Raw genomic sequence first — 230,686 nt, 5'->3', positions numbered from 1 at the left:
TGGAACGCGCGTCCCAGCCGAGCCCGATCAGGACGTTGGTGAGGTTCGGTGCGGCCTTGGAGAGGGAGACGTTGCCTCCCTTGGCGAGCGTGACGCCCATGATGCTGGTCCTCCCCTGGTGGTGCTTGCCTGGTGGTGCCGCGCGTCCGGCGCCGCCCGTCGAACGGTGCGGCGCCGGGGCTGGAGCGGGTCGGTGTCAGACGTTGACGCCGAAGTCCTGGGCGATGCCGCGCAGGCCCGAGGCGTAGCCCTGGCCGATGGCGCGGAACTTCCACTCCGCGCCGTTGCGGTACAGCTCGCCGAAGACCATGGCGGTCTCGGTGGAGGCGTCCTCGCTCAGGTCGTAGCGGGCGATCTCCTGCTGGTTGGCCTGGTTGACGACGCGGATGAAGGCGTTGCGGACCTGACCGAAGGACTGCTGGCGGTTCTCGGCGTCGTAGATGGACACCGGGAAGACGATCCTCTCGACGTCGGCCGGGACACCGGCCAGGTCGACCTTGACCTGTTCGTCGTCGCCCTCGCCCTCACCGGTGAGGTTGTCGCCGGTGTGCTCGACGGACCCGTCGGGGCTCTTGAGGTTGTTGAAGAAGACGAAGTGCTGGTCGCTCGCGACCTTGCCGGAGTTGTTCAGCAGCAGCGCGCTGGCGTCGAGGTCGAAGTCCGTGCCGGTCGTGGTGCGCACGTCCCAGCCCAGACCGACGATGACGGCGGTCAGGCCCGGGGCCTCCTTCGTCAGGGATACGTTGCCGCCCTTGCTGAGGCTGACTCCCACGGGTCCTCCATGTGGTGTTCGGGGGCGGGGGCCCCGTCGTGTCTTCGGATATGGGATCAACGTGCCGATCCTAGTGACGGGTTCCCGCCCACCGCAGACCTTGAGCATGGGAAATCAGCGGTTCGACACCGCCGGACGGCTCAGAGGGCGTCGAGCGCCTCGACGTATTCGCGCAGGTCACGGGCGTCCGGCAGGCCGTTGACCACGGTCCACCGCACGATGCCCTCCTTGTCGATGATGAAGGTGCCCCTAACGGCGCATCCCTTCTCCTCGTCGAGGACGCCGTAGGCGCGCGAGACCTCGCCGTGCGGCCAGAAGTCGCTCAGCAGCGGGTACTCGAAGCCCTCCTGCTCGGCGAAGACGCGCAGGGTGTGGATGGAGTCGTTGGAGACGGCGAGCAGCTGGGTGTCGCGGTCCGAGAACTGCGGCAGGTTGTCGCGCAGCTCGCACAGCTCGCCGGTGCACACGCCGGTGAAGGCGAAGGGATAGAAGAGGAGGACCACGTTCTTCTCGCCGTGGAACTCCGAGAGCCGCACGGTCCGGCCGTGGTTGTCCTTCAGTTCGAAGTCGAGGGCCTTGTCTCCGACCTGGATCGCCATCGTCGTGCATCCCTTCGGTGGGCTGTCGGGGGGAGGGCACAGCAAACGCCGTGGTCCACCCTACGCAGCGATCCCCGGGGGGTACGGACGGGCCGGGCGTTCCCGGCCCGTCCGGTGGTGACGAAGCGGTCACTTCTTGGACTTGGCCGCCTTCGGCGTCGCCAGGCGGCTGCCGCTCCAGTCCTTGCCGACACTGACGCTCTTGGCGGCGGTCAGGCCGGCCGTCGTCGCGGCGTCCTGGATGTCGCTCGGCTCCACGTACCCCGAACGGCCGGTCTTCGGCGTGAGGAGCAGGATGGTGCCGCCCTCTTCGATGTACGTGGTGGCATCCACCAGCGCATCCGTCAGGTCGCCGTCGTCATCACGGAACCACAGCACAACGGCGTCGGCCACGTCGTCGTAGTCCTCGTCCATGAGGTCGCCCTCGATGGCTTCCTCGATGGCCTCGCGGAGCTCCTGATCGACGTCGTCGTCGTAGCCGATCTCCTGGACCACCTGCCCGGGCTGGAACCCCAGCCTGCCGGCAGGGTTCGTCCGCTCCTCCGCGTGGTCCGCGGTCGCGCTCACGGGGTGCCTCCTGATCATGTCTTGGGAATATCTCAGCCACGCGCGTGCGCGAAGCATTGGCCGTAGTCCACACGGGCGGGGCGGATCGCGCAAGTACCCGGCCGTCGGGACCGCCGAAACGGTGACGATCCCGGCCGGGTCGCCGCAACTTCTGGCACCGTATCCCGATTCCACGTAACCCACCTCACACCGATGTGCCCCGTTTGCACGGTTCGGAATCATCCGCAGACACGTCACTCGAACGACTTTGCCAAGCGCGTCACACCCCGGGCGTATCGTTGCGTTTTGACCGGTGCGGATGACGTACACCTCCCCGAGGTACACGATGGGGACGGTGTAGGCAGGCGCAGAACTGGCCCTCTCATAGGTAAGGAACAGCGTGGCTTCCGGATCCGATCGTAATCCGATCATCATTGGCGGCCTTCCGAGTCAGGTTCCTGACTTCGATCCCGAAGAGACCCAGGAGTGGCTCGACTCCCTGGACGCCGCCGTCGACGAGCGCGGCCGGGAGCGGGCCCGCTACCTCATGCTCCGGCTGATCGAGCGCGCGCGCGAGAAGCGCGTGGCCGTGCCCGAGATGCGCAGCACGGACTACGTCAACACCATCCCCACCAAGAGCGAGCCGTTCTTCCCCGGCAACGAGGAGATCGAGCGCCGGATCCTGAACGCGACCCGCTGGAACGCGGCCGTCATGGTGTCCCGCGCCCAGCGCCCGGGCATCGGCGTCGGCGGCCACATCGCCACGTTCGCCTCCTCCGCCTCCCTGTACGACGTCGGCTTCAACCACTTCTTCCGCGGCAAGGACGAGGGCGACGGCGGCGACCAGGTCTTCTTCCAGGGCCACGCCTCCCCCGGCATCTACGCCCGCGCGTACCTGCTCGACCGGCTCACCGAGGAGCAGCTGGACGGCTTCCGCCAGGAGAAGTCCAAGCACCCGGTCGGCCTCTCCAGCTACCCCCACCCGCGCTCCATGCCGGACTTCTGGGAGTTCCCGACGGTCTCCATGGGGCTCGGCCCGCTCGGGGCGATCTACCAGGCGCGGATGAACCGCTACATGGAGGCGCGCGGCATCGCCGACACCTCCCGCTCGCACGTGTGGGCGTTCCTCGGCGACGGCGAGATGGACGAGCCGGAGTCGCTCGGCCAGCTGACCATCGCCGCGCGCGAGGGCCTGGACAACCTGACCTTCGTCGTCAACTGCAACCTCCAGCGTCTCGACGGCCCGGTGCGCGGCAACGGCAAGATCATCCAGGAGCTGGAGTCGGTCTTCCGGGGCGCCGGCTGGAACGTGATCAAGCTGATCTGGGACCGCACCTGGGACCCGCTGCTCGCGCAGGACCGGGACGGCATCCTCGTCAACAAGATGAACCGCACCCCGGACGGGCAGTTCCAGACGTACGCCACCGAGTCCGGCGCCTACATCCGCGACCACTTCTTCGGCGACGACCACCGGCTGCGCGCGATGGTCGAGAACATGACCGACGACCAGATCCTGCACCTGGGCCGGGGCGGCCACGACCACCGCAAGATCTACGCGGCGTTCAAGGCGGCCAAGGAGCACCGGGGCCAGCCGACGGTCATCCTCGCCAAGACGGTCAAGGGCTGGACGCTGGGCCCGAACTTCGAGGGCCGCAACGCCACCCACCAGATGAAGAAGCTGACGGTCGACGACCTCAAGCGCTTCCGGGACCGCCTGCACCTGCCGATCTCCGACAAGGAGCTGGAGTCCGGCCTGCCGCCGTACTACCACCCGGGCCGGGACACGGAGGAGATCGAGTACATGCACGACCGCCGCCGGTCGCTCGGCGGTTACGTCCCCACCCGCGTCGTGCGTTCCCAGCCGCTGCCGCTGCCGGACGACAAGACGTACGCGACGGTGAAGAAGGGCACCGGCCAGCAGTCCATCGCGACGACGATGGCCTTCGTGCGCCTCCTCAAGGACCTCATGCGGGACAAGGAGATCGGCAAGCGGTTCGTGCTGATCGCCCCGGACGAGTACCGTACGTTCGGCATGGACTCGTTCTTCCCGAGTGCGAAGATCTACAATCCGCTCGGCCAGCAGTACGAGGCGGTGGACCGCGAGCTGCTCCTGGCCTACAAGGAGTCGCCGACCGGTCAGATGCTGCACGACGGCATCTCCGAGGCGGGCTGTACGGCGTCGCTGATCGCGGCCGGCTCGGCGTACGCCACGCACGGCGAACCGCTGATCCCGGTCTACGTCTTCTACTCGATGTTCGGTTTCCAGCGCACCGGCGACCAGTTCTGGCAGATGGCCGACCAGCTGGCGCGCGGATTCGTGCTGGGCGCGACCGCCGGTCGTACGACCCTGACCGGTGAGGGTCTCCAGCACGCCGACGGCCACTCGCAGCTGCTCGCCTCGACCAACCCGGCGTGCGTGGCCTACGACCCGGCGTACGCCTACGAGATCGCGCACATCGTGCAGGACGGCCTGCGCCGGATGTACGGCGGCTCGCCCGAGCACCCGCACGGCGAGGACGTCTTCTACTACCTGACCGTCTACAACGAGCCCATCCAGCACCCGGCCGAGCCCGCCGGCGTGGACGTCGAGGGCATCGTGAAGGGCGTTCACCGGATCGCCGAGGGCACCGGCGGCTCCGTCCCGGCGCAGATCATGGCGTCCGGTGTCGCGGTGCCGTGGGCGCTGGAGGCCCAGCGGATCCTCGCCGAGGAGTGGGACGTCAGGGCGGACGTGTGGTCCGCGACCTCCTGGAACGAGCTGCGCCGGGAGGCCGTGGAGTGCGAGCGGCACAACCTGCTGCACCCCGAGGAGGAGCAGCGGGTGCCGTACGTGACGCGCAAGCTGGGCGCGGCGGAGGGGCCGTTCGTCGCCGTGTCCGACTGGATGCGGTCGGTGCCGGATCAGATCGCCCGGTGGGTGCCGGGCACCTACCAGTCCCTCGGCGCGGACGGCTTCGGCTTCGCCGACACCCGGGGGGCCGCGCGCCGCTTCTTCCACATCGACGCCCAGTCGATCGTGCTGGCGGTGCTGACCGAGCTGGCGCGCGAGGGCAAGGTGGACCGGTCCGCGCTGAAGCAGGCCATCGACCGGTACCAGCTGCTGGACGTCTCGGCGGCGGACCCGGGCGCGGCGGGCGGCGACGCGTGACCTGAGCGGTCCCGGACGACGGGAGGGCGGTGGAGTCGACACTCCACCGACCTTACGTTTTCTTTACTATACGTTCATGGAACAACAGTCGGCGCAGGCGCGGTGGGAGCGGCACACCCAGCGGCCGCTGCTGGCGTTCGCGCTCGCCTTCACCGTCGCCTACGCGGTGCCGATCGTGGACGCGTCCGCCGGCCGCTCCCTGACCGCCGCGTGCACGGTGGTGGAGTGGGTGGTCTGGGGCGCGTTCGCCGTCGACTACCTGATGCGGCTGGCGCTCACCTCCCGGCGCCGGGAGTTCGTGCGGCGCCACTGGCCCGACCTGTGCGCGGTGGTCCTGCCGATGCTCCAGCCGCTGCGGCTGCTGCGCCTGGTGTCCACGCTGCTGCTGGTGGGCCGGCGGGCACGGATGGCCCCGCAGATCCGGCTGACCACCTATGTCGTCGGGGCCGTGGTCGGGCTGCTGATGTTCGGCTCGCTGGCGGTGCTCTCCGTGGAGCGGGAGTCGCCGCACGGGAACATCCTGACGCTCGGCGACGCCGTGTGGTGGTCCTTCACGACCATGACGACCGTGGGGTACGGGGACCACGCGCCGACCACGGGGCTCGGCCGGATGATCGCCGTCGGGCTGATGCTGTCCGGCATCGCGCTGCTCGGTGTGGTCACCGCGAACATCGCCGCGTGGTTCATCTCGCGCTTCGAGAAGGACGACGTGGAGGAGCGGCGGCAGACGGAGGCGATCGCCTCCCTGACCGAGGAGGTGCGGCTGCTGCGGGCGGAGGTGGCCCGGCTGGTCGCGGAGCAGCGGCAGCACCGCTGACGCGACGCCGGGCTCCGGCCGCCGGCCCGGCGCGGCGCGGGGCCGCGCCGCCGGTCACAGCAGGCCGGGGCCCCAGGTCGCCGCGCCGGCCAGGGCGATGACGGCGAGCAGTGTGTCGATCGCGCCCAGGATCAGGGCCACCAGCGCCGGCACGTTGCGGTCGTTGGACCAGGTGCGGCCCATCGACTGCCAGCCGCAGAACATCGCGACGGGGCCGAGCACGATGCCCAGTGCGAAGAATCCGGCCACCGCGCAGATGGTTCCGATGATCCCGAGCGTCGCGCGGTCCGGCCCGGTCCGCTGCCACGTCCGGCCGCGGGACCGGGGGTACCCGCGCGTTCCTTGCCCGAAGCCCGCCATCATCAACTCCCTGGGTCGGCTGGACAGTTCGGCTTCGGTGGGCGGGTACCCCGGTTCCGTCCCGGCAGACCCGCGCGCGCCGCCCCCCTCCGGCAGCGCGCGCCGCGGTCCGGTCGTCCCCCCAGCCCTTGCGGAGGACCTGACCCACTGTGACCTGCGGCGCGCGCCGGGAGCGAGCGATCTTCGGCGCGGTCACCCTGATGGGGGAACTCCGTCGGAGAAACGGGTGGGTGAAGGTGGCTCAGATGTGACCCACGCCCGCGCCCGCCTCCGCGTTCGCCCCCCGCTTGGTGAGCAGCGCGACCAGGACGGCGGCCGCCGCCACGCCGGCCGCGACCAGGGAAGCGAGCCCCATGCCGGAGATGAAGGTCTCGTGGGCGACGGAGGTGATCTTGGCGACGAGCGGCTCGGGCATGCCCTTGGTCACCGGGGCCACACCGACCTGCACCGCCTCGGACGCCTGGTCGAGCTGCCCGGGTGTCAGCTTCGGCAGGCCGGCGTCCGCCCAGTTGCCCGGCAGGTCGCTGTCGACCTTGGAGGCCATCACGGCACCGAGCACCGCCGTACCGAGGCTGCTGCCGATCTGCATGGCCGCCTGCTGGAGACCGCCGGCCACGCCGGACAGCTCCATGGGGGCGTTGCCGACGATGACCTCGGTGGCGCCGACCATGACGGGCGCGAGCCCGAGGCCGAGCATGGCGAACCAGAGCGACATCAACGCGCTGCCGGTGTCGACCTCGAGCGAGGACATGCCGTACAGGGCGATCGCGGTGACGGCCATGCCGCCCGCCAGCGGGACGCGCGGGCCGATCCGGGTGATCGCGGCACCGGCCAGCGGGGAACCGACGATCATCATGCCGGTCAGCGGCAGCAGGTGCAGACCGGCGTCGACGGGGCTCATCCCGTGGACGTTCTGGAGGTAGAAGGTCACGAAGAACAGGCCGCCCATGAACGCGATGGCCATCAGCACCATGAGCACCACGCCCGCCGAGAGCGGCACCGAACGGAACAGACGCAGCGGGATCAGCGGCTCCGCGACGCGCGTCTCCCAGAAGGAGAAGAGGGCGAACAGCAGCACGGAGGCGGCGATGAACAGCCAGGTGCGGCCGGCGCCCCAGCCCCACGCCGGGGCCTTGATGAGCGCCCAGACCAGGCAGAACATCGCGCCGGACAGCAGGCCGATGCCGAGGACGTCGAAGGAGCGCGGGGCGTTCTCGGCACGGTGGTCGAGCAGGATCAGGGAGCCGAGAAGCAGGGCGAGGGCGCCGACGGGCACGTTGATGAAGAACACCGACTGCCAGTTGACGTGCTCGACGAGGACGCCGCCGAGGATGGGGCCGCCCGCCGTGGAGGCGCCGATCACCATGCCCCACACGCCGATGGCCATGTTGAGCCGCTCGGCCGGGAAGGTGGCCCGCAGCACGCCGAGCGCGGCCGGCATCAGCAGCGCGCCGAACAGTCCCTGGAACACCCGGAAGGTGACGACCGCGGCGATGCTGCCGGAGAGCCCGATGGCGCCGGAGGCGGCGGCGAAGCCGGTGACCCCGATGAGGAAGGTCTGCCGGTGGCCGAAGCGGTCGCCGAGCTTGCCCGCGGTGATCAGGGTGACCGCGAGGGCGAGGAAGTAGGAGTTGGTGATCCACTGCACGTCTGAGAAGGAGGCGTGCAGGTCGTCGCGGATGGCCGGGTTGGCGATGGCCACGATGGTGCCGTCCAGGGCCACCATCATGACCCCGACGGCGACGGTGATGAGGGTGAGCCACGGGTGGCCACGCAGGCCCGGGGCCGGGGACGGTCCCGACGGAGCGGGCGCCTTGTCCCCCGGTCCTGTCGGGTCGATGGCGGTCTGACTAGTCATATCCTGAGACTAGTGACAGCGACTGACAGTTGACAAACGGAATCACAAGACGGTTACTGACATTCGGCCGCCGGATAGGCTGAGCAGGCCGGACGTGCACGGGAGGGAGGGCCATGGAGACGCTGCGCGAACTCAAGAAGCGGCGCACCCGGGAAGCGCTCCTGCGGGCCGCCCTCGAACTGTTCACCACGCAGGGGTACGAGCAGACGACCGTCGACGAGATCGCCGAGGCCGTCGACGTCTCGCAGCGCACCTTCTTCCGCTACTTCGCCGGCAAGGAGGACGTGGCCTTCGCGGTCACCAGGACGACGGAGGCGGCCTTCGTCGCCGCCGTCCGGGCGCGGCCGCCGCACGAGGCGCCGATGCAGGCCCTGCGGCAGGCCTTCCTGGAGGGCTGGGACGGGATCCGCGACACGGTCGAGGCGGCCGTCCCGGTCGAGCTGTACCTGCGCATGTACCGCACGATCGACTCCACGCCCGCGCTGCTCGCCGCCCACCTGCGCCGGTCGGCGGCGACGGAGGAGACCATCGCCCGCGTGCTGGCCGAGCGGGAGGGCGTCGACGTGGACACCGATCCACGGCCCCGGCTGGCGGTTGCCGTGTTCGGCGGCGTGATCCGCGTCTCCGAACGGCGGTGGTCCGCCGGCGAGGAACTGGGCCTGGAATCGATCCGCACGCTCACCGCGTCCTACCTCGACCAGCTCGGCTCGGCGCTCACCGGGAACTGGCGCGCCGACTGACGCCCCCGGCCGGTGACCGGCGGCACACCCCCGGTGGCGCCCGGCCCCCGCTGAAACGTGCCGGGGCACGTGATCCGCGTCACTCGGTTACCGCGAGACCCTCCCGTTCTCCTAGTGTGTCCTCCCAGTGACTTCCTTCGACTCCTCCCCGAAATTGAACGTCTGGCGTGCCCTGCCCGCGCTCGCCGTGGTGTTCGTGATGCTGGCGACCACCGGCTGGACCGCCATGCGCAGCCACCGGGAGTCGACGGCGCTCCAGGCCTCGCTCTCCGGCTGGGATCACGGCAGCGTCCACGGCCACCGCCTCCCGGACCCCGGGATCGGCCCGGCGCGCCTCGGCCGCTTCTTCGCCTCGCTCACCCCGCGCGAGCGCGACCGCCTCGCCCGCCGCTACCCGCTGGCGGTCGGCAACATGAACGGCGCCCCCGTCGCGCTGCGCTACCGCGCCAACCGCGTCGCGCTGGAGCAGGCCCGCGGGGTGGAGCGCAAGCGGATGCACGACAGCCGGCTCAGCACGGCCGGCCAGCAGGACGCCGGCGAGCGGATGCAGCGCTACACGTCCCTGCTCGACCCCGCCCGGCACATCCTGGCCTTCGACCCCGAGGGCTCGGGCCGGGTCGCCGAGGTGTTCGGCGACCTCGACCGGGCCCGGCGGATCTCGGTCGTCGTCCCCGGCGTCGACACCGACCTGCTCACCTTCCAGCGGACGTACCGCAGGTACAGCGCCCCGGTCGGCATGGCCGAGGCCCTGTACGCGGCCGAGCGGGAGGCGAGCCCCACCACGGGTACGGCGGTGATCGCCTGGGCCGACTACACCGCCCCCGACGGGCTGGGCGTGGACGCGGCCACCGGTCTGCGGGCCGAGGAGGGCGCCGTACGGCTGAACGCGCTGCTGCGCGCGCTGCCCGGCCGGGCCCCGGTGTCGATGTTCTGCCACAGCTACGGCTCGGTCGTCTGCGGGGTCGCCGCGCACGGCATGCCCGGGAGGGTGGCCGACATAGCCGTGGCCGCGAGCCCCGGCATGCGGGTCGCCGAGGCCGGCCACCTCGGCACGACGGCCCGGGTGTGGGCCATGCGGGACGCCACCGACTGGGTGCGGGACGTGCCCTACCTGGAGCTGGGCGGCCTCGGCCACGGCGCCGACCCGGTGTCCGCGGGGTTCGGGGCGCGGGTGCTCTCGGCACGTGACGCGCAGGGCCACAGCGGTTACTTCCAGCCCGGCACGGACAGCCTGCGCAACCTCGCCGACATCGGCGTGGGCGCGTACGACGGGGTGACCTGCGCGCGGGAGAACGACGCGTGCCGGTCCGGTCTGTCCGGCACGACGACGGCCGGACGCGCGTAGAGACAGCAGGAAGTGCGGTCTGCGCGGAGGGCGACGGAGGAGCACGTGCCGCATACGATGAGCCGCATGGGTGACGTACTGGCGGGTTTTCATGCCGTATGGGGGTTCGAGTCCGACTCCGTGCTCATCCGCTACGAACGGGGGATACGGACACCGAAGCTGTTCCAGGCGCTCGGCGAGCGCCGGATACCACTGGCCGCGGTCGAGGAGGTGACCCTCGCCCCCGGCAGACGCGGCACCGTCGTCCTGCGGCTGCGGCCACGCCCCGGCGCCGATCCGCTGATGGAGGCGGCCGACGGCCAGCTGAAGGAGGGCTCCGACCCCTACCGGCTGGTGCTGCCGGCCGAACGGGAGACCCTCGCGGAGTACTACGCCGACGAACTGCGGGGCCTGCTGGCCGGGCCCGGTCCCGCCGACCGGTACCTGGTGGCGGCGCCCGAGGCGCCGCTCCAGTTCAAGGCGTACGACGGGAAGGCGTCCTTCGACGGGACGTCCGTGCAGTTCCGCTGGTCGTGGACGGGAGCGTCCTCGGCGAAGTGGAAGGCCGGCGACCAGAGTTTCCCGGTGACCGGGCTGAGCGGGGTGGAGTGGCGGTCGCCGGAGGTCTTCGAGGGGCACCTGCGGCTGCTGACGCGCGACCAGGACGCCGGCCGGCCCCCGCAGCCGGACCAGGACCCGGCGTCGGTGGTGTTCGGCCTCGGGTACGGCCCGGTGCACGAGTCGCTGCCGTTCGCCGCGGCGGTCCTCGCGGCGGTGCGCTCCCGCGGGCCGACACCGGTGGCGCCGGCCGTGTCCCGGCGCGACCCCGCCGGCGTCGCCGAGCGGATCCGGCACCTCGGGGAGCTGCACCGGGCGGGGCTGATCACCGACGAGGAGTTCTCCGTGAAGAAGGCCGAGCTGCTCGCCGAGCTGTAGCGGTCCGGCGGGCGGGGGCCCGCCTCTTCGCGGCCGGCCCCGTCGGCCGGGTGCGGTCCGCGCCGGGCCGAGCACCCCGTGGCCGGCGCCGTCCGCCGGGTGCGGCCGACACCGGCGCCCGCGTGCCCGCCCGTTCTCCCGCATCCCTCGCCGCCTCCCCGGTCGCCTGCCCGGCGAGGTCCCGGCCGCCTCCGGCCCGGCGCTACTCCCGGCCCGCGGAGGTGAAGGTCATGTCCGGGAACCGGTCGCCGGCCACCTCGGCGGCGAGCGGCTCCAGCCGGGCCAGTTCCGCGTCGGTCAGGGTGATCCGTGTCGCCGCGGCGTTCTCCGCCACCCGCTCCGGACTGCGGGTGCCCGGGATCGGGACCACGGTCAGCCCGTCGACCACCGCCCGCTGCTGGATCCAGGCCAGGGCGATCTGGCCGGGGGTGGCGTCGTGGGCGCCGGCGATCGCGCGGACCGGCGCCAGCAGGGCCGCGTTGGCCGCCGCGTTGTCCCCGTGGTAGCGGGGCATGCGGCGGCGGAAGTCGTCGGCCGTGAGGTCCCGGGCGGCGTCGGCGAAGGCGCCGGTGAGGAAGCCGCGGCCGAGCGGGGAGTACGGCACGAGGGCGACCCCCAGCTCCCGCGCGGCCGGCACCACCCGGGCCTCGATGTCCCGGCTGAACAGGGACCACTCCGACTGCACGGCCGCGACGGGGTGCACGGCGTGCGCGGCGCGCAGCTCACCGGCGGTGACCTCGCTGAGCCCGAGGTGCTTGACCTTGCCCTCCCGGACCAGGTCCGCCATCACGCCGACGGTCTCCTCGATGGGGACCGTCACGTCACGGCGGTGCATGTAGTAGAGGTCGATCACGTCGACGCCGAGCCGCCGCAGGCTCGCCTCGACGGCCTGCCGGATGTAGGGCGGGTCGTTGCGGATGATCCGCTTCGCCGGGTCGTCCGGGTGCTGGGACAGGGCGAACTTGGTGGCGACGACCACCTCGTCCCGGTGGGCCGCGAAGAACGGGGCGAGGAAGCGCTCGTTCTCGCCGGAGCCGTAGAAGTCGGCGGTGTCGTAGAGGGTGACGCCCAGTTCGAGGGCCCGCTCCAGCGTGGCCCGGGCCCGGCCTGCGTCGGTGGGTCCGTAGGCGGCGCTCATGCCCATGCAGCCCAGCCCCTGGACGCCGGTCACCGGGCCCCGCGCGCCGAGCCGTACCGTGGCGATCCCGGCGTCGGCGGTACCGGTGTCGGTGCGGGTCGTACCGGTGTCGGTCATCGGGTGGTCCCTTCCGTGGCGTAGAAACCGATCTTGCGGTCGAGCACGGCGAGCGTGTCCCGCAGTTCGGCGATCCGGCCGAGCACGTCCCGGCGGGTGGCCTCCAGCAGTCCCCGGCGCTCCGCGTACGTGCTCTCGCCCGCGCGCACCAGTTCTGCGTACCGGACCATGTCGGCCACCGGCATGCCGGTCAGCCGCAGCTTGGTCACGAAGTCCAGCCAGTCCAGGTCGCGGTTGGTGTAGCGGCGCTGGCCGGTGTGCGAGCGGTCGACGTGCGGCATCAGCCCGATCCGCTCGTACCAGCGCAGGGTGTGCGCGGTCAGGCCGGTGCGGGCGACGACCTCGCTGATCGTGTAGCGGTCCTGGCCGTCGGGCCGGGGATGGCTCGGGGGCGGGGCGGAACAGATGTCGGCGGGGGTGGCGGGCCCGGCGGCGGCCGGGGTGGTCTGCGTCACCGTCATGACCCCCACGCTATGGCCTTGGAGTGCACTCCAGGCAAGCGGGGCCGGGGAGAAATCCGCGCGACGCGGTCGCGGCCGGATGGCTAGCGTGCGGATCATGAGTTCCGTACGCCGGGCCCGGCCCGAGGACGCCGCCGAAGTGCTGCGACTGCGCCAGCTGATGATCGACTCCCTGTGGGGCGACGGGGATTCGGGTGGGTCCGACTGGCACGCGGAGTCGCTGCCGACGCTGCGGGAGCGGCTCGGCGAGGAGGACGGGGACTTCGCGGCGTTCGTCGTGGACCGCGCCGGGCGGCCGGGGGCGCTGGCCGCACTGGTGGCGGGCACCGTGGAGTACCGCATCGGCAGGGCGGGCAATCCGCGGGGGCGGGTGGGGTACGTCTTCAGCGTCGCGACCGACCCGGACGCCCGCCGCCGGGGGTACGCGCGGGCGTGCATGACCGAGCTGCTGGCCTGGTTCCGGGCCCGGGGCGCCGGGCACGTGCTGCTCAACGCCGCGCCGGAGGCCGAGCCGCTGTACGCCTCCCTCGGCTTCACCCGTGACGCCGACCCGTCGATGCGGCTGCCGCTGTGAGCCGCATAGGCTCGGGCGCATGTCGTTGCAGAGCCTGGCACTGATCGAGAACTGGCCCGTCCCCACCGCCGCGGCGGGTGTCGTACGTGCCGACGGGACCGTCCTCGGGACACACGGCCCCGTCGGGCACCGCTTCCCGCTGGCCTCCGTCACCAAGCCGCTGGCTGCCTACGCGGCGCTCGTGGCGTACGAGGAGGGGGCGGTCGAGCTGGACGAGCCCGCCGGTCCGCCCGGTTCGACGGTCCGTCACCTCCTCGCCCACACCTCCGGGCTGGCCTTCGACGAGCACCGGGTCACCGCCCCGCCCGGGGAGCGGCGCCTGTACTCCAACGCCGGGTTCGAACAGCTCGGCGACCACATCGCCCGGGCGACGGACATCCCGTTCGCCGAGTATCTGCGGCAGGCCGTGCTGGCGCCGCTGGGCATGACGTCCACGTCGCTGGAGGGCTCCCCCGCCAAGGACGGCGTGTCGACGGTGTCGGACCTGCTGCGGTTCGCGGCCGAGGTGCAGGCACCGCGCCTGCTGGACCCGCGCACCGTCGCGGAGGCGATGAGCGTGCAGTACCCGGGGCGCAAGGGCGTCCTACCCGGCTACGGCCACCAGAACCCCAACGACTGGGGGCTGGGCTTCGAGATCCGCGACTCCAAGTCCCCGCACTGGACGGGCGGTTCGTCCTCGCCGCGCACGTTCGGGCACTTCGGCCAGTCCGGCACCTTCCTGTGGATCGACCCGGAGGCCGAGGTGGCGGCGGCCGCCCTGACGGACCGGGCGTTCGGGCCGTGGGCGACCGAGGCGTGGCCGCCGTTCACCGACGCGGTGCTGGCGGAGGTACGCGGCTGACGTCCCGGGCGGGCACGGGGCCGCCCGGCCGGGGCCAGGGTCTGTGCGAGGGCCGGGTCACGGCGCCATCTCCCACACCAGCAGCTCCGCCGCGGTCAGCGCCGTCACCGCCGGGTCCCCGGCGTCCGTGAGGCGGGCCGCGTCGCCCGGCCCCAGCTCCGCGCCGTCCAGCCGCAGCTCCCCGCGCACCACGTGCAGGTACACGTGCGGCGCGGCCGGCACCGCGGTCCGCTCCCCGGGCGACAGGCGCCGTACGTGCAGCACCGCGCCGGCCGCCGGGACCGCGTACGGGGTGGGGTCGGCGATGCCCGTGACGGTCCGGTAGGCGGGCTCGCCGCCCGGCTCCCGGGGGGCCAGCCACATCTGGAGGAAGACCAGCGGGACGGCGCCGTCGTTGCGCTCGGTGTGCCGCACGCCCGTCGCCGCGCTCAGGTGCTGGACGTCCCCGGGGCGGACGGTCGTCCGGTGGCCGGCGGAGTCCCGGTGGGTCAGCTCGCCCTCGATCACCCAGGTGACGATCTCGGTGTGGCTGTGCGGGTGCTCGGCGAAGCCGGCGCCGGGGGCGAGCCGCTCCTCGTTGCACGCGATCAGCGCGCCGAAGCGCAGGTTGTCCGGGTCGTAGTGCGGGCCGAAGGAGAAGGCGTGGCGGGTGTCGGTCCCGGTCCCCGGGTCCCCTCCGCGGTAGCGCTCCGCGGCGCGCCGGACGTCGATCACGGGCACCACCGTAGACCCGGTCCCCGACCCGGCTACGCAGGGGCCCGTCCCGATAAGGCAGTCTTGTCCCCGTGCCCGAACCCGAAACCCACCGCAGCGACCCCGCGGGACACGCCGTCCACGCGCACACCGCGACCCTGAGGCGGCTGGAGAAGTCCTCCGGCAGCCTCGCCGCGCAGGCCATCGCGCGGATGGACGAGACCTTGCCGTGGTACCGGGCCATGCCCCCGGAGAACCGCTCCTGGATCGGGCTCGTCGCCCAGGCGGGCATCGCGGCCTTCACCGAGTGGTTCCGGCGCCCGGACGCCCCGCAGGCGATCTCCACGGACGTCTTCGGGACCGCGCCGCGCGAGCTGACCCGGGCCATCACGCTGCGGCAGACCGTGGAGATGGTGCGCACCACGATCGAGGTGATGGAGAGCGCCATCGACGAGGTGGCGGCGCCCGGCGACGAACGCGTGCTGCGCGAGGCGCTGCTGGTGTACGCCCGCGAGATCGCCTTCGCCACCGCCCAGGTGTACGCCCAGGCCGCCGAGGCACGCGGTGCCTGGGATGCCCGCCTGGAGTCGCTGGTGGTGAACGCCGTGCTCAGCGGGGAGGCCGACGAGGGGGCCGTCAGCCGGGCCGCCGCCCTCGGCTGGAACTCCCCCGAGCACGTGTGCGTGGTGCTCGGGACCGCCCCGGACGGGGACAGCGAGCTGACCGTCGAGGCGATCCGGCGGGCCGCCCGGCACGCCAAGCTCCAGGTGCTGACCGGGGTGCTCGGGGACCGGCTGGTCGTCGTCGCCGGCGGCAGCGACAACCCGCTCGCCGTCGCCAAGTCGCTGATCGGGCCGTACGCGGCCGGACCGGTGGTCGCCGGACCGGTCGTGCCCGACCTGCTGGCCGCGACCCGGTCCGCGCAGGCCGCCGCCGCCGGCCTGAAGGCCTGTTCGGCCTGGCAGGACGCGCCGCGGCCGGTGCTCGCGGACGATCTGCTGCCCGAGCGCGCCATGGCGGGCGATCCCGGCGCGCGCGAGCAACTGGTGGAGGAGATCTACAGACCGCTGGAAGAAGCGGGCTCGGCCCTCCTGGAAACCCTGAGTGTGTACCTGGAGCAGGCGAGCAGCCTGGAAGGCGCGGCGAGAATGCTCTTCGTTCACCCGAACACCGTGCGCTACCGGCTCCGACGTGTGACAGACGTCACCGGCTGGTCACCCTCGGATGTACGATCCGCCTTCACACTGCGGATCGCGCTCATCCTGGGGCGTCTGGCCGACGGTGATGCTCAGGCATAGGGTTTTGTGGGGGCTCCACAAAAGCCCTCCGTGTTCTTCGTCCCTGTCCCCACGGGCGGCCGCGCCCGTCCCCAAGAGAGAGTGTGAGAGTGCTCGTACTCGTCGCTCCCGGCCAGGGCGCCCAGACGCCCGGCTTCCTGACCCCCTGGCTCGACCTCCCCGGTGCCGCGGACCGCGTCGCCGCGTGGTCGGACGCCCTCGGACTGGACCTCGTCCACTACGGCACCCAGGCCGACGCCGACGCCATCCGGGACACCGCGGTGGCCCAGCCGCTGCTGGTGGCCGCCGGCGTCCTGTCCGCCGCGGCACTGGGTGACATGTCCGAGATCGCGCCGGGCGCGGTCGCGGGTCACAGCGTCGGTGAGATCACCGCGGCCGTCTTCGCCGGGGTCCTGGACGACGCGGCCGCCCTCGGTCTCGTCCGCACGCGGGGTCTGGCGATGGCCGACGCCGCCGCGGTCACGGAGACCGGCATGGCGGCCCTGCTGGGCGGCGCCCCCGAGGTCACCCTCCCGCACCTGGAGAAGCTGGGCCTGACCCCGGCGAACATCAACGGCGCGGGCCAGATCGTCGCCGCCGGCACGCTGGAGCAGCTCGCCGCGCTGGCCGAGGACAAGCCGGAGGGGGTCCGCAAGGTCGTCCCGCTGAAGGTCGCCGGCGCCTTCCACACACGTCACATGGCCCCCGCGGTCGAGACGCTGGCCAAGGCCGCGGCGGACCTCACGCCCGCCGAGCCGCGGATCACCTACGTCTCCAACAAGGACGGCCGGACCGTCACGGACGGCGCCGAGGTGCTGGAGCGGCTGGTCGGCCAGGTCGCCAACCCCGTGCGGTGGGACCTGTGCATGGAGACGTTCAAGGAACTCGGCGTGACCGCGCTGATCGAGGTGTGCCCGGGCGGCACGCTGACCGGCCTGGCCAAGCGCGCGCTGCCCGGCGTGGCGACGCTGGCCCTGAAGACCCCCGACGATCTCGACGCGGCCCGCGCTCTGCTCGCAGAGCACGCCGGCGTCTAAGGAGCCGTACATGGCGAAGATCAAGCCCAGCAAGGGCGCCCCGTACGCGCGCATTCTCGGTGTCGGCGGCTACCGTCCGACCCGGGTCGTGCCCAACGAGGTGATCCTCGAGAAGATCGACTCGTCCGACGAGTGGATCCGTTCGCGCTCCGGCATCGAGACCCGGCACTGGGCCGGACCCGACGAGACCGTCGCCACCATGGCGGTCGAGGCCTCCGGCAAGGCCATCGCCGACGCGGGCATCGACGCCGAGCGGATCGGCGCGGTGGTCGTCTCCACCGTCTCGCACTTCAGCCAGACCCCGGCCATCGCCACCGAGATCGCCGACCGGCTCGGCACCGACAAGGCCGCCGCCTTCGACATCTCGGCCGGCTGCGCGGGCTTCGGCTACGGCCTGACGCTCGCCAAGGGCATGGTGGTGGAAGGTTCCGCCGACCACGTGCTGGTGATCGGCGTGGAGCGACTGAGCGACCTCACCGACCTGGAGGACCGGGCGACCGCGTTCCTCTTCGGCGACGGTGCCGGCGCGGTCGTCGTCGGCCCCTCCGACGAGCCGGCCATCGGCCCGACCGTGTGGGGTTCCGAGGGCGACAAGTCCGAGACGATCAAGCAGACCGTGCCGTGGGACCGGTTCCGGCTGGGTGACCTGTCCGCGCTGCCGCTGGACTCCGACGGCAACATCAAGTTCCCTGCGATCACGCAGGAGGGCCAGGCGGTGTTCCGCTGGGCCGTGTTCGAGATGGCGAAGGTCGCCCAGCAGGCGCTGGACGCGGCCGGGATCACCCCGGACGAACTGGACGTCTTCATCCCGCACCAGGCCAACGTGCGGATCATCGACTCGATGGTGAAGACGCTGAAACTGCCGGAGCACGTCATGGTCGCCCGTGACATCCGCACCACCGGCAACACCTCGGCCGCCTCGATCCCGCTCGCGATGGAGCGGCTCCTGGCGACCGGGGAGGCGAAGAGCGGCGACACCGCGCTCGTCATCGGATTCGGGGCGGGTCTCGTCTACGCCGCCACGGTCGTTACCCTCCCCTAGGCACTCCGTGCCGGACCCTGCGGTCCGGAACGGGGACAACTGCCACAAACCGCAACAGCATCGAAGAAGGAGCGCCTGACATGGCCGCCACCCAGGAAGAGATCGTGACCGGTCTCGCCGAGATCGTGAACGAGATCGCCGGGATCCCCACCGAGGACGTCCAGCGGGACAAGTCCTTCACCGACGACCTGGACGTCGACTCGCTGTCCATGGTCGAGGTCGTCGTCGCCGCCGAGGAGCGCTTCGACGTGAAGATCCCGGACGAGGACGTCAAGAACCTCCGGACCGTCGGCGACGCCACCGACTACATCCTCAAGCACCAGGCCTGAGCCACCACGCAGGCAACAGGCCGCTAGGCCCTCTCGTTCGGATCATGCCGGGCTCGCGGGCTGGCACCGCGCCTCGCCGCGTTGTCGTCGGTTGCCATGGCTCCGCCATGACGCCCTCCTCCGCGTTGCGATGCACGGCACCGGACCCCGCTCCCTGATCCGGCCCGATCCGAACGAAAGACCCTAGGCCCCGCCACCCGGCGGTGGCGCCGTCGAATCCCGTATCCGTTGGAGAAAGAATTCCCGTGAGCCCGACCAATCGCACCGTGGTCGTCACCGGTATCGGCGCAACCACACCGCTGGGTGGCGACGCAGCCTCGACCTGGGAGGCCCTCCTCGCCGGCACGTCCGGCGTCAGCCCCCTGGAGCAGGAGTGGGCGGCCCAGCTGCCCGTCAGGATCGCCGCGCAGATCGCCGTCGAGCCGGGCGAGATCATCCCCCGCCCGCAGGCCCGCAAGCTGGACCGGTCCGCGCAGTTCGCGCTGATCGCCGCTCAGGAGGCCTGGAAGGACGCCGGCTTCACCGCCAGGGCCGGCGAGGACGCGTCCGTCGACCCCGACCGCCTCGGTGCGGTCATCGCCTCCGGCATCGGCGGTGTGACGACCCTCCTGGACCAGTACGACGTCCTGCGGGAGAGGGGCGTCCGCCGCGTCTCCCCGCACACCGTGCCCATGCTGATGCCCAACTCCCCGGCGGCCAACGTCGGGATCGAGCTGGGCGCCCGCGCCGGCGTGCACACCCCCGTCTCGGCCTGCGCCTCGGGCGCGGAGGCCATCGGGTACGCGATCGAGATGATCCGCACCGGGCGCGCGGACGTCGTCGTCGCCGGTGGCACCGAGGCCGCCATCCACCCGCTTCCCATCGCCGCGTTCGGCAACATGATGGCGATGTCCAAGAACAACGACGACCCCACGGGCGCGTCCCGGCCGTACGACGCGGGCCGCGACGGCTTCGTGCTCGGCGAGGGCGCCGGTGTGATCGTCCTGGAGTCCGAGGAGCACGCGAAGGCTCGCGGCGCCCGGGTCTACGCCGAGGCCCTCGGCCAGGGCATCTCCGCCGACGCCCACCACATCACGCAGCCGGAGCCGTCCGGCAACGGCATCGCGCACGCGCTCCAGAACCTGATGGACAGCACGGACCTGAAGCCGGCCGAGATCGTGCACGTCAACGCGCACGCCACGTCGACCCCGCAGGGCGACGTCGCCGAGATCAAGGCGCTGCGGAAGGTGTTCGGCGACGACGTCGACCACATGGCGATCTCCGCGACCAAGTCGATGACCGGTCACCTGCTCGGCGGCGCCGGCGGTGTCGAGACCGTCGCGTCGATCCTGGCGCTGGTGAACCGCGCGGCCCCGCCGACCATCAACGTGGACAACCTCGACCCCGAGGTCAACGCGGACGTGGTGACGGGCGCGCCGCGGGCGCTGCCCGCGGGCCGGATCGCCGCGCTGAACGACTCGTTCGGGTTCGGCGGGCACAACGTGGTCCTGGCGTTCAGGACCCTCTGAGCGGACACACGGCGAATGGGGCCCCCACCGGTGGTGGGGGCCCCTTCGCCGTGTCCGTGGTCCGCGCGGCTCACACCACCTGGTGCAGCCAGCGCACCGGCGCGCCCTCCCCGGCGTGGCGGAACGGCTCCAGCTCGTCGTCCCACGGCTTGCCCAGCAGCCGGGACAGTTCGGCCTCCAGGTCCGTCTCGCCCCGCCGGCTGCGCAGCAGGGCCGCGCGGAGCCGGTCCTCGGGGATGAGGATGTCGCCGTGTATGCCGGTGACGGCGTGGAAGATGCCGAGGTCGGGGGTGCAGCTGTAGCGCTCGCCCTCGGCGGTGGGGCAGGGCTCGGCGGTCACCTCGAAACGCAGCAGATGCCAGCCGCGCAGCGCGGAGGCGAGTTGGGAGGCGGCGCCGGCCTCGCCCTGCCAGGAGAACTCCGAGCGCCAGGTGCCGGGGGCGGCGGGCTGCCGGATCCAGTCGAGGCTGACGCGCGTGCCGAGCACCCCGGCGACGGCCCACTCGACATGCGGGCACAGCGCGCGCGGCGCGGAGTGCACGTACAGGACTCCACGTGTCGTCACCGGAACCTCCGGGCAGAGCGGGACATGGTGCGGACTGGCTGGGCGGCCGTGGCACGACGGCCGCGTTGATGGCGAGGCTACCCTGCGGCGGGGCGGGGAGTGTGACGTACCGTCGGTCCCGGGGCCGGGAAAACACCGCCATTCACCCAGGGGGACGCTTGTGCGGGGGTGTCCCGTTCCCGGGGGAGCCCGGACGGGAACCCCCGCACGTTGTCAGAGGGGGGAGTCCGACCGTCGAGCGAGGGGAACACCAGGATGCGCAAGCGAAGCCGCCGTGTGCGGACGGTGCTCGCCGCCGTGGCGGCCGTCGTGCTGGGCGCCGCCGGATGTGACGGTGGGAGCCCGGCCGCGCCGGGCACGGGCGCGCACACGGCACGGCCCCCGGTGTGGGACCGCAGCCCGGACTCGATCGCCGCGGTGGGTGACTCCATCACACGCGGGTTCGACGCGTGCGCGGTGCTGTCGGACTGCCCGGAGGTGTCCTGGGCGACGGGCGGTGACGCTCGGGTGGACAGCCTGGCGGTGCGGCTGCTGGGCGTGCCGGGGGCGGCGGAGCGCAGCTGGAACTACGCGGTGACGGGCGCCCGGATGGCGGACCTGCCGGGGCAGATGGCGCGGGCGGCGCGGCGCCGGCCGCAGCTGGTGACGGTGATGGCCGGCGCGAACGACGCCTGCCGGTCGTCGGCGTCGGCGATGACGCCGGTGGCCGACTTCCGCGCGGACTTCGAGGAAGCGCTGCGCACGCTGCGTTCGGCGCTGCCGAGGACGCAGGTGTACGTGGCGAGCGTGCCCGACCTGAAGCGGCTGTGGTCCCAGGGCCGGACCAACGCGCTGGGCAAGGAGGTGTGGAAGCTCGGCATCTGCCCGTCGATGCTGGCCGACGCGGACGACATGACCGGCTCGGCGATGCTGCGGCGGGACAGCGTGCAGCGGCGGGTGGTGGCGTACAACGCGGTGCTGCGGGAGGTGTGCGCCCGGGACCGGCGCTGCCGGTTCGACGACGACGCGGTCTACGACTACCGCTTCGGCACGGACCAGCTCAGTCAGTGGGACTGGTTCCATCCCAGCACGGACGGCCAGGCGAGGCTGGCGGAGATCGCGTACCGCAGGATCACGGCGAGCCACCCGTGACCTAGGGTTCGCACATGAACGAACTTTTCGGCACACTTCCCGACGGCGGTCCGGTGCGGCGATGGACGCTGGAGCGCGCCGGGGTGCGGGTCCGGGTGCTGTCGTACGGCGGGATCGTGCAGTCGGTGGAGGTCCCGGACGGGGCCGGGCGGACCACCGACGTGGTGCTCGGGTTCCCGTCCCTGGACGGCTACCTGGCGCACCCGGAGCCGTACCTGGGCGCGGTCGTCGGCCGGTACGCCAACCGGATCGCGGGCGGCCGGTTCCCGCTGGACGGCCGGACGTACGCCCTGACGCCGAACGAGGGCGCCAACTCGCTCCACGGCGGCGTGCGCGGCTTCGACAAGCGGGTGTGGGAGGGGACGCCGACCGCGCACGGGGTGCGCCTGAGCCGGGTCAGCCCGCACGGCGAGGAGGGCTTCCCCGGCCGCCTGGAGATCGGGGTGACGTACACGCTGACGGAGACCGGCGCGCTGCGCATCGTCTACGAGGCGGTCACCGACGCGCCGACGGTCCTCAGCCCGACGAACCACACGTACTGGAACCTGAGCGGTTCCGGTCGGGCGGGCGGGCACGAGCTGCGGCTGGCCGCGTCCCGGTACACACCGGTGGACGCGGACCTGATCCCCACCGGCGCCCTGGCGGACGTCACCGGCTCCCGCTTCGACTTCCGCACGGCCCGCGCGGTGGGCAGCGGCCTCGACGTCAACCTCGTGCTGGACAAGGGGGTGAGCGGGACGGCCGAGGAGGTGGCCGAGCTGTACGACCCCGCGTCCGGCCGGGTCCTGACGGTGGCGACCACCGAGCCGGGCGTCCAGCTGTACACCGCCGACCACCTGTCCGACCCGTTCGCGCCGGGCGCCGCGGTCGCCCTGGAGACCCAGCACTTCCCGGACTCCCCCAACCACCCGGCCTTCCCCACCACGGTCCTCCGACCCGGCGAGTCCTTCCGCTCCGAGACTGTGTACGGGTTCGGCGCCAGGAACCGGACCACGTCCGACGCCTGACGCTCAGCCACCCGGCCACGCGAACGAGGCCGGCGCCCGCCGACGCGCCGGGATCGCCGGCGGTGAGGCTCACCGGTGCCGCCCGCGCCGCGCCGGGATCGCACAGCCATCCCACGGACACGGGCGCCGACCGGCGGCACTGGTCGGGTGTACCGGGAGGCCGGTGTTGCCCCGGTCCGGGGGTCAGGTCCCGGACCGGGGCTGCTCTCGGGGGTGTCCCGCTCGGTGGGGACTTGTCCTGGATCAGACGTTAATCGGTGCGGTGAGCCTTCGGTCCGCGATCGAGCGTCCGGCGGCGATCTCGTACGAACCCTTCACACACTGCCACGCCTTCGCCGTCTCGTCCCAGACCTCGAAGGCGCGGCGCGGGAGGTCGACGGCGACCTCGGTGCTCTCGCCGGGACCGGCCTCGGCGGCGGCGAAACCGGCCAGCCGGCGCGTGGGGCGTTCGGGGCCGGGGCCGGTCGGGGCGACGTAGATCTGGACGACCTCGCGGCCGACCCGCGCGCCGGTGTTGCGGAGGCGGACGCGGACGGTGGTGCCGTCGACGTCCAGGGACTCGTAGGCCCAGTCGGTGTAGCCGAGGCCGTGGCCGAAGGGGTAGGACGGGGTGCGGCCGGCCTTCTCCCAGGCGGCGTGGCCGATGAAGACGCCTTCGTCGTAGCGGAGTTCGCCGTCGGTGGGGACGACCTCGGTGACCGGGGCGTCGGCGAGGGAGCCCCAGGTGGTGGGCAGCCGGCCGCCGGGCTCGTGGGCGCCGGTGAGGACGTCGGCGAGGGCGGCGCCGCCCTCCTGGCCGGGGAACCAGCCGAGCAGGACGGCGGCGGTCTCGTCCCGCCAGGGCAGTTCCACCGGGGAGCCCGCGTTGACGACGACGACGGTGTTCGGGTTGGCGGCGGCGACCGCGCGGACCAGGTCGTCCTGGCGGCCGGGCAGCCGCAGGTCACGGCGGTCGAAGCCCTCGGACTCCACCCGGTCGGTGGTGGCGACCACGACGACGGCCGTGTCGGCGTTGCGGGCCGTCTCCACCGCCTCGGCGATCAGTTCGTCGGGGTCGCGCCGGGGCCCGGAGTGGGCGAGCGCGAACGCGACGACCTTCATCGGGAGGTCCGCGGGGAGCCGGATCGCGTGGGTGAGGGAGACCTCGACCGGCCGGCCCGCGGTGAGTTCGGCCCGGGCGCGGGGCACGGGGGCGCCGAAGAACGCCTCGAAGGGGTCCCCGTCGCCGGGGCGCTGGTCGTCGTCGTAGTACGTCGTTCCGTCCACGGTGAGGGTGAAGCCGCCGGTGCCCTTGACGCCGAAGGTGTGCGTGCCGGACTCGCGCGGGGTGAAGGTGCCGGTCAGCTCGACGGTGTGGAGGGTCTCGTGGGTGACGCCGTCCGGGAGATCGGTGCCCGTCCACTGGATCAGGCCGCCGGGGGCGGAGCGGGTGCCGACGATCTCGCCGGCGGCGTCGCGGCAGACCGCCCGCAGGGTGAAGCCCGGGCCGGCCGGGCCGAGTTCGGTGGCGGGGTCGGCGCCGACGGCGTAGCTGAGGGCGCCGTCGGGGAGTGCGGCGGTGAGCCCGTCGAGCGGGGAGACGGTCCGGGCCGGGAAGACGGTGGCGGAGCCGCCGCCGAGGATGCGGGCGTCGCGGGCGGCGGCGCCGATCAGGGCGACGGTGCCGTGCGGTGCCAGGGGCAGGACGGCACGCTCGTTGCGCAGGAGGACGAAGGAGCGGCGGGCGATCTCGCGGGCCAGGGCCTCGCCGTCGACCGGCGCGGGCGGTGTCGTGACGACGGGTTCGGCGCCGCGCAGGACGCCCACGCGGGCGGCGAGCCGCAGGACCCGGCGGACCGCCGCGTCGACCGTGGCCTCGTCGACCCCGCCGTCCCGCACCGCGCGGGCGAGGGCCTCACCGTAGACGGTCCGCGGGCCGGGCATGGCCACGTCGAGGCCGCCCTCGATGGCGCCGGTGGTGTCGCGGGCGGCGGTCCAGTCGGAGACGTTGACGCCGTCGAAGCCCCATTCGCCGCGCAGGACCTCGTTGACGAGGTGGTGGTGCTCGGTCATGGTCGTGCCGTTGACCGTGTTGTAGGCGGTCATGACGCCCCACGGGCGGGCGTCGCGGACGATCGCCTCGAAGGGGGCCAGGTACAGCTCGCGCAGGGCGCGTTCGGGGACCAGGTTGTTCACCGTGAGGCGGTCGGTCTCGGCGTCGTTGGCGACGAAGTGCTTCACGGTGGTGCCGACACCACCGGACTGGACGCCGGACACGTAACCGGTGCCGATGACGCCGGTGAGGTAGGGGTCCTCGCTGTAGCACTCGAAGTGGCGTCCGCCGAGCGGCGAGCGGTGCAGGTTGACGGTGGGCGCGAGCAGCACGTGGACGCCCTTGCGGCGGGCCTCCTGGGCGAGCAGCACACCGGCGCGGCGGGCGAGTCCGGGGTCCCAGGCGGCGGCGAGCGCGGTCGGTGAGGGCAGGGCGACGGAGGGGTCGTCGGCGGTCCAGCGCACGCCCCGGACGCCGATCGGGCCGTCGGACATGACGAGGGACTCCAGGCCGATCTCGGGCAGTGCGGGCAGGCTCCAGGCGTCCTGGCCGGCCAGGAGGCGCGCCTTGGTGTCGAGGTCGAGGGTGCTGAGGGCGGCCACCACGACCGCCTCGCGGGTCCGGTCGGCCGGGTCGGGCTGGACGTGCGCCATCGCGGGTCCTCCTTCGTCGGGTCCGTGCGGGTGGCCTCCATCGTGCCCCCGACTCACCTGTGACGCGGTAGGTTTCGTCACCTCGGCGTGATGTGGGGTGCGGGGGGATGCCGTACGGTGACGGCATGAGCGCGAGGGCGCGGAGCGAGGAGCGGCGCGCGGAGATCGTCGGGGCGGCCCTGGAGGTGATCGCCGAGCGCGGTTACCGGGGGGCGAGCCTGGCCGCGGTGGCGGAGCGGGTGGGGCTCACCCAGCAGGGCCTGCTGCACCACTTCCCGACCAAGGAAGCCCTGCTGGTGGCCGTGTTGCGGGACCGCGACCGGTGGGACGCGGTGCCGGGCACCCCGTGGCGGACGGAGCTGCTGGCCGCGCTGGTCGAGTACAACGCGATGCGCCCGGCGATCGTCAGGACCTTCTCGGCGCTGCTGGGCGAGAGCGTCACCGAGGGGCATCCGGCGCGCGGCTACTTCACCGAGCGCTACACCCGCGTGCGGGAGAGCACGGCGGCGGTCCTGCGCACCGAGTACGGCGACCGGCTGCCCAACGGGCTCACCCCGGAGCGCGCCGCACCGCTGCTGGTCGCCGTGATGGACGGTCTCCAGTACCAGTGGCTGCTGGACCCGGAGTCGGTCGACATGCCGGGGGCGTTCCGCGACTTCCTGCGGCTGCTGGGCGAGCCGCCGGCCTGAACGGGCCGCCGGCGACGGGGCGTCGGCGGACGGCGGCGCCCGGCCGCCGGTCGGTGCCATGGCGCGGGTGACTCCCGCCGGGTCATACTGCCGCCGTCCACCGCACCACGCGCCCCACAGCGACGGAAGGACCCGAACTCCCTTGACCCGCACACGTCTTCGCCTCGGTGTCATCGGCCTGGCCCTGCTGACCGGGCTGTCCGCGCCCGGCACCGCGGCCTTCGCCCGTCCGGCGGCCCCCTCCCCCACCGTCGAGGAGCAGCGGCTCGACCGGGCCGTACCCCAGGAGATCCTGCGGCGATCCGGGTTCGACGACGTGGCGCCCGCGTTCCGCCACGGACTGGAGCGCGCGCACTCCTACACCGAAGCCCGCCGCCTGGTCGTACGGGAGGGCACCGCGCTGTGGCGGCGGGCGGTGGCGCGGGCGCAGGGGCGGGGGCCCGCGGGCGGTGACCTGAGCCGGGACGACGACCGTCCCCTGTACTGGGCGCGGCTGGGGATGAGCCGGGAACTGCGCCAGTGGCTAACGGGGTTCGGGCTGACGGACGGGCAACGGGACGAACTCCTCGACCGGCTGGAGCGGACCTCGCGCGGCCAGACGGGCATCCGCTACCCCGGGGGGCACCGGCTGCGGCGGGTACTGCTCACCGGGTTCGACCCGTTCACGCTCGACCGGGACATCCGCACCTCCAACCCGTCGGGGGCGAGCGCGCTGGCGCTGGACGGCACCGTCATCGAGACGGACCGGGGGCCGGCGCGCGTCGAGACCGCCGTGTTCCCGGTGCGCTGGCGGGACTTCGCCGAGGGCACGGTGGAGCGCGCCCTGAAGCCGTACCTGCCGGAGGTGGACCTGTTCACGACCGTGAGCCAGGGCCGCGCCGGCCGGTTCGACGTCGAGCGCACCAACGGCGCCTGGCGGGGCGGCTTCCCGGACAACGACGACGTCTCGCGGACCGGGACCGTCCCGGTCGCCGACGCGGGCTCGCAACCGCAGTGGACGAGCACGACGCTGCCGTACACCGCCGTCGTAGCCGCCCGGACGGGACGCTTCCCCGTCTACGACCACACCGAGGTGACGGAGATCCCGGCCGGCGGCGCGGACCCCGTCGTACGGCCGGACGGGCCCACGCCCGGCTCCACCGCCCGCGCCGGGGGCGGCGGCGACTACCTCTCCAACGAGATCGCCTACCGGGCCACGCTGCTGCGGGACCGGCTGGGGCTGCACGACACCCTGCCCGGCGGGCACCTGCACACGCCCGTCCTGGCGTTCGGCGCCGGCAACACCGACCCGGCGACGGGGGCGGTCACGGACCCCGAGTTCGTACGGAACCGGCTGGACATCATCGCCCAGGTGCGGTCCGTCGTGGCGGTCGCGGTCGGCGCCGGCACGCGGGCCCGCGGCTGACGTGCCCCGGTCACCCGGGGACGTCCTCCCGGTCCGGCCGGCCGGCGGGGGCCGCGGACGTGCCGACGGCGCCGTCCTCGCCCAGCAGGTCGCGGGCGAGGAGGGTGGCGCCGGCCACCGCGCCCGGCATCAGGAACACCGCGACGAACGGCACCAGGAAGGCCAGCCCCAGGGGCGTGCCGAAGCCCCAGACCAGGGTCTTGCGGGAGCGGAGCAGGGCGAGGCGGGCGCGCAGGTCGACGCCCCGGCGCTGGAGCGCCACGGCGACCAGTTCCTCGGTGAGGAAGAAGCCGGTGACGAAGAAGCCGAGCACGGGGACGACGGTCTGCCCGACGAACGGCACGAAGCCGAGGGCGAAGAGCAGTACGCCCCACAGCGCGGCGCGGACCAGGACGCGCAGGCTGTCGCGGGCGGAGACCCACAGCTCGCGCCAGAGCGGGAGCGGGGAGCGGGGCGCGGTGCCGTCGGGCGAGACGTCGGCGTCGACCCGCTCCGACAGGTTCTCGTAGAAGGGCTGGCCGACCAGCAGGGTGACGGCCGTGAACGTGAGCACGGCCAGCAGCAGGCCGAGGGCGAACAGCACGGCGGTCAGCAGGCCGCGGAACAGGCCCTGCCAGGGGTCGGCCCAGTCGTCCGCGAACGGGGTCGCCCAGGTGACCGCGTCCTCGCCCCACACGGCCAGCGCGACCAGCGCGGCGGCGTACAGCACCAGCGTGATCAGCCCGGGCAGCAGGCCGAACCCGTACCGGCGCCCGTGCCGGGCCACCCATCGCTGGCCCTTCAGCAGATAACCGAAACCCACCCCGAGATCACGCATGTCCTGGACTTTACTGGCTCGCCGCGCGGGGGTGGTCCCTCAGTCGTCGAGCATGCGGCGCAGCAGGTCGCGCAGGGAGCGGCGCTGCTCGTCGGAGAGGCCGGCCAGGGGCTCGCGGGCGAAGTGCAGGCCCTCGCGGAGGTCGCGGGCCACGCGCCGGCCCTCCTCGGTGGCGGCTGCCACCTTCACCCGGCGGTCGGCCGGGTCGGGGCGGCGCTCGACCAGGCCGCGGGCCTCCAGGCGGTCCACGATCCCGGTCACGTTCGACGGCTCGCACTTCAGCTTCTGCGCCAGTTTGCGCATGGGCAGCGCCTCCAGCGACAGGAGGCTGAGGAGGCGGGCCTGCGGGCCGGTCAGGGTGTGCTCGCCCGCCGCCTTCTCGTAGTCCGCGTAGAAGCGGGCCACGACGTCCCCGATCAGCTCGACGACCTCCAGGGTGAGCGCGTCGGGGCGGGGGAGCTTCGATGGGGTGGACATACCCACCAGGATACCCGGTTACTTGACATCATGAAATATCCATGAGCATGGTTGTTTCAGGTACTGAAGTAACTGAGTGAAGAGAAAGGCGTTGTCATGATCAACCGCGAGTGGCACCTGCTCCGCCGTCCCGTCGGCTGGCCCGAGCCCGAGGACTTCGCCCTCGTCGAGACACCCGTCCCGGCCCCGGAGGAGGGCCAGGTGCTGGTGCGGAACACGTACCTCTCCGTCGACCCGTACATGCGCGGCCGGATGAGTGCCGCCAAGTCGTACGCCGCCCCGTTCGAGCTGGACAAGGTCATGCAGGGCGGCGCGGTCGGCGAGGTGATCGAGTCCCGCGCCGAGGGCATCTCCGCGGGCGACCACGTCCTGCACTTCTTCGGCTGGCGCGAGTACGCGGCCTTCGACGCCAAGCACGCCGTCAAGGTCGACCCCGACGCCGCGCCGCTCTCGACGTACCTCGGCGTCCTCGGCATGACCGGGCTGACCGCCTACGCCGGCCTGCTGCGCACCGCCTCCTTCAAGGAGGGTGACACCGTCTTCGTCTCCGGGGCGGCGGGCGCCGTCGGCAGCCAGGTCGGGCAGATCGCCAAGCTCAAGGGCGCCTCCCGGGTCATCGGCTCCGCCGGGTCCGACGAGAAGGTCAAGCTCCTCGTGGAGGAGTACGGCTTCGACGCCGCGTTCAACTACAAGAACGGCCCGGTCGCCGAGCAGCTGCGGGAGGCCGCGCCCGACGGCATCGACGTCTACTTCGACAACGTCGGCGGGGACCACCTCGAAGCCGCCGTCGGCTCCCTGAACCAGGGCGGCCGGATCGCCGTCTGCGGCATGATCTCGGTCTACAACGACACCGAGCCCGCCCCCGGACCGAAGAACCTCGCCCGGCTGATCCAGACCCGCGGCCGCATCGAGGGCTTCCTCGTCGGCGACCACTACGACCTCCAGCCGCAGTTCGTCCAGGAGGTCGGTCCCTGGGTCGCCTCGGGCGCGCTGAAGTACCGCGAGACCGTGGTCGAGGGCATCGAGAACAACCTGGAGGCGTTCCTCGGGGTCCTGCGGGGCGACAACATCGGGAAGATGGTCGTCAAGCTCTGACGGCGGCCCTTCCCGGCGGCCTTCCCGGGGGCCCCTTTCCGGGGGGCCTCTCCCTGTCGGCCTTCCCGTTGATTTCGCCATGCGGTAACTTCTTTCCGAAATCCGTCGCCGATCGTGGGCGCGAGTCGCGGCGGACCGAGGAGAAGGACAACCGCATGGCCATCACGCAGTCCGACGTCCTGTACACCGCCGTCGCCACCGCCGAGAACGGCCGCGACGGGCGGGTCGCCACCGACGACGGCGCGCTCGACGTCGTCGTCAACCCGCCCGCCGCGATGGGCGGCACCGGCGCCGGCACCAACCCCGAGCAGTTGTTCGCCGCGGGGTACAGCGCCTGCTTCCAGGGCGCGCTCGGTGTCGTCGCGCGTCAGGAGGGGGCCGACGTGTCCGGTTCCACCGTCACCGCGAAGGTCGGTATCGGGAAGAACGAGGACGGGTTCGGGATCATCGTGGAGATCTCCGCGAGCATTCCGCGCGTGGACGCCGAGGTGGCTCGGGCGCTGGTGGAGAAGGCTCACCAGGTGTGCCCGTACTCCAAGGCGACGCGGGGGAACATCAGCGTGACGCTGGTCTGAGGTCACCGGCGATTGCGCTGGCGCTGGGCCTGGGCGCGGGTGGGGTCGGTGCGTTGTCGGGTGCGGGGTCCGTGGGGGCTTGTCGCGCAGTTCCCCTCGCCCCTGGGAAGTTGGGGCTAGCGCTCATCCCGGGGGCGCCGGGGCGCTCGTGACAACTCCGCGCGGCCTCCCGTTCGCCTTCGGTCGGCCCGGCTACCGGGACTCGGAAGGTGCGCTCACCCCGCGCCGGAGCCGATTATGGTCGTGTACATGCAGGCACATCAGCCGTATCAGGCCTCCGTCCCGCCGTCCCCGCCCACCGTTCCGACAGCCGGCCGGGGACCGCTGGTGGCCGCGCTGCTGATCGGGCTGCTCGTGGGCGGTGGTGGCGTGGGCATGGCCTGGGCGCTGACCGGTGGCCCGTCGGACGCGGGCAGCAGCGCCATGGACGACGCCCGAGGCGCGTGCGAGGCGCTGGACGGCGTGGACGCATCGAAGCTCTCGACGAGAGGCAAGGCGGGCGAGCAGGCGCTGTACCGCTTCGCGGGCGCTACCGCCCTGGCCACGGCCGCCGCCGCGGGCGACTCCTCGTACAAGCCGCTCGCGGAGGCCATCACCCGCGCGCGCAACCGCCAGAACCAGGTCTTCCAGGTCGACGCCACGGTGAAGAAGGAGCTGGCCGAGGCTCGCGGCATCTGCGCCGACCTCTGACACTGCGTGCGCCCTCGACGGGATCGTGGGGTCAGGTGCACCACCAGAGGAAGCGGTCGCAGGTTCTGGTGGGGGTCGAGGTCGGGGTCGGGGTGGGGGCCGTGGGTGTGGGGGGCGGCGGCGTCGGGGTGGGGCTCGGGTCGGTCGCGGCCGGGGGCGCGGGGGCGCCGGCGGCGGGTGTGCCGGAGGGGGCCGCGGTCGGTCGCGCGGGGTCGCCGCTGCCCTGGGCCGACGGGGAGCCGGACGGCTCGCCCGAGGGGGACTCCGACGCCGACGTCGAAGCCGAGGCGGACGGGTCGGCGGAGGCGGAGCCCCGCGCGCCCGGCGTGGTGACGGAGACCGCGTCCAGCGGGTCCGCCGGGCGGGTCGGCGCCACCGGGGAGCCGCCGCCGTCCACCGCCGCGTCCCCGGCCGGGGCCGGCCTGTCCGCGGTGAACGGCGAGAAGGGCATGTCCGTGCCCAGTTCGGCGAGGCTGAGACCGCCCGCCGCGAGGACGAACCCGGCGGCGACCAGGGCCGTGCGGCGGCGCCGGCGGCGGTGCGCGGCGGCCTTGCGGTCCCGCCGGCCGGGCGGCGCGACGGCACCCCGGGCGGCTTCCGTGGGCCCGGCGGTGCCGGCCGCGGGCTCCGGCTCCGGGTACTCCCCGCCGACCGCCACGCCTTCGGCGGTCTCGGGGGTTTCCGGGTACGCGTACGCCGCCGGTGTTCCGCACCCGGGGCAGGCCAGGGCGCCGTTGAGGTGCCGTTGGCACGGGTGACAGAAGTTCATGACGCCGGAAGACTAGAGTCCGCACGACCCGCCTTCCAGGTGACGCCGTGAAGGTTTGGTGCGGGACCGGGAGAGTGCTCGCGCGCCGTGCCGAAACCGTTACCTGTTCGACCCATTGACACTCCCACCGCACCGTCCTTACTGTCACGCCAGCATTTCGAACGTGTGACGAAATCTCGAACAGCTGAGGGGCAACTGTCGTGCGCATCACCGGAATCAGCACGCACGTGGTCGGTACACCGTGGCGCAACCTGACCTACGTCCAGGTGCACACCGACGAGGGGATCACCGGCGTCGGCGAGACCCGGATGCTCGGTCACACCGACGCGCTGATCGGCTACCTGCGGGAGGCCGAGGCCAACCACGTCCTCGGCTCGGACCCGTTCGCCGTCGAGGACCTGGTGCGCCGGATGAAGTACGGCGACTACGGCCGCGCCGGCGAGATCGTCATGTCGGGCATCGCGGTCGTCGAGATGGCCTGCTGGGACATCAAGGGCAAGGCGCTGGGCGTACCGGTGTGGCAGCTGCTCGGCGGCAAGGTCACCGACAAGGTGAAGGCGTACGCCAACGGGTGGTACACCACCGAGCGGACCCCGGAGGCGTACCACAAGGCGGCGCAGGGCGTCGTGGAGCGCGGCTACCGGGCGCTGAAGATCGACCCGTTCGGCACCGGGCACTTCGAACTGGACCACCGGGAGACCCTGTACGCCGTCTCGCTCATCGAGGCCGTGCGGGACGCCATCGGCCCGGAGGCCGAGCTGATGCTGGAGATGCACGGCCGCTTCTCCCCCGCCACCGCCGTCCGGCTGGCCAAGGAGATGGCGCCGTTCAAACCGGCGTGGCTGGAGGAGCCGGTGCCGCCGGAGAACCTCAAGGCGCTGGAGAAGGTCGCCGCCAAGGTCGACATCCCGGTCGCCACCGGTGAACGCATCCACGACCGGATCGAGTTCCGCGAGCTGTTCGACAGCCAGTCGGTGGACATCATCCAGCCCGACGTCGGCCACATCGGCGGCATCTGGGAGACCCGGAAGCTCGCCGCGACCGCCGAGACGCACTACATGCTGGTCGCCCCGCACAACGTGGGCGGGCCGGTGCTCACCGCCGCCTCCCTCCAGGTCGGCTTCACCTCCCCTAACTTCAAGATTCTTGAGCACTTCAACGACTTCGCCGACGCGGAGATCAAGAAGGTGGTCAAGGGGGCGCCGCAGGTCGTGGACGGGTACTTCCACCTGTCCGACGCGCCCGGTCTCGGGGTCGAGCTGGACGTCGACGCGGCGGCCGAGTTCCCGCAGCAGCAGGCCCGGTTCGACCTGTGGGCCGAGGGCTGGGAGCAGCGCCGGCCGAAGGGCACGCAGTGAGTTCCCAGATCCTGGTCGAGGCGCCCGGCGTCCACCGGGTGGCGGACCACACGCCCCGCGACCCGGGCCCCGGCGAGGCGCTGGTGGCCGTGCACGCGGTGGGGATCTGCGGCAGCGACCGCGAGGTGTACCAGGGCAACCGGCCCGAGGGGTACGTGCGTTACCCGCTGACCCCCGGGCACGAGTGGTCGGGGACGGTCACCGCGGTGGGGCCCGGGGTGCCCGGCTCGCTCACCGGCCGCAAGGTCGTCGGCGAGGGCTTTCGCAACTGCCAGGTGTGCGAGCGGTGCCACGCGGGTGAGACCACGCTGTGCACGGCCGGGTACGAGGAGACCGGGTTCACCCGGCCCGGGGCCATGGCGGCCACGCTGACCCTGCCGGCCCGGCTGCTGCACGTCCTGCCGGACGAGGCCGACCTGACGGCCGCGGCGCTGCTGGAGCCGGCGGCCTGTGTCGCCGCCGCCGCGCTGAAGGCGGGCGCCCGGCCGGGCGAGCGGGTCGCGGTGGTGGGCACGGGCACGCTGGGCATGTTCGCCGTGCAGTTCCTGAGGGCCGTCTCGCCGGCGGAGCTGCTCGTCGTCGGCACGCGCAGGGACCGGGAGGCGCTGGCCCGGCGGTTCGGGGCCACCGACTTCCGGCTCAAGGACGAGGAGGCGCCCGCCGGTTACGACGTGGTGATCGAGACCGCCGGGTCCGCGTCCGCGGCGCGCACCGCCGCCGCGCTGCTGCGGCGCGGCGGGCGGCTGGTCCTCACCGGGATCCCGGCACCGGGCGCGGACGGACTGGACCCGACCGATCTCGTCGTACGGCAGCTGGAGGTGCACACCGTCTTCGGGGCGCCGCCGGACGCCTGGGCGCACACCGTGCGGGTGTTCGGTGCCGGGTTGCTGGAGCCGTTGCCGCTGGTCACGCACGAGTTGCCGCTGACCGGGTTCTCGGAGGCCATCGAGCTGGTGGGGGCCGGCGACCCGGCGGTGGGCAAGGTGCTGCTGCGCCCCTAGGGCCTTGCTTCCCCCAGTCGTGGGGGGGGGGGGGGGGGGGGGGGGGGGGGGGGGGGGGGGGGCCCCCCCCCCCCCCCCCCCCCCCCCCCCACCACCAGCGCCCAGCCGTACCCAGAGCCGCGAACCTTGTCCGATATACCGAACACGAAGGACAGCTTGTGACCGACGCTTCCGCCCCGGCAGTCCGCAGACCCGGCGAGCAGGTGCTCGCCGCGCTCGGCCTGGGGGCACCCGCCCTCGATCCCGCCGACGCCTCCACCCGCACCTTCCCGGGCGGTGGCCGCTGGCGCACCGAGATCCCCTCGTGCGAGGGTCCCGAGGCGCTGGCGGTCATCCTGAAGGAGGCCTCGCGCCTCGACGTGCCGATCCACCGGATCAGCCAGGGCAGCGGCGTGTGGATGCTCACCGACGCCGAGATCACCGAGATGGTGGACGCCACCGCCGAACGGGACATCGAGCTCTGCCTGTTCACCGGCCCGCGCGGCACCTGGGACATCGGTGGCTCGGTGCGCTCCGACTCGCGGGGGGCCGGACTGCGCGCCCGGGGCCACGACGCCGTCGCCGGCTGCGTGGAGGACGCCGTCCGCGCCACCGAACTGGGCGTCAAGTGCCTGCTGGTGGCCGACGAGGGCGTGCTGTGGACCCTGCACCGGGCGCGCGAGGCGGGGATCGTCCCGGCTGACACGACGCTGAAGGTGTCGGCGCTCATCGGCCCCGTCAACCCTGCCTCGTACGCGGTCTACGAGCGGCTCGGCGCCGACTCCGTCAACGTGCCCAGCGACCTGACGCTGGACCACCTGACCGAGATCCGCCGGGTGTCCGGCGCCCCCATGGACATGTACATCGAGGCCCCCGACGACCTCGGCGGCTACATCCGGATGTACGAGGTCGCCGAGCTGATCCGGCGCGGCGCCCCGCTCTACCTGAAGTTCGGCCTGTCCAAGGCGCCCGGCATCTACCCGTGGGGCACCCACCTCAGGGACCTCACCCTGCACACCGCCCGGGAGCGGGTGCGGCGCGGCCGGCTCGCCCTGGACCTGCTCGCCCGGCACGGCGCGGACGAGGGCATGGCGCCGCTCGGCTCCCGGCTGCCCGGACCGCTCCACCGCTTCCCCACCGACACGACCGCTCCCCTCGACGACGAGATCGACAAGGACTGATCCCATGCGCACTCGCAGAGCCGCCCTCACCGCGATAGCCGGAGCCGCCTCGCTCGCCCTGACCCTGACCGCCTGCGGGCAGAGCGGTGAGGGCGGCAGCAAGGAGAAGACCGGTGACGCCAAGGGCGCCACCATCGGCATCGCGATGCCGACGAAGTCCTCCGAGCGGTGGATCTCCGACGGCAAGAACGTCGTGAAGGACCTCCAGGCCAGGGGCTACAAGACCAAGCTGGTGTACGGCGAGGACGACCCGGAGCAGCAGGTCTCGCAGATCGAGAACCTGATCACGCAGGGCGTCAAGGGCCTGATCGTGGCGGCCATCGACAACAAGTCCCTGAACAGCGTGCTCCAGCAGGCCGCGGACGCGCACATCCCGGTGATCTCCTACGACCGATTGATCCTCGGCACCAAGAACGTCGACTACTACGCCTCGTTCGACAACGAGAAGGTCGGCCGGCTCCAGGGCTCGTACATCGTGCACAAGCTCGGTCTGGACAGCGGCAAGAAGGGCCCGTTCAACATCGAGCTGTTCGCCGGCTCCAACGACGACAACAACACCCGGTACTTCTTCGACGGCGCGATGAGCGTGCTGAAGCCGTACCTGGACAAGAAGCAGCTCGTCGTCCGCTCCGGCCAGACGGCGCTCGACAAGGTCGTCACCCTGCGCTGGGACGGCGCCACCGCGCAGCGGCGCATGGACGACATCCTCACCTCCTCCTACAAGAGCGAGCGGGTCGACGCGGTCCTCTCGCCGTACGACGGCATCTCCATCGGCATCCTGTCCGCGCTCAAGTCGGACGGCTACGGATCCGGGAACAAGCCGCTGCCGGTCATCACCGGCCAGGACGCCGAACTCGCCTCGGTGAAGTCGATCATCGCCGGGCAGCAGACGCAGACCGTCTACAAGGACCTCCGCAAGCTCGCCGAGGTGGCCTCCACGATGGTCGACGACGCCCTGAAGGGCAAGAAGCCGCAGGTAAACGACGTCAAGTCGTACGACAACGGCAGCAAGGTCGTCCCCGCCTACCTGCTCCAGCCGGTCAGCGTCGACAAGAGCAACTACGCGGACGTGCTCGTCAAGGGCGGCTACTACACGGCCGGCCAGCTGAAGTAGTCCTCCCGGCCGACCGACCCCACACCTGACTGAAAGGCACGACCATGGCGGGACCCGTCCTGGAAATGCGCTCGATCGTCAAGACCTTCCCCGGTGTCACAGCGCTCTCGGACGTCACACTGACCGTGCGTCAGGGCGAGGTCCACGCCATCTGCGGCGAGAACGGCGCCGGGAAGTCCACCTTGATGAAGGTGCTCTCCGGCGTCCACCCGTACGGCAGTTACGAGGGCGACGTCCTCTTCGAGGGCGAGCCCTGCCGCTTCAGGGACATCCGGGCGAGCGAGCAGCACGGCATCGTCATCATCCACCAGGAACTGGCGCTGGTGCCCTACCTCTCCATCGCGGAGAACATCTTCCTCGGCAACGAGCACGCCAGGCGCGGCCTCATCAACTGGAACGACACGCTCAGGCACGCCGGCGAACTGCTGCGCCGGGTCGGTCTGAGCGACCACCCCGAGACCCGCGTCGCCGACATCGGCGTGGGCAAGCAGCAGCTCGTGGAGATCGCCAAGGCGCTGTCCAAGAAGGTGAAGCTGCTCATCCTGGACGAGCCGACGGCCGCCCTGAACGACGAGGACAGCGGCAAGCTCCTCGACCTGATCCTGGAGCTGAAGAAGCAGGGCATCACCTCGATCATCATCAGCCACAAGCTCAACGAGATCCGCCGGGTCGCCGACTCGGTGACGATCATCCGCGACGGACACTCCATCGAGACGCTGGACGTGAGGTCGGCCGGGACGACCGAGGACCGCATCATCAGCGGCATGGTCGGCCGCGACCTCGACCACCGCTTCCCCGAGCGCACCCCGCACGAGCCGGAGGAGGGCGCGGCCCCGGCCCTGGAGATCCGCGACTGGACCGTGCACCACCCGATCGACCAGCAGCGCAAGGTGGTCGACGGGGTGTCGCTCCAGGTGCGGCGCGGGGAGATCGTCGGCATCGCGGGCCTGATGGGCGCCGGCCGCACCGAGCTGGCCATGAGCGTCTTCGGACGCTCCTACGGCCGGTACGCGGGCGGCACGGTCCTCAAGGACGGCACCGAGATCCGTACCCGGACCGTCCCCGAGGCCATCGGGCACGGCATCGCCTACGTCACCGAGGACCGCAAGCACTACGGCCTGAACCTCATCGACACCATCAACCGCAACATCTCGCTGACCTCGCTGCGCAAGGTGGCCCGGCGCGGGGTGGTCGACGAGCACGAGGAGCGGCGGGTCGCCGAGCGGTTCCGCACCTCCATGAACATCAAGGCACCGACCGTCTTCGAACCGGTCGGCAAACTCTCGGGCGGCAACCAGCAGAAGGTCGTCCTCAGCAAGTGGATCTTCACGGGCCCCGACGTGCTGATCCTGGACGAGCCGACGCGCGGCATCGACGTCGGCGCCAAGTTCGAGATCTACACGGTCATCGACCGGCTGGCGGCCGAGGGCCGGGCGGTCGTCTTCATCTCCTCCGAGCTGCCGGAGCTGCTCGGCATGTGCGACCGCGTCTACACCATGGCCGCGGGGCGGCTGACCGGCGAGTTCTCACGGGCCGAGGCATCCCAGGAATCGCTGATGCGCCAGATGACGAAGGACAAAGAGGTAACCCGATGAGCACGGACGTGACCGCCAAGACCCCGGCACCGGCGCCGCCCGGGAAGAGCGGCGGCCAGGCCTCCGGCGGCCTGTTGCACCTGATCCTGGACGGCCTGCGCAACAACATGCGCCAGTACGGCATGCTGATCGCGCTGGGCCTGATCGTGGCGCTGTTCTCGGTGTGGACCGGCGGCGACCTGCTGCTGCCGCGCAACGTCTCCAACCTGGTGCTCCAGAACAGCCACATCCTGATCCTCGCGATCGGCATGATGCTGGTGATCATCGCGGGCCACATCGACCTGTCGGTCGGCTCGCTGACGGCGTTCACCGGCGCGTTCGCGGCCGTCCTGACGGTGCAGCACGGCGTGTCCTGGCCCGTCGCCCTGGTGCTGTGCCTGCTGGTGGGCGCGGTGGCCGGCGCCGTCCAGGGCTTCATGATCGCCTACTTCGGCATACCCTCGTTCATCGTCACCCTGGCCGGGATGCTGATCTTCCGCGGTCTGACGGAGATCTTCCTGGAGGGCCAGACCCTCGGCCCGTTCCCGGACGGGCTCCAGAAGATGGGCAACGGCTTCCTGCCGGAGGCCGGCCCGGACACCAACTACCACAACCTCACCCTGCTGCTGGGCATCGCCCTGATCGTCTTCACCCTCCTGCGGGAGGTCCGCGACCGGCGGCGCCTGCGGGAGTTCTCCCTCGACGTGCTGCCGGGCAGGATCTTCCTCCTCAAGCTCGTCGCCATCACCGCCGCGATCCTCGTCGTCACGATGCTCCTCGCCAGCTACAAGGGCGCCCCGATCGTGCTGATCATCCTCGGCGTGCTGGTGGTCGGCTACGGCTACGTGATGCGCAACGCCGTCTTCGGCCGCCACATCTACGCCATCGGCGGCAACCTGCCGGCGGCCAAGCTGTCCGGCGTGAAGGACAAGAAGGTCACCTTCTACGTCTTCCTGAACATGGGCGTGCTCGCGGCCCTGGCGGGTCTGGTGGTCGCCGCCCGCCTGAACGCGGCCTCGCCGAAGGCGGGCCTCAACTTCGAACTCGAGGCAATCGCCTCGTCGTTCATCGGTGGCGCGTCCATGAGCGGCGGTGTCGGCACCGTCCTCGGCGCCATCATCGGCGGGCTGGTCCTCGGCGTGCTGAACAACGGCATGAACCTCCTCAGCGTCGGCACCGACTGGCAGCAGGTCATCAAGGGCCTCGCCCTGCTGGTGGCGGTCGGGTTCGACGTGTGGAACAAGCGCAAGTCCGGTTCGTAAGCGCCCAGACAAGGGAGCCGCACCCATGGAACTGAACAGACGCACGGTCATCGCGGGCGCCGCCGCGGCGGGCCTCGCCGCGACCGCCCTCGGCGCGGGCAGCGCCCAGGCCGACACCGGCCGCCGACCGGTCAGGGAGCCGTTCGGCACCCTCGCCGACGGCACGAAGGTCCACCGCTGGTCGCTGGAGAACGGCGGCACCCGGCTGAAGGTGCTGTCGTACGGCGGCATCGTCCAGTCGCTGGAGATCCCGGACCGGCACGGCCGCCACGCCGACGTCGTCGCCGGCTTCGGCGACATCGCCGACTACGAGGCGAAGAGCCCCTACTTCGGCGCCCTGATCGGCCGCTACGGCAACCGCATCGGCAAGGGCCGGTTCACACTGGACGGCACCACCCACCAACTGTCCGTCAACGACGGCGTGAACCACCTGCACGGCGGCGCCAAGGGCTTCGACAAGCACGTCTGGCACGTCGAGCCGTTCACCGAGGGCTCCGACGTCGGTCTCCACCTGCACTACACCAGCGTCGACGGCGAGATGGGCTACCCGGGCACCCTCCGGGCGAAGGTGACGTACACCCTCACCCGGCACGGCGACTGGCGCATCGACTACGAGGCCACCACCGACCGGGCCACGATCGTCAACCTCACCAGCCACGTGTACTGGAACCTGGCAGGCGAGGGCAGCGGCTCGATCGAGGACCACGAGCTGACGATCGCCGCCGCCCGCTTCACCCCGACCGACGCCGGCCTGATCCCCACCGGCGAACTGGCCGGCGTCGCGGGCACCCCGTTCGACTTCCGCCGGGGCAAGCCGGTCGGCCGGGACCTGCGGGCCGGCCACGAACAGCAGGTGCTGGCCAAGGGGTACGACCACAACTGGGTGCTGGACAAGGGCGTCACCGCCCGGCCCGAGCACGTCGCCACGCTGCGCGACCCGCGCTCCGGCCGCACCCTGCGGATCGCCACCGACCAGCCGGGCCTCCAGTTCTACTCCGGGAACTTCCTCGACGGCACCCTGACCGGCACCGGCGGCCGCACCTACCGCCAGGGCGACGCCCTCTGCCTGGAGACCCAGCACTTCCCGGACTCGCCGAACCACCCGCACTTCCCGTCGACGGTGCTCCGGCCGGGGCGGACGTACCGGACGTCGACGATCCACACGTTCGGGGCGTGAAGCGGCTCACACCGCCGACGAGTTGAACGCCACTGACGCCCCCTCCGTACCAGGGGGTGGGGCCCGCCGCCCCCCCCGGGGCCCCCCCCCCCGGGGGGGCCCGGGGGGGGAAAAGAAACCAGGTTTTATACCGCCCCCCCCCGCCCACCCCCCCCCACGGCGCGGGGGCGCCGGTACGGGACTCCCCCCCCCCCCCGGGGGGGGGGGTCACGCGCCCCCCCCCCCCCCCGAGTTCACCCCCCCGCCCCCCCCCCCCCCCCCGGGGGGGGCCCCGCGCCCCCCGCGCGGCCCACCCCCGGACGGAGGTTCCCTTGCCTGACAACGTCACCTCGTTGTTCCGCGACGCCGCCGCGCACAGCCCCTCGATGGCGGCGCTGACGCGGGAGAGCGACGGGTCGGGCCCGGTGGACTTCTGCATCCCGTGCAACCCGTACTTCCCCACCCCCGCCATGTTCGAGGAGATGGGGGCCCGGCTGCGCGAGATCATCACGTACTACCCGAGCGGCGCCGACACCATCACCGCGGAGCTGTGCGGCCTGCTCGGGCTGCCCCCGAGTTGCGTGGCGATGGGCAACGGCTCCACGGAGCTGATCACCTGGATCGACCACCTCCTGGTCCGCGAGTCCCTGGCGGTCCCGGTGCCCGCCTTCGGCCGCTGGACCGACCAGCCGATGGAGACGGGCAAGCGGGTCGACATGTTCCCGCTCCAGGAGGCGAACGGGTTCGCCCTGGACCTGGACCGGTACGCCGAGTTCATCCGCGCCCGGGGCACCCGCGCGGCGGTGCTGTGCAACCCGAACAACCCCGACGGCGGCTACGTGCACCGTCAGCGGGTGGTGGAGTTCCTGGACGCCATGGCCGACCTCGACCTGGTGGTGGTGGACGAGTCGTTCCTGGAGTTCGCCGACGCCGAGACCGAGCCGAGCGTCGTCCACGAGGCGGTCCTGCGCCCCAACGTCATCGTGCTGCGCAGCCTCGGCAAGAACTTCGGCCTGCACGGCGTGCGCTTCGGCTACCTCGTCGCCAACCCGGCGCTCGCGGGCAGGATCCGCTCCATGCTGCCGAAGTGGAACCTCAACTCCTTCGCCGAGCACGTGGTGTTCATGCTGCGCGAGCACGGGCCCGAGTACGCGGCCAGCCTGGAGCAGATCCGCCGCGACCGGCTGGACATGGCCGGCCGGCTCTCCACGCTCCCCGGTCTCACGGTCTACCCCTCGCAGGGCAACTTCCTCTTCGTGCGCCTCCCCGTCGGCGCCGAGGGCACGGTGGTCCGGGACCGGATGCTCACCGAGCACCGCATCCTGGTCCGCGAGTGCGGCAACAAGATCGGATCCTCCAGCCGCTTCCTGCGGCTCGTGGTGCGCCCCCAGGTCGACGTGCGTCGCCTGGTGTCCGGCCTGGAACAGGTGCTCTACGGGTCCGGGAGGGGAGCCGCCGTACCCGGGCCGGGCGCCGGGACCGCCTACAGCTCGGGTACGGCGGCGGTCGACCGGCTGGTCAGCGAGACCAACGGGGCGGGGCTGCCGGGACTGGCCGCGCGGGCCGCCGCCCGGACCGCCCCCGCCCCGGCCACCGGCACGGGCATGCCGCTGCCGGCCGCCGTACCGGCGACGCCCGGGACCCCGCTCCCGGCGGCGGCCGCCCTCCCCCGGCCGGCGTACGCCCCGCCGCCCCGGCCCGTGTTCACCCCGGCCCCCCAGCCGGCGTACACCCAGATGCCCGCCCCGCTGCCCGCACCGGCGCCCGCGCCCGCCCCGGTACCGGCGCCGGTCCCCCTGCCCGTCCCGCCGCCCGCACCCGCGCCCGCGCCCCTGGCTCCCGCCGCGTTCGCCGCACCCGCTCCGGCGCCCGGCCCCACCCCGCCCGGCGTGCCGGCCCGCGGCGGGCTCACCGCGGCGCAGGTCCGGGGGATGACGGCGCCGGCGCCTGCCGCGGGCCTCGCCCCCGCTCCCGCGACGGGCTGGCCCGACGCGCGGAGCTGGCCGAACGCGGCGGGCACGGGCCAGGCGGCCGGCTAGCGGACGCACGGCCGGAGCCCGCGGCCCCCGTCTCGGCGGGGGTCGCGGGCTCCGGTGATCTCCCTCCGGGGACGTCAGGCCTTCGGGCAGTTCTTCCAGGCCATGTGGTACACGGTGCTGATGTCCCCGTCGGTGGAGTCCATCGTCATGAAGCTGACCTTGTCGGGGGTGGTGGTGCCGGCGTTCACCCGCAGCTCGGTGTTGATGTTGAAGTTGCGCAGCACGCCGCAGGGCGCCCAGACCAACTGGGCCCAGTCGGTGGAGTCGGTGGCCTGCCAGTCGTCGTTGTAGGGGCCGCCGAACGGGTGCGTCCGGGGCACGGTGCTGGAGGATCCCTGGAAGTAGTACGACGCCTTCTGCGTGGCCGTGGCGCCCTTCTGGAGCGAGGCGAAGCCCCGGTAGTCGGCGCTGGCTATCGCGTAGGTGAAGCCCTGCGGGACGTGGACCACCAGGTTGAGCTGGCAGTTGCGGCGGAAGGCCGTGGGATCGGAGTTGCCCCCGGCCTGGGCCAGGTAGGCGCTGTAGGTGACGGTGAAGGCGGTGTTGTCCGGTGAGACCGCCACGGCGGCCGTGCCGGCCGGGCAGCCGGAGCCGTTCACCGTCGCCACGTCGATGACGATCTTGTCCGGGGGCGGGTCGTCGAACACGGAGGAGGGGCTCTGGGCGGGCAGTGCGGTGGTGAGCAGAGCGGCCACGGCACCGCTCAGGAGGAGTCCACCAGCCATGGTTTCTCCCGGTTGTCGGGTGGGGGGTGCGCCTCCTCCCGGGCTCCGCCCACAGGTGAGGGAAGTGTGTGTCACCTGTGAAGCGGGGAAGGAGGCGTGGGCATCGTAGGGAGCCCCACCCGGGCCCGGCAGGGTGAACTCCGGCCATTCACACCGGGGTTTTCACGATGGCCGGGCCGCCGGTCACCCGCCCAGGACGCCCCGGGGCACCAGGGACTGCGGGGAGGCCATCGGGTTCCCCACCTCCAGGGCGCCGAGCAGGCCCCTGAGGAGCGGCGCGCCGGGGACCCCGGCGGACGGGACGGGCTTCACGGCGGCCTCGGCGGCGGGGGCGGCGGCCAGGAAGGCGGCGGCGAGGACGGAGGCACAGACGAGTTTCCTGATCATGCCGGGCCCAACGACGGTCGCCGCCCGGGGAAACCCGCCGTCCCCCGGCCGGACGAGCGAGCGGGCCCTACGGGTTCTCCCAGGCCGCCGGTTCCGCCGCGAGCGCCCGGACCGGCTCGGGCAGGGTGTCCGCGGCGAGGTCGGCGAGGGTCACGCCCTCCAGGATGCGGCGGACGTTGGCGCGCAGCGCGATCCACAGCGGCAGCAGGGGCTGGGCCGTACCGGTGTAGGCGAGACCGGTGGGGCGTTCGCCGCGTACCGACACGATCGGTCCGTCGACGGCGCGGATGACGTCCGCCACGGTGACCGCCGCCGGGTCCCCGGCGAGCCGGTAGCCGCCGCCCCCGCCGCGCCGGCTGTCCACGATCCCGGCCCGCCGCAGATCGCCCAGGATGCCCTCCAGGAACTTGTGCGGGATGCCCTGCACGGCGGCGATCTCCTCCGCCTTCACCGGGCCGTCCCCCTGCCGCACGGCCAGCTCCAGCACCGCCCGTACCGCGTAATCAGCCCGCGCCGAGATCCTCATGCGTCCATTGTGGGGCGTCCCGGCGTGCAGAATGGCGGCACCCGCGCCCCGTAAGATCGCCCGGGAGGATCCACCTTGGCGCTCAGCAGACGTACCTTCAGTGCCCTGACCGGCTCGGCCGCGCTCGGTCTCGCCATGGGCGGCAGCGGCGGGCCGGGGGCGCCCTCGGCCTACGCGGGCGGCGGTGTGCCGGCCGGTCCGGCGCCGGGCCCGCCCAGCGCGGACGGCGTCCGGCACACCGTCGGCCACGACCGCCACTCGCTGCTCGTGGACGGGCGGCGCCTGGTGGTGTGGTCCGGGGAGATGCACCCCTTCCGGCTGCCCAGCCCCTCCCTGTGGCGGGACGTGCTCCAGAAGATGCGGGCCCACGGCTTCAACGCGGTGAGCGTCTACGTTGCGTGGAACTACCACTCCCCCGCGCCGGGCCGGTACGACTTCACCGGTGTCCGGGACCTCGGCCGGTTCCTGCGCACGGCCGCCGAGACCGGGCTGTACGTCATCCTGCGTCCGGGCCCGTACATCAACGCCGAGGTCGACGGCGGCGGCTTCCCCGGCTGGCTGACGGCGGCCGGGGGCACGGCCCGCACCGACGACCCGGCCTACCTCGCGCACGTCGACGAGTGGCTCACCCAGGTCGACCGGATCGCCCGCGAGCACCTGTTCACCCGGGGCACGGGGACGGTCCTGCTCTACCAGATCGAGAACGAGTACGACGCCCACGTCGGCGAGGCCGCCGGCCGGGACTACATGTCCCACCTGTACCGCAAGGTGCGGGCCGACGGGATCGACGTGCCGCTGTTCCACAACGACAAGGGCCGCAACGGGTACTGGGTGCCGGGATCGTTCGACACCGGCGGGGAGCGCGGCGGCTGGCTGTACGGGTTCGACGGGTACCCATCGCCGTCGCAGACCCCGCCGGACTGGGGGCTCTTCGGTCCCGGCGGACCCAAGGGCGGGTCCACGGCGTCGCCGTCCACCCCCGGGTTCGTGCCCGAGTTCGGGGGCGGCTGGTTCGACCCGTGGGGCGGTGCCTGGTTCGACGGCAAGGGGTACGCCGAGGCGCGGCGCACCCGTGACGCGGCGTACGAGCGCCGCTTCTACCTGACCAACCTGGCCAACGGGATCACCCTGCACAACGTCTACATGGCGTTCGGTGGCACCTCGTGGGGCTGGCTGCCCGCACCCGTCGTCTACACGTCGTACGACTACGGCGCCGCCATCGACGAGGCCCGCAACGTCACCGCCAAGATCGCCCCGCTGCACCAGCTCGGGCACCTCGTGCAGCGCGTGCCGGCCTTCGCCCGGCTGGACCGGGCGTCCGACGTGCACGCCGACGGCCTGAAGGTCTACCACCTCACCGACCGGGTGACCGGCACCCACGTGTACGTCGCCCGCAACGACGGCACCGACGACGTCACCACCGACCTGCCGACCGACGCCGGCCGCCTGCGGATCACGGTGCCCGGCAAGGACGCCAAGCTGCTCACCACGGGGCTGCCGCTGGGCGTCCGGACCCTGGAGTACGCCACCACCGCGCCCATGCTGTGCCTGACCGCGGGCCGCCAGGACATCGCCGTCTTCACCGGCCGGCGCGACGAGATGGCCGAGCTGGTGCTCAGGTGCCCGGCCGAACCGTACGTGCAGCGGCTGGACCCGGAGGCCGCCTGGGTCTACGACCGGGACGCGCTGCACGTCAACGCCCCGCTCGGCCGGGGCGGCCTGACCCGGGTGCTGGTCCGCGGGGGCGAGAGCGACACCCCGCTGCTGCTGCTCCTCGCCGACGACGCCACCTCCGTCCGCCTCTTCCCGTACGACACCCCCGCCGGCACCCTGCTCGTGTACGGCCCGGCCCTGCTGCGCCACGCCGAGGTGCGTGGCTCCGAGGTCCACCTGACCGGTGACATCACCGGGGCCACCGGGCTGGAGGTGTGGGGGCCGCGCGGGATCGACACCCTGGTGTGGAACGGACGCAGGCAGGCCACCCGGATCACCCTCTCCGGCAGCGTGAAGACCACCGGCGACTTGCCGGCCGTACCCGAGGTCCGGCTGCCCGAGCTCGGCGGCTGGCGGACGCGGACCGAGAACCCGGAGGCGGGCCCCGGCTTCGACGACTCCGCGTGGCGGGTCGCCGACCGGACCGTCTCCCACAGCACCACGGCCGTCCCGGCCGGGCAGCCGGTGCTCTTCGCCGACGACTACGGCTTCCACTACGGCGACGTCTGGTACCGGGGCACCCTCACCGGGACCACCGGCGTCGAGGCGGTCTCGCTCGCCTACAGCACCGGCACCCAGGGCCTGCTGATGGCGTGGCTGGACGGCGAGCCGCTCGGCACCCACCGCATGCCCGTGCCCGACAAGGAGGTGACGATCCGCAAGGGCACCTGGACGGACACGGCGGTCTTCCCGGTGCGCGCGCGGCTGCGCTCCCCCGGCCGGCACGTGCTGTCCGTCCTGGTCCGGCGCATGCAGCACGACCAGGACGGCAAGTCCCTCGACACGCACAAGGCGGCCCGCGGACTGACGGCCGTCACCTTCGAGGGGGCCTCCCCGAAGGTGCGGTGGCGCATCCAGGGCGAGGGCGCCCCCGACCCGGTGCGCGGCCCGATGAACAACGGCGGCCTGTACGGGGAGCGGGAGGGCTGGCACCTGCCCGGCTTCCGGGACCGGGACTGGGAGCAGGTGACGTTCCCGCGCGCCGTGCGGCGCCAGGGCGTCACCTGGTACCGGACCGCCTTCCGGCTGTCGGTGCCGGCCGACGTCGACGCCTCGGTGGGACTCACCCTCGACGACGACCCGTACCGCGCCTACCGGGCGCAGATCTTCCTCAACGGCTGGAACCTGGGCCAGTACATCAACAACGTCGGGCCGCAGCACACCTTCGTCCTGCCCAACGGCATCCTGCGCACGAGGGGGGCCAACACCCTCGCGCTGGCGGTGCTCTCGGAGTTCACCACGCTGTCGGGTCCGGGGTCGGTGCGGCTGACGCTGCTGGGCGCGGCGGCGGGCGGGGTGCCGGTCACCCCTGTCTGAGCACGCTCCGGAACAGATCCTTCCGGGTGGGACGGCGGTCACCGGATCGCATGACGCGGACGCGCCCGGACGCGTACGCTCGGACCGGCCGGACACTGCGGACGGGAAGGGAGAGCGATGAGCTTCGGCGGCGCGCGAGAAGGAGCCGCACGCCTGGCCGCCCGCCTGCGGCGCCCCCGTCCGCGCGCGGCGATGCGCGCCCTGGCCCGGGACCTCGCCACCGCCGTCCACGCCCGGCCCCGGCAGCCCGACGGCGTACGGGAGCTGTGCCTGGCGGTGTGCGCGGAGATGACCGCGCTGCGCGGCGGACGGCCGGTGGAGGTGCGCTTCGAGCGGTTCCCGGACGAGCTGGAAGTCACCGGACTGTGGGTGGAGTTCACCGACTTCGACCTGGTCATCGTGGAGGACCGCGCGGAGGCCGTGCAGCAGCTGGTCATCCTCGGCCACGAACTGTGGCACCTGCACGCCGGGCACCGCCACCACCACCTGGCCGGGGCCGCCGCCGTCCGCGCCCTCGCCGACACACCCGGCTGGCGGGAGGCGGCCCTCACGGTGGCCGCCCGCAACGGCTCCCGGGAGGCCGACGAGGCCGAGGCCGACGACTTCGGGCACCGGCTGGCCACCCTGTTCCGCGGCCGTCTCGCCGGCACCCGCGGCCTCCCCCTCGACCCCGTGCAGCGTTCCCTCGGCTACCGCGGACGGGAGCCGGTGGACGGGCGCGGGCCGGGAACGGGGGGAGCCACGCGGTGACCCCGCTGGCGCTGGACCCCGCGGGACTCCTCGCCCGGTTCTACATCTCCTTCTGGATCCCCACCGCGGTGCTCACCGCCGCCCTGGTCATCAAGCTGCCGTCGATCATCCGGTGGTGGCGGGACCCGCTGCTGCGCGCGGTCGGCGGCCTGCTGCTCCTCGCCTGCGCGGTGTTCGTCTCCTGCACCCCCTCCACCATCGCCGCGGTCAACCGGCTGACCGGCGTGCCCAACGCGGCGGCGCCCTGGTGCTACTCGCTGATCACCGCGTTCTCCGGCTCCTGCCTGCTGCTCATCGTCACCTGGCGGCACGGCCCGGCCGTCCGCTCGGCCGTCACCCGGCGCGCGAGACGCTGGGTGATCTCGGTGTACTCCGGGGTGATCGCCGCCCTGTGGGCCCTGTTCGCGCTCGCCGACGCCCCCGGGGAACGGCTGCGGGACCTCGACACCCACTACGCCACCACGCCGTTCATGCGCGAGGAGATCCTGCTCTACCTCCTCGCCCACACCGCGGCCTGCCTGATCACGTTCCGTCTCATCCGCGAGTGGGTGCGCGCCGAGCGCCTGGACGCCTGGCTGCGCCGGGGCCTGGAGCTGCTGGGCGCCGGCAACGCCCTCGGCCTGGTCATGGACTCGGCCAAGCTCACCGCCGTCACCGCCCGCTGGTGCGGCCGTGACCTGGACTGGCTCAGCACCGATCTGGCGCCGCCCGTCGCCGCGCTGTCCGCGATCGTGACAGCGGCCGGGTTCGTCCTGCCGCACGCCGGGCAGTACCTGCGCGACCGCCGGGGGGTCCGGCTCGCCCACCGCGAACTGCGGCCGCTGTACCGGTTGTTGCGCGCCGCGAGCGGCGAGGGCGTGCCGTTCGCGCTGCGCGCCACCCCCGAACTCCGGCTCACCCGGCGGGAGACGTTCATCCGGGACGTGCTGCTGCCGCTGGCCCGGCACATGGACACCGGCCTGGGGCGGCGGTCCTACGACGCCGCGCTCGACCTCGGGCACCCGCCCGAGCGGGCCCGGGCACTGGCCGCCGCGGTGAGCATCCTCGACGCCGTCGGCACCGGGGCCCGTACGACGGAGCCGCCCGGACCGGCCGACGGGCCCGACCCGGCCGGCCTGCTCCGGGAGATCGGGGCCGTCTCCCGTGCCCTGAGCCGCGCCGGCGACATCGAGGCGGTCCGCGCCCGCGCGGCCGCCCCGGCCCGGTCCGTCACCGCGCCCGAGTGACCGCGCCCGGCGCCCTCAGCCCGCGAACGCCGGCTGGGGCAGGCCCTGGCCCGCGCCGGGGACGACCAGCAGCGCACCGGAGAGCGGATGCGGCGCCGACAGGCCCGTGCGGGCCGTGGTGATGTACAGGTCGGTCAGCCCGGGGCCGCCGAACGCGCAGGCCGTCGTGCGGGGCGCGGGCACCCGGATCACCCGGTCGAGCACCCCGTCGGGTGTGTACCGGCGCACCGCGCCGCCGTCCCACAGGGCCACCCACACGCAGCCGTCCGCGTCGACCGTGAGGCCGTCCGGGTGGCCCGCGCCCTCCTCGATCTCCACGAGCGGGCGGCGGTGGCGCACGCCGTCCGCGTCGTGGTCGAAGACGTCCACCCGGCGGGTCGGGGTGTCGACGTAGTACAGCAGGCCGCCGTCCGGGCTCCAGCCGGCGCCGTTGCTGACCGTGACGTCGGCGAGGACGGTGCGCACCGTCCCGTCGCCGGTCAGCCGGGACAGCGTGCCGCCGCCCGGCGCCTCGTCGTAGCGCATCGTGCCCGCCCACAGCGAGCCGTCGGGGGCCACCGCGGCGTCGTTCGCGCGGCGCCCGGCGACCGGCTCGTGGTGCAGCCAGCGGAAGGTGTCGTCGGCGTCCAGCAGGCCCACGCCGTCCCGCAGGTTCAGCACCAGTCCGCCGCCGGCCCGGGGCTTGACCGCGCCGACGTGCTGCTCCGTCGTACGGACCGTGCGCCGGCCGGTCGCCGGGTCGTACGTGTGGACGCGCATGCCCAGGATGTCGAGCCAGATCAGCCGGCCGGTCGCCGGGTCCCAGGTGGGTCCCTCGCCGAGCGCCGCCCCGGCCGCCACCGCCACCTCGTACGCCGTCATGCCGCGCTCCGGTGGCCGAGCCGCTCCGACAGCTGTGCCGCGCCCTTGACGGCGAGCTGCTCCAGCTCGGCGCGGCGCTCCTCGCTCCAGCGGATCATGGGCACGGAGATGGACAGGGCGGCCACCACCTGGCCGGTGCGGTCGCGGACCGGCGCGGCGACGCAGGACACGTCCGGGTTGGACTCGCGGTTCTCCACGGCGAGTCCGCGCCGCCGGATCTCCGCCAGGGACTCGCGCAGGGCGGCCGGCCCGGTGATGCTGTTCGGGGTCATCGCGGCCAGCTCGGTGCCGTCGGGGATCCGCGCGGCCAGCTCCGGCTCGGGCAGGGAGGCCAGCAGCATCTTGCCCACGGAGGTGCAGTGGGCCGGGAGACGGCGGCCCGCGGCGGAGACCATGCGGACCGCGTGCGTGGAGTCGACCTTGGCGATGTAGATGACGTCGGTGCCCTCCAGGATGGCGACGTGCACCGTCTCGTCGCAGGTCTCGGCGACGGAGCGGGCCACCTGCTGGCCCTCGGCGGCGAGGTCGAGCTGCTCGGCGTAGCGGCTGCCGAGCTGGTACGGGCGTACGCCGAGCCGGTACCGTCCGGGCTGGCCCGGCAGCGGCACGATGTACGAGCGCGCGGCGAGCGTGGTGACCAGTTCGTGCACGGTGGTGCGCGGCAGCTGGAGCCGGCGCACGATGTCGGGGGCGGAGAGCGTCCCGTCCCCGTCGAGGAACAGCTCCAGAATGTCCAGAGCCCGGGTCACGGCAGGCACGAGGCGTCCCACGTCCGGCCCCCTCCCTTGGGTGTTGGCGCCTGCGGACGACATCCCGCGCGTTCGAGATATCAACAGACGATCGGCATGACGAACACAGGCTAGTCAGGGAAGGGGGTACGGGCAATGGCCGGGGGCGGGCGGAACGGGCCGGGCACCATGGATGCCATGCGACTCGACTTCCAGCTGGTGCTGCTGCGCCGGATGGCCGACCACAACCCCGGCCTCGTCGAGGAGGCCCGCCACGAACTGGGCGCCTCGCCCGCCGACATGAGGGAGGCCAACAAACGCTGGCAGGCCATGGTCCGCTCGCCGCGGGCCCGGGGCGCCGCCGCGCGCTACCGCTCGGTCCTCGGCACGCCCGAGCGCGTCCTCGCCCGCCGCCTCGGCGACGTCGACTGCCAGGCCTGGCAGTGGGCGCTGCCGCTCTGGCCCGGCCTGCGCTTCGAGGTCCTCGTCGGACCCGGCGGCGGCGTCTGGAACGAGTGGCTGGTGCGGGCGCCGGACGCCCCCGCCCCCGAGCTGCGCGCGCTGGAGGATCTGACGCCCTGGTCGTGCACGGTCGACGAGGCGGCCCGCGCCTTCGCCCCTGCCCGCCCGCTGGAGGGCACCGCTCCGACCCGGTGGGGGCTGGCGTTCGCCGCCCCCGACCGCGCCGGCACCCGGCACGAGGTGGTCGCCGAGTTCACCTGGGGCCTGCTCCAGCGCACGGCGGTCGTCACCTGACGGGAGCGGCTAACCGGCGACGGCCGCCGTCAGGATCGCCGCCGTCACGTGCTCCGGCGAGCCGGGGTGCAGCCACAGGAACAGGTTGGGTTCCACCAGCTCCAGCTCCATCAGGCGGGGCGCGCCGTCCGCCCCGTCCACCAGGTCCACGCGCGCGTAGAGCAGCCCCGCGGCGCCACCGGGCACGGCTGCCAGCGCCCGTTCGGCGACGGCGAGTTCGGCGGCCGTCGGCTGCCAGGGCTCCAGGCCGGGATGGGCGACCTTGACGGCGTCGTACGGCGTGCCGGGGGACAGCACGGCCCCCTTCCGGCTGGCGTGCAGCAGCCGGCCGCCGAAGAACTGGAGCGCCCGCTCGCCGCCGACGTCGATGCCCGGCATGTACGGCTGCACCATCGCCGTGAGGCCCTCCGCGTGCATCCGCGTGAGCTGCCGTACCGCCGTGTCGTGCTCGGCGGGCGTGTAGCGGGCCGCGAACCGGGCGCCGGCGCCCGACGTCGGCTTGATCACGAAGTCGTGGCCGTCGGGCAGGCGGACCGGCTCGCCCGGCGCCGCGTACCGGGTGGGCACGGTGGGCACACCGGCCGCCGCCAGCTCCCCGAGGTAGCGCTTGTCGGTGTTCCAGCGCACCACGGGGGCCGGGTTGGCGAGCCGGGTCAGCGCGCCGGTCCGCTCCACCCAGGCGGTGAACTCCGCGGCCCGCCAGCTGTAGTCCCAGGTGGAGCGGATGACGACGAGGTCGTAGCCGCCCCAGTCCACCGCCGGGTCGTCCCAGTACGGGGCCTCCGCCCGTGCGCCGGCGTCCTCGAGCGCCCGCACCAGCACCGGCAGGTCGGTGTCCCTGCTCGGCTCGGTCCCGGGGTCGTAGCTGGCCAGGGCGATGCGGGGCACGGCGGGGCTCCTCGTCGTACGGGGGTTCGATGCGCGGACGCGCTGCGAGGCTAACAAGCACCGAGCGGCCCCGGCACCTCGTTTGACCTTCCCCCTCGGTCAGGCCCCAGCATCGATGGCGGACGACGAGAGGCACGGACATGCGCACGGAACTGCTGACGATCGGCGCCTTCGCGAAGGCGAGCCGGCTCTCCCCCAAGGCGCTGCGGCTCTACGACGAGCTGCGGCTGCTGCGGCCCGCCCGGGTCGACCCGGACACCGGCTACCGGTACTACGCCCCGGCCCAGCTGGAGCGGGCCCGGCTGGTCGCCTGGCTGCGCCGGCTGGGCATGCCGCTCGCCGGGATACGGACGGTCTGCTCGCTGGAGCCGGTGGAGGCGGCCCGCGAGATCCGGGCGTACTGGGCGCGTGCCGAGGCGGAGACCGCCGCACGGCGGGACCTCGCCGCGTTCCTCGTCGACCAGCTGACCACCGAACCGGAAAGGGAACCCACCGGCATGCTGGAACTGCGCTACAGCGCCCACTCCGACCGCGGGCACGTCCGCCCGGCCAACCAGGACACCGTGTACGCGGGCCGCGGACTGCTCGCCGTGGCCGACGGGTGCGGGCCCGCGGGGGCGCCCGCGTCCCGCGCCGCCGTCGCGGCGCTGAAGCGTCTGGAGGACGCCGGGGAACCGGCCGCGGGCGGTGTGCTGAACCAGCTGGAGGACGCCGTGCGCGGGGCCGACGAGGCCGTGCGGGAGCTCGCGGAGGGCGACGCGGAGAACGGCACCACGCTGACCGCGCTGCTGTGGACGGGGTCGAAGCTGGCGCTCGTGCACATCGGGGACTCACGGGCGTACCTGTTGCGGGACGGTGAGCTGTTCCGCATCACCCACGACCACAGTGTGGTCCAGTCGCTGATCGACGAGGGCCGGCTGACCCCGGAGGAGGCCGACAGTCATCCGCAGCGCGCTCTGCTGTTCAAGGCGCTGGGGGGCGGCCCGGACCAGGTGCCGGACCTGCGGCTGCACGACGCCCGGACCGGCGACCGGTACCTGTTGTGCTCCGACGGTCTGACCGGGGTCGTGCCCGACGGGCGCGTCCGGGAACTGCTCGCCGCCGCCCCGGGCCCCGAGGCGGCGGTCCACCGGTTGATCGGCGCGGCCAACGCGGCCGGCGGTCCCGACAACGTCAGTTGCGTGGTCGCCGATGTGGTGGAGACCTCACCGGCCTGAGGGCGCTCGTGGGCCGGGAGTCTCTGGTGTAGGAAGGGTGTTGTCGTCCCGGCGGTCGACGCTGTCGACAGTAAGGAGTGCGCCGCGTGTCCTCTCTCTTCCCCGCCCTGACGGAGGGTCCGGGCGAGCGGCCCGCCCTGCGGTTCGGCCCGCGGACCCTGACCTACGGCGGCCTCGCGGGCGCCGCCGGGGCCCTCGCCGGCCGGCTGGGCGGCACCGGACGGGTCGCCGTGTGGGCCACCCCCGAGCTGGAGACCGCGGTGGCCGTCATCGGCGCGCTGCTGGCCGGGGTGGCCGCGGTGCCGCTGAACCCGAGGTCGGGTGAGAAGGAGCTGGCGCACATCGTGGCGGACAGCGCGCCGTCGCTGGTGCTCGCCGCTCCCGGGGCCGAACTGCCGCCCGTCCTCACCGCTTTGCCCCGCATCGACATCGACGCCTCCGCCACCGGAACCGTCCCCGCGGAGCGGGCCGGGGACGGCGATCCGGCGCTGGTCGTCTACACCTCCGGCACCACCGGCCCGCCCAAGGGCGCGGTGCTGCCCCGCCGGGCCCTGGCCACCACCCTGGACGCCCTCGCCGACGCCTGGCGGTGGACCGCGGAGGACGTGCTGGTGCACGGGCTGCCCCTGTTCCACGTGCACGGGCTGGTGCTGGGCGTGCTCGGCCCGCTGCGGCGCGGCGGCTCGGTGCGGCACCTGGGGCGGTTCTCCCCCGAGGGGGTGGCCCGGGAGCTGGACGACGGCGCGACCATGGTGTTCGGGGTGCCGACGATGTACCACCGCATCGCCGAGGCCCTGCCCGGCGACCCGGCGCTGGCCGCGTCGCTCGGCCGGGCCCGACTGCTGGTCTCGGGGTCGGCGGCGCTGCCCGTCCACGACCACGAGCGGATCGCCGCGGCCACCGGACGCCGGGTCGTCGAGCGGTACGGCATGACCGAGACGCTGATGAACACCAGCGTGCGCGCCGACGGAGAGGCCCGGGCGGGCACGGTCGGGGTGCCGTTGCCGGGCGTGGAGCTGCGGCTGGTGGAGGAGGACGGTTCGCGGATCACCGCGTACGACGGGGAGAGCGTCGGCGAGATCCAGGTGCGCGGACCCCACCTGTTCACCGAGTACCTGAACCGGCCCGACGCCACCGCCGCCGCCTACACCGCCGACGGCTGGTTCCGCACCGGGGACATGGCCGTGCGTGAACCCGACGGCTACGTCCGCATCGTCGGGCGCAAGGCCACCGACCTGATCAAGAGCGGCGGTTACAAGATCGGGGCCGGTGAGATCGAGAACGCGCTGCTGGAGCACCCGGGGGTGCGGGAGGCGGCGGTCACCGGGGAACCCGACGCCGACCTGGGCGAGCGCATCGTGGCGTGGATCGTGCCCACGGAGCCGGAGACCCCGCCCGGCGCCGAGGAGCTCGCGGACCACGTGGCCCGGCGGCTGGCCCCGCACAAGCGCCCCCGGACCGTCCGCTACCTGGAGGCGCTGCCCCGCAACGACATGGGCAAGATCATGAAGCGGGCGCTGACCGGTGCCTGAACGGCTCACCGCGCGGCAGGTGCTGGCCCTCGTCACGGACCCCGGCAGCTTCGGTGACCTGCCCGACCCGGCGCGCGATTCCCGGCCGGACGGTCCGCTCGGCTGGCAGGGCTACGACGACTCGCGCGCCCGCGCCGCCGCCCGCACCGGTGAGCGGGAGTCGGTCGTCTGCGGCACCGCGAGCGTCGCCGGCACCCGGGCGGTGCTGCTCGCCTTCGAGTTCGGCTTCCTCGGCGGCTCGCTCGGCGAACGCACCGGGGACCGGCTGGAGGCGGCGTACACGTACGCTCGCGCGCACCGGCTGCCGGTCGTGCCGCTCGTCGCGACCGGGGGCAGCCGGATGCAGGAGGGGATGCTCGCGCTGACCCAGCTCCAGCGGGTGGCCCGCCAGTCGGCGCTCACCAGGGAGGCCGGCCTGCCCCAGGTCGCCGTCGCGCGGGACCCGACCACCGGCGGCGGCTGGGCCACGCTGGGCGCGGGCGCCGACGTCGTCCTGGCCCTGCCCGGCGCCCAGGTCGGCTTCGCCGGCTCCCGCGTCCGCCCCCCGGACGCCGATCCGGCCGCCTACACGGCCGAGGCGCAGGTGGCGGCGGGCTCGGTGGACGCGGTGGTGGAGCCGTCGGCGGTGCGGGAGGTGCTGGGTTCCTGGCTGCGGCTGCTGACCGGCGGCACGCCCCCGGACGGCGGGCCGGTCGTGCCCGCTCAGGTACCGGCCGCGCTCGGCGCCACCGCCCTGCCCGGCACCGGCTGGGAGGCGGTCCGGCGGGCCCGGTCACCGCACCGGCCACGCTGCCTGGCGTACCTGGACGCCTACTTCGCGCACCGGGCCGGCATCAGCGGCGACCGGTGCGGCGGCACGGACCCCGTCGGCATGCTGTGCGGGTTCGGCGAGCGGGACGGCCGTACCGTGGCGTACGCCGCGCAGACCGGGGCGGCGACCCGCCCCGCCGGGTACCGCACCGCCGCCCGGCTGATCCGGCTGGCGGACCGGCTCGGCACACCGGTGCTGACGCTGGTGGACACCCCGGGCGCCGCCAACGACGCGGAGGCCGAGCGGCAGGGCGCCGGCCCGGCGATCGCCGAGGTGTTCGGCGCGGTGGCCGCAGCCCGGGTGCCGGTCACCACCCTCGTCATCGGCGAGGGCGGCTCCGGCGGGGCCCTGGCGCTCGCCGCGCCCGGCAACACCTGGGCCACACCGGACAGTTACTTCTCGGTGATCGCCCCGGAGCTCGCCGCGGCGATCCTCAAACGCGGGCCCGGGGAGGTCGAGGCGACCGCGGGGCAGCTGCGGTTGCGGCCGCAGGACCTGGTGGAGCTGGGCGTGGTGCGGGGCATCGTGACGCGCGGGGGTCCGGCACAGGACGCGGACCGGCCCGGCCCGGTCGTCCCTGGGTGACATATCCGGCTGACGTTCCCGGCTGACCTCCCCGGGTGACGGGTTCTGGCCGTGGCGGGCTCCCAGGGTGACGGGTTCTCGCCAACCTGGGCCGGTGGGCCGCCGCGCGCCGTCGGCGGTGTGACACCCGAAGCACCGTCCGTAACATGAGGGTTGTCAGGCAGTCAGGTACGACGGGGGAGCGAACGGCGCCATGGACGGGCTGGTGGAATTCACGACCGAGGACGGCGCGCAGGTCGTGGTGGAGGGTGTGGTCACCCGCTCCGGGGCGCGCCTCGTCTCGCGCGGCGACGGGCCGGCGCAGGCCGCGCGGACCTTCGAGGGCGCCCTGGAGGGCGTGCGGGCGGCGGCCTCGGCCGCGCTGCGCGTCTTCCGGGACGGCAGTCTGCGTCCGGACGCGGTGGAGATCGAGTTCGGTGTGCGGCTGTCCGCGGAGGCCGGCGCCGTCATCGCGAAGGGATCGACGGAGGGCCACCTGGTGGTCAAGCTCAGCTGGTCCCCCGGGCAGTCGCCCGAGCCGGTGCAGTCCGCGCGGCCCGCGCCGGAGCGGAGCGTGCCGGGCCAGGCCGCGTCGGTCCCGGAGGCCGCCGACCGGTGAGGAGCAGTGCTGCCTGGCACGCCCGGATCGTCTGCGGCCACGAGGTGGGGGCCGGTTTCCTGGTGACCGGCCGCCGGGTCCTCACCTGCGCCCACGTGGTCGAGGGCAGCGGCACGCGGGAGGTGACCGTCTCCTTCCCCAACGCCCGGGAGCTGGGCGAGCTGTCCGCCTCGGTCGTCGCCCACGGCGGCTGGGCGGGCGACGCCGCCGACCCCGGTGACGTCGCCGTGCTCGAACTGGAACGGGACGTCCCGCTGACCCCGGCCGCGTTCGCGCCGCCGGACGCCGCGTACACGCGGCCGTACCCGAAACTGGTCGCCTACGGCTTCCCCGAGGGCTACGACGAGGGCACCCTCGCCGAGTACCAGGCCGTCTCCGGCCAACTGATCGCCGACGAGTGGCTGGAACTGGTGGCCTGGCACGGGCACGGGCAGCCGCTGGTGGCCGGATTCAGCGGGGCGGCGGCGACCCTGCCCGACGGCCGGGTGGCCGGCATGGTCACCGCGGCCCTGGACGCGCCCGCGGTGCGCAAGGGCCGGATGCTGCCCCTGGACGTGCTGGCCCGGTACTGGCCCGAGCTGGGCGAGCTGGTGCCCACCCCCGGCCACCGCGACGACGCGCGGCGGCGGCTGTACGCCCTGCTGCGGCGGGCCACGGGCGCCGGCCGCGCGGACGACCCGGGCGCCGGCCGCACCCTCGACCCGAACCGGCTGTACGTGGACGCGGTGGGCGCCTTCGGGCCGCCCCTGCCCGCGGGCGGCTTCCCCTCGCTGTGGGCGGCCGCCGCCTACGCGCAGTGGGAGGTGCCGGACCCGGAGGCCGTGGACCGGTTCGCCGCCCGGCTCGGGAAACTGCTGGACCCGGGCCCGGCCCACCCCCCGCCGTCCCCGGCGCCCCACCCCCCGCCGTCCCCGGCGCCCCAGGCCCCGCCGTCACCGGCCGCCGCCGGTGCCGAGCCGTCGGCCTGGGCCCCGGTCGTCGTCGAGATCGAGCACAGCGGCGCCGGCCCCGACCAGGTGACCGTCGAGGTGTCCGCGTACCGCGACGGCCGGCGCCGGCCGGTGGGCGCGGGCCGGCTGCCCAGGACCGGCGTACGGGCCTACGTCCAGGGCCGCATCGACGAGGCCGTCGCCCAGCTCGCCCCGGACGCCGACGAGCTGGTGACGTTCGTCCTGCCGCGGGAGTGGCTCAACGAGGCGGTGGCGCAGTGGGAGTGCGGCGCGGAGGACAGCACCCCCCTCGGCTGCGCCTACCCGCTGGTGGTCACCGACCGCGCACGCCACCGCAGCGGCCGGCTCCGCCACCAGCTGCGCAAGAAGTGGCAGCGGCTGGACTCGGCCGGCCGGGGCGCGGAGGTGCACCGCGTGGAGTGCGGCACCCAGGAACGCCCGCCGAGCCTGCGCAAGCGGCTGTGGGACGGCGACGCCGGACTGGCCGGTTACGCCTCCCCGCCCACGGCGGCGCGCGGCCACTTCGAGGTCGGCCTCACCGTGCCCGTCCCCGTCCTGCTGTGGTCCCGCACCGGCTGCCCCCGCGCCACGCACACGGACCCGGTCTGCCCGGACCACGCGGAACCGCCCTGCCCGGGCAGCGCGTTCCTGGACGAGCTGGCGGTGTCGGTCGCCGAGGTCCCGCCCGCCGAACTGCCGCGCCACATCCTGTCGCTGCGGCTGGCCGCGGCCGCCGACGACGAACCGGACCTGCACTGGGCGAGGGACCTCCAGCTGCTCTGGGACGACCCGCGCTGCTTCCCCGAGACCACCGCGAGCCTGCACTCCCCCGTCGCCTGACCGACCGCGCCCCCCACGGAGAAGAAGAGCCCATGCCCCTGTGGCCCGTCTACACCGGTACGAACGAGCCGCACGACGGCATCGCGAAGCTGCCCCCGCCGCCGCCGTGGCGGGCCTTCGACGGCGGGCCGGCGCTGCGGGCGCCCGACGCGGCGGCCGACGCCTCCGCCGTCTCCCCCGACCGCATGCACCGTGCCGAGACCTACCAGGCGACGGAACAGACCGTCCAGCTGGTCAACGCGGCCCTGTACCTGCGCCGTCCGCTGCTGGTGACCGGCCCGCCGGGCACCGGGAAGTCCTCGCTCGTGTACGCGGTCGCCCGTGAGCTGCGGCTCGGCCCGGTCCTGCGCTGGAACATCACCAGCCGCAGCACGCTGCACGACGGCCTGTACCAGTACGACCCGCTGTCGCGGCTGTACGCGGCCCGGCAGGCGGTCCCCCCCGCCGGTGACGGGACGGACCGCGCCGGCCCGGCCGGACCGGCCGGGCGGGAGGCGGGCGCTCCGGGCGGGTCGGGCATCGAGGACCACCTGCGGCTGGGCCCGCTCGGCACCGCCCTGCTGCCCTACGACCGTCCCCGCGCCCTGCTCATCGACGAGATCGACAAGAGCGACCTCGACCTGCCCAACGACCTGCTGAACGTGCTGGAGGAGGGCCAGTACGAGATCCCGGAGCTGGTGCGCGCCGCCCGCCTCGCCCCGGGCGGGATCGCCGAGGTGCTGGCCGACGGCGCCGACGAGCGGGTGCCGGTGGCGCACGGCCGGGTCCGCTGCCGGGCCTTCCCGTTCGTCGTCCTCACCAGCAATGGCGAGCGCGAGTTCCCGCCCGCCTTCCTGCGCCGCTGCGTCACCCTGCACCTGCGGCAGCCGGACGACCGGCACCTCGCCGAGATCGTCCGCGCGCACCTGGGCGAACCGGACGCCTACGCGCGGACCCTCATCGAGCGCTTCCTGTCCCGCGCCGGCGTCGGCGACCTGGCCACCGACCAGCTCCTCAACGCGATCTACCTGGCCCGCTCCGCCGACCTGGACACCGACTCCCTCGACCGGCTGGCCGAGCAGCTGATGCCGTACCTCGGGCAGGCGGCGCAGTCCGATGTCTTCTGACCGCGCCGGTTCCCCGGACCCCGTGGTCCGCCTGGCCGACATCCTGGCCGAGGCGGGCCGCGGGGTGCGCCCGACCCCGCTGGAACTGGCCGAACTGCTCTGGCTGGCCGGGCGGATGAGCCCCGACAGCACGGCCGGCGGCACCCCCGGACCACCCCCGGCCGCACCCCCCGCCGTCCCACCGCCGGCGGCGGAGCAGGCACCGCCGTCCCCGCAGCCGCCCCCGGCCCCGCCCGCGCCCCGGACCGCCCCCGCGGCGGACCGTGACCCGGCACCCGCACCCGCCTGCCCGGTGTCCCGCGTCCCCCTGCACCTGCCCGCCCGGCGGCCCGCCCCGGCGCCGGCCGGCCGGCCCCACCGCACGCTCATGGCCCCGGCGCCCCCGATGCTGCGCCACCCCCTCGCGCTCCAGCGCGCGCTGCGCCCGCTGGGGCGCCGCACCGACGCGCCCGTGGGCCTCGAGCTGGACGAGCGGGCGACCGCCGACCGCATCGCCCGCCTGGGCGCCGCCCCCGAGTGGTGGCTGCCCGTGCTGCGCCCCGCCCAGGAACGCTGGCTGCGGCTGAACCTGGTGTACGACGCAGGGCCCACCATGCCGGTGTGGCGGCCCTTGATCCGCGAACTGCACACGGCCCTGGCGCAGTCGGGCACCTTCCGCACGGTCGCCCTGCACCGGGCGGCCGCCGACGGCACCGTGCGCGGCGCCGGCGCGCACGCCCCCGGTGACGGCCGCACCGTGACCCTCCTGATCAGCGACTGCATGGGCCCGCAGTGGCGGGAGGGACCCGCCGGCTCCCTCTGGTACGCCACCCTGCACCGCTGGGCCCGCCGCACCCCCCTGGCCGTCGTCCAGCCGCTCCCGGAGCACCTGTGGCGGGACACCGCGCTCCCCGCCGCACCCGGCCGGCTGTCGGCCCCGTACCCCGTGGCCCCCAGCGCGGCGCTCACCTTCACCCCCTACGACCGGGACGGGCACGAGTCCGTGACGGCCGGCCGCACCGTGCCCCTGCCCGTGCTGGAGCCCGCGCCGAGCTGGCTGGCGCACTGGGCGGCGCTGCTCACCGCGCCGGGCGGCGGGGAGGTGCCCGGCGCGGTCGCCGAGCTGGGCCGGCCGCTGCCGGTGGACGCCGAGGACCGCACGGACGTCGGCGCGCTGTCCGCCGAGGAACTGGTGCTGCGGTTCCGGGCGACCGCCTCCCCCGAGGCGTTCCGGCTGGCCGGGCACCTCGCGGTGGGCCGCCCCGACCTGCCGGTCATGCGCCTGGTGCAGGCGGCCGTGGAACCCGACCCCCGCCCGCAGCACCTGGCCGAGATCGTGCTCAGCGGCATGCTGACAGCCGTCCCGGGCGGCCCGCCCGGCACCTACGCCTTCCGGGACGGGGTGCGGGAGCTGCTCCTGCTGGGCCTGCCGCGCACCGCCCGCAACAGCACCGCCGGACTCCTGGAGCGCGTGGGCGAGTTCATCGACCGCCGGGCGGGCCGGGCGCCGGGCGAGTTCCGGGCGTCGGTGCCGGCGGGGCGGGGGGCGGGCACGGCGGCGGAGGGCGAGCCGTTCGCCACGGTCAGCGCGGACAGCGTGCGCCGGCTGTCGGGCGCGCCCGCACCGCTGTTCGCGGGCCGTTACCGGCTGCTGCGGCGCACCGGCCCCGACGGCCCCGACAGCACCGACTGGCTCGCCGAGGACACCCGGCGGGACGACGGGACGGTCCTGGTACGGCGGTACACGTACCTCCCGCGGGAGCTGCGGGCCGGCTTCGCGGGCGTCGCCGCTCTGCTCGGCGGGATCCGCCATCCGGGCATCGCGGCGGTCACGGACCACGGCGTCACCGACGAAGGCCCCTACCTGGTCCGTGAGTTCGCCCCCGGCCGCACCCTGGACCGGCGGCTCGACAGCGCGCCGCACGGTCTGCCCGCCGCGGAACTCACCGCCCTCCTGCCCCCGCTCGCGGCGGCCGTGAACGCCCTGCACACACAGGGGCGCCCGCACGGGCGGCTGACGGCGTCGGACGTCGTCCTCACCCCCCGCGGGCCCGTCCTGACCTGCCTGGACGTCAGGACCTTCGGCGGCGGGAGCCGCGCCGACGACCTGCGCGCACTGGGGCACATCGTGCGCGCCGCGCACCACGGTCCGGCCCCCGGCCGGCGACTCCCCCCGCCGCCGGACCACCTCTTACTGCCGGAGCGGATCGAGGCGGAGCTGGACACGGCGGTGGCCGAGCTGCTCTCCGACCGCCCGGAGACCCAGCAGCGCGGCGCCGACCGCCTGCGCCGCCTGCCCGGACTGCGGGACCACACCTCCCGCGCCGGGGACGCGGCCGGGACCGGTGCCGGGGGCCCTGCCCCCGCCGGCCGGTCCGGGATCCGGTTCTCGGCCGACGCCCTCGGCGGGCGGCCGGAGGCCCGCATCACGCTGGAGGCCGCCGTGCACGAGGTCCTGGCCCGCGGCTCCCTCACCCCCCGCCAGTACGCGGTGGACGTCCACCCCGACGGCTACCTGGTGCGCACCGGCCCGGACGCCCGCCTCCTGCCCGCGCTCGTCGCCGTCCTGCGCGAACTCCCCCAGGCGCTGGCCCGGCTGACCGATCCGCCGCGGCTCATGGTGACGTTCGGGGAACCGCCGGTCCGGCCGCCGGAGGCCGCCGCGGACGCCGTGGTCGTCGTGCCGCCGGCGCTGTACGACGACTTCGCCGCCAGCTCCGCCGCCCGCCGCTCCCCCGCGTTCCGGCCGCTCTTTTACGACAGCGCCCCGGACAGCCCACCGGCCGCCTGGTACTGCCTGCTGGGGCCCAGATCGTCCGAGCCCGGCGAACGCGACCTGGTGCGGGGTCCCTTCATCACCGCCGACCTGCACGAGCTGGGTGTTCCCACCCCGGGCCGCACGGCCGTCGTCCACACGCGCCCCGGCGGCCCGCTGACACTGCTCGACCCGATCCAGCCGTACGGCACCCGCGCGCCCCGCCCGGAGACGTACTACACGGTCGACCTCACCCCGCACGAGGCGAGGCACCTGGTGTCCCTGCCCAGTTCCGGGAAGGGCGCGTTCAAGGCGGCGGTCAAGCTGTCCTGGCGGGTCGAGGACCCGGTCGCCCTCGTCCGCGCCGAGGCCACCGGCGTCCCGGCGCTGCTGCTGGCCCACCTGACCGCCGCCGCGGCCCCGCTCACCCGCCCTCACCCGCTGCGCCGCGCGGGCGCGGCCCAGCGGGCGGTGAACGCCGGGATCGACGGGTGGCCGGTGCCGGGCCTCGCGGTGTCGTACACCGTGCAACTGGTCCCCGAGTGGGCGCCCGCGCCGGAGGCGGAACCACCGGTGCCGTCGCGCCGCCGGCTGTCCGCCCTCCTGACCGACGCCGAGACGGTGCTCATCGGCTTCGACGGGCCCCTCGCCCGGCTGTTCCCGGCGCAGCGGGCCCGGGAGGCCGTCCTCGACCTGCTGTCCGTCGTCGCCGACCACCGCGATCCGCAGGACGCGCTGACGGGCCGGCCGCTGCCGCTGGCCGGCCCGGTCGGCCGCGAGGCGTTCACCCATCCGCTGGACCTGCTGCGCGCCTTCGCCCACGACCGGCTCGGCCCCCTGCTGCGGGCCCGCCTGGACGACCTGGAACTGCGCGCCGTCCCCGACGCGCCCACCACGCACCGCTCCCTCGCGCTGGTCCGCGCCCTGCACCGCTCCGGCCGGCGCGTCAGCGTGGTGACGGACGTCAGCACCCCGGCCGTCCACCGCTACCTGGAGCCCTCCCGACTGCCCCTGGCGGGCGTCCACGGCCGCCGCGCCGACCTCGGCCTGCTGACGCCGCACCCCGACTGCCTGCTGCGCGCCCTGCGCGCCCGCGGCACCCCGGCCCGCGGCGGCGTCCTGATCAGCTCCTCGGTCGCCGAGCTCACCGCCGCCCAGCAGCTCGGTCTCCGCTTCGTCGGCTACGCCCCCACCGCCGCCGGGCGCCGGCGGCTGCGCGAGGAGGGCAGCGAGGTCACCGTGTCGTCCCTCGAACCGCTGCTGGAGGCCGCCCGTTCCCTGTGACCGGGCCCGCCGTCCGGCCGACACTCCGGGGCGGCGGGAAAGTACGCCCGTTCGGCGGCACCCCGCCCGGCCGCCCAGGGCAGGCGCCCGCCCCCGGCACCGCGCAGGATTCCAGTGAGCCCGCCGACCAGGCGGGACACCGAGGCCCGCGCACCCGGGAGGAGCTGCCGTGACCGTCAGCCTGGAGCAGTTGCGACGCTGTCACTTCGCCGTCGACCTGGGTGCGGCGCGCACCCGGGTGTACGTGAAGGGCACCGGGCTGGTCGTCGACCAGCCGTCGGCGGCGGCGGTGAACACACGGACCGGCGCGCTGATAGCCGTGGGCGAGTTCGCGGAGCAGATGACGGGGCGGACCCCGAGCTACATCAGGGTCGTCCGGCCGATCTCCGGCGGCACGGTCGTCGACATCGAGATGGCCCAGCGGATGCTGCGGCACCTGCTCGGCGACCGGATGCGCCGGGCGCTGCGCCGCAAGCCCCGGCTGCGGGCGGCGGCCTGCACCCCGCACGACGCCGATCCGCTGGCCCAGCGGGCGACGACCGAGACGCTCGTCGGGCTCGGGGCCAGACGGGTGGTGCTGGTGGACACGCTCATCGCGGCGGCCGTGGGGTGCGGGCTGCCGGTGGAGCGGCCCGAGGCCACCATGATCATGGTGTGCGGGGCGGCCGCCACCCAGGTCGCGGTGTTGTCGATGGGGTCCATCGTCGCCGCCGAGCGGGTCCCGGTGGGCGGCGAGGCCGTGGACCACGCGATCACGCAGTACCTGCGCCACCGGCACGAGCTGATATTGCCCAGCCAGTCGGTACGGCCGCTCCAGGTCGCCCTGTCCGGCACCGGGCTGACTTCCCAGGGGCCGGCGTCCGCCGAGATCCACGGCCGGGACGTGGTGACGGGCCTGCCGCGCAGCGTGCGGGTGGACACCGCCGCCGTGCGCGGCGCGATCCAGACCCCGCTGACCGCCGTCCTGGACGGCATCGGCAAGGTGCTGCGCGACTGCCCGCCCGACCTGGTCGCCGACCTCGCCGACCGGGGGATCACGATGGTCGGCGGCTCGGCGCGGCTGCCCGGGTTCGACGAGATGCTGCGGCAGGCCACGGGGATGCCGGTGTCCATCGCCGAACGGCCCGACATCTGCGCGGCCCAGGGCCTGGGCGACATGCTGGAGGGCCGGATCGAGCCGCTGGTGCTGAACCCGCTGGCCGCCTGAGACCGGCCCCCGACGGCCCGGGTGGCCCCCGGACTGCCGTCCTCCCGGACGAAGGGGACGGTGCCGGACACGTACCGCCCTGCGTCGGCGTGGACGGCGAGGGGTGCGCGAACCGGTCGGCGGCCCCGGCGCTCACGCTCCTGACGCCACCGCCTCGGTCCCCACCGGTGCGGACCACAGCGGGTCCGGCATCCGGCGTGGCTCGCCCCGGCGCCCGCGACACCGACGAGAGGTCGGCGCGGGGAGATCCGGGTGATGCACGTCATCACGCTCTCGAACGGCCCGTTCCGGCGCGCGTTCCCGGATGTCCCGGGAGGGCGGGCCGACCTCGCCCGCCGCCCGCGGTCCGGTCCGCCCGACCGGCGGCGCACAGCGCCGGCACCGGGCCGCCACACGGGTGTCCGGCCGCCCACGGCCGCTGCGGTGGGCGGGAAGCGCGGACCGGAGGGCCGGCCGGCTCAGTACGGCAGGATGCGGCCCGAGGGCGTCCTGCGGTCGATCTCCTGCCCGCGCGGCGCTGCGGGACGCCGGCTGACACGCACCCTGATCCGACGGTCCATGACGCCCTCCTCCTGCCGACCCCCCGGCCGGACGCCGGTAGGAGGTCCGTGCCCAGGACATGGCCCGTTCAAGCCTGAACGGGTCAAGTGGTGCGGGCGCACGGGTCGTTGCCGCCGTCCGGTTACCGGGTCAGGTACCTCGTCAGGACCGGGTCGAGCTGGGCCACCCAGGTGCTCAGGCGGGCCCTGCGGCGGGCGTTCAGTTCGCAGGAGTACACGGCGCCGTCCCACAGCCGCACGGTGACGGTGAGGCGGTTCCCGCGCCAGCTGCGCTCGACGTGCGCGATCTCCGCCCACGGGAAGTCGGCGGTGACGCCGGCCAGTTCGAGCAGCACCCCGGCGGCGTTGACGACCACGCCGGCCTGCGCGTCGGCGAGCACCGCCTCGGGGCTGCCGTACGGGACCGGCGGCCCGAAGCCGTAGGGGGCGGGCGGCGCGGCGACGGGCACGGGTTGCTGGTACGGGGGTGTGGTGGGCGGCGGCGCGCCGAACCCCGGAGGCGTCGCCGGGAACATCGGCGGGGGCATGACGGGCGCCCACGGCGGCGCGGTGGGTGCCGCCGGCGGGTACGGCGGGGCCGCCGGGTGGGCCGGCAGCGCGTCGGCGGCGGTCAGCCGGTCCAGCAGCGCGGTGGGCGTGGGCCGGTCCGCGGGGTCCTTGGCCAGGCAGGCGGCCACCACGTCCGCGAGTGCGGCCGGTACCGCGGACAGGTCCGGCGGCTCGTGCACCGAGCGGTACATCAGCCCCATCGGGGTGCCCTCGCCCCACGCGGTGCCGCCCGCCGCCGCCACCAGCACGGCGCCCAGGGCGAACACGTCGGCGGCACCGGTGACGTCGTGGCCCAGGGCCTGCTCGGGCGCGAGGAAGCCGGGGGTGCCGAAGGCGGTGCCGGTGGCGGTGAGCCGGGTGGACTCCACGGCCCGGGCGATGCCGAAGTCCAGGACGCGCGGCCCGTCGTCGGCCATGATGATGTTGCCCGGCTTCAGGTCGCGGTGGACCAGGCCGCAGGAGTGGATGGACTCCAGCGCCTCGGCGAGGGCGGCTCCCAGGGCCCGCAGCCGGGGTTCGTCCATGGCGCCCTCGGCGGCGAGCCGGGCCGCGAGGGTGGGGCCGGGTATGTAGGCGGTGGCCAGCCAGAGCGGGTCGCCGGTGACGTCGGCGTCCACCACCGGCGCCGTGTGGAAGCCGCCCACCGCGCGGGCCGCCTCGACCTCGCTGCGGAACCGCTCGCGGAAGACCGGGTCGGCGGCGAGTTCGGCCTTGGCGACCTTCAGCGCGACGGCCCGTCCGCCGCGCGTCCGTGCGAGATGGACCGTGCCCATGCCCCCCTCGCCGAGCCGGCGCTCGACGAGATATCCCCCGATGCGTTCCATGCGGACAAGTATGGCCGCCGGAGCGGACCGTGCGTCCAGCTCGCGTCCGCGCGGCCGGGCACCGAGCCGGAGGCCGTCCCCGGCGCGGCCCGGCGGACATCCGTGGCTCCGGGGCGCGGCCCGGGGCGGCAACCGCCGGGCGCCGCCGCGCAGGTGACGGCGCGGCGGGCGGTCGCCGCCGCGGGGTGCCGGTCCGCTCCGGCGGCCCCGGGGGCGTCACCGGGACGGCTGGGCCGCGCGTCCGGTGAGGAAGGCCAGGGCCACGGCGGCCTCGCAGGCGATGCCCGCGGTGATGACGTCCTCGTCGATACGCATGCGCGACGAGTGCAGGGACGGCGCCTCGTCCGGGGCCACGTCCGGTGGGCGGGCGCCGAGGAAGGCCAGGGCGCCGGGGACCTCCTGGAGGACGTAGGAGAAGTCCTCCGCCGTCAGCTGCGCGGCCGGCTGCACGCCGACCGCGTCGGCGCCGAGCGTCTCGGCCGTGGTGCGCAGGACGAAGTCGGTGAACGCGGCGTCGTTGACGGTGACCGGGTAGCCGGGGGTGACGATCGCCTCCGCGGTCGCCCCGTGCGCGGCGGCCACCCCGTGCGCGACCCGCGCGATCGCCGCGTGCAGCCGCTCCCGGGTCCGCGCGGACAGGGTGCGTACGGTGCCGCCCAGTTCCGCGGTGTCCGGGATGACTCCGGGTGCGGTGCCCGCGTTCAGCCGCGTGACGCTGAGCACGGCGCTGTCGTCGGCGGCGAGGCCGCGGCTGACCAGCGTCTGGAGCGCGAGAACGAGTTCGCAGGCCACGGGCACCGGGTCGCAGGTGGTGTGCGGCGCGGAGGCGTGGCCGCCGCGCCCGTGGACGACGACCCGGAACCGGTCGGAGGCCGCCATCTGCGGTCCGGGGCGCAGCCGTACGGTGCCGGCGGGCAGGGTGGGCTGCACGTGCAGCGCGAAGGCCGCGTCGGCGCGGCTGCCGGACGCCTCCAGCACCCCTTCCCCGACCATGTGGCGGGCGCCGTGCTCGCCCTCCTCGCCGGGCTGGAACATGAACACCACGTGCCCGGCCAGTTCCTCGCGCCGTCCGGCCAGCAGCCGTGCGGCGCCGACGAGCATCGCCATGTGGGCGTCGTGCCCGCACGCGTGCATGACCCCGGGGTTCTCCGAGGCGAACGGCAGCCCGGTGGACTCGGTGACCGGCAGCGCGTCCATGTCGGAGCGCAGCAGGATCGTCGGCCCGTCGGCGGCCCCGCGGAGGGTCGCGGTCACGGACGACAGGGCGCGGCCGGTGCGGATCTCCAGGCCGAGGCCGTCGAGCGCGTCCAGGACCAGGCGCTGGGTGGCCGGCAGGTGCAGGCCCGTCTCCGGACCTCGGTGCAGGGCGCGGCGCAGGGCGACGGCGTCGGGGGCCAGTCGGCGCGCCGCGTCGAGGAGGTCGCGGCCGGCGGGTGCGGGGCCGGGTGTGCCGGGGGCGGTCCGGGGCGCAGGGGGCATGCGACCGTTCTCCTTCCGGGCCCCGGCTCGGCCGGCGCGGCCCGCGCGGGGGGTCTCACCGTGACCGCCGGGCGAGGCGTGGCCCGCGCGGGTGAACGGTGGCCGCCGTATCGGCGTGGCGACCACCGTTCGTCCGTCCCCGCAGGTCGCATCGATTCTGCGCCTGCGCTGTCGGGTGGGGCGGGTGGGACTCGAACCCACGGCCGACGGATTATGAGTCCGCTGCTCTAACCGGCTGAGCTACCGCCCCATAGCGGCGTGTCGCGTACATGTGTGCGCGCCGTCTGCCGCAGCATAGCCGCTCATACGATCTCCTGCTTCGGATGGTCGGCTTCCGCGCTGCTCATGATCCCGAGGACGGCGACGCCCGGCCCGGCGGTTCCCGCGGACATGAAAAAGGACCCCTGCGGGGGTCCTCGTTCGGCGCTCCCCCGACTGGACTCGAACCAGTAACCTGCCGGTTAACAGCCGGCTGCTCTGCCAATTGAGCTACGGAGGACCGAAGCTCCCCCGACTGGACTCGAACCAGTAACCTGCCGGTTAACAGCCGGCTGCTCTGCCAATTGAGCTACGGAGGATTGCCTCGATTGCATCGATCGTGCCTACCTGGGTATTCGCCAGGGGGCGGGCGGTCGCTGCGACACATACATTAGCGCAAGCTGGGGGGTGCTCCGCCAATCGGTTCCCCCCGGGGCCAGCGCCGCACCAGAAACCTACGCACGGGAAGGGTGGCAGCCATGCGCTACCGGCTCACGTTCCTCGCCGGACTGTCCCTCGGTTACGTACTCGGCACGAGGGCCGGACGCGAGCGGTACGAGCAGTTGAAGAAGTCCGCCCGGCAGGTGACGCAGAACCCCGCCGTGCGCAACACCGCCGAGACCGCCGCCCAGCAGGGCCGCGTCTACGCCGGCAAGGCCTTCCACACGGTCAGCGACAAGGTGGGCGACCGCGTCCCGGAGTCCGTCGCCCAGCGGGTGCGCTCCCTGCGCGAGCGCGGCGTCAACGGCACCGGTGAGGACGACTGGGGCACCAGCAACACCTGAGACCCGGCCGGCTCCGGAGACCGCCGCCGCCCCTCGGCCGGACCAGCCCCGCCGATGCGGCAAAATTCGTAGGCATGGGGATAGTCGCCGGCTTGGACAGCTCGCCCGATTTCACGCGCATCGTGGTCTGCGACACGGACACGGGCGCCGTGCTGAGGCAGGGGTACGCCGCTCATCCGGTCGAGTCGCCGGACGGGGGGCGGCCCAGTGACGTCGACCCGCAGGCCTGGCTGCTCTCCCTGGGCGAGGCCGCGGGCGGCGGCCTGCTGGAGGGCGTGCAGGCCATCGGCGTCTCCTCGCAGCAGAACGCGCTGATCGCCCTGGACGCCCAGGGCAACACCGTCCGCCCGGCACTGGTCGGCGGCGACAAGCGCGCGCAGGTCGCGGCGGCCGACCTGGTGGACGCGCTCGGCGGCCGGGAGGCCTGGGCGCAGGCCGTGGGCAGCGTTCCCCAGGCCGCCCACCCGGTCACCAAGCTGCGCTGGCTGGCGAAGAACGAACCGGAGAACGCGCGGCGCGCCGCCGTCCTGCTCCAGGCGCACGACTGGCTCGTCTGGCAGTTGCTGGGGCGGCCGGCGCGTCGCACCACCGACCGCGGCGGGGCCTCCGGCACCGGGTACTGGTCGGCGGCCACCGGCGGCTACCGGCCCGACCTGGTCGAGCTGGCCCTCGGTCACCAGGCGGTGCTGCCGGAGGTGATCGGCCCCTCCGACGCGGCCGGTACGACCCCGGAGGGGCTGCTGATCTCCGCCGGGACCGGGGAGACCATGGCCGCCGCGTTCGGGCTCGGGCTGGGCCTCGGCGACGCCGTCGTGTCGCTCGGGGCGTCCGGGTCCGTGATGGCCGTGCACCCGGAGGCGCTCGACGACCGGTCCGGGATGATCACCTCCCTCGCCGACGCCACCGGCATGCACCTGCCGGTCGTCACCACCCTGAACGCCGTGCGCACGCTGCGCGGCACCGCCGAACTGCTCGGGCTGCCGGACCTGGAGAGCCTGTCCGACCTGGCGGTGAAGTCCACGCCGGGGGCGCACGGCCTGGTGCTGCTGCCCTATCTGGAGGGCGAGCGGACGCCGAACCTGCCGCACACCGCCGGGACCCTGTCGGGGCTGCGGCGGGAGTCGATGAAACCTGAGCACCTGGCGCGGGCCGCGTTCGAGGGCATGCTGTGCGGCCTCGCCGACGCGCTGGACGTGCTGCGCGGCCGGGGTGTGGCGGTACGGCGGATCTTCCTGCTCGGCCCGGCCGCCGAACTGCCCGCCGTGCAGGCGTCGGCGCCCTCGCTGTTCGGGGCCCAGGTCGTGGTGCCGCAGCCCGCGGACTACGCGGCGATCGGCGCGGCCCGGCAGGCGGCGTGGGCGCTCGGGGTGTCGCAGGGCGCCCTCGACCCGCGGACCCCGCCGGCCTGGCAGGGCGCGGCGGCGCAGGTGCTGGAGCCCGGCGAGGAACTGGCCGTGGGGCAGGCGGTGCGGCAGCAGTTCACCGCGGTGCGGGAGCACACCCATCCGGGGGCGTTCCGGTCCTGACGGGCGCGTGCCCGGGCCGGCCGGGTTAATCGTTGGGGTAACACGGGTGCGGTGCCCGACGATAGGGGCCAGGGGCAACCGTCCAGCCCCCTGTCGCCGACTCCGAGAGACGTAGCGTGCTCATACGACTTCTGCGGACCTATCTCAGGCCCTACAAGAAACCCATCGCCCTTCTGGTGCTGCTCCAGCTCCTCCAGACCAGCGCCACCCTCTACCTGCCCACCCTGAACGCCGACATCATCGACAACGGGGTCGTGAAGGGCGACACCGGGTACATCCTGTCCTTCGGTGCCCTGATGATCGGCATCTCGCTGGCCCAGGTCGTGTGCAACATCGGTGCCGTCTACTACGGCGCCCGGACCGCCTCCGCCCTCGGCCGGGACGTGCGCGGTGCCGTCTTCGACCGGGTCCAGTCCTTCTCCGCGCGTGAGGTCGGTCACTTCGGTGCCCCCTCGCTCATCACCCGTACGACGAACGACGTGCAGCAGGTCCAGATGCTGGCCCTGATGACGTTCACCCTGATGGTGTCGGCGCCCATCATGTGCGTGGGCGGGATCGTGCTGGCGCTCGGCCTGGACGTACCGCTGTCCGGGGTGCTGGCCGCGGTCGTGCCGGTGCTCGGCATCTGTGTGACGCTCATCGTGCGCCGGCTGCGCCCGCTGTTCAGGTCGATGCAGGTCCGCCTGGACACGGTGAACCGGGTGCTGCGCGAGCAGATCACCGGCAACCGGGTGATCCGCGCCTTCGTCCGCGACGAGTACGAGCAGGGCCGGTTCGGCGAGGCGAACGCCGAACTGACCGGGATGCAGCTGGCCACCGGCCGGACGCTCGCCCTGATGTTCCCCATCGTGATGACGGTGGTGAACCTCTCGTCCCTCGCGGTGGTCTGGTTCGGCGCCCACCGCATCGACAGCGGCGGGATGGCGATCGGCGACCTGACCGCGTTCCTCGCCTACCTGATGCAGATCGTCATGTCGGTGATGATGGCCACCTTCATGTTCATGATGGTGCCGCGCGCCGAGGTGTGCGCCGAGCGCATCGAGGAGGTCCTCGGCACCGACTCCAGCGTGGTGCCGCCGGCCGCCCCGGTCCGGGAGCTGCGCGGACACGGGCACCTGGAGCTGCGGGACGCGGGCTTCCGCTACCCGGGTGCCGAGGAGCCGGTGCTCAAGGCCGTCGGCCTGGTGGCCCGGCCCGGCGAGACGACCGCCGTGATCGGCTCCACCGGCAGCGGCAAGTCGACGCTGCTCGGGCTCGTCCCCCGGCTGTTCGACGCCACCGAGGGCGAGGTGCTGGTGAACGGCGTGGACGTCCGCACCGTCGAGCCGGCGCTGCTCGCCAGGACCGTGGGTCTCGTCCCGCAGAAGCCGTACCTGTTCGCGGGCACCGTCGCCACCAACCTGCGCTACGGCAACCCGGACGCCACCGACGAGGAGCTGTGGCACGCGCTGGAGGTGGCGCAGGCCGCGGGCTTCGTGCGGAAGCTGGAGGGCGGCCTCGACGCGCCGATCTCGCAGGGCGGCACCAACGTCTCCGGCGGCCAGCGCCAGCGCCTGGCCATCGCCCGCACCCTGGTGCAGCGGCCCGGGATCTACCTGTTCGACGACTCCTTCTCCGCGCTCGACTACGCGACGGACGCGGCCCTGCGCGCCGCGCTCGCCCGGGAGACCGCCGAGGCGACCGTCGTCATCGTCGCCCAGCGGGTGGCGACCATCCGGGACGCCGACCGGATCATCGTGCTCGACGAGGGCCGCGTGGTCGGCTCCGGCCGGCACGCCGAACTGATGGCGTCCAACGAGACCTACCGGGAGATCGTGCTCTCCCAGCTGACGGAAGCGGAGGCCGCCTGATGGCCGGGCCCATGGGACGCATGATGGCCGGAGGCGGCCCCGACCAGCGCTCGATGGACTTCAAGGGATCGGGCAGACGGCTCGTCGCCCGGTTCGCACCCGAACGCGTCACGATCTACACGCTGCTGCTGTGCGTGGTCGTCAGCGTCGGCCTGAGCGTGGTCGGGCCGAAGATCCTCGGCCGCGCCACCGACCTGGTGTTCTCCGGCATCGTCGGCCGGCGGATGCCGGAGGGCGCCACGAAGGCGCAGGTCCTCGCGAACATGCGCGCGCACGGCCAGGGCCGGGTCGCGGACATGCTCCAGAGCACCGACTTCACCCCCGGCCAGGGCATCGACTTCGACGCTGTCGGCCGCGTGCTGCTGCTGGCGTGCGGCACGTTCCTCGTCGCCGGCCTGCTGATGGCGGTCGCGACCCGGCTGGTGAACCGGGCCGTGAACCGCACGATGTACCGGCTGCGGGAGGACGTGCAGAAGAAGCTGTCGCGGCTGCCGCTGTCGTACTTCGACAAGCGGCAGCGCGGTGAGGTGCTGTCCCGGGCGACCAACGACATCGACAACATCGGGCAGACGCTCCAGCAGTCGATGGGCCAGCTGATCAACTCGGTGCTGACCATCGTCGGTGTGCTGGTGATGATGTTCTGGGTCTCCTGGATCCTGGCGCTGGTCGCGCTCGTCACCGTGCCGCTGTCGTTCGTGGTCGCCACCCGGGTCGGCAAACGGTCGCAGCCGCACTTCGTGCAGCAGTGGCGCTCCACCGGCAAGCTGAACGCGCACGTCGAGGAGATGTACACCGGGCACGCCCTGGTGAAGGTCTTCGGGCGGCAGGAGGAGTCGGCGCGGCAGTTCGCCGAGCAGAACGATGCGCTGTACGAGGCCGCGTTCCGGGCGCAGTTCAACAGCGGGGTCATGCAGCCGCTGATGATGTTCGTGTCGAACCTCAACTACGTGCTGGTGGCGGTCGTCGGCGGGCTGCGGGTCGCGTCCGGCGCGCTGTCCATCGGTGACGTGCAGGCCTTCATCCAGTACTCCCGGCAGTTCTCGATGCCGCTGACGCAGGTCGCCTCGATGGCGAACCTGGTGCAGTCCGGCGTGGCCTCGGCCGAACGGGTCTTCGAACTCCTGGACGCGGAGGAACAGGAGGCGGACCCGATGCCGGGCGAACGGCCCGCGGAGCTGCGCGGCCGGGTGCGGCTGGAGCACGTGTCGTTCCGCTACGAACCCGAGAAGCCGCTGATCGAGGACCTGACCCTCACGGTGGAGCCCGGGCACACGGTGGCGATCGTCGGCCCGACCGGTGCGGGCAAGACCACCCTGGTCAACCTGCTGATGCGGTTCTACGACGTCTCCGGCGGGCGGATCACGCTCGACGGGGTCGACATCCGGAAGATGACCCGCGACGAACTGCGGTCCGGCATCGGCATGGTGCTCCAGGACACCTGGCTGTTCGGCGGCACCATAGCGGAGAACATCGCGTACGGCGCCTCGCGGGAGGTGACGCGCGGGGAGATCGAGGAGGCGGCACGGGCGGCCCACGCCGACCGGTTCGTCCGCACTCTCCCCGACGGCTACGACACGGTGATCGACGACGAGGGCGCGGGGGTCAGCGCCGGTGAGAAGCAGCTGATCACCATCGCGCGGGCGTTCCTGTCCGACCCGGTGATCCTGGTGCTGGACGAGGCGACGAGTTCCGTCGACACCCGCACCGAGGTGTTGATCCAGAAGGCGATGGCCAAACTGGCGGCCGGACGCACGTCGTTCGTCATCGCGCACCGGCTGTCGACGATCCGGGACGCCGACGTCATCCTCGTGATGGAGAACGGGTCCATCGTGGAACATGGCGCGCACGCCGAGCTGCTGGCCGCGGGCGGCGCCTACGCCCGCCTGTACCAGGCCCAGTTCGCCCAGGCGGTCGCCGAGGTGGACTAGGGCCTCTCGTTCGGATCATGCCGGGCTCGCGGGGTCCCTGATCCGGCCTGATCCGAACGAAAGACCGCGCCGCCGCCCCCCGGCCGCGCCGGACATGCCAGAACCGCGTGTCCACGCCGGCCGTCACCACGCCGTCCAGTTCCACTAAGCCCTGCCGGACGACGCCTGGCGCGTGGAGCTGAGCGAGGCCGAGCCGGCGCCGCCCGCGTGGGCCGGATTCCCGGTGCGCAGACGCACCACGAGGACCCGGCCCTGGAGCCGGCCGTCCACGTCCACAGCCCCGAGGAGCACGTCGTCCCCTACGAGATTCAGGAACGGGTGGCCGCGCAGGTGGAGCACTGCCGCACCGCGCCCGAGCGGGGGGACGACCCGGTGGGCGGCTGATGTCGGCCGGTCAGTCCAGGTAGCCCCTGAGCTGGTCCGCGAAGGCGTGGTCGCGGAGCTTGTTCAGGGTCTTGGACTCGATCTGGCGTATCCGCTCCCGGGTCACCCCGAAGATCCGGCCGATCTCCTCCAGGGTGCGGGGGCGGCCGTCGGCCAGGCCGTAGCGGAGCTGGACGACCTTGCGCTCCCGCTCCCCCAGGGTGGACAGCACGACCTCCAGGTGCTGGCGCAGCAACAGGAACGCCGCCGACTCCACGGGGCTCGCCGCGTCGCCGTCCTCGATGAGGTCGCCGAGGGCGACGTCGTCCTCCTCGCCGACCGGGGCGTGCAGCGACACCGGTTCCTGCGCGAGCCGCAGCACCTCGCCGATCCGCTCGGGCGGCAGGTCCAGGTGGGCGGCGACCTCGTCCGCCGTCGGCTCGCAGCCGCGTTCCTGGAGCATCCGGCGCTGGACGCGGACGACCCGGTTGATCAGCTCGACGACGTGGACCGGGACCCGGATGGTGCGGGCCTGGTCGGCCAGGGCCCGGGACATGGCCTGGCGGATCCACCAGGTGGCGTAGGTGGAGAACTTGTAGCCGCGCGCGTAGTCGAACTTCTCCACGGCCCGGATGAGCCCGAGGTTGCCCTCCTGGACGAGGTCCAGCATGGTCAGGCCGCGGCCGACGTACCGCTTGGCGACGGACACCACCAGGCGCAGGTTGGCCTCGATGAGCCGGCGCTTGGCCATCCGGCCCATGACCACGAGCCGGTCCAGGTCGTGCGCCAGCCGGCTGTCCAGGTCGGGGGTGCTGCTCAGCTTCTCCTCGGCGAACAGGCCGGCCTCGACCCGGCGGGCCAGTTCGACCTCCTCGGCGGCGGTGAGCAGCGGGATGCGGCCGATCTCGCGGAGGTACTGGCGGAACAGGTCGGCCGAGGGCCCGCCGGACTCGGCCCGGGCGACGGCCGGGGCCTCGACGGGTTCGGTCGCCTCCTCGGCCGGCTCGGCCTCCTCCGCCGGCTCCGCGGGATCCTCCTCGGACGCCCCGGCCGCCGGCGGGGTCTCCGGGTCGTCCGCGGCGCGGGCTTGCGGGGGCACCGCCCCGAGGACGTCCGTCCCCGCGTCCGGTTCGTCCGCGGTGGTGCTGGCGCGGGTACTGCTGTCGGTCTGGGCGAGGATCTGGGTCTGCACGGGGGCGACCTCCAGGATGATCGCTGCGGAGGGGGTGCGGCAGCGGTACTTCGGGAGCGGAGAGTCGACGGCCTGCGCTCCGAGGGCTCGGGCACCGGCCCCCAGTGTGGAGTACGACACAACGCCGCCACGAGGGGCGTGCGGTGACTTTTTGCATCCGTTCCGTGACGCGGTGCTGACCGTGCCGGCCGCGCCGGGCCCGGGGCCGCCGCTGACCTGGCTCGATCGCGGGGCCGGGGCCGTGTGCCGGCTAGAGCGCCGCCGCGCCGCGTTCGCGCAACGCCTGGTCGTACTGCTGGAGGACCCAGACCTCGTTCTGGACGGCGGCGAGGCGGGCCGGGTCGCCGCCGGCGGCGAGGCGGGTCAGCTGGGACTGGATGTCGCGGATGCGGCGTTCCACGGCCCGGCGGCGGATCTGCACCAGGACCGTGCCGGCGTACGTCTCGTCCACCGTGCGGCGCAGGATCGGCTCGACGGCCAGCTCCGTGACCATCGCGCGGACGGTGTCGTCGGGGGCGGCCTCGCGGACCCGGACGACGTACTCCTGCGGGTCGGACACGCCGTACTCGGCGCCGCCCGCCTCCGCGACGGCCCGGCGCACGGCGGCGTACGGCGGGGCGGTGAACTCGTCCTCGCCGTAGGCGTCGAAGGCCGGGGAGACCAGCTCGGGGCGCTGGAGGGCGAGTTTGAGCAGCTCGCGTTCGGCGGCGTGGACAGGGTTGCGCAGGGTCAGCGCCGGACCGCCGGCCGCCGGGCGGGGGGCCTCGGCCCACTGCGGGCCGGCCTGGCGGGGCGGGCCCTGCCGCGGGTCGCCCTTGCCGCCGCGGTCGCGGGCCCAGCGGGCCAGCTGGCCGACCCGGCGGACCACGAACTGGGTGTCGAGGATGCCGAGCATGCCGGCCAGCTCGACGGCGACCTCGTGCTGGGCGCCGCTGTTCTTGATCCGGGCGACGATCGGGGCGGCCTCGTCCAGGGCGGCGGCGCGGCCGGCGGGGGTGTCGAGGTCGTAGCGGCTCAGGATCTGGCGGAGCGCGAACTCGAACAGCGGGGTGCGGGGCTGGACCAGGTCGGCGACGGCCTCGTCGCCCTTGGCCAGGCGCAGGTCGCAGGGGTCCATGCCGTCGGGGGCGATCGCGATGTACGTCTCGGCGGCGAACTTCTGGTCGTCCTCGAAGGCGCGCAGGGCGGCCTTCTGGCCGGCCGCGTCGCCGTCGAAGGTGAAGATGACGCGGGCGCTGCCGTTGTCCATCAGCAGCCGGCGCAGGATCTTGATGTGGTCGCCGCCGAAGGCCGTGCCGCAGGTCGCGATGGCCGTCGTCACACCGGCGAGGTGGCAGGCCATGACGTCGGTGTAGCCCTCGACCACGACCGCCCGGCTCGCCTTGGCGATCTCCTTCTTGGCCAGGTCGATGCCGTAGAGCACCTGGCTCTTCTTGTAGATCGCCGTGTCGGGGGTGTTGAGGTACTTCGGGCCGTTGTCCGCCTCGTACAGCTTGCGGGCGCCGAACCCGACGACCTCGCCGCCGATGTCCCGGATCGGCCACATCAGCCGGCCCCGGAACCGGTCGATGGGGCCCCGGCGGCCCTCCTGGGACAGGCCGGACAGCAGCAGTTCCTTGTCGGTGAAGCCCTTGCCGCGCAGGTAGCGGGTGAGGTGGTCCCAGCCCTGGGGGCTGTAGCCGACGCCGAAGTGGACGGCGGCGGCCTGGTCGAAACCGCGCTCGGCGAGGAAGACCCGGCCGGTCTCGGCCTCGGGGCTGGTGGCGAGCTGCTCCGCGTACCACTGCGCGGCGATCTTGTGCGCCTCGACCAGGCGGATCCGCTCGCCGCGCTGGTGGGCCGGGTTGTACCCGCCCTCCTCGTAGCGCAGGGTGATGCCGGCCTGGGCGGCGAGGCGCTCGACGGCCTCGGAGAAGGAGAGGTGGTCCACCTTCATCACGAAGGTGATGGTGTCGCCGCCCTCCTGGCAGCCGAAGCAGTGGAAGAGTCCCTTGCTGGGGCTGACCTGGAAGGACGGCGACTTCTCGTCGTGGAACGGGCACAGCCCTTTGAGGTTGCCGCCGCCCGCGCCGCGCAGCTGGAGGTACTCGGAGACCACGGCGTCGATCGGGACCGCGTCCCGAACCGCCTTCACGTCCTCGTCGTTGATCCGTCCTGCCACGCGTGAATTCTACGGGGGTGGCGCGGGGGTGCCGGTGCGCGCGTCGGTCAGGAGGCGAGGCCGCCGAGCGGTACGTGCGGGTCCGAGAGCGCCTCGGTGTTCACCGGGGCCCCGGAACGGACCAGCCGCTGGATGTGTTCTGTGACATCCCACACGTTCACGTTCATCCCGGCGAGCACCCGGCCCTGCCGCACCCAGAACGCGATGAACTCCCGTTTCCCGGCGTCGCCGCGGATGACCACCTCGTCGTAGGAGCCGGGCGGCGCCCATCCGCTGTACTCCATGCCCAGGTCGTACTGGTCGCTGAAGAAGTAGGGCACGCGGTCGTAGGTGACGTCCGCGCCGAGCATGGCGCGGGCGGCGGCCGGTCCGCCGTTGAGGGCGTTGGCCCAGTGCTCGACGCGCAGCCGGCCGGCCGCGGCGAACGGGAAGGCCGCCACGTCACCGGCGGCGTGGATGTCGGGGTCGCTGGTGCGCAGCCGCTCGTCGACGACGATGCCGCCGCCGCGCGCCGGGTCGGCGGTCTCCAGGCCCGCGGCCTCCGCGAGGCCGGTGCGGGGGGCGGCGCCGATCGCGGCGAGGACGTCGTGCGCGGGGTGTTCCTCGCCGTCGTCCGTGCGGACGGCGAGGACCATGCCGTCCTGTCCGACGATCTCGGTGAGGCGGACGCCGAAGCGGAAGCGGACGCCGCGCTCGCGGTGCAGCTCCGCGAAGACGTTGCCCAGCTCGGGGCCGAGGACGCCGTGCAGCGGGGTGGGCGCCGGCTCGATCACGGTGACCTCCGCGCCGTACTCGCGGGCCGCCGCGGCGACCTCCAGGCCGATCCAGCCGGCACCGGCGATCACGAGGTGCCCGTTGTCCCGGCCGAGCGCGGCCAGGACGTTGCGGAGCCGTTCGGCGTGGGCGAGCCGGCGCAGGTGGTGCACGCCGACGAGGTCGGTGCCCGGGATGTCGAGACGGCGGGGTTCGGCGCCGGTGACCAGGAGCAGTTTGTCGTAGCGCACGAGAGTGCCGTCGTCCCCGAAGCGGACCGTCTTCGCCGTGCGGTCGACGCGGTCGACGGTCTGCCCGAGGTGCAGCTCGATGTCGTTGCGCGCGTACCAGGCGGGTTCGTGGACGAAGACGCTGTCGCGTTCCTCCTTGCCGAGGAGGTAGCCCTTGGACAGCGGCGGCCGCTCGTAGGGGTGGTCGCGTTCGTCGCAGATCAGTATCACCCGGCCGGTGAAGCCCTCCGCCCGGAGCGTCTCGGCCGCCTTCGCGCCGGCGAGACCGCCTCCCACGATGACGAATGTCTGATCCGCGTCGACCACGTGATGCCTCCTCGTAGGGGTGCCGCCGTCTGCGAGCGTCCCGCACGCGGGGTGGTGCGGGAAGAGGGTGTGACCCGTTCAGGCCACGCAGGGTCACTTTCCTTTCACGGCCGCCCCGTCAGTCTCGCGTGCAGCGACAGCGCGGAGGCGTCGGTGAGGGAGGCGATCTGGTCGACGATCACCCGCTTGCGCGCGTGGTCGTCGGCCGCCGCGCCGGACAGCGCCCGGAACTGCGGGTCCAGGCCGTCGGGCGCGCGGGCGGTGAGCGCCTCGGCCAGCTCCGCGACGATCACCCGCTGGTCGGCGCGCAGCCGTTCCTGCTCGGCGCGCTGTATGACGTACCGGTCGGCGACCGCCTTGAGCACCGCGCACTCCATGCGGGCGGCGCGGGGCACGACGAGTTCGGCGCCGTAGCGGGTGAGCCGGCCGGTGCCGTACGCGGCCCGGGTGGCGCCCTCGGCGGCCAGGCAGAACCGGCCGATGAGCTGGCTGGTGGCGTCCTTCAGGCGGGCCTGCGCCACCGCGGTGCCGTCGTAGCCGTGCGGCCACCACTCCTGCGCCAGGAGCCGGTCCAGGGCCTCGGCGAGTTCCGCCGGGTCGGTGCCGGCGGGGACGTAGCGGCCGACGGCGACCTCGAACACGGCCCGCCGTTCCGGCTCGGAGTACAGGCAGCCGGGGTCGATGTGGCCGGCGTGCAGGCCGTCCTCCACGTCGTGCACCGAGTAGGCCACGTCGTCGGACCAGTCCATCACCTGCGCCTCGAAGCAGGTGCGGGTGCCTGGGGCGTGCTGCCGGACCCAGTCGAAGACCGGGCGGTCGTCCTCGTACACACCGAACTTCACCGACGCCGGGTCGGTGGGGTGGGCGCCTCGCGGCCAGGGGTACTTGGTGGCGGCGTCCAGGGTGGCGCGGGTGAGGTTGAGGCCGACGGAGCCCTGCGGGGTGAAGCGCTTGGGCTCGATGCGGGTGAGCAGGCGCAGCGACTGGGCGTTGCCCTCGAAGCCGCCGCAGTCGTCGGCGAACTCGTTCAGCGCGTACTCGCCGTTGTGGCCGAAGGGCGGATGGCCGAGGTCGTGGGAGAGGCAGGCCGCCTCGACCAGGTCGGGGTCGCAGCCGAGGGCCGCGCCGAGTTCCCGGCCGACCTGGGCGCACTCCAGGGAGTGGGTGAGGCGGGTGCGGGGGCTGGCGTCCCAGACCAGGCTGCGGGTCCCCGGGGTGACCACCTGCGTCTTGCCCGCCAGGCGGCGCAGGGCGGCGGAGTGCAGGACGCGGGCGCGGTCGCGCTGGAAGGCGGTGCGGCCCGGACGTTTGTCCGGCTCGGGGGCCCAGCGGTCGGCCGACGCCGGGTCGTACGCCGACGCGAGTGCGGAGCCCGTGCCTGCGGCCGTGCCTGTGGAGCGTGCGATGCCTGCGGTGCCTGCGATGCCTTCCATGGTTCGACAGTACGGGGCGGCACCGACAAAAGCGGCGTGCCGCCCGCCCGGCTGTCAGGCGGGGGCCAGTTCCGCTCCCCGGCTCGCGCGGGCCCGGTCGTACCGGAGGAGGACCAGGCGGGCCATCGCCTCGTGGGCGCCGAGGGGGGCCGAGGCGAGCCACGGGGCCTGCGCCGCGCACTGGGCGGCGAAGCGGCCGGGCGCCGTGAAGTACGACGCGACCGCCACCCGGTGCCGGCCGCGTGCCGCGAGGGCGCGCAGGGCCGCCGGGACGGACGGCGCCGCCGCGGAGGCGTACGCGGGGACGACGGGGACACCGAGGCGGTCCGCGAGCAGGCGGGCGGTGCGGCGGGTGTCGACGGTCGAGTCCGGGTCGCGGGAACCGGCCGCGGCGAGGACCACCGCGCCGGCGCGGCGGGCGGCGGCGTCCATGGCCGCGGGCCAGCCGGCCTCCAGGAGGCGGTCGTGCAGGGTCCGGGCGAGGAGCGGGTGCGGGCCGAGCGGGGCGGCCACCCGGGCGCGGACCGGCGCGGCGGCGGCCATGGCGGGGATGTCCTGGCGGACGTGGTGCCCGCGGCCCAGGAGCAGCGGTACGAGGACGGCGGGGGCGGGGCCGAGGGCGGCCAGGGTGTCGGGCAGCAGGGGCGCGTTCAGCTCGATGTGGCCGAGGTGGACCGGGAGGCCGGGGCGCAGGGCGCGGACCCGCCCGGCCAGGGCCCGCACGGTGGTGAGCGCCCGGGGGTCGCGGCTGCCGTGGGCCACCAGGACCAGCGCGGCCGGCTCCGGGTCCGGGCGGCGGTGCCGGACCGGGGGGAGGAGGCGCAGCGGGGGCACCAGCCGGGCGCTGCCGCCGGTCCTCGGGTCCGCCGGGAGGCCGAGGGGGACGCGGGGTTCGTCACCGCGTGGGTTCGACGCCGTCATGGAACGATCCTGTCCGCCGGAGGTTGCGTGGCCGTTGCCGGCCCGTCACGGAGGTTTTCCGGTGTTTCACCCCGGACGGACGCGGTCTGTGAGGCGAACCGGACCGGCGCCGCCGGCGTCCTTGCCATCGGAAGCCATCTTGGGGGGGCCGTATGAGAATCCGTCGACCGCGGTTGCCGCGCACGCGCACCGGGCAGCGGCGGCTGGTGCAGGCCGTGATGGCCGGGTGCGTGCTGGCGCTGCTGCCGGTGACCTGGCTGTACGTGACGACGGCGGACCGGCTGCGCACCACGGCCGACGTGCCGCACACCCGGGTGGCGATGGTGTTCGGGGCGGGGCTGTGGCGGGGGAAGCCGTCGCCGTACCTCGCGCACCGGCTGGACGCGGCGGCCCGGCTGTACCGCGCGGGGCGGATCGAGGTCGTCCTCGTCACCGGGGACAACAGCCGCAAGGACTACGACGAGCCGGACGCCATGCGCGCCTATCTGACCCGGCACGGTGTGCCGGACGCGCGCGTCGTCAGCGACTACGCCGGTTTCGACACCTGGGACTCCTGTGTCCGGGCCCGGAGGATCTTCGGGGTGGACCGGGCGGTGCTGATCAGCCAGGGCTTCCACATCCGGCGGGCGGTCGCGCTGTGCGAGGCCGCGGGCGTGGCGTCGTACGGCGTCGGGGTCGACGCGAAGCACGACGCGACCTGGTACTACGGCGGCACCCGCGAGGTGTTCGCGGCGGGCAAGGCGGTGCTGGACGCGGTGTTCCGGCCGGACCCGAGGTTCCTCGGGCCGAGGGAGCCGGGGGTGGCACGGGCGATGGCCGCCGGGCGGTGACCGTGTCATCCCGGCCCCGGCGCCTCAGGGCCGATGGGGCCCGTCGCCCCACGCGCTCCGGCCTCACGGCCCCCGGTCCGGCGCGGGGAGGTCGCCGTGCCGGGCGTGTAACGGGATCCGGCCGGGGCGCGTAACACGCCGGACGCACGCTGGGCGGCATGGAGAACACCCCGGTGCCCACCCACTGCCCGTACTGCGCCCTCCAGTGCGGGATGACGCTCACGCCGCTGCCCCAGGGCGGTGTCGAGGTCACCGAACGCCCGGACTTCCCCGTCAACCGGGGCGCGCTGTGCGGGAAGGGCCGCACGGCGGCGGGGGTGCTGTCGCCGGCGGTGCGGCTGACCGCGCCGCTGGTCCGCAGGGGCGGCCGACTGGTGGAGACCGGCTGGCCCGAGGCGCTGGACCTGGTCGCCGAGCGGCTCGGGGCGGCCCGGGACCGGTACGGCGCCGACGCGCTCGGGGTGTTCGGCGGCGGCGGGCTGACCAACGAGAAGGCGTACGCGCTCGGCAAGTTCGCGCGGGTGGTGCTCGGCACCTCGCAGATCGACTACAACGGCCGGTTCTGCATGTCGTCGGCCGCCGCGGCGGGCACCAGGGCGTTCGGGCTCGACCGGGGGCTGCCGTTCCCGCTGGCGGACATCCCGCGGACCGGCTGCGTGATCCTCGTCGGGTCCAACCTCGCCGAGACCATGCCGCCCTCGCTGCGCTTCTTCACGGAACTCCGCGACAACGGCGGCACGTTGATCGTCGTGGACCCGCGCCGCACCCGGACCGCCGAACAGGCCGACCTGCACCTCGCGCCGCGCCCCGGCACCGACCTCGCCCTCGCCCTCGGCCTGCTGCACCTGGTGGTCGCGGAGGGCCGGACCGACGAGGAGTACATCCGGGAGCGGACCACCGGCTGGACCGGGGCCCGGGCGGCGGCGATGGCGCACTGGCCGGAGCAGGTGGAACGGATCACGGGGGTGTCCGTTCCCGAACTGCGCGCGGCGGTACGGATGTTCTGCGAGCCGGAGGCGGCGATGGTGCTGACCGCGCGCGGGCCGGAGCAGCAGTCCAAGGGCACCGACACGGTGGGCGCGTGGATCAACCTGTGCCTGGCCACCGGGCGGGCCGGCCGCCCGCTGTCCGGGTACGGGTGCCTGACCGGGCAGGGCAACGGGCAGGGCGGACGCGAGCACGGCCAGAAGGCCGACCAGTTGCCCGGCTACCGCAGGCTCGACGACCCGGCGGCCCGGCGGCACGTGGCCGGGGTATGGGGCGTGGACCCGGACACGCTGCCCGGCCCGGGGCGCAGCGCCTACGAGCTGCTCGACGCCCTCGGCACGGATGTCCGGACGCTGCTGCTCATGGGCTCCAACCCGGTGGTGTCCGCCCCCCGCGCGGCCCACGTCGAGGAGCGGCTGCGCTCGCTGGACTTCCTGGCGGTGGCCGACGTCGTCCTGTCGGAGACGGCGGAGCTGGCGGACGTCGTGCTGCCGGTCGCGCAGTGGGCGGAGGAGACCGGCACGACGACCAGCCTGGAGGGCAGGGTCCTGCTGCGCCGCCGGGCCGTCGCTCCCCCGCCGGGAGTCCGCACCGACCTGTACGTCCTGCGCGAGCTGGCCGCCAGGCTCGGTGTGGAGAAGGGGTTCCCGGCCGACCCCGAGGAGGTCTTCGAGGAGCTGCGCCGGGCCAGCGCCGGCGGCCCCGCCGACTACTCGGGGATCACCTACCGGCGCCTCGCGGAGGAGAACGGCGTCTTCTGGCCCTGCCCGGCCGGATCGCCCGCCGCGGGGGCCGGGGAGACACCCCGTCCCGGCGCCGGGCCGCACCCGGGGACGCCGCGGCTCTTCCTCGACCGGTTCCCCACCGCGGACGGCCGCGCCCGGTTCGTCCCGGTCGTGCACCGGCCGACCGCCGAGGAGCCGGACGAGGAGTATCCGCTGCTGCTGACCACCGGCCGGGTGGTGTCGCAGTACCAGTCGGGGGCGCAGACCCGGCGGGTGGCGGAGCTGAACGCGGCGGCGCCGGGGCCGTTCGTGGAACTGCATCCGCGGCTGGCGGCCCGGCTGGGGGCGGCCGACGGCGACCCGCTCGCGGTGGTCTCCCGGCGGGGCCGGGCCGTGGCGCCGGCCCGGGTCACCGCCACCATCCGCCCGGACACCGTGTTCATGCCGTTCCACTGGCCCGGCGAGGGCCGCGCCAACACCCTCACCAACCCGGCCCTGGACCCCACCTCGGGGATGCCGGAGTTCAAGTCGTGCGCGGTGCGGGTCGAGGTCGTCGGACCCCGGACGCGGCCGGGGGGCGCCCTGGCGTAGGTTCGGGGTATGGCCGACACCGGGCAGTACGACCTCGACGCCTATCTCGACCGCATCGGCTGGAAGGGCGGGCGGCGGGCCGACCTGGACACCCTGCGCGGCGTGCACCTGGCGCACGCGCTGTCGCTGCCGTTCGAGAACCTGGACCCGCTGCGCGGCACGGTGCCCTCGCTGGCGCCCGCGGACCTGGCGGCGAAGATGGTGCACGGCCGACGGGGCGGCTACTGCTACGAGCACAACACCCTGCTCCGGCTGGCGCTGGAGGCGCTCGGTTTCCGGGTGACCCCGCTGGCCGGCCGGGTGGTGCTGGGCGCCGAGACCCCGTGGAGCCGGCCGCGGACGCACACGATGCTCCAGGTGGAGGTGGCGGGCGAGGCGGAGCCGTACCTGGCGGACGTCGGTTTCGGCGCCGTGGGGGCGCTGCTGCTGCCGGTGCCGCTGGTCCCCGGCACCGAGTCGGAGGGCGCCGGGCGCCGACACCGGCTGGCCCCGCTGCCGCACGACGGGCCGCCGGGGCTGTGGCAGTTGGAGACCTACGACCGCGGGGACGGGGTATGGGCCGGGCAGTACGCGTTCACCCGGGAGCCGTTCACCGCCGTCGACCTGGAGGTCTTCAACTGGTACGTCGCCACGCACCCGCGTTCGCCGTTCACCCGCCGCCCCTATCTCCAGCGGACCACCGCCGAGCGTCATCTCGCCCTGGACGGCGACCGGTTCACCGAGACCCTGACCGACGGCACGGTGTCGGAGCGCACGTTGACGATCGAGGCGCAGGCGCGGCGACTGGTGGACGAGGAGTTCGGCATCGAGGTGCCCGAGGGGCTGGCCCTGCTGGGCTGAGTTCAGCGGCCGTCCCGCCGCCCGCCGCCCGGCACCGGCCGGTCCCGGGCGCGCAGCCGGTCGGCGACGCGCGGCCCGGCCAGGTACACCCAGGCGCGCACGGTGGTGCCGTCGGCGCGTTCGACGTCCCGGGCGACGCGTTCGTAGAGGCTGCGGGCGTCGCCGGGCTGCTCGACGGCGTACGGGTGACCGGGCCGGCGTACAGGGCGGCGCCGGTCAGCCGGGCCGGTTCCGGGGGAGGGCGCGGCCGCGCAGGAAACGGTCGTGGTGCCTGCCGCCGGCGCGCAGGGTGCCGTGGACGAAGAAGGGGCGGGCGCCGCGGGGCGGGAGGTCCTCGACGGTCACGGCACGAGTGTGCACCCCGCCGGGCCGCTCGTCCACGGTGCGGGCCGACGGGTGGAGGCCAATCGTGTGCTCTTCATACTTAACCCTCCGCACGCTCGTGACCTGCTGGAATCCTCCCCGGCTGGGCCGTGTGGGGGGCCGTCCGTGCCACCCGTTCACCGCAGTCCCGGCGGCACCCCGGCAAGCGCGACGCCGCCGGTGCGACTTATCTCGGTGGAGCAGGGGCGCACCCCTGGACGAGTCGGACAAGCTCTGGGGAGCACCATGCGACGCACTGCCCGTCTGCTGGCCGGTACGGCGCTCGCCGTGACCGCGGCGGCGCCCGCCCACGGTCTGGCCGGAGGCACCGGCCGCCTGGACGCGTACCCGTCCACCGTGGCGCCCGGCGGTCGGGTCACGGTGAACACCGCCGTGTGCGGGGAACGGGGTTCGGCGACCGGGGACGCGGGCGCGGTCGGCGCCGGCACGTTCCCCCTGGCGCCCACCGCGCACGCCGGCGAGGCGATCGGCGAGTTCCGGGTGCCGCCGAGCGCGCAGCCCGGGACGTACGAGATCGTCGCCCGGTGCGCCGAGGGCGACCGGCAGGCGACGGGCGACCTGGTGGTGACCCTGGGCGCGGCGCACGAACAGGTGCAGCCGCACGGCAGTGTGAAGACGGGGGTCGGCGGCGGACTGGGCCCCGACCCCGTGCAGACCGCGGCGGGTGTGGCGGCACTGGCCGTCGCCGCCGCGGGCGGTACCTGGCTCCTGCGCCGGGCGAGAGGCGACGGGATCTGACGGACACCCTCCGCTGTCCGTCCGCCGGTACCGCACGTCCCGCCCCCTCCGGGTCCGACGCCCCTCGCGGCCCGGAGGGGGAGGGGACCGGCACCCGCGCCGGTCCCCTTCCGAAGGGTCCCGTTCGGGGGCGCGCCCCCGGGAGAGGGGTTCGCATGCGCAGCAGAGCGAGGCTCGGCGACACCGCCATAGCCGCGGTCACCGTCGTCGCCCTCGGTTCCGGCGTGTGGCTGCTGGGCGGTGGCGCCGGCGGTCACGCGCCCCCGCAGCCGGCCGCCACCGAGGGCCGCCCCGACCCGGGGGAGGAACGGCTCGCGGCGCCCGCGCTCGCGCCGTCCCCGCCGGTCCGCATCCGCATCCCCGCGATCCGGGTGGACGCCCCGCTGACGGGCCTGGCGCTGACCCGTTCCGGCAATCTCGAGGCGCCGCCCGCCGGACGGAAGAACCTGGCCGGCTGGTACCAGGCCGGCACCGTGCCCGGCGAGACGGGCACCGCGGTCGTCGCCGGCCACGTCGACAACACCGAGGGCCCCGCCGTCTTCTACGACCTCGGGGCGCTGAAGCGGGGCGCCACCGTCGAGGTGGACCGTCGGGACGGCAGCGTGGCCGTCTTCACCGTGGACGCGGTGGAGGTGTACCCGGCCCGGGGTTTCCCCGACGACAAGGTGTACGGCGCCGCACCCCGACCCGAACTGCGCGTCATCACCTGCGGCGGCGGCTACTCCCGGACGACCGGCTACCAGGGCAACGTGGTGGTGTTCGCGCACCTGACGGGCAGCCGCCACGGCACCGGGCAGGCGACAGAGGCCCGCTGACCGGCCGCGGGAGAACGGCGCCCACGGCCTCACACCCCCGGTGCACCGCCACTGAGGGCAGCGTTCCCGGTGGGAAACAGCGGTGATGCCACCGGGTAACGTCGGGACCGCACGCTCGGGACATGACCTCGACAACGCGTGTGGTGGTGATCGGCGCCGGCCTCGCGGGCGTACGGCTCGCCCGGCGGCTCGGCGAACTGGGCACGCCCGCGCTGCTCGTCGGCGAGGAGGAGCACCCCCCGTACAACCGCGTCCTGCTGGCCGAGGTGCTGGCCGGCCGGTACGCCCCGGAGGTGATCGCCCTCCCGCCGCCCGACGGCCTGCTGCGCGCCCGGATCACCGGGATCGACCGGGCCGCCCGGACCCTCACCCGCGCCGACGGCCCACCGCTCGCCTACGACACCCTGGTCCTGGCCACCGGCTCCAACCCGGTGCTGCCGCCGCTGCGCGGCCTGTTCACGGCCGGCGGCCGGCTGCCCGAGGGCGTCCACGCGTTCCGCACCCTGGACGACTGCCTGGGCCTGGCGAAGGCCGTCCGGCCGGGGGTGCGGGCCGTCGTCGTCGGCGGCGGCCTGCTGGGGGTCTCCGCGGCCCGCGCGCTCGCCGTGCGCGGCGCCCAGGTCGTCCTCGCCCAGCAGTCCGAACGACTCATGGAACGCCAGCTCGACCCGGACGCCTCCCGGCTGGTGCTGCGGCACCTCACCGACCTGGGCGTCGAGGTGCACACCGAGTGCCGGGTGCGGGACGTGGCGTGCGCCGCGGGCGCGGTCCGCTCGGTGGAGCTGGCCGACGGCTACACCCTGGACGCCGACCTCGTGGTGGTCGCCTGCGGGGTGCGCCCGCGCACCGGCCTCGCGGAACAGGCGGGGCTCGCCGTCCACCGGGGCGTCCTCGTGGACGACGCGCTGCGCACCTCGGACCCGCACATCCACGCCGTCGGCGACTGCGCCCAGCACGACGGCACCGTCTACGGCCTGGCCGCCCCCGCGCTGGAACAGGCCGACGTGCTCGCCCGGCTGCTCGCCGGCGACCCGGACGCCCGCTACCGCGGCACCCGTTCCCTGACCCGGCTGACCCTCACCGGCACCGGCACCGGCTCCCCGTTCGACCTCGCCGCGTTCGGCGACCCCGACCCCCTCCCCGGCGACGACGTCGTGCGGCTCGCCGACGCCACCCGGGGCACCTACCGCAAGGTCGTCGTCCGCGGCGAACGCCTGGTCGGCGGGGTCCTCGTCGGCGAACTCGGCACCGTCGGCGCGCTCGCCCGCGCCTGGGAGGGGGCGGAGCCGCTCCCCGGTGACGGCCCGCTGCTCCACCTGCTCACCCACGATGGAGGCTCCTGAATGTCCGCCACCCCGGAGGCCACCCCCACGATCGCGCTCGTCGGCCACGGCATGGTCGGCCAGCGCTTCCTCGAAGCGCTCGCCGAGCGCGGCCTGACCGCGACCCACCGCGTGGTCGTGCTGTGCGAGGAGCCACGCCCGGCCTACGACCGCGTCCAGCTGACCTCGTACTTCTCCGGCCGGACGCCGGAGGAACTGTCCCTGACCGACCGGCGGTTCCTCGACGACCACGGCATCGAGCTGCACCTCGGTGACCCGGCGGAGACCGTCGACCGCGAGGCCCGGCGGGTGACCGCCCGCTCCGGCCTGGTCGTCGACTACGACGTCCTCGTCCTGGCCACCGGCTCCTACCCGTTCGTGCCGCCGGTGCCGAACAAGGACGCCACCGGCTGCTTCGTCTACCGCACCATCGAGGACCTCCTCGCCATCGAGGAGTACGCGGGGCGCGAGGCCTCGACCGGCGCCGTGGTCGGCGGCGGCCTGCTCGGCCTGGAGGCGGCCGGTGCCCTCAAGGGCCTCGGACTCGACGCCCACATCGTGGAGTTCGCGCCGCGCCTGATGCCGGTGCAGGTGGACGAGGGCGGCGGCGCGGCCCTCCTGCGGACCATCGAGGAGATGGGCCTGACGGTCCACACCGGGGTGGGCACCCAGGAGATCGTCACGGACGCCTCCGGTGCCGTCACCGGCATGCGGCTCTCCGACGGCTCCGAACTCGCCACCGACCTGGTGGTGTTCAGCGCCGGCGTCCGCCCCCGCGACCAGCTGGCCCGCGACTGCGGTCTGGCGGTCGGCGAGCGCGGCGGCATCACGGTCGACGAGCAGTGCCGCACCGTCACCGACCCGCGCGTCTTCGCCATCGGCGAGTGCGCGCTGGCCGCGGACGGCCGGGTGTACGGCCTGGTGGCGCCCGGATACGAGCAGGCTGCGACCGCGGCGGCGACGATCGCGTGCGACGAGGCGTCCTTCACCGGGGCCGACCTGTCCACCAAGCTGAAGCTGCTCGGCGTGGACGTGGCCTCCTTCGGCGACGCGCACGGCACCACCGCGGACTGCCTGGACGTCGTCTACTCCGACTCCCGCGCCGGCCTGTACAAGAAGCTGGTCATCGGCCGGGACGGCACCCTGCTCGGCGGTGTCCTGGTCGGCGACGCGGAGGCGTACGGCACCCTGCGCGCGCTCACCGGCTCGGTGCCGCCCGTCTCCCCCGAGTCGCTCGTGCTGCCCGCCGGCGCCGGCAGCGCGGGCGGACTCGGCCCGTCCGCGCTGCCGGACGACGCGATCGTCTGCTCCTGCCACAACGTCACCAAGGGCACGATCCGCGGCGCGGTCACCGACCACGCGTGCACCAGCGTGCCCGAGGTGAAGAAGTGCACCCGGGCCGGCACCGGCTGCGGCTCCTGCGTGAAGGTCCTCGGCCAACTGGTCACCGCCGAGCTGGAGGCGTCCGGCGTCACGGTCGACAAGGGGCTGTGCGGCTGCTTCCCCCAGGCCCGCGAGGAGCTGTACGAGATCGTCCGCGCTCTGCGGATCACCTCCTACCGGGAGCTGCTGGACCGCTACGGCCGCGAGGACGCCCGCGGCGGGGACGGCTGCGAGGTGTGCAAGCCGGCCGTCGGCTCGGTCATCGCCTCGCTCGCCCCGGCGATCGGCGCCAGCGGCTACGTCCTGGACGGCGAGCAGGCGGCCCTCCAGGACACCAACGACCACTTCCTCGCCAACCTCCAGAAGAACGGCTCGTACTCGGTCGTGCCGCGGATCCCCGGCGGGGAGATCGCACCGGAGAAGCTGATCGTGATCGGCGAGATCGCCCGGGACTTCGGCCTCTACACCAAGATCACCGGCGGTCAGCGGATCGACATGTTCGGCGCCCGGGTCGAGCAGCTCCCGCTGATCTGGGCGCGGCTGGTGGACGCCGGCTTCGAGTCCGGGCACGCCTACGGCAAGTCGCTGCGCACGGTGAAGTCCTGCGTGGGCTCCACCTGGTGCCGCTACGGCGTGCAGGACTCGGTGCGGATGGCGATCGACCTGGAGCTGCGCTACCGGGGGCTGCGGTCCCCGCACAAGCTGAAGTCGGCCGTGTCCGGGTGCGCCCGCGAGTGCGCGGAGGCCCAGTCGAAGGACTTCGGGGTGATCGCCACCGCCCACGGCTGGAACCTGTACGTCGGCGGCAACGGCGGGGCCACCCCGCGCCACGCCGACCTGCTCGCCCAGGACCTGTCCGACGCCGAACTGGTCCGCCTCATCGACCGCTTCCTGATGTTCTACATCCGCACGGCCGACCGCCTGGAGCGCACCAGCACCTGGCTGGAGCGGATCCCGGGCGGCCTGGAGCACGTAAGGGACGTGGTGGTGCACGACTCGCTCGGCATCTGCGACGAGCTGGAGCGGCTGATGCGGGCGCACGTCGCGCACTACCGCGACGAGTGGGCGGAGACGGTGAACGACCCCGAGCGGCTGGCCCGGTTCGTGTCCTTCGTGAACGCCCCGGACACCCCGGACCCGGTCGTCTCCTTCGTCCCCGAACGCGACCAGATCAAGCCCGACCTGCCGCTGCTGGCCATCGGCGGGCGGCCCGCCGACGACGTCCTGGAAGGAAGCGCCCAGCGATGACCCTGGCACTCGAGACGACCGACCTGACGGTACAGCTCCGGCTGGCGGACGGCTGGTTCCCGGTCTGCGACCTGAGCACGCTCGTCCCCGGCCGGGGGGTGGCGGCCCTGCTGCCGGACGGCCGGCAGGCGGCCGTCTTCCGTGACCGCGCGGACCGGCTGTACGCCGTCGACAACCGTGACCCCTTCACCGGCGCGGCCGTCCTCTCACGCGGCCTGACCGGCAGCGTCGGGGGCCGCCCGTACGTGGCGTCCCCGCTGCTCAAGCAGCGCTTCGACCTGGCCGACGGCCAGTGCCTGGACGACGAGACGGTACGGGTGGCCACCTACCCGGTCCGGGTGGTCCCGCCGTCACCCGCGTGAGCGCGGGCGCGGGGCGGGCCGCGGCTCAGTCGATCCCGGACCGCTCCACCCCGGCCACGATCCACCGCTGGAAGCACAGGAACACCACCAGCAGCGGCAGCACCGAGACGGCGGCCGCGACGAACAGCTCGTGCAGCCGCACGACCTGCGCGGTGGTGAACGTGGACAGGGCGACCTGCACCGTCCAGGCGTCCTGGTCCTGCCCGATCACCAGCGGCCACAGGAAGGAGTTCCAGGCGCCGAGGAACACGATCGTCCCGACGGCCGCGAACACCGGCCGGGCGTTCGGCACGACGACCAGCCAGTACGTCCGCCAGTACCCGAGCCCGTCCACCTGCGCCGCGTCCTCCAGCTCACGGGGGAACCCGAGGAAGTACTGCCGGAAGACGAAGCAGGCGAACGCCGGGAACAGCGTCGGGACGATCAGCCCGCGCAGCGTGGATATCCAGCCCAGCGACGACACCAGCACGAAGCTGGGGACGAACGTGACGGCCGCCGGGACCAGCAGGGTGCCCAGGACGGCGTGGAACACCTTGTTCGCGTGCCGGTAGGGGATGCGGGCCAGGCCGTACCCGGCGAGGGAGGCCAGGAGGAGGGTGCCCAGGGTGGTGGCGACCGCGATCAGCGCGGAGTTGAGCAGGGACCGGGCGAACGGCACGGACGGGTCGGCGAACAGCTCGCCGACGTTCCCCCACCGCACGTGGCGCGGGAAGAACGTCCAGTCCGGGGAGGTGATGTCCCGCTCGGCGGACAGGCCGTTGCGCACCAGCAGGTAGAAGGGGATCAGGAAGAGCAGGGCGAGCACGGTCAGCAGCACCAGCCGCAGCGCCCGGCCGGCCCGCACCAGGGCGTCATCCATCGGCTTCCGTCCTTCCCAGTCCCAGCCAGCGCGCCTGCCCCATCGTGACGACGAGGACGACCAGCGCCAGGATCACCGCGCCCGCGCTGCCGAGCCCCAGGTTCTGCCCCTGCCCGAGCGCGGTGTAGTACAGGTAGACCAGGGGCGGCCGGGCGTAGGGCGGGTAACCCCGCGCGTCCGACAGCAGGTTGTAGAACTCGTCGAAGGCCTGGAAGGCGTTGACGACGAGGAGCAGCACCACCGCGACCGAGGTGGCCCGCAGCTGGGGCAGGGTGATGTGCCGCAGCACGGTCCAGCCGGGCCGGGCCCCGTCCACGGCCGCCGCCTCGTAGAGCACCGGGTCGATCCGCTGGAGCCCGGCCAGGAAGAGGATCATGTAGAACCCGGCCTGGAGCCACAGCCGTACGGTCACGATGACCAGCCAGTACCAGGGCGGGTCGGACGAGGCCAGCCAGGCGACGGGGTCGGCGCCGAACCAGCCCAGCACGGTGTTGGCCAGCCCGAACCGCACCCCGCTGAAGACGGACATCTTCCACACCAGCGCGGCCACCACGTAGCTGCACGCGGCCGGCAGGAAGAACACGGAGCGGAAGAACGCCCGGGCCCGCCGGACCCGGTTGACCATCAGGGCCAGGGACAGGGCGCACCCGTAGGTGACGGGCACGATGAAGGCGGTGAAGACCAGGAAGGTGCGCAGGCTGTCGAGGAAGGCGTGGTCCCCGAGCATCGCCGTGTAGTTGTCCAGCCCGGTGAAGTGCGTGGGCGTGACGGTGTTGTGCGCGTCGAAGAAGCTGAGCGCCACGCTCCACAGCAGCGGCACGTACGTGAACAGGGCGAGCCCGAGGGCGAAGGGCCCCACGAACACCCAGAACCACAGCGCCCGCCGCCGCCTCACCCCTTCTTCCTCACCCGGTCGAGTTCGGCCGACACCTTCCCGACGACCGGCCTCAGCTCCCGCGCGGGGTCGGCCCCGTTCCTGATGATCCGGCTGAGCGCGTCCTGGTAGGCGGTCTGGGCCACCGGGGTCCACAGCAGCGGCTGGGCGTAGCCGTGCTCGGTGGTGAACCGGACGACGTCGGCGGCGGCCCCCGACCTCAGCCGGTCCGCCTTCTTCGCGAGGGAGATCCGGGCCGGGATGTGGAAGCCGTACGACAGCGCGAAGTCCCGCTGGTAGTCGGTCCGTCGCACCCACAGCCACTTCACGTACTCCTTGGCGGCCTCCCGGTGCCGGCTGCGGGCGCTGACCGCGGACCCGTACGCGCCGACGGGTACGGCGGGCCGGCCGCCGGGCCCGTCGGCGGGGAACGGCAGCACCCCGAAGTCGTCCCCGAGTTCCTTCCGCACCTGCGGCAGTGCCCACAGCCCGGACCACTGCATCGCGGTCAGCCCCTGCACGAAGGCGGACGGGTCGGACCAGTCGCTGGGCGCGCCCAGCAGCAGCGATTTGTCGGCGTACAGCCGGTGCAGCTTGCCGAGGGTGCGGGCGGCGGCGGGGTCGTCGAACCCGGGCCTGCCGTCCTCGGTGACGAGGCTGAGTCCCGCCGCGTACAGCGGGGTCCCGCCGAGCACGCCCGCTCCCCCGTCGTTGCCGAGGAACAATCCCTTGGTCCTGCGGTCGGTGAGCGCGTGCGCCGCCTCGACCAGGGCGTCCAGGGTGGTGGGCGGCTCCACACCGGCGTCCTTCAGCAGGCTCTTGCGGTAGTACAGCAACTGGGTGTCGATGACCTGGGGTACGGCCCAGATCCTGCCGTCGTACGTCTTCGGCGCGAGCGCGGCCGGCGCGAAGTCGTGCCTGACGCCCGCCAGCAGATCGGTGAGGTCGACGACCTGCCCGCCCCGGATCTGGTCCAGCGTCGGCCCGTTGACCTCGAAGACGTCGGGTCCGGAACCGGTGAGCAGCGCGGCGGCGGTCTGCTGGTCGTAGTTCCCCGGCCGCCACTGCACCTCGACGTGCGCCCCGGAGTACGCGCGGGCGTAGCGCCGCACCGCCTGTTCGGTGCCCTGCTCCCCGTACTGGTGGTACCACTGCGACAGCGACGGTCCCGAACCCCCGCCGCCACGCCCGGTGTTGCTCCCGCACGCCGTCAGCAGTCCGGCGCCCGCACCCGCGGCGAGCAGGGTCCTGCGGCTGATCGTCATCCTGTGCCCCCAGACGTCCGTCATCGATGCACGGCCCAACGATCAACCATCCACGACGATTACGAAAGGGGTGTTGCAGGCACGTGTCACGGCCGGGGCGCACCGCCACCCGCCACGCGTGAGGCGGCGGCACCCCCCGCACAGGGGTGCCGCCGCCTCTCTTTCGTGTGCCGGAGCCGTCACCGATCGGATGAGGGTCGGGGACCGGTGACGGCTCCGGGGTCGTACGGGCCCGTGGGCCCTAGGGTCTTTCGTTCTGATCGGGCCAGACCCCGCGAGCCCGGCATGATCCGAACGAGAGGCCCTAGCGGTGGTCGCTGCCGGTCGACTGGGTGGCCGCGCGGCCGGCCTCCAGGCGGGCGACCGGGATGCGGAACGGGGAGCAGGAGACGTAGTCCAGGCCGACCTCGTGGAAGAAGTGCACCGACTCGGGGTCACCGCCGTGCTCGCCGCAGACACCCAGCTTCAGGTCGGGGCGGGTGCGCCGGCCGGCCTCCGCCGCCGACTTCACCAGGGAGCCGACGCCGTCCTTGTCGATCGTCTCGAACGGGGAGACACCGAAGATGCCCTTCTCCAGGTAGGCCGTGAAGAAGGAGGCCTCCACGTCGTCGCGGCTGAAGCCCCACACCGTCTGGGTCAGGTCGTTGGTGCCGAAGCTGAAGAACTCGGCGGCCTCCGCGATCTGGCCGGCGGTGAGCGCGGCGCGCGGCAGCTCGATCATCGTGCCGATCGCCAGCCTGAGCGTCGTACCGGTCGCCGCCTGGACCTCGGCGATGACCTGGTCGGCCTCCTCGCGGACGATCTCCAGCTCCTGGACGGTGCCGACGAGCGGGATCATGATCTCCGCGCGCGGGTCGCCCTTGGCGGCCTTGCGTTCCGCCGCGGCCTCGGCGATGGCGCGGACCTGCATGGTGAACAGGCCGGGGATGGCCAGACCGAGGCGGACGCCGCGCAGGCCCAGCATCGGGTTCTGCTCGTGCAGGCGGTGGACGGCCTGGAGCAGGCGCAGGTCGTTCTCGTGGGGCTCCTGGCGGGACTCGGCCAGGGCGACGCGGACCGACAGCTCGGTGATGTCGGGCAGGAACTCGTGCAGCGGGGGGTCGAGGAGGCGGACGGTGACGGGCAGCCCGTCCATCGCCTCGAACAGCTCCACGAAGTCCTTCTTCTGGAGCGGCAGGAGGGCCTTGAGGGACTCCTCGCGCTCCTCCTCGGTGTCCGCGAGGATGAGACGCTCGACCAGCTCGCGGCGGTCGCCGAGGAACATGTGCTCCGTGCGGCACAGGCCGATGCCCTGGGCGCCGAAGCGGCGGGCGCGCAGCGCGTCCTCGGCGTTGTCGGCGTTGGCGCGCACGCGCAGGCGGCGCTTGCGGTCGGCGAAGGCCATCATGCGGTGGACCGCCTCGACCAGCTCGTCCGCGTCGTCGGCGCCGGGGTGCATCCGGCCCTCGAAGTACTCCACCACCGGGGAGGGCACCACGGGGACCTCCCCGAGGTACACCTTGCCGGACGAGCCGTCGATGGAGATCAGGTCGCCCTCCTCCACCACGTGGCCGCCGGGGACCGTCATGCGGCGGCGCTTGGTGTCGACCTCCAGCTCCTCGGCGCCGCAGACACAGGTCTTGCCCATGCCGCGGGCGACGACGGCCGCGTGGGAGGTCTTGCCGCCGCGCGAGGTCAGGATGCCCTCGGCGGCGATCATGCCGTCGAGGTCGTCGGGGTTGGTCTCGCGGCGGACCAGGATGACCTTCTCGCCGGAGCGGGACCACTTCACGGCGGTGTAGGAGTCGAAGACGGCCTTGCCGACGGCGGCGCCCGGCGAGGCGGCGATGCCCCGGCCGACCTTCTCCACCTTGGCGGACTCGTCGAAGCGCGGGAACATCAGCTGGGCCAGTTGGGCGCCGGTGACGCGCTGGAGCGCCTCGGTCTCGTCGATCAGGCCCTGGTCCACGAGCTGGGTGGCGATGCGGAAGGCGGCGCCGGCGGTGCGCTTGCCGACGCGGGTCTGGAGCATCCACAGCTGGCCGCGCTCGATGGTGAACTCGATGTCGCAGAGATCCTTGTAGTGGTTCTCCAGGGTCTCCATGATCTGCATGAGCTGGTCGTACGACTTCTTGTCGATCCGCTCCAACTCCGCCAGCGGGACGGTGTTGCGGATGCCCGCGACGACGTCCTCGCCCTGGGCGTTCTGGAGGTAGTCGCCGTAGACGCCCTGGTGGCCGGAGGCGGGGTCGCGGGTGAAGGCGACGCCGGTGCCGGAGTCCGGGCCCAGGTTGCCGAAGACCATGGAGCAGACGTTGACGGCGGTGCCGAGGTCGTGCGGGATGCGCTCCTGGCGGCGGTACAGCTTGGCGCGGTCGCCGTTCCAGGAGTCGAAGACCGCCTTGATGGCGAGGTCCATCTGCTCGCGCGGGTCCTGCGGGAAGTCCCGGCCGGCCTCCGCCTTGACGATCTTCTTGAAGGTCGTGACCAGCTTCTTCAGGTCGGCGGCCTCCAGGTCGGTGTCGACCGTGACCTTCTTGGCGTGCTTGGCCTTCTCCAGGGCCTCCTCGAAGAGGTCGCCGTCGACGCCGAGGACGGTCTTGCCGAACATCTGGATCAGGCGGCGGTAGGAGTCCCAGGCGAAGCGGTCGTCGCCGGCCTGTTCGGCCAGGCCCTTCACCGACTTGTCGGACAGGCCGATGTTCAGGACGGTGTCCATCATGCCGGGCATGGAGAACTTGGCGCCGGAGCGGACGGACACCAGCAGCGGGTTGTCGGGCTGGCCGAGCGTCTTGCCCATCTTCCGCTCGAGGGCGTCGAGGTGGGCACTCACCTCGTCACGGAGTGCCGCGGGCTCCTCACCGCTGTCCAGGTAGACCTTGCAGGCCTCCGTGGTGATGGTGAAGCCGGGCGGGACCGGGAGACCGAGGTTGGTCATCTCGGCGAGGTTGGCGCCCTTGCCACCGAGGAGGTCCTTGAGGTCCTTGTTGCCCTCGGTGAAGTCGTAAACGAACTTCGCTACGTGGGGATCTTTGTTTTCCGACACGGGTCTCGACTCCTTGAGGCCACGGTGGCTGCCCTGACGGCGAGGAACATACCCAGATCGAAGGCCCCTGGGTACGTCCACTTGCGGGTCATACGCCTGTAACCACCTGTCTGCCAGCGGATCGAAAGTCAAGGCTTGGCAAGCCGATCGGGGTTCGTGTTTTCACTTCTTGAAGACAGGAGACCTCCCGATGCGGACTATCTCGCTCATGTGAGCGACTCCCGGCACGACTGAGTTCGATCGATGAACAATCAAGGGGTGGCACCCAGTGCCACCCCTTGGAGAAGTGCAGTCGCGCATGATCCGCTCATGTGAGCGCGACCCTTATCAGGGGTGGCGAGAATCACGCTGCCACAGAGTGGGCCGTTCCACCATGCGGACCCGGTCCCGGACGGACGTCACCACCGGAAACACCCACGTGACGACCCACGTGACGCGCAGTGCCATCACCCAGGTCACCGGCGCACCACCGGGACCATGGGACCACCCCGACCACCCCGACCACCGGGATCACACGCCCATCGCCGAGAGGCGCTCCTCCACCCGCTCCGGCGCGTACAGGTGCTCCACCACCAACGCCCCGGCACCCAGCAGCCCGGCCCGCTCCCCGAGCCGGGACGTGACCACCTCCAGGCGGGCCGTGGAGCGGGGCAGCGCCCGCTGGTAGAGCAGCTCGCGCACACCGGTGACGAACGGCGTCCCGGCCAGGTCGCCCGCGATCATCAGGACTCCCGGGTTCAGCAGCGTGACCACCGTCGCCAGCACGTCCCCGACCCGCCGCCCGGCCTCCCGGGCCAGCGCGGCGGCCTCCGGGTGGCCGGCCGCCAGCAGGGCCCGCACATCGGAGCCGGAGGCGGCCGGCACCCCGGACGCGGCCAGCCGGCGGGCCACGGCGCCGCCGCTCGCGACGGCGGCGAGACAGCCGTACGAGCCGCACCGGCACAGCGCCTCGGTGCCCACCCGTATGTGCCCGATGTCCCCGGCGCCGCCGTCCACCCCCCGGTAGACCGAGCCGCGCACGACGACCCCGGCGCCGATACCGGTGGACACCTTCACCAGGACGAACGCCGTGCAGTCGGGGTGACCGGCGCGCTGTTCGCCGTAGGCCATCAGGTTGGCGTCGTTGTCGACCAGGACCGGGACCGCGCGGGCCCCGGTGTGCTCGGTGAAGGCCCGGGACAGGCGGCCCCGTATGTCGTAGCCGTCCCAGCCGGGCATGATCGGGGGCTGCACCACCCGGCCGGTCTCGCTGTCCACCGGCCCCGGCACGCCGAGCCCGATGCCGCAGACCTCCCCGGCCCGGTACCCGGCCTCGGCCAGCAACCGGGCGAACCAGCGCCCCAGTTCACCGAGGACGGCCTCCGGCCCGTCGTCGACGGCGAGCGCGCCGGAGTGCTCGGCGAGGAGGTCGCCGGCCAGGGTGAGGACGGCCGCGCGGGCGTGCCGGGTGTCGAGGTCGGCGGCGAGGACGACCGCGTGGGAATCGTCGAACTCCAGCGTGACGGCGGGGCGTCCGCCGAGCGGCGAGTCGACCGGGCCCCCGGCGCCCTCGCGCAGCCACCCGGCCCGGAACAGCCGATCCAGGCGGTGGCCGACGGTGGCCCGGGACAATCCGGTCACCCGCTGGAGCGCACCCCGTGTCACGGCCCTTCCGCTGCGCACCAGTTCGAGCAGATCGCCGGAGCTGGCCTGTCCCGCGCCCCTGCCCGTCCGTCCCGGCCGCCCGGTCATGCGCACCCCCTTGTGTTCATCAAGCTTCCCTTACATATTGGGTTTTGCGTGTTAAATAGACGTAACCCTGCGGTAGCCACAGCCAAACCCGGCCGGCCGGACGTCTTCGGGGAGCCCCGAGTGGATCGCACTGCCCAGCTCACAGCCCGTCCCGCACCCGGCGAGATCGCATACGATCCGTCGGCCGCCCCGACGTCCACGCACGTCAGGGCGGCCCAGGTGCTCGACGCCAACTGGACGGGCGCCTCCACGGTCCCGTCCCGCGCCCTGTACCCGCACCAGTGGTCCTGGGACTCCGCGTTCATCGCCATCGGGCTGCGCCACGTCTCCCCGCTGCGCGCCCAGACCGAGCTGGAGACGCTGCTGGCGGCCCAGTGGGCCGACGGGCGCGTCCCGCACATCGTGTTCAACCCCTCCGTACCGCTCGACGCGTACTTCCCGAGCCCCGACTTCTGGCGGTCCGCCACCGCCGGGCGCGGCGCGGGCGCCCCGCGCACCGTACAGACGTCCGGGATCGTGCAGCCACCCGTGCACGCGTTGGCGGCCTGGCTGGTGCACCGCGCCGATCCCGCCCTGTCCCGGGCCCGCGGCTTCCTGGCCCGGGTCCACCCGCGGCTGGCCGCCTGGCACCGGTACCTCCTGAACCGGCGGGACCTCGGCGGCGGCGGCCTGGTGTCCGTCGTCCACCCCTGGGAGCAGGGCATGGACAACAGCCCCTGCTGGGACGCCCCGCTGGCCCGCATCGCGCCCGCCCCGGCCCGCGCCTTCCGCCGCGCCGACCTCGACCACGGCGCGCCCGGCGACCGGCCGACGGACCTGGACTACGGGCGGTACGTGCGGCTGGCCGCCGCCTACCGGGACCGCGGATACACGCGCGAGGAAGGGGAGTTCGCCGTCGAGGACCCGTCGTTCAACGCGCTGCTCATCGCCTCCGAGTACGCCCTCGCCCGGATCGCCGGGGAACTGGGCGTGCCCGGCACCGCCCGGCGGGCCCGCGCCGAACGGCTGACGGCGGCGCTGGTGGAGCGGCTGTGGGACGCGCGGACCGGCATGTTCCTCTGCCGGGACCTGCGGGGCGGTGGCCTGCTCCCCGAGCGCGGGGTCTCCGGGCTGGTCCCGCTGCTGCTGCCGGACCTGCCGCGGGACGTCGCCGCCGCGCTGGTGCGCACCCTGCGCGGGCCGCACTTCTCCCTCGGCGACCGCACCCGGCTGGTGCCGAGCTACGACCTCCTCGGCGCGGCCTTCGACCCGCACCGGTACTGGCGCGGCCCGGCCTGGTTCAACACGAGCTGGCTGGTGGAGCGCGGGCTGCGCGCGCACGGCGAGACGGCCGCGGCCGACGCCCTGCGCGCGGCCGTGGTGCGGCTGGCCGACGCATCCGGTTTCGCCGAGTACGTCGACCCGTTCACCGGCGCGGCGCGCGGCGCGACCGGCTTCGCCTGGACCGCCGCGCTCGCGCTCGACCTGCTGGCCACGGACCACCCGCGAGCGGGCGTGTCCCCGACGGGCACCGGCGCGTTCGACAGGAGTGACAAGGGAGGGGACCGGAGATGACGGAACGGCATCACCTGCTCGTGCACGGGGCGACGTTCGCCGCCGTGGGTGACCGGGGTGACATCGGTGGTGTGCGGGGCGGGTGCGTGCCGGACGGGCTGTTCGTCCGGGACGCCCGGCACCTCAGCCGCTGGCAGCTCACCGTGGACGGCGCGGTGCCCGAGGTGCTCGCGCCGGTCACGGACGGGGACGCGGCCCGCTGCGTGCTGGTCCCGCGCGGCGGCCGGCAGGAACCGCCGGCCCACACCCTCTTCCGCGAACAGGCCGTCGGCGACAGCTCGCTGGTGGACTCGGTGCGGGTGACCAGCAACCGCCCGGCGCCCACCACCGTACGGCTCGCACTCACCGTCGACGCCGACTTCGCCGACCAGTTCGAACTCCGCTCCGACCACCGCACCTACGTCAAGGCCGGCGCCGTACGGTCCCGCGAGATCCTCGACGACGGCATCGAGTTCACCTACCGGCGCGCCGAGTGGCGGTCCAGCACGACGATCACCGCCGACCCGCCGCCCGACGCCGTGGAGGAGACCGGCACCGGCGCCCGCCGCCTGGTGTGGGCCCTCGACCTCGCACCCCACGGCACGACGGAGCTGGTGCTGCGGGTGATCGCCCGGCCGCACGGCGAGAAACGCGCCCTGCGCGTCCCCCGCGACCCGGCCGCCGTGCACGCCCAGGTGGCCGAGGCGGAGGGCGAGTTCATGGAAGGGGTCGCCTTCCCGGCCGGCTGGCCGGAGCTGGCGGCGGCCTGCGCCCGGGGCCTGGCCGACCTCGCGGCGCTCCAGGTCCCGGCGCGCGGACCCGACGGCGAGGAGCTGCGGGTCCCGGCGGCCGGCGCCCCCTGGTTCCTCACCCTGATCGCCCGGGACGCGCTCCTCGCCTCCCTCTTCGCCCTGCCCTACCGGCCCCGGCCGGCCGCCGCCACCCTCCTCGCCCTCGCCGCCACCCAGGCGACCGGCGGCGGCATCTCCCCGGTCGCCCAGCCCGGCAAGATCGTGCACGAGGTACGGCACGGCGAACTGGCCCACTTCGGGCAGGTGCCGTACCGCCGCTACTACGGCTCGGTCGACGCCACCCCGCTGTTCCTGATCCTGCTCGGCGCGTACGTCGAGCGGACCGCCGACACGGCCCTGGCCCGGCGGCTGGAACCGCACGCGCGGGCCGCCGTCGGCTGGATGCTCGACCACGGCGGGCTCACCTCGCGCGGCTACCTCGTCTACCGCGCCGACGAGGGCGGCCTCGCCAACCAGAACTGGAAGGACTCCCCCGGCGCCATCTGCTGCGCCGACGGCACCCGGCCCAGCGGCGCGGTGATGGCGGCGGGCGCCCAGGGCTACGCGTACGACGCGCTGCGCCGCACGGCGGGGCTGGCGCGCGGGGTGTGGGCCGACGAGACGTACGCCGCGCTGCTGGAGCAGGCGGCCGCCGACCTCCGGGACCGGTTCCAGCGCGACTTCTGGATGCGCGAGCACTCCTTCCCGGCGCTCGCGCTGGACGGGCAGGGCCGCCGCGTCGACGCGCTGGCGTCCGACGCCGGGCACCTGCTGTGGTCGGGGCTGCTCGACAAGGAGTACGGGGAGGTCGTCGGCCGGCGGCTGCTGGAACCCGACTTCTTCTCCGGCTGGGGCGTGCGCACGGTCGCCTCCGGCCAGCCGGCGTACCACCCGCTGTCCTACCACCGCGGCTCGGTCTGGCCGCACGACAACGCGCTGATCACGCTCGGGCTGGCTCGGTACGGACTGCACGACGAGGCCCGCGCGGTCGCGCACGCGCTGGTCGACGCGGCGGCGACGACCGGGCACCGGCTGCCGGAGGTCTGGGCCGGGTACGGCCGCGACACCCACCGCGAGCCGGTGCCCTACCCCCACGCCTGCGTACGCGAGGCCCGCTCGGCCGCGACCCCCCTGGCCCTCCTGACAGCGGTCGGCGGCGCGTAACGCCTCCCGGCGGGTGAGCGGAACGACCCCGGGAGCCGGGGGACGGGGTACGGCGAGCACCGGGGGCCTGGTGGACGGACGGGCACCGGGGGCCCGGTGGGGGCGAGCACCGGGGCTGGTGGACGGGGGCGCCGGGGGCTCGGCGAGCGGCGGGCACCGGGGCCGGTGAACGTCGGGTGAGCGGGACCGGGATCGGGACGGCGGGCGCGGTGGACGCGAGGGACGGTGGACGACGGGTGAGCCGCGCTGGGGTTCGGTGGGCGGCAGGCCCCGGGGGCTCGGCGGACGGCGGGAAGCGAGGGCTCGGCGGACGGCGGGCACCGGGGCCGCCGGACGGCGGATGAGCGGGACCGAGGTCCGGTGTGGACGACAGGCCCCGGGGGTTCGGTGGGCGGCAGGCCCCGGGCGCTCGACGGACGACCGGTGAGCGGGACCGGGGTCCGGTGAATAGAGGGCACCAGGCTCGGTGGACGACAGGCACCGGAGGCCCGGCGGACGGCAGGCTCCGCGGGCGGCGGGCGCCGGGGCCGCTGAACGGCGGATGAGCGGGCCCGGGGCCGGCGGACGGCAGGCTCCAAGAGCTCGGCGGGCGGCGGGCACCGGGACCGCTGGACGACGGGTGAACGGGACCGGGGACCGGGGACGGCAGCCGCCGGGGGCCCGATGGCCGGCGGGCGCCGGTCCGGTGGACACAGGCGCCGGAAGCCCGGTGGACGGCAGGCCCATGAAGCTCGGCGGACGACTGGTGAACGGGACCGGGGCCCGGTGGCCGGGCCGGGTGAGCGGGACCCGGAGTCCGGGGGACGGCCGGGTGGGCGGGGTCGGGGGGCAGGCGCCGGGGTGCGGGGCGCCTTCGGGTCGAGGGGGGCAGGCGGGGGGACGTGGCCTCGGCGCGCGGCTCGTAGGTCTTGCCGGGGTGTTGACCAGGTGTTTGCCCGGAGGTGTGAACAGGGGGTGGTGGGGCGCCGTAACGGTGGGCATGAGCACGCTCCAGTCAGCCGAGGAGGCGGGTGCCGACGCGGTGACCGCCGGCGCCCCGCGTTCCTTCCGCCGTCCCTGGACCGCCTGGTCGGCGTGGCGGCGGCGGTGGGGGGCGGAGCATCCGGCCGCCGCCCGGGCGCTGTCCGTCACCGTCACGGTGCTGGCCGCCGCCCTCGTCGTCGCCGCGCTGCTGATGCCCGGCAGGGTGACGGGGCTGGGCCCCGCCGCGTTCCTGCGGCTGCCCGCCGAGGCGGTCGTCGGGGCGGCCGTGCTGCTCGCGCTGCCGCGCCGGCCCCGGGTGGCGCTGGCGGCGGTGTCCGGGGTCGCGCTCGGGGCGATGACCGTGCTGAACATCCTGGACATGGGGTTCGACGAGTACCTCGGCCGCGGTTTCAACGTGATCCTCGACTGGGAACTGTTCGGCGACGCCGTGTCGTACCTGGAGGACTCCCTCGGCCGTACGACGACCCTGGCCGCCGTGGCCGGGGTGGTCGTCGCCGTCGTACTGCTGCTGGTGCTGCCGGCGCTGGCCCTGGTCCGGCTGAGCGGCCTGCTCGCCCGGCACACCGGCGCCGCGACCCGCGGCACGCTGGTCGCCGGGGTCGTCTGGATCACCTGTTCCTCGCTCGGCCTCCAGGTCGCCGGCGTGCCGCTGGCCGCCGACCGCACCGCGACCGCGCTGAAGGCGCAGGCCCGCCGCATCTCGGCCACGCTGCGCGACGAGGCGGAGTTCCGGAAGGTGGCCCGCGTCGACGCGTTCGGGAACACCCCCGGCAGCCAGCTGGTCCCGGACCTGCGCGGCAAGGACATGATCTTCACGTTCATCGAGAGCTACGGCCGCAGCGCCGTCGAGGACCCGATCATCGCCCCGGGTGTCGACCGGGTCCTCGACACTCGCACCAAGGCCCTCGACAAGGCCGGCTTCCACGCCAAGAGCGGGTGGCTGACCTCGGCGACGTACGGCGGCAGCAGCTGGCTGGGCCACTCCACCACCATGTCGGGCCTGTGGATCAGCAACCAGCAGCGCTACCGCACCGTCATGGCCAGCGACCACCTCAGCCTGACGGACGCGTTCGAGAAGACCGGCGCGTTCGACACGGTCGGCGTCATGCCGGGCGTGCAGAAGGGGTGGCCGGAACAGAAGTGGTACGGCCTCCACAAGGTCTACAACGCCTTCCAGCTCGGCTACCGGGGCCCGAAGTTCAGCTGGTCGACCATGCCGGACCAGTACGCGCTCCAGCAGTACCAGGAGCGGGTGCACAGCAAGCGCCCGGCCGGCGGCAGGTCCCGGATGTCGCTGCTCATCCTGACCTCCAGCCACCAGCCGTGGGCGCCGATCCCTAAGATGGTCGACTGGGACCGGCTGGGCGACGGCTCGGTCTTCAAGGGCATCGAGGCGGCGGGCAACGACCCGGCGGACGTCATCGCCGACACCACCCGCTCCCGCGAGGAGTACGGCAAGTCGGTCCAGTACTCGGTGACCGCGCTCACCCAGTGGCTGGAGCGCTACGGCACCAAGAACACCGTGCTGGTGTTCCTCGGTGACCACCAGCCCATCGCCCGGGTCAGCGGCAACCACGCCAGCCGGGACGTGCCGGTCTCGATCGTCGCCAAGGACCCGAAGGTGCTGGACAAGGTCGCCGACTGGGGCTGGACCGACGGGCTGCGGCCCGCGCACGACGCCCCGGTGTGGCGGATGAGCTCGTTCCGGGACCGCTTCCTCAAGGCGTACGGCTCCACGCCGCACCCGAAGAAGGGCTGATCAGCCGCCGGACGTGTCGGATTCCGCGTCCTCGCTCACGCCCGCGCAGTCGTAGGGGTCCGTCAGCCAGCCGTCCGGCAGCACCACCCGGTTGTTGCCGGACGTACGGCCGCGCGGGCCGTCCGCGCCGGCCGGCCAGCCCTGGCCGAGGTCCAGCTCGTCCAGGCCGGCCCGCAGGTCCGCCAGCGTGGACGTCACCGCGAGCCGCTTGCGCATCTCGGAGCCGACCGCGAACCCCTTCAGGTACCAGGCGACGTGCTTGCGGAAGTCGATGACCCCGCGTGCCTCGTCGCCGAGCCACTCCCCGAGCAGGGTGGCGTGGCGGACCATGACGTCGGCCACCTCGCGCAGGGCCGGCCGGCGGTAGTCGTCGCGTCCCTCGAACGCCGCCACCAGGTCCGCGAACAGCCACGGCCGCCCGAGGCAGCCCCGGCCCACGACCACCCCGTCGCAGCCGGTCTCGCGCACCATGCGCAGGGCGTCCCCGGCGGACCAGATGTCGCCGTTGCCGAGCACGGGGATCTCCGGGACGTGCTCCTTCAGGCGGGCGATGGCGTCCCAGTCGGCGGTGCCGCCGTAGTGCTGGGCGGCGGTGCGGCCGTGCAGGGCGATCGCCGTGACCCCCTCCTCGACGGCGATGCGTCCGGCGTCGAGGTAGGTGATGTGGTCGTCGTCGATGCCCTTGCGCATCTTCATGGTGACCGGCAGGTCCCCGGCACCGGTGACGGCCTCGCGCAGGATGGCCCGCAGCAGGTTCCGCTTGTAGGGCAGGGCGGAGCCGCCGCCCTTGCGGGTGACCTTCGGGACGGGGCAGCCGAAGTTCAGGTCGATGTGGTCGGCGAGGTCCTCCTCCGCGATCATGCGGACGGCCTTGCCGACGGTCGCCGGGTCGACGCCGTACAGCTGGAGGGAGCGCGGCCGCTCGCTCGCGTCGAACCTGATCAGCTGCATCGTCTTCTCGTTGCGCTCGACGAGCGCCCGGGTCGTGATCATCTCGCTGACGAACAGGCCCTTGCCGCCGCTGAACTCCCGGCACAGTGTGCGGAAGGGCGCGTTGGTGATTCCCGCCATGGGGGCGAGCACGACGGGCGGTACCACGGCGTGCGGGCCGATGGCGAGCGGGTGGGTCATGGCGTGGCTCCGGGACGGACGGGGGCACAGGGCGGGCGTCCATTGTCCCTCACCGCGCGGGTCGTCCGTCCGCGAGTTCCGCGAGCCGTTCGAGGCGCTCCTCGCTCTCCTCGTCGGCGGGCAGGTAGGCGACGACGCGGTGGGCCGGTGCCCGCGGGGCCAGCCACATGTTGCGGTGCTCCAGCCGGAGCAGGCCGACCCGCGGGTGCCGGTACCGCTTGACGTGCGGGGACATCGGCGCGACCTCGTGCCGTTCCCACAGTGCGCGGAACTCCGCGGAGGCCGCCAGCAGCCGGTGCAGCTGTGCGTTCCAGGCGGGTTCGGCGACGTGCTCGGCCATGGCCGCCCGGTACTTGGCGATCATGTCGCGCAGCATCTCGTCCCGGTCGAGGAAGTCCCGCCTCCAGCGCTCGCTGACGGTGAGCAGCCACACGCAGTTCCGTTCGGCGGGCGGCAGTTCGGCCGGGTCGCCGAAGAGCTGGGCGAAGGGGCGGTTGGCGGCGAGGATGTCGTAGCGGGCGTTCTGGAGGCTGGCCGGGTAGGGCGCGAGCCGCTGGACGATCTTCAGCGCGGTGGGTGGGGCGACCGGGGACCCGGCGTCGACGCGCGGGTCGGCGGTGCCGGCGAGGGCGAAGAGGTGGGCGCGCTCGGCGGGGTCCAGCAGCAGGGCGCGGGCGACCGCGTCCAGGACCTGCGCGGAGACCTGCGCGGCGCGCCCCTGTTCGATCCACGTGTACCAGGTGACGCCGACCGCGGAGAGCTGGGCGACCTCCTCCCGGCGCAGTCCCGGCGTGCGCCGGCGCGGGCCGCGCACCAGGCCGACCTGTTCCGGGGTGACGCGTTCGCGCCGGCTGCGCAGGAAGGCGGCCAGTTCCCGGCGCCGGACGTGTGCGTTCCGCGGCCCGGGCTCCCCCGGGTGCGCCGGTGCCTCGGTGGTCATGGCACCAGGGTGCCGTGCCGGCGCATCCGGGTTCCAGTTGGTGCCGGTACCAGGATGAGCAGCCTCTGGTACCCCGCTGGGGCCTGCCGCACAGTCGGGGTCGTGACCACGACGACGACCTCCGCCCCGGCCGGCGCACCGCCCCGGCCCCTCGGCCCGCTCGGCCTGTTCACCCTGCTCCTGGGCGCCGCGCTCCCGATGATCGACTTCTTCGTCGTCAACGTGGCCCTGCCGGCGATCGGGAGCGACCTGCACGCGTCCGCGGCGACGCTGGAGATGGTCGTGGCGGGCTACGCGGTGGCGTACGCCGTGCTGCTCGTCCTCGGCGGCCGGCTCGGCGACGGGCACGGCCGGCGGCGGCTGTTCCTGTGCGGCGTGGCCGGTTTCGGGGTGACGTCGCTGGCGTGCGGGCTGGCGCCGGGCGCGTGGTGGCTGGTGGCCGCGCGCGCCGCCCAGGGGGCCGCGTCGGCGGCGCTGCTGCCGCAGGTGCTGGCCACCCTGCACGCCACGACCTCCGGTGAACGGCGGGCCAGGGCGGTAGCCCTGTACGGCTCGGTCGGCGGCGTCTCGGTCGTGCTGGGGCAGGTGCTGGGCGGGGTACTGGTCGCCGCCGACCTGGCGGGCACCGGCTGGCGCGCGGTGTTCCTGGTCAACGTGCCGGTCGCGGTGGCGGCGTTCGGGTGCGCGTGGCGTGCGGTGCCGGAGAGCCGGGCGGCGCGGCCCGCGCACGGTGACCTCGCCGGTACGGCGCTGCTGGCGGCGTCCCTGACCGCGCTGCTGCTGCCGCTGACCGAGGGCCGGGCGGCGGGCTGGCCGCTGTGGTCGGTGCTGCTGCTGTGCGCCGCCCCGGTCCTGGCCGTCGGGTTCCACGCGGTGGAGCGGCGCCGGGAGCTGACCGGCGGGAGCCCCCTGCTGCCGCCGTCCCTGCTGGCCGCCCCGGAGATCCGCCGGGGGATGCTGCTGGGGCTGCCGGTGTTCACGGGTTTCGCGGGCTGGATGTTCGTGAGCGCGGTCACGCTCCAGCGGGGCCTGGGCTACGGGGCGCTGCGGGCGGGGCTGACGCTGGTGCCGATGGGGGTGGCGCAGTTCGCCGCGTCGGTCCTGGCGCCGCGCGTGGTGCGGCGGTTCGGCGGGCGGGCGGTGACGCTGGCGGCGGGCGTGCACGTCGCGGGCCTCGCCGCGGTGACCGCCACCGCGCTGCTGGGTCCCTGGCCGCGGCTGGACCCGCCGCTCCTCGCGCCGGGCCTGGTGCTGTGCGGTGCGGCCCAGGGTCTCGAACTGCCGCTGTACTACCGGGTCCTGCTCGCGGCGGTCCCGGCGCGGCTGGCGGGCGCGGGCAGCGGTCTGGCGGCGACCGTCCAGCAGTCGTGCCTGGCCCTCGGGGTGGCGACGCTGGGTTCGCTCTTCCTCGCCCTGGTCCCGGGCCTCGGCGTGCGGGAGGCGCTGGTGGTGGTGCTGGCGGTGCAGGCGGCGGGCCTGGTGGGGCTGGGCGCGCTCGGCCTGCGGCTGCCCCGCGTGCTGGACTGAACGGGTCCGCGGGTCCTCGCGGAGAAAGACGATGTAACGCTCATTAGTTAGCCGCACTATCGAAATCGGCGTACGATGGAACGCATGCCCGAGCTGAGCCATCGCCGACGACTGCTCGTGCTCGCGATCTGCTGCATGAGCCTGCTGATCGTGAGTCTCGACAACACCGCGCTGAACGTGGCGCTGCCCTCGATGCAGCGCGACCTGCACGCCGCCACGTCCGGTCTCCAGTGGACGATCGACGCGTACACGCTCGTCCTGGCCTCCCTGCTGATGCTCGCCGGCTCCACCGCCGACCGCATCGGCCGCAAGCGCGTCTTCATGGCCGGCCTGGTCGTCTTCTCCGCCGGCTCGCTGCTGTGCTCCCTCGCGCCGAACCTGGAACTGCTCATCGTGTTCCGCATGGTCCAGGCGGTGGGCGGCTCGATGCTGAACCCGGTCGCCATGTCGATCATCACCAACACCTTCACCGACGCCCGGGAACGCGCCCGCGCGATCGGCGTGTGGGGTGCCGTGGTCGGCATCTCCATGGCCGCCGGCCCGCTGGTCGGCGGCCTGCTGGTGCAGTCGGTGGGCTGGCGCGCGATCTTCTGGGTCAACCTTCCGGTCGGTCTCGCCGCCCTCATGCTCACCCTCCGCTTCGTCCCCGAGTCCCGCGCGCCCCGGGCCCGCCGCCCCGACCCGGTCGGCCAGCTGCTGGTGATCGCCCTGTTCGGTTCGCTGACCTACGCGATCATCGAGGCGCCGGACGCGGGCGCCGGCACGGTGGCGCCGTTCGCGGTGATCGCCGTGGCCGCCCTGCTGGCCCTGCTGCGCTACGAGCCCCGGCGCGCCGAACCCCTCATCGACCTGCGATTCTTCCGCTCGGCACCGTTCAGCGGCGCCACCGTGATCGCCGTCAGCGCGTTCGCGGCCCTCGGCGGCTTCCTCTTCCTGTCCACGCTGTACCTCCAGAACGTGCGCGGCCTGGACGCGCTGCACGCCGGCCTGTGGATGCTCCCGATGGCCGTGCCGACGTTCCTGTGCGCGCCCCTGTCCGGCCGTCTGGTCGGCAGCCGCGGACCCCGGCTGCCGCTCCTGGTGGCGGGTACGGCGATGACCGCGAGCGGTGTCCTGTTCGCCGCGTTCGACGCGCAGACCACCGGCCCCACCCGCCTCGCCGGTTACGTCCTGTTCGGCATCGGCTTCGGGTTCGTCAACGCGCCGATCACCAACACGGCGGTCTCCGGCATGCCCCGGGCGCAGGCCGGTGTCGCCGCGGCCGTCGCCTCCACCAGCCGGCAGCTGGGCCAGACCCTCGGCGTCGCGGTGGTCGGCGCGGTCCTGGCGTCCGGCATCGGCGCGGCGTCGTACCGGCAGACGTTCGTCTCCGCCGCCCGCCCCGGCTGGTGGACCCTGGCCGGGTGCGGCCTGGCCGTCCTGCTCCTCGGCCTGCTGACCAGCGGCCGCTGGGCCCGCCGCACGGCGGAACGCACGGCCGCCGGCCTGGAGCCCACGGAAACCCGCGAGCCGGTGGGCGCGGCGGGCCGCTGACCCCGTCCCGTCCCCCCGGGCCGCCGGAGCCGTCCTCAGCCCTGGACGGTGATGACCGGCGCGTGGCGGACGGGGAAGTTCACCGAGCGGGCGATGAAGCACAGGTCGGGTACGTCGCCGTGCAGCGAGCGGGCCCGCTCCACCATCGACGCGTCGGCGACCGTCACCTCGGGACGCAGGACGACCTCGGTGATCCGGCCCCCTCCCCCGCTGTCGTCCATGGTCATGACCCCGTGCGCGTGGTCCTCGTACTCGGTGACGACGACCCCGCCGACGGCGCAGAGGTGCAGGTACCAGAGCATGTGGCACTGCGCGACGGAGGCCACCAGCAGCTCCTCGGGGTTCCACCGCGCGGGGTCGCCGCGGAACGCGGGGTCCGAGGAGGCGGCGATACCGGCCTTGCCGTCCGCCAGCACCTCGTGGTCCCGGCTGAAGGCGGGGTAACCGTCCGTCCCGGACCCGAGGTTGCCGGTCCACTCGACCGTCACGTCATAGGTGTGCGTCGCCGTCATGCCGCCAGAGCGTAGCCCCACCCGCGAGCCCGGGAGCCCGGGTGGGTGCCGGGCTGGGGCGGGGCGATGAGTTCCGGTGGTGGGCGGGGTCGTAGGGAGGGACGGTGGTGGTGCCGTCGATCTTCGTCGGAAGGCCGAGGGACATGACCGTGACCGCGCTGCGCGCGATGCTGGACCGGTACGTGGAGGACGGCCGGGTGCCCGGTGCCGTGGCGCTGGTGGCCCGTGGGGACGATGTCGAGGCGGTGGCCGTCGGGCACCGGCACGCGGGCGGTGCGCAGCCGATGACCCGGGACTCGCTGTTCCGGATCGCCTCGCTCACCAAGCCGGTGACGGCGGCGGCCGTGCTGACGCTGGTGGACGAGGGCCGGATCGCGCCGGCGGACCCGGTGGCGCGGTGGCTCCCGGAGCTGGCGGAGCCGGTGGTGGTGCGCACCCCGGCCGCCGCCGTGGACGACGTGGTGCCGGCCGCCCGGCCGATCACGGTCGAGGACCTGCTCAGTTCGCGTACCGGCTGGGGGTTCCCGTCGGACTTCACGCTGCCCGCCGTCACCGCGCTGTTCGAGGTGCAGAAGGACGGCCGCGCCCCGCGGTCCTACCCCGCGCCGGACGACTGGCTGGCCGCCCTGGCCCGGGTGCCGTTGCTGTACCAGCCGGGCGAGGCCTGGCTGTACGGCACCTCCTCCGACCTCCAGGGTCTGCTGATCGCACGGGTGTCGGGCCGTACGCTCCCGGAGTTCCTGGCCGAGCGGATCTTCGAGCCGCTCGGCATGCGGGACACGGCGTTCGCGGTGCCGGCTGCGGATCGGGACCGGTTCACCTCGTACTACCGGCCGGGGGCCGGGAGCGTGCCGGAGCTGGTGGACGGCCCGGACGGCGACTGGAGCCGGGTGCCCGCGTTCCCCTCCGGCCAGGGCGGGCTGGTCTCGACGGCGGACGACTGGCTGCGCTTCGCCCGCCTGCTGCTGGCCGGCGGGGAGACGCGGGGCCGCCGGCTGCTGTCCGCGGCCTCCGTCAGCCGTATGACCGGCGACCGTCTGACCGCCCGGCAGCGGGAGATCGGCCGGCTGTTCCTGGCGGGGCAGGGCTGGGGCTACGGCGGCCAGGTCGACATCGCCCGGACCGAGCCCTGGAACGTGCCGGGTCGCTACGGCTGGGTCGGCGGCACCGGCACCACCGGCCACCTGGTCCCGGCCACCGGCACGGTCGCCGTCCTGCTCACCCAGGTCGCCATGGCCGACCCCACACCGACCCCGCTGATGCGGGACTTCTGGCGGGTCACGGCGTGACGGGTCAGGACGTGACGGTCAGGGCGTGACCGGTGCGGTCAGGCCGCGCACCAACAGGTCCACCACGGCCCGGAACTCCTCCTCGGTCCCGGGGCGCCGCCACTGGTCGGCGTGGCAGGGGTCGTGGAAGCGGGTGGTGCCCTGGAAGACGGCGCGCGCCGCGGCGGCCGGGTCGGGCACGGAGAAGACGCCCGCCGCGCCGCCCGCCGTGATGATCGCGGTCAGCTGGGCGGTCAGCTCGGCTATGTGCTCGCCGACCACCGTGCCGTGCTCGGCGGCCAGCACCCCGTAGGTGGCGAACAGCTCGGGGTCCTCGTGCGCCTTGCGGCGTTTGGCGTCGAAGAGCGCCGTGAGCCAGGCGCGCAGCCGCCGCTCGGGGTCGCGGTCCTCGGCGGCGATGCCGGCGAGCGCCTGGCAGGTGCGGTCCAGCCAGCGCTTGGTGACCGCCTCCCGCAGCGCCGCCTTGGTCCGGAAGTGCCGGTAGACGCTGCCGTGGCTGACGCCGAGCGCGCGGGCCACGTCGACCACGGTGGCCTTGGCCGGGCCGTGCCGGCGCAGCACCTCCTCGGTCGCCTCGAGGATGCGCTCGGCGGTCAGGGCCTGGCTGGTCGGTGGCATGTCCTAGACCGTACCCGGCGGGGGGTTCAGCGCTCGCTGTCGAGGTGCGCCATCGCCGCGGCCGGGTAGCGCTCGCCGGCCGCGGCGTCCGCCGGGACGGCCTCCTCGATCGCGGCGAGGTCGGCCGGGTCCAGGGTGACGTCGAGGGCGCCCAGGGACTCGGTCAGCCGCTCGCGGGTGCGGGCGCCGACCAGCGGCACGATGTCCTCGCCGCGGGAGAGGACCCAGGCGATGGCGGTCTGCGCGACGGTGACGCCCTTGCGCTCGGCGATCGCGCGGAGGGCGTCGACCAGGTCGAGGTTGCGCCGCAGGTTGTCGCCCTGGAAGCGGGGCGAGTGGGCGCGGAAGTCGTTCGCGGCCAACTGCCGGTCGCGGGAGAAGTGGCCGGAGATCAGGCCCCGGGAGAGCACGCCGTAGGCGGTGACGGCGATGCCCAGTTCGCGGGTGGTGGGCAGGATGTCCCGCTCGATGCCGCGGGACAGGAGCGAGTACTCGATCTGGAGGTCGGCGACCGGGGCGGTGGCGGCGGCCCGGCGGATCGTCTCGGCGCCGACCTCGCTGAGGCCGACGTGCCGGACGTGTCCCTTCTCGATCAGTTCGGCGATGGCGCCGACGGTCTCCTCGACCGGCACGTCCGGGTCGAGGCGGGCGATGCGGTAGACGTCGATGTGGTCGACGCCCAGGCGCTGGAGGGAGTAGGCGGCGAAGTTCTTGACGGCGGCGGGGCGGCCGTCGTAGCCGCTCCAGTTGCCGTCCGGGTCGCGCAGAGCGCCGAACTTCACGCTGACCAGGGCCTGTTCGCGGCGGGCCGGCGGGGCGGTGCGCAGGGCCTCGCCGACGAGCATCTCGTTGTGGCCCATGCCGTAGAAGTCGCCGGTGTCCAGCAGGGTGACGCCGGCCTCCAGGGCGGCGTGGACGGTCGCGACGGACTCCGCGCGGTCGGCGTCGCCGTAGAGGGCGGACATGCCCATGCAGCCCAGCCCGAGGGCGGAGACACGGGGGCCGGTGGTGCCGAGGTTTCGGGTTCGCATCATCATGCCTCCATCCTGCCATGACAACTGACAGATTTCAATATCTGTCAGCTGTCATTCCAATGCCTCCCTTCCCGACCCCAGCTGGTCCAGACCTCTTGACGAAAGGTCTGGACCAGCCGCACTGTCGTACGGCTGACTGTCATGCCTACGACACCTCGCCGCACCCCCACCGGGAGGACCGCATGCTCCGCCGCACGTTGCGCCTGCTCACCGCCGCCGTCACCACGGCCGTCCTGGCTCCGCTCGCCGTCGCCACCGCGCCCGCCGCCTCCGCCACCGCCGCCGCCGACACCTGCGCGGTGAAGTCCCGCCCGGCGGGCAAGGTGCTCCAGGGCTACTGGGAGAACTGGGACGGCTCCGCCAACGGCGTCCACCCGCCCTTCGGCTGGACCCCGATCACCGACTCCCGCATCGCCGCGCACGGTTACAACGTGCTCGACGCGGCCTTCCCGGTGATCCGTTCGGACGGCACGGCCCTGTGGGAGGACGGCATGGACTCCGGCGTGAAGGTGGCCACGCCCGCCGAGATGTGCCAGGCGAAGGCGTCCGGCCAGACGATCCTGCTCTCCATCGGCGGCGCGGCGGCCGGCATCGACCTGTCGTCCTCGACGGTCGCCGACCGCTTCGTGTCGACCATCGTGCCGATCCTGAAGAAGTACAACTTCGACGGCATCGACATCGACATCGAGACGGGCCTCACCGGCAGCGGGAACATCGGGCAGCTCTCCGCCTCCCAGGCCAACCTGATCCGCATCATCGACGGCATCCTCGCGCAGATGCCGTCCGACTTCGGCCTGACGATGGCCCCGGAGACCGCGTACGTCACCGGCGGCAGCATCACCTACGGCTCGATCTGGGGCGCGTACCTGCCGGTCATCAAGAAGTACGCGGACAACGGCCGCCTGTGGTGGCTGAACATGCAGTATTACAACGGCAGCATGTACGGCTGCTCCGGCGACTCCTACTCGGCGGGCACCGTGCAGGGCTTCACCGCGCAGACCGACTGCCTGAACAAGGGCCTGGTGGTGCAGGGCACGACGATCCGGGTGCCCTACGACAAGCAGGTCCCGGGGCTGCCCGCCCAGCCGGGCGCGGGCGGCGGCTACATGTCGCCCTCCCTGGTCTCCCAGGCGTGGAAGCACTACGGCACCTCGCTCAAGGGCCTGATGACGTGGTCGCTCAACTGGGACGGGTCGAAGAACTGGACGTTCGGCGACAACGTCAAGGCACTCCAGGGCCGTTGAGCCGTTGACCGCACCGCCCGGCCGCCGGCACCGCACTCCCGGTGCCGGCGGCCGGCGCCGTCACGCGCGCGGCCGGGCCAGGGCGCGGAGGGCCGGCCGGAGCAGGGCGGCCGTGCGCCCGGCCGGGGCGTCCGTCAGCGGGGTCAGGCCGAGGAGCTGGTGGCCCACGGTGACGCCGAGCAGGGCGGTGACGACCAGCGCGGCGCGCAGTTCCGGGTCCGGGCCCGCGGGCAGGGCGGCGGCGACGGCCTGGGTCTGCCGGCCGAGGGTGTCCCGGACGCGGTCGGCGGCGGCCGGGTCGGTGAGCATGGACCGCAGCAGCGCCAGCGTGCCCTCGGGGAGCCCGCCCAGCTCGCGGGTGAGGGTGGCCAGGAGCTGGTCGACGAGCGCGTCGGCGTCGGTGGCCGTCGGCGGGGCGGGGAGTTCCTGCGCGGCCCGGGTGAACAGCTCCCGCTTGGAGCCGAAGTACTGCATGACCAGGGCCGGGTCGACGCCCGCGGCACTGGCCACGGCGCGGATCGTGGTGCGGTCGAAGCCCCTCGCGGCGAACAGCTCCCGGGCGCTGCCGAGGATGCGGGCCTCGGTGACCCGGCGGCGGCCGGTGCGGGAGGGGTCGGGCACGGACACCTCTCCACTCTACGGCCGTTGACCGGGGGTCGCCCGGCGTCCGCGGGGAGCCGGGCCGGTGCGCGGGCCCGGACGGCACGCGGCCCGCCCGTCGGCCCCGGGACGGGGCGACGGACGGGCCGGTGCGGCCGGACGCGGCCGGGTCAGCAGCCCAGCAGGCGGCTGGCCAGGTAGCCCTCGATCTGGTCGAGGGACACGCGCTCCTGCTTCATGGTGTCCCGCTCGCGCACGGTCACCGCGTTGTCCTCGAGCGTGTCGAAGTCGACGGTCACGCAGAACGGCGTGCCGATCTCGTCCTGGCGGCGGTAGCGGCGGCCGATGGCGCCCGCGTCATCGAACTCGATGTTCCAGTTCTGCCGCAGGGCCTGGGCGAGGCCCTTGGCCTTCGGGGACAGCTCCGGGTTGCGGGACAGCGGGAGGACGGCCACCTTCACCGGCGCCAGCCGGTGGTCGAGGCGCAGCACGGTCCGCTTCTCCATCTTGCCCTTGGCGTTGGGCGCCTCGTCCTCGACGTAGGCGTCCAGCAGGAAGGCCAGCATGGTGCGGCCGACGCCCGCCGCGGGCTCGATGACGTACGGCGTCCAGCGCTCGCCGGCCTCCTGGTCGAAGTAGGAGAGGTCCTGGCCGGAGGCCTTGGAATGGGCGCCGAGGTCGTAGTCGGTGCGGTTGGCGACACCCTCGAGCTCGCCCCACTCCGAGCCGCCGAACTGGAAGCGGTACTCGATGTCGGCGGTGCGCTTGGAGTAGTGGGAGAGCTTCTCCTTCGGGTGCTCGTACCAGCGCATGTTCTCCTCGCGCAGGCCCAGCCCGGTGTACCAGCCCCAGCGCTGCTCCATCCAGTACTCCTGCCACTGCTCGTCCTCGCCCGGCTTGACGAAGAACTCCATCTCCATCTGCTCGAACTCGCGGGTGCGGAAGATGAAGTTGCCAGGAGTGATCTCGTTGCGGAACGACTTGCCCATCTGGGCGATGCCGAACGGCGGCTTGCGGCGCGAGGTGGTCTGCACCTGGGCGAAGTTGGTGAAGATGCCCTGGGCGGTCTCGGGGCGCAGGTAGGCGACGGAACCGGAGTCCTGGGTCGGACCGAGGTGGGTGGAGAGCAGGCCGGAGAACTGCTTGGGCTCGGTGAACTGGCCCTTGTTGCCGCAGTTCGGGCAGTTGACGTCGGCCAGGCCGTTCGCCGGGGCGTGGCCCTTCTTCTCCTCGTAGGACTCTTCCAGGTGGTCGGCACGGAACCGCTTGTGACACGAGGTGCACTCGGTCAGCGGGTCCGTGAAGGTGGCGACGTGACCGGAGGCGACCCAGACCTCGGAGGCGAGGATGACGGAGGAGTCGATACCGACCACGTCCTCGCGCGACGTCACCATGTAGCGCCACCACTGGCGCTTGATGTTCTCCTTCAGCTCGACACCCAGCGGTCCGTAGTCCCAGGCGGCACGCTGTCCGCCGTAGATCTCACTGCACGGGAAAACGAAGCCACGGCGCTTGCTCAGGCTGACGATGGTGTCGATCTTGTCGGCGGCCACGGTGCTCTCTTCATTACGACGACGGGCGTTGAAGCGAGATGCTTCCAGCGAATGATTCAGATTACCGGCGCATGCTCCCCCACGACCAAATCGGCCCCCGTGAAGACCGACTGGTGAGCGTAGTTGACAACGGTTTCCATGTTTGTTGAAAATGACTGTCATGAACGTACGCCGTCGCCTCATATCCGCCGCCGCGGTCGCCGCCGTCGCCGTCCTCGGGGCCGGCACGCTGTCCGGCTGCTCCCGCGGCCCGGCGGTGGTGGCCAACACCAGCAGGTTCGACGTCGTCGCGTCGTTCTACCCGATGACCTTCCTCGCCGAGCGGATCGGCGGGGAGCACGCCCGCGTCACCACCCTCACCTCCCCCGGCCAGGAGCCGCACGACCTGGAGATCAGCCCCCGGCAGATCGCCCAGCTCGAGGAGTCCGACGCCGTCCTCTACCTGAAGGGCCTCCAGCCCTCCGTCGACGAGGCGGTGGCCCAGTCCCCGGTCGGCACCAAGATCGACGCGGCCGGCCTGACCACGCTGGAGGAGCACGGCACCGAGGTCGGCGGCCACGCGCCCGGGCACGACGGCCACCAGGACGACTCCCCGGCCGGCGAGGGCGAGGGCGCCGGCAAGGACCCGCACATCTGGCTGGACCCGGTGAAGTACGCGCAGGTCGCCGAGGGCGTCGGCAAGGCCTTCGAGAAGGCCGACCCCGCGCACGCGGCCGACTACCGGAAGAACACCAGGACCCTGGTCGGCGAGCTGGACGCCCTGGACCTGGAGTTCCGGCAGGGTCTCGCGCACACCCGCGGCAAGGTCTTCCTCACCACGCACGCCGCCTTCGGCTACCTCGCCGAGCGCTACGGCCTCATCGAGGAGGCCGTCAACGGCCTGGACCCCGAGTCCGAGCCGAGCGCCGCGCGCGTACGCGACCTGGAGCGGACGGCGCGGGCCGACGGCGTCAGCACCGTCTTCTACGAGACGCTCGTCAGCGACCGGACCGCCCGCACCCTCGCCCACGACACGGGCCTGCGGACCGACGTCCTCGACCCGATCGAGGGCATCACCGGCAGGTCCCGCGGCAAGGACTACCTGGCCGTCCAGCAGGCCAACCTCAAGGCGCTCCGCCAGGCACTGGGCGCCAAATGACCGGCACGGAAGGCAGGATCATGCGAGAGCCCGTCATAACCCTGCGCGGGGTGACCGCCGCACTCGGCGCGCGCCCCGTACTGCGGGGCATCGATCTCACCGTCGGCCGCGGCGAGGTCGTCGCGCTGCTCGGCGCGAACGGTTCCGGCAAGTCGACGGCGGTCCGGACGGTCATCGGCCAGGTGCCGGTCAGCGGCGGCACGGTCGAGCTGTTCGGCACTCCGCGCGGCTCCTTCCGCGACTGGGCGCGTGTCGGCTACGTGCCGCAGCGCACCACGGCCGCGGGCGGCGTCCCGGCGACCGTGGCCGAGATCGTCTCCTCGGGCCGGCTGTCCCGGACCCGCTTCGGCCCGTTCCGCAAGGGCGACCGGCAGGCGGTGCGGCGGGCCCTGGAACTGGTCGGCCTGGCGGACCGCGCCAAGGACCCCGTCGACGCCCTCTCCGGCGGCCAGCACCAGCGGGTGCTCATCGCCCGCGCGCTGGTCTCCGAGCCCGAGCTGCTGATCATGGACGAGCCGATGGCGGGCGTCGACCTGGCGAGCCAGGAGGTGCTGGCGCGGACGCTGCGCCAGCAGGTCGGGGCCGGTACGACGGTCCTGCTGGTCCTGCACGAACTGGGCCCGCTGGAGCCCCTCATCGACCGGGCGGTCGTCCTGCGGGACGGCTGCGTGCTGCACGACGGCCCACCGCCCCGCGCGGTCGGCCAGCACGCGCTGCCCGGCCACGACCACGTACACCCGCACGCGCCGGCGGGCACCGAACCGATCCGCACGGGACTGCTGAGCTGATGGAATTCCTGGACTACGCCTTCATGCAGCGGGCGCTGCTCGCTGCCGTGCTGGTCGGCATCACCGCGCCCGCGGTCGGCATCTACCTCGTCCAGCGCCGCCAGGCGCTGATGGGCGACGGCATCGGACACGTCGCCATGACCGGTGTCGGCCTGGGCTTCCTGCTGTCCACCTCCCCGGTGTGGATGGCGACGGCGGTCTCGGTGCTCGGCGCGGTGCTGATGGAACTGATCCGCTGGTACGGCAGGACGCGCGGCGACATCGCCCTGGCCATGCTGTTCTACGGCGGCATGGCCGGCGGCGTGATGCTGATCAACCTGGCGCCGGGCGGCTCCAACGCCAACCTGACCTCGTACCTGTTCGGCTCGCTCTCCACGGTGTCGCCCTCCGACGTGACGACCATCTGCGTGCTGGCCGCCTTCGTGCTGCTGGTCACCCTCGGTCTGCGCCGCCAGCTGTTCGCGGTCAGCCAGGACGAGGAGTTCGCCCGGGTCACGGGCCTGCCGGTGCGGGCGCTGAACCTGCTCACGGCGGTCACCGCGGCGGTGACGGTCACGGTGGCCATGCGGGTCGTGGGGCTGCTGCTGGTGTCCGCGCTGATGGTCGTGCCGGTGGCCGCGGCGCAGCAGATCAGCCGCAGTTTCGCCGTCACCCTGGTGATCGCGGTGGCGATCGGGGTGGTCGTCACCGTCAGCGGCACGGTCACCTCCTACTACCAGGATGTCCCGCCGGGCGCCACGATCGTCCTGCTCACCATCGCCGCGTTCGTCGCGCTGGCCGCCCTGGCCGCCCCACTGGCCCGGCGACGCGCCCGCGCGGCGGCCGCGGCCCAGCCGGCGGGCGACCCGGCGGAGTGCTCGATTCCGGTCGCGCGGGGCGCCGGGGACGAGGTCGGCGCCTGACCACTGTCGGTGCGGACTGGCACAATGGCCCGGCAGACGCCAGACGTGAGGAGGCAACCGGTGACCACCGCTGGACCGCCCGTTAAGGGCCGCGCGACCCGTCAGCGTGCAGCCGTGGCGGCGGCCCTGGACGAGGTCGACGAGTTCCGCAGCGCGCAGGAACTGCACGACATGCTCAAGCACAAGGGCGACTCGGTCGGGCTCACCACCGTCTACCGCACGCTCCAGAACCTCGCCGAGGCCGGCGAGGTCGATGTCCTGCGCACCTCCGAGGGCGAGTCCGTCTACCGCCGCTGCTCCACCGGCGAGCACCACCACCACCTGGTCTGCCGCGCCTGCGGCAGGGCGGTGGAGGTGGAGGGCCCGGCGGTCGAGAAGTGGGCGGAGGCGATCGCCGCGGAACACGGGTACGTGAACGTGGCGCACACCGTGGAGATCTTCGGCACGTGCGCCGACTGCGCGGCGGCCTGAGCGGATCCCGGCCGGTCACTCAGCTCCGGCCGAAACAGCGCTCCAGTTCGTCCAGGTCGTAGAAGCTGCTGTTCCTGGCCACGGGACGGCAGCCGTCCTTGAACGCCGTCTCCTTCTCGTTGTAGAGCATGCGGACCAGGTACCGGCCGCCCTTTCGGAACACGTCCCACTGGATGTTCGCGCCCAGCGGGGAGACCGAGGCGCCGCGCCACGGATTGTCGGCGTACGTGTACGGCTCCCCCGGCGTCGCCGGCCGGGTGCTGCCGGGCAGGCCCATCAGCGCGGCCAGCGGGATGAGCTCCTCGGCGTGGGTGAAGCGCAGCTCGGCCCCGAGGTCGCTGGTGCCGGCACGCTTGGCCTCGACCTGCTTGAAGAGGTCGTCGAGCAGGACGCCGGCCATCTTGTAGGTGATGTCGCTGCCGGAGAAGCCGGGGCCCTTCTCGTAGAAGTCCTCGGCGTCGCCGAGGTAGCCGAACCAGGCCGCGTCCGAGCGGGAGATGTAGCGCTCCAGGCCCCAGCCCGCGCCGTCCGGGCTCTCCTCGCTCATCGCGGGGGCGATGGCGTACAGGTTGTAGACGGCCTGGGCGGCACCGGTCCGGTCGGTGATCTGTGCGACGAAGGGGTCCGTGAAGATCTTCCGCAGGACGCTGTCGGCGGCCTGCCGTGTCCGGTCCTGGCCGGTGATGCCGTCGAGGGTTTCCTTCAGGCGCTGGTCGTGGGCGAGGTAGTCGCGGTAGGCCGCGCCGCCCGCCGCCTTGTGGAAGTACAGCAGGTCCTTGTCGGTGCGGGTAGGCCCGATCAGCGGCTTCAGCTCGGGGTCGGCCTCGGCGAGGGCGTCGGCGAAGACGTTGCCGCTGTCCACCGCCCGGCCCTGGCCGGAGCTGACGACGTCGATCTTCTCGCCGTCGCGGGCGATCTTCGCGAACAGCGACGGCAGCCGCTTCTGCATGCGGGCGGCCGTCTCGGCCAGCTCCTGCCGGCCGCGCCCGCTGAGGTTGCCGTAGCCGGTCTTCGCCATCGCGGCGAGCAGCGCCCGCACCCGGGGCCCGAACTCCTCGCCCTTGCGGGTGAGTCGCCCCTCCGCCTCGGCCTTGTCCCACAGCGCGAGGACGAGGTCCCCGTCCTCGCTGTCGGTGGCCGCGCGCGAGCCGTGCCGGGAGACGTTCTCGGTGAGGACGGGGACGAAGCCGGCCGGGGGCTTCTGGTAGTCGCGCGGGTTCTGCCGGGGCGCGTACGGCGCCTTGGTGCCGTAGCTCTCGCGGTGGGCGGGGCCGTCGGCGGCGTGCGCGGGCAGCGCGGTGAGCAGCAGGGCGCCGAGGACGAGGACAGGGGTGACACGTCTCATGATCCACATTTTCGGCGGCCCTGGTGAACTACCGGTGGCTACGAGGTGGAGTCGCCCTTCATGGCGGCCTCCATGGCGATGAGTTCCTCGTTCGGGACGGCACCGCCGAAACGCCGGTCGCGGGAGGCGAACTCGACGCAGGCCCGCCACAGGTCACGGCGGTCGAAGTCGGGCCACAGCACGTCCTGGAACACCATCTCGGCGTACGCGCTCTGCCAGAGCAGGTAGTTGGAGGTGCGCTGCTCGCCGCTCGGGCGCAGGAACAGGTCGACGTCCGGCATGTCCGGGTAGTACAGGTACTTCTGGAGGGTCTTCTCGTTGACCTTCGACGGGTCCAGCCGGCCGGCCTTCACGTCCTCGGCGAGGGCCTTCGCCGCGTCGGCCAGCTCGGCCCGGCCGCCGTAGTTCATGCAGAAGTACAGGGTGAGCAGGTCGTTGTCCTTGGTCTGCTCCTGGGCCACCTGAAGTTCCTTGGCGACCGACTTCCACAGCTTGGGCATCCGGCCCACCCAGCGCACCCGAATGCCGAGCGAGTCGAGCTGGTCGCGGGTCCGGCGGATGAAGTCACGGTTGAAGTTCATCAGGAAGCGGACCTCGTCGGGCGACCGCTTCCAGTTCTCGGTGGAGAAGGCGTACAGGGAGATGTTGCGCACACCGACCTCGATGGAGCCCTGGAGCACGTCCAGCACCCGCTCGGCGCCGACCTTGTGCCCCTCGGTGCGCGGCAGCCCCCGCTCCTTCGCCCACCGCCCGTTGCCGTCCATGACGATCGCGACGTGCTCCGGTACCAGCTCGGCCGGCAGCTTCGGCGGGCGGGCACCGGACGGATGCGGCTCCGGCGCCGTGTACTCGCGCCGCTGGCGCCCCAGGAACCCGCGTACGACCATGTGCTTCTCGTCTCCTCGACCGTGGACTACTTCTCTACGTACCGCAGGGAGCGCAGCCCGCGCTCCAGATGCCAGTGCAGGTAGGCGGACACCAGTCCGCTGCCCTCGCGGACGTACCGCGCCTCGCACGCGTCCGCCGTCTCCCAGTCTCCCGTAAGCAGCGCCCCCAGCAGAATCAGGGTCTGCGGGGACGGCACGACGCTGCCGGGCACCCGGCAGTCGACGCAGACGGAGCCGCCCGAGGCCACGGAGAAGAACCGGTTCGGGCCGGGCATGCCGCAGCGTGCGCAGTCGCCGAAGCTGGGCGCGTACCCGTTGACCGCGAGGGAGCGCAGCAGGAAGGCGTCGAGGACGAGGTGGGGGGCATGCTCGCCGCGGGCGAGGGTCCTGAGGGCACCGACCAGCAGCAGGTACTGCTGCACGGCCGGCTCCCCCTCGTGGTCCGTGAACCGCTCGGCCGTCTCCAGCATGGCGGTGCCCGCCGTGTACCGCGCGTAGTCGGTGACGATCCCCCCGCCGTACGGCGCGATCGTCTCGCTCTGGGTGCACAGCGGCAGCCCGCGCCCGATCAGCTCGCTGCCCCGCGCGAAGAACTGCACGTCCACGTGGGAGAACGGCTCCAGCCGGGCCCCGAACTTCGACTTGGTGCGCCGCACCCCGCGCGCCACGGCCCGCACGCGCCCGTGCCCGCGGGTGAGCAGGGTGATGATCCGGTCCGCCTCACCCAGCTTCTGGGTGCGCAGCACGATGCCGTCGTCGCGGAACAGACTCATGCCACCATTCTCTCCCATGCGGGAAGCGGCCCGGGCGGTTCGTACGGTGCCGGTCGGTCCGGCCGTACGGTGCTGATCGTCGGCCCCGTCGCACGGGTAGGGTCGGCCGTGGTGCCGTACCTCGCCCTCCCTGCCCACCGGGTCGCCGCGCGAGCGGTGGCGGGCGCCCCGCACCGCACGGTGCGGACCGCCGCGGACCGGCCGGGCACCCGGCGCTCCCGCCACGGCCCGCCGCACACGGCCCACGGGCCCTGCCCCGGCCGCCGCGCTGCCGGCCCCCGCGGCGCTCCTGCCCCCCTCCCCCGCCGTGGCCGGGAGCAGCCGGCTCGGTCGTCCGATCCACCCCGAAGGAGATACCCGCGCATGACGAACCCCGCGACCGGCCCCTGGCTCCTGCCCGACGCCACCCCGGACGTCGTCGCCCGTCAGACCCGGCTCCGGCCCGACTTCGCGGACGCCGAGCACGTGGTCCGCCTCCACAGCCACAGTTTCGCGGTCGAGACCGGGGGCCTGCGCATCCTGGTGGACACCGGCATCGGCAACGGCAAGCCCCGGGCCAACCCCGCCTGGACGACCTGCGCACCGACTGCCTCGACCGGCTGGCGGCCACCGGATTCACCCCGGACACCGTCGACCTGGTGATCCTCACCCACCTCCACACCGACCACGTCGGCTGGAACACCCGCGAGCAGGACGGCACCCGGGTGCCCACGTTCCCCCGCGCCCGCTATCTCACCTCCCGCGCGGAACGCGAGTTCTGGGCGGCCCGGACCATGGACGAACCGCGCAGGCAGATGTTCCGGGACTCCGTCCTGCCGGTCGAGGACGCCGGACTGCTCGACCTCGTCGACGTCGCCGAGGACGGCACCGAAGTGGTCCCCGGCGTGAAGCTGTTGCCCACCCCAGGCCACACCCCCGGCCATGTCGCCGTCGACCTCACGGACGGCGACGAGCGGGCGGTCGTCACCGGCGACTGCGTGCACCACCCCGTGCAGTTCGCCCACCCCGGCATCGGCAGCTGCGTCGACATCGACCCGGCCCTCGTCGAGAACACCCGCCGCGGGCTGCTCGGTTCGCTCGCCGGTACCGGCGCCCTCGTCCTCGGCACGCACTTCCCGCCGCCGACCGCCGGCCGCGTCACCGCTCACGGGGACGCCTACCGCCTCGCCCCGGTCACGCCGGCGTCCCCGCCGCGCGGCTAGGCCGTCTCCGCGCGGCACCCGGCCCCCGACGGCTCGACCCGGTGGTCGAACACACCGTGAGAGACGGGAGTCAGCGGGTACCCGTTGTCCTGGCACGACGCACGCAAGCTCACAGGAGGTACCCCATGGGCAAGCTGGGTGACATGGCCAACAAGGCCAAGGAGATGGCGAAGAGCCACCCGGACCAGGCCGACAAGGGCGTCGCGGGCGCCGAGCGCATGGTCGACGAGCGCACGGGCGATAAGTACGACGCCCAGACGGACAAGGCCGCCGACGCGGTGCGACGTTCCTACGAGGGCGGCGCGACGACGGAGCGCTGACCGGAGGACCGCGGCACCACGCGCACCACGGGTCCCCGGCGCCACGCGCCGGGGACCCGTGCTGTCCGCCGACCGGTGCCGCGACCGAGGGCTCATGGTCCTCCGCGATCCACCCTCACGTTTTCGGCCGTCCGCGCTCGCATCGCCGCCGGTTCATCACCCGCCGGACGCGATGGCGGGCACGCGGTGATCCCTTTTCGGCCGCATTTGCCCCGCTGAACAGGAGGGGCGGATTCCGGCCCGTGTGTGGAGGAGATCGCCGGGAACGGCCCGGACGTCTGTGCGAATCCTGTGGCAACGTGTGCGGGCCCGGTGACCGCTGGGGTCGCCGGGGTCTGTCTTCCTGTGGGGGGAAGCCATGCGCACACGTGCCTTCGGCACGTCTTTCAGGCGTGCCCGGAAAAGATCAGGTTCGGCTGCCGCTGTCGCGGTGGTGACGGCGGCGCTGGCCGCGGCCGTGCTGCCGGCCGCGAACGCGGCCGCCGCCGACGGCAAGCCGGTGTCGGTCTGGGGCAAGGACAGTCCCGACTTCGCGATGCCGCCGGTGAAGGTGGGGGCGAACCGGCCGGTGAAGTCGAAACCGGCCAAGAACCCGACGGACGAGGGGTATCTGCGGTGGCTGCGCGAGCAGCGGGCGCACGCCAAGGGTGCCGCGTCGGGCAAGGCGGCGCAGTCAGCGGGGGTCGCGGCGGAGACGTCGGTGCTGAATCTGGTCCCTGAGGGGCAGGGCGATGTGCCCTGGCACCGCTACACCAGTTTCGCCGTCACGGACGCGCTGACCGCGAAGATCGACTATTCGACCGGCAACCTGATGCTGACGGCGACGGACTTCGACATCGCCGGCGTCGGCCAGGGCCTCAGGCTGGCCCGGACCTACAACTCGCTGGACGCGCCGTACGGGCGGGTCACCCAGCGCTGGTGGCAGCAGTACGAGCGCTACCTGTCCCTCTCCAGCGGCGAGGCCGTCCTCTACGACGCCTCCGGCGCGACGGTCCGTTTCAAGAAGAACAGTGACGGCTCCTTCACCACCCCCAAGGGCTACTCCGAGGACCTGAAGAAGAACTCCGACGGCACGTACACGCTGACGAAGTGGAAGTCGGGTTCGAAGGAGTCGTACAACCCCGGCGGGACGCTGACGAAGGTCACCGACCGCAACCACGGCAGCATCACCGTCACCCAGACCACGAGCGGCGGCTTCAAGCTCACCGAGACCCGTTCCGGCCGGTGGATCGAGCTGGACAAGACCTTCCCCTCGCAGTGGCAGGCGAAGGACAACACCGGCCGCACCGCCGTCTACGACGTGGACTCCGACGGCAACCTGGCCGCCACCACCGACACCGAGGGCAAGACGGTCGCCTTCGGCTACGACAGCTCCGGCCGGCTCGACAAGATCATGACCGCCGAGGGGCGGGTGACGGCCTTCACCTACGACGACGTCAACCGCGTCACCTCGTTGCGACTACCTGACCGGTGGCACGGCCGCGCCGGTATGCGCCGTTGCCGCGAATGTCGTCGGAAACAAGGCCTCGCAAGCGTTCGACGAGGCCACCACGTGAACAGGCAAATCGAAGCAATCGGAGGATAAATGGTACCGAATCATGAGGTGCTGAGCGTCATCTTCCCTGGCGGAGGCCCTTTCAAGAACACTACGTTCACCATCGCGATTCTCGCATTGATCGTAGTCGCCTTCGTCGTCTGGGCGTTGCGCGCCAGGCGCGGTAAGTAGACGGAGGAACACTGATCGGTCATCGGGTCTTGTGGTCTCATCCTGCCGGTGCTCATGGTGCGTGGGCCTCGACAAGGTTCATCGCAGCGGTGAGACCGTAAGTGCACCCTCATGGCACCACCACTTGAACCCGCATCCCCCGGAAAGGCAGTCGTCATGCGACCGTCCTCCGATCAAACCGTGTTGGCCTACAAGGGGATGGATGGCGCCCCGCTCTGGGTCCTGTTCGGCATCGCCATCCTCGCCTTCATCGCCTTCGGAGTCACCCAAGCCCGTAAAAGGAAGTAGACCCGGAGACGAAGACCGTAGAGCTTCCTTCGATGCTGTGAAGTACGACGGGACGCTGCGCGACGTAACAGGTGAATCGTGGGAAGCGCGGGCTCCCTCGCACCGCTACAGCGTCTCTCCGCGGCTGCGGGCGTTGGCATACGCCGTGGCCGCGCTCAGCCGCTCGGCCGTGGTCGCCCCGCGCAGCGCCTCCGGCTCGGCGTCCCACTCCCGGCCCCCGCCGTAGGGCCGCACCTGCACGTACGGCCCCTCGTGCCCCATGACGATGCCGACCCGGCCGGTACGCGTGTCGACCACATGGCTGCCGGCCGGAGGCATCACCGCGCCACCCCCGGGGACGCCGTCAGCGCCGCCGTGAGGCTCCGCGCGGTCTCCACCGAGCAGCGGCCCAGCTCCACCAGCGGGCAGGGCACCTCTCTCGCCAGACTCACCGGGTCGAGTCCCAGCGACGGGAGAACGACCCCGGCCTTCTCGAGCGCCACCCGCAGTTCCCGCAACGTCTCCTCCGCCTCTTCGAGAGCCTTCACTCTGTTCCCCTGCCTTTCCCGATTTCACGCTTCGTGCACCCAGGGTGACGTTCCGCATCTACACTCGGCAATCGCCCGCGCCCTACAAAGGCGTGGCAGCCGAGGGAGGTTGGCCATGGCCAACGGTTCGCGTCAGGCGGTCTGGGAGTTCTTCGGCGCCGAGCTGAAGAGACGACGGGAGGACGCCGGAATCACCCAGGTGGAGCTGGGAGCCCGGGTCTTCGTCTCCGGTGCATACATCGGACAGTTCGAGCAGGCCATTCGAAAACCCCAGCTGGACATCACCCGGCGAATCGACGAGGTCCTGCAAACCGACGGTATTTTCGAGCGGCTGTGCCGCAAGCTCATCGACGACCGGCGGTACGCGGAGTACTTCGCCGAGGTCGTGGAGCTGGAGCGGGTGGCGACCAGGATCTGCGAGTTCGCGCCGACCGCGGTGCCGGGGCTGTTGCAGACCCGGGCGTACGCGGAGGCGGTGACCGTCGCGGCCAACCCGTTCGTCACCGACGAGTACGTCGAGGAGATCGTCGGCGCCCGACTGGAACGCGGACACATCCTGAAGGACGCCACCCGGCCCGAGTACTGGGTGATCCTGCACGAGAACCTCCTGCGCATCCCCGTGGGCGGTCCCCGGGCCATGGCCGAGCAACTGCGCCAGATCGCCGGGCTGATGCGGGAGCGCACGGTGTGGGTGACGGTGGTCCCGTACGCGGCTGGAGCCTTCGCCGGGATGACGGGAGACCTGCGGCTCATGGCCTTCGAGGACGCACCGCCCGTCGCCTATACGGAGACCTCGTTCTCGGGGATGCTGATGGACGATCCGGCTGTGGTGAAGCGGGCACAGCGCGCATACGATCTGCTCAGGGTCGCCGCGCTGTCGCCGGAGGCGTCCCTCGCCCTGGTCGAGTCGGCGGCTGAGGATCACAGACGATGCAGCAGTACGACCTGAGCAACGCCGACTGGTTCAAGAGCAGCTACAGCAACGGCGAGGGCGGCAACTGCGTCGAGGTGGCCGACGGCGTCCCCGGTGTCGTGCCCGTCCGGGACAGCAAGGTTCCCGGTGGGGCCGTGCTGGTGGTCGGGGCCCCCGCCTGGGCGGAGTTCGTCGGCGCCCTGACCGCCTGAGCACACCGACTCAACAGCCCGGTTGCCGTCGGCCCGGCCTCCGATGCGCTGGGCTGTCCGTGTGAGTCGTCTTGACCGCCTCCGCCACCCCTCTTATGGTCGCGCTACCGATCGGACGTAGGACGTAGGACGTCGTATCTCCCGCCCCTCCCCGACGACTTGCTGGAGGACCCGTGCGCGACGACGTGATTCCCGGTGTACCGGCGCCGCGCCGCCGGTCGTTCCTGAGGGGCGCCGGGGCGCTGGGGGCGGGCGCGGCGCTGGCCGCCTGTTCCGGCGGGCCGCAGTCCACGAACGACACCGGGCACGGGGGCAGCGGCAAGGAGCGGACGCTGACCGCCGTGATCGGGTACGGCAACGACGGCAGCTGGGACCCGACGCAGACCGCGTCGGCGTTCGCGATGGCAGCCAACCATCACATCTACGAGGGGCTGCTGGACACCGACCCGATCAGCCGGGTGCCGTATCCCGCGCTGGCCACCGAGGTGCCGGAGGATCCAGGCGCCACCCGCTGGCGGTTCGCGCTGCGGCCGGGCGCCACCTTCCACGACGGCAGGCCCGTCACCGCCGACGACGTCGTGTTCGTCTTCGACCGCATCCTGGACCCGCACACCGAGACCCTCGCCAAGGGCTTCTTCGCCGGCTGGCTGGACAGCGTGAGGAAGGTCGACGCGCGCACGGTCGAGCTGGTGCTGAGGTTCCCGTTCCCCGACGGGCTCGCCCGGCTCACCCTCGCCAAGATCATGCCGAAGCACGTCTTCTCCCGGCCCGGCGCCTGGGACGAGGCGGTCCGGGGGCTGGCGGTCGGCTCGGGGCCGTACCGGCAGACCGCGCACCACCCGAAGTCCAACACCACCTTCGAGGCGTTCACCGCCTACAACGGCCCCCGCAAGCCCGCCTTCAAGCGTATGAACTGGCTCACCATCGTGGACGCGGCCTCGCGCGTCGCGAAGATCTCGGGGACCGACGCCGGCGCCCAGATCGCCGACAACGTCCCCTACGCCAACATCCCGCGCCTGGAGCAGGGCGGGCTGAAGGTGGCGGGCGGCGCCGGGATGAACAACCTCTTCCTGATGTTCAACACCCGGCACAAGCCCTTCGACGACGTGCGGGTGCGCCAGGCGCTGCACTACGCCATCGACGGCGAGAAGATGGTGCGGGTGGCGCTCAAGGGGCACGGGAGGCCCGCGTCCTCCTTCCTCGACGAGGGCAATCCCGGCTACCGGCCGGCGAAAACCGTCTACGGGTACGACCCGGCGAGGGCGAAGGCGCTGCTGAAGGCCGCCGGGGTGAAGAACCTCGAGGTGGAGATCCTCGCCGTCAACGTCAGCTGGATCGTCGACTGCCTGCCCACCGTCAAGGCCTCGTGGGACGCCGTCGGCGTGAGGACCACCCTCGCCCCGCAGGAGACCACGGCCGTCTTCACCAAGATGGACCAGAAGCGGGACTACCAGGTCGTCGCCGCCGCCTCCAACCCCAACCAGTTCGGGCTCGACGCGGACCTGATCATGCACTACAACTACGGGCCCCAGAATCTCTGGATGCGCTACACCCGGTGGGCCGACGACCCCGTCGCCCGGCGGCTGTTCAAGGACATGGACCGGGCGACCCGGGAACCCGACCCGGCGAGGAAGAAAGCCATGGTGCAGGACTACATCGACGTGGTCGCCGAACAGGCCGTGCTGTACCCGGTGGTGCACAACGAGCTGATGACGGCCTGGGACCCGCGCAGGCTCACCGGGATACGGGCCCAGCCGTACCCGGGCGTCAACCTCCTGCGCGCGCGCTGGGCCTGACGGCATGACGGCCGTCGTACGTATCCTGCTCCGCCGTATCGTCCTGCTCGTACCGCTGCTCCTCGGCATCGTGCTGTTCGTCTTCCTGGTGATGCGGTTCTCGGACGCCGACCCGGCGTCCGCGTTCTTCCAGGGCGCCAATCCGACCCCCCGGCAGCTGCACGACTTCCGGGCGCGCAACGGGCTGCTGGACCCGCTGCCCGTGCGCTACGTCCACTTCGTCGGCGACCTGCTCCACGGTGACCTCGGCACCAGCGCCCTGACCCGCTCCCCGGTGGCCGGCCAGGTCGCCACCGCGCTGCCGCTCACCCTCCAGCTGACCTTCCTCGGGCTCGCGCTGGCGGTGGTGGTGGCGCTGGCGGGCGGGGTGACGGCGGCCGTGTACCGGGACCGGGTGCCTGACCAGGTCGTCCGGGTCGTCTCGCTGGTCGGGGTGGCGGCGCCGGGGTTCTGGCTGGCGCTGCTGATGATCCAGTACCTGGCCGTCGACCGGGGCTGGTTCCCGACCGGCGGCTACGTCAACCCCGCCGACTCCGTCACCGGCTGGCTGCGGACCATGACCCTGCCCGCCGTCGCGCTGTCCCTGCCGGTGGCCGCGCAGCTGACCCGGATCGTACGGACGTCGGTCGTGGAGGAGCTGGACAAGGACTACGTGCGCACCGCGATCGGCAGCGGACTGCCGCCCCGGGTGGTGGTCGGCCGGAACGTCCTCAGGAACGCGCTGGTCAACCCGCTGACCGTGCTGGGGCTGCGCGTCGGCTACCTCCTGGGCGGCGCCGTCGTCATCGAGACGATCTTCTCCCTGCCCGGCATGGGCAAGCTGATGATCGACGCCGTGCAGAACGGTGACCCGGCCGTCGTGCAGGGGGTCGTCCTGACCACCGCCACCGGGTTCGTCGTCGTCAACCTCGTCATCGACCTCCTGTACCTGCTGGTCAACCCACGTCTGAGGACGGGCTGATGATCACGCGCGCGGCTCTCACCGAGCGGCTCTCCCGGCCCGGCGTCCGACTGCGCGGCCTGCGCCGGCTGCCGCTGTCGTCGAAGGCCGCCGTATGCTTCCTGGCCCTGGTCGTCCTGGTCGCCGTACTGGCTCCGCTGCTCGCCCCGCACGACCCGCTGGACCAGCAGGACCCGGCCGGCGGCACCGGGCAGCCGTCCGCCGCGCACTGGATGGGGCAGGACAGCCTGGGCCGGGACATCCTGAGCCGGCTCATGTACGGCGCCCGGTGGTCCCTCGCCATCGGCCTGGGCGCCACCGGGCTCGCCCTGGTCGCCGGGGCCCTGCTCGGGGCGCTCGCCGCCACCTCCCGCAGATCCGTCGACGAGACGCTGATGCGCTGCCTCGACGTGGTGATGGCGTTCCCCGGCATCGCCCTCGCGGCCGTGCTCGTCGCCGTGTTCGGCGGCGGGATCGGCGTGCTGATCTGCGCCCTCGCGTTCCTGTTCACCCCGCCGGTGGCCCGCGTGGTCCGCGCCAACGTCCTGGCCCAGTACGGCGAGGACTACGTCACCGCCGAACGGGTCATCGGCGCCCGCACCCGGCACATCGTGCTGCGGCACGTGGCCGTCAACTGCGCCGCCCCGGTGCTGGTGTTCTGCACCGTCCAGGTCGCCGAGGCCATCGTGTTCGAGGCGTCGCTGTCCTTCATCGGCGCGGGCGTACGGCCCCCCGACCCGTCGTGGGGCAGTGTCATCGCCGACGGCAAGAACATGGTGCTGACCGGCGGCTGGTGGGCCACCGTCTTCCCCGGGCTGCTCATCCTGCTCACCGTGCTGTCGCTGAACATCCTGGCCGAGGGCGTCTCCGACGCCTGGGCGGCGCCCGCGCCCCGTGAACCGGCGGCGCCGGCGGACCGGCTGGAGACACCCGAGCCCGGCAGCGGCGAGGTGGTGGAGCTGCCGGGCCTCGCCGAGGCCGCCGGGCGGCTGCGCGCCCGGGCCCGGCCGCTGCCCGCCCGGGACGGGCAGCCGGTGCTCGCCGTGGAGAACCTCACCGTCGGCTTCCCGGACCGGCATCGGGGCGTGGACGTGGTGGCCGGGGTCGGTTTCGAGGTGTACCCCGGGGAGGTGCTGGGACTGGTCGGCGAGTCGGGCTGCGGGAAGTCGCTGACCGCGCTGACCGTCATGGGTCTCCAGCCCGCCGGGGCGCGGGTGCGGGGCCAGGTGCGGTTCCGGCAGCGGGACCTGCTCACCGAACCGGCGCGGGCCCGGCGGCGTCTCCTCGGCCACGAGATGGCCATGGTCCACCAGGACGCCCTGTCCGCCCTCAACCCCGGCATGACCGTCCGCGCCCAGCTGGCGCAGCTGGTCCGGCGCGGGGGCCGCCGCAGCCCGCGCGAGCTGCTGACGCTGGTCGGGCTGGACCCGGAACGCACCCTGCGCAGCTACCCGCACGAACTGTCCGGCGGGCAGCGCCAGCGCGTCCTCATCGCCATGGCCCTCTCCCGCGAGCCCGGCCTGATCGTCGCCGACGAACCCACCACCGCCCTGGACGTCACCGTGCAGGCCCAGGTGATGGAGCTGCTGCTGCGGCTGCGCGGTGAGCTGGGCTTCGCGCTGCTCCTGGTCTCGCACGACCTCGCGCTGGTCGCCGACGTCACCGACCGGGTGGTGGTCATGTACGGCGGGCAGATCGTGGAGAGCGGTGTCACCGCCGACCTGGTGGCCGCTCCGGCCCACCACTACACGCGCGGCCTGCTCGCCGCCGTGCTGTCGCTGGAGTCCGCCGAGGACCGCCTGGCCCAGATCAAAGGGGTCGTACCGGCTCCCGCCGGGTTCCCCCCGGGCTGCCGGTTCGCCGACCGCTGCCCGCTGGCCGGCGAGGTGTGCCGTACGACCGCCCCGGTCCTCGCGGGCACCCCAGCGCACACGGCCGCCTGCCACCACCCGGCGGTGGACCTGACGTCGGCGCAGAGCGAGGAGGCCCGCCCGTGACGGCCGTCGTCGAGGTACGGGACGCGCACGTCGTCCACCGGGCGCGCGGGGGCGGCCTGTTCCGGCGCGACCGGGTGTACGCGCTGACCGGCGCCACCCTGCGCGTCGGCGCCGGTGAGACGGTCGGCGTGGTCGGCGAGTCGGGGTGCGGGAAGTCGACGCTGGCCAAGGTGCTCGTCGGCGTCGAACGGCCCGTGCGCGGAACGGTGGCGTTCCGGGGCCGGGACCTGTGGACGATGCCGCCCGCCGAACGCCGGGCCACGGTGGGCGCGGGCGTCGGCATGGTCTTCCAGGACCCGTCGACGGCCCTCAACCGCCGGCTGACCGTCCGCCGCGTCCTGCGCGACCCGCTGGACGTCCACGGACGCGGCACCCGGGCCGGACGCGAGGAACGGGTGCGGGAGTTGATGGGCCTGGTCGGCCTGCCCGGGGCCCTTGCCGACGCCGTCCCCGGGCAGTTGTCCGGCGGGCAGCGCCAGCGCGTCGCCATCGCCCGCGCGCTGGCGCTGGAACCCGCCCTGCTCGTCGCCGACGAACCGACCAGCGCCCTGGACGTGTCGGTCCGCGCGCAGATCCTCAACCTCCTGCTCGACCTGCGCGAACGCCTCGGTCTGGCCCTGGTGTTCGTATCCCACGACATCCAGACGGTACGGCGGATGAGCGACCGGGTGATCACCATGTACCTCGGCCGGATCGTGGAGGAGACCCCGGCCGACCGGGTCACCGGCGCGGCCCGGCACCCGTACACCCGCGCCCTTTTCTCGGCCACGCCCGGCCTGCTGCACCCCGTCGAACCGATCCCGCTGACCGGGCCCGTGCCCTCGGCGACCCGCCCGCCGAGCGGCTGCCCGTTCCGCACCCGCTGCTGGAGGGCGGACGAGGTGTGCGCCGCGGCCATGCCCGACTTCACGGCCGCGTCGCACCCCGGGCACCGCTACCGCTGCCACCATCCTGTGGAGGAGGACCAGCCGGCCCCCGACCCCGCGCGCCAGGAGCCCCGATGACCTTTCCCGCCCCGCTCACCGGTGTCGTCCCGCCCGTCTGCACACCCCTGACACCGGAACGCGAGGTGGACGTCCCCTCACTGCTGCGCCTGGTCGACCACCTCGTCGAGGGCGGGGTGCACGGGCTGTTCCTGCTCGGCTCCACGTCGGAGGCGGCCTTCCTGACGGACGCGCAGCGCCGCCAGGTGGTGGCGGCCGTGACGGCCCACGTGGCCGGGCAGCTGCCCGTCCTCGCGGGCGCCATCGACATGACCACCCCCCGGGTGCTCGAACACGTGGCGGCGGTCACCGCGGCCGGCGCGCAGGCCGTCGTCGTCACCGCGCCCTTCTACGCCCGCACCCACCCCGCGGAGATCGTCCACCACTACCGCCGGATCGCCGCCGCCAGCCCCGTCCCGGTCATCGCCTACGACATCCCCGCCGCCGTGCACAGCAAGCTTCCGGCCGAGCTGCTGCTGGGGCTCGCCGGGGACGGGGTGCTGGCCGGGGTGAAGGACTCCAGCGGGGACCTGGCGGCCTTCCGGGAGGTCGTCACCGGCGCCCGCGCCCACCCCGGCTTCAGCGTGCTGACCGGCTCCGAGCTGATCGCCGACGCGGCGCTGGCGCTGGGCGCCGACGGGGCGGTGCCGGGGCTGGCCAACGTCGACCCGCACGGCTACGTCCGCCTGTACCGGCGGTGCCGGGCCGGTGACACGGAGGGCGCACGGGCCGAACAGGAGCGGCTGTGCGCGCTGTTCGGGCTGACCGGGGTGGGGGACCCGGCGCGCATGGGCGGCAGCTCGTCGGCGCTGGGCGCGTTCAAGGCGGCGCTGCACCTGCGGGGCGTCATCGACTGCCCGGTGACGGCCGAGCCGCAGGTGCCGCTGTCCGGCGAGGAGGTCGACAGGGTCGGCAGGTTTTTGGCGGCGGCCGGACTGCTGGACCCCGGCCCTCAGGACAGCGGCAGCGGCAGCCTGCGGAACTCCAGTGACTCGTACGGGCTCTGACTCCCGGTCTCGTACAGGACACCGATCGTCCCGGGGTCGGGCTGGGTCAGGTCCGAGTAGGCGGCCGGGCGGTCCGCGAGGGTGAGCAGCCGGGTGAAGGTGTGCCCGGCGTCCGTGCTGGACCACAGGGCCAGGGCGCGGCGGGCGGTCGGCACGGAGGGCGCGGAGAACAGCAGCGGGGCGCCGGGGCCCGCGGGGCGCAGGACGCTGCCCTGGACCACCGGGACGGCGTCCAGGGTCGGCTGGACGGCGTAGGGGCGGTCCAGGGTGCGTCCGCCGTCGGACGAGTAGCTGTCCAGACGGTTGCCGGGGGCGGTGCCGTCCTGGTCGCGGGAGCCGAGGTACACGCGGCCGTCGGCCAGCTCGGCGGCGGTGGTCTCGTCGGCGTTGGTCACCCCGTCGTAGCCGGCGTCCACGAAGCCCAGGTGCCAGGTGCGGCCGGAGTCGTCGCTGTAGAGGGCGTGGCCGCCGTGGTAGCGGGGCTCCTGCCCGGTGTCGGGGGAACCGGCGGGCGGGGCGGCGGAGTGGTTGGCGGGGACGAGGAGGCGGCCGGCGTGCGGACCCCGGGTGAGGGCGACGGCGTGACCGGGGCCGGTGGCGTACCAGCGCCAGCCCGGCCGCGTCACCCCGGCCGTGATGTCCCGGGGCGCCGTGAAGTGCCGGCCGTCGTCCCGGCTCAGCTGCACGAACACCCGGCGGCCCCGCTCCGGGGGGACCTCGCCGCGCGTGATCTGCGCCTGGGTGACGGCGCCGCTGTTGCCGCAGGTCACCAGCACGACCGCGCCGGTACGCGGGTCGACCACCGGTGCCGGGTTGCCCCGGGTGTCACCCCGCCCGGCGGCCACCACCGCCGGCGGGCCCCAGGTGCAGCCGCCGTCGGTGGAGCGGCGCAGGACGACGTCGATGTCCCCGGTGTCCCCCGCGCCGTCCCGCCGGCCCTCGGCGAAGGCCAGCACGGTGCCCTGCCGGGTGACGACCACCGCGGGAATCCGGTACGCGGCGTATCCGCCTCGCCCGGAGAGGTAGGGCACGGAGGAGACACACCCGGCGGACGAGGCGTACGCGGGCACCGGGACCAGTCCCAGGAGCACCAGCCCGACGAGGACCCAACGGCACAGCACGCTCACCCCCCGATCCTGCCCGCATCCCCCGCCGCCCCGCCCCGATCCCCCGACAACCACCCACACGAGTCCCTGCCGGAATCCGGGGCGACCACGCGAACGCCGTCGGCGCTTCGAACCCGGTCGGCCCGCTCGGTCGAGGAGCAGGCCCGGCGAGCCGGGGAAGCGCCCGGTGGGAGGCAACCGACCGGCCGGACGGCGGTCAAGTGGACGTCAGCCGCCGTACGACGAGCGACTCGGCAGGCCCCCACCGGGAGCGCGGCCCGACGCGTCCACGCGGACCATGCCCAGGAGGCGAGCAGGGCCCGCCACGCGAACCGGCAGCCACCGGGCGGCCCCGGCCAGAGGGGGGACGAGCCGTGCGCCGGACAGGCACCCGTACGGCGGCGGCTCGGCGTGCCTCCACGGAGGGAGCAGGGCGGAGCCCCACACGGGCCACACGGACGCCGGCACCCAGCGCACCCGCCCCGAGAGGCACCCGCGCCCGACGGACCCCCGGCCCCGCCACGGCGACCGCGGACACCCGGAGGCCCCGGCCGAGGAAGGCCGGAACCGTGCGCGCCGCACAGGCGGCCGGACGGCGCGGTACGGAACCGGGGGCCGCCCTACGCCGTCCCGCTGACGACAGGAACCCGTGCGGCAGTGCCCCGGCCGGTTCCCAACCGGGCGGTCCGAGCGGCCGAACAGGCCGGGCAGGCGGAGCCGGGCCGGGCAAACCCGAGCAGGCCGCGCCGGGGCCGGGCAGGCCGAACGGGGTCAGGACGGGGTTCGGGCTGCTGTCAGGAGGCGGGTCACGTCGTCGGCGCAGATGGTGAGGGCCGCGCCCACCGTGGCGAGGGCGTCGCGTTCGGCCGGGGTGTAGGGGCCGTCGGCGAGGGCGATGCGGGCGGCCTGGACGAGGAGCGCCTCGCGGCCGGCGGGGGCCAGGTGCGGGGCGAGCGGGTCCAGGGCCTCGTGCAGCTCTATGGTGAGGCTCGCGCTGCCCGGCTGCTCGAAGAAGCGGCCGGTGTCCAGGGTGAGGGCCTCGACCAGGGCGGCCAGCTGGTCCTCGGTGCAGTCGGCGAAGCCGGCCGCGCGGACGGCGGTGGCGGCCGCCTCCAGGGCCGTACGGGAGCCGGTGCCGCCCGCGGCGAGGACGGCGAGGGCGACGGTGTGCACGGCGTCGCGGAGCATCGCGGAGAAGCGGCGGGTGGTGGGGTGGTCCAGGACGTCGGGGCCGTAGTGCCGGTGGCAGGCCGCGCACTCCACGACCGGTCCGGCCGACCCGCGGGGCAGCACGGGCACGCCCAGCACGGTGAGGCGGCGGCGCCCGGTGAGCCGCTGGTAGTTGCGGTCGCCGCCGCAGCCGGGGCAGTAGAAGTCGCCGTCCCCGGCGGGGGTCCACGCGGTGCGGGTGCCCAGGATGCGCGCAGCCCTGGCGGCTCGGCCGTCTCGTCCCCGTACTGGCAGCACGTCGCACCTCCGTAACCGCGCGGCAACATCGCCGCACTGGCGTGATGTTAGCCACATCACGGAGGCTGAGTCAGTACCCGGAAGAGACCTTTCCGTGACCTGGGGTGCGCGGTGGCCGAGAACCGACGGGGCCCCGGCCGTCGGTACCGCACGGCCGGGGCCCCGGATCGGGTGGTGCGCGGGCGTCAGCGGCCGGCGCGGTTGACGGCGGAGACGACCGCCTTCAGCGAGGCGCGCGTGGTGTTCGCGTCGATGCCGATGCCCCACAGGACCTTGTCGCCGATGGCGCACTCGATGTACGAGGCGGCCTGCGCGGAGGCGCCCTCGCTCATCGTGTGCTCCTGGTAGTCCAGCAGGCGTACGTCGACACCGACGGACTGGAGGGCGTCGAAGAAGGCCGAGATCGGACCGTTGCCGGAGCCGGTCAGGACGGTGTCCTCGCCGTCGACGGTGGCCTCGACGGTCAGGGTGTCCACCCCGTCGGTGTCGGTCGTCGACTGCCCGGTCTTCAGCTGGACGCGGCCCCACGGGTTGTCCGGGTTCGGCAGGTACTCGTCCTGGAAGACGGCCCAGATGTCCTTCGGCGTGATCTCGCCGCCCTCGGCGTCCGTCTTCGCCTGGATGATCTTGGAGAACTCGATCTGCATCCGGCGCGGCAGTTCCAGCTTGTGGTCGTTCTTCAGGACGTAGGAGACACCGCCCTTGCCGGACTGGGAGTTGACGCGGATGACGGCCTCGTAGGAGCGGCCGACGTCCTTGGGGTCGATCGGCAGGTACGGCACGGCCCACTCGATGTCGTCCACGGTGACGCCCCGGGCCGCGGCGTCGGCCTCCATGGCGTCGAAGCCCTTCTTGATGGCGTCCTGGTGGGAGCCGGAGAAGGACGTGTAGACCAGGTCGCCCACGTACGGGTGGCGCGGGTGGACCTCCATCTGGTTGCAGTACTCCCACGTACGGCGGATCTCGTCGATGTCGGAGAAGTCGATCTGCGGGTCGACGCCTTGGGAGAACAGGTTCATGCCCAGGGTGACCAGGTCGACGTTGCCGGTGCGCTCGCCCTGCCCGAACAGGCAGCCCTCGACGCGGTCGGCGCCGGCCATCAGCGCCAGCTCGGCCGCGGCGACGGCCGTGCCGCGGTCGTTGTGCGGGTGGACGGACAGGCAGACGTACTCGCGGCGGGAGAGGTTGCGGTGCATCCACTCGAAGCGGTCCGCGTGCGTGGAGGGGGTCGAACGCTCCACGGTGGCGGGCAGGTTGAGGATGATCTCGCGGCCCGGGCCCGGCTGGTGGACGTCCATGACGGCCTCGCAGACCTCCAGGGCGAAGTCCAGCTCGGTGTCGGTGAAGATCTCGGGGCTGTACTGGTAGCCGAACTCCGTCTCCGGTCCCAGCAGCTTCTCGGCGTACTCCATCACCAGGCGGGTGCCGTCGACGGCGATCTGCTTGATGTCGTCCTTGGAGCCGCGGAAGACGACGCGGCGGAAGACCGGCGCGGTCGCGTTGTACAGGTGGACGGTGGCCCGGCGGGCGCCCTTCAGGGACTCCACGGTCCGCTCGATCAGGTCCTCGCGGGCCTGGGTGAGGACGGAGACGGTCACGTCCTCGGGGATCGCGCCCTCCTCCTCGATGATGGAGCGCACGAAGTCGAAGTCGGTCTGGCCGGACGCGGGGAAGCCGACCTCGATCTCCTTGTAGCCCATCGCGACCAGCTGGTCGAACATCCGGCGCTTGCGCTCGGGCGACATCGGGTCGATCAGGGACTGGTTGCCGTCGCGCAGGTCGGTCGAGAGCCAGCGGGGGGCGGCGGTGATCCGCTTTCCGGGCCAGGTGCGGTCGGCGATGTCGACCTGCTCGTAGCGGCCGTACTTGTGGATCGGCATGCGGCTGGGCTGCTGGCGGTTGGCCATGATGCGTAAGGCTCCTCAAGGGGTCCGGAAGGACGGCCGACGACGCAACGCCAAGCTCCGCGGGGAGGGAGTCGGCCTCGACTACAGGCCCTCGCCGCGGCAGCTAAGAAGGAGCAGCCAGGAACGCATGATGTTCCGCAGCCTAGCCGAGCCGCTCCGGGGGCGCGGGCCTGTCCCAGTATGCGGGACCGGTGCCGAGAGTCCATACAAAATGGACATAAAGTGCGTCGGACCACATCGCCCTACCATGAGGTCACGGAGTGTCGCGCTCCCTGTCCCGGTATTTCACCAATCATGGTGGCAGGTAGTGACATCGACATCACGTAGTGCAATGGTCCGAACATGACCGACAACGGGGGCTTGACGCCCGTCTTCTGCACGATCGTGCCGCCACACGTCCTCGACCGGCTCGCCCGCCACGAGGACCCCGCGCTGTCCGGCCCGGCCCGCCGCTCCCTGGAGCACGACGCCTACCAGCGCACCAAGCGCCGCCTGACCACGGTCGTCGGCGCGCCCGCCGTCGCCGCGCCGGCCGGCGCCGCCGCCGACCAGCCGCACCGCACCGTCTACGACGCCGGGCACACCCAGGACCTGCCCGGCCACCGCGTCCGCGCGGAGGGCTCCGACCCCGGCTCCGACGCGAGCGTCAACCGCGCCTACGCGGGCCTGGGCGCCACCTTCGAGCTGTACCTGAAGGCGTACGGCCGGCACTCCATCGACGACCACGGGCTCCCGCTGGACGCCACCGTGCACTTCGGGGAGGGCTACGACAACGCCTTCTGGAACGGCGAGCAGATGGTGTTCGGCGACGGCGACGACGAGATCTTCCTCGACTTCACCATCCCGGTCGACGTCATCGGGCACGAGCTGACCCACGGCGTCACCCAGCACACCGCCAACCTCACCTACTTCGGGCAGCCCGGCGCGCTCAACGAGTCCGTCTCCGACGTCTTCGGCTCGCTGATCAAGCAGTACACGCTCGGCCAGACCGCCGCCGACGCCGACTGGCTGATCGGCGCCGGGCTCCTCGCGCCACGCGTCCAGGGCACCGCCCTGCGCTCGATGAAGGCACCGGGCACGGCGTACGACGACGACGTCCTCGGCAAGGACCCGCAGCCGGCCACCATGGAGGACTACGTCCGCACCGGCCGCGACAACGGCGGCGTGCACATCAACTCGGGCATCCCCAACCACGCCTTCTACCTCGCGGCCACCGCCCTCGGCGGCTACGCCTGGGAGAAGGCCGGCCGGATCTGGTACGACGTGCTCACCGGCGGCCGGCTGAAGAAGGACGCCCAGTTCGCCGACTTCGCCACACTGACGGTGAAGGCGGCACGCGAGCGGTACGGGGCGGGCGACGAACTCCAGGCCGTGCAGAAGGCCTGGGAGGAGGTAGGGGTGCGCACGCTCTAGTTCCGTACTAGACAGGGACCCATGCGTATTCAAGTGCGGCGCACGGGCGGTTTCGCGGGCATCGAACGCCGGGCCGAGGTGGACACCTCGGGCCGGCCCGACGCCGACGAGTGGCAGGCCCTGGCCGGACGCGCCCTCGCGTCCGGCCAGGACACGCCACCGGCGGGCGTCCCGGACGGCTTCCGCTACGAGATCACGGTGGACGGCCGCACGGTGTACGCGGCGGACCCCCGGCTCACCGACGAACAGCGGGAGTTGGTGTCACGGGTGCTGAAGGAGGGCGCCTGAGGCCGCCCAGTCCTCGCGGAGCAGCCCGAACTCCACGGTGTCGTACCACTCCCGGCCCACCCGTACGGCTTCCCGCCGGCGGCCCTCCTCCACGAAGCCCAGGCGGCGGAAGGCCCGCAGGGCGCGCTCGTTGCCGCTCCAGGTGTCCAGTTCCACCCGGCGCAGCCGGCAGGCGCCGAAGAGGTGGCCGAGCAGCAGCCGCAGCGCCTCGGAGCCGTGTCCGCCGCCCCAGCGGTCCCGCTCGCCGATGGTGATGCCGACGGTCGCCCGCCCCGCGAACACGTCCAGGTCACGGTAGTCGGCCATACCGATGGCCCGTCCGCCGTCCAGTTCCTCGACGGTGAAGGTGGCCCCGTCCCGGGGGTCCTCGCGCAGCCGGGCCTCGTGGAAGCGCTCCACGGCCTCCCGGCTCACCGGGCCGAAGTGGGGGTGGCCGCCGGTCGCCCAGTGCGCCACCTCGGGGTCGTTGCGCCAGCGCAGTTGGGCGTCGAGGTCGTCGGCGCGCAAGGCGCGGAGTCGTATGAGCTTGCCTTCGAGCATCGGGCGATCATAGGACGACCGCGCGACGACCGCGCGGTGCGCGGGCGTTGACGGGGATCACGCGGGGTAAGGATGATCCGGGGATGGCGACTGACGCAGGTGCTCCCCGCCCGGCGGCCCCGGCCCCGGGCGCTCCGGTCCCGCGGTTCCCGGACGGCTTCCGGTGGGGGGTGTCGACCTCGGCGCACCAGATCGAGGGAGCGGCCGGGCAGCGGGAACCGTCCGTCTGGGACGTCTTCACCGCCGAGCCGGGCCGGGTCAAGGACGGCTCCACGGCGGCCGTCGCCTGCGACCACTACCACCGCTACGCCGAGGACGTGGCCCTCCTCGCCGGCCTCGGCGTGGACGCCTACCGGTTCTCGGTCTCCTGGCCGCGGGTGAACTCCCCCGGCGGCCTGGACTTCTACGACCGGCTGGTGGACGAGCTGTGCGCGGCGGGCGTACGGCCCGTGCCCACCCTCTTCCACTGGGACCTGCCCGCCTCGCTGGACTGGCTGCGCCGGGACACCGCCGAGCGGTTCGCCGCCTACGTGGCGGTCGTCGCCGACCGGCTCGGGGACCGCGTGGGCACCTGGATCACCCTGAACGAGCCCGCCGAACACACCCTGCTGGGACACGCGCTGGGTGTCCACGCGCCGGGCAGGCAGCTCCTCTTCGACGCCCTCCCGGCCGCCCACCACCAGCTCCTCGCGCACGGTCTCGCGGTACGGGCGCTGCGCGCGGCCGGGGCTACGGACATCGGCATCGCCAACTCCCACGGACCGACCTGGCCGGCCTCCGGCGACCCGGCGGACACGGAGGCGGCCGGCCTCCACGACGCGCTGCTCAACCGGCTGTTCGCCGAACCGGTGATCCTCGGGCGGTACCCGGAGGGGATGGAGGCGCTGATGCCCGGTGACGTGGCGGCCGACCTGCGGATCATCGCCGAGCCCGTCGACTGGTACGGCGTCAACTACTACGCCCCGACCCGGGTGGGCGCCCCCCGGGAGGGCGACACCGAGTACGGCGGGGTGCGGCTGCCCGCCGGACTCCCCTTCTCGCTACGGGAGATCGAGGGGCGGCCGGTCACCGACTTCGGCTGGCCGGTGGTGCCCGAGGGACTGACCGAACTGCTGACCGGCTTCCGCGACCGCTACGGCGACCGGCTCCCGCCCGTCGTCATCACCGAGAACGGCTGCTCCTACGAGGGCCTCGACGACCAGGAACGCATCGCCTACCTGGACGGCCACATCCGGGCACTGCACACCGCGATGACCGCCGGGGTCGACGTGCGGGGCTACTTCGTGTGGTCCCTGCTGGACAACTTCGAGTGGGCGGAGGGCTACGCCCGCCGGTTCGGGCTCGTCCACGTGGACCGCGAGACCCTGCGGCGCACCCCCAAGGCGTCCTACCACTGGTTCCGCGACCTGCTGCGGGCCCAGAGGTGAGACCCGCCCGGACCCGCCGCTACAGGACGCCGGCGTCGCGGGCGCTCCACAGGGTGGGGAAGAGCGGCCGGTAGCCCAGTTCGCGGCGGATGCGGTCGGTGGAGGCGAGCGCGTACCAGGGGTCGGGATCGGGGCCGTCCGCCGGCGGCTCCACGCCGAGCAACTGGTGGATCTCCAGCACCGTCACCGGGGCGTCGTCGGCGATGTTGTACACCCGGCCGCCGGCGCCGGGAGCGCGCAGCAGGCGGGTCAGTCCCTGGGCGGCGTCGGCGACGTGCACCAGCTGGTGTCGCTTGGTGGCCGGCTGGGAGGCGGTCCAGCGGGTGATGCCGGGCAGGTGCGGATCGCCCTCGCCGTAGACGAAGGCCAGGCGGCCCACCCGGACGTCCAGTCCGTCCAGCGCCAGCAGCCCGCGCTCGGCCTCCGCCTTGGACCGCGGGTAGGCCGTCCACAGCGGGCCGCCCGGCACCGTGGGGTCGTCCTCCACCAGCGGCCGTCCGCGCCCGGCGCCGTACACCAGGATGGTGCTCGCCTGCACGAACCGGTGCACCCCGAAGGAGCGGGCCGCCCGGCCCAGTTCCAGCGCGGCGTCCCGGTTGACCGCCCGGATCTCCTCGTCGGGCACGCCCCGGAAGGAGGCCGCGATGTTGACGACGGCGTCCACCCCGTCGAGCGCCTTGCCGAGGGCATCGGTGTCGCGCAGGTCGCCGACGACGACCTCGGCGCCGCCCGCGGCGAGGGAGGCGGCGCGCGCCTCGTCGCGGACGATCACCCGGACCCGCTCGCCGGGCCGCGCCGCGGCGAGCAGGCGGCCGGCGAACGCGCGGCCCACCTGTCCGGTGGCACCGGTGATCAGGGTCAGCATGGTGGTGCTCCTCTCGTTCGGTGCGCCCAGCCTGCGCGGCGGGCGGCGACGGCGGGAGAGACCTCCCGATCGGGGGACCGGCGGTCCCTGGCTGCGCCGCGCGGCCTGGCGCAGGCTGGAGGGGTGAACCGAACCGAACTCGCCGACTTCCTGCGCCGTGGCCGCGCCCGCCTGGGGCCGGCCGACGTGGGCCTCGCGCCCGGCACCCGCCGCCGTACCCCGGGACTGCGCCGGGAGGAGGTGGCCGCGCTGGCCGGCATGTCGGTGGACTACTACACGCGGCTGGAGCAGCGCCGCGGCCCGCGCCCGTCCCGCCAGATGCTCACGGCGCTGGCCCGCGCGCTGCGGCTGACCGACGACGAACGCGACCACCTGTTCCACCTGGTGGGCGAGGAGCCGCCGCGCCGGGAGGCGGCCTCCGCGCACGTCCGCCCGGGACTGCTGCTGGTCCTGGACCGGCTGTACGACTCACCGGCGCAGGTGGTCACGGACTGCGGCACGGTGCTGGCGCAGAACGCGCTGGCGAAGGCCCTGGTCGGCGACGCGTCGGCGCGGCCGCCGCGCGAGCGGAACCTGACCCGGCGGTTCTTCCTGGACCCCACGGCCCGCGCCCTCTTCCCGCCCGAGGACCGCCCGGCGCACGCCCGCGACCACGTGGCCAACCTCCGCGCGGTGGCGGCGGCCCGGCCCGACGACCCGGAGCCGGCCGCCCTGGTGGCCGAACTGCGGGCGGGGAGCGAGGAGTTCGCGCGGCTGTGGACCGCGCACGAGGTGTCCCTGCGTCGCCCGGCCGTCAAACGGTTCCTGCACCCGGTGGTGGGCCTGCTGGAACTGGAGTGCGAGGTCCTGCTCAGCCACGGCGGCCGGAACCAGCTCGTGCTGCACACGGCCCGCCCGGGCAGCGAGTCCCACGACCGCCTCCAGCTGCTGCGGGTGGTGGGCACGCAGGACCTCGGGCCCGGCACCGCCCCACTGGACGGCGCGCGGGGCGCGGCCCCCTGACGGTCGCCGGCGCCCCGACCCGGCGGGGCGCGGTCTAGAAGCCCAGCTTGCGGAGCTGCTTCGGGTCGCGCTGCCAGTCCTTGGCGACCTTGACGTGCAGGTCGAGGAAGACCGGCGTGCCGAGGAGCGCCTCGATCTGCTTGCGGGAACGGATGCCGACCTCCTTCAGGCGCTTGCCCTTGGGGCCGATGATGATCCCCTTCTGGCTGGGGCGTTCGATGTAGACGTTGGCGTGGATGTCGAGCAGCGGACGGTCCGCGGGACGGTCCTCGCGGGGCAGCATCTCCTCCACGACCACCGCGATGGAGTGCGGCAGCTCGTCCCGGACGCCCTCGAGCGCGGCCTCGCGGATCAGCTCGGCCACCATCACCTGCTCGGGCTCGTCCGTCAGGTCGCCCTCGGGGTAGAGCGCGGGGCTCTCGGGCAGCAGCGGGACCAGCAGGTCCGCGAGCAGGTCGACCTGCTGGGACCCGACCGCCGACACCGGGACGATCTCCGCCCACTCGAACCCCAGCTCCTTGCTCATCTGGTCGATGGCGATGAGCTGCTCGGCGAGGGCCTTGCTGTCGACGAGGTCGGTCTTGGTGACGATGGCGATCTTGGGCGTCTTGCGGATGCCCGCGAGCTCCTTGGCGATGAACCGGTCACCGGGGCCGATCTTCTGGTCGGCGGGCAGGCAGAAGCCGATCACGTCGACCTCGGCCCAGGTGGTGCGGACGATGTCGTTGAGGCGCTCGCCGAGCAGGGTGCGCGGCTTGTGCAGCCCGGGCGTGTCCACCAGGATCAGCTGGGCGTCCGGGCGGTGCACGATCCCCCGCACCGTGTGCCGGGTCGTCTGGGGGCGGTTGGAGGTGATGGCCACCTTCTGCCCGACCAGAGCGTTCGTGAGGGTGGACTTGCCCGCGTTGGGGCGGCCCACGAAGCAGGCGAAGCCGGCGCGGTGGACGGTCTCCGCCGGCTGCTCGGATGACTGGGTACGAACACTCATGCCGCCCATTCTCCCTGATCCACGGAGCCCCGCCGTACCAGCGTCCGCCACCGCCTTCCACCCGTGAGCTTCCGGAAACCCACCCGCAACGAAACGTCACGGAAACACACCCGTACGCGACCGGAAACGCCCGCCGGTGACGCTCTGACGAGCCCGCACACCGTTGGAGACGCCCGTGACCCTGGCCGCACCCCACGTGAACACCGGCGACACCGCCTGGCTGCTCGCCGCCACCGCCCTCGTCCTGCTGATGACCCCGGGCCTCGCCCTGTTCTACGGCGGCATGGTCCGCACCAAGAGCGTCCTCAACATGCTGATGATGAGCTTCGTGTCGATCGCCCTGGTCACGGTGGTGTGGCTGGCGGCCGGCTACTCCCTCGCCTTCGGGGACGACTCCTTCGGTGGACTGATCGGCGGCCTCGGCCACGCCGGCATGAGCGGACTCGGCCCCGGCAGCGTGCACGGCTCGGTCCCCACCCTGCTCTTCGCCACCTTCCAGCTGACCTTCGCGATCGTCACGGCCGCGCTGATCAGCGGCGCGGTCGCCGACCGCACGCGGTTCGCGGCCTGGCTGGTCTTCGTACCGGTGTGGACACTGGCGGTGTACGTCCCGGTCACCCACTGGGTGTGGGGTCCCGGCGGCTGGATCATGGAGCGGCTCGGCGCCCTGGACTTCGCCGGCGGCCTGCCCGTCGAGATCACCTCCGGCGCCTCCGGACTGGCCCTGTGCCTGGTCCTCGGGCCGCGGCTGGGCTTCAAGAAGGACGCCATGCGCCCGCACAACCTGCCGATGGTGGTCCTCGGCGCGGGCCTGCTCTGGTTCGGCTGGTTCGGCTTCAACGCGGGCTCCGCGCTCGGCGCGAACGGCCTCGCCGCCGCCGCGTTCCTCAACACGCTCGCCGCCGGCTGCACCGGCCTGCTCGGCTGGCTCTTCGTCGAGCAGCGGCGCGACGGCCACCCCACCACGCTGGGCGCGGCCTCCGGCGCGGTGGCGGGCCTGGTCGCGATCACGCCCTCCTGCGGGACGGTCTCCCTGGTGGGCGCGCTGGCCGTGGGCCTGGCCGCCGGGGTCGTCTGCTCGTACGCGGTGAGCTGGAAGTTCCGGCTGAACTACGACGACTCGCTCGACGTCGTCGGCGTGCACCTGGTCGGCGGTGTCATCGGCACCCTGCTGATCGGCCTGTTCGCCGAGAAGGCGATGACCGGCGGACCTCAGGGGCTGTTCTACGGCGGCGGGCTCGCCCCGCTCGGCCGGCAACTGCTCGCCGTGGTGGTCGTCGCGGTGTACGCGTTCGCGGTGACGTACGGCCTCGGGAAACTGCTCGACCGGGTGCTGGGGCTGCGGGCCAGCGAGGAGGAGGAGCACACCGGTCTGGACCTTACGGTGCACGCGGAGACGGCATACGATCACGGGGTACTGGGCCACGGCGCCCCGGTCGGCTCCGCCCTCCTCTCCTCCGGCCAGAAGGTCAGCAACCAGGCATGAAGCTCATCACCGCGATCGTCAAGCCGTACCGTCTGGACGAGGTCAAGACCGCCCTCCAGGAGCTGGGGGTGCACGGTCTGACCGTGACCGAGGCGAGCGGGTACGGCCGGCAGCGCGGTCACACCGAGGTGTACCGGGGAGCCGAGTACCGCGTCGACCTGGTGCCGAAGGTGCGCATCGAGGTCGTCGTGGAGGACGCGGTCGCCGACGACGTGATCGACGCCGTCGTCAGGGCCGCGCACACCGGGAAGATCGGAGACGGCAAGGTCTGGGCCGTGCCGGTGGAGACGGTCGTGCGGGTGCGCACCGGCGAGCGCGGACCCGACGCGCTCTGACCGGCGGCACCCCGGGCGGGCCGGCTCAGCCGGCGGCGGGGACGGTGCGGCGGACCGTCCCGTCGGCGCCGGCGAGCAGCACCGGCGTGCCCGCCCCGCCGAGGTCGGCGACGGCGGCCAGGTCGGCGGCCGGCAGTGACTCCGCGTCGCTCACCACGGCCGCCGCCTCCAGCGACGTCGCGCCGGACGCCACCGCCATCGCCACGGCGGTGCGCAGGGCGCTGAGGCTCAGCGAGGCCAGCTCCACCGACCCGGCGACGTAGGTGCGCCCGGTCTCGTCCCGTACCGCCGCCCCCTCGGGCACGCCGTTGCGGGCCCGCGCCGAACGGGCCAGGGTGACGATCTTGCGGTCCTCGGGGTCAAGCGCGTTGCTCTCGGTCATGCCCTGAGCATACGAAGCCCGGGGACGGGTCATCCCGCCACGGGGTACATCGCGCCCCGGCGGCCCTCCGGCGAGGCCAGCCACTCCAGCTTGGCCGCGGTGTTCGCCTCGTCCAGCGGGGTGTGCAGCACGATCATCAGATCGGGGCGGGCGGGCACCTTCATCACCGTGGACTCCACGACCAGCAGTCCGACGAGGGGGTGGTCCAGCTCCTTGCGGACCTGCCCCTGGTCCTCGATGTCGCGCTCGGCCCACAGCGCGGTGAACTCGGCGCTGCGCTCGGACACCTCGGCGAGCACCGCCCGGAACCCCTCGTCGTCCGGCCGGGCCGCGCACGCCGCCCGGAACTGGGCCACGACCGTGCGGGCGTTGCGCTCCCAGCTGTTGCTGCGCGAGCGGTAGAGCGGATCGGTGAAGAAGTCGACGAGGCAGTTCTGCGTGATGTCCGGCCGCATGCCGAGGACCAGCGTCGCCGCGTCGTTGTACATCACGCAGTTGTAGTACAGGTCCATGATGTGGGCCGGGTACGGCATCCAGGTGTCGATCAGCCGCCGCAGCCCGTCGCACATGTCCGCCCGCCCGGGCGTCACCTGGGGGGCGGGCGGGTTCAGCCCGGCCAGCACGTACAGGTGCCGGCGCTCGGCGTCGCTGAGCCGCAGCACCCGGGCCACGGCGTCCAGGACCTGCGGGGAGACGGAGATGTCCCGGCCCTGCTCCAGCCACTGGTACCAGGAGGCGCCCACGCCGGCGAGCACGGCGACCTCCTCCCGGCGCAGCCCCGGGGTGCGGCGCCGGCCGCCGCCGCCCGGCAGCCCGGCCTCCTGCGGGCTGACCCGGGCCCGTCTGCTCATCAGGAACTCGCGCAGCTCGTCACGCCGGTGACTCCTCGTCGCCTCCGCAGCAGGCACGTGCCGCTCCTCCCCCGTCGTGTCTGGTGGTGCCACCACCACCATAAGTTGCGACTCCCCACGATTGTTCCGGCCGCCGCAAGCTCGTGCCATGGCGATCGACACCACCACCCGACCCCCCGCTCCCGCAGACACCCCGCTCGGCACCCCCCGGCTGTCGACGCGCGACAAGCTCGTCCTCTTCGTGCTGTGCGCGGCCCAGTTCATGGTCGCGCTGGACTTCTCCGTCCTCAACGTGGCGCTGCCGCACCTGGGTTCGGACCTCGGTATGAGCCGCTCCACCCTCCAGTGGGCGGTCACCGCGTTCGCGCTGCCCTCCGGGGGCTTCCTGCTCCTGTTCGGCCGCGTCGGCGACCTGTACGGCCGCCGCCGGCTGTTCCTGTCGGGTCTGGCCCTCTTCGGCGCGGCCTCGCTGCTGGCGACCCTGGCCTGGGACCCGGCGTCCTTCCTCGCCGGGCGGGCCCTCCAGGGCCTCGGCGCGGCGGCGATCGTCCCGGCCGGCATGTCCCTGCTGACCACGACCTTCCCGGAGGGGCCGGCCCGCGACCGCGCCCTCGGCATCTCCGGCACGCTGCTCTCGCTGGGCTTCACCGTCGGCATGGTCGCGGGCGGTGTGCTGACCGACGCGCTGGGCTGGCGCTCCACCATGGCCCTGCTCACGCTGTTCGCGCTGATCGTGCTGCCGCTGGCCCCGGGCCTGCTGCCGGAGTCGCGCACCCCCGACCGCCCGCGCCTGGACGTGCCCGGCGCGGTCACCGTCACCACCGGCCTGCTCTCGCTGATCTACGCCCTGTCCACGGCCGCCGACCACGGCTTCGGCCGCGCCGACGTGGTCGCGGCACTCGTCGCCGGCCTGCTGCTGCTGGCCGCGTTCACGGTCGTGGAGTCCCGCTCGGCGGCCCCGCTGGTCTCCCTGCCCATGCTGCGCCGCCCCACCGTCGCCTGGGGCAACGTGGGCGGTCTGGTCACCTTCTCGATGATGTCGACGGTCGTCTTCGTCCTGACGCTGTACCTCCAGGAGGTCCTGGGCCTGTCGGCGTTCGAGACCGGCCTCGTCTTCGGTGTGCAGGGCGTGCTGTCGGCCGTCGCCGGCGCTCTCGCCGCGAAGGTGATCGGCCGCTTCGGCGCCCGCCGCACGCTGGTCGGCTCGCTGGCGGGTCAGGGCGCGCTGGTCGCGGCCCTGCTGCCGCTCGGCACCCACTCCTGGTCGGTGTGGCTCGCCACGGCCGCCGTGTCCCTGGCGAGCGCGTGCCACCTGGGCGCGATCGTCTCGTACGGCCTGACCGTGACCTCCGGTGTCCCGGACGGGGAACAGGGCCTGGCGACGGGCCTGGTGACCTCGACGCAGCAGGTCGGCATCACGGTCGGCATCCCGGTGCTGGGCGTGCTGGCCACCACCTCCCGGAACCTGCTGGCCGGCGTCCACACGGTGCTCGCCCTCGACGCGGCGATCGTCCTGGCCGCCGCCGTCCTGGTCGGCCTCGGCCTGCGCCGCGGTCAGTCCAGGGTCTGAACGATCTCGCTCCGCGCGGCCGTGTGCACCACACGGCCGCGCGCGCCGTTGACCAGGGACAGGTACGGCACGACGTGCCCGCACTCGACATCGGCGACGATCGGCACGCCCAGCGGTCCGAGCGCGTCCAGGACGGCCTCGTGCTGGGTCAGGGTGCGGGCGTCGGGGCCACGGGTACGGCCGACGAGGACGGCGGCGGCGTGGTCGAAGAACCCGGCGAGGCGCATGCCGTGCAGGTGGCGGCAGGCGGTGAAGGCGTCGGCGTCCGCGACCTCGACGTACACCAGGAGCCCCTCGTCCCCGGCGAGGGCGGAGGTGTCCAGGTACCGGGTGCCCGCCAGGTTGACGAGGGTCTCGACGCAACCGCCGATCAGCCGGCCCCCGGCGTCCACGTCCCCGGTGCCGTCGAGCCGGGTCCAGCCGGCCTCGGCGTCCAGGGTGAGGTCGCGCACCTCCGGGTCGGCCCGGAAGTCGTCGAAACCGCCCGACCGGTGGCGGCCCGGCGGGGTCTGGCGCAGCTCCGTGCCCCGCGGCGCGGTGACGATGTCCAGCCAGGACAGCAGGCCCGGGGGCGTCCGGTAGGGGGTGTCCATGAGGTTGTTGCCGTGGACGGTCGCGACGCCGGTGAGCAGGGTGAGCGGGGTGATCAGCGTGGAGATGTCGGACCAGCCGGCCATCCAGGTGGGCTCGGCCTCGGCGATCCGGCCGAAGTCCAGCAGGGGCAGCAGGTCGATCGCGGTCTCCCCGCCCCACGGGGGGACGACGGCCCGGACCGTCGGATCGGTCAGCAGGGCGGTCAGTTCGGCGGCGCGCTCGGCGGCCGGGGCGCTGACGTGCCTTGAGCCGTCCATGCACCGGCCGACGACCACCTCGTAGCCGCGCGCCTCCAGGTCCCGCACCGCCACGTCGAGGCGGCCGCGCATCGCCTCGGCCACCCCGCTGGACGGGGAGGTCACACCTATACGGTCACCGGGGCGCAGCGGTCGCGGGTATCGGACGGTCACGCACCGGATTCTGACACGGGGTCACGCGGGGCGGTACGGCGGTACCGGATCGTCAGGGCCGGTCCAGGCGCAGCCGCTGCGCTCGGGGCAGGCCGGCGACGACCAGGTCGTAGGAGTCCTCGACCAGCTCCCGCACCAGGCGGTCGGGGAGGCCGGCGTCGGCCGTCACGGTGTTCCAGTGACGTTTGTTCATGTGCCAGCCCGGCACGATCAGCCCCTCGTGCTCGCCGCGCAGCCGGACCGCGTCCTCGGGGTCGCACTTGAGATTGACCGTCAGGGGCCGCCCGTCGAGATTGGTCAGCGCGAACATCCGGCCCAGCACCTTGAAGACCGAGATCTCGGGCCCGAACGGGAAGTCCTCCACGGCCGCCTCGAAGGACAGGCACAGGGCGCGCAGCCGCTGCGGGGTCACCCGGACCGCTCCTCCCCGGCGACGGCCACGGCCAGCGGCTCCACCAGGACCGTCACGATCTTGTTCCGGCGTCCGGCGGCGGCCTCCGCCGTCAGCCGGAGCCGGCGCCCGTCGGGCAGGTCGACCTCGGCGGACGCGCCGGCGATGGGCACCCGGCCCAGCGCCTTGGCGAGCAGGCCGCCGACGGTCTCCACGTCCTCGTCGTCGTACTCCTCCAGGCCGTACAGCTCGCCGAGGTCGGTGATGTCCAGGCGGGCGGTGACCCGGAAGCGGTCGTCGCCCAGCTCCTCCACCGGCGGGAGCTCCCGGTCGTACTCGTCGGTGATCTCGCCGACGATCTCCTCCAGGATGTCCTCGATGGTGACGATCCCGGCGGTGCCGCCGTACTCGTCGATGACGACGGCGACGTGGTTGCGTTCCTTCTGCATCTCGCGCAGCAGGTCACCGGCGTTCTTGGTGTCGGGCACGAAGACGGCCGGGCGCATGGCCGTGGACACCAGGTCGCCCTCCGCCTCCCGGCTGATGTGCGTCTTGCGGACCAGGTCCTTCAGGTACACGATCCCGACGATGTCGTCCTCGCTCTCCCCGGTGACCGGGATCCGGGAGAACCCGGAGCGCAGGGCGAGGGTGAGGGCCTGGCGGATGGTCTTGTACCGCTCGATCACCACGAGGTCGGTGCGCGGCACCATCACCTCGCGGACCAGGGTGTCGCCCAGCTCGAAGACGGAGTGCACCATGCGGCGCTCCTCGTCCTCGATCAGCGACTCCTTCTCGGCGAGGTCGACCAGCGCGCGCAGCTCCGCCTCGGAGGCGAAGGGGCCACGCCGGAAGCCCCGGCCGGGGGTCAGCGCGTTGCCGATGAGGATCAGCAGCGAAGGGATCGGGCCCATGACCCGGGCGAGCGGCAGCAGCACGTACGCCGCCGCGGTCGCCGTGTTCAGCGGGTGCTGCCGGCCGATGGTGCGCGGGGAGACACCGACGGCGACGTACGACACGAGCACCATCACGCCGATCGCGACGAGGAGCGCCTGCCAGGTGGCCGCGAACTCCTCCAGGCAGGCGTAGGTCACCAGGGCCGCCGCCGCCATCTCGCAGGCGACGCGGACCAGCAGGGCCAGGTTGAGGTAGCGGGTGGGGTCGGCGGCGAGCTGGGCGAGCCGGGCGCTGCCCCGGCGGCCGGACTTGACGGCCTCCTCGGCGCGGAAGCTGGAGACCCGCGCGAGGCCCGCCTCGGCGCAGGCGGCCAGCCAGGCGACGACGACCAGCGCGATCGCGCCCATCACGATCTGCACGGACATCGGCGGCTACGAGACGGTCGGCGCCGGGGAGGGCCCGGTCAGGCCGTGCTCGGCCCGCCACCCGTCCACGATGGCGGCCTGGAGCCCGAACATCTCCGCCTTCTCGTCGGGCTCCTCGTGGTCGTAGCCGAGCAGGTGCAGCACACCGTGGACGGTGAGCAGCTGGAGCTCCTCGTCCATGGTGTGCCGCGTCGGCGCCTCCGCGCCCTGGCGGGCGGCGACCTCCGGGCACAGCACGATGTCACCGAGCAGCCCCTGCGGCGGCTCCTCGTCGTCCTTGGACGGCGGACGCAGCTCGTCCATCGGGAAGGACATGACATCGGTCGGGCCCGGCAGGTCCATCCACTGGATGTGGAGCTGCTCCATGGCGTCGGCGTCCACGACGATCACCGACAGTTCGGAGAGCGGGTGGATGCGCATCCGCGCGAGCGCGTAGCGGGCGACGTCGAGGATCGCCTGCTCGTCGACCTCGGTACCGGACTCGTTGTTGACGTCGATCGACATGGTCGTGCTGGTCTACTTCCCCTGGGGAGCCTTGGCGCCGGCCCTGCCACGGCCGCCCTTGTGGGTGCCGTTCTCCGTGCCGTGCTCGCTGTCGTACTGCTCGTACGCGTCGACGATACGGCCCACCAGCTTGTGCCGGACGACATCCTGGGACGACAGCCGGGAGAAGTGGACGTCGTCGACGCCTTCGAGGATGTCCTGGACCTGGCGCAGACCCGACTTCTGCCCGTTGGGCAGGTCGACCTGCGTCACGTCACCCGTGATCACGATCTTCGAGTCGAAGCCGAGGCGGGTGAGGAACATCTTCATCTGCTCGGGGCTCGTGTTCTGGGCCTCGTCCAGGATGATGAAGGCGTCGTTGAGCGTGCGTCCGCGCATGTAGGCGAGCGGCGCGACCTCGATCGTCCCGGCGGCCATGAGCCGCGGGATGGAGTCCGGGTCGAGCATGTCGTGCAGCGCGTCGTACAGCGGGCGCAGATAGGGGTCGATCTTCTCGTAGAGCGTGCCCGGCAGGAACCCGAGCCGCTCCCCGGCCTCGACCGCCGGCCGGGTCAGGATGATCCGGTTGACCTGCTTGGACTGGAGGGCCTGGACGGCCTTGGCCATGGCCAGGTAGGTCTTGCCGGTGCCGGCGGGACCGATGCCGAAGACGATCGTGTGCTTGTCGATGGCGTCGACGTAGCGCTTCTGGTTGAGGGTCTTGGGGCGGATCGTGCGACCGCGTGAGGACAGGATGTTCTGCGTCAGTACCTGCGCCGGGGTCTCCGGCCCGTCGCTCGTCCCGTTCTCGCTCGACTTCAGCATGGCGATCGAGCGTTCCACTGCGTCCTCCGTCATCGGCTGCCCGGTGCGGAGCACCAGCATCATCTCGTCGAACACGCGCGCGATCAGGGCGACGTCGACCGGGTCGCCCGCCGCGCTGATCTCATTGCCCCGGACGTGGATGTCGGCCGCCGGGAAGGCCCTCTCGATCACCCGCAGGAGGGCGTCGCCGGATCCCAGCACGGTCACCATGGGGTGCTGGGCGGGGACGGTGAACTGCGCTCTCGCCTGCTCCTGCGCGGGGGTGTGAGCTGTGGGTGTCTCTGTCATGGGCCGGCGCTGAAGGCCTGCGCTTCCTCCTCGTCACGGCCGCGTCGCTGTGGGCGGCCTCGCGTCATCAAGAGTACGACGCGGGACCGACAACACCGAAGGTCTTTTCGCACACCGCTCACCCGGGACACGGGCCCGCGGGCCCCCCGCGCGTCAGCCGGAGCGCCGGAAGCCGATGGTCGGCACCGCCCGGCGCAGCGGCCAGGGCCGGTCCAGCTCGCGCGGGACCAGCCCGTCGAGGAACGCGTACCGGCGCAGTGCCTTCGGGTCCTGCCCGGGCAGGGACTGGACCCGCCGCCACCACGCCCCGATCTCCGACCAGCCCGGCGCCGACAGCGACCCGCCGAACTCCTGCACCGACAGCGCCGCCGTGAGGCCCGCGAAGGCCAGCCGGTCGGCCAGCGGCCAGCCCGCCAGCGATCCCGTCACGAACCCGGCGACGAACACGTCGCCCGCCCCGGTCGGATCGAGTGCCTCCACCGCGATGGCCGGCACCTCAGCCGTCTCGCCGGTGCGCCGGTCCACCGCGTACGCCCCCTGCGCCCCCAGCGTCACCACGGCCACCGGCACCCGCTCGGTCAGGGCACGCGCGGCGGCCCGCGGGCAGTCCGCGCCGGTGTACCGCATGGCCTCCTCCGCGTTGGGCAGGAACGCCTCGCAGTGCTCCAGGTCGGCCAGCCCGGCCAGGTCCCACGCGCCGGTCTCGTCCCAGCCGACGTCGGCGAAGATCCGGGTCCCCTCCCGCGCGGCCTGCGCGATCCACGGGGCCCGCGTGCCCGGCAGGAGGGAGGCGACGGCCGCCCGCGCGGGCGGCGGGCAGTCCGGCGCCGGCTCCTCGGGGGGCGGCTCGTGCCCGTGGGAGACCATGGTCCGCTCCCCCTCGTACGCCATGGAGACGGTCACCGGCGAGTGCCAGCCGGGCACGGTCCGGGAGGCCGACAGGTCGATGCCCTCGCCCTGGGCGAGCGCGTCCCAGCAGTACTCGCCGTAGTGGTCGTCGCCGAAGGCCGCGGCGAGGGAGGTCCGCAGGCCCAGCCGGGCCAGCGCGGTCGCCATGTTGGCGACCCCGCCGGGGCTGGACCCCATCCCCCTGGCCCAGGACTCGGTGCCGCGCACGGGCGCCGAGTCAAGGCCGGTGAAGACGATGTCGAGGAAGACGGTGCCGGTGAGGTACACGTCCCAGGGCGGGTCCTCCGGCGCGCGCAGCGCGGCGAGCGGGTCGACCTGGGTCTGGCCGCGCGCGGTCTGCGTGAGGTGTTCCGGTTCCTCTCCGGTGGCCGTGTGCAACGGGGTCACGGTGCGCTCCCTGACGGTGGTGCGGTTCCGGCCAGTGTGCACCAGGCCGCGCCCCCGGACGCCGTGCCCCCGCGGTCACCAGCGCGGCATCACCGGCGTACGCCAGCCCGGTTCGGCCGCCCGCATCGCCGCCGCGTCGTCGCGGTCCCGGTACCGGCCGTCGTCCGCGGCCCACCGCCGGTGCAGGCGGGCCAGTTCGTCGCGGTCCAGTTCGACGCCGAGACCGGGGGCGTCGCCCACCGCGATCCGGCCGCCCTCGAAGACGAGCCGCTCGGTGAGGACGTCCTCGGACTGCCAGGGGTAGTGCGAGTCGCACGCGTGGCGCAGGCCGGGGACCGTGGCCGCCACCTGGGTCATCGCGGCCAGGCTGATGCCCAGGTGGGTGTTGGAGTGCATGGACACCCCGACGCCGAACGCGGCGCAGATCGCGGCGAGGTGCCGGGTGTTGCGCAGCCCGCCCCAGTAGTGGTGGTCGGAGAGGACGACCCGCACGGCGCGCCGCTCGAACGCCTCCCTGATCTCGCCGAACGTCGTCACGCACATGTTGGTGGCGAGGGGGACGTCGGTGCCTGCGGCGACGGCGGCCATCCCGGGCGTGCCCAGCGTCGGGTCCTCCAGGTACTCCAGGACGTCCCCGAGCTCATCCGCCACCTCCAGCGAGGTCGCCACGGACCAGGCGCCGTTGGGGTCCAGGCGCAGCGGGCAGCCGGGGAAGGCCTCGGCGAGGGCCCGTACGGCGGCGATCTCCCGCGCGGGCGGGAGGACACCGCCCTTGAGCTTGAAGGAGCCGAAGCCGTGCAGCTCCCGGAGCCGGCGGGCCTGCGCCACCACTCCGGCCGGGTCGAGTGCGGGGCCCCACTCGTCCGGCTCGGCGGGGACGCCCGCCGGGTGGGCGGCCCATTTGTAGAAGAGGTAGGCGCTGTACTCGACGGCGTCGCGGACCCGGCCGCCGAGCAGCGCGTGCACGGGCAGCCCGAGCGCCCTGCCCTGGGCGTCGAGGCAGGCGACCTCGAAGGCGGAGAGCACGGACAGCCGCAGCTTGTCGGCGCTCTGCACCCCGCGCAGCCCGCCGGCGTCCGCCCGGCCCTCGATCCGGGAGGCGTCCACGGCGAGGTCCATCTCGAACAGACTGTTCACGTCCATGACCGAGCGGCCGGTGAGCCGTTCGGCCAGCGGCCGCGCCAGTTCCAGGTACTTGGTGTCGCCGTAGGTCTCGCCGAGCCCGGTGACCCCGTCGGCGGTGACGACCTCCACGATCAGCCGGGGGGTGTACGGCTGGTGCACGCCCTGGGTGTTGAGCAGCGGCGGGTCGGCGACCAGGATCGGCGTCAGCCGTACCTCGGTGATGGTCAGGTCACGGGTCACAGGGAGGCTCCCACGAGGTCGAGTCCGGCGGTGAGGAGGGCCTTCAGGGCGGCGAGGTCGGCGGGCGCGGGGTCGGTGAGCGGGGCGCGCACCGGGCCGACGCGCCGGCCGCGCAGCCGGGCCGCCGCCTTCACCAGGGACACGGCGTATCCGGGCGCGCGGTCGCGGAGTTCGACGAAGGGGACGTAGAAGCCGCGCAGCAGGGCGTCGGTGGTGGCGTGGTCGTCCGCGCGCAGTGCGGTGCGGAAGGCGCCGGCGATCTCGGGGGCGAAGGCGTGGACGGCGGAGGAGTAGGCGGGGACGCCGACGGCCGCGTAGGCGCGGGCCTGGATCTCGGCGGTGGCGGCGCCGTTGAAGAAGAGGAAGCCGTCGGGGGCGGCGAGGGTCAGGCGCTGGAGGCGGTCGAGGTCGCTGTGGCCGTCCTTGAGGCCGATGACGCCCGGGACGCGCGCGATGCGGCGCAGCGCGTCGACGCCGTAGGCCACCTGGCCGCGCTGGTAGGCGATCAGGGGCAGCCGGGTGCGGGCGGCGAGCCGTTCCAGCTGGGCGGCGAGGCCGTCCTCGGGGGCGTCGACCAGGTAGTGCGGGAGCACCAGCAGGGCGTCGGCGCCGGCCTCCTCGGCGATCCGCGCGAACCGGGCGGCCTGCGCCCAGCCGTAGCCGGTGCCGGCCACGACGGGCACCCGGGCCCCGGGTGCGGCGCCGGCGCCCGGGGGCACGGCGCGGGCCGCCTCCTCGACGGCGACGGTGACGACCGTGCGGTACTCGTCCTCGTCCAGGGAGAAGAACTCGCCGGTGCCGCAGGCCGGGAAGAGGGCGCCGGGTCCGGCGGCGAGCTGGTCGGCGGCGTGGGCGCGGAAGCCGTCGGGATCGAGGGAGCCGTCGTCGTGGAAGGCGGTCAGCGGGAAGGACAGCACGCCTCGCGCCATCCCCTCCTGGAGCCGCCGCGCCACGTCCTGCGCAGCCGGGTCGCCGCCCACGGGACCATCTCCTCTTATGAATGGAGGTCACATATAAGAACGGAGGCTAGACGGTCGTCCCCCGCTCCGCCATCCCCGGACGTCATCGTGACCCGGATCACCCCCGGCGCCGAGGCCCGCGCCGGGGGTGCGGGGCGCGGCTAGGACAGCTCGTCGCCGAACTCGTAGGCGTCCACCTCGGCGAGGCAGCGGGCCCTGCGGTCCTCGTCGTCCTCCAGGAAGGAGGCGAGGAAGGAGTTGCGGGCCAGCTCGCGCAGCCGGTCCCGGGACAGGCCGAGGACGGTGCCGACCGCCGCGAAGTTGTCGCCCGCGTACCCGCCGAAGTACGCCGGGTCGTCGGAGTTGACCGTGCACAGCAGTCCGGCGTCGAGCATGGCCGGCAGCGGATGGTCCGCCAGGGTGTCCACGGCGCGCAGCCGGACGTTGGACAGCGGGCACAGGGTGAGCGGGACACGCTCCCGGACCAGCCGTTCGACCAGCGCCGGGTCCTCCAGGCAGCGCAGCCCGTGGTCGACGCGCTCCACGCCGAGCACGTCCAGCGCCTCGGTGACGTACTCCGGCGGGCCCTCCTCCCCGGCGTGCGCCACCCGGCGCAGCCCGAGCGCGGCGGCGGCCTCGTACACCTCGCGGAACTTCGCCGGCGGGTGCCCGACCTCGGCGGAGTCCAGGCCGACCCCGGTGATCCGGTCCAGGTACGGCCGCGCGGCCTCCAGGGTCGCCAGGGCCGACTCGGCGGACTCGTCCCGCAGGAAACACATGATCAGCCTGGTGGAGACGCCGTGCCGCTCCTCGCTGCGGCCCAGCGCCCGCCACAGCCCCTCCACCACCGTGCCCATGGCCACGCCCCGGGCGAGGTGGGCCTGCGGGTCGAAGAAGATCTCGGCGTGCCGCACGCCCTGCGCGGCGGCGCGGGCGAGGTAGGCGTCGGCCAGGTCGGCGAAGTCCCGCTCGGTGCGCAGGACGGCCATCAGCTCGTAGTACAGGTTCAGGAAGGACTGGAGGTCCTCGAACCGGTAGGCCTCACGGAGCGCTTCCGTGTCGGCGTACGGCAGCTCGACGCCGTTGCGCGCGGCCAGCGCGAACGCCAGCTCGGGCTCCAGGGTGCCTTCGATGTGCAGGTGCAGTTCCGCTTTGGGGAGAGGCATCAAAGCATCGTACGGGTGGTTTACCGCCGTTTCGGAACCGGTACACGCAGCAGGTCGTGGGCCACGGTCAGCTCGCCCCCGAAGCCCGCCGCCCGCGCCTGCCGCTCGAACTCCGCGGGGTCGGTGTAGCGCTGGCTGAAGTGGGTCAGCACCAGGTGCCGTACGCCGGCGTCGCGCGCCACGCGGGCGGCCTGGCCGGCGGTCAGGTGCCCGTGCTCGACGGCCAGCGCCTCGTCCTCGTCGAGGAACGTGGACTCGATGACGAGCAGGTCGCAGCCCTCCGCCAGCGCGTGGACGCCGTCGCAGAGGCGGGTGTCCATGACGAACGCGAAGCGCTGCCCGCGCCGCACCTCGCTGACGTCCGCCAGCGACACGTCCCCGACCCTGCCGGTGCGCTGGAGCAGGCCGACGTCCGGGCCCCGGATGCCGGACGCGGCGAGCCGGTCGGGCAGCATGCGGCGGCCGTCGGGCTCGACGAGCCGGTAGCCGTAGGACTCGACGGGGTGGGAGAGCCGGCGGGCGTCGAGGGTGTACGCCGGGGTCACGGCGAGGACGCCGTCGGCGGCGACCGGGGCCTCGGTGAGGCTCACCGTCTCCCGGTAGGCGGTCGCGTGGCGCAGACGGTCGAAGAACACCTGGCCGGAGCCCGGGTAGTGCGCGGTGACCTCGTGCGGCACCCGGTCGAGGTTGATGCGCTGGATGACTCCCGCCAGGCCCAGGCAGTGGTCGCCGTGGAAGTGCGTGACGCAGATCCGGTTCAGGTCGTGGGCGGCGACCCCGGCGCGCAGCATCTGCCGCTGGGTGCCCTCGCCGGGGTCGAACAGGATGCCCTCGCCGTCCCACCGCAGCAGGTAGCCGTTGTGGTTGCGGTGCCGGGTGGGGACCTGGCTGGCGGTGCCGAGGACCACCAGTTCACGGACGGACACGGTGCCGGTTCCGCCCTATCCGGGGGGCCACTGGAGGCCGCGGCCGCCGAGGACATGGGCGTGGGCGTGCCAGACGGTCTGGCCGGCGCCGGCACCGGTGTTGAAGACGGTGCGGTAGCTGTCCAGCTTCTCCTCGTCTGCCACGGCCCGGGTCTCGGCGAGGACGTCGGCCGCGATCTGCGGGGCGCCGGCGGCGAGCGCGGCGGCGTTCTCGTAGTGGGCCTTGGGGATCACCAGGACGTGGGTGGGCGCCTGCGGGTTTATGTCCCGGAACGCCAGGGTCGTCTCGGTCTCGCGGACGATCGTCGCCGGGATCTCGCCCGCCACGATCTTGCAGAACAGGCAGTCGTCCTGCGGTTCGCCGGCCATGCGTGCCTCCTGTGATCGGTGCCGTGGGCATCGTAGTGGTTCGGGTGCGCAGGGCCGGTGGCCGGTCGGGCGGTGGCCCGCGCGAGGGTCGGTGGTCGGTCGGGCGGTGGCCCGCGCGAGGGTCGGTGGCCGGTCGGGCGGTGGCCCGCGCGAGGGCCGGTGGCCGGTCGGGCGGTGGCCCGCGCGAGGGCCGGTGGCCGGTCGGGCGGTGGCCCGCGCGAGGGCCGGTGGCCGGTCGGGCGGTGAGCCGCGCCCCCCTCAGGCCGGCAGGTCCGGCGGGGTCTTCGCGGGCGCCGACTCCAGGGCTTCCAGCGCCAGGGCGACGGCCGCGTCGAGCTGGGCGTCCCGGCCCTCCGCCCAGTCCTGCGGTCGCTGGACCACCTCGACGTCGGGGTCCACGCCGTGGTTCTCCACGTCCCAGCCGGGGCCGTCCAGCCAGATCGCGTACTTCGGCTGGGTGACCAGGGTGCCGTCGACCAGGTGGTAGCGGCTGTCGATGCCGACGACACCGCCCCAGGTGCGGGTGCCGACGACCGGGCCGATGCCGAGCGCCTTGACGGCCGCGTTGACGATGTCGCCGTCGGAGCCGGAGAACTCGTTGGCGACCGCGACGACCGGGCCGCGGGGCGCGTCCAGGGGGTAGCTGGTGGGGCGCATGCCGCGGGCGAGGTCCCAGCCGATGACCCGGCGGGCCAGCTTCTCCACGACGAGCTGGGAGGTGTGGCCGCCGCGGTTCTCGCGGACGTCGACCACCAGGCCCTCCCGGGTGACCTCGACCCGCAGGTCCCGGTGGATCTGCGCCCAGCCCGGCGCCTGCATGTCGGGCACGTGGAGGTAGCCGAGACGGCCGCCGGACGCGGCGTGGACGTGGGCGCGGCGGTCGGCGACCCAGGCGTGGTAGCGCAGGGCCTCCTCGTCGGCGACGGGGACGACGACCGGGTGGCGGGGTTCGCCGCCGGCGGCCGGGGAGACGGTCAGCTCGACGGGGTGGCCGGCCGTGCCCACCAGGAGGGGGCCGGGACCGCGTACGGGGTCGACGGGGTGCCCGGCCACGGCGATGATCGCGTCGCCGGGGCGGACGGCCACCCCGGGCGCGGCGAGCGGGGAGCGGGCGTCCGGGTCGGAGGTCTCCGCGGGCAGGATGCGGTCGATGCGCCAGCAGCCGTCCTCGTGGCGGGAGATGTCGGCGCCGAGCAGACCGTGCCGGGCGCGACCGCCGGGGCCGCCGCCCGGGGTGACGTAGGCGTGCGAGGTGCCGAGTTCGCCGTGCACCTCCCAGAGCAGGTCGATCAGGTCGCTGTGGGTGGCGAGGCGGGCGAGGAGCGGACGGTAGCGCTCCAGGACGCCGTCCCAGTCGACGCCGCCGAGGTCGGGACGCCAGAAGTGGTCGCGCATGAGGCGGCCGGTCTCGTCGTACATCTGCCGCCACTCGGCGGCCGGGTCGACGGTCTGCCGGACCCGGGCGAGGTCGACGGTGACGCCGGCGTCGCCGTCGTCGTCGGCACCGGCGCGGCGGTCGCCGGGGACGACCCGCAGGCGGCCCTCGCTCCACAGCAGCACCCGGCGGCCGTCGCCGCTGACCTCGAAGTGATCGGCGGCGGAGGCGAGTTGCTCCAGCCGGCGCTGGGCGAGGTCGTACCGCTCCAGCTCGGTGTGCGGATCGGGGTCCTCGGGGTGGGCGCGGGCGGCACCGAGGACGCCCTGCACGGGGTGGCGCAGCCACAGGACGCCGTCCTTGGCGGCGCGCAGCGTCGAGTAGCGGCCCGCCTCGACCGGGAACGGCACGATCCGGTCGGCGAGCCCCTCCAGGTCGATGCGGGTGGCGGGGGTGGCCTCGCCGTCCGGGGTCTCGTCCTTGTCCGGCGTCTCGAAGGAACGGCCGTGGCGCTGCGGGCCGAACGGCGAGGGGGTGGTCGCGGCCAGGGTGATCAGGTGCGGGCGGGCGCCGACCACGAACGCGAGGTCGAAGACGTGCTCGTCGTAGACCGGGTCGAAGGCGCGGTTGGAGAGGAACGCGAGGTGCCGGCCGTCGAGGGTGAAGGCGGGCGCGTAGTCCTGGAAGCGCAGCGGGGTCGCCTCGGTGACCGACAGGTCGGTGGTGTGGGCGAGGCGCAGTTGCGACAGCGGGCGGGGCCCGGGGTGGGCCCAGGCCAGCCAGGCGGAGTCGGGCGAGAAGGCGAGGCCGGAGACCTCGCCGTCGTCGCTGCGGTCGACCTCGCGGACCTCGCCGGTCTCGCGTTCGACGAGCAGCAGCCGGCCGTCGTGCGCGGCGACCGCGACCCGGCTGCCGTCGGGTGCCACGGCCAGCTCCAGGACCCGGCCGAGCTGCCCGGCGGCGAGCCGGCGGGGCGGGGCGCCGGGCACGGTGCCGGTCGCGGGCGCGAACTCCAGGGCGTCGTCGCCCTCGGCGTCCGTGACCCACACCGCCCACTCCTCGGCCCCGGCGCGGAAGGCGCGCGGCGTCCGGGTGCGGACGCCGGGGGTGGCGGCGAGGGCGCGGGCGGGACCGGAGCGATGGGTGACCCAGTGGATGCCGCCGCGCACGCAGACGACGCTGCCGCGCGCGGTGTGGTCGGGGGACGCCTCGCCGAACCAGCGGGCGGCGTCGACCGGCCGGGCGCGCAGGTCCGTGCGGGTGCCGCGCGGCGCCACGTCGAGGCGGCGCGGCTCGGCGCCCTCCAGGTCGTCCAGGAGCCAGAGTTCACCGGCCGAGCTGTAGACGACGCGGTCGCCGTCACCGGCCGCGTGCCGGGCGTAGAAGCCGCCGAGGGGGGTGTGCCGGCGCAGGTCGGAGCCGTCGGGGAGGGAGGAGTAGACGGCTCCGGTGCCCTCGTGGTCGCAGAGGAAGGCGATCCGGCCGCCGGCCCACACCGGGCACTCGATGTTCCCGTCGAGGTCCTCGTGCAGTCGCGCGAACCGGCCGTCGCCGTCGGGGTCGATCCACAGCTTGCCCGCCGTGCCGCCCCGGTAGCGCTTCCAGTAGGCGGCCTCGCGGCCCATCGGCGCGGACAACAGCACGGTGGCGGGCCCCGGCGCCACGTCCCCGACCGGCCCGTACGGCAGGGTCTCGGCCGGGCCGCCGTCGAGCGGCACGGCGTGCGCCCAGGTGTGCCGGGAACTGTGCCGGCCGTGCGCGCCGAGCGCCAGCACCCGCCCGTCCGCCGTCCAGCCGCGCACCTCGGTACGGCGGCCGCCCCAGTACGTCAGCCGCTCGGCGGGGCCTCCGTCGACCGGGGCGAGGTGCACCTCGGGGGCGCCGTCACGGGTGGACGTCCAGGCGAGGCGGGTGCCGTCCGGGGATATCCGGGGCGTCGTCACCGGCCGGTTGTCGGCGCTGACCCGCCAGGCCCGGCCGCCGTCGAGCGGGGCGAGCCAGACGTCGTCCTCGGCGACGAACGTCACCAAGTCGCCGTGCAGGTGGGGGAATCGGAGGTAGGCGGCGGTGGCCGCGGTTCCCGTGGAGGCGCCCTGAGTCACGCCGTCACTCTACGCAGCGAGCGGTGCGGCCCGCTGCCGGTTCCGATCACTTGCCCGTCACGGGTCCGCAGGGGTCCACGGTCCGGCACAGGACGGTCCGGGTGACGGTGACCGTGACGGTGGGCTCCGGGCGGCCCACGGTGGGCGGGCGGTAGGTCGGTCCGGGCGGGGCGGAGCAGTCGCCGAGCCCGTCGACGCGGAAGACCTGCCGGTCGCCGACCCGCGCGGTCAGGTCGCCGCGCACGCAGGCGCCGTCGACGACCTCGGTGACCTGCCCGGTGACGGCGATGTCCCGCCCGTCGCCGGTCCGGCCCTGGCAGTCGACGGAGACGACGGTGGTCCCGGCCGTGGGTGAGGTGCCGTGCGTGCGCCCGTCGCCGTCCCGGCCGGTGCAGGTGAGCCAGGCGACGTTCACGTGCCGCCGTTCCAGCGCGGCGGTGGCGGTCCGGTCGGTGGTGTACGCGACGGTCGCGGAGCCCAGCCCGCCCGGCCGGCACGCCACCGCGGCCGCCGTGGCCAGTACGACGAGCCCCGCCGCGGCCATCGCCCGCGATCCGTTCCGCATCCGTCCGCATGCCGCCATGCGGGGCAGCGTGCCACCGGCCCGGGCGGCGCGGTAGACCGCATACGGACACTCACCCGTACGGGGCAGTGTCCGTATGCGGCACCGCACACGGCTGGCGCGGCGTCCCGGCCCGGCCTCCCGCGGTCAGCCGCGGAGCAGCAGCCACTCCTGGAGTTCGACGAGGTTGCCCTCGGGGTCCTTCAGGTAGGCCACCCGCATGCGGTCGGTCAGCGGCGCCGGGCCGCGCAGCAGTGTCGTGCCGCGCTCGGTGACCCGCGCGCAGCAGGCGTCGAGGTCGTCCACGCGCAGCACGACCAGGGAGCGGTGGCCGGTGGCCGTGCCGCCCAGCTCGGCCAGGACGCCGGCCATCATGGCGCGGTCCTGGAGCGCGATCCCGGCGGAACCGGCGTGCGGGCTGAACTTCTCGTACGGGCCCCGCTCCGCGCCGGACTGCGGCTCCAGGCCGAGCACGTCGGCGTAGAAGCGGTAGCAGGCGGCGAAGTCGGTGACGAGGAGCCGGACCTGGGCGAGTTCCACGATGCCTCCCGGGTCAGGACCAGCGGCCCGTGCGGCCCAGCAGGAGGGCCGCGGCGGCGGTGCCGGCGGTGGACGTGCGCAGCACGGTGGGGCCGAGGACGTACGGCTTCGCGCCCGCCTCGGCGAACAGGGCCAGTTCCTCGGGGGAGACACCGCCCTCGGGGCCGACGACCAGCACGATCTCGCCGTCGGCGGGGAGCGCGGCGGTGGCGAGGCGTTCCTCGCCGCTCTCGTGGAGCACGGCGGCGAGATCGGCGCGGGCGAGCAGCTCGGCCACCTGTCGCGTGGTCGCCGCCTCCCCGACCTCGGGGAAGCGGACGCGGCGGGACTGCTTGCCGGCCTCCCGGGCGGTCGCCCGCCACTTGCCGAGGGCCTTCGCGCCGCGCTCGCCCTTCCACTGGGTGATGCAGCGGGACGCCTGCCAGGGCACGACGGCGTCGACACCGACCTCGGTCATCGTCTCCACGGCCAGTTCACCGCGGTCGCCCTTGGGCAGGGCCTGGACGACGGTGATCCGCGGGGCGGCCGGCGGCTCCTCGCGCACGGACTCCAGGTCCGTGACGACCAGACGGTCCTTGCCCTCGGCGGCCTTGACGACGCCGGCGGCCCAGCGCCCGCGCCCGTCGGTGAGGACCACGTCCTCGCCCGGCCGCAGCCGCTTCACGGACACGGCGTGCCGTCCCTCGGGGCCGTCGAGCACGAACTCCCGGCCGGCCGGGTCGAGTCGGTCCACGACGAAGACGGAAGCGGTCATCGCGCCGCACCCCCGGTCCGCGGCAGGCCGGACAACGCTGTCCGGGTCTCGGCGAGTTCGGCCGCCAGCACCCCCACCAGCTCACCGGCGGGCAGTGCCCGGGCCAGCCGGTGTCCCTGGCCGGCCCACAGCGCCATGCCCTGCGCGTCCCCGGCCCGGGCGGCGGCCTTGCGCAGCGGTGCCGTCATGTGGTGGACGTCCGGGTAGGCGGCGGGCGCGTACGGGCCGTGCTCGCGCAGGAACCGGTTGACCAGGCCGCGGGCCGGGCGGCCGGAGAAGGCGCGGGTCAGCTCGGTACGGGCGAACAGGGGGTTGGTCAGCGCCTGTTTGTGCAGCTCGTGCGCGCCGGACTCGGGGGTGGCGAGGAACGCGGTGCCCAGCTGGGCCGCGCTCGCGCCGGCCGCGAGGACGGCGGCGATCTGGCTGCCGCGCATGATGCCGCCGGCGGCCACGACCGGGAGGCGGACCGCATCCCGGATCTGCGTGACCAGGGACAGCAGACCGATGCCGGAGCCGTCGTTCTCCGGGAGGTCCCGGTGGGTGCCCTGGTGACCGCCGGCCTCCACGCCCTGGGCGATCACCACGTCCGCGCCGGCCCGTTCGACCGCGCGGGCCTCCTCCACGGTGGTGGCGGTGACCAGGGTGAAGGTGCCCGCACGGCGGAACCGGTCGAGCACCTCGCGGCCGGGCACGCCGAAGTGGAAGGAGACCACCGGTACCGGGTCGTCGAACAGCACGGCGAGCTTGGCCTCGTAGCCGTCGTCCCGGCCGCTGTCCGGGTCGCCCAGTTCCGTCTCGTACCAGGCGGCCTCGCCGGCCAGCTGGTGGGCGTAGACCTCGACCGCGCCGGACGAGGGAGCCGCGCCGACCGGCGCGCCGATGCCGGTGGGCGCGCCGGGGTGCTCCGGCTGGGGCATGAACACGTTCACGCCGAAGGGCCGGCCGGTCAGTCCCCGCAGTTGCTTGATCTCCTGGTACATGCCGTCGGCCGTCTTGTAGCCGGCGGCGAGGAACCCGAGTCCGCCGGCCTCGCAGACGGAGGCGACGAGCTGCGGGACGGAGACCCCGCCCGCCATGGGGGCCTGCACGATCGGGTGGGGAAAGAGATCGGTCAGCGCGGAGGACATGAGCGCATGGTGTCATGTACTCCGGGCAAGTCCGAATCCGGGCTCGCACCGGCATACGCCCCCGGCACGAGCCGTTTCCGGGGGCCGGCCCCCGCGGTTCCCGGCCCCTTCCGGACCGGCTCCGGCCCCCCGCCGACCGTCCGTCTCAACGGCCGTTGAACGCGTCCTTCAGCCGGGAGAACAGCCCCTGCTGCCCGGGCTGGAACTGGCCCTGCGGGCGCTCCTCGCCGCGCAGCTTCGCCAGCTCGCGCAGGACGCGTTCCTGTTCGGGGTCGAGCTTGGTCGGGGTCATCACCTCGACGTGGACGATCAGGTCGCCCCGGCCGCCGCCGCGCAGGTGGGTCACGCCCCGGTCGTGCAGCGGGATCGACTGGCCGGACTGGGTGCCGGGCCGGATGTCGACCTCCTCCATGCCGTCCAGCGTCTCCAGCGGCACCTTCGTGCCCAGGGCCGCCGCCGTCATCGGCACGGTGACCGTGCAGTGCAGGTCGTCCCCGCGCCGCTGGAACATCGCGTGCGGCAGCTCGTGGATCTCGACGTACAGGTCACCGGCCGGACCGCCGCCGGGACCGACCTCGCCCTCACCGGCGAGCTGGATCCGCGTGCCGTTGTCCACACCGGCCGGGATCTTCACGGTGAGCGTGCGGCGCGAGCGGACCCGGCCGTCACCGGCGCACTCCGGGCACGGGGTGGGGACCACCGTGCCGAAGCCCTGGCACTGGGGGCAGGGCCGGGAGGTCATGACCTGACCCAGGAAGGACCGGGTGACCTGCGACACCTCGCCGCGGCCGCGGCACATGTCACACGTCTGCGCGGACGTGCCCGGGGCCGCGCCCTCACCGCTGCACGTGTTGCACACGACGGCGGTGTCGACCTGGATGTCCTTGGTCGTCCCGAAGGCCGCCTCGTCCAGCTCGATCTCGATGCGGATCATGGCGTCCTGGCCGCGCCGGGTGCGCGAGCGGGGCCCGCGCTGCGACGCCGTACCGAAGAACGCGTCCATGATGTCGGAGAAGTTGCCGAAGCCGCCGGCGCCGAAACCGCCCGCGCCGCCGCCCGACTGGGAGAGCGGGTCGCCGCCGAGGTCGTAGACCTGCTTCTTCTGCGGGTCCGACAGCACCTCGTAGGCGGCGTTGATCTCCTTGAACCGCTCCTGGGTCTTCGGATCGGGGTTGACGTCCGGGTGCAGCTCGCGAGCGAGCCGACGGAACGCCTTCTTGATCTCATCCTGCGACGCGTCGCGGCGCACGCCGAGAACGGCGTAGTAGTCCGTGGCCACTTACGACTCCGCCAGGATCTGTCCGACGTACCGTGCCACTGCGCGTACCGCTCCCATCGTTCCCGGGTAGTCCATGCGGGTCGGTCCGACCACGCCGAGCTTGGCGACTGCCTCGCCGCCCGAACCGTAGCCCACCGACACCACGGAGGTGGAGTTGAGTCCTTCATGGGCGTTCTCGTGGCCGATGCGCACGGTAACGCCGGGTTCCTTCGCCTCGCCCAGGAGCTTGAGGAGCACGACCTGCTCCTCCAGGGCCTCCAGGACGGGCCGGATCGTGAGGGGGAAGTCGTGCCCGAAGCGGGTGAGATTGGCGGTACCGCCGATCATCAGCCGCTCCTCGTTCTCCTCGACGAGTGTCTCCAGAAGGGTGGAGAGCACCGTGGAGACCGTACCCCGGTCCTCGTGGTCGAAGGCGTCCGGCAGGTCCTCGACCAGTTTCGGCACGTCCGCGAAGCGGCGGCCCGCGACCCGGCTGTTCAGCCGCGCCCGCAGATCCGCCAGGGACGCCTCGCCGAACGGCGCCGGGCAGTCGACCATCCGCTGCTCGACCCGGCCGGTGTCCGTGATCAGCACCAGCATCACACGGGCGGGAGCCAGCGACAGCAGCTCCACGTGCCGGACCGTGGACCGGGTCAGCGAGGGGTACTGCACGACGGCGACCTGCCGGGTGAGCTGCGCCAGCAGCCGGACCGTGCGCGCCACGACGTCGTCGAGGTCGACGGCGCCCTCCAGGAAGTTCTGGATGGCGCGCCGCTCCGGCCCGGTCATCGGCTTCACGCCGGCCAGCTTGTCCACGAACAGGCGGTAGCCCTTGTCGGTGGGGATGCGCCCCGCGCTGGTGTGCGGCTGGGCGATGTACCCCTCGTCCTCCAGGGCCGCCATGTCGTTGCGGACGGTCGCCGGGGAGACACCCAGGTTGTGTCGCTCGGTGAGCGCCTTGGAGCCCACCGGCTCCTCGGTGCCGACATAGTCCTGGACGATGGCGCGCAGCACCTGAAGCCTGCGTTCACTCAGCATCCGCGCGCACCTCCAGCACGTCGTCCCTCGTCCGTTCGTCCGTCCGGGCCGGCCGCCTGGCACTCCGGCCGTGCGAGTGCCAGCCACTCCCGGCCCAGTGTACGGCCGTCGGGTACGCACGGGGCAAGGTCGGGCCCGCGTTACCGGCTCGTAGCGCTAGCGTCGCCGGTATGACGGTGACTTGGGAAGACCTGGGCTGGGAACGGTTGGCCGCCGGGGTGGGGCGGTGCCGGCTGCCCGGCTGGGACTGCACCTCCGGCCTGGTCCTGGGCGCGGGCACGGCACTGGTGGTGGACGCGGGTTCCAGCCTCTCCGAGGGGGCGCGGCTGCGGTCCCGGGCCGAGGCGCTGTCCGGCGGCCGTGTGACCCATCTCGCGCTCACCCATCCCCATTTCGACCACGTCCTCGGGGCGTCCGCGTTCGCCGGCGCCGAGACCTACGCGGCCGTGGGCGTGGACGCCGTCCTGTCCCACGGCCGCGAGGAGCTGCGCCTGGACGCGCTCCGCAACGGCCTGCCGTCCGCCGACGCCGACGAGGCGGTCGACGCGCTGGTGCCGCCCGCCCACCCGGTGTCCGGCGAGTGGACGCTCGACCTCGGCGGCGGCCAGCAGGTGCTGCTGGCGAACGTGGGCCCCGGCCACACCGGGCACGACCTCGCCGTGCTCGTTCCCGGTGAGGTCGAGGTGGTGTTCTGCGGCGACCTGGTGGAGGAGTCCGGGGAGCCGCAGGCGGGCCCGGACGCGGTCCCGTCGCACTGGCCGGCCGCGCTGGACCGGCTGCTGGCGCTCGGCGGCGAGCACGCCCGGTACGTGCCGGGGCACGGGGCCGTCGTGGACGCCGCCTTCGTACGGCGCCAACGCGACGCCCTGGCCGCCCGTTTCGGCGTGGGCTGAGCCGCTCCGCGCGCGGGCGCCCGGCGTGTCGTGGGCGTCGCCGTGCGGCTTCTCCTATCGTCATCCGAATGCGCCAGTACTCCGTCGACCTGACCCCGCCGTGGAAGAAGCCGAAGCCCGTGCCGGAGGTGCCGGCCGACCCGGGCCTGGTGGTGGAGGAGCCCGGCAGCGGGTTCTGCGGGGCGGTGATCCGCTGCGAGGCCGGCACGGTGACCCTGGAGGACCGTCACGGCAAGCACCGGGTGTTCCCGCTCCAGCCGCGCGGCTTCCTGCTGGAGGGGCGCGCGGTGACGCTCGTCCGGCCGTCGTCGGGACCGGTGCGTCCCGCCCGTACGGCGTCCGGCTCGGTCGCCGTCCCGGACGCCCGCGCGCGCGTCGCCCGTGCCGGCCGCATCTACGTCGAGGGCCGGCACGACGCCGAACTGGTCGAGAAGGTGTGGGGCGACGACCTGCGCGTCGAGGGCGTGGTGGTGGAGTACCTGGGCGGCGTCGACGACCTGCCGGCGATCGTCGCCGAGTTCGCGCCGGGCCCGGACGCCCGGCTCGGCGTGCTCGTGGACCACCTGGTGCCCGGCACCAAGGAGTGGCGCATCGCACAGTCGGTGAACAGCGAGCACGCCCTCGTCGTCGGACACCCGTACATCGACGTGTGGGAGGCGGTGAAGCCGGCCGCCGTCGGCATCCCGGCCTGGCCGGCGGTGCCGCGGGGCCAGGACTGGAAGACGGGCGTGTGCCGGGCACTGGGCTGGCCGGAGAACACCGGCGCGGTCTGGCAGGCGATCCTGGCGCGGGTGCGGTCGTACAAGGACCTGGAACCGGAACTGCTGGGACGCGTCGAGGAACTGATCGACTTCGTGACCACCCCCACGTAGGCCACCCACGAAGCACCCGACTCCCTCGGCCGCGCCGGTGCCGTGCGCGGGTGTGGCTCGACCGACCGGTCCGGCACCGCGCCCGCGCGAGGGGGGCCGAGCGGACCGGGTTCCACGTCGTCACACCCGCGGAGGAGGGACGAGGTGACCAGGGCTGCACCGGCACTGCGCCCCGAGCAGGGGGCCGAGCCGCACGGGTTCAGCCGCACCGCGCTCGCACAGGCGGGCCGCTGACCAGGCCACATCGACACCGCCCCTCGGACCGAGGAGGGCCGCGCCGGCTCTGAACCCCGCCTAGGGGGCCGAGCCGAGCGGTCGCACGGCACCGCACCCGCCGCGGACAAGCCCAGCCGACCCGGCTCACGCTCAGTCGACCAGGTCGCGTACCACCGCGTCCGCCAGGAGTCGGCCGCGCAGGGTCAGCGCGGCGCGTCCCTGCTCGTACGGCCCCTCGCGGAGCAGTCCGTCGGCCAGGGCCCGGCGGGCGGCCGCCAGCCCCTCCGCGCGGAGCAGGTCCAGCGGGACGCCCTCCCGCAGCCGCAGCTCCAGCAGGACGCGCTCGACCCGGCGGTCCTCCTCGGACAGCAGCTCGCGGCCCGCGCCCGGTGAGCGTCCCGCCGCCAGCGCCGCCGCGTACGCGCCCGGGTGCTTCACGTTCCACCAGCGCACCCCGCCGACATGGCTGTGCGCGCCCGGTCCGGCGCCCCACCAGTCGGCGCCCCGCCAGTACAGCTCGTTGTGCAGGCAGCGGGCCGCCGGGGAGGTGGCCCAGTTGGAGACCTCGTACCAGTCGAAGCCCGCCGCGGTCAGCATCTCCTCGGCGATCAGGTACCGGTCGGCGTGGACGTCGTCGTCCGTCATCGGGATCTCGCCGCGGCGGACGCGGCCGGCGAGCCGCGTGCCCTCCTCGACGATGAGCGCGTACGCGCTGACGTGGTCCGGGCCGGCGCCCAGAGCCGCCTCCAGGGAGGCCCGCCAGTCGTCGTCCGACTCCCCCGGCGTGCCGTAGATCAGGTCCAGGTTGACGTGCTCGAACCCCGCCTTCCTGGCCTCCGCCACGCACGCCTCGGGCCGGCCGGGGGTGTGGGTGCGCTCGAGGACCTTCAGCACGTGCTGCCTGGCGCTCTGCATGCCGAAGGAGATGCGGTTGAAGCCGCCCTCCCGGAGGGCGGCGAGGTACTCCGGGCCGACCGAGTCCGGGTTCGCCTCGGTCGTGACCTCGGCGTCCGGCGCGAGCCCGAACTCGTCGCGGACGGCCGCCAGCATCCGTACCAGGTCGCCGGCGTCCAGCAGGGTCGGCGTGCCGCCGCCGACGAAGACCGTGCGGACCTCGCGCGGGTCGTCGCCCAGCACCTTCCGGGCCAGCCGCACCTCGTCGACCAGCGTCTCGGCGTAGTTGTCCCGGGAGGCGAGGACGCCGCCGGTGCCACGCAGCTCGGTCGCGGTGTAGGTGTTGAAGTCGCAGTAGCCGCAGCGGGTCGCGCAGTACGGCACGTGGAGGTAGAAACCGAGCGGGCGGTCACCGGCCCCGGCGAGCGCGTGCGCGGGCAGCGCACCGTCGGCGGGGACGGGCTCACCGTCGGGAAGAGCGGAAGGCATGTCCCCCATTGTCCCGCACGGGCCGGCCACCGCCGGGGTACGGTCCCGGCGGCGGCCCGCCGACGCCCGCCGGCGCCCTTACTGTTCCCGCGTTCCCGCGTACATCTCGTCGATGAGGTGCCGGTACTCCCGCTCGACCACCGGCCGCTTCAGCTTCAGGCTCGGCGTGATCTCACCGTGCTCCACGTCGAGGTCGCGCGGCAGCAGCCGGAATTTCTTGATGGTCTGCCACCGCTGGAGCCCGGTGTTGAGCAGCCGGACGTACTCGTCGACCATCTCCACCGTCCGCGGCGCGGCGACGATCTCCGCGTACGGCCGGCCCTCCAGGCCGTTGTCCTTGGCCCACTCCTGGATCGCGAGCTCGTCCAGGGCGATGAGGGCGGTGCAGTAGTTGCGGTCGGCGCCGTGCACCAGGATGTTCGAGACGTACGGGCACACCGCCTTGAACTGGCCCTCGACCTCGGCCGGCGCGACGTACTTGCCGCCGGAGGTCTTGATGAGGTCCTTCTTGCGGTCGGTGATGCGCAGGTACCCGTCGGGCGAGAGCTCGCCGATGTCGCCGGTGTGGAACCAGCCGTCGGACTCCAGCACCTCGGCGGTCTTGCCGGGCTGCTGGTGGTAGCCCTCCATGATGCCGGGGCCGCGCAGCAGGATCTCCCCGTCGTCGGCGATGCGCACCTCGGTGCCGGGCAGCGGCTTACCGACCGTGCCGGTGCGGTAGGCCTCGCCGGGGTTGACGAAGGACGCCGCGGAGGTCTCCGTGAGGCCGTAGCCCTCCAGGATGTGGATGCCGGCGCCGGCGAAGAAGAAGCCGATCTCCGGGGAGAGCGCGGAGGCGCCGGAGACGCAGGCGCGCAGCCGGCCGCCGAAGGCCTCGCGGAGCTTGCCGTAGACGAGGGTGTCGGCGACCTTGTGCCGGGCGGCGAGACCGAACGGCACGGAGGCGGTGCCGGTGCGCCGGAAGTTGTCCTGACTGGCCTTGGCGTACTCGCGGGCCACCTCGGCCGCCCACTGGAAGATCTTGTACTTCGCCGCGCCGCCCTCGCGGGCCTTGGCGGCGACGCCGTTGTAGACCTTCTCGAAGATGCGCGGCACGGCCGCCATGTACGTCGGCCGCACCACCGGCAGGTTCTCGATGATCTTGTCGACGCGGCCGTCGACGGCGGTGACGTGCCCGACCTCGATCTGCCCGGAGGTGAGCACCTTGCCGAAGACGTGCGCCAGCGGCAGCCACAGGTACTGCACGTCCTCGACGGTGACCAGCCCGGTCGCCGCGATCGCCCGCGCCATGTACGCCCAGTTGTCGTGCGGCAGGCGCACGCCCTTGGGTCGGCCGGTCGTGCCGGAGGTGTAGATCAGGGTGGCGAGCTGGTCCCGTGTGATCGCGCCGACCCGCTCCTTGATCAGCTGCGGATGGGTCTCCAGGTAGGCGTTGCCGCGCTGCTCCAGCTCGGCGAGGGTGGTCACCCAGTCGTTCGTCTCGACACCGGCCGGGTCGACGACGACCACCTTGATCAGGGCCGGCAGCTCGGCGCGCCGCTCCACGGCCTTGGCGAGCTGGGCCGCGTCCTCGGCGATCAGCACCCGGCTCTCGGAGTCCGCGAGGATGAACGCGGACTCGTCCGCATTGGTCTGCGGGTAGACGGTGGTGGTCGCGCCGCCGGCGCACATGATGCCCAGGTCGGCGAGGATCCACTCCACGCGGGTGGACGAGGCGAGCGCCACCCGCTCCTCGGGCTGGACGCCCAGCTCGAGGAGGCCGGCCGCGATCGCGTACACCCGGTCGGCCGCCTGGGCCCAGCTCAACGACTTCCAGTCGTCGGGTCCCTGGCCGGAGGCCGGCGGCACGGGGTAGCGGTAGGCCTCGGCGTCCGGTGTGGCCGCGACGCGCTCCAGGAAGAGGGCCGCGACGGACGGCGGACGGGTCTCGATCAGGGTCTGTGTGTCGCTCACGACATCCTCCGGGGGCCCGCGACGGTGCGGCCGACTCGGTGCGGCTGGGTTAACTCACAGTGGGGGTTCGAGTTGCTTGTTTAACTCGCGAGTAACTATCGAGCAGGGATCAGAGTAAGGGGCGACCGGCCGCTGCGTAAGAGGCATCGGCCTGTCACTTTCCCCTCATCGTGACGCTCCGCACGCACGGGGGCCCGCCGCGCTTTCGCACGGCGAGCCCCCAGGTGTCCGTTCTTGCGGGCGTCACCCGCTGTTACCTCTGGTTACTTCTTGCCCTTGACCGGCCCCGCGCTGTCATCGCTGGACAGGACGGCGATGAAGGCTTCCTGCGGAACCTCCACGGAACCCACCATCTTCATCCGCTTCTTGCCTTCCTTCTGCTTCTCCAGCAGCTTCCGCTTGCGGGAGATGTCACCGCCGTAGCACTTGGCGAGGACGTCCTTGCGGATGGCGCGGATGGTCTCACGGGCGATCACCCTCGAGCCGATGGCGGCCTGCACCGGCACCTCGAAGTTCTGCCGCGGGATCAGCTCCTTGAGCTTGGCGACGAGCCGCACGCCGTACGCGTACGCCTGGTCCTTGTGGGTGATCGCCGAGAACGCGTCCACCTTGTCGCCGTGCAGCAGGATGTCGACCTTGACCAGCGAGCTGCTCTGCTCACCCGTCGGCTCGTAGTCCAGCGAGGCGTAACCGCGCGTCTTGGACTTCAGCTGGTCGAAGAAGTCGAACACGATCTCCGCGAGCGGGAGGGTGTACCGGATCTCGACGCGGTCCTCGGAGAGGTAGTCCATGCCGAGCAGGGTGCCGCGCCGGGTCTGGCACAGCTCCATGATCGCGCCGATGAACTCGGTGGGCGCGAGGATCGTGGCCCGCACGACCGGCTCGAAGACCTGGTCGATCTTCCCCTCGGGGAACTCGCTGGGGTTGGTGACGGTGATCTCGCTGCCGTCCTCCAGGATCACGCGGTAGACCACGTTGGGGGCGGTGGCGATCAGGTCGAGGCCGAACTCGCGCTCCAGCCGCTCCCGGATCACGTCCAGGTGGAGCAGGCCGAGGAAGCCGACGCGGAAACCGAAGCCGAGGGCGGCGGAGGTCTCCGGCTCGTACACCAGCGCCGCGTCGTTGAGCTGGAGCTTGTCCAGCGCCTCGCGCAGCTCCGGGTAGTCCGAGCCGTCGAGCGGGTACAGGCCCGAGAAGACCATCGGCTTCGGGTCCTTGTATCCGCCGAGCGCCTCGGTCGCGCCCTTGTGCTGGCTGGTGACGGTGTCACCGACCTTGGACTGACGGACGTCCTTCACACCGGTGATCAGATAGCCCACCTCGCCGACGCCGAGGCCGTCGGCCGGCAGCATCTCGGGCGAGTTGGTGCCGATCTCCAGCAGCTCGTGGGTGGCGCCCGTCGACATCATCCTGATGCGCTCACGCCGGTTGAGCTGGCCGTCGATGACACGGACGTACGTCACGACACCGCGGTAGGAGTCGTAGACCGAGTCGAAGATCATCGCGCGGGCGGGCGCGTCGGCGACCCCGACCGGCGCCGGGATCTCCTTGACGACCTTGTTCAGCAGCGCGTCCACGCCGAGGCCGGTCTTCGCGGAGACCTTGAGCACGTCGTCCGGGTCGCAGCCGACCAGGTTCGCCAGCTCCTCGGCGAACTTCTCCGGCTGCGCGGCCGGCAGGTCGATCTTGTTCAGCACCGGGATGATCGTGAGGTCGTTCTCCATCGCCAGGTAGAGGTTGGCGAGGGTCTGCGCCTCGATGCCCTGGGCGGCGTCGACCAGGAGGACGGTTCCCTCGCAGGCCGCCAGCGACCGCGAGACCTCGTAGGTGAAGTCGACGTGCCCCGGGGTGTCGATCATGTTGAGGATGTGCGTCGTGCCCTGGTCGGGGCCCTCGGTCGGGGCCCAGGGCAGACGCACCGCCTGGGACTTGATCGTGATGCCGCGCTCGCGCTCGATGTCCATCCGGTCGAGGTACTGAGCACGCATCTGCCGCTGCTCGACCACACCGGTCAGCTGGAGCATCCGGTCGGCGAGCGTGGACTTGCCGTGGTCGATGTGCGCGATGATGCAGAAGTTGCGGATCTGAGCCGGGTCGGTACGGCTCGGCTCGGGCACATGGTTAGGGGTCGCGGGCACGCAGGGTCCTGTCTCTTGAGGCGCCTTATGCCTCGGGTCGGATCGATACGTAGTCTCCATGGTCCCACGCGGAGGGACCGGGAGCCGTTTTGGGCCGCCCGCAGGGCCACTGGTACTGTAGATGGCTGTGCCTCATGCCCTCTCAGCGCGAGGCGCGACAGACAATTTTGGATCACCGGAGCGGGACCCCTGCGGCCCCGCTCCTGAACCTGAAAAGGCTCCTTCGTGGCGAACATCAAGTCCCAGATCAAGCGGATCAAGACCAACGAGAAGGCCCGGCTGCGCAACAAGGCCGTCAAGTCCTCCCTGAAGACCGCGATCCGCAAGGCTCGCGAGGCCGCTGCCGCGGGTGACGTCGAGAAGGCCACCGAGCTCCAGCGCGCTGCCGCGCGTGCGCTCGACAAGGCCGTCTCGAAGGGCGTCATCCACAAGAACCAGGCCGCCAACAAGAAGTCGGCGCTCGCTTCCAAGGTCACGACCCTCAAGGGCTGAACCTCCTCTTCGATCTGACCGCCGGAAGGACCCAGAGCGGGCCCTCTCTCTCCGCTCCCGTCCGGCATCCCGAGCCTGTACGCGGCCTGCGTTCGCCACGCGGGTACGGGCTCACCAGTTTTCACCGGGACCCCGGTGCCCTCCCTTCCCCAGGGCGGGCACCGGGGTCTTCGGCATGCCCCGGCCGATCTCCGCGGTGGGGCGCCCGTCGGGGGCGGTGGTCGGGACCGGTGGTCGGCGCTGGTGGTCGGGACCGGTGCGAGGTGCCGGCGCCGGTGGAGGTAAATGTGTCGACAGCGTCCCCGCGCGCCCGGCAGAGTGTCCGCCCGTGACGAGCAGCGAGCTGTGGACCCGTGCGACCGCCGACCGCTACGACGCCGAGGACGCCGAGATGTTCTCGGCCCCTGTCCTCGGACCGACTCTCGCCTTCCTCACCGAGCTCGCCGGAGACGGCCGGGCCCTGGAGTTCGCCATCGGAACCGGCCGGGTGGGCGTCCCGCTCCGGGAACGCGGCGTGCCGGTGGTGGGCATCGAGCTGTCCGAGCACATGGCCGCGGTCCTGCGGCGCAAGGTCGACGAGGACAGGCTCCCGGTGGTCGTCGGAGACATGGCCACGACCGTCGTCCCCGGCGAGTTCGCCCTGGTCTACCTCGTCTACAACACCATCACCAACCTCCTCACCCAGGACGAGCAGGTCGAGTGCTTCCGCAACGCGGCACGTCATCTGGAGCCCGGCGGCCGTTTCGTCGTCGAGCTGGGCGTGCCGCCGCTGCGGCTGCTGCCGCCCGGCCAGACCGCGGTGCCGTTCGACGTCTCCGAGCGGCATCTCGGCTTCGACACCTTCGACCTGGTCGAGCAGATCCTCGTCTCCCACCACTTCACCCGTGACCTCGACGACGGCCGCTACCGCCGCGGCAGCTCCCGGCACCGGTACGCCTGGCCGGCGGAGCTCGATCTGATGGCACGGATCGCCGGGCTGGAGTTGGAACGTCGTGTCGCGGATTGGCACGGGGCGCCGTTCACCCAGGACTCCACGAAGCACATCTCCGTGTGGCGCAAGCCGGCCTGAGGCCGCCGGTCCGCCTCCTCAGCCCCGGCCCCGGGACCGCGCCGCCCGGGCGATCGTCACGACCGCCTTCTCCAGGGCGTACCCCGGGTCGTCGCCGCCGCCCTTCACACCCGCGTCGGCCTCGGCGACCGCGCGCATCGCCAGGGCGACACCGTCGGGCGTCCAGCCCCGCATCTGCTGCCGGACCCGGTCGATCTTCCACGGCGGCATCCCCAGCTCACGCGCCAGGTCCGCCGGCCGCCCCCCACGCGCGGAGGACAGCTTCCCGATCGCCCGCACACCCTGCGCCAGCGCGCTGGTGATCAGCACGGGGGCCACTCCCGTCGACAGCGACCATCTGAGCGCCTCCAGCGCTTCCGCCGTCCGCCCCTCCACGGCCCGGTCGGCGACCGTGAAGCTGGAGGCCTCGGCCCGCCCGGTGTAGTACCGCCCGACCACGGCCTCGTCGATCGTGCCCTCCACGTCGGCCACCAGCTGCGACACCGCCGAGGCCAACTCCCTCAGGTCGCTCCCGATGGCGTCGCAGAGCGCCTGGCACGCCTCCGGAGTGGCCGACCGCCCGGTCGCGCGGAACTCCCCCCGCACGAAGGCCAGTCGGTCCGCCGGCTTGGTCATCTTCGGGCAGGCCACCTCCCGCGCACCGGCCTTGCGCGCGGCGTCCAGCAGCCCCTTGCCCTTGGCGCCACCGGCGTGCAGCAGCACGAGGGTGATCTCCTCGGCCGGCGAACCGAGGTACGCCTTCACGTCCTTGACCGTGTCGGCGGACAGGTCCTGCGCGTCGCGTACGACCACGACCTTGCGCTCGGCGAAGAGCGACGGGCTGGTCAGCTCGGCGAGGGTGCCGGGCTGGAGCTGGTCCGGGGTGAGGTCACGTACGTCCGTGTCGGCGTCGGCGGCCCTGGCGGCGGCCACCACCTCCCGCACGGCACGGTCGAGCAGGAGATCCTCCTGGCCCACGGCAAGGGTCACCGGGGCGAGAGGGGCGTCGTTCGCAGTTTTCCTTGCCATCGCCCCAAGCATCCCACGCGGCACCGACAAGGGACCGGCCCGAAGACCCTGACCGGCCCCTGACCGGTCCCCGACCCGACCCCGAGCCGGGCGGTCACCGGCCCGCTCCCGCGTCCGGTCGGCGCGGCTCGACGTGGCCGAGCCCTCGCAGGGCTGAGCATCCCGGCCACCGACCCGTGCGTGGCGGCCCTTCCTGGCGGAAGGCTGGGGGCCGCCCTCGGTGGCGCGCCGGGCGGCCCCCGCCTTCCCTGACGGCGTCACCCGTCCCTGCCCCCACCCGGCACGGCACCGGGCAGACGTCGACCGCCGCCAGGTTCACGGCTCCTCGCGCCAGCCCTCCCACTCCCCCGCGAACGCGTCCAGCTCGGCGGGGTCCAGCCGCTCCTTCTCGTCCCGCAGGACCACCAGCCACTGGGCGTCCTCGGCATCGTCCTCACCGGCCAGCGCGTCCCGGACGAGCCGCGGCTCCTCATCGATCCCGAACCGCTCCCCGAGCGCCTGCGCCGCCTCCTCGGCGGCATCGCGGTCGGGCAGCACCAGCACATGTCTCACATCGCTCACGGCCCCATTCTCCGGCACCGACCACGCACCGAACCGCCGGCTCAGCCCCGCCCCCGAGGCCTGTCAGCGTTCTCCCATCACCCGCACCTCCCCTTTCCTCCCTCCCGTGCCGCCGACCGCGAGCGCGCCGTCCCGGTCGGTGCGCAGCACCACCGCGCCGCCGGCCTTCAGCGCGGCCACGGTCGTCGGTGCCGGGTGGCCGTACGGGTTGTCCACGCCGGCGGAGACGAGGGCCACCCGGGGTGCCACGAGCCGTATCAGCTCCGGGTCCTGGTAGGCCGAGCCGTGGTGGGCCACCTTCAGGACGTCCACCCCGGCCAGCCCGGCCGCCGCCGGGGATCTCAGCAGCGCCTGCTGGGCCGGGGGTTCGAGGTCTCCGAGCAGGAGCAGCCGCAGGCCGCCGGTGCGTACGAGCAGGGCCACGCTGGCGTCGTTCGGGTCCTCAGGTTCCGGGAGGGCGCCCGGCCGGGACGCGGCCGCGGGTACTCCGGCGGAAGAACGTGGGTTCCCCGGTGGCCACAGGACCCGCCAGGCGAGCGGCCCGGTGCGCCGCTCCTCTCCCGCGACGGCTGTCGTGACCGGGATGTGCCGCTCGGCCGCCTCCCTCCTGACGAACTCGGCCTGCCCCGCCGGTTCCGCGAACCCGGTGGTCTCGATCGCGGCCACCGACCGGCCCCGCAATACCCCGACCAGTCCCGCGACGTGGTCGGCGTGGAAGTGGGTGAGCACCAGCAGGGGAATCCTGGTGATGCCCAGCCGTGTCAGACACCGGTCGACCAGCACCGGATCGGGTCCCGCGTCCACGACCACCCCGGCGCCGTCCCCGGCGGCCAGCACCGTCGCGTCCCCCTGTCCGACATCGCACATCGCGAACCGCCACCCCGGCGGCGGCCAGCCGGTGATCACGCGGGTCAGCGGCGCCGGCCGCGTCACCAGCAGGACGAGCAGCACCCCGAGCACCCCGCACCACCACGGGTGCCGCAGCAGTCTCCGGCCGGCCAGGACGACGACCACGGTGACCGCGGCGAGCAGCAGCGCCCCGAGCCAGCTCCCCGGCCAGTCCACGCCCGCGCCGGGCAGCGCGGCCCCGGTCCTGGCCACCCCCGCGATCCAGCCGGCCGGCCAACTCGCGCCCCACGCCAGCGCCTTGGCCACCGGCATCGCCACCGGTGCCGCCGCGAGCGCCGCGAACCCCAGCACCGTGGCCGGTGCCACCGCCAGCTCCGCCAGCAGGTTGCACGGCACCGCCACCAGGCTCACCCGGGCCGACAGCACCACCACGACCGGCGCGCACACGGCCTGTGCCGCGGCTGTGGCCGCCAGGGCCTCGGCGAGCCGCGGCGGCACCCGGCGCCGCCGCAGGGCCGCGCTCCAGCCCGGGGCCAGCACGAGCAGCGCGCCGGTGGCGAGGACGGACAGCAGGAAGCCGTAACTGCGGGCCAGCCACGGGTCGTAGAGCACCAGCAGCAGGACGGTCGTGGCCAGCGCCGGGACCAGCGATCCGCGGCGCCCGGTGGCCAGGGCGAGCAGGGCCACCGCGCCGCAGGCGGCCGCCCGCAGAACGCTGGGGTCGGGCCGGCACACGATGACGAAGCCCAGTGTCAGGGCGCCCGCGAGCAGCGCCGTCGCCCGCAGGGAGAGTCCGAGCCGGGGGGCGAGCCCACGGCGCTCCGCTCGTCGGGCCAGGCCCGGTGGTCCGATGAGCAGCGCGAGCAGGATGGTGAGGTTGCTGCCGGAGACCGCGAGCGTGTGCGCCAGGTCCGTCCGGTCGAAGGCGTCGTCCAGCTCGGGCGTGATCCGTGAGGTGTCCCCGACGACCAGCCCGGGCAGCAGCTGACGAGCGTCCGCGGGCAGGCCGTCGGTCGCCTCCCGCAGGCCTGCTCTGAGCCGTGCCGCCAGTCGTTGCGGCCCGTTCGGTCCGGCCACGATGCGCGGCTCCGGCCGGCCGCGCACCCGCAGTACGGCCGCGGTGGGATCGCCGCCCGCCGACGCGGGCGCCAGCCGCGCGCTCAGCCGAAGCCGCGTGGACGGCGTCAGCCCCAGCCAGGCCGCGCGCCCACCGGATCCCGAGCGCCCACCGGCCTCCCCGCCTCCCGCAGGCCTCCCCTCTCCGCCGGGCCCCCCACTTCCCGCAGACCCTCCTTCTCTGCCAGACCCCCCGCCTCCGGCCCGCCCTTCCTGTCCGGCGGGCGGTGGTGCGGGGCCGCTGCCGTCCCCGGCGCTTCCCTCGGGCGCCGGGACGTCCGTGTCGACGAGCAGCAGCACGGGAGTGCGGATGCGCACCCGCTTCCCGTCGGCCTCCTCGACACCCTGGACCTCCGCCCGGGCCAGCACGGCCACGGGCGCCGCGTGATCGCCCCGCACCCGTGGCCTGCTCAGCCAGGGGTCGCCGGTGATCTCGATGTCGGCGGTCACGGTCGCGGACCTGCGGGCCAGCTCGGGCACCGGGCCACGCCGGACGTCCGCTCCGTGCAGCCCCGCGGAGACGGCCGCCGCCGCCGAACAGAGAAGTACCGCGGCGACGGCGGCACGGGCCCACCCGAACCGGCCACGCCAACGTCCACGTCCACGCCACCGAAGCGACAGCAGGGCGACGCCACCGGCCAGGCACACGACCGCGAGCACGGTCACCCGGGCCGGGGGTGCGTCCAGGGTGAGGGCCGCCGTCGCCCACGCCGCGAGCGCGGGCGGCACCAGGCGCAGGTCCAGGGGGTCCGCCCGGCCGGTGTCCGGCGTCGCGAACCCCTCGGAGCCCGGCGCCACCACGGTCCCTTCCGGCTTCGCCCGCTCTTCGAGCACCGCCGGCCCCGCCGGGTGAGTACGCACGTCCGTCCCGGCCCGCGCGGCGCTCACAGTCGTACCAGGTCGCGCAGGTCGGTGAAGCGGCGGTCGCCGATGCCGTTCACCTGGCGCAGCTCGTCCACGGAGCGGAAGCCGCCGTGCTGGGAGCGGTAGTCGATGATGTGCTGGGCCAGCACCGGACCGACGCCGGGCAGGGCGTCGAGCTGGTCCGCGGTGGCGGTGTTGAGCGGGACCGGGGGCGTGGGGCCCGCGCCCGCCGCTCCGGAGAGCGGGCCGGTGGCCGGACCCGCGGGCGCCCCGGCAGCGGCTCCACCCCCGCCCCCGGGACCGGCCCCGGCCCCCGCGGTGCCGACGACCACCTGTTCACCGTCGACCAGGAAGCGGGCGCGGTTGAGGCCTTCCGTGCTGACGCCCGGCCGTACCCCGCCCGCCGCCCGCAGCGCGTCGGCCACCCGGGCGCCGGCCGGCAGCCGCCGGATTCCCGGCTCGCGGACCTTGCCGCTGACGTCCACGACGATCTCCGCGCCCGGTGTCCCCGACGGACCGCCGCCCGCCACCACCGCGGCCTCGGCGTTCCTCTGGTGCTGCGGTGCCTGCGCACGTACCACCCGGGGTGCGCTCACGGGCTGGGGGCGGGCCGCCCAGAAGTGCTGCACGGCGAAGACGGCGGCGACCACGAGCAGCACGGCCAGCGCCAGGACTCCCCGCCGCTCGACCGCGTACCGCGCCTGGAGCCATACCGGCATCCGTTCCCGCAGCGCCAGCCCGGCCCGCTCCCGCCGCCCCGGGACCGCGTCCCCCAGGTCCCCGCCGTCCTCGAAGTTCCCCGATTGCCGTGCATCCACCGATTCCCTCTCGGCGTCCGGGTTCTGGGGTTCCGCCGTCCCGCTTCCGCCCCTCCCGCCCAGCTCCGGCGTGGTGCCGGGGAGCGGAGTCGGCCCAGCAGCCGACACGGGTGCCGCGGTCGTGGACCGGGGCACCACCAGGTTCGGCAGGACCGCCGGCCCGGTCTCCGTCGTCGATGGCGCCGAACCGGTCGGGGCCGGTGGTGCGTTCCCCGACTCCCGCCACGGCGTGGCGTGTTCGCCGAAGAGGAGTTCCGCGCGGCGGCGCAGTTCCTCCGCCGGTGCGGGCGGGCGGGGGCGCGTGCCGCCACGCCCGTGGCCGTGCCCGCGGCTGTGGCTGTGGCTGTGGCCGACGGGGCGCCGGTGGCGGACGCGGCCGTCGGAGGCCGGGGAGCGGCCGGGGCCGCTGGTCGGTGTCGCCGTGCGTGGACGTGATCGAAATGCCATGCCACGAGGATGCGGCAGTCCACCGAATCGCGATGATCTTGGTCAATTCCCGTGGACGACGGCCCTGTTGTGGAAAACTCCGTCACCCGGACGAGTGAAGCGTCTCCGCCGACCACGACCGCGCAGGGTCCCGGCGGCCGGTACGGAGGTCAGCGGGGAGAGACGACCGCGCCCAGCAGCCCCGGCCCGGTGTGCGCGCCGATCACCGCGCCGACCTCGCTGACGTGCAGGTCGGCCAGGCCGGGGACGCGTGCCCGGAGCCGGTCGGCGAGCGCGGCGGCACGGTCCGGGGCGGCGAGGTGGTGGACGGCGATGTCGACCTCGGCGCCGGCCGCCCGCTCGGCGGCGAGTTCCTCCAGGCGCGCGATCGCCCTGGACGCCGTGCGCACCTTCTCCAGCAGCTCGATCCGCCCACCGTCCAGCTGGAGCAGCGGCTTGACGGCGAGCGCGGAACCGAGGAGGGCCTGCGCGGCCCCCATCCGGCCGCCCCGGCGCAGGTAGTCGAGGGTGTCGACGTAGAAGTGGGCGGAGGTGCCAGCGGCCCTCTTCTCGGCGGCCGTGACGGCCTCGTCCACGGTGCCGCCGGCCGCGGCGGTCTCGGCCGCGGTGAGGGCGCAGAAGCCGAGCGCCATGGCGACCATGCCGGTGTCCACCACCCGCACGGGCACCGGAGCCTCGCGCGCGGCGAGGACGGCCGCGTCGTAGGTGCCGGACAGCTCGGCGGATAGGTGCAGGGAGACGATGCCGTCGGCGCCGGACGCGGCGATCCGGCGGTAGGTCTCCGCGAACACCTGGGGGCTGGGCCGCGAGGTGGTGACGGAGCGCCGCTTCTGGAGCGCCTGGGCCAGGGAGCGGGTGGAGATCTCGGTGCCCTCCTCGAGGGCCCGGTCGCCGAGGACCACGGTCAGCGGGACCGCGGTGATGCCGTGACGCTCCATCGCCCGGGGCGGCAGGTAGGCCGTTGAATCGGTGACGATCGCGACATGGCGGGACATGAGCTGGAGGTTACCTGGCGGGGAGCGGGTGCGGCAGCCCGGCCCGTACGACGCGGGCCGGCGGTGTGCTCATGTGGTCTTCTCCGGGCGGGACTTCTTCTGCCAGGGGAAGGCGGTCCGCGCGGGCGCCGGGGCGATCGCCTCGGGGGCCGGCGCGTCGGTGGGACGTGCGCCCGGCCCGCGGGGCCAGGTCTGTTCCGTGGCCGGGCCGTCGGCCCCGGAGGGGGCCGGTGCTTCGGGCCACTGCGGGGGCACCCCGGCGGGCTCGGCACGCGTCCAGTGGCGCAGGGCGCCCGCTTCCATGTCGATCTGGTCGCTGAGGCTGCCCAGGTCGTCGTCGGCGAAGCGGCGGGCCCGGTCGCGGACGGCCCAGCGCAGGGAGTCCGCGGAGCGGGTGATGCGCTCGGTGCGTTCGCGCAGCCCGGGCAGGCGCTCGGCGAGCGTGGCGCGGTCCGGCTCGGACTCCAGGCGTTTGAGGTCGGCGTCCAGTTCGTGGCCGTGCGCGCTGAGCCGCTGGAACAGGCCGAGGGACTCCTTCAGCGACGCGTCCTCGGCCGCGCCCGCGTCCAGCGCGTCCTGCGTGGCGCGCATGGAGGTGCGCAGCGCGAGCCGCAGCTGGGCGATCTCACCGGCCGGGCCGGTCTGGGCGAAGGACTTGGCGCGCAGGGTGTGGTCCTCCACCGTGCGGCGGGCCTGCGCGATCGTCCGGTCGACCCCGCGCCTGGCGGCGCCGACCACTCTGACCGTGGCGTACACGCCCAGGGCGACGAAGAGCAGGAAGAGCAGGGCGAACACGGTGATCACTACTTCCATGACGCTCCTCCTGGGGCCGGTACGGCGGGCCGCCGCCCTCTCCACGGTAAACGCTACGGGCAGGTGCGGAGTTCCGCCGGAACCCCGAACCTGCCCGTAGGGGACTACCCGGACGCCGGTCGCGTCCGGTAGCCGGTGATCACGCCGGGACGATGTTCACCAGCTTCGGCGCCCGCACGATCACCTTGCGGATGCCCGCGCCACCCAGCGCCGCGACGACCTTCTCGTCCGACAGGGCCGCCTTCTCCAGCTCCTCGTCGGAGATGGCGGGCGGCACCTCCAGACGCGCCTTGACCTTGCCCTTGATCTGCACGACGCAGGTCACGGTGTCGTCCACCACGTACCGCGGGTCGGCTACGGGGAAGTCCCGGTGGACGACCGAACCGGTGTGGCCCAGCCTGCGCCACAGCTCCTCGGCGATGTGCGGGGCCAGCGGCGCGACCATCAGCACCAGCGGTTCGGCGACCGAGCGCGGCACCGGGCCGCCCGCCTTGGTCAGGTGGTTGTTCAGCTCGGTGACCTTGGCGATGGCGGTGTTGAAGCGCAGGCCCTCCAGGTCCTGGCGGACGCCGTCGACGGCCTTGTGCAGGGCGCGCAGGGTCTCCTCGTCGGGTTCGGCGTCGGTGACGGTGACCTCGCCGGTGTTCTCGTCGACGATGTTGCGCCACAGCCGCTGGAGCAGCCGGAACTGGCCGACCACGGCGCGCGTGTCCCACGGGCGGGAGACGTCCAGCGGGCCCATGGCCATCTCGTACAGGCGCAGGGTGTCGGCGCCGTACTCCGCGCAGATCTCGTCCGGGGTGACCGCGTTCCTCAGGGACTTGCCCATCTTGCCCAGCAGGCGGCTGACCTGCTCGCCCTCGTAGTAGTAGGAGCCGTCGCGCTCCTCCACCTCGGCGGCCGGCACCGCGATACCGCGGCTGTCGCGGTAGACGTAGGCCTGGATCATGCCCTGGTTGTACAGCTTGTGGAACGGCTCGGCGGAGGAGACGTGTCCCAGGTCGTGGAGGACCTTGGACCAGAAGCGGGCGTACAGCAGGTGCAGCACGGCGTGCTCGGCGCCGCCGACGTACAGGTCGACGCCGCCGTGCGGGCGGTCCTCGCGCGGACCCATCCAGTACCGCTCGATCTCGGGGTCGACCAGCCGCCGGTCGTTGTGCGGGTCCAGGTAGCGGAACTCGTACCAGCAGGAACCGGCCCAGTTGGGCATGGTGTTGGTCTCGCGGCGGTACTTGCGGGGGCCGTCGCCCAGGTCCAGGGTGACGTGCACCCAGTCCTCGTTGCGCGACAGGGGCGTCTCGGGCCGGGTGTCGGCGTCGTCCGGGTCGAAGGTGCGCGGGGAGTAGTCCTCGACCTCGGGCAGCTCCAGCGGCAGCATCGACTCGGGCAGCGGGTGGGCGACGCCGTCCTCGTCGTAGACGATCGGGAAGGGCTCGCCCCAGTAACGCTGGCGGCTGAACAGCCAGTCGCGCAGCCGGAAGTTGACGGTGCCCTCGCCGATGCCCTTCTCCCGCAGCCACTCGGTGATGCGGGCTTTCGCCTCGGTGACGCCCAGGCCGTCCAGGGACACGTCGGCGTTGGCGGAGTTGACGATCTTCGCGTCGTACGCGGCGAAGGCGTTCTCCCAGGCGGAGGTGTCGGTGCCGCGGCCGTCGGTCGGCTCGACCACGCAGCGGACCGGCAGCTCGAAGGCGCGCGCGAACTCGAAGTCGCGGCTGTCGTGTGCCGGGACGGCCATGATCGCGCCGGTGCCGTAGCCCATCAGGACGTAGTCGGCGATGAAGACGGGGACCTGCTCGCCGTTGACCGGGTTGGTGGCGTACGCGCCGATGAAGACGCCGGTCTTGTCCTTGGCCTCGGCCTGCCGCTCGACGTCGGACTTGGCGGCGGCCTGCGCGCGGTAGGCGGCGACGGCCTCGGCCGGGGAGGTGTGGCCGCCGGTCCACGCCTCGCGGGTGCCCTCCGGCCAGGCGTCGGCGGTGAACTTCTCGACCAGCGGGTGTTCGGGGGCCAGCACCATGTAGGTCGCGCCGAACAGGGTGTCCGGGCGGGTGGTGAAGACCGTGATGCGCTCGCCGTCGATGGGGAAGCCGACGCGGGCGCCCTCGCTGCGGCCGATCCAGTTGCGCTGCTGGAGCTTGATGGCCTCGGGCCAGTCCAGCTCCTCCAGGTCCTCCAGCAGCCGGTCGGCGTAGGCGGTGATGCGCATGTTCCACTGGCGCAGCTTGGACTTGAAGACCGGGAAGTTGCCGCGCTCGGAGCGGCCGTCCGCGGTGACCTCCTCGTTGGCCAGCACGGTGCCCAGGCCGGGGCACCAGTTGACGGGCGCGTCGGAGGCGTAGGCCAGGCGGTACTCGCCCAGGATCTCGGCGCGCTCGGCGGCGGTCAGCTCGCTCCACGCGCGCGTGGTGCCCGGAACCGGCCGTTCACCGGACTCGAAGAGGGCGATCAGCTCGGCGATCGGGCGGGCCTTCCCCGCCTCCTGGTCGTACCAGGAGTTGAAGATCTGGAGGAAGATCCACTGGGTCCACTTGTAGTACTCCGGGTCGATCGTGGCGAACGACCGGCGCTTGTCGTGGCCCAGGCCCAGCCGGCGCAGCTGGGCCTTCATGTTCTCGATGTTGGCCTCGGTGGACACGCGCGGGTGCGTGCCGGTCTGCACGGCGTACTGCTCGGCGGGCAGGCCGAAGGCGTCGAAGCCCAGGGTGTGCAGGACGTTGTGGCCGGTCATCCGCTGGAACCGGGCGTAGACGTCGGTGGCGATGTAGCCCAGCGGGTGGCCGACGTGCAGGCCGGCGCCGGAGGGATACGGGAACATGTCCATGATGAACTTCTTGGGCCGGGCGACCAGCTCGGGATCGCCCGCCAGGTCGCCCTCGGGGTTCGGCGCCGCGTAGGTGCCGTCGGCGTCCCAGAAGTCCTGCCAGCGTGCCTCGATCTCGGCCGCCATGACGGCCGTGTAGCGGTGCGGCGCCGTCTCCGCCGGCACGGCGGCGGTGGCAGCGGGGTTCGTCTCGCTCATGATCCTCAAAGCTCCATCGATCGTCTCTGCCCGCGGAAATGAAAAAGCCCCTCGCACAGGAGGGGACGCCGCGCCGATGCCGACCTCACGGCTGACCGCCGGGTCGGTACTGATCAGCGCGGCCCGCTAAGCAGAAGGCGTACGGCACGCATGGCGTTAGGGTACCGCAGCGCTTGAGCAAGCGGCGACGCGCTTGCGTATGGCTGAGGGACATGTCACGCAGCCCGCCGGAACTGAATGAAGGTCAACGATGACCGGGCGTACCGTCCCCACGGGAGACCCCTCCCGTCGCCCGGTCCGTCGACGACGACGTGATGACTCAAACCCCGTACTGATCGGTATGGCGCCACCTAGAGTGCGGCAGCGGGACCGCTTTCCCGAAACTGCTCGGAGTTGCCCCCATGAATTCTCGCCGTAGTACCAGTTCGCTCCCCAAACCGGGCCGCTCGGCCTATGGGGTGGCGTCCGCTGTCGTCCTGCTGCTGATACCCGTGTCCGTGCTGGTCGGAGGCAGCCAGTTCCGTGAGTTCCTGAACTTCGGCGCGGGCGTGCTGTCCCTCGTCTCGCTGAGTTCCTCGGTGATCTGGGGTCTGTTCGCCCAGGACCGGATCTTCCTGAACACCCGGCAGCGGATCGTCGGCCAGGCGGTGCACCGTACGACCGCGGTCGCCTCGATCGCGTTCCTGCTGCTCCACATCACCGCGAAGATCGCCCTCGGCCACACCCGGCTGATCGCCGCCCTCGTCCCGTTCTCGCTCGGCGTCACCGGCATCGCCGGCCTGATCGGGCTGGGGTCGCTCGCCGGCCTGCTGATGATCTTCGTGGGCGTCACCGGCGCGCTGCGCAGCAACTTCGCCGCCCCGGCCCCGGTCGCCGCCCGCTGGCGGGCCATGCACATGCTGGCCTACCCGGCCTGGTGCGCGGCGCTCGTCCACGGGCTCTACGCGGGTCGCGCGGCCAAACCCGTCTTCGTGATCCTCTACAGCGTGTCCCTGCTCGGCGTGATGGGCGCCCTGGCGCTGCGCGCGGCCCCGCGGCCGGTCAAGCGGAAGGTCGCCGACCGACTGGTGGCGCTGTTCGGCAGCTCCGAGCGGTTCGCGGCGGACGAGCTGGAGGCGAGCCGCTCCCGGGCGGCCGAGTCGGCGCTGCCCGGTCAGGGCGGCCGGCGCGAGGCGCGGCGGTCCGCCGGTCCGGCGCCCGCCGGCGCGCCGCTGTACCAGTCCCCCGCGGACCCCGCGCCGGATCCCGCGGCGGGCTTCGCGGCGGCCTATCGCGCGGTGTCGACGCCGGGCATCCCGGGCGGGGCGTTCCCGGGCAGCCCGTACGTGCCGGGCCAGACCGCCCGCATGGACCTGCCGCTGGATCTCCAGCCCACGCAGGCCGTCCCGCGCGTGGACGGCCCCTCCAGCACCTCGGGCAGCTGGCCGGTCCCGTCCCCGCCGCCGGTCGGCGAGGCCCCGCCGTCCGCCTACGATCCGCTCCAGGACACCGGATACACCATCCCGGTCTACGGCAATCCGGGCGTCGGCGGGTACGGCGGAAGTGACGTGTACGACACCGGTGAGACAAACGGCCCCTATGGCGCGTACAACCCGAGTGACACGTACGACAGCGGTCCCGCCACCGAAACGCTGCCCGGCACGTCCTACGACACGCCGGGCTCGGGCGAACCTTGGAACACGCCTTCCGGAGGCTTTAAGTGAACGAGGCCCTGCCCGACGTCCCCGAGGTCCGCGTGGTCGGGCTTCCGCAGCTCACGTCGGGCTTCGACCTTGTGGAGCGACTCGACCTGCCCATGCACCTGAAGGTGCACGGGCCGCTCGACCCGCTGGGCGGCGAACAGCTCGCCCAGCTCTCCGAACGCATCAACCTCCGGGGCCGCGGCGGCGCCGGCTTCCCCTTCCACAGGAAACTGCGCTCGGTCGCCGAGGCGGCGATCAAGCGCGGGGTGCGACCGGTGGTCGTCGTCAACGGCAGCGAGGACGAGCCCGCCTGCCGCAAGGACACCGTGCTCATCAACCGCGCCCCGCACCTGATCCTGGACGGCGCGCTGCTGTGCGCGGAGGCGCTCGGCGCGCGCACCCTGGTCATCGGGGTGACCCGGGAGTCCACGCAGCGCTCCATGGAGGCGGCGCTCGCCGAGCGGGGCCTGAGCAACAGCCGTAGGTCAGTGCTGCGCGCGTGGGTGCAGCGCAATCCGGTGCGCATGGTCACCGGCGCCGCGGCCTCCCTGATCCGCTCGGTCGACGGCGGCCCGGCGATCCCGCCCGGGCGCAAGATCAGCGCCTCGCAGAGCGGGGTCGGCGGGGCGCCCACGCTGCTGTCGAACGCGGAGACGTTCGCGCAGCTGGCCATCGCCGCCCGGATCGGCCCGGAGCGGTACGGCAACACCGGTCTGTACGACGAGCCGGGCACCGTGATGCTCACCGTGTCCGGCGCGGTCGCCCGCCCGATGGTGATCGAGGTCCCGACCGGCGTGCCGCTGCGGTACGTGCTCCAGCTGGCGGGTGCCCCGCCGGTGCCGCAGGGCGTGCTGACGGGCGGCTACCACGGCAAGTGGATCGACGCGGCGACGGTCGACGAGGCGGTCGTCTCCCGGAACTCGCTGGACGCGGTGGGCGGTTCGCTGGGCGCCGGGGCGATCCTGCCGATCAGCCAGGACACCTGCCCGCTGGGCGAGTCGCTGCGGGTGGCGCAGTGGCTGGCCGAGGAGAGCGCCGGCCAGTGCGGCCCCTGCTACCTGGGGCTGCCCGCCGCCGCGCGCGGCCTGGAGGACATCCTCAACGGCGGTGGACCGGCCGCCCTGGAGGCGCTCAAGCAGGTCGCGAAGAACGTCAAGCGGCGCGGGGCGTGCTCCCACCCGGACGGTTCGGCGATGTTCCTGGAGTCGACCATCAAGGCGTTCACCGACGACCTGGCCGCCCATGTGCTCGGCAACGGCTGCGGACGGCCCGTGGCGGGCGTCCTGCCGCTCTTCGAGGGAGGCAGGGGCCCCGCGGGCATCCCGGGCGGCGCCGAGCCGGAGGACAGCGGCGGCAGCCGGCAGAAGATCCACGTGGACTGGACGCTGTGCCGGGGGCACGGACTGTGCGCGGACATCCTCCCGGAGGTGTTCGAGCTGGGCGCCGACGGCTTCCCGACCGTCGCTCAGGCGCAGGTGCCCCGGTACGCGGAGGCGAAGGCGCTGCGGGCGGTGCGCCGCTGCCCGGCGCTGGCGCTGCGCATCGAGGAGGACACGCGCGGGCAGGCGCCGGCGCGCAATCTGCCGGTCCTCTCCCAGGGACGCGGTCGGCGGGCGCTGGGTCGCTGAGCGCACGGCGACGGCGGGCCCCCGCGGCCGGGGGCCCGCCGTCGCCGTGCGGGGGTCCCGTGGGGCGCGGCAGCGGGCGCAACACGCCGAAGGCGGACCATCCGTGGGATGATCCGCCTTCGATTGCTGTGGAGCTAAGGAGAATTGAACTCCTGACCTCCTGCATGCCATGCAGGCGCTCTACCAACTGAGCTATAGCCCCGTACCGCGTGCGGTGCGACCGCGTGTGGTGCGTTCCGCCGGGCTTCCCCGGCGGCGACGCCAACATTACACGGTCCGCGGGGTGCGGTACCACACCGGTTTCCACTCCGTCCCGGTCAGCGCGGTATTGTCCGGTTTCGTGCCCGTGATCGCGTTCTCCGCAGCCCGCCACCGGACGCCGGTCGCCGCGGGCATGTGCCTGCTGTCGTTCACGGCGTTCTGGGCCGCGCAGCGGGCCGCGCGGGTGTCGATGGTCGACCTGATGGTCTACCGCGCCGAGGGCGCCGCGGTGCGCGCCGGCGGCGACCTGTACGCGCTGCGGGCGACGGCCGAGCACCTGCCGGCCACCTACCCGCCGTTCGCCGCCCTGCTGTTCACACCGCTGCCCCTGCTGGACGCGGGCGTCCTGCGCGCGCTGGCGACGGCCGGGAACCTCGTGCTGCTGCTGGCGTTCGTACGACTGTCGCTGGAACTCGTCGGCCACGCGCGCGTGGAGGCCGTCTGGTGGGTCGCGGCGGTGGCCGTGTGGTGCGAGCCGGTGTGGACGACCCTGCGCTACGGCCAGGTCAACCTGCTCCTCGCGGTCCTGGTCCTGTGGGACCTGACCCGCCGCCCCGCCGGCGGCTGCGACCGCTGGAGCGGCGTGGGCCTGGGGCTGGCCGCGGCGGTCAAGCTGACGCCCGCGCTGTTCCCGGTGGTCCTGCTCGTCACGGGCGTCGCGGTCCGGCTGCGGGGCGGCGACGCGGGGCCCCGGCTGCGGCACGCGCGCGGGGCGGCCGTCTCCTTCGCCGCGGCGACCCTGCTCGCCGTGGCGGTCCTGCCGTACGACTCCTGGCGGTTCTGGACGGACACGGTGCTGCGGACCGGGCGGGCCGGCCACGCCGAGGGCACCGCCAACCAGGCCCTGCGCGGCGTGCTGGCCCGTTTCCTGCACACACCGGAGCCGGGAACGCTCTGGGCGATCTGCGCGGCCCTGACGGCCGTCGTGGGCCTCGCGCTGGCCGTACGGGCGGAGTTGCGGGGCGGGCGGGCCCGGGCGGTGTGCGGCTGCGCCGTCACCGCCCTGCTGGTCAGCCCGGTCTCCTGGACGCACCACTGGGTGTGGTGCGTGCCCGTGGTGCTGTTCCTGTGGACGCGCGGGCACCGGGTGGCGGCCCTGGGCACGCTGCTGGTCTTCTGCTCGTACGCCCCCTGGTGGGTGCCCCACGGCGCCGGCCGCCCGGAACTGCGCCTGACGGCGGCCGAATCGGTGCTCTCGGCCCTCTACTGCGCGACCGGCGCGCTCTTCCTCGCCCTGGCCCGGACACCGTCGCCCGGGGCCGGGTCCGGTGCGGTCCGGGTCACGCCGTGACGAACTGGTAGAACCTCTTGAGCGTGCAGTGCTCCTCCAGGAGCCGGCCGTAGATCGGCTCGCCCTCCAGTTCCCTGTACGTCTCGATCGGGTCGCCTTTTATGATCAGCGCCCGCGCGCACTCCTCGCACCAGTACTGGTAGTCGGGATTGATCGGCTCCATGTCCCGGACGATCGGTGTCCCGCTCCCGCACCAGTCGCACTTACGCCTGTGTGCCCCCATCGATCAGCTCCAGCTGTGGCCGCAGGCCGTGCACACGTAGGAGATTCCGCCGTTGTCGCCGAGGACCTGCGCCACGTGCGCGGAACCGCAGGAAGGGCAGCTGAGCCGGGTGGTCGTGTCCCGTATCAACGCGGCACCGAGGAGGTGGCCCACCTCCTCGAGCATGCTCGCAGGCATCGCTACTCCCTCCCGTCGGGCAGCGCCCCCTTCCGGCCGTTTGATTCTGCCACGGCCGGACCAATACGGTCAGCGACGCCTCAGTACCAGTCCGGACACAGCGCCCGCCGCCGCCGTTCCGGCCAGCGCGCAGGCGCACACCCAGAACGCCTCCGCGGAGCTATACGACAGCGGACCCCCGGACGACTCAAGCCGGTTCAGGAACAGTGTGCCGAACGCCGCCACGCCGATCAGCTGCCCGAGCTGCGAGACGGTCGACAGCAGGCCGCCGGCGTCCGCCGCGTCCTCGGGCCGCACGGTCGCCAGCGCGCCGGTGAGCGTCGGACTGAAGGCGAGCGCCAGCCCGGCTCCCGTGCCCGCGTACCCCGCGTACAGGGCCGCTCCCCCGTCGCCACCGCCGTGGAAGGCGAGTCCCACGACGGCGACGGACGCCGCGATGAGCGCGAACCCGGCCGGCGCCAGGTACCGCTGCCACGCGGCCGGCCACCTCCGCCAGGTGAGACTCACCACACCGAAGACGACCGCGGTCGGCGCGAACCCCAGTCCGGCCCGCAGGGGGCTGTGCCCGAGACCGGCCTGGACGTGCATGGTCAGCGCGAAGAAGAACCCGGCGTTGACCGACATCACGGCGATGATCCGGAAGACGGCCCGCCCCATGCCGGGATGCCGCAGCACCCGGGGCGTGATGAGCGGGGCGCCGCCGCGCCGGGCCAGCCGGGACTCGTAGCCGCAGAAGCCCGCGAACAGGACGGCCGCCCCCGTCAGCGACAGCCAGGACCACAGCGGCCAGTCCTCCTCCTGGCCGAGCACCAGCGGCACCGTCAGCAAGGTCACGGCGGCACCGAGCAGCACGAGTCCGGGCAGGTCGAGTGGCCGGGTCCGCTCCCGCCCGCCCGCACCGGCCGGCGGCAGGACGCGCCGGCCCAGCACCAGCAGGACGGCGCCCACCGGCACGTTGACGAGGAAGACCGGCCGCCAGCCGGTGCCGAACAGGTCGGCGTCGACCAGCACCCCACCGGTGACCTGGCCGGCCACCGCGCCGACGGCCAGGACCGCCGAGTAGGCCCCGAGGGCCCGCGCCCGGGCCTCACCGGTGAAGGAGCGCTGGATCAGGCTGAGCACCTGCGGGATCATCAGCGCCGAGCCGGCGCCCTGCGCCAGCCGGAACACGATCAGTTCGGTCGAGTCCTGCGCCAGTCCGCAGGCGAGCGAGGCGGCGGTGAACAGGGCGAGCCCGGCGAGGTGCACCCGGCCGTGACCGAGCCGGTCGCCGAGCCGGGCCCCGGTGATCAGCAGCACGGAGTAGGTGATGACGTAGCCGGCGATCACGAGCTGGAGGTCGGCGCCCGAGGCGTCCAGGTCGGAACCGATCGTGGGGGCCGCGACGTTCACGATGAAGACGTCGAGGGCCGCCATGAACAGGGCGGTGAGCAGGGCGGCGAGCAGCAGCCGGGGCCGGTTGTCAGTGGCGGGTGCTTCACTTTGTGTCACGGGTGATGCCGGCACCGCGGTCCGGAGGTCACTGTCGGTGGCGGATGATTCACTGAGGGAAGGATGCGGGACGGGCTCGGTGCCCGGCCCGGTCCGGGAGGTCGTGGTCATGGCGTCGAGCGTGACGCCGGGCCGGTACGGGTGCCGAGTGCCCGCTGATGCTGGTACCGCCAGCACCTGGCAGGCGCGGGACCGGGCACGAATGATGGGACGCGGACGGACGGGGGCGGGGCGGATGGGGACGAGGACACAACGACGCAGGCCGGAGCTGGCCGCTTTCCTGCGCAGCAGGCGGGCGCGGGTCACACCGGCCGACGTGGGGATGGCGCCGGGGCTGCGGCGGCGGACGCCCGGGCTGCGCCGCGAGGAGGTCGCGCAGCTGTCGGGCGTGGGCGTGACCTGGTACACGTGGCTGGAGCAGGGCCGCCCGATCAACGCCTCGCCGCAGGTGCTGGACGCGGTCGCGCGCACGCTGGGACTGGACACGCCGGAGCGGGAGCACCTGTACCGGCTGGCGGAGGTGCCGTTCCAGGCCGACCCCCAGTGCGTCGCCCAGCGGGTCAGCTCCGAGGTGCAGAGCATTCTCGACGCGCTCGACCCGCTGATGGCGGTGGTCTACAACGCGCGGTACGACGTCCTGGCCACCAACGCGGCCTACCGGGACCTGTTCCTGGTGCCGGACAATCTGAGGACCGGCCTGCCGAACGTGCTGTGGACGCTCTTCACGCTGCCGGAGGGCGTCTGTCCGCTGGTGCGCCGGGAGGAGGAGCTGCCCCTGATGGTGGCGACGCTGCGGTCCTCCTACGGCAGACACGTCGGTGAGCCGGCCTGGGAGGAGTTCATACGCGGGCTCTCGGCGGTCAGCCCCTGGTTCGCCGAGCTGTGGGCGAGCTGCGAGGTGTCGCCGCCGGGGCCCCGGGTGAAGACGTTTCGTCACGCGGCGGTGGGACGGATGCGGATGACCTCGCAGTCGCTGTCCGTGGACGGGATGCCGGAGTGCCGGATCGTGGTCTACACCCCGGTCGACGAGGACGCCCGGGCGAAGATCGCGCTGCTGCGGGAGCGGAGGGAGCGGCTGTGGCCGTCGGCGTCGTCGGAGTCGTCGGCGCACGAGGGCGGGGAGGCGGCGGTGGAGGGAGCGGTCCGCCGCTGAGCGGGGAGAGGCCGGACGCAGAAGATCCCGCCCCCTGGGGGGACGGGATCCTCATCACCGATCTTTGACAACTCAACAGAGTGTCGATCTGTGGAGCTAAGGAGAATTGAACTCCTGACCTCCTGCATGCCATGCAGGCGCTCTACCAACTGAGCTATAGCCCCTGGTGTTCTTCCCGCTCGGCGGGGCGAACAAGAAGAACTTTAGCCTGTGACCAGCCGGAAAGTGAAATCCGGGGGTCGGCGCCGCGGGGCCGTCAGTCGTCGTCACCGAGGACGGGCTCCGGGAGGGTGCCCGCGTTGTGCTCCAGCAGGCGCCAGCCGCGGGCGCCCTCGCCCAGCACGGACCAGCAGCAGTTGGAGAGACCGCCGAGGCTCTCCCAGTGCTGGGACTCAAGGCCGAGGAGGCGGCCGATGGTGGTGCGGATGGTGCCGCCGTGGCTGACGACGACGAGGGTACCGTCCTCGGGGAGCTTCTCGGCGTGGCGCAGCACGACGGGCGCGGCCCGGTCGGCGACCTCGCTCTCCAGCTCGCCACCACCGCGACGCACCGCCTCGCCGCGCTTCCAGGCGGCGTACTCCTCGCCGTGACGGGCGATGATCTCCTCGTGCGTCAGCCCCTGCCAGACGCCCGCGTACGTCTCCCGCAGGCCTTCCTCGCGGGTGACGTCGAGGCCGGTCAGGGCGGCCAGTTCGGCGGCCGTGCGCACGGCTCGCCGCAGGTCCGAGGCGACGATCGCGTCGGGCCGCAGGGAGGCGAGCAGCCGGGCGGCGCGGCGGGCCTGGCCGACGCCGGTCTCGGTCAGCTCGACGTCGGTGGAGCCCTGGAAGCGGCGCTCCACGTTCCAGGAGGTCTGGCCGTGCCGCCACAGGATGATGCGGCGGCCCCGGCTCCCGCGCCGGGTCACCTCACCGGTGGCGCTCACGACCAGTCCTCGCCCGGTTCCCGGTCGGCCTCGGCGGCGCGCTCGCGGGCGTGCTCCTCGCCCTTGCCCCGGGTGGCCCGGGCGTCCTCGGGCAGCTCCAGCTCGGGGCAGTCCTTCCACAGCCTCTCCAGGGCGTAGAAGACGCGCTCCTCGCTGTGCTGGACGTGGACGACGATGTCGACGTAGTCGAGCAGCACCCAGCGGGCCTCGCGGTCGCCCTCGCGGCGGACCGGCTTGGCGCCGAGCTCCTTCGACAGGCGCTCCTCGATCTCGTCGACGATGGCCTTGACCTGGCGGTCGTTGGGCGCGGAGGCGACCAGGAAGGCGTCCGTGATCGACAGCACGTCGCTGACGTCGTAGGCGATGACGTCGTGGGCGAGCTTGTCGGCAGCCGCCTGCGCGGCGGCGTTGATGAGGTGAACAGAACGGTCGGTGGCGGTCACTACGTGGCTTTCCGTCGGCGGACTCTTGACTGCAAGGGTCTCACGGACCGCCCCCCGCACCCCACGTGATGACGGCCTCACGTGGGGTGGCCCGGGCGGGGGCGGTCCGCCGTCAGGAGGTGGAGGGCCGGTAGTCACCGCCGAGCACCACCGAGACGTCGGCGCCGGAGGAGACGGTGCCCCGGCTGACGGAGCCGGCGGGCAGTCCGAGGGTCTTGGCGACCTCGGTGGCGTCCGCCCGGTGGGCGGCGTCGGCGTAGCGCACCGTCGAGGCGGGCCGGGTGCCGGAGGCGCTGCCGCCTTCGAGGAAGGTGAAGCCGCCGTTCAGGAGCACGACACGGGCCTTGTCCGTGTCGTCCTTCACGCCGGTGGCGTTCTGCACGGAGACACGGACCGCGGAGCCCGCGCCGGGGCTCTTGGCGGTGCCGCCGAGGACGTCCTTCACCACGCTGTCGCCGGTGCGGGCGCTGAGTGTGCCGTCGGTGCCCACCGGCAGCAGGGTGGTGCGGTAGGCGCCGTTCTTGGCGAGGTCGGCGAGGCGGGCGAGGAAGGAGCCGAGGTCCTTGTCGGTGAGGGGCGGGTCCAGGATCTGCGCGAGGGTCTGCACCGTGGTGGTGGCCTGGGAGGGGTCGGAGGGCATCTTGCGCAGCACGCCCTGCATCACCTGCCCGAACCGGGCCAGCTGGGCGTCCTGGGACTCGCCCGCCGCCCGGTAGGTGGCGTAGGCGACGGCCGCCTTGCCGCCGAGGGTCTGCTGGTGGCCCTTGTGGACGAGCGGGGCGGTGCCCTTCTTGCCGGCGTCCGGGTCGGGCACGTCGGTGTCGGTGTCGACCTCGATGTTGCCGACGAGTTCGACGAGGTTCTGGAGGTAGGGGGTGTCCAGGCGCCAGCTGCCCTGGATGCTGGTGCCGAGGACGGTGTCCAGCTGGTCCCGGGTGCCGGAGGCGCCGTCGCCGGCCACCGACTTGGCGAGGGTCGTGGTGGAGCCGTCGTCGCCGGTCAGCGCGAGGGCGTTGGGCAGCAGGACGGTGGTGCCCCGCTTGGTGGTGGTGTTGTCGACCAGCAGCGCGGTGGAGGTGCCGCCCTTGCCGGTGTTGTGCAGGTGGACGACGATCACGTCGCGTTTCTGGGCGGCCACGGGGGTGGCGCTGCCGGTTCCGTCGCCGGAGGAGGACTGTCCGGGCAGGTCCCCGGCGTACCAGAGGTAGCCGACGCCGCCGGCCAGGACGAGGGCGAGTACGACGAGGAGCGCGATGATCCGGCCACGGGCGCGCCGGCGGGCCTCCTCGCGGCGCTCGGTGCGGTTCTCGGTGAACTTCAGCCAGTCGATGACGTCCTCGGGGTCACCGTCGGGGCCCTCGGCGAAGGCGAACGGATCGGACGGATCTGAGGGATCTGACGGCTCGGACGGCTCTGTCTCGTGGGGCCGGCCGGTCCGATCGGGCCGGGCCGCATAGTTCGGTCCGCCGGGGTCGCTTCCCCGGTCGCCGTCCGGGCCACCGCCGGCCGGCTCGGCGTCCTCCCGCGAGGAACGCGTGGACTCGGCGGGGCCGGCCTGGTGGGGGATGTAGGCCGTCTGCTCGGCGACCCGGGGCTGCTGTCCGCCGTGCGCCGCCTGCCCGTAGGGGTCGTAGCCCGGCGCGGCCTGGGAGCCGGGGGCGTACGGGTCGTAGGTGCCGTAGGCGTCCTGCGGGGCGTACGGGGCCTGGGACCCGTACGGGTCGTACGCGGGCGCCTGGTGGCCGGGGCCGTGGTCGGGCGCCGGCGGCTGCTGGCCGGTGGCGTAGGGGTCGTGGCCGTAGCCCTGCTGCTGGGCGTACGGGTCGTAGGCCGCCTGCGGAGCCTGCTGCGCCGGGACCTGCCGGTACACGGGCCGGCCGTACTCGTCGTAGCCGACGAGTTCGTACGGGCCGGCGCCGTAGGCCTCGTCCCCCGCGTCGTATCGGTCGTTCACCGGTGCCCCTCTCGGCTCACTCGCCGCGGTACAGCTCGCGCTTGTCGATGTAGCGCACGACTCCGTCCGGCACCATGTACCAGATGGGGTCCCCCTTGGCGACCCGCCCGCGGCAGTCCGTGGAGGAGATGGCGAGCGCCGGTACCTCGACGAGCGAGACACCGCCTTCCGGTAGACCCGGGTTGGTCAGCTGGTGGCCGGGGCGGGTGACGCCGATGAAGTGCGCGAGGGAGAACAGCTCCGCGGAGTCGCGCCAGGTCAGCAGCTGCGCGAGGGCGTCGGCACCGGTGATGAAGAAGAGGTCCGTGTCGGGGTTGAGGGCGCGCAGATCACGCAGGGTGTCCACGGTGTAGGTGGGGCCGCCGCGGTCGATGTCGATGCGGCTGACGGAGAACTGCGGGTTCTCGGCGGTCGCGATGACCGTCATCAGGTAGCGGTCCTCCGCCGGGGAGACGTCACGGTGCGACTTCTGCCACGGCTGGCCGGTGGGGACGAACACCACCTCGTCCATCCGGAACCGCGCGGCGACCTCGCTGGCCGCCACGAGGTGCCCGTGGTGGATCGGGTCGAAGGTTCCGCCCATGACGCCCAGGCGCCGCCTGCCCGTGTGGGCGGGGCCGTTGCCCGGTCCGTGCTGCGGGTGCTTCACCGTGTCGCCGGCCGTCCCGTGCGCCGGACCGGTAGGCATGTCCTGCTCTCCCATGCGTGCAGACCCTACCGGCCCGGCCTGCGGCGTCCGGCCGGGGACGGGTCCGGTGCTCAGCGGTCGCGGTTGAAGCGGGTGGTGATCCACAGCAGGAGGAGCAGGACCACCAGGGCGCCGCCACCGGTGAGGGCCGGGTTCAGGCTGTTGTGGTTCCCGCCGTGCTCCTCGCCCTCGGCGGCGAGGGTGACCAACTGGGCTGCGGCGCTGTGGAAGCTCATCTTCGGCAGGACCTATCGCGTGTGGGCGGAATAAAGATGTCGGCCCATCGTAAGCGGGCGGTCCCGCGTCGCTCACGCCGACTCCGCCGTTGGGACGGCCGGGCACCGGCGGTCCGCCCGCCGGGGCGCGGCACGGGGCTCGCCGCACCTGGCCGGATACGGCTGGTGCCATCGGGCACGGCGGGGCGGCGGGAACTTACGGGGCGTCTCAGTCGTCCTTGTGCTTGTAGCCGCGCAGCAGGAACCAGGCGGTCAGCGCGCAGCCGAGGACCATCACGATCAGGACGACGCGGAGCAGGTTTCCCGTCCCGTGCTGCTGGACGGCTACGGTGGCGGCCTCGGTCAGCCGGGCGGCCGCGGGGTGGTGCTGCATGGGCGGACTCCTTCGGTGTACTGCCCGTCCACGGTATCTCCGCCTAGGCTGGGCCCCGCCTCGGGGGCGCCAAGTGGGCACTCACACGCACATGGGGGAAGACATGTCCGACGACGGCCACCAGCACACGGGGACCGAGCACGTACCGAGCAGGCAGCGCAGGCGTTTCCCGGGGATCTCCTCGCGTGCGTACGAGCATCCGGCCGACCGTTCCGCCCTGGTGGCGCTGCGCAAGCTGACCGGGTTCGACGCGGTGTTCAAGGCGCTGAGCGGGCTGCTGCCGGAGCGGAGCCTGCGGCTGCTGTTCCTGTCCGACTCGGTGCGGGTCTCGGACCGGCAGTTCGCGCACCTGAACGACATGTTGCGGGACGCCTGCTACATCCTGGACCTGGAGAAGGTCCCGCCGATGTACGTCACGCAGGACCCGCAGCCCAACGCGATGTGCATCGGCCTGGACGAGCCGGTCATCGTGGTCACCACGGGGCTGGTGGAGCTGCTCGACGAGGAGGAGATGCGGGCGGTCGTCGGGCACGAGGTGGGGCACGCGCTGTCCGGGCACGCGGTGTACCGCACGATCCTGCTGTTCCTGACGTCGCTCGCGGTGAAGGTCGCCTGGATCCCGCTGGGCAACGTGGCGATCATGGCGATCGTGATGGCGCTGCGGGAGTGGTTCCGCAAGTCGGAGCTGTCCGCCGACCGGGCCGGCCTGCTGGTGGGCCAGGACGTGCGGGCGTCGATGCGGGGCCTGATGAAGATCGCGGGCGGCAACCACCTGCACGAGATGAACGTGGACGCGTTCCTGGAGCAGGCCGAGGAGTACGACTCGGGCGGCGACCTGCGGGACTCCGTGCTGAAGATCCTCAACGTGCTGCCCCGTTCGCACCCGTTCACCACCGTGCGGGCCGCCGAGCTGAAGAAGTGGGCCGAGTCCCGGGAGCACCAGCGCATCCTGGACGGCCACTACCCGCGCCGCGACGAGGACAAGGACGCCTCCGTCGGCGACTCCTTCCGTGAGTCGGCGGCCAGCTACGCCGGGGACATGAAGGACTCCAGGGACCCACTGATGAAACTGGTCTCGGACCTCGCGGGCGGTGCGGGCGACCTGGGCGGCCGGGTCCGGCGGGGCTTCGACGGCTTCCGCAGCCCGCCGCCCGCCAAGGGGGACACCGCGAGCGCGGACGGGGAGGCGTAGGACGCCCGCGCGCTCACACCGTGGGCTGGACGCCCCGGGACAGCGTTCCGCACAGGACCGGCGGTCGGTCCGTCTCGTAGGGGTCGGTGCCCGCGGGGCCGCCGGCGCGGGCGGTCTGGCCGGCGAGGAGGGGCCGGAGGTAGGACGTGGAGTCCTCGGCACAGGCCAGGGGGCCCGCCTGGACGTAGGACGCGGCCAGCTGGACCTGGTGGGTGCGCAGGTCGGTGCGGTCGAAGCGGAAGGTCAGCTCGCGGCGGACCGTGAACAGGGAGACGGGGGCACCGGCGGCGGCACCGGTGGGCCGTAGGGCGTAGACGAAGGTGTGGTCGGCGGTGACCTCCAGCGTCGCCGGGTCGGTCTCGGCGGCCGACAGGCTGCCCTGCACGCGGACCCGGTCGTCGGCGAGCCGGGCGCGGGCCGGGTCGAGGCGGACCACCCAGCCGGTGGGGGCGTGCCGGCCGTCCGCGGCGGGCCGGTCGAAGCTGCGGTCGAACTGGTCGAGCTGGTCGGCGTCGAGCAGGGCGCGGGCGGGGCTGGTCTCGCGGCCGGTGAGCACCTCGGGGTAGAGCGAGGAGCGGACCAGGTAGTCCTTGGCGGTGGTGAGCGCGGCCACCACCTGGCTGCCGGAGAAGTGGGCCGTGGCCCGGGAGGCGGGCAGGGGTATGCCCTCGGCGCCGGTGTCGAAGTGGGCGGCGGGGCTGCGCGCGTACATCCGCTCGGGGTCGGCGGCGCCGGGCACCTTGCCCTGCGGGGCGAGCGGGACGACCGTCATCCGCAGGGGTTCCGGGGGACGTCGGGCCTGCGCGGAGCCGGTGGAGTGGCGGACGCCCAGGTAGACCGCGGTGCCGAAGGCGACGGCGACCAGCACGACGAGGACCATGACCTGCCGGGTGAGCCCGCGGTGCAGGGGCGGGCGACGGCGCACGGCGGGCGCGTGGTCGGCCATCCGCTCCTCGGCGGAGGACTCCTGGAGGCGGGCAGCCCGGACGAACGACTCGTCGAACACGACGGATCGGTATTCGTCCTCGGCGCCGGAGGAGCCGCCCTCGGGTGTCCCCTCCGGGGGGTCTCCACGCCCGCCCATACTTTCAGGGTAGGTCTCGCGGGGCGCCGGTAAACGCCCTGCTACGGGACAACTTCTGACAGGGTCTCACCGGGGTCGGGGGTCCGGTCAGGGGGAGCGCGGGCCGGCCGGGACCGGTGGCCGGGAGACGCCGGCGGGCACGGAGGGAGCGGCCGCGCTGCCCTGTTCCCGGCCGGTCGAGGCGGGGGCGGGCATCCGGTCCCGGGTGCCCGGGGAGCTGCCCCGGTAGACGGCGGCGAAAGCCAGGGCGATCATGCCGATGCCCATCACGAGGGCGAGGATCCAGGCCACCGGGCGGTGCCAGCGGACGTGCCCCCCGAAGGCACCGTAGGGGCCGCGGTGACCGCCGAGGACGTAGGTGTCGTCCAGTTCGGAGTCGTCCGGATCTTGGCCGAATCCGGTGTCCCCGGGACCGTAGCCGTCACCGAGGCGTTCGCCCCGGGCGTGGGCGCGGCGGGCCTCGGCCTCCGAGGCCTCGGCCCGGGCCTGGGCGGCGGCCAGGAGGCGTTCGACGGCGGACGGCTCGTGCACGGTGGCCGCCCGCACGAAAGCCTCGTCGAGGACCACGGAGGCGAACTCGTCGTCCGGCACCCCGTGGTCGTGGTCGTCGTCGGGCTCCCAGCCGTCAGGGAACGGCATGCCCCCCACGTCCTCCGGCACGCATCCAGAGTAGACCTGGGAGGTCGGTTTGGGCAGACGGTACGGACTTCCGCCCACCCGGCGGGAGGTCTTTTCGGACACCCCTGCGATGCCGCCGGGCGGACGGTGTGACGGGTGCGGTCAGCGGCGTACGTGCCCGTCACCGGTGACGATGTACTTGGTGCTGGTCAGCTCCGGCAGACCCATCGGGCCGCGGGCGTGCAGCTTCTGGGTGGAGATGCCGATCTCGGCGCCGAACCCGAACTGGCCCCCGTCGGTGAAGCGGGTGGAGGCGTTCACCGCGACGGTGGTGGAGTCGACCAGCTGGGTGAAGCGGCGGGCCGCCTGCTGGGAGGTGGTGACGATGGCCTCGGTGTGGCCGGAGGTCCACAGCCGGATGTGCTCGACGGCCTTGTCCAGGGAGTCGACGACGGCGGCGGCGATGTCGTGGGACAGGTACTCCGTCTCCCAGTCCTCGGGGGTCGCCTCGACGACGGTGGCCCGGGAGTCCTTCGCGTACGCCATGACCCGCTCGTCGGCGTGGACGGTGACACCGGCGTCGGCGAGGGCGTCCAGGGCGCGCGGCAGGAACTCGGCGGCGATGTCCTGGTGGACGAGGAGGGTCTCGGCGGCGTTGCAGACGCTGACCCGCTGGGCCTTTGAGTTGACCAGGATCTCGACGGCCGTGCCGATGTCGGCCAGGGCGTCCACGTAGACGTGGCAGTTGCCGGTGCCGGTCTCGATCACGGGCACGGTGGACTCGTTGACGACCGTCCGGATCAGGGAGGCGCCGCCGCGCGGGATGAGGACGTCGACCAGACCGCGGGCGCGCATCAGCTCGCGCACGGAGTCACGGCTCTCCCCCGGCACCAGCTGGACGGCGTCGGCGGGCAGTCCCGCACCGCCGACGGCGTCACGGATCACGCGGACGAGGGCGGTGTTGGACGCGTAGGCCGAGCCGGAGCCGCGCAGCAGGACGGCGTTGCCGGACTTCAGGCAGAGGGCGGCGGCGTCGACGGTGACGTTCGGGCGGGCCTCGTAGATGATGCCGACGACGCCGAGCGGGACGCGGACCTGGCGCAGGTCGATGCCGTTGGGGAGGGTGGAACCGCGGACGACCTCGCCGACCGGGTCGGGCAGCTTGGCGACGTCACGGACGTCGGAGGCGATGGCGCGGATCCGCTCGGGCGTGAGGGTGAGCCGGTCCACGATGGCCTCGCTGGTGCCGGCCTCCCGGGCCTTGGCCACGTCCTCGGCGTTGGCCTCGACGATCTCGGCGGTCCGGACCTCCAGGGCGTCGGCGATGGCGAGCAGCGCGTCGTCCTTCACGGCGCGCGGGAGCGGCGCGAGGTCGGCGGCGGCGGCCTTGGCCCGGTAGGCGGCCTGGGTGACCGGGGACATCGAGTCGTACGGCGAGAGCGTGGTCATGGGGGAAGGGTAGTGCGCGCGGCGCGGCCGTTCAGTGGCTGTCCCACACGACGAGACACCATGAGACAGCGGGAAGGGGGGGTGGCCCCGCCGGGGCGCCGTGCCAAGCCCGGTCCACCGCCCGCCCGCCCGGTCCACCGTCTGCCCGGATCGCCGGCTGCCCGGATCGCCGTATCCCTCGATTCGCCGGATCCCTCGGATCGCCGGATCAGAACGGGTGCACGCCGACCGGTGTCGCGGGGGCGGGGCCGTAGCCCTCGGCGATGCGGTGGTGGTAGGTCTCGCGGTCGATGACCTCCAGGCCGACGATCTCCCAGGGCGGCAGCCCGGCGCTCTGGCGGTGCTCACCCCACAGACGCAGTGCCACGGCGGCGGCGTCGTGCAGGTCGCGGGCCTCCTCCCAGTACCGGATCTCGGCGTGATCGGTCGCGTATCTGCTGGTGAGGAGGAAGGGGTGGTCGTGGGCGAGCTGTTCCAGGGCCCGCCTCAGCTCGGGCAGCGGGACCTCCCCGCCGGAGACGCTGAGGGTGACGTGCCACAGCCGGGGCAGGTCCTTGGGCTCCTCATAGGTGTCCCCGACCGCGACGCTCGTCAGAGCACCGCGGGACGCCGTCCCAGGGCGCGCTCGTCTCACGACGGCCTCCTTCACGCATGCCTCGCCTGCCGTGCGGAACGTGTCCCCTCAACATGTCCCCGGGACAAAGTTGAGCAGGCCGCACGCCCGCGCGTGGGGGTTTTACGGAACGTCCCCCACCGGGGTCGGTCCGCGTGGTCCGCCGTCCGAGCGGTCTTGCGAGCGTCACCCGTGCAGGAGCACCAGGTCGTCCCTGTGTACGACCTCGCGTTCGTACGCCGGGCCCAGGTCTCGCGCCAGCTCGCGGGTCGAACGCCCGAGCAGCCGGGGGATCTCCTTGGCGTCGAAGTTGACGAGGCCACGGGCCACCGCCCGGCCCGTCGCGTCCCGCAGCTCGACGGGGTCACCGGCGTTGAAGTCGCCCTCCACGGCGGCGATCCCGGCCGGCAGCAAGGAGGTGCGCCGCCGTACGACCGCGTCCACCGCCCCGTCGTCCAGGACGAGGGCGCCCTGCGGGGTGGAGGCGTGCTGGAGCCAGAGGAGGCGGTCGGCGGAGCGTTTGCCGGTGGGGTGGAAGTAGGTGCCGGTGTCGCCGCCGGCGAGGGCGTCGGCGGCGTGGACGGCGTTGGTCAGCACCACCGGGATGCCCGCGGCGGCGGCGATGCGGGCCGCCTCGACCTTGGTGACCATGCCGCCGGTGCCGACGCCGGCCCGGCCCGTGCTGCCGATCTCGACGCCGGCGAGGTCCTCCGGGCCCCTGACCTGCGCTATCCGGGACGTGCCGGGTTTGCCGGGGTCACCGTCGTAGACGCCGTCGACGTCGGAGAGCAGCACCAGGAGGTCGGCGTGGACGAGGTGGGCGACGAGGGCGGCGAGGCGGTCGTTGTCACCGAAGCGGATCTCGTCGGTGGCGACGGTGTCGTTCTCGTTGACGACCGGGACGGCGCCCATCGCGAGCAGCTTGTCCAGGGTGCGGGACGCGTTGCGGTGGTGGGCGCGGCGGCTCATGTCGTCGCTGGTGAGCAGGACCTGGCCGACGCGGACGCCGTAGCGGGCGAAGGAGGCGGTGTAGCGGGCGACGAGCAGGCCCTGGCCGACGCTGGCCGCGGCCTGCTGGCGGGCGAGGTCCTTGGGGCGGCGGCGCAGGCCCAGCGGGGCGAGGCCGGCGGCGATGGCGCCGGAGGAGACCAGGACGATCTCCTTCTCCCCGCCGCCGCGCATCTTGGCGAGGACGTCCACCAGGGCGTCGACGCGGTCGGCGTCCAGGCCGCCCGCGGCGGTCGTCAGCGACGAGGAGCCCACCTTGACGACGATCCTGCGGGCCTCGCCCACGGCCTGCCTTGCCCTTGCCACGTGCTGTCTCCACTTCCTCGCGCGTGGCAGCAATCTACGCGAACGGAACCCCCGCACGTCCGACGGTCCGCTGCGCGGACAGCGCCCGACCCGGGGCGGGCCGGGGACGGAGCGGACGTGGGGCCCCGCGGTCGGGCCGAAGCCACGCCACCGCCCGGACCTGACCACTGTCCCGGACCCGACCGGTCGGGCGCCGTGGGACCGATCGGCACCCGTGCAACCGGCCCGGCGCCGGCGGTATCGGCCGCCCTGACCCGGCCGGGCCGGGGCCGGGACGGGCGCGGCCGGGGCCGGGGCCGTGTCAGGGGTGGTCGGGGGTGGCCGTCAGGCCGCTGCTGCGCCGAAGCCCTTGCTCGGGAGCATGCGGCGGATCTTGCGCAGAGCCCGGCGCGGGAAGGAGTTGGCGGCGGCCTCGCGGTAGCCCTCGAAGGCGCGGGCCTCGCGGGCGTCGGCGAGGTACATCTCGTCGGGGATGCCGGCCTTCGGGGACCGGAAGTGCGGATAGACGAGGTAGAGGCGGGTGCCGCGCTTCTCCAGGACGGCGGCGGCCTGCTTCTTGGCCTTGACGAACTTGACGACGTCCAGCAGCAGGTCGGCCCGCTGCATGGCGACCAGGTGCAGCCGCAGCCGTTCATGGACCTTCAGCCGGCGGGCCACGCCGGGCGTCCAGTAGGCCTCCATCAGCGGCTCGGCCAGCTCGAACTTGTGCCGCCTGACCTCTTCGTCGTCGGTCAGGAACTTGGGGCCGAACTGCGGCAGCAGGGTGATGAGGAACGGCCGGACCATGAGGAGGTCGCGTCTGTCGCCGGCCGGGACCATGTCGGCGATCAGCTTCATCAGGGCGCGCGCGGAGTCGAAGCGCAGCGCGTAGCCGCCGGTCTTGGTGACGTGCTTGCCGTCGTCGCGACCGACCAGGTAGTAGCAGGTGTAGTCGGCGACGACGGAGACGCCGTCCGCCCGCAGGTAGGCCTCCAGCGTGAAGACGGCGTCCTCACCGGTCCACAGCGACTCGTCGAACCGCATGCCGTGCCGGTCGAGCAGGGCGCGGCGGAACAGCTTCTGCGCGCTCAGCGTGAACTTGATGTTCGAGGAGAACACGTCGGTCCGGTCGAGCGTCTGGCCCCACATGGACTTCGGCGCGGTGCGGTTGACGCCCTCGACCCGGCCGAGGACGACGTCGGTGCCGTTCTTGTCGGCCATGGCGACCATGCGTTCCAGCGCCTCGGGGCCGAGCCGGTCGTCGGCGTCGAGGAAGAACACGTAGCGTCCGGTCGCCTTGGCCAGGCCGACGTTGCGCGGGCCGCTGGGGCCGCCGGAGTTCTCCTGGCGGATCACGGTGACCGGTATCGGCACGCGGGCCGCGAACTCCTCCAGGCACTCCCCCGTGCCGTCCGTCGAGCCGTCGTCGACGGCGATGACCTCCATCCGCCCCGGGTCGATGGTCTGCGCCTCGACGGATGCCAGGCACTCGACCAGGTACGGCATTGCTTCGTACGCCCCGATGATCACGCTCACATCAGGCTGCGTCACGACGGTCACACTTCCCCCTAGTCACGGAATTTTTCCCCCGAATCGCCTCAATCGCAAACAGTTAGACGGGCACCCAGGGCAAGCGGTTGCCCCACCCAGGGTGATGAGTGCCGCACATCACAGGACACTATGCCGACGCGGTAAGAGCCGTTCGGCTTCGGTTAAGAGCCGTGCGGCTCCGGTTAAGAGCCGGGCAAGACGAGGGCCCCCGAGGCGTGTGCCTCGGGGGCCCGGTGGGGCTGCGGGGGCGGTCAGCCCGCGTTCACGCCGTCCGTGTCGCCGGCCGACGCGGCGCGCTGGCCCGGCAGCGCGTTGGTCAGCTCGGCGGACTCGGCCGGGTCGGCGTTGGCAGCGCCGAGCCGGGACTCCTGGCCGACGTTGCGGGCCTCGGCCTTGAGGGCCAGGTCGCCGACCGCGGCGTTGAACTGGTCGATCGACTTCGGCTCGTCCGGGCCGAGCAGGTACTGCTTCAGCTCGGTGCGGGCGTCCGCGAGCGGGTCGGCGGCCGGGTCGCGCACGGCGTCCAGCAGACCGCCCAGTTCGGCGGCGCTGTTGGTCAGGACGACCGCGGCGCGCACGGCCGTGTTCTGCCGCCTGAACTCCTCGGCGCCCAGTTCGCCGGAGTCGGTGACGGCGTAGGGCTTGCCGCTGGCGATGAAGTCGGAGACCACGGAGGAGATGTCCGAGACCATCGCGTCGGAGACGTTGAAGCAGTCGTACAGGCGCGGCTGGGCGCCGGTGATGACGCGGTGCTCGTAGGACGGGAAGGAGCGCCAGTAGGCGGTGTTCCACTCGGCGCGCAGCCGGGCGATCTCCTCGTGCCGCCGCACGTCCACGATGCCGTCGCGGCTGGCCACGGCCTCGTCGCCCTTGGTGCCGCCGGCGGCGGCCAGCTCGGCGAGCCGGGCCTCGACACGGGCCAGTTCGGCCCTGGCCGCGGCGACGGCGGCGGTGTCGACGGTGAACCGGGGGTCGGCGGCACGCTCGGCGGCGGACTTCTCGACCAGGGCCATGATGCGCTGGTGGGCGGCCTTGGCGTCCTTGCTGACGGTGCCGGTGAACGGGTGCGGCTTGTACAGGACGCGGACCGGCGGGTCGGCGGTGACCAGCCGGGTCACGATGTTCTCGCCGGCGAGCACGATGGAGGTGTTGCCGGGGTTGCCGTCCCAGCCCTCCCAGGTGGGGGCGTACAGCACGGTCGGGATGCGGTCGCCGGGCACGCCCTGCCAGGGGCGGATGGGGGCGAGCTGCGGGCGGCCGACCTCGACGATGTCGTCGTCGCGGACGCCGACGTCGGCGATGGCGTAGCGGTCGCGGCCGGCGCGGCCGGCGGTCCACACCTCGTCGTACACCTTGCTGTACGGGTTGACGCTGGCCAGCTTGTCGCTGTCGCCGTGGCCGATGAAGACGTGCTTCATGGTGGGCACGCGCAGCAGGTGGATGTTCTTGCCGACGTTGGCCGCGTAGAGCGCGACGCGCACGGTGGACAGGTCCAGGTTCATCAGGTGCACCCCTCCGGGCACGCAGATGACGGGGACCGTGGTGGGCGCGAGGTTGTTCAGGATGGCGCGCTCGCGCAGGATGATCAGCGGCCGGGTGTCGAGCTGCTCCATCGTCTCCAGCCACATGTTGACCTGGTACGCGGAGTCGCGGGAGCCGGAGAAGTACAGGACGGTCTCGGGCCGGTAGGCGGCCAGCCAGTCGTCGACGGCGGCGAGGACGACGTCGGCCTTCGGCGGGGTCTTCGCGCCGCGCACGTACGGCACCAGCACGAGGACGTACAGGCAGCCGAGGCCGGCGGTGAGGCCGACGCCGGTGAAGCCGGCGACGGCGGAGCCCGCCTCGGCGGAGACCAGGATGCCGGCGACCGCGAACAGGTCGAGGTGCAGCATCTTCTCGGCGGAGCGGTGCAGCAGGCGGCGCGGCGGGGCGTCCGGGATGCGGATGCGCGACTTCAGGTCGACGTTGCGGGTGGCGACCGGCATCCGGCGGCGGTTGCGGATCAGGGTGACCAGCGCGCCGTGCGGGGCCTGGAGGCCGTAGAAGGCGATGAAGCAGGCGACCGCGCCGTAGAAGATCAGGTCGTCGGAGAGGGACAGCCGGGCCAGCAGCAGGACCAGCAGCAGCTGGCGGATCAGGAAGCGGATCGACAGGCCCGCCCTGACCTTGCTGAGACGGTTGACCAGGTAGCTGCCCTTGCGGTGCAGATAGTGGTCCGCCAGGTACGTCACGGCGGCCAGGGCCGCGAAGGCGGGAACGCTCGGGACGAGCGCGGCCAGCATGAGGGCCGGGAAGCCCAGCATCACGAGGGCCGCCGCTGCCAGCTCGGCCGCGCTGCCCACCCGGGCGACGCGAATAGCGGTGGATATCACGGAGAACCTGCTCTGGGAGGGGAGAGTGCCGGTTTTGTTCTGAAATGCCGGGAGATGCCGGTGAATTGTGCGGTACGGACACAGGCCCCTGCGAATACCCGGTGAACGGGCACCCACAGAGGCCTGAATTCCGAAAAGCTTAATTACCCTCGATTATTACACGCCGTCCTGACGGTCCAGCACCGAGGCCAGCGCCTGCTCGAAGCCGGAGGCCCGGGCGGCGCCCGCGGTCGGGTCCTGCTGGCGGACGTCGATGACGTGGCCGGTCAGCTCCGACAGCAGCACGTCCAGCGAGGTGCGCGCCACGGCCTCGGAGGACAACAGCGAGCCCGAGGGCTCCTGGCCGAAGGCCTTGGTGCGCATCGGGGTGGCGGTGCGCTCGGGGTTGATGCAGTTCACGCGGATGCCGTCGCCGGCCCACTCGTCGGACAGCGCCTGGGTGAGGTTCACCATGGCGGCCTTGGTGGAGGAGTAGAGGGAGTACTCGGCGCGGCCGCGGGTGTAGCTGCTGGAGGTGTAGAGCAGCAGCTGGCCCTTGGTCTCGGACAGGTACTTGTAGGAGGAGCGCGCGATCTGCACCGGGGCCAGGTAGTTGACCTTCAGCGCCTCCTCGATGGTGGCGTTGTCGGTCTCGGCGAGCTTGCCGATGCGCAGCACGCCCGCGGTGTTGACGACGTAGTCGATCCGGCCGGTCTCGGCGTAGGCCTTGGACAGCGCGTCGTCGACCTCCTCCGGGTTCTCCACGTGGGTGCCGGTGGTGGAGCGGCCGAGCGCGTAGACGTGCGCGCCGTAGGACCCGGCGAGTTCGGCGATGTCCTTGCCGATGCCGTAGGAGCCGCCGAAGATGACGACCGTCTTGCCGGTCAGCAGCTCGCGGTAGGCCTCCTCGCCGTTCTGCTCGGGCGCGGCGGTGGAGGCGAGCTGGAACAGCTTGTCGGCGATGAAGACGTCGACCGGCTGGGTCACCTTCATGTTGTACTCGTCGCCCGCGACGACGTGGATCGGGACGTCGGGCAGGTACCTGAGGACCACCGAGCAGTCGTCGGTGGCCTGGAAGTTGGGGTCACCGGCGGCGACCTGGTAGGCGCGGCGGATCGTGGACAGCTTGAAGGCCTGCGGGGTTTGGCCGCGGCGCAGCCGGGAGCGGTCCGGGATCTCGGTGATGAACTCGCCGTCCTCGCCGTGGGTGCGGGTGACGATGATGGTGTCCGCGGACGGGATGGCGACGTCCACGGCCTGGTAGCGCTCCAGCGCGGCCACGCAGTCGTCGATGACGCGCTGCGAGAGCAGGGGGCGCACCGCGTCGTGGAAGAGGACGTTGCGGTCCTCGCCCTCGGCCAGGCCCTCGCCGAGGGCGCTGATGGCGCGCTCGGTGGTCTCGTTCCGGGTCGCGCCGCCCTCGATGACCTTCTTCACCTTGGTGAAGCCCGCCTTGGCGACGATCTTCTCGACGTCCGGCACATAGCCCGGGGCCATCAGCACGATGATGTCGTCGATCGAGTCGGCGTTCTCGAAGGTGGTCAGGGTGTGCTCGATGACTGCCTTGCCGGCGATCTTCAGCAGCTGCTTGGGGATCGACAGACCCACCCGCTGACCGGTGCCACCGGCCAGGATGACTGCGGTGGTACGGGGCTTGGCTATGTGCTGGGACACAGGTGACCTACCTTGGGGCGACAGGGAACCGTGAAATGGTCCCACTTCGGGTAACCGCAGTGCAAGGTGAGCGACCTCCTACGCATATGTGCGCGCCATCTGTCATTCACCTTGCACCCCCGGTGATTGAGCGCGGCCACTGTGAACCCCCGTGAATTTGCTGTGAGTAAGTCCACAGGTGGGCCGGGCGAGGTGTTCGGTGCCGACGCGGCCGCTCGGGACGACGGTACCCGGGTACCCGCGCCGTCCCGCCGCACGGCCCCCCGGAGCGATCCCCGAGCGGTCGGCCCGGGGGTCGGCCGGGCCCGCACGCGGTCCTCGAATACGGCACGGCACCGCCCCGGACAAGACGGGAAATACAGCTCTTCGGGCATGCTTTTCGCCGGGGAATTACGGCGCCGGATCCCGTGGCATTCCGGTCACCGCGGATTTCCGCGTGCGCCTCCCGGACGCGCGGGGCCCGGGACGCGTCCGTGTCCCGGGCGCGCCGGAGCCCGGGACACGGACGCGTCCCGGGCTCCGGCGGACCGGCGCCGGCTCACACGAGCGTGACGCCCGGCTCGTCCGACTCCACCCGCAGGGTGGCCAGCGTGCTCGCCGTGGCCTGCGGCTTCAGCACCGTGTCGACGACCCGGACCCGGGCGTCGATGCCGTCGCGGCGGATGTCGAAGAGGTGGTAGCCGCGGTGGGCGTCGATGAACTTCCAGTGCGGGTTGTCCGCCTTCAGCGGGTCCCACTGCCGGTGGAAGGCGTCCTGGTCCTGGTCCCCGCTGCTGGAGATGGAGGTGCCGACGAACTCGGCGCCGACCACGTCGGAGTCGGGGTCGGCGTAGTCCGTCCTGAGGTCGCTGATCATGGTCAGGTGCCGGTCGCCGCTGAGCACGACCGGGTTGCGGATGTCGGCGAACTCCTCCAGCAGGGCGTTGCGTTCGACCTGGTACCCGTCCCAGGCGTCGTAGTACCAGAGCTTGCCGTCGCCGGGCAGCAGGTCCGTCTCGGCCATCATGATCTGCGAGGCGATGAGGTTCCAGCGGGCCGGGGAGTCGTGCAGCCCGTCGAGCAGCCACCGCTTCTGCTCGGCGCCGAGCATGGTCTGCGACGGGGACTCGGCGCCCTCCTGGGTGGTGGCCTGGTCGCTGCGGAACTGCCGGGTGTCCAGGACGTTGAGCCGGGCCAGCCGGCCGAACTCCAGGCGACGGTACATCTGGATGTGCGGGCCGTCCGGGACGGCCGTGGCGCGTACCGGCATGTGCTCGTAGTACGCCTGGAAGGCCGCGGTGAGCCGGGCCACGAACGCGTCGTGCGACTGCTTGTCCGGGTCCTGCGGGATCTCGCCGGCCCAGTCGTTGTCCACCTCGTGGTCGTCGAACGTGACCACCCAGGGCGCGTTCGCCTGCATCGCGGCCAGGTCGGGGTCGGTGCGGTACTGCGCGTACCGGTTGCGGTACTGCGTGAGGGTGTACGGCTCGCCCTTGCCCTCGTGCCGGCGCACGGCCGTGGCGGACGGCGCCGACTCGTAGATGTAGTCCCCGACGAACAGCACGAAGTCGGGGTCCTGGGCGAGCATGTCGGCGTACGGCGTGAAATAGCCGTGCTGCCAGTTCTGGCAGGAGGCGAGGGCGACGCGCAGCGAGCCGCCCCGCCGGTGCGGGTGGGGGGCGGTGCGGGTGCGGCCGGTGGGCGAGAGCTGGTCGCCCGCCCGGAAGCGGTACCAGTACGCGCGGTCCGGGCGCAGGCCCCGGACGTCGACGTGGACGCTGTGACCGAGTTCCGGGCCCGCCTGGGCGGTGCCCCGGCGGACGGTTCTGCGGAACCGCTCGTCCTCGGCGATCTCCCACTCCACGGGGAAGACCGCGTCGGGCATGCCGCCGCCGGCCAGCGGGTCGGGCGCGAGTCTGGTCCACAGCACGATGCCGTCGGGCAGGGGATCGCCGGAACCGACGCCGAGGGTGAACACGCCGTCGGGCAGCGGGGCGCCGGCGGCGCGGGCGGTGCCGGGCAGCCACAGCTGGGCGGAGGCGGCGGCGCCGAGCACGGCGGCCCCGGCGGTCAGAAAGCGGCGGCGGTCGGGCGATGGTGGGGTCATGCGCTGGCTCCCTTTGCCACAGTGGCCTCGTGGACGGTCGGTTCGGACATGCGGAAGTTGCCACGGCCGGACGACCCGACTGTTGAACGACACCCTTCGCGAGCATGACAAGTGGGGAGACAACAGAAGACCCGTCGCGGCACGGGAAAACCCTCGCGCCACAACGGGTCTGACGGTAGGTCGGAATCAGGCCGCCGCGTACGGATCAGGGAACGAGACCGGCCCGCAGCCGTGCGCCCGCCGCCACCGCGCGCCGGACGTGCCGCTCCCGAAGCCGGACGAGTCGCTCGGCGTGAAGCCCGGGGCCGGTCCCCGCGCAGCACCCGCCGCCCCGGCCCTCGCGTTCTCCCCCGGCGCGCCGACGGCCGGTCCGGCCCGGCCGTCGGCGTCCGCGTCCACCGGGTGAGCGGGGTGGCGCGTTCGGTGCGGCTGTGGGGAGAAAAAGAAGTGCGGTACGCCGAGGACCAGGATCCTCCGCGTACCGCACTGTTCGACTCACCCAGGTGACATGAGGTCGCCCCCACCGTCACCGCGGTCGTCCCCGCCGTTCACCCGGCCGGTCACCCGGGCCGGCCGGCGGTGGGCGCCCCTACTCGAACGGGTCGAAGTCGTCGTACTCCCGCAGCGCGTCGTCGCGCTCCGCCTCCTTGTCGCGGCGGCGCTGCGCGGCGGGCCGCTGCGCGTCGAAGCGGTGGTCCTCGCCACGGCGGCCCAGCATCTCCGCGCCGGCCATGACCGTCGGCTCCCAGTCGAAGACGACCGCGTTGTCCTCGGGGCCGATGGCGACGCCGTCGCCCGAGCGGGCGCCCGCCTTCATCAGCTCGCTCTCCACGCCGAGGCGGTTGAGCCGGTCGGCGAGGTAGCCGACGGCCTCGTCGTTGTTGAAGTCGGTCTGGCGCACCCAACGTTCGGGCTTCTCGCCGCGCACCCGGAACAGCAGCTCGCCGCCGACCTCCTCACGGGTGACGGTGAAGCCCGCGTCGTCCACGGCCTTCGGCCGGATGACGATCCGGGTCGCCTCCTCCTTCGGCCGGGCGGCGCGCGCCGTCGCGATCAGCTCACCGAGCGCGAAGGTCAGCTCCCGCAGGCCGATGTGGGCGACCGCCGACACCTCGAAGACGCGGTAGCCGCGCGACTCCAGGTCGGGGCGGACCATCTCGGCGAGGTCCTTGCCGTCGGGCACGTCGACCTTGTTCAGGACGACGATCCGGGGCCGGTTGTCGAGCCCGCCGTACTGCCGCAGCTCCTCCTCGATGGTGTCGAGGTCGGAGACCGGGTCGCGCTCGGACTCCAGGGTGGCCGTGTCCAGCACGTGCACCAGCACACTGCACCGCTCCACGTGCCGCAGGAACTCCAGGCCCAGACCGCGGCCCTGGCTGGCGCCGGGGATGAGACCGGGCACGTCGGCGATGGTGTAGACGGTGGAGCCGGCGGTGACCACGCCCAGGTTCGGGACCAGCGTGGTGAACGGGTAGTCGGCGATCTTCGGCTTGGCCGCGCTGAGCACGGAGATCAGCGAGGACTTGCCGGCGCTCGGGTAGCCCACGAGGGCCACGTCGGCGACGGTCTTCAGCTCCAGGACGATGTCGGAGGTGTCACCGGGCTCGCCGAGCAGCGCGAAACCGGGCGCCTTGCGGCGGGCCGAGGCCAGCGCCGCGTTGCCGAGACCGCCCCGGCCGCCCTGCGCGGCGACGTACGAGGTGCCGTGGCCGACCAGGTCGGCGAGGACGTTGCCCGCCTTGTCCAGCACGACCGTGCCGTCCGGCACCGGCAGGACCAGGTCCTGGCCGTCCTTGCCGGAGCGGTTGCCGCCCTCACCGGGCTTGCCGCTGGTGGCCTTGCGGTGCGGGGAGTGGTGGTAGTCCAGCAGCGTCGTCACCGACTGGTCGACGGTCAGGATGACGTCGCCGCCCCGGCCGCCGTTGCCGCCGTCGGGGCCGCCGAGCGGCTTGAACTTCTCACGGTGGACGGAGGCACAGCCGTGGCCCCCGCTACCCGCGGCGACATGCAGTTCGACGCGGTCCACGAAGGTGGTCATGGTTCAGTGCCTCCAGAAACGTGCGGATCTGTCTTCTAGGTAACACGCGAAAGGCGGACCCGCCTTCCCGACCGGGAAGTGAGGTCCGCCTCGCGAGATGTTCGGTCGATGCCGTGAATCAGACGATTCAGGCGACCGGAACGATGTTCACGACCTTGCGGCCACGGTGGGAGCCGAACTCCACCGCACCGGCCTGGAGGGCGAACAGCGTGTCGTCGCCACCGCGGCCGACACCGGCGCCGGGGTGGAAGTGGGTGCCGCGCTGGCGGACCAGGATCTCACCCGCGTTGACGACCTGACCGCCGAAGCGCTTCACGCCGAGTCGCTGGGCATTGGAGTCGCGACCGTTCCGGGTGGACGATGCGCCCTTCTTGTGTGCCATTTCTCCTCAGTCCCTTACTTCGCAGCCGCGGGGATCGACGTGACCTTGATCGCCGTGTACTGCTGGCGGTGGCCCTGACGACGGCGGTAGCCCGTCTTGTTCTTGTAGCGCAGAATGTCGATCTTCTGGCCCTTGTGGTGGTCCACGACCTCGGCCTGGACCTTGATACCGGCCAGGACCCACGGGTCGCTGGTCACGGACTCGCCGTCGACAACGAGCAGGGTCGAGAGCTCGACCGTGTCGCCAACCTTGGCAGTGGAAATCTTGTCAACCTCAACGATGTCGCCGACAGCAACCTTGTGCTGGCGACCACCGCTGCGCACGATGGCGTACACGCGGATCTCACTTTCGCTCGAAGAAACGGCACCCCCGCAGGCCAGCCGCCCGAGAACAGCACGGACGACCTCTCCCGGCCCGCATGGCGTCCGGGAGGAAGAAGGTTTACGGGGATGTGGCGTGTCAGCGGACACGCCGACGGTCCAGGTTACGGGGCCGCGGCCGAGGGGGTCAAACCGGGCCCCGCGGGTGTGCGGCCGGTCACTCGGACCGGCCGCACACCCGTGGGCGTCAGCCCTCGTCCTCGGCGGTGGGGACCGTGGTGGTCTTCTTCGCCGTCGACTTCGCGGCGGCCGTCTTGGCGGTCTTCGTCGCCTTCTTGGCCGTCGTCTTCTTCGCGGCCGTCTTCTTGGCCACGGTCTTCTTGGCCGCGGTGGCCTTCTTCGCCGGGGCCTTCTTGGCCGCCGCCTTGCGGGCGGTCTTCTTGGCCGGCGCGGCCTCCGCCACGACCTCCTCCGACACCGGCGTCTCGGCCGCCGGGACCTCGGACGCCGGGCCCTCGGCTGCCAGGGCCTCCGCCGGGACCGACGGGACGACCACGACGGCCGCCTCCTCGGACGCGGTCGGCGCGGTGGCCTTGCGCACCGCACGGCGGCGCGGACGGGCCGGCGCGGCGGCCTCGGCGGGCGCGGGCGCCTCCTCGGCCACCGGGGCCTCGGGGGCCACCGGCTCGGCCGGCGCCGCGGCCGCGGGCGCGGCCTCCGGCACCGTCACGACGGCCGCCTCGGCACCCGCGGGGGAACCGGCCGGGGCCGACACCTTCCGGGTCGCCCGACGGCGCGTACGGCCCTTGGGCGCGGCCTCGTCGGCCACCGGGGCCTCGGCCTGCGGCGCCGGGACCACCTGGTCCTCGGCGGCCGCGGGCTCGGCCAGCGCCTCGGCGGCCGGTTCCGGCAGCACCGGACGGGCCGCCGCCTCGTCGGCGGTGACGTGCTGCGCGGTGGGAACCGGGGCCGGGGCGGCCTCGGCGGCGTACCCGGTCGCCTCCCGCTCGGCGGCCTCCTCGCGCTCGGCCCGCTCGGCACGCTCCGCGCGCTCGGCGCGGGACGTCCGCTCGGTCCGCTCCGGCTTCGGCGTGCCCGCCGGAGCCGACGCCCGGCGGCCGGACCGGCGGCGCGAACGGCCACGGGTGGCCGCCGCCTCCGCCTCGGCGACGCTGCTGTACAGCTCCTCGTCCGGCGCGAACTCCGGCCCGGGCAGCGCGACCGGCTCGGCGGCCTCGGCGGCCACCTCGACGGCGGTCTCCACCTCGGGCTCGACGTCCTCGCCGGTCTCCAAGGCCACGGCGGCGGTCTCGTGCACGTGCTCCTGGACGTCGCCGCCCCGGCCGCGCTTCTTGCGCTTGCCGCCGCCACCGTTGGCGGTGGCCTGGTCCAGGTGGACCACGACACCCCGGCCGTTGCAGTGGACGCAGGTCTCGGAGAAGGACTCCAGCAGGCCCTGGCCGACCCGCTTGCGGGTCATCTGCACCAGGCCCAGCGAGGTGACCTCGGCCACCTGGTGCTTCGTACGGTCCCGGCCCAGGCACTCCAGCAGGCGGCGCAGCACCAGGTCGCGGTTGGACTCCAGCACCATGTCGATGAAGTCGATGACGATGATGCCGCCGAGGTCGCGCAGTCGCAGCTGGCGCACGATCTCCTCGGCCGCCTCCAGGTTGTTCCTGGTGACCGTCTCCTCCAGGTTGCCGCCCTGGCCGGTGAACTTGCCGGTGTTGACGTCGATGACGACCATCGCCTCGGTCCGGTCGATCACCAGCGAACCGCCGCTGGGCAGCCAGACCTTGCGGTCCAGCGCCTTGGCGAGCTGCTCGTCGATCCGGTAGGTGGCGAAGACGTCGGTCTCGGACGTCCACCTCGACAGCCGCCCGGCCAGGTCCGGCGCGACGTGCGCGACGTACCCGTGGATCGTCTGCCAGGCCTCGTCACCGCTGACGATGACCTTGGTGAAGTCCTCGTTGAAGATGTCCCGGACGACCCGGACGGTCATGTCCGGCTCGCCGTAGAGCAGCGTCGGCGCGTTGGAGCCGCCGCCGTTCTTGGCCTTCTTCTGGATGTCCTCCCACTGCGACTGGAGCCGCTCGACGTCGCGGCGCAGCTCCTCCTCGCTCGCGCCCTCGGCGGCGGTGCGCACGATGACGCCCGCGTCCTCGGGGACGATCTTCTTGAGGATGGTCTTCAGCCGGGCCCGCTCGGTGTCGGGCAGCTTGCGGCTGATGCCGGTCATCGAGCCCTCGGGCACGTACACGAGGTAGCGGCCGGGCAGGGAGACCTGGCTGGTCAGGCGGGCGCCCTTGTGGCCGATCGGGTCCTTGGTGACCTGCACGAGCACCGGCTGGCCGGACTTCAGGGCGGACTCGATGCGGCGCGGCCCGTTGGCCATGCCCAGCGCCCCGAAGTTGACCTCACCGGCGTAGAGCACCGCGTTGCGGCCCTTGCCGATGTCGATGAAGGCGGCCTCCATCGACGGCAGCACGTTCTGGACCTTGCCCAGGTAGACGTTGCCGACGTACGAGGTCGACTGCTCCTTGTTGACGTAGTGCTCGACGAGCACCCCGTCCTCGAGCACGCCGATCTGGGTGCGCTCGCCGTGCTGACGGACGACCATCACCCGCTCGACGGCCTCGCGGCGGGCCAGGAACTCGGCCTCGGTGATGATCGGAACCCGGCGGCGGCCCTGCTCGCGGCCCTCGCGGCGGCGCTGCTTCTTGGCCTCCAGACGGGTCGAGCCCTTGATGGACTGCACCTCGTCGGACGGCTCGCTCGGCTTGCGCGGCTCGCGGACCTTGACGACCGTGCGCTCCGGGTCGTCGACGGACGGCTCGGGCTCGGCGCCCGTGTCACCGGCCCGGCGACGGCGGCGACGACGGCGGCGGCTGCTGGAGCTGGAACCGGCGAAGTCGTCACCCCGGGCGTCGTCGGCGTCCTCCTCCTCCTGCTCGGCGGTGTCCTCGGCGTCCTGCGCGGCCTGCTCGGCGGCCTGCTCGTCGCCCTCGGCGTCGGCGCCCTCTCCGTCGGCGGCGTCACCGCGGCGGCGGCGGCGTCCGCCACGGCGGCGACGGCGGCGCGAGCCCGACTCCTCGAAGCCGTCGGCGCCCTCGGTGTCGTCGCCGTCCTCGGTGTCGGCCAGGTCCTCGGCGGCCTCGTCGGCGTCCTCGGCCTCGTCGTCGTCGGTGTCGGCGGCGGCCTCGGTCGCGGGCTGGGCCGGCCGGGTCTCCTCGGCGGCGGCCCGGCGGCGACGGCGGCGGCGCGGGCCGGTCTCGGCGCGCTCCTGCGCGTACTCCTCCGACTCCTCGGCCTCCTCCGGCTCCTCGGGGGCGGCGACGGAGGCCGCGGCCTCGGCGGCGGCGCGCTCCGGGGTTTGGAAGCGGGGCTCGGTGAACACCGGCGCCTGGAAGACGGCGACGGCGGGACGGGCGGGGCGGCGGGGTCCGTCGGCGTCCTCGGCGGACGCGGCGGCGGCCGGCCGCGCGGGCTCGGCGAACCCGGACGCGGCCCGCTCGCCCCGGCGGCGGGTGCGGCGCTGGGCCTCGGCGGCGGCCGGCGCGGGAGCCTGCTCCGCCCGGGCGGGCTCGGCGGGGGCCTGCGGGGTCTCGGTCGCGGACTCCTCCGCGCGGGCGGCCTCGGGGGCCTCCTCGGTCGCGGACGGGTCGGCGGCGGGCGCGGTCACCCGGCGGGTGGCCCGGCGACGCGTACGGGCCGGCGCGGCCTCCTCGGCGGCCGGCACCTCGGACACCTCCGGCGCCTCCTGCGCGACCGGGGCGGCCTCCACGACGGCCGCCGCCTCCACGGCACCTTCAGGGGCACCGGCCGGCGCGGACACCCGGCGGGTGGCCCGGCGACGCGTACGCGCGGCGGGGGCCTCGGGGGTGTCGGTCACGGCGGGGGCGGCCTCCTCGGCGGGGGCCTCCTGGACCGCCCCGGCGTCGGCGGCGGGGACCACGGTCTCGGCGGACGCGGGCGCGCCGGTGGGCGCGGACACCCGGCGGGTGGCGCGACGGCGCGGGCGCCCGGCGGGAGCGGTCTCCTCGGCCGGCTGCTCCGGCGCGGACTCCTCCGTCACGGAGGGCTGCTCCGTCACGGCCGGCTCCTGCGTGACAGCGGCCTCGGCCGCCGTCGACGCGCTGCGGGTGGCCCGGCGGCGGGTACGGCGCGGGGCGGCTTCCTCTGCGGGCTGTTCCGTCACGGAGGGCTCCTCCGCGGCAGCGGCGTCAGGGGTTCGGGTGGTCTCGTTCGTCCGCGCGGCCGGCGGGGCGCTCGTCGCGCCCTCGGTCGGGGCGGACACGCTGCGGGTGGCCCGGCGGCGGGTGCGGCGCGGGGCGGCCTCCTCGCCGACGACGACCGCGCCGGCCTCGGGGACGCTGTTCTCCGGGTTCTCCGGGTTCTCCGGCTCCGCGTCCGCGGACGCGGCCGGTACGACGGTCTCCGCCGTCGCGGCGAGCGCCGGGGAGCCCACGGGCGCGGACGCCCGGCGGGTGGCCCGGCGGCGCGGACGCGCCGGCGCGGCCTCCTCGGCGGGCACCTGTGCGGTGTCCCCGGGGGACTCGGCGGTGTCGGTGACCGCGGCCACCTCGTCCGCCTCCGCGGCCGGTACGGCCGGCACGGTGACCTCGCCGGTCGCCTCGGCGGGCCCGGCGGGCGGTCCCGCCGGGCGGGATGCGGCACGGCGACGCCTGCGCGGCGGCAGGGTGTCGCTCGGAGTGTTGAGTTCGGAACCCTCGGTGGGTTCGGTCGGCTCGAGCATGCGGGCGTTTCTCCCGTCAGGCTCCCGGGCGCCGCGCCTGGTCCGCCGGCGGTCTCAGGGACCGTCCGCCGTTGACGTCCGCGGCCCGCGTGATACGCGGTGGCCGCCGTCCGGGGCGCGGGCGCCGCACGGGAGCACTCTGTGTCCTGTCTCGCCGGTTCCGTACGCCTTGTCGGTACGGCCTGGCGAAAGTCTTCTGGTCGGTGCGCTGCCCGACCCAGGTGGCTCCCGAGTACGAGGGCGGCGCTACGACGTCCGTCCCTACGCGGGACCTTCCGGCGTCGGCGCCGTCGCGGCGGCAGCAGGTACGGCCGTGAGGGCCTGTGCTGCCTCGCGGTCGGGCGCGAGCGGGTCGGTCACCGTGCCGGTCTCTTCATCGAGCAGCCCCTGCGCCAGCCTGGTCACCGCAGCGGGGACCGGCGGCGCCAGGTCGGCCACGGCGCGGAGACCGGACAGGACGTCGTCGGGTCGTACGGCAGGCGTCACGTGCCGAACAACCAGCCGCAGTATCGCACAGGGCTGGTCGGTCGGCCTATCGGCCGGCGTTCCGTGCGTGTCCAGGCTCACCACGGCGGAGCGGGCGTCGAAGGTGCGGACGCCGTTCTTGGTCGTGCGCCGCACCTCGACGGTGTCGGCGCCGGCGAAGGCGGCGACCGCGCGCTCCGCGTCGGCCGGGTCGACCCCGTCCAGCCGCAGCTCCCAGACGGAGGCCGTCAGTCGGTCGGCGAGACCGGGGGTCCGCGCCTCCACCGCGTCGATGACGTCGAGCCCGGTGGGCAGCGACTCGTCGAGGAGGACGCGCAGGGTCTCCGGGTCGCGCGCCTGGGTCAGCGCGATCTCCAGGTACTCCGCCTCACTGCCCGTGCCGGTGGGTGCGGCATTGGCGTACGACACCTTCGGATGCGGCGTGAACCCCGCCGAGTACGCCATGGGCACCTCGGCGCGGCGCAGCGCGCGCTCGAAGGCGCGCTGGAAGTCTCGGTGGCTGGTGAACCTCAGGCGGCCGCGCTTGGTGTAGCGCAGTCGGATGCGCTGCACCGCGGGTGCGGGCGGCGGGCCTTCGGGCTGTCGCTTGCCCAGTGTCCTAGTCCTTCGTGAGAGCGGTCGTACTGCTACCAAGACTACGTGCAGCGGCGCCCGAGGGTTCCCGCCGGTCCACCGGGACGGGCGGACGGGGCGCGCCGAACAGCATCCGGCGGGCCTCGGCGCGGGCCTGCCGCACGGTGGCGCGGGCCGAGGCCAGGGCCTCCCGGCCGGCCCGGCCCACGGCGCGCGCCCCGGCGGCGGCGGGCCGCAGGACGGCATCGCGGACCACGTGGCCCACCGGGGTGAGGACGCCTCGGTACACCCGGCGCGCCGGCTCCACGAGGATCCACCGGAAGAGGGTCCCCAGCGCCCGTCCGACGGCCCGGGAGATCCGCCCGGCGACGCGCCAGGCGTGTCCGAGGGCGTCCCCCACCTCCCGGGCGACGACGACGAGGAGCCGGCCGACGGGCACGAGGACCCGGCGCCACAGCACCAGGGCGGGCAGCACGAGCAGGGTGCGGCCGGTCCAGTACAGGGCCAGGCCGGCACCGGTGACGAGCAGTCCCAGCAGCCGGCCGAGACCCCGTACGCACCAGGCGACGGCCCGGCCGGCGGGGGCGAGGAGCCAGGTGTACAGCCACCGGGCGGGTACGACCAGCAGGTGGCGCGCCAGCCAGGCGACGGCCGTGTACGTGCCGGTCCCGAGGAGGGCGAGCACCGCGCCGACGGCCGTCAGCAGCCGGGCCAGCGCGTGCCCGGCCGGGGTGAGCAGGCGCGCGTACACCCAGGCCAGTACGGCGCCGGCCCCGCGTCCGAGCCAGGTCAGGGCATGCCCCACCGGGGTGAGGACCCAGCGGTAGAGCCACACCGCCGGCACGGCGACGAGGACCGCCGCGAGCCAGGCCGACGCCCGGGCGGCGGGCACCAGGAGGTACCGCCACAGGCCCACCAGCGGCCACACGAACACCGCCCGGGCCAGCCACAGCAGGGCCCGTCCGAGCGGTCTGAGGACGGCGTCCCGCAGCAGCCGCCCGGTGGCCACGAGGGCGTCCCAGACCATGCGCACCGGCACGACCAGGACGAGCACGACGATCCGTACCGGCAGGCGGACGGCGACGACGAGGCATCCTTCGGGCTGGGGCGGCTCTGGGGGCGGCTTGCGGAGGTCCATACCCGGATAGACGCCGGGCCCGCCCGTTCGGATCCGGCTACAGCACCCGCGCTTTGTACGCCTCGGGATAGTGCTCGGTGATCTTCACCGCGCCGACCAGCAGGACGATCGGGACGACCCAGTTGAACCAGTCGTCCTGGGCCGGGTACCGGACGGCCAGCCAGGTCGAGACGGTCATCAGGGCGAAGACCGTGCCCCACACCGCCGTCAGCACCCTGTTGATGTGCTTGAAGACGGGCGAGTCCCACACCTCCCGGGGAGAGGACTCGCGGGCGTACTGCGCGGTGAACGGATCGGCGAACAGCGAGCCGAGCGCCACCACGGCCACCAACCCGTTGGAGATCACCTGGGCGTACGTCTCCAGCCAGAGCAACTGCCCGCGGCCCAGGGCCAGCGCCAGGACCGAGAGCACGGCGAAGAACACGATGCCGGTGATGTCGAGGGGGCGGAGCCTGCCGTTCAGGATGTCCCGCCCCGACAGCACGACCGCCGCGACCAGCGCGGCGAGCGCCGCGTACTCCCAGGTGGAGGGGCTGGCGACCACACCGAAGATGATCCACGGGGCGAACGAGAAGAAGACGCCGCCGCTGCTCACCGGCTTCTTCGGCGGGGCCTTCGCCGCCGTCTGCTGAGCCATGGGAACGCCTCCCGTCGGGTACGCGGCCGCCCCTCCCCTCCATCGTGCCGTCACGGCGCCGCATGCCGCCCGTCGTGCGGCCCGGACACGGGCGCCCTAGCGTGGGAGTGCGGGGGCGCGGGGCCGATCGGTACGAGCTGCCAGGGAGCCGCCATGACCTGCCCGTCCCGGTCCCGGTTCAACGAGGACGTCCAGTTCGACTACGAGACACGGCTCGCCCTGGGCTCGGTCCGGCACGGGGGCGCCGACGCGGGCGAGGTGCTGGCCACCGCCGCCGCCGTGGCGGACGGCGACGGGGAGCGGTGGTTCACCGCCTGGGCGGAGCTGGCCGCGAGGACCGCCGAACGGGCCGGGCACAGCGCGGCCGAGGGGCGGACGGTGAGCGCGCGGGACGGCTGGCTGCGCGCCGCCGGGTACGCCGGCACGGCCCTGGTCGCCGCCGACGCGGTCGCGGGCCCGGCCGGGCGGCCGGCCGAGCTGTTCCGGGAGCACCGGACCTGGTTCGACCGCTTCCTGCGGGCCTGCGACCCGCCCGCCGAGCCGGTCTCGATCCCGTACGGGGACACCACCCTGCCCGGCTACCTCGTCGACCCGCCGGGCGGTTCCGGCCCGCTGCCCACGCTGATCGCCAACAACGGCAGCGACGGCCCGCTCAGTTCGGTGTGGACGATGCTGGGCGCACCGGCGGCGGCCCGCGGCTACCGCGTCCTGCTCTTCGACGGCCCCGGCCAGCAGTCGATGCTCTTCGACCGCGGGGTGCCCTTCCGGCCCGACTGGGAGCACGTCATCACCCCGGTCACCGACTTCCTGCTGGCCCGCCCCGGCACCGACGCCCGGCGGATCGCGCTGGCCGGGGTCAGCCAGGCCGGCTACTGGGTGCCGCGCGCGCTCGCCTTCGAGCACCGGATCGCCGCGGCGGTCGCCGATCCGGGCGTGGTCCGCGTCGTGGACAGCTGGTGGCACCAGCTCGGCCCCGAACTGCGCGGGCTGTGGGAGTCCGGTGACCGCGACACCTTCGACGGCGTCCTGCGCGAGGGCCTCGCCCAGGACCCGGCCCTGGCCGCGACCTGGCACTGGCGGGCCCGGCCCTACGGCATCGACTCACCGTTCGACCTGCTCACCGAGGTCTCCCGGTACGACGTCACCGCCGTCGCCGACCGGATCACGACCCCGCTGCTGATCACCGACCCGGACGGCGAGCACTTCTGGCCGGGCGCCGCCCGGGAGCTGTACGACCTACTGCCCGGCCCGAAACGGCTGGTCCGCTTCACCGAGGAGGAGGGCGCCCACCTGCACTGCGAGCCGATGGGCCGCGCCCTGTTCGAACAACGGGTCTTCGACTGGCTGGACGACCACCTGACCCTGCCCTGACCCGGGCCAGGCGCCCCGGCCTCAGTGCGTGTGGCCGCCCGGTGTCGGGGTCGGGGTCGCGTTCTTGACCGTCAGGGGGAGGAGTTTCTTGCCGGTCGGGCCGATCTGGATGGAGGTGTCCATCTGCGGGCACACGCCGCAGTCGAAGCACGGGGTCCAGCGGCAGTCGTCGACCTCGGTCTCGTCGAGGGCGTCCTGCCAGTCCTCCCAGAGCCAGTCCTTGTCGAGACCGGAGTCCAGGTGGTCCCAGGGCAGGACCTCCTCGTAGGCGCGTTCACGGGTGGTGTACCAGTCGACGTCGACGCCGAAGGGGGCCAGCGCCTTGTCCGCGCAGGCCATCCAGCGGTCGTAGGAGAAGTGCTCGCGCCAGCCGTCGAAGCGGCCGCCGTCGTCGTAGACGGCGCGGATGACCGCGCCGGTCCGGCGGTCGCCGCGGGAGAGCAGGCCCTCGACGATGCCGGGCTTGCCGTCGTGGTAGCGGAAGCCGATCGAGCGGCCGTACTTCTTGTCGCCGCGGATCTTGTTGCGGAGCTTCTCCAGCCGGGCGTCCGTCTCCTCCGCCGACAGCTGGGGCGCCCACTGGAACGGGGTGTGGGGCTTCGGCACGAAGCCGCCGATCGACACCGTGCAGCGGATGTCGTTGGCGCCGGAGACCTCGCGGCCCTTCTGGATGACGTGCATCGCCATGTCGGCGATCTGGAGGACGTCCTCGTCGGTCTCCGTCGGCAGGCCGCACATGAAGTACAGCTTCACCTGGCGCCAGCCGTTGCCGTAGGCGGTGGCGACCGTCCGGATCAGGTCCTCCTCCGAGACCATCTTGTTGATGACCTTGCGCATGCGCTCCGAGCCGCCCTCGGGGGCGAAGGTCAGGCCCGAGCGGCGGCCGTTGCGGGTCAGCTCGTTCGCCAGGTCGACGTTGAAGGCGTCGACGCGGGTGGAGGGCAGCGACAGGCCGATCTTGTCGTCCGTGTAGCGGTCCGCCAGGCCCTTGGCGATGTCACCGATCTCCGTGTGGTCCGCGGAGGACAGGGAGAGCAGGCCCACCTCCTCGAAGCCGGTGGCCTTCAGGCCCTTCTCGACCATCTCGCCGATGCCCGTGATGGAGCGTTCCCGGACCGGGCGGGTGATCATGCCGGCCTGGCAGAAGCGGCAGCCGCGGGTGCAGCCGCGGAAGATCTCCACCGACATCCGCTCGTGGACCGTCTCGGCCAGCGGCACCAGGGGCTGCTTGGGGTACGGCCACTCGTCCAGGTCCATGACGGTGTGCTTGGACACCCGCCAGGGCACACCGCTC

Annotated in this window: 195 protein-coding genes, 5 tRNA genes and 2 pseudogenes (2 of these 202 cut by a window edge); 90 read left to right on the top strand and 112 right to left on the bottom strand. The window is 73.5% G+C overall.

Annotated features, from left to right (window positions below):
- The 4 genes from ACIQVT_RS06900 to ACIQVT_RS06885 all read right to left on the bottom strand — a co-directional run.
- Positions 1-100: the 5' end (the start) of a TerD family protein gene (locus ACIQVT_RS06900; protein ID WP_403748692.1), read on the bottom strand. Its footprint begins 479 nt before the window's first position; 100 of the gene's 579 nt are visible here — the first part of the coding sequence; the start codon lies at positions 98-100; its stop codon lies off the left edge, out of view.
- A gap of 96 nt (positions 101-196) precedes the next feature.
- Positions 197-772, bottom strand: coding sequence for a TerD family protein (locus tag ACIQVT_RS06895; RefSeq protein WP_403748689.1), 576 nt, complete (start codon positions 770-772; stop codon positions 197-199).
- Between the two features lie 140 nt (positions 773-912).
- Complete coding sequence (locus ACIQVT_RS06890; protein ID WP_403748687.1) at positions 913-1,371, bottom strand: peroxiredoxin; 459 nt, start codon at positions 1,369-1,371, stop codon at positions 913-915.
- Between the two features lie 129 nt (positions 1,372-1,500).
- The gene (locus ACIQVT_RS06885; RefSeq protein ID WP_403748685.1) at positions 1,501-1,938 is read right to left on the bottom strand and encodes a DUF3052 domain-containing protein; all 438 of its coding nucleotides are present in this window, start codon (positions 1,936-1,938) and stop codon (positions 1,501-1,503) included.
- A 379-nt stretch (positions 1,939-2,317) separates the two neighbouring features.
- Between ACIQVT_RS06885 and aceE the strand changes: the two genes are divergently transcribed.
- Positions 2,318-5,065 (top strand): pyruvate dehydrogenase (acetyl-transferring), homodimeric type, encoded by a 2,748-nt coding sequence (aceE, locus tag ACIQVT_RS06880; RefSeq protein ID WP_403748683.1) that lies wholly within the window; start codon positions 2,318-2,320, stop codon positions 5,063-5,065.
- A 76-nt stretch (positions 5,066-5,141) separates the two neighbouring features.
- Positions 5,142-5,882: a potassium channel family protein gene (locus tag ACIQVT_RS06875; protein ID WP_403748681.1), complete on the top strand. Its 741-nt coding sequence runs from the start codon at positions 5,142-5,144 to the stop codon at positions 5,880-5,882.
- Between the two features lie 54 nt (positions 5,883-5,936).
- Here the strand turns inward: ACIQVT_RS06875 and ACIQVT_RS06870 are convergent, their stop codons facing one another.
- Positions 5,937-6,242 (bottom strand): small hydrophobic protein, encoded by a 306-nt coding sequence (locus tag ACIQVT_RS06870; protein ID WP_403748679.1) that lies wholly within the window; start codon positions 6,240-6,242, stop codon positions 5,937-5,939.
- 241 nt (positions 6,243-6,483) lie between these two features.
- Positions 6,484-8,100, bottom strand: coding sequence for an MFS transporter (locus tag ACIQVT_RS06865; protein WP_403748677.1), 1,617 nt, complete (start codon positions 8,098-8,100; stop codon positions 6,484-6,486).
- A gap of 113 nt (positions 8,101-8,213) precedes the next feature.
- Between ACIQVT_RS06865 and ACIQVT_RS06860 the strand changes: the two genes are divergently transcribed.
- From ACIQVT_RS06860 to ACIQVT_RS06850, 3 genes are all read left to right on the top strand, one after another.
- Positions 8,214-8,840 (top strand): TetR family transcriptional regulator, encoded by a 627-nt coding sequence (locus ACIQVT_RS06860; protein WP_403748674.1) that lies wholly within the window; start codon positions 8,214-8,216, stop codon positions 8,838-8,840.
- Positions 8,841-8,967: 127 nt separating this feature from the next.
- Positions 8,968-10,185, top strand: a complete 1,218-nt coding sequence (locus ACIQVT_RS06855) for an alpha/beta hydrolase (protein ID WP_403748671.1) — start codon at positions 8,968-8,970, stop codon at positions 10,183-10,185.
- Between the two features lie 66 nt (positions 10,186-10,251).
- Positions 10,252-11,100: a DUF4429 domain-containing protein gene (locus ACIQVT_RS06850; RefSeq protein ID WP_403748669.1), complete on the top strand. Its 849-nt coding sequence runs from the start codon at positions 10,252-10,254 to the stop codon at positions 11,098-11,100.
- 202 nt (positions 11,101-11,302) lie between these two features.
- Here the strand turns inward: ACIQVT_RS06850 and ACIQVT_RS06845 are convergent, their stop codons facing one another.
- Both ACIQVT_RS06845 and ACIQVT_RS06840 read right to left on the bottom strand, forming a co-directional pair.
- Positions 11,303-12,355, bottom strand: a complete 1,053-nt coding sequence (locus ACIQVT_RS06845) for an aldo/keto reductase (protein WP_403748667.1) — start codon at positions 12,353-12,355, stop codon at positions 11,303-11,305.
- Positions 12,352-12,816 (bottom strand): MerR family transcriptional regulator, encoded by a 465-nt coding sequence (locus ACIQVT_RS06840; protein ID WP_403748665.1) that lies wholly within the window; start codon positions 12,814-12,816, stop codon positions 12,352-12,354. The genes ACIQVT_RS06845 and ACIQVT_RS06840 overlap by 4 nt, the downstream gene beginning before the upstream one ends.
- 97 nt (positions 12,817-12,913) lie before the next feature.
- On the opposite strand from ACIQVT_RS06840, the gene ACIQVT_RS06835 reads away from it, so the two are divergent.
- Positions 12,914-13,390, top strand: a complete 477-nt coding sequence (locus tag ACIQVT_RS06835; protein ID WP_403748663.1) for a GNAT family N-acetyltransferase — start codon at positions 12,914-12,916, stop codon at positions 13,388-13,390.
- 19 nt (positions 13,391-13,409) lie between these two features.
- On the top strand, positions 13,410-14,231 hold the full coding sequence (locus tag ACIQVT_RS06830) for a serine hydrolase domain-containing protein (RefSeq protein ID WP_403748661.1): 822 nt from the start codon (positions 13,410-13,412) through the stop codon (positions 14,229-14,231).
- Between the two features lie 57 nt (positions 14,232-14,288).
- Here ACIQVT_RS06830 and ACIQVT_RS06825 read toward each other — a convergent pair whose 3' ends face one another.
- Positions 14,289-14,945 (bottom strand): pirin family protein, encoded by a 657-nt coding sequence (locus ACIQVT_RS06825; protein ID WP_403748659.1) that lies wholly within the window; start codon positions 14,943-14,945, stop codon positions 14,289-14,291.
- A 71-nt stretch (positions 14,946-15,016) separates the two neighbouring features.
- Between ACIQVT_RS06825 and ACIQVT_RS06820 the strand changes: the two genes are divergently transcribed.
- The 5 genes from ACIQVT_RS06820 to fabF all read left to right on the top strand — a co-directional run bounded on the left by ACIQVT_RS06820 (position 15,017) and on the right by fabF (position 20,117).
- On the top strand, positions 15,017-16,222 hold the full coding sequence (locus ACIQVT_RS06820) for a PucR family transcriptional regulator (RefSeq protein WP_403748657.1): 1,206 nt from the start codon (positions 15,017-15,019) through the stop codon (positions 16,220-16,222).
- 89 nt (positions 16,223-16,311) lie between these two features.
- Positions 16,312-17,238 (top strand): ACP S-malonyltransferase, encoded by a 927-nt coding sequence (locus ACIQVT_RS06815; RefSeq protein WP_403748655.1) that lies wholly within the window; start codon positions 16,312-16,314, stop codon positions 17,236-17,238.
- A gap of 10 nt (positions 17,239-17,248) precedes the next feature.
- Entirely contained in the window at positions 17,249-18,280 is a 1,032-nt protein-coding gene (locus ACIQVT_RS06810; RefSeq protein ID WP_403748653.1) for a ketoacyl-ACP synthase III, read from the top strand.
- 80 nt (positions 18,281-18,360) lie between these two features.
- Positions 18,361-18,609, top strand: a complete 249-nt coding sequence (locus tag ACIQVT_RS06805; protein ID WP_356816124.1) for an acyl carrier protein — start codon at positions 18,361-18,363, stop codon at positions 18,607-18,609.
- Positions 18,610-18,854: 245 nt separating this feature from the next.
- A complete protein-coding gene (fabF, locus tag ACIQVT_RS06800) occupies positions 18,855-20,117 on the top strand; it encodes a beta-ketoacyl-ACP synthase II (RefSeq protein ID WP_403748650.1) in 1,263 nt (420 codons plus the stop codon).
- Between the two features lie 70 nt (positions 20,118-20,187).
- On the opposite strand, the gene ACIQVT_RS06795 is transcribed toward fabF, so the two are convergent.
- Positions 20,188-20,682: a DUF3145 domain-containing protein gene (locus ACIQVT_RS06795; protein ID WP_403748648.1), complete on the bottom strand. Its 495-nt coding sequence runs from the start codon at positions 20,680-20,682 to the stop codon at positions 20,188-20,190.
- Between the two features lie 255 nt (positions 20,683-20,937).
- On the opposite strand from ACIQVT_RS06795, the gene ACIQVT_RS06790 reads away from it, so the two are divergent.
- On the top strand, positions 20,938-21,813 hold the full coding sequence (locus tag ACIQVT_RS06790) for an SGNH/GDSL hydrolase family protein (protein ID WP_403748645.1): 876 nt from the start codon (positions 20,938-20,940) through the stop codon (positions 21,811-21,813).
- A 14-nt stretch (positions 21,814-21,827) separates the two neighbouring features.
- Positions 21,828-22,820, top strand: a complete 993-nt coding sequence (locus ACIQVT_RS06785; protein ID WP_403748642.1) for an aldose epimerase family protein — start codon at positions 21,828-21,830, stop codon at positions 22,818-22,820.
- A gap of 243 nt (positions 22,821-23,063) precedes the next feature.
- Here ACIQVT_RS06785 and ACIQVT_RS06780 read toward each other — a convergent pair whose 3' ends face one another.
- Entirely contained in the window at positions 23,064-25,505 is a 2,442-nt protein-coding gene (locus ACIQVT_RS06780; RefSeq protein WP_403748640.1) for a beta-glucosidase H, read from the bottom strand.
- Between the two features lie 107 nt (positions 25,506-25,612).
- Here ACIQVT_RS06780 and ACIQVT_RS06775 point away from each other — a divergent pair, with 107 nt between their 5' ends.
- The gene (locus ACIQVT_RS06775; RefSeq protein ID WP_403748637.1) at positions 25,613-26,194 is read left to right on the top strand and encodes a TetR/AcrR family transcriptional regulator; all 582 of its coding nucleotides are present in this window, start codon (positions 25,613-25,615) and stop codon (positions 26,192-26,194) included.
- Between the two features lie 142 nt (positions 26,195-26,336).
- A complete protein-coding gene (locus ACIQVT_RS06770; RefSeq protein ID WP_403748635.1) occupies positions 26,337-27,599 on the top strand; it encodes a pyroglutamyl peptidase in 1,263 nt (420 codons plus the stop codon).
- A 10-nt stretch (positions 27,600-27,609) separates the two neighbouring features.
- Here ACIQVT_RS06770 and ACIQVT_RS06765 read toward each other — a convergent pair whose 3' ends face one another.
- Both ACIQVT_RS06765 and ACIQVT_RS06760 read right to left on the bottom strand, forming a co-directional pair.
- The gene (locus ACIQVT_RS06765; protein WP_403748632.1) at positions 27,610-28,416 is read right to left on the bottom strand and encodes an EI24 domain-containing protein; all 807 of its coding nucleotides are present in this window, start codon (positions 28,414-28,416) and stop codon (positions 27,610-27,612) included.
- A gap of 39 nt (positions 28,417-28,455) precedes the next feature.
- Entirely contained in the window at positions 28,456-28,893 is a 438-nt protein-coding gene (locus ACIQVT_RS06760; RefSeq protein WP_403748629.1) for a MarR family winged helix-turn-helix transcriptional regulator, read from the bottom strand.
- Between the two features lie 96 nt (positions 28,894-28,989).
- Between ACIQVT_RS06760 and ACIQVT_RS06755 the strand changes: the two genes are divergently transcribed.
- From ACIQVT_RS06755 to ACIQVT_RS06745, 3 genes are all read left to right on the top strand, one after another.
- Positions 28,990-29,988, top strand: coding sequence for an NADP-dependent oxidoreductase (locus tag ACIQVT_RS06755; RefSeq protein WP_403748627.1), 999 nt, complete (start codon positions 28,990-28,992; stop codon positions 29,986-29,988).
- 155 nt (positions 29,989-30,143) lie between these two features.
- Positions 30,144-30,563: an organic hydroperoxide resistance protein gene (locus tag ACIQVT_RS06750; RefSeq protein ID WP_403748624.1), complete on the top strand. Its 420-nt coding sequence runs from the start codon at positions 30,144-30,146 to the stop codon at positions 30,561-30,563.
- Positions 30,564-30,812: 249 nt separating this feature from the next.
- Positions 30,813-31,253 carry a hypothetical protein gene (locus ACIQVT_RS06745; RefSeq protein ID WP_403748622.1) on the top strand — a complete coding sequence of 147 codons (441 nt, stop codon included), beginning with the start codon at positions 30,813-30,815 and terminating at the stop codon, positions 31,251-31,253.
- A gap of 31 nt (positions 31,254-31,284) precedes the next feature.
- Here the strand turns inward: ACIQVT_RS06745 and ACIQVT_RS06740 are convergent, their stop codons facing one another.
- Positions 31,285-32,022, bottom strand: a complete 738-nt coding sequence (locus ACIQVT_RS06740; protein ID WP_403748619.1) for a hypothetical protein — start codon at positions 32,020-32,022, stop codon at positions 31,285-31,287.
- 200 nt (positions 32,023-32,222) lie between these two features.
- On the opposite strand from ACIQVT_RS06740, the gene ACIQVT_RS06735 reads away from it, so the two are divergent.
- The 8 genes from ACIQVT_RS06735 (at position 32,223) to ACIQVT_RS06700 (ending at position 42,686) form a co-directional block, all read left to right on the top strand.
- Entirely contained in the window at positions 32,223-33,380 is a 1,158-nt protein-coding gene (locus ACIQVT_RS06735; RefSeq protein ID WP_403748616.1) for a mandelate racemase/muconate lactonizing enzyme family protein, read from the top strand.
- Positions 33,377-34,381 (top strand): zinc-binding dehydrogenase, encoded by a 1,005-nt coding sequence (locus ACIQVT_RS06730; protein ID WP_403748613.1) that lies wholly within the window; start codon positions 33,377-33,379, stop codon positions 34,379-34,381. The genes ACIQVT_RS06735 and ACIQVT_RS06730 overlap by 4 nt, the downstream gene beginning before the upstream one ends.
- Positions 34,382-34,539: 158 nt before the next feature.
- Positions 34,540-35,541 carry a hypothetical protein gene (locus ACIQVT_RS06725; RefSeq protein ID WP_403748611.1) on the top strand — a complete coding sequence of 334 codons (1,002 nt, stop codon included), beginning with the start codon at positions 34,540-34,542 and terminating at the stop codon, positions 35,539-35,541.
- Positions 35,542-35,545: 4 nt separating this feature from the next.
- Entirely contained in the window at positions 35,546-36,655 is a 1,110-nt protein-coding gene (gene chvE / locus ACIQVT_RS06720) for a multiple monosaccharide ABC transporter substrate-binding protein (protein ID WP_403748608.1), read from the top strand.
- A 44-nt stretch (positions 36,656-36,699) separates the two neighbouring features.
- Positions 36,700-38,250, top strand: coding sequence for a multiple monosaccharide ABC transporter ATP-binding protein (gene mmsA, locus ACIQVT_RS06715; RefSeq protein ID WP_403748606.1), 1,551 nt, complete (start codon positions 36,700-36,702; stop codon positions 38,248-38,250).
- Positions 38,247-39,491, top strand: coding sequence for a multiple monosaccharide ABC transporter permease (gene mmsB / locus ACIQVT_RS06710; protein ID WP_403748603.1), 1,245 nt, complete (start codon positions 38,247-38,249; stop codon positions 39,489-39,491). Before mmsA ends, mmsB begins: the two co-directional genes overlap by 4 nt.
- 25 nt (positions 39,492-39,516) lie before the next feature.
- The gene (locus ACIQVT_RS06705; RefSeq protein WP_403748600.1) at positions 39,517-40,668 is read left to right on the top strand and encodes an aldose epimerase family protein; all 1,152 of its coding nucleotides are present in this window, start codon (positions 39,517-39,519) and stop codon (positions 40,666-40,668) included.
- 311 nt (positions 40,669-40,979) lie between these two features.
- Positions 40,980-42,686 (top strand): pyridoxal phosphate-dependent aminotransferase, encoded by a 1,707-nt coding sequence (locus tag ACIQVT_RS06700; RefSeq protein WP_403748597.1) that lies wholly within the window; start codon positions 40,980-40,982, stop codon positions 42,684-42,686.
- Between the two features lie 74 nt (positions 42,687-42,760).
- Here the strand turns inward: ACIQVT_RS06700 and ACIQVT_RS06695 are convergent, their stop codons facing one another.
- The 3 genes from ACIQVT_RS06695 to ACIQVT_RS06685 all read right to left on the bottom strand — a co-directional run bounded on the left by ACIQVT_RS06695 (position 42,761) and on the right by ACIQVT_RS06685 (position 44,324).
- Positions 42,761-43,411, bottom strand: coding sequence for a DUF4360 domain-containing protein (locus ACIQVT_RS06695; RefSeq protein ID WP_403748594.1), 651 nt, complete (start codon positions 43,409-43,411; stop codon positions 42,761-42,763).
- A gap of 183 nt (positions 43,412-43,594) precedes the next feature.
- The gene (locus ACIQVT_RS06690) at positions 43,595-43,798 is read right to left on the bottom strand and encodes a hypothetical protein (protein WP_403748591.1); all 204 of its coding nucleotides are present in this window, start codon (positions 43,796-43,798) and stop codon (positions 43,595-43,597) included.
- Between the two features lie 67 nt (positions 43,799-43,865).
- Positions 43,866-44,324 (bottom strand): RrF2 family transcriptional regulator, encoded by a 459-nt coding sequence (locus tag ACIQVT_RS06685; RefSeq protein WP_403748588.1) that lies wholly within the window; start codon positions 44,322-44,324, stop codon positions 43,866-43,868.
- 75 nt (positions 44,325-44,399) lie between these two features.
- Between ACIQVT_RS06685 and ACIQVT_RS06680 the strand changes: the two genes are divergently transcribed.
- The 3 genes from ACIQVT_RS06680 to ACIQVT_RS06670 all read left to right on the top strand — a co-directional run bounded on the left by ACIQVT_RS06680 (position 44,400) and on the right by ACIQVT_RS06670 (position 49,330).
- Positions 44,400-47,354, top strand: a complete 2,955-nt coding sequence (locus tag ACIQVT_RS06680; protein WP_403748585.1) for a beta-galactosidase — start codon at positions 44,400-44,402, stop codon at positions 47,352-47,354.
- A gap of 117 nt (positions 47,355-47,471) precedes the next feature.
- Positions 47,472-48,104 (top strand): toxin-antitoxin system, toxin component family protein, encoded by a 633-nt coding sequence (locus ACIQVT_RS06675; RefSeq protein ID WP_403748583.1) that lies wholly within the window; start codon positions 47,472-47,474, stop codon positions 48,102-48,104.
- Entirely contained in the window at positions 48,101-49,330 is a 1,230-nt protein-coding gene (locus ACIQVT_RS06670; protein WP_403748581.1) for an MAB_1171c family putative transporter, read from the top strand. The genes ACIQVT_RS06675 and ACIQVT_RS06670 overlap by 4 nt, the downstream gene beginning before the upstream one ends.
- Before the next feature lie 15 nt (positions 49,331-49,345).
- Here the strand turns inward: ACIQVT_RS06670 and ACIQVT_RS06665 are convergent, their stop codons facing one another.
- Entirely contained in the window at positions 49,346-50,191 is an 846-nt protein-coding gene (locus ACIQVT_RS06665) for an SMP-30/gluconolactonase/LRE family protein (RefSeq protein WP_403748579.1), read from the bottom strand.
- The gene (locus ACIQVT_RS06660; RefSeq protein WP_403748576.1) at positions 50,188-50,961 is read right to left on the bottom strand and encodes an IclR family transcriptional regulator; all 774 of its coding nucleotides are present in this window, start codon (positions 50,959-50,961) and stop codon (positions 50,188-50,190) included. The genes ACIQVT_RS06665 and ACIQVT_RS06660 overlap by 4 nt, the downstream gene beginning before the upstream one ends.
- A 156-nt stretch (positions 50,962-51,117) precedes the next feature.
- On the opposite strand from ACIQVT_RS06660, the gene ACIQVT_RS06655 reads away from it, so the two are divergent.
- Positions 51,118-51,675, top strand: coding sequence for a hypothetical protein (locus ACIQVT_RS06655; RefSeq protein WP_403748573.1), 558 nt, complete (start codon positions 51,118-51,120; stop codon positions 51,673-51,675).
- A gap of 9 nt (positions 51,676-51,684) precedes the next feature.
- On the opposite strand, the gene ACIQVT_RS06650 is transcribed toward ACIQVT_RS06655, so the two are convergent.
- Complete coding sequence (locus ACIQVT_RS06650) at positions 51,685-52,563, bottom strand: RimK family alpha-L-glutamate ligase (protein WP_403748571.1); 879 nt, start codon at positions 52,561-52,563, stop codon at positions 51,685-51,687.
- Positions 52,564-52,703: 140 nt separating this feature from the next.
- On the opposite strand from ACIQVT_RS06650, the gene ACIQVT_RS06645 reads away from it, so the two are divergent.
- From ACIQVT_RS06645 to ACIQVT_RS06610, 8 genes are all read left to right on the top strand, one after another.
- The gene (locus tag ACIQVT_RS06645; RefSeq protein WP_403748568.1) at positions 52,704-53,780 is read left to right on the top strand and encodes a MerR family transcriptional regulator; all 1,077 of its coding nucleotides are present in this window, start codon (positions 52,704-52,706) and stop codon (positions 53,778-53,780) included.
- Between the two features lie 86 nt (positions 53,781-53,866).
- Complete coding sequence (locus ACIQVT_RS06640; RefSeq protein ID WP_403748565.1) at positions 53,867-55,312, top strand: acyl-CoA synthetase; 1,446 nt, start codon at positions 53,867-53,869, stop codon at positions 55,310-55,312.
- Positions 55,305-56,708 (top strand): carboxyl transferase domain-containing protein, encoded by a 1,404-nt coding sequence (locus ACIQVT_RS06635; protein WP_403748562.1) that lies wholly within the window; start codon positions 55,305-55,307, stop codon positions 56,706-56,708. The genes ACIQVT_RS06640 and ACIQVT_RS06635 overlap by 8 nt, the downstream gene beginning before the upstream one ends.
- A 205-nt stretch (positions 56,709-56,913) precedes the next feature.
- Positions 56,914-57,306 (top strand): CU044_2847 family protein, encoded by a 393-nt coding sequence (locus ACIQVT_RS06630; RefSeq protein WP_403748559.1) that lies wholly within the window; start codon positions 56,914-56,916, stop codon positions 57,304-57,306.
- Positions 57,303-59,096 carry a trypsin-like peptidase domain-containing protein gene (locus ACIQVT_RS06625; RefSeq protein WP_403748557.1) on the top strand — a complete coding sequence of 598 codons (1,794 nt, stop codon included), beginning with the start codon at positions 57,303-57,305 and terminating at the stop codon, positions 59,094-59,096. Before ACIQVT_RS06630 ends, ACIQVT_RS06625 begins: the two co-directional genes overlap by 4 nt.
- A gap of 32 nt (positions 59,097-59,128) precedes the next feature.
- Entirely contained in the window at positions 59,129-60,202 is a 1,074-nt protein-coding gene (locus tag ACIQVT_RS06620) for an AAA family ATPase (RefSeq protein WP_403748555.1), read from the top strand.
- Positions 60,192-64,220, top strand: a complete 4,029-nt coding sequence (locus ACIQVT_RS06615; protein WP_403748552.1) for an SAV_2336 N-terminal domain-related protein — start codon at positions 60,192-60,194, stop codon at positions 64,218-64,220. The genes ACIQVT_RS06620 and ACIQVT_RS06615 overlap by 11 nt, the downstream gene beginning before the upstream one ends.
- Before the next feature lie 169 nt (positions 64,221-64,389).
- A complete protein-coding gene (locus ACIQVT_RS06610) occupies positions 64,390-65,427 on the top strand; it encodes a rod shape-determining protein (protein ID WP_403748549.1) in 1,038 nt (345 codons plus the stop codon).
- A 682-nt stretch (positions 65,428-66,109) separates the two neighbouring features.
- Here ACIQVT_RS06610 and ACIQVT_RS06605 read toward each other — a convergent pair.
- The 5 genes from ACIQVT_RS06605 to ACIQVT_RS06585 all read right to left on the bottom strand — a co-directional run bounded on the left by ACIQVT_RS06605 (position 66,110) and on the right by ACIQVT_RS06585 (position 69,417).
- Positions 66,110-67,360, bottom strand: a complete 1,251-nt coding sequence (locus ACIQVT_RS06605; RefSeq protein ID WP_403748546.1) for a serine/threonine-protein kinase — start codon at positions 67,358-67,360, stop codon at positions 66,110-66,112.
- Positions 67,361-67,576: 216 nt separating this feature from the next.
- Complete coding sequence (locus tag ACIQVT_RS06600; protein ID WP_403748543.1) at positions 67,577-68,839, bottom strand: M20 family metallopeptidase; 1,263 nt, start codon at positions 68,837-68,839, stop codon at positions 67,577-67,579.
- 176 nt (positions 68,840-69,015) lie between these two features.
- Positions 69,016-69,089: transfer RNA gene (locus ACIQVT_RS06595), tRNA-Ile, on the bottom strand.
- Between the two features lie 176 nt (positions 69,090-69,265).
- Positions 69,266-69,338: transfer RNA gene (locus ACIQVT_RS06590), tRNA-Asn, on the bottom strand.
- A gap of 6 nt (positions 69,339-69,344) precedes the next feature.
- A tRNA-Asn gene (locus tag ACIQVT_RS06585) sits at positions 69,345-69,417 on the bottom strand.
- 159 nt (positions 69,418-69,576) lie between these two features.
- Here ACIQVT_RS06585 and ACIQVT_RS06580 point away from each other — a divergent pair.
- The 5 genes from ACIQVT_RS06580 to ACIQVT_RS06560 all read left to right on the top strand — a co-directional run bounded on the left by ACIQVT_RS06580 (position 69,577) and on the right by ACIQVT_RS06560 (position 75,570).
- Positions 69,577-69,882 (top strand): YtxH domain-containing protein, encoded by a 306-nt coding sequence (locus ACIQVT_RS06580; RefSeq protein ID WP_403748541.1) that lies wholly within the window; start codon positions 69,577-69,579, stop codon positions 69,880-69,882.
- Positions 69,883-69,956: 74 nt separating this feature from the next.
- Positions 69,957-71,408, top strand: coding sequence for an FGGY-family carbohydrate kinase (locus tag ACIQVT_RS06575; RefSeq protein ID WP_403748539.1), 1,452 nt, complete (start codon positions 69,957-69,959; stop codon positions 71,406-71,408).
- A 116-nt stretch (positions 71,409-71,524) separates the two neighbouring features.
- Entirely contained in the window at positions 71,525-73,258 is a 1,734-nt protein-coding gene (locus tag ACIQVT_RS06570) for an ABC transporter ATP-binding protein (RefSeq protein ID WP_403748536.1), read from the top strand.
- Positions 73,258-75,186: an ABC transporter ATP-binding protein gene (locus tag ACIQVT_RS06565; RefSeq protein ID WP_403748533.1), complete on the top strand. Its 1,929-nt coding sequence runs from the start codon at positions 73,258-73,260 to the stop codon at positions 75,184-75,186. Before ACIQVT_RS06570 ends, ACIQVT_RS06565 begins: the two co-directional genes overlap by 1 nt.
- Before the next feature lie 207 nt (positions 75,187-75,393).
- The gene (locus ACIQVT_RS06560) at positions 75,394-75,570 is read left to right on the top strand and encodes a hypothetical protein (RefSeq protein ID WP_403748528.1); all 177 of its coding nucleotides are present in this window, start codon (positions 75,394-75,396) and stop codon (positions 75,568-75,570) included.
- A gap of 10 nt (positions 75,571-75,580) precedes the next feature.
- On the opposite strand, the pseudogene ACIQVT_RS06555 reads toward ACIQVT_RS06560, so the two are convergent.
- From ACIQVT_RS06555 to ACIQVT_RS06535, 5 genes and pseudogenes are all read right to left on the bottom strand, one after another.
- Positions 75,581-76,784: pseudogene (locus tag ACIQVT_RS06555) on the bottom strand (RNA polymerase sigma factor).
- Positions 76,785-76,991: 207 nt separating this feature from the next.
- Positions 76,992-78,902: a DNA primase gene (gene dnaG, locus ACIQVT_RS06550; RefSeq protein ID WP_403748526.1), complete on the bottom strand. Its 1,911-nt coding sequence runs from the start codon at positions 78,900-78,902 to the stop codon at positions 76,992-76,994.
- A 47-nt stretch (positions 78,903-78,949) separates the two neighbouring features.
- Positions 78,950-80,212 (bottom strand): NAD(P)/FAD-dependent oxidoreductase, encoded by a 1,263-nt coding sequence (locus tag ACIQVT_RS06545; RefSeq protein ID WP_403748524.1) that lies wholly within the window; start codon positions 80,210-80,212, stop codon positions 78,950-78,952.
- A gap of 104 nt (positions 80,213-80,316) precedes the next feature.
- Entirely contained in the window at positions 80,317-81,645 is a 1,329-nt protein-coding gene (locus ACIQVT_RS06540) for a deoxyguanosinetriphosphate triphosphohydrolase (RefSeq protein WP_403748521.1), read from the bottom strand.
- Between the two features lie 54 nt (positions 81,646-81,699).
- Entirely contained in the window at positions 81,700-82,566 is an 867-nt protein-coding gene (locus ACIQVT_RS06535) for a sirohydrochlorin chelatase (protein WP_403748517.1), read from the bottom strand.
- 152 nt (positions 82,567-82,718) lie between these two features.
- Here ACIQVT_RS06535 and ACIQVT_RS06530 point away from each other — a divergent pair, with 152 nt between their 5' ends.
- The 3 genes from ACIQVT_RS06530 to ACIQVT_RS06520 all read left to right on the top strand — a co-directional run bounded on the left by ACIQVT_RS06530 (position 82,719) and on the right by ACIQVT_RS06520 (position 86,539).
- Positions 82,719-83,396: a vancomycin high temperature exclusion protein gene (locus ACIQVT_RS06530; RefSeq protein WP_403748515.1), complete on the top strand. Its 678-nt coding sequence runs from the start codon at positions 82,719-82,721 to the stop codon at positions 83,394-83,396.
- A gap of 158 nt (positions 83,397-83,554) precedes the next feature.
- Positions 83,555-85,699 carry a molybdopterin oxidoreductase family protein gene (locus ACIQVT_RS06525; protein WP_403748513.1) on the top strand — a complete coding sequence of 715 codons (2,145 nt, stop codon included), beginning with the start codon at positions 83,555-83,557 and terminating at the stop codon, positions 85,697-85,699.
- Between the two features lie 9 nt (positions 85,700-85,708).
- Complete coding sequence (locus ACIQVT_RS06520; RefSeq protein WP_403748511.1) at positions 85,709-86,539, top strand: arylamine N-acetyltransferase; 831 nt, start codon at positions 85,709-85,711, stop codon at positions 86,537-86,539.
- Positions 86,540-86,755: 216 nt separating this feature from the next.
- Here ACIQVT_RS06520 and ACIQVT_RS06515 read toward each other — a convergent pair whose 3' ends face one another.
- The gene (locus tag ACIQVT_RS06515) at positions 86,756-86,884 is read right to left on the bottom strand and encodes a hypothetical protein (RefSeq protein ID WP_403748508.1); all 129 of its coding nucleotides are present in this window, start codon (positions 86,882-86,884) and stop codon (positions 86,756-86,758) included.
- Positions 86,885-87,148: 264 nt separating this feature from the next.
- Here ACIQVT_RS06515 and ACIQVT_RS06510 point away from each other — a divergent pair, with 264 nt between their 5' ends.
- The 5 genes from ACIQVT_RS06510 to nirD all read left to right on the top strand — a co-directional run bounded on the left by ACIQVT_RS06510 (position 87,149) and on the right by nirD (position 92,791).
- Positions 87,149-87,661 (top strand): hypothetical protein, encoded by a 513-nt coding sequence (locus ACIQVT_RS06510; protein ID WP_403748506.1) that lies wholly within the window; start codon positions 87,149-87,151, stop codon positions 87,659-87,661.
- Positions 87,662-87,816: 155 nt separating this feature from the next.
- Complete coding sequence (locus ACIQVT_RS06505; protein WP_403748504.1) at positions 87,817-88,476, top strand: class F sortase; 660 nt, start codon at positions 87,817-87,819, stop codon at positions 88,474-88,476.
- A 122-nt stretch (positions 88,477-88,598) separates the two neighbouring features.
- Complete coding sequence (locus ACIQVT_RS06500) at positions 88,599-89,819, top strand: NAD(P)/FAD-dependent oxidoreductase (protein ID WP_403748502.1); 1,221 nt, start codon at positions 88,599-88,601, stop codon at positions 89,817-89,819.
- Positions 89,820-92,429, top strand: coding sequence for a nitrite reductase large subunit NirB (gene nirB / locus ACIQVT_RS06495; protein ID WP_403748499.1), 2,610 nt, complete (start codon positions 89,820-89,822; stop codon positions 92,427-92,429). It begins immediately after the preceding gene.
- Positions 92,426-92,791, top strand: a complete 366-nt coding sequence (gene nirD, locus ACIQVT_RS06490) for a nitrite reductase small subunit NirD (RefSeq protein WP_403748495.1) — start codon at positions 92,426-92,428, stop codon at positions 92,789-92,791. Before nirB ends, nirD begins: the two co-directional genes overlap by 4 nt.
- A gap of 25 nt (positions 92,792-92,816) precedes the next feature.
- On the opposite strand, the gene ACIQVT_RS06485 is transcribed toward nirD, so the two are convergent.
- The 5 genes from ACIQVT_RS06485 to ACIQVT_RS06465 form a co-directional block, all read right to left on the bottom strand.
- The gene (locus tag ACIQVT_RS06485) at positions 92,817-93,650 is read right to left on the bottom strand and encodes a carbohydrate ABC transporter permease (protein ID WP_403748493.1); all 834 of its coding nucleotides are present in this window, start codon (positions 93,648-93,650) and stop codon (positions 92,817-92,819) included.
- Positions 93,643-94,545: a carbohydrate ABC transporter permease gene (locus ACIQVT_RS06480; protein WP_403748490.1), complete on the bottom strand. Its 903-nt coding sequence runs from the start codon at positions 94,543-94,545 to the stop codon at positions 93,643-93,645. The genes ACIQVT_RS06485 and ACIQVT_RS06480 overlap by 8 nt, the downstream gene beginning before the upstream one ends.
- A complete protein-coding gene (locus ACIQVT_RS06475; RefSeq protein WP_403749711.1) occupies positions 94,542-95,789 on the bottom strand; it encodes an ABC transporter substrate-binding protein in 1,248 nt (415 codons plus the stop codon). Before ACIQVT_RS06475 ends, ACIQVT_RS06480 begins: the two co-directional genes overlap by 4 nt.
- Before the next feature lie 304 nt (positions 95,790-96,093).
- Complete coding sequence (gene ppdK, locus ACIQVT_RS06470) at positions 96,094-98,814, bottom strand: pyruvate, phosphate dikinase (RefSeq protein ID WP_403748487.1); 2,721 nt, start codon at positions 98,812-98,814, stop codon at positions 96,094-96,096.
- A gap of 510 nt (positions 98,815-99,324) precedes the next feature.
- A complete protein-coding gene (locus tag ACIQVT_RS06465) occupies positions 99,325-100,545 on the bottom strand; it encodes an ROK family protein (RefSeq protein ID WP_403748482.1) in 1,221 nt (406 codons plus the stop codon).
- Positions 100,546-100,665: 120 nt separating this feature from the next.
- Between ACIQVT_RS06465 and ACIQVT_RS06460 the strand changes: the two genes are divergently transcribed.
- The 3 genes from ACIQVT_RS06460 (at position 100,666) to ACIQVT_RS06450 (ending at position 106,776) form a co-directional block, all read left to right on the top strand.
- A complete protein-coding gene (locus ACIQVT_RS06460; protein WP_403748479.1) occupies positions 100,666-102,099 on the top strand; it encodes an MGH1-like glycoside hydrolase domain-containing protein in 1,434 nt (477 codons plus the stop codon).
- Positions 102,096-104,033, top strand: a complete 1,938-nt coding sequence (locus tag ACIQVT_RS06455; protein ID WP_403748475.1) for a glycogen debranching N-terminal domain-containing protein — start codon at positions 102,096-102,098, stop codon at positions 104,031-104,033. The genes ACIQVT_RS06460 and ACIQVT_RS06455 overlap by 4 nt, the downstream gene beginning before the upstream one ends.
- A gap of 979 nt (positions 104,034-105,012) precedes the next feature.
- The gene (locus ACIQVT_RS06450) at positions 105,013-106,776 is read left to right on the top strand and encodes a CDP-alcohol phosphatidyltransferase (RefSeq protein WP_403748472.1); all 1,764 of its coding nucleotides are present in this window, start codon (positions 105,013-105,015) and stop codon (positions 106,774-106,776) included.
- Here ACIQVT_RS06450 and dusB read toward each other — a convergent pair whose 3' ends face one another.
- A complete protein-coding gene (gene dusB / locus ACIQVT_RS06445) occupies positions 106,777-107,907 on the bottom strand; it encodes a tRNA dihydrouridine synthase DusB (protein WP_403748470.1) in 1,131 nt (376 codons plus the stop codon). It lies immediately after the preceding gene.
- A gap of 49 nt (positions 107,908-107,956) precedes the next feature.
- Entirely contained in the window at positions 107,957-108,847 is an 891-nt protein-coding gene (locus ACIQVT_RS06440) for a helix-turn-helix transcriptional regulator (RefSeq protein WP_403748467.1), read from the bottom strand.
- 54 nt (positions 108,848-108,901) lie between these two features.
- Here ACIQVT_RS06440 and ACIQVT_RS06435 point away from each other — a divergent pair, with 54 nt between their 5' ends.
- Entirely contained in the window at positions 108,902-110,374 is a 1,473-nt protein-coding gene (locus ACIQVT_RS06435) for an MFS transporter (RefSeq protein WP_403748465.1), read from the top strand.
- 84 nt (positions 110,375-110,458) lie between these two features.
- Positions 110,459-111,907 (top strand): MFS transporter, encoded by a 1,449-nt coding sequence (locus ACIQVT_RS06430; RefSeq protein WP_403748462.1) that lies wholly within the window; start codon positions 110,459-110,461, stop codon positions 111,905-111,907.
- Positions 111,908-111,942: 35 nt separating this feature from the next.
- Here ACIQVT_RS06430 and ACIQVT_RS06425 read toward each other — a convergent pair whose 3' ends face one another.
- Positions 111,943-112,419, bottom strand: coding sequence for an OsmC family protein (locus ACIQVT_RS06425; protein WP_403748459.1), 477 nt, complete (start codon positions 112,417-112,419; stop codon positions 111,943-111,945).
- A gap of 143 nt (positions 112,420-112,562) precedes the next feature.
- Between ACIQVT_RS06425 and ACIQVT_RS06420 the strand changes: the two genes are divergently transcribed.
- Positions 112,563-113,708, top strand: coding sequence for a serine hydrolase domain-containing protein (locus ACIQVT_RS06420; protein ID WP_403748457.1), 1,146 nt, complete (start codon positions 112,563-112,565; stop codon positions 113,706-113,708).
- A gap of 18 nt (positions 113,709-113,726) precedes the next feature.
- On the opposite strand, the gene ACIQVT_RS06415 is transcribed toward ACIQVT_RS06420, so the two are convergent.
- Both ACIQVT_RS06415 and ACIQVT_RS06410 read right to left on the bottom strand, forming a co-directional pair.
- Positions 113,727-114,326, bottom strand: coding sequence for a TetR family transcriptional regulator (locus ACIQVT_RS06415; RefSeq protein ID WP_403748454.1), 600 nt, complete (start codon positions 114,324-114,326; stop codon positions 113,727-113,729).
- Between the two features lie 26 nt (positions 114,327-114,352).
- Positions 114,353-115,363, bottom strand: coding sequence for an aldo/keto reductase (locus ACIQVT_RS06410; RefSeq protein ID WP_403748451.1), 1,011 nt, complete (start codon positions 115,361-115,363; stop codon positions 114,353-114,355).
- Between the two features lie 179 nt (positions 115,364-115,542).
- Between ACIQVT_RS06410 and ACIQVT_RS06405 the strand changes: the two genes are divergently transcribed.
- Positions 115,543-116,604: a chitinase gene (locus ACIQVT_RS06405; protein WP_403748449.1), complete on the top strand. Its 1,062-nt coding sequence runs from the start codon at positions 115,543-115,545 to the stop codon at positions 116,602-116,604.
- A 60-nt stretch (positions 116,605-116,664) separates the two neighbouring features.
- Here the strand turns inward: ACIQVT_RS06405 and ACIQVT_RS06400 are convergent, their stop codons facing one another.
- Together ACIQVT_RS06400 and ACIQVT_RS06395 are read right to left on the bottom strand one after the other, a co-directional pair.
- A complete protein-coding gene (locus ACIQVT_RS06400) occupies positions 116,665-117,231 on the bottom strand; it encodes a TetR/AcrR family transcriptional regulator (protein ID WP_403748445.1) in 567 nt (188 codons plus the stop codon).
- Positions 117,232-117,374: 143 nt separating this feature from the next.
- The gene (locus ACIQVT_RS06395) at positions 117,375-118,757 is read right to left on the bottom strand and encodes a glycine--tRNA ligase (protein ID WP_403748443.1); all 1,383 of its coding nucleotides are present in this window, start codon (positions 118,755-118,757) and stop codon (positions 117,375-117,377) included.
- Between the two features lie 160 nt (positions 118,758-118,917).
- Here ACIQVT_RS06395 and ACIQVT_RS06390 point away from each other — a divergent pair, with 160 nt between their 5' ends.
- From ACIQVT_RS06390 to ACIQVT_RS06375, 4 genes are read left to right on the top strand one after another with little or no spacing between them, the layout of a single operon-like run.
- On the top strand, positions 118,918-119,895 hold the full coding sequence (locus ACIQVT_RS06390) for a metal ABC transporter substrate-binding protein (RefSeq protein WP_403748440.1): 978 nt from the start codon (positions 118,918-118,920) through the stop codon (positions 119,893-119,895).
- 17 nt (positions 119,896-119,912) lie between these two features.
- On the top strand, positions 119,913-120,683 hold the full coding sequence (locus tag ACIQVT_RS06385) for a metal ABC transporter ATP-binding protein (RefSeq protein ID WP_403749708.1): 771 nt from the start codon (positions 119,913-119,915) through the stop codon (positions 120,681-120,683).
- Positions 120,683-121,585 carry a metal ABC transporter permease gene (locus tag ACIQVT_RS06380; protein ID WP_403748438.1) on the top strand — a complete coding sequence of 301 codons (903 nt, stop codon included), beginning with the start codon at positions 120,683-120,685 and terminating at the stop codon, positions 121,583-121,585. The genes ACIQVT_RS06385 and ACIQVT_RS06380 overlap by 1 nt, the downstream gene beginning before the upstream one ends.
- Before the next feature lie 60 nt (positions 121,586-121,645).
- Positions 121,646-122,056 (top strand): Fur family transcriptional regulator, encoded by a 411-nt coding sequence (locus ACIQVT_RS06375; RefSeq protein ID WP_403748436.1) that lies wholly within the window; start codon positions 121,646-121,648, stop codon positions 122,054-122,056.
- A gap of 19 nt (positions 122,057-122,075) precedes the next feature.
- Here ACIQVT_RS06375 and ACIQVT_RS06370 read toward each other — a convergent pair whose 3' ends face one another.
- Genes ACIQVT_RS06370 through recO form a run of 3 tightly spaced genes read right to left on the bottom strand, consistent with a single transcriptional unit; the run spans position 122,076 to position 125,061 of the window.
- Positions 122,076-123,401 (bottom strand): histidine-type phosphatase, encoded by a 1,326-nt coding sequence (locus tag ACIQVT_RS06370; RefSeq protein ID WP_403748434.1) that lies wholly within the window; start codon positions 123,399-123,401, stop codon positions 122,076-122,078.
- Between the two features lie 38 nt (positions 123,402-123,439).
- Positions 123,440-124,288 (bottom strand): isoprenyl transferase, encoded by an 849-nt coding sequence (locus ACIQVT_RS06365; protein ID WP_403748429.1) that lies wholly within the window; start codon positions 124,286-124,288, stop codon positions 123,440-123,442.
- A 26-nt stretch (positions 124,289-124,314) separates the two neighbouring features.
- A complete protein-coding gene (recO, locus tag ACIQVT_RS06360) occupies positions 124,315-125,061 on the bottom strand; it encodes a DNA repair protein RecO (RefSeq protein WP_361998330.1) in 747 nt (248 codons plus the stop codon).
- A 363-nt stretch (positions 125,062-125,424) separates the two neighbouring features.
- Between recO and ACIQVT_RS06355 the strand changes: the two are divergent.
- From ACIQVT_RS06355 to ACIQVT_RS06345, 3 genes and pseudogenes are all read left to right on the top strand, one after another.
- A pseudogene (locus ACIQVT_RS06355) lies at positions 125,425-126,263 on the top strand (MBL fold metallo-hydrolase).
- 125 nt (positions 126,264-126,388) lie between these two features.
- Entirely contained in the window at positions 126,389-126,583 is a 195-nt protein-coding gene (locus ACIQVT_RS06350) for an antitoxin (RefSeq protein ID WP_403748425.1), read from the top strand.
- Positions 126,584-127,013: 430 nt separating this feature from the next.
- A complete protein-coding gene (locus tag ACIQVT_RS06345; RefSeq protein WP_403748423.1) occupies positions 127,014-128,168 on the top strand; it encodes a DUF6531 domain-containing protein in 1,155 nt (384 codons plus the stop codon).
- A gap of 534 nt (positions 128,169-128,702) precedes the next feature.
- On the opposite strand, the gene ACIQVT_RS06340 is transcribed toward ACIQVT_RS06345, so the two are convergent.
- Together ACIQVT_RS06340 and ACIQVT_RS06335 are read right to left on the bottom strand one after the other, a co-directional pair.
- Positions 128,703-128,918 carry a hypothetical protein gene (locus tag ACIQVT_RS06340; protein ID WP_403748421.1) on the bottom strand — a complete coding sequence of 72 codons (216 nt, stop codon included), beginning with the start codon at positions 128,916-128,918 and terminating at the stop codon, positions 128,703-128,705.
- A complete protein-coding gene (locus tag ACIQVT_RS06335; RefSeq protein WP_361998313.1) occupies positions 128,915-129,124 on the bottom strand; it encodes a hypothetical protein in 210 nt (69 codons plus the stop codon). Before ACIQVT_RS06335 ends, ACIQVT_RS06340 begins: the two co-directional genes overlap by 4 nt.
- A 115-nt stretch (positions 129,125-129,239) precedes the next feature.
- Between ACIQVT_RS06335 and ACIQVT_RS06330 the strand changes: the two genes are divergently transcribed.
- From ACIQVT_RS06330 to ACIQVT_RS06300, 7 genes are all read left to right on the top strand, one after another.
- Entirely contained in the window at positions 129,240-130,073 is an 834-nt protein-coding gene (locus tag ACIQVT_RS06330) for a Scr1 family TA system antitoxin-like transcriptional regulator (RefSeq protein WP_403748417.1), read from the top strand.
- Entirely contained in the window at positions 130,055-130,249 is a 195-nt protein-coding gene (locus ACIQVT_RS06325) for a DUF397 domain-containing protein (protein ID WP_403748414.1), read from the top strand. Before ACIQVT_RS06330 ends, ACIQVT_RS06325 begins: the two co-directional genes overlap by 19 nt.
- A 173-nt stretch (positions 130,250-130,422) precedes the next feature.
- Positions 130,423-132,045: an ABC transporter substrate-binding protein gene (locus ACIQVT_RS06320; protein ID WP_403748411.1), complete on the top strand. Its 1,623-nt coding sequence runs from the start codon at positions 130,423-130,425 to the stop codon at positions 132,043-132,045.
- 4 nt (positions 132,046-132,049) lie between these two features.
- Entirely contained in the window at positions 132,050-133,006 is a 957-nt protein-coding gene (locus ACIQVT_RS06315) for an ABC transporter permease (protein WP_403748408.1), read from the top strand.
- Positions 133,006-134,982, top strand: coding sequence for a dipeptide/oligopeptide/nickel ABC transporter permease/ATP-binding protein (locus ACIQVT_RS06310; protein WP_403748405.1), 1,977 nt, complete (start codon positions 133,006-133,008; stop codon positions 134,980-134,982). The genes ACIQVT_RS06315 and ACIQVT_RS06310 overlap by 1 nt, the downstream gene beginning before the upstream one ends.
- A complete protein-coding gene (locus ACIQVT_RS06305) occupies positions 134,979-135,986 on the top strand; it encodes an oligopeptide/dipeptide ABC transporter ATP-binding protein (protein ID WP_403748402.1) in 1,008 nt (335 codons plus the stop codon). Before ACIQVT_RS06310 ends, ACIQVT_RS06305 begins: the two co-directional genes overlap by 4 nt.
- Positions 135,983-136,972: a dihydrodipicolinate synthase family protein gene (locus ACIQVT_RS06300; RefSeq protein ID WP_403748398.1), complete on the top strand. Its 990-nt coding sequence runs from the start codon at positions 135,983-135,985 to the stop codon at positions 136,970-136,972. Before ACIQVT_RS06305 ends, ACIQVT_RS06300 begins: the two co-directional genes overlap by 4 nt.
- Here the strand turns inward: ACIQVT_RS06300 and ACIQVT_RS06295 are convergent.
- The 3 genes from ACIQVT_RS06295 to leuA form a co-directional block, all read right to left on the bottom strand.
- Complete coding sequence (locus ACIQVT_RS06295; protein WP_403748395.1) at positions 136,918-138,099, bottom strand: exo-alpha-sialidase; 1,182 nt, start codon at positions 138,097-138,099, stop codon at positions 136,918-136,920. The genes ACIQVT_RS06300 and ACIQVT_RS06295 overlap by 55 nt on opposite strands.
- 750 nt (positions 138,100-138,849) lie before the next feature.
- Entirely contained in the window at positions 138,850-139,545 is a 696-nt protein-coding gene (locus ACIQVT_RS06290; protein WP_403748393.1) for a TerB family tellurite resistance protein, read from the bottom strand.
- A 185-nt stretch (positions 139,546-139,730) separates the two neighbouring features.
- Positions 139,731-141,452, bottom strand: coding sequence for a 2-isopropylmalate synthase (gene leuA / locus ACIQVT_RS06285; protein WP_403748391.1), 1,722 nt, complete (start codon positions 141,450-141,452; stop codon positions 139,731-139,733).
- Positions 141,453-141,794: 342 nt separating this feature from the next.
- Here leuA and ACIQVT_RS06280 point away from each other — a divergent pair, with 342 nt between their 5' ends.
- Together ACIQVT_RS06280 and ACIQVT_RS06275 are read left to right on the top strand one after the other, a co-directional pair.
- Positions 141,795-142,865, top strand: a complete 1,071-nt coding sequence (locus ACIQVT_RS06280; protein ID WP_403748389.1) for a M4 family metallopeptidase — start codon at positions 141,795-141,797, stop codon at positions 142,863-142,865.
- Between the two features lie 21 nt (positions 142,866-142,886).
- Positions 142,887-143,153, top strand: a complete 267-nt coding sequence (locus tag ACIQVT_RS06275; RefSeq protein WP_403748387.1) for a protealysin inhibitor emfourin — start codon at positions 142,887-142,889, stop codon at positions 143,151-143,153.
- On the opposite strand, the gene ACIQVT_RS06270 is transcribed toward ACIQVT_RS06275, so the two are convergent.
- Complete coding sequence (locus ACIQVT_RS06270) at positions 143,127-143,693, bottom strand: GNAT family N-acetyltransferase (RefSeq protein WP_403748384.1); 567 nt, start codon at positions 143,691-143,693, stop codon at positions 143,127-143,129. The genes ACIQVT_RS06275 and ACIQVT_RS06270 overlap by 27 nt on opposite strands.
- Positions 143,694-143,776: 83 nt before the next feature.
- Between ACIQVT_RS06270 and ACIQVT_RS06265 the strand changes: the two genes are divergently transcribed.
- Entirely contained in the window at positions 143,777-145,120 is a 1,344-nt protein-coding gene (locus ACIQVT_RS06265; protein ID WP_403748382.1) for a GH1 family beta-glucosidase, read from the top strand.
- 19 nt (positions 145,121-145,139) lie between these two features.
- Here ACIQVT_RS06265 and ACIQVT_RS06260 read toward each other — a convergent pair whose 3' ends face one another.
- The gene (locus ACIQVT_RS06260; RefSeq protein ID WP_403748380.1) at positions 145,140-145,985 is read right to left on the bottom strand and encodes an NAD-dependent epimerase/dehydratase family protein; all 846 of its coding nucleotides are present in this window, start codon (positions 145,983-145,985) and stop codon (positions 145,140-145,142) included.
- 123 nt (positions 145,986-146,108) lie between these two features.
- On the opposite strand from ACIQVT_RS06260, the gene ACIQVT_RS06255 reads away from it, so the two are divergent.
- The gene (locus ACIQVT_RS06255) at positions 146,109-146,987 is read left to right on the top strand and encodes a helix-turn-helix transcriptional regulator (protein WP_403748377.1); all 879 of its coding nucleotides are present in this window, start codon (positions 146,109-146,111) and stop codon (positions 146,985-146,987) included.
- 34 nt (positions 146,988-147,021) lie between these two features.
- Here ACIQVT_RS06255 and era read toward each other — a convergent pair whose 3' ends face one another.
- On the bottom strand, positions 147,022-147,975 hold the full coding sequence (gene era, locus ACIQVT_RS06250) for a GTPase Era (RefSeq protein ID WP_403748373.1): 954 nt from the start codon (positions 147,973-147,975) through the stop codon (positions 147,022-147,024).
- 175 nt (positions 147,976-148,150) lie between these two features.
- Between era and ACIQVT_RS06245 the strand changes: the two genes are divergently transcribed.
- Both ACIQVT_RS06245 and ACIQVT_RS06240 read left to right on the top strand, forming a co-directional pair.
- On the top strand, positions 148,151-149,461 hold the full coding sequence (locus tag ACIQVT_RS06245) for an ammonium transporter (RefSeq protein ID WP_403748371.1): 1,311 nt from the start codon (positions 148,151-148,153) through the stop codon (positions 149,459-149,461).
- On the top strand, positions 149,458-149,796 hold the full coding sequence (locus ACIQVT_RS06240; protein ID WP_373909512.1) for a P-II family nitrogen regulator: 339 nt from the start codon (positions 149,458-149,460) through the stop codon (positions 149,794-149,796). The genes ACIQVT_RS06245 and ACIQVT_RS06240 overlap by 4 nt, the downstream gene beginning before the upstream one ends.
- A 25-nt stretch (positions 149,797-149,821) precedes the next feature.
- Here the strand turns inward: ACIQVT_RS06240 and ACIQVT_RS06235 are convergent, their stop codons facing one another.
- A complete protein-coding gene (locus ACIQVT_RS06235) occupies positions 149,822-150,178 on the bottom strand; it encodes a cytidine deaminase (RefSeq protein WP_403748366.1) in 357 nt (118 codons plus the stop codon).
- 29 nt (positions 150,179-150,207) lie between these two features.
- Positions 150,208-151,029: a helix-turn-helix transcriptional regulator gene (locus ACIQVT_RS06230; RefSeq protein WP_403749706.1), complete on the bottom strand. Its 822-nt coding sequence runs from the start codon at positions 151,027-151,029 to the stop codon at positions 150,208-150,210.
- A gap of 148 nt (positions 151,030-151,177) precedes the next feature.
- Here ACIQVT_RS06230 and ACIQVT_RS06225 point away from each other — a divergent pair, with 148 nt between their 5' ends.
- Positions 151,178-152,599, top strand: a complete 1,422-nt coding sequence (locus ACIQVT_RS06225; protein ID WP_403748363.1) for an MFS transporter — start codon at positions 151,178-151,180, stop codon at positions 152,597-152,599.
- On the opposite strand, the gene ACIQVT_RS06220 is transcribed toward ACIQVT_RS06225, so the two are convergent.
- The 18 genes from ACIQVT_RS06220 to hrcA form a co-directional block, all read right to left on the bottom strand.
- The gene (locus tag ACIQVT_RS06220; protein WP_403748360.1) at positions 152,584-153,603 is read right to left on the bottom strand and encodes a S66 peptidase family protein; all 1,020 of its coding nucleotides are present in this window, start codon (positions 153,601-153,603) and stop codon (positions 152,584-152,586) included. The two genes, ACIQVT_RS06225 and ACIQVT_RS06220, sit on opposite strands and share 16 nt — an antisense overlap.
- Positions 153,604-153,655: 52 nt before the next feature.
- Positions 153,656-154,015 carry an MmcQ/YjbR family DNA-binding protein gene (locus tag ACIQVT_RS06215; RefSeq protein WP_403748356.1) on the bottom strand — a complete coding sequence of 120 codons (360 nt, stop codon included), beginning with the start codon at positions 154,013-154,015 and terminating at the stop codon, positions 153,656-153,658.
- A complete protein-coding gene (locus ACIQVT_RS06210) occupies positions 154,012-155,313 on the bottom strand; it encodes a hemolysin family protein (RefSeq protein ID WP_403748351.1) in 1,302 nt (433 codons plus the stop codon). Before ACIQVT_RS06210 ends, ACIQVT_RS06215 begins: the two co-directional genes overlap by 4 nt.
- Positions 155,314-155,319: 6 nt before the next feature.
- Positions 155,320-155,817 carry an rRNA maturation RNase YbeY gene (gene ybeY / locus ACIQVT_RS06205; protein WP_373909517.1) on the bottom strand — a complete coding sequence of 166 codons (498 nt, stop codon included), beginning with the start codon at positions 155,815-155,817 and terminating at the stop codon, positions 155,320-155,322.
- Between the two features lie 12 nt (positions 155,818-155,829).
- The gene (locus ACIQVT_RS06200) at positions 155,830-156,909 is read right to left on the bottom strand and encodes a PhoH family protein (RefSeq protein ID WP_403748347.1); all 1,080 of its coding nucleotides are present in this window, start codon (positions 156,907-156,909) and stop codon (positions 155,830-155,832) included.
- A gap of 153 nt (positions 156,910-157,062) precedes the next feature.
- Positions 157,063-158,196: a carbohydrate kinase family protein gene (locus ACIQVT_RS06195; RefSeq protein WP_403749704.1), complete on the bottom strand. Its 1,134-nt coding sequence runs from the start codon at positions 158,194-158,196 to the stop codon at positions 157,063-157,065.
- Between the two features lie 84 nt (positions 158,197-158,280).
- Complete coding sequence (locus ACIQVT_RS06190) at positions 158,281-159,570, bottom strand: glucarate dehydratase family protein (RefSeq protein WP_403748345.1); 1,290 nt, start codon at positions 159,568-159,570, stop codon at positions 158,281-158,283.
- The gene (locus ACIQVT_RS06185; protein ID WP_403749702.1) at positions 159,567-160,499 is read right to left on the bottom strand and encodes a 5-dehydro-4-deoxyglucarate dehydratase; all 933 of its coding nucleotides are present in this window, start codon (positions 160,497-160,499) and stop codon (positions 159,567-159,569) included. Before ACIQVT_RS06185 ends, ACIQVT_RS06190 begins: the two co-directional genes overlap by 4 nt.
- 191 nt (positions 160,500-160,690) lie before the next feature.
- Entirely contained in the window at positions 160,691-161,695 is a 1,005-nt protein-coding gene (locus ACIQVT_RS06180; RefSeq protein ID WP_403748342.1) for an adenosine deaminase, read from the bottom strand.
- A 20-nt stretch (positions 161,696-161,715) separates the two neighbouring features.
- Positions 161,716-162,621: a ribonuclease Z gene (locus ACIQVT_RS06175; RefSeq protein WP_403748340.1), complete on the bottom strand. Its 906-nt coding sequence runs from the start codon at positions 162,619-162,621 to the stop codon at positions 161,716-161,718.
- Between the two features lie 15 nt (positions 162,622-162,636).
- Positions 162,637-162,990 (bottom strand): histidine triad nucleotide-binding protein, encoded by a 354-nt coding sequence (locus ACIQVT_RS06170; protein WP_403748338.1) that lies wholly within the window; start codon positions 162,988-162,990, stop codon positions 162,637-162,639.
- 258 nt (positions 162,991-163,248) lie between these two features.
- Complete coding sequence (locus ACIQVT_RS06165) at positions 163,249-166,467, bottom strand: PDZ domain-containing protein (RefSeq protein WP_403748335.1); 3,219 nt, start codon at positions 166,465-166,467, stop codon at positions 163,249-163,251.
- A gap of 46 nt (positions 166,468-166,513) precedes the next feature.
- Positions 166,514-167,011, bottom strand: a complete 498-nt coding sequence (locus ACIQVT_RS06160; RefSeq protein ID WP_403748333.1) for a hypothetical protein — start codon at positions 167,009-167,011, stop codon at positions 166,514-166,516.
- Between the two features lie 165 nt (positions 167,012-167,176).
- Positions 167,177-167,569, bottom strand: a complete 393-nt coding sequence (locus ACIQVT_RS06155) for a VOC family protein (protein ID WP_403748330.1) — start codon at positions 167,567-167,569, stop codon at positions 167,177-167,179.
- Positions 167,570-167,582: 13 nt separating this feature from the next.
- Entirely contained in the window at positions 167,583-168,323 is a 741-nt protein-coding gene (locus tag ACIQVT_RS06150; protein ID WP_403748325.1) for a 16S rRNA (uracil(1498)-N(3))-methyltransferase, read from the bottom strand.
- Positions 168,320-169,450: a nitronate monooxygenase gene (locus ACIQVT_RS06145; RefSeq protein WP_403748320.1), complete on the bottom strand. Its 1,131-nt coding sequence runs from the start codon at positions 169,448-169,450 to the stop codon at positions 168,320-168,322. The genes ACIQVT_RS06150 and ACIQVT_RS06145 overlap by 4 nt, the downstream gene beginning before the upstream one ends.
- Before the next feature lie 145 nt (positions 169,451-169,595).
- Positions 169,596-170,729: a molecular chaperone DnaJ gene (gene dnaJ, locus ACIQVT_RS06140; RefSeq protein ID WP_403748318.1), complete on the bottom strand. Its 1,134-nt coding sequence runs from the start codon at positions 170,727-170,729 to the stop codon at positions 169,596-169,598.
- A complete protein-coding gene (hrcA, locus tag ACIQVT_RS06135; protein ID WP_403748316.1) occupies positions 170,730-171,746 on the bottom strand; it encodes a heat-inducible transcriptional repressor HrcA in 1,017 nt (338 codons plus the stop codon).
- 170 nt (positions 171,747-171,916) lie between these two features.
- Here hrcA and ACIQVT_RS06130 point away from each other — a divergent pair, with 170 nt between their 5' ends.
- Together ACIQVT_RS06130 and ACIQVT_RS06125 are read left to right on the top strand one after the other, a co-directional pair.
- Positions 171,917-172,639 (top strand): MBL fold metallo-hydrolase, encoded by a 723-nt coding sequence (locus ACIQVT_RS06130; RefSeq protein WP_403748312.1) that lies wholly within the window; start codon positions 171,917-171,919, stop codon positions 172,637-172,639.
- 68 nt (positions 172,640-172,707) lie between these two features.
- Positions 172,708-173,511, top strand: coding sequence for a DUF3097 domain-containing protein (locus ACIQVT_RS06125; RefSeq protein ID WP_403748307.1), 804 nt, complete (start codon positions 172,708-172,710; stop codon positions 173,509-173,511).
- 366 nt (positions 173,512-173,877) lie between these two features.
- Here ACIQVT_RS06125 and hemW read toward each other — a convergent pair whose 3' ends face one another.
- From hemW to lepA, 3 genes are all read right to left on the bottom strand, one after another.
- Positions 173,878-175,110, bottom strand: a complete 1,233-nt coding sequence (gene hemW, locus ACIQVT_RS06120) for a radical SAM family heme chaperone HemW (protein WP_403748304.1) — start codon at positions 175,108-175,110, stop codon at positions 173,878-173,880.
- 78 nt (positions 175,111-175,188) lie between these two features.
- Positions 175,189-177,063 carry an AMP-dependent synthetase/ligase gene (locus ACIQVT_RS06115; RefSeq protein ID WP_403748301.1) on the bottom strand — a complete coding sequence of 625 codons (1,875 nt, stop codon included), beginning with the start codon at positions 177,061-177,063 and terminating at the stop codon, positions 175,189-175,191.
- Between the two features lie 263 nt (positions 177,064-177,326).
- Positions 177,327-179,201: a translation elongation factor 4 gene (lepA, locus tag ACIQVT_RS06110; protein ID WP_403748297.1), complete on the bottom strand. Its 1,875-nt coding sequence runs from the start codon at positions 179,199-179,201 to the stop codon at positions 177,327-177,329.
- Between the two features lie 225 nt (positions 179,202-179,426).
- Here lepA and rpsT point away from each other — a divergent pair, with 225 nt between their 5' ends.
- Both rpsT and ACIQVT_RS06100 read left to right on the top strand, forming a co-directional pair.
- Complete coding sequence (gene rpsT / locus ACIQVT_RS06105) at positions 179,427-179,693, top strand: 30S ribosomal protein S20 (RefSeq protein ID WP_031158784.1); 267 nt, start codon at positions 179,427-179,429, stop codon at positions 179,691-179,693.
- 328 nt (positions 179,694-180,021) lie between these two features.
- Complete coding sequence (locus tag ACIQVT_RS06100) at positions 180,022-180,762, top strand: class I SAM-dependent DNA methyltransferase (RefSeq protein ID WP_403748292.1); 741 nt, start codon at positions 180,022-180,024, stop codon at positions 180,760-180,762.
- 18 nt (positions 180,763-180,780) lie between these two features.
- On the opposite strand, the gene holA is transcribed toward ACIQVT_RS06100, so the two are convergent.
- The 7 genes from holA to leuS form a co-directional block, all read right to left on the bottom strand.
- Positions 180,781-181,770, bottom strand: coding sequence for a DNA polymerase III subunit delta (holA, locus tag ACIQVT_RS06095; protein ID WP_403748288.1), 990 nt, complete (start codon positions 181,768-181,770; stop codon positions 180,781-180,783).
- Between the two features lie 315 nt (positions 181,771-182,085).
- Entirely contained in the window at positions 182,086-182,331 is a 246-nt protein-coding gene (locus ACIQVT_RS06090; RefSeq protein WP_403748286.1) for a hypothetical protein, read from the bottom strand.
- 63 nt (positions 182,332-182,394) lie between these two features.
- Positions 182,395-185,094, bottom strand: a complete 2,700-nt coding sequence (locus tag ACIQVT_RS06085) for a ComEC/Rec2 family competence protein (protein ID WP_403748282.1) — start codon at positions 185,092-185,094, stop codon at positions 182,395-182,397.
- Positions 185,095-185,180: 86 nt separating this feature from the next.
- The gene (locus ACIQVT_RS06080; RefSeq protein ID WP_403748279.1) at positions 185,181-185,978 is read right to left on the bottom strand and encodes a helix-hairpin-helix domain-containing protein; all 798 of its coding nucleotides are present in this window, start codon (positions 185,976-185,978) and stop codon (positions 185,181-185,183) included.
- A gap of 596 nt (positions 185,979-186,574) precedes the next feature.
- Positions 186,575-187,420, bottom strand: a complete 846-nt coding sequence (locus tag ACIQVT_RS06075) for a DegV family protein (protein WP_403748275.1) — start codon at positions 187,418-187,420, stop codon at positions 186,575-186,577.
- 69 nt (positions 187,421-187,489) lie between these two features.
- The gene (locus tag ACIQVT_RS06070) at positions 187,490-188,233 is read right to left on the bottom strand and encodes a hypothetical protein (protein WP_403748272.1); all 744 of its coding nucleotides are present in this window, start codon (positions 188,231-188,233) and stop codon (positions 187,490-187,492) included.
- 139 nt (positions 188,234-188,372) lie between these two features.
- Entirely contained in the window at positions 188,373-191,255 is a 2,883-nt protein-coding gene (gene leuS / locus ACIQVT_RS06065; protein ID WP_403748269.1) for a leucine--tRNA ligase, read from the bottom strand.
- A gap of 401 nt (positions 191,256-191,656) precedes the next feature.
- Between leuS and ACIQVT_RS06060 the strand changes: the two genes are divergently transcribed.
- Both ACIQVT_RS06060 and ACIQVT_RS06055 read left to right on the top strand, forming a co-directional pair.
- Positions 191,657-192,958 carry a cytochrome b/b6 domain-containing protein gene (locus ACIQVT_RS06060; RefSeq protein ID WP_403748266.1) on the top strand — a complete coding sequence of 434 codons (1,302 nt, stop codon included), beginning with the start codon at positions 191,657-191,659 and terminating at the stop codon, positions 192,956-192,958.
- Complete coding sequence (locus tag ACIQVT_RS06055) at positions 192,955-194,565, top strand: NADH-ubiquinone oxidoreductase-F iron-sulfur binding region domain-containing protein (protein WP_403748263.1); 1,611 nt, start codon at positions 192,955-192,957, stop codon at positions 194,563-194,565. Before ACIQVT_RS06060 ends, ACIQVT_RS06055 begins: the two co-directional genes overlap by 4 nt.
- 129 nt (positions 194,566-194,694) lie before the next feature.
- Here the strand turns inward: ACIQVT_RS06055 and ACIQVT_RS06050 are convergent.
- Positions 194,695-194,767 (bottom strand) — tRNA-Ala (locus ACIQVT_RS06050).
- 192 nt (positions 194,768-194,959) lie between these two features.
- On the opposite strand from ACIQVT_RS06050, the gene ACIQVT_RS06045 reads away from it, so the two are divergent.
- Positions 194,960-196,117: a glycosyltransferase 87 family protein gene (locus tag ACIQVT_RS06045; RefSeq protein ID WP_403749699.1), complete on the top strand. Its 1,158-nt coding sequence runs from the start codon at positions 194,960-194,962 to the stop codon at positions 196,115-196,117.
- On the opposite strand, the gene ACIQVT_RS06040 is transcribed toward ACIQVT_RS06045, so the two are convergent.
- The 3 genes from ACIQVT_RS06040 to ACIQVT_RS06030 form a co-directional block, all read right to left on the bottom strand.
- Positions 196,107-196,340: a hypothetical protein gene (locus ACIQVT_RS06040; protein ID WP_030653820.1), complete on the bottom strand. Its 234-nt coding sequence runs from the start codon at positions 196,338-196,340 to the stop codon at positions 196,107-196,109. The two genes, ACIQVT_RS06045 and ACIQVT_RS06040, sit on opposite strands and share 11 nt — an antisense overlap.
- Before the next feature lie 3 nt (positions 196,341-196,343).
- Positions 196,344-196,517 carry a hypothetical protein gene (locus tag ACIQVT_RS06035; protein ID WP_403748259.1) on the bottom strand — a complete coding sequence of 58 codons (174 nt, stop codon included), beginning with the start codon at positions 196,515-196,517 and terminating at the stop codon, positions 196,344-196,346.
- Positions 196,518-196,586: 69 nt separating this feature from the next.
- Complete coding sequence (locus ACIQVT_RS06030; RefSeq protein WP_403749696.1) at positions 196,587-197,933, bottom strand: MFS transporter; 1,347 nt, start codon at positions 197,931-197,933, stop codon at positions 196,587-196,589.
- A 310-nt stretch (positions 197,934-198,243) separates the two neighbouring features.
- On the opposite strand from ACIQVT_RS06030, the gene ACIQVT_RS06025 reads away from it, so the two are divergent.
- Positions 198,244-199,161, top strand: a complete 918-nt coding sequence (locus tag ACIQVT_RS06025) for a helix-turn-helix transcriptional regulator (RefSeq protein WP_403748256.1) — start codon at positions 198,244-198,246, stop codon at positions 199,159-199,161.
- Positions 199,162-199,252: 91 nt separating this feature from the next.
- Here ACIQVT_RS06025 and ACIQVT_RS06020 read toward each other — a convergent pair.
- From ACIQVT_RS06020 to ACIQVT_RS05990, 7 genes are all read right to left on the bottom strand, one after another.
- Positions 199,253-199,325: transfer RNA gene (locus tag ACIQVT_RS06020), tRNA-Ala, on the bottom strand.
- Between the two features lie 92 nt (positions 199,326-199,417).
- Entirely contained in the window at positions 199,418-200,092 is a 675-nt protein-coding gene (locus ACIQVT_RS06015) for a histidine phosphatase family protein (protein WP_403749693.1), read from the bottom strand.
- Entirely contained in the window at positions 200,083-200,529 is a 447-nt protein-coding gene (gene rsfS, locus ACIQVT_RS06010) for a ribosome silencing factor (RefSeq protein WP_403748253.1), read from the bottom strand. Before rsfS ends, ACIQVT_RS06015 begins: the two co-directional genes overlap by 10 nt.
- Positions 200,530-200,641: 112 nt before the next feature.
- Complete coding sequence (locus ACIQVT_RS06005) at positions 200,642-202,483, bottom strand: LytR C-terminal domain-containing protein (RefSeq protein ID WP_403748249.1); 1,842 nt, start codon at positions 202,481-202,483, stop codon at positions 200,642-200,644.
- Positions 202,484-202,499: 16 nt separating this feature from the next.
- Positions 202,500-203,186: a nicotinate-nucleotide adenylyltransferase gene (gene nadD / locus ACIQVT_RS06000; RefSeq protein ID WP_403748247.1), complete on the bottom strand. Its 687-nt coding sequence runs from the start codon at positions 203,184-203,186 to the stop codon at positions 202,500-202,502.
- 56 nt (positions 203,187-203,242) lie between these two features.
- Positions 203,243-203,407: a hypothetical protein gene (locus ACIQVT_RS05995; RefSeq protein ID WP_403748245.1), complete on the bottom strand. Its 165-nt coding sequence runs from the start codon at positions 203,405-203,407 to the stop codon at positions 203,243-203,245.
- A gap of 208 nt (positions 203,408-203,615) precedes the next feature.
- Positions 203,616-203,780, bottom strand: coding sequence for a hypothetical protein (locus ACIQVT_RS05990; RefSeq protein WP_403748243.1), 165 nt, complete (start codon positions 203,778-203,780; stop codon positions 203,616-203,618).
- Positions 203,781-203,883: 103 nt separating this feature from the next.
- Here ACIQVT_RS05990 and ACIQVT_RS05985 point away from each other — a divergent pair, with 103 nt between their 5' ends.
- On the top strand, positions 203,884-204,972 hold the full coding sequence (locus tag ACIQVT_RS05985; protein ID WP_403748241.1) for a M48 family metallopeptidase: 1,089 nt from the start codon (positions 203,884-203,886) through the stop codon (positions 204,970-204,972).
- Between the two features lie 13 nt (positions 204,973-204,985).
- Here ACIQVT_RS05985 and ACIQVT_RS05980 read toward each other — a convergent pair whose 3' ends face one another.
- The 16 genes from ACIQVT_RS05980 to ACIQVT_RS05905 form a co-directional block, all read right to left on the bottom strand.
- Entirely contained in the window at positions 204,986-206,056 is a 1,071-nt protein-coding gene (locus ACIQVT_RS05980) for a hypothetical protein (RefSeq protein ID WP_403748239.1), read from the bottom strand.
- A gap of 87 nt (positions 206,057-206,143) precedes the next feature.
- Positions 206,144-206,695 carry a hypothetical protein gene (locus ACIQVT_RS05975; RefSeq protein WP_403748235.1) on the bottom strand — a complete coding sequence of 184 codons (552 nt, stop codon included), beginning with the start codon at positions 206,693-206,695 and terminating at the stop codon, positions 206,144-206,146.
- A gap of 141 nt (positions 206,696-206,836) precedes the next feature.
- On the bottom strand, positions 206,837-208,123 hold the full coding sequence (locus ACIQVT_RS05970) for a glutamate-5-semialdehyde dehydrogenase (protein ID WP_403748232.1): 1,287 nt from the start codon (positions 208,121-208,123) through the stop codon (positions 206,837-206,839).
- A 208-nt stretch (positions 208,124-208,331) separates the two neighbouring features.
- Complete coding sequence (locus ACIQVT_RS05965) at positions 208,332-208,757, bottom strand: hypothetical protein (protein ID WP_403748230.1); 426 nt, start codon at positions 208,755-208,757, stop codon at positions 208,332-208,334.
- Positions 208,758-208,922: 165 nt separating this feature from the next.
- Positions 208,923-210,029 carry a glutamate 5-kinase gene (proB, locus tag ACIQVT_RS05960; protein ID WP_403749688.1) on the bottom strand — a complete coding sequence of 369 codons (1,107 nt, stop codon included), beginning with the start codon at positions 210,027-210,029 and terminating at the stop codon, positions 208,923-208,925.
- Between the two features lie 345 nt (positions 210,030-210,374).
- Positions 210,375-211,535, bottom strand: a complete 1,161-nt coding sequence (locus tag ACIQVT_RS05955; RefSeq protein WP_403749684.1) for a glycosyltransferase family 2 protein — start codon at positions 211,533-211,535, stop codon at positions 210,375-210,377.
- 296 nt (positions 211,536-211,831) lie between these two features.
- Positions 211,832-213,922: a hypothetical protein gene (locus tag ACIQVT_RS05950; protein WP_403749681.1), complete on the bottom strand. Its 2,091-nt coding sequence runs from the start codon at positions 213,920-213,922 to the stop codon at positions 211,832-211,834.
- A 186-nt stretch (positions 213,923-214,108) separates the two neighbouring features.
- The gene (locus ACIQVT_RS05945) at positions 214,109-215,605 is read right to left on the bottom strand and encodes a D-ribitol-5-phosphate cytidylyltransferase (RefSeq protein ID WP_403748228.1); all 1,497 of its coding nucleotides are present in this window, start codon (positions 215,603-215,605) and stop codon (positions 214,109-214,111) included.
- Positions 215,606-216,143: 538 nt separating this feature from the next.
- Positions 216,144-217,691 (bottom strand): alkaline phosphatase D family protein, encoded by a 1,548-nt coding sequence (locus tag ACIQVT_RS05940; RefSeq protein WP_403748226.1) that lies wholly within the window; start codon positions 217,689-217,691, stop codon positions 216,144-216,146.
- A 589-nt stretch (positions 217,692-218,280) separates the two neighbouring features.
- The gene (gene obgE, locus ACIQVT_RS05935) at positions 218,281-219,729 is read right to left on the bottom strand and encodes a GTPase ObgE (protein ID WP_403748224.1); all 1,449 of its coding nucleotides are present in this window, start codon (positions 219,727-219,729) and stop codon (positions 218,281-218,283) included.
- Between the two features lie 127 nt (positions 219,730-219,856).
- Positions 219,857-220,111, bottom strand: a complete 255-nt coding sequence (rpmA, locus tag ACIQVT_RS05930) for a 50S ribosomal protein L27 (RefSeq protein WP_061922958.1) — start codon at positions 220,109-220,111, stop codon at positions 219,857-219,859.
- 14 nt (positions 220,112-220,125) lie between these two features.
- Positions 220,126-220,446 carry a 50S ribosomal protein L21 gene (rplU, locus tag ACIQVT_RS05925; protein ID WP_403748220.1) on the bottom strand — a complete coding sequence of 107 codons (321 nt, stop codon included), beginning with the start codon at positions 220,444-220,446 and terminating at the stop codon, positions 220,126-220,128.
- A 232-nt stretch (positions 220,447-220,678) separates the two neighbouring features.
- Positions 220,679-225,187 (bottom strand): ribonuclease E/G, encoded by a 4,509-nt coding sequence (locus ACIQVT_RS05920; RefSeq protein WP_403748216.1) that lies wholly within the window; start codon positions 225,185-225,187, stop codon positions 220,679-220,681.
- Positions 225,188-225,448: 261 nt separating this feature from the next.
- A complete protein-coding gene (locus ACIQVT_RS05915; protein WP_403748214.1) occupies positions 225,449-226,225 on the bottom strand; it encodes a TIGR03936 family radical SAM-associated protein in 777 nt (258 codons plus the stop codon).
- 46 nt (positions 226,226-226,271) lie between these two features.
- On the bottom strand, positions 226,272-227,384 hold the full coding sequence (locus ACIQVT_RS05910) for a hypothetical protein (RefSeq protein WP_403748212.1): 1,113 nt from the start codon (positions 227,382-227,384) through the stop codon (positions 226,272-226,274).
- A gap of 37 nt (positions 227,385-227,421) precedes the next feature.
- Positions 227,422-228,021, bottom strand: coding sequence for a hypothetical protein (locus ACIQVT_RS05905; RefSeq protein ID WP_403748209.1), 600 nt, complete (start codon positions 228,019-228,021; stop codon positions 227,422-227,424).
- A 153-nt stretch (positions 228,022-228,174) separates the two neighbouring features.
- On the opposite strand from ACIQVT_RS05905, the gene ACIQVT_RS05900 reads away from it, so the two are divergent.
- Complete coding sequence (locus tag ACIQVT_RS05900) at positions 228,175-229,392, top strand: alpha/beta hydrolase family protein (protein WP_403748207.1); 1,218 nt, start codon at positions 228,175-228,177, stop codon at positions 229,390-229,392.
- A 21-nt stretch (positions 229,393-229,413) separates the two neighbouring features.
- Here ACIQVT_RS05900 and ACIQVT_RS05895 read toward each other — a convergent pair whose 3' ends face one another.
- Positions 229,414-230,686: the 3' portion of a TIGR03960 family B12-binding radical SAM protein gene (locus ACIQVT_RS05895; protein WP_403748204.1), read on the bottom strand. 689 nt of this gene lie beyond the right edge of the window; the window shows 1,273 of its 1,962 coding nt (coding positions 690-1,962); the start codon falls outside the window, past its right edge; it ends in the stop codon at positions 229,414-229,416.

Origin of the sequence: Streptomyces sp. NPDC100445 (assembly GCF_044759735.1) — a bacterium.
Lineage (GTDB): Bacteria > Actinomycetota > Actinomycetes > Streptomycetales > Streptomycetaceae > Streptomyces.
This window is presented reverse-complemented; position numbering and strand designations above follow the sequence as displayed.

Bases quoted from the DNA above. Each gene is read 5' to 3' on its own strand.
- ACIQVT_RS06890 (WP_403748687.1), bottom strand. From the start codon at position 1,371: ATGGCGATCCAGGTCGGAGACAAGGCCCTCGACTTCGAACTGAAGGAC.
- ACIQVT_RS06875 (WP_403748681.1), top strand. From the start codon at position 5,142: ATGGAACAACAGTCGGCGCAGGCGCGGTGGGAGCGGCACACCCAGCGG.
- ACIQVT_RS06870 (WP_403748679.1), bottom strand. From the start codon at position 6,242: ATGGCGGGCTTCGGGCAAGGAACGCGCGGGTACCCCCGGTCCCGCGGC.
- ACIQVT_RS06865 (WP_403748677.1), bottom strand. From the start codon at position 8,100: ATGACTAGTCAGACCGCCATCGACCCGACAGGACCGGGGGACAAGGCG.
- ACIQVT_RS06860 (WP_403748674.1), top strand. From the start codon at position 8,214: ATGGAGACGCTGCGCGAACTCAAGAAGCGGCGCACCCGGGAAGCGCTC.
- ACIQVT_RS06850 (WP_403748669.1), top strand. From the start codon at position 10,252: ATGGGTGACGTACTGGCGGGTTTTCATGCCGTATGGGGGTTCGAGTCC.
- ACIQVT_RS06845 (WP_403748667.1), bottom strand. From the start codon at position 12,355: ATGACCGACACCGGTACGACCCGCACCGACACCGGTACCGCCGACGCC.
- ACIQVT_RS06840 (WP_403748665.1), bottom strand. From the start codon at position 12,816: ATGACGGTGACGCAGACCACCCCGGCCGCCGCCGGGCCCGCCACCCCC.
- ACIQVT_RS06835 (WP_403748663.1), top strand. From the start codon at position 12,914: ATGAGTTCCGTACGCCGGGCCCGGCCCGAGGACGCCGCCGAAGTGCTG.
- ACIQVT_RS06830 (WP_403748661.1), top strand. From the start codon at position 13,410: ATGTCGTTGCAGAGCCTGGCACTGATCGAGAACTGGCCCGTCCCCACC.
- ACIQVT_RS06810 (WP_403748653.1), top strand. From the start codon at position 17,249: ATGGCGAAGATCAAGCCCAGCAAGGGCGCCCCGTACGCGCGCATTCTC.
- ACIQVT_RS06805 (WP_356816124.1), top strand. From the start codon at position 18,361: ATGGCCGCCACCCAGGAAGAGATCGTGACCGGTCTCGCCGAGATCGTG.
- ACIQVT_RS06790 (WP_403748645.1), top strand. From the start codon at position 20,938: ATGCGCAAGCGAAGCCGCCGTGTGCGGACGGTGCTCGCCGCCGTGGCG.
- ACIQVT_RS06785 (WP_403748642.1), top strand. From the start codon at position 21,828: ATGAACGAACTTTTCGGCACACTTCCCGACGGCGGTCCGGTGCGGCGA.
- ACIQVT_RS06780 (WP_403748640.1), bottom strand. From the start codon at position 25,505: ATGGCGCACGTCCAGCCCGACCCGGCCGACCGGACCCGCGAGGCGGTC.
- ACIQVT_RS06775 (WP_403748637.1), top strand. From the start codon at position 25,613: ATGCCGTACGGTGACGGCATGAGCGCGAGGGCGCGGAGCGAGGAGCGG.
- ACIQVT_RS06765 (WP_403748632.1), bottom strand. From the start codon at position 28,416: ATGCGTGATCTCGGGGTGGGTTTCGGTTATCTGCTGAAGGGCCAGCGA.
- ACIQVT_RS06760 (WP_403748629.1), bottom strand. From the start codon at position 28,893: ATGTCCACCCCATCGAAGCTCCCCCGCCCCGACGCGCTCACCCTGGAG.
- ACIQVT_RS06755 (WP_403748627.1), top strand. From the start codon at position 28,990: ATGATCAACCGCGAGTGGCACCTGCTCCGCCGTCCCGTCGGCTGGCCC.
- ACIQVT_RS06750 (WP_403748624.1), top strand. From the start codon at position 30,144: ATGGCCATCACGCAGTCCGACGTCCTGTACACCGCCGTCGCCACCGCC.
- ACIQVT_RS06745 (WP_403748622.1), top strand. From the start codon at position 30,813: ATGCAGGCACATCAGCCGTATCAGGCCTCCGTCCCGCCGTCCCCGCCC.
- ACIQVT_RS06740 (WP_403748619.1), bottom strand. From the start codon at position 32,022: ATGAACTTCTGTCACCCGTGCCAACGGCACCTCAACGGCGCCCTGGCC.
- chvE (WP_403748608.1), top strand. From the start codon at position 35,546: ATGCGCACTCGCAGAGCCGCCCTCACCGCGATAGCCGGAGCCGCCTCG.
- mmsA (WP_403748606.1), top strand. From the start codon at position 36,700: ATGGCGGGACCCGTCCTGGAAATGCGCTCGATCGTCAAGACCTTCCCC.
- mmsB (WP_403748603.1), top strand. From the start codon at position 38,247: ATGAGCACGGACGTGACCGCCAAGACCCCGGCACCGGCGCCGCCCGGG.
- ACIQVT_RS06705 (WP_403748600.1), top strand. From the start codon at position 39,517: ATGGAACTGAACAGACGCACGGTCATCGCGGGCGCCGCCGCGGCGGGC.
- ACIQVT_RS06695 (WP_403748594.1), bottom strand. From the start codon at position 43,411: ATGGCTGGTGGACTCCTCCTGAGCGGTGCCGTGGCCGCTCTGCTCACC.
- ACIQVT_RS06690 (WP_403748591.1), bottom strand. From the start codon at position 43,798: ATGATCAGGAAACTCGTCTGTGCCTCCGTCCTCGCCGCCGCCTTCCTG.
- ACIQVT_RS06685 (WP_403748588.1), bottom strand. From the start codon at position 44,324: ATGAGGATCTCGGCGCGGGCTGATTACGCGGTACGGGCGGTGCTGGAG.
- ACIQVT_RS06675 (WP_403748583.1), top strand. From the start codon at position 47,472: ATGAGCTTCGGCGGCGCGCGAGAAGGAGCCGCACGCCTGGCCGCCCGC.
- ACIQVT_RS06665 (WP_403748579.1), bottom strand. From the start codon at position 50,191: ATGACGGCGTACGAGGTGGCGGTGGCGGCCGGGGCGGCGCTCGGCGAG.
- ACIQVT_RS06655 (WP_403748573.1), top strand. From the start codon at position 51,118: ATGCGACTCGACTTCCAGCTGGTGCTGCTGCGCCGGATGGCCGACCAC.
- ACIQVT_RS06645 (WP_403748568.1), top strand. From the start codon at position 52,704: ATGCGCACGGAACTGCTGACGATCGGCGCCTTCGCGAAGGCGAGCCGG.
- ACIQVT_RS06620 (WP_403748555.1), top strand. From the start codon at position 59,129: ATGCCCCTGTGGCCCGTCTACACCGGTACGAACGAGCCGCACGACGGC.
- ACIQVT_RS06615 (WP_403748552.1), top strand. From the start codon at position 60,192: ATGTCTTCTGACCGCGCCGGTTCCCCGGACCCCGTGGTCCGCCTGGCC.
- ACIQVT_RS06605 (WP_403748546.1), bottom strand. From the start codon at position 67,360: ATGGAACGCATCGGGGGATATCTCGTCGAGCGCCGGCTCGGCGAGGGG.
- ACIQVT_RS06600 (WP_403748543.1), bottom strand. From the start codon at position 68,839: ATGCCCCCTGCGCCCCGGACCGCCCCCGGCACACCCGGCCCCGCACCC.
- ACIQVT_RS06580 (WP_403748541.1), top strand. From the start codon at position 69,577: ATGCGCTACCGGCTCACGTTCCTCGCCGGACTGTCCCTCGGTTACGTA.
- ACIQVT_RS06575 (WP_403748539.1), top strand. From the start codon at position 69,957: ATGGGGATAGTCGCCGGCTTGGACAGCTCGCCCGATTTCACGCGCATC.
- ACIQVT_RS06565 (WP_403748533.1), top strand. From the start codon at position 73,258: ATGGCCGGGCCCATGGGACGCATGATGGCCGGAGGCGGCCCCGACCAG.
- ACIQVT_RS06540 (WP_403748521.1), bottom strand. From the start codon at position 81,645: ATGGAAGGCATCGCAGGCACCGCAGGCATCGCACGCTCCACAGGCACG.
- ACIQVT_RS06535 (WP_403748517.1), bottom strand. From the start codon at position 82,566: ATGACGGCGTCGAACCCACGCGGTGACGAACCCCGCGTCCCCCTCGGC.
- ACIQVT_RS06530 (WP_403748515.1), top strand. From the start codon at position 82,719: ATGAGAATCCGTCGACCGCGGTTGCCGCGCACGCGCACCGGGCAGCGG.
- ACIQVT_RS06525 (WP_403748513.1), top strand. From the start codon at position 83,555: ATGGAGAACACCCCGGTGCCCACCCACTGCCCGTACTGCGCCCTCCAG.
- ACIQVT_RS06520 (WP_403748511.1), top strand. From the start codon at position 85,709: ATGGCCGACACCGGGCAGTACGACCTCGACGCCTATCTCGACCGCATC.
- ACIQVT_RS06510 (WP_403748506.1), top strand. From the start codon at position 87,149: ATGCGACGCACTGCCCGTCTGCTGGCCGGTACGGCGCTCGCCGTGACC.
- ACIQVT_RS06505 (WP_403748504.1), top strand. From the start codon at position 87,817: ATGCGCAGCAGAGCGAGGCTCGGCGACACCGCCATAGCCGCGGTCACC.
- ACIQVT_RS06500 (WP_403748502.1), top strand. From the start codon at position 88,599: ATGACCTCGACAACGCGTGTGGTGGTGATCGGCGCCGGCCTCGCGGGC.
- nirB (WP_403748499.1), top strand. From the start codon at position 89,820: ATGTCCGCCACCCCGGAGGCCACCCCCACGATCGCGCTCGTCGGCCAC.
- nirD (WP_403748495.1), top strand. From the start codon at position 92,426: ATGACCCTGGCACTCGAGACGACCGACCTGACGGTACAGCTCCGGCTG.
- ACIQVT_RS06485 (WP_403748493.1), bottom strand. From the start codon at position 93,650: ATGGATGACGCCCTGGTGCGGGCCGGCCGGGCGCTGCGGCTGGTGCTG.
- ACIQVT_RS06475 (WP_403749711.1), bottom strand. From the start codon at position 95,789: ATGACGATCAGCCGCAGGACCCTGCTCGCCGCGGGTGCGGGCGCCGGA.
- ACIQVT_RS06465 (WP_403748482.1), bottom strand. From the start codon at position 100,545: ATGACCGGGCGGCCGGGACGGACGGGCAGGGGCGCGGGACAGGCCAGC.
- ACIQVT_RS06455 (WP_403748475.1), top strand. From the start codon at position 102,096: ATGACGGAACGGCATCACCTGCTCGTGCACGGGGCGACGTTCGCCGCC.
- ACIQVT_RS06450 (WP_403748472.1), top strand. From the start codon at position 105,013: ATGAGCACGCTCCAGTCAGCCGAGGAGGCGGGTGCCGACGCGGTGACC.
- dusB (WP_403748470.1), bottom strand. From the start codon at position 107,907: ATGACCCACCCGCTCGCCATCGGCCCGCACGCCGTGGTACCGCCCGTC.
- ACIQVT_RS06440 (WP_403748467.1), bottom strand. From the start codon at position 108,847: ATGACCACCGAGGCACCGGCGCACCCGGGGGAGCCCGGGCCGCGGAAC.
- ACIQVT_RS06435 (WP_403748465.1), top strand. From the start codon at position 108,902: ATGAGCAGCCTCTGGTACCCCGCTGGGGCCTGCCGCACAGTCGGGGTC.
- ACIQVT_RS06430 (WP_403748462.1), top strand. From the start codon at position 110,459: ATGCCCGAGCTGAGCCATCGCCGACGACTGCTCGTGCTCGCGATCTGC.
- ACIQVT_RS06425 (WP_403748459.1), bottom strand. From the start codon at position 112,419: ATGACGGCGACGCACACCTATGACGTGACGGTCGAGTGGACCGGCAAC.
- ACIQVT_RS06420 (WP_403748457.1), top strand. From the start codon at position 112,563: ATGACCGTGACCGCGCTGCGCGCGATGCTGGACCGGTACGTGGAGGAC.
- ACIQVT_RS06415 (WP_403748454.1), bottom strand. From the start codon at position 114,326: ATGCCACCGACCAGCCAGGCCCTGACCGCCGAGCGCATCCTCGAGGCG.
- ACIQVT_RS06410 (WP_403748451.1), bottom strand. From the start codon at position 115,363: ATGATGATGCGAACCCGAAACCTCGGCACCACCGGCCCCCGTGTCTCC.
- ACIQVT_RS06405 (WP_403748449.1), top strand. From the start codon at position 115,543: ATGCTCCGCCGCACGTTGCGCCTGCTCACCGCCGCCGTCACCACGGCC.
- ACIQVT_RS06390 (WP_403748440.1), top strand. From the start codon at position 118,918: ATGAACGTACGCCGTCGCCTCATATCCGCCGCCGCGGTCGCCGCCGTC.
- ACIQVT_RS06380 (WP_403748438.1), top strand. From the start codon at position 120,683: ATGGAATTCCTGGACTACGCCTTCATGCAGCGGGCGCTGCTCGCTGCC.
- ACIQVT_RS06370 (WP_403748434.1), bottom strand. From the start codon at position 123,401: ATGAGACGTGTCACCCCTGTCCTCGTCCTCGGCGCCCTGCTGCTCACC.
- ACIQVT_RS06365 (WP_403748429.1), bottom strand. From the start codon at position 124,288: ATGGTCGTACGCGGGTTCCTGGGGCGCCAGCGGCGCGAGTACACGGCG.
- recO (WP_361998330.1), bottom strand. From the start codon at position 125,061: ATGAGTCTGTTCCGCGACGACGGCATCGTGCTGCGCACCCAGAAGCTG.
- ACIQVT_RS06350 (WP_403748425.1), top strand. From the start codon at position 126,389: ATGGGCAAGCTGGGTGACATGGCCAACAAGGCCAAGGAGATGGCGAAG.
- ACIQVT_RS06330 (WP_403748417.1), top strand. From the start codon at position 129,240: ATGGCCAACGGTTCGCGTCAGGCGGTCTGGGAGTTCTTCGGCGCCGAG.
- ACIQVT_RS06325 (WP_403748414.1), top strand. From the start codon at position 130,055: ATGCAGCAGTACGACCTGAGCAACGCCGACTGGTTCAAGAGCAGCTAC.
- ACIQVT_RS06315 (WP_403748408.1), top strand. From the start codon at position 132,050: ATGACGGCCGTCGTACGTATCCTGCTCCGCCGTATCGTCCTGCTCGTA.
- ACIQVT_RS06310 (WP_403748405.1), top strand. From the start codon at position 133,006: ATGATCACGCGCGCGGCTCTCACCGAGCGGCTCTCCCGGCCCGGCGTC.
- ACIQVT_RS06300 (WP_403748398.1), top strand. From the start codon at position 135,983: ATGACCTTTCCCGCCCCGCTCACCGGTGTCGTCCCGCCCGTCTGCACA.
- leuA (WP_403748391.1), bottom strand. From the start codon at position 141,452: ATGGCCAACCGCCAGCAGCCCAGCCGCATGCCGATCCACAAGTACGGC.
- ACIQVT_RS06280 (WP_403748389.1), top strand. From the start codon at position 141,795: ATGACCGACAACGGGGGCTTGACGCCCGTCTTCTGCACGATCGTGCCG.
- ACIQVT_RS06275 (WP_403748387.1), top strand. From the start codon at position 142,887: ATGCGTATTCAAGTGCGGCGCACGGGCGGTTTCGCGGGCATCGAACGC.
- ACIQVT_RS06270 (WP_403748384.1), bottom strand. From the start codon at position 143,693: ATGCTCGAAGGCAAGCTCATACGACTCCGCGCCTTGCGCGCCGACGAC.
- ACIQVT_RS06265 (WP_403748382.1), top strand. From the start codon at position 143,777: ATGGCGACTGACGCAGGTGCTCCCCGCCCGGCGGCCCCGGCCCCGGGC.
- ACIQVT_RS06260 (WP_403748380.1), bottom strand. From the start codon at position 145,985: ATGCTGACCCTGATCACCGGTGCCACCGGACAGGTGGGCCGCGCGTTC.
- era (WP_403748373.1), bottom strand. From the start codon at position 147,975: ATGAGTGTTCGTACCCAGTCATCCGAGCAGCCGGCGGAGACCGTCCAC.
- ACIQVT_RS06240 (WP_373909512.1), top strand. From the start codon at position 149,458: ATGAAGCTCATCACCGCGATCGTCAAGCCGTACCGTCTGGACGAGGTC.
- ACIQVT_RS06235 (WP_403748366.1), bottom strand. From the start codon at position 150,178: ATGACCGAGAGCAACGCGCTTGACCCCGAGGACCGCAAGATCGTCACC.
- ACIQVT_RS06230 (WP_403749706.1), bottom strand. From the start codon at position 151,029: ATGAGCAGACGGGCCCGGGTCAGCCCGCAGGAGGCCGGGCTGCCGGGC.
- ACIQVT_RS06225 (WP_403748363.1), top strand. From the start codon at position 151,178: ATGGCGATCGACACCACCACCCGACCCCCCGCTCCCGCAGACACCCCG.
- ACIQVT_RS06210 (WP_403748351.1), bottom strand. From the start codon at position 155,313: ATGTCCGTGCAGATCGTGATGGGCGCGATCGCGCTGGTCGTCGTCGCC.
- ybeY (WP_373909517.1), bottom strand. From the start codon at position 155,817: ATGTCGATCGACGTCAACAACGAGTCCGGTACCGAGGTCGACGAGCAG.
- ACIQVT_RS06200 (WP_403748347.1), bottom strand. From the start codon at position 156,909: ATGACAGAGACACCCACAGCTCACACCCCCGCGCAGGAGCAGGCGAGA.
- ACIQVT_RS06185 (WP_403749702.1), bottom strand. From the start codon at position 160,499: ATGGCGCGAGGCGTGCTGTCCTTCCCGCTGACCGCCTTCCACGACGAC.
- ACIQVT_RS06180 (WP_403748342.1), bottom strand. From the start codon at position 161,695: ATGCCTCTCCCCAAAGCGGAACTGCACCTGCACATCGAAGGCACCCTG.
- ACIQVT_RS06170 (WP_403748338.1), bottom strand. From the start codon at position 162,990: ATGGCCGGCGAACCGCAGGACGACTGCCTGTTCTGCAAGATCGTGGCG.
- ACIQVT_RS06160 (WP_403748333.1), bottom strand. From the start codon at position 167,011: ATGGCCGCGGCGGGGCTCGTCGTACTGGCCACGGCGGCCGCGGTGGCG.
- ACIQVT_RS06150 (WP_403748325.1), bottom strand. From the start codon at position 168,323: ATGACCGCTTCCGTCTTCGTCGTGGACCGACTCGACCCGGCCGGCCGG.
- ACIQVT_RS06145 (WP_403748320.1), bottom strand. From the start codon at position 169,450: ATGTCCTCCGCGCTGACCGATCTCTTTCCCCACCCGATCGTGCAGGCC.
- hrcA (WP_403748316.1), bottom strand. From the start codon at position 171,746: ATGCTGAGTGAACGCAGGCTTCAGGTGCTGCGCGCCATCGTCCAGGAC.
- ACIQVT_RS06130 (WP_403748312.1), top strand. From the start codon at position 171,917: ATGACGGTGACTTGGGAAGACCTGGGCTGGGAACGGTTGGCCGCCGGG.
- ACIQVT_RS06125 (WP_403748307.1), top strand. From the start codon at position 172,708: ATGCGCCAGTACTCCGTCGACCTGACCCCGCCGTGGAAGAAGCCGAAG.
- hemW (WP_403748304.1), bottom strand. From the start codon at position 175,110: ATGCCTTCCGCTCTTCCCGACGGTGAGCCCGTCCCCGCCGACGGTGCG.
- holA (WP_403748288.1), bottom strand. From the start codon at position 181,770: ATGGCAAGGAAAACTGCGAACGACGCCCCTCTCGCCCCGGTGACCCTT.
- ACIQVT_RS06075 (WP_403748275.1), bottom strand. From the start codon at position 187,420: ATGTCCCGCCATGTCGCGATCGTCACCGATTCAACGGCCTACCTGCCG.
- ACIQVT_RS06070 (WP_403748272.1), bottom strand. From the start codon at position 188,233: ATGGAAGTAGTGATCACCGTGTTCGCCCTGCTCTTCCTGCTCTTCGTC.
- leuS (WP_403748269.1), bottom strand. From the start codon at position 191,255: ATGAGCGAGACGAACCCCGCTGCCACCGCCGCCGTGCCGGCGGAGACG.
- ACIQVT_RS06060 (WP_403748266.1), top strand. From the start codon at position 191,657: ATGAATTCTCGCCGTAGTACCAGTTCGCTCCCCAAACCGGGCCGCTCG.
- ACIQVT_RS06045 (WP_403749699.1), top strand. From the start codon at position 194,960: ATGTGCCTGCTGTCGTTCACGGCGTTCTGGGCCGCGCAGCGGGCCGCG.
- ACIQVT_RS06040 (WP_030653820.1), bottom strand. From the start codon at position 196,340: ATGGGGGCACACAGGCGTAAGTGCGACTGGTGCGGGAGCGGGACACCG.
- ACIQVT_RS06035 (WP_403748259.1), bottom strand. From the start codon at position 196,517: ATGCCTGCGAGCATGCTCGAGGAGGTGGGCCACCTCCTCGGTGCCGCG.
- ACIQVT_RS06030 (WP_403749696.1), bottom strand. From the start codon at position 197,933: ATGGCGGCCCTCGACGTCTTCATCGTGAACGTCGCGGCCCCCACGATC.
- ACIQVT_RS06025 (WP_403748256.1), top strand. From the start codon at position 198,244: ATGGGGACGAGGACACAACGACGCAGGCCGGAGCTGGCCGCTTTCCTG.
- nadD (WP_403748247.1), bottom strand. From the start codon at position 203,186: ATGGGAGAGCAGGACATGCCTACCGGTCCGGCGCACGGGACGGCCGGC.
- ACIQVT_RS05995 (WP_403748245.1), bottom strand. From the start codon at position 203,407: ATGAGCTTCCACAGCGCCGCAGCCCAGTTGGTCACCCTCGCCGCCGAG.
- ACIQVT_RS05990 (WP_403748243.1), bottom strand. From the start codon at position 203,780: ATGCAGCACCACCCCGCGGCCGCCCGGCTGACCGAGGCCGCCACCGTA.
- ACIQVT_RS05985 (WP_403748241.1), top strand. From the start codon at position 203,884: ATGTCCGACGACGGCCACCAGCACACGGGGACCGAGCACGTACCGAGC.
- ACIQVT_RS05980 (WP_403748239.1), bottom strand. From the start codon at position 206,056: ATGGGCGGGCGTGGAGACCCCCCGGAGGGGACACCCGAGGGCGGCTCC.
- ACIQVT_RS05975 (WP_403748235.1), bottom strand. From the start codon at position 206,695: ATGCCGTTCCCTGACGGCTGGGAGCCCGACGACGACCACGACCACGGG.
- ACIQVT_RS05970 (WP_403748232.1), bottom strand. From the start codon at position 208,123: ATGACCACGCTCTCGCCGTACGACTCGATGTCCCCGGTCACCCAGGCC.
- ACIQVT_RS05955 (WP_403749684.1), bottom strand. From the start codon at position 211,535: ATGCCGTACCTGGTCGAGTGCCTGGCATCCGTCGAGGCGCAGACCATC.
- ACIQVT_RS05940 (WP_403748226.1), bottom strand. From the start codon at position 217,691: ATGACCCCACCATCGCCCGACCGCCGCCGCTTTCTGACCGCCGGGGCC.
- obgE (WP_403748224.1), bottom strand. From the start codon at position 219,729: ATGACCACCTTCGTGGACCGCGTCGAACTGCATGTCGCCGCGGGTAGC.
- rpmA (WP_061922958.1), bottom strand. From the start codon at position 220,111: ATGGCACACAAGAAGGGCGCATCGTCCACCCGGAACGGTCGCGACTCC.
- ACIQVT_RS05920 (WP_403748216.1), bottom strand. From the start codon at position 225,187: ATGCTCGAGCCGACCGAACCCACCGAGGGTTCCGAACTCAACACTCCG.
- ACIQVT_RS05910 (WP_403748212.1), bottom strand. From the start codon at position 227,384: ATGGACCTCCGCAAGCCGCCCCCAGAGCCGCCCCAGCCCGAAGGATGC.
- ACIQVT_RS05905 (WP_403748209.1), bottom strand. From the start codon at position 228,021: ATGGCTCAGCAGACGGCGGCGAAGGCCCCGCCGAAGAAGCCGGTGAGC.
- ACIQVT_RS05900 (WP_403748207.1), top strand. From the start codon at position 228,175: ATGACCTGCCCGTCCCGGTCCCGGTTCAACGAGGACGTCCAGTTCGAC.